Annotated in this window: 216 protein-coding genes, 7 tRNA genes, 1 other RNA gene, 1 pseudogene and 1 riboswitch (2 of these 226 cut by a window edge); of the genes and pseudogenes, 141 read left to right on the top strand and 84 right to left on the bottom strand. The window is 64.6% G+C overall.

Annotated elements, in window-relative coordinates; translation table 11 throughout:
* On the bottom strand, positions 1-327 hold the 5' portion of the coding sequence (locus GC088_RS09575; RefSeq protein ID WP_323958781.1) for an FMN-binding protein. Its footprint begins 120 nt before the window's first position; 327 of the gene's 447 nt are visible here — the first part of the coding sequence; it begins with the start codon at positions 325-327; its stop codon lies beyond the left edge, outside the window.
* A 175-nt stretch (positions 328-502) separates the two neighbouring features.
* Between GC088_RS09575 and argS the strand changes: the two genes are divergently transcribed.
* From argS to GC088_RS09530, 9 genes are all read left to right on the top strand, one after another.
* On the top strand, positions 503-2,152 hold the full coding sequence (gene argS, locus GC088_RS09570; RefSeq protein WP_323958780.1) for an arginine--tRNA ligase: 1,650 nt from the start codon (positions 503-505) through the stop codon (positions 2,150-2,152).
* Between the two features lies 1 nt (position 2,153).
* Positions 2,154-3,614 (top strand): diaminopimelate decarboxylase, encoded by a 1,461-nt coding sequence (gene lysA / locus GC088_RS09565; RefSeq protein WP_323958779.1) that lies wholly within the window; start codon positions 2,154-2,156, stop codon positions 3,612-3,614.
* 8 nt (positions 3,615-3,622) lie between these two features.
* A complete protein-coding gene (locus GC088_RS09560; RefSeq protein ID WP_323958778.1) occupies positions 3,623-4,957 on the top strand; it encodes a homoserine dehydrogenase in 1,335 nt (444 codons plus the stop codon).
* Complete coding sequence (gene thrC, locus GC088_RS09555; RefSeq protein ID WP_323958777.1) at positions 4,957-6,087, top strand: threonine synthase; 1,131 nt, start codon at positions 4,957-4,959, stop codon at positions 6,085-6,087. The genes GC088_RS09560 and thrC overlap by 1 nt, the downstream gene beginning before the upstream one ends.
* Entirely contained in the window at positions 6,080-7,054 is a 975-nt protein-coding gene (gene thrB / locus GC088_RS09550; RefSeq protein WP_323958776.1) for a homoserine kinase, read from the top strand. The genes thrC and thrB overlap by 8 nt, the downstream gene beginning before the upstream one ends.
* 366 nt (positions 7,055-7,420) lie before the next feature.
* Positions 7,421-9,481 carry a transcription termination factor Rho gene (rho, locus tag GC088_RS09545; protein ID WP_323958775.1) on the top strand — a complete coding sequence of 687 codons (2,061 nt, stop codon included), beginning with the start codon at positions 7,421-7,423 and terminating at the stop codon, positions 9,479-9,481.
* Positions 9,482-9,691: 210 nt separating this feature from the next.
* Complete coding sequence (prfA, locus tag GC088_RS09540) at positions 9,692-10,768, top strand: peptide chain release factor 1 (protein ID WP_323958774.1); 1,077 nt, start codon at positions 9,692-9,694, stop codon at positions 10,766-10,768.
* A 13-nt stretch (positions 10,769-10,781) separates the two neighbouring features.
* The gene (gene prmC / locus GC088_RS09535) at positions 10,782-11,642 is read left to right on the top strand and encodes a peptide chain release factor N(5)-glutamine methyltransferase (protein WP_323958773.1); all 861 of its coding nucleotides are present in this window, start codon (positions 10,782-10,784) and stop codon (positions 11,640-11,642) included.
* Between the two features lie 7 nt (positions 11,643-11,649).
* Entirely contained in the window at positions 11,650-12,426 is a 777-nt protein-coding gene (locus tag GC088_RS09530; RefSeq protein WP_416377450.1) for an L-threonylcarbamoyladenylate synthase, read from the top strand.
* Here GC088_RS09530 and GC088_RS09525 read toward each other — a convergent pair.
* The 3 genes from GC088_RS09525 to GC088_RS09515 are packed head-to-tail and all read right to left on the bottom strand — an operon-like array spanning position 12,377 to position 15,217.
* Positions 12,377-13,351, bottom strand: a complete 975-nt coding sequence (locus GC088_RS09525) for an NAD-dependent epimerase/dehydratase family protein (protein WP_323958771.1) — start codon at positions 13,349-13,351, stop codon at positions 12,377-12,379. The genes GC088_RS09530 and GC088_RS09525 overlap by 50 nt on opposite strands.
* A complete protein-coding gene (locus GC088_RS09520) occupies positions 13,348-14,313 on the bottom strand; it encodes a glycosyltransferase (protein ID WP_323958770.1) in 966 nt (321 codons plus the stop codon). Before GC088_RS09520 ends, GC088_RS09525 begins: the two co-directional genes overlap by 4 nt.
* Before the next feature lie 4 nt (positions 14,314-14,317).
* Positions 14,318-15,217 (bottom strand): glycosyltransferase, encoded by a 900-nt coding sequence (locus GC088_RS09515; RefSeq protein WP_323958769.1) that lies wholly within the window; start codon positions 15,215-15,217, stop codon positions 14,318-14,320.
* Positions 15,218-15,397: 180 nt separating this feature from the next.
* Here GC088_RS09515 and GC088_RS09510 point away from each other — a divergent pair, with 180 nt between their 5' ends.
* From GC088_RS09510 to GC088_RS09450, 13 genes are all read left to right on the top strand, one after another.
* On the top strand, positions 15,398-17,260 hold the full coding sequence (locus tag GC088_RS09510; RefSeq protein WP_323958768.1) for a polysaccharide biosynthesis protein: 1,863 nt from the start codon (positions 15,398-15,400) through the stop codon (positions 17,258-17,260).
* A complete protein-coding gene (locus tag GC088_RS09505) occupies positions 17,260-18,273 on the top strand; it encodes an MraY family glycosyltransferase (protein WP_323958767.1) in 1,014 nt (337 codons plus the stop codon). Before GC088_RS09510 ends, GC088_RS09505 begins: the two co-directional genes overlap by 1 nt.
* A 101-nt stretch (positions 18,274-18,374) precedes the next feature.
* On the top strand, positions 18,375-18,881 hold the full coding sequence (locus GC088_RS09500; RefSeq protein ID WP_323958766.1) for a Cg1360 family ATP-synthase-associated protein: 507 nt from the start codon (positions 18,375-18,377) through the stop codon (positions 18,879-18,881).
* Positions 18,874-19,206: a hypothetical protein gene (locus tag GC088_RS09495; RefSeq protein ID WP_323958765.1), complete on the top strand. Its 333-nt coding sequence runs from the start codon at positions 18,874-18,876 to the stop codon at positions 19,204-19,206. The genes GC088_RS09500 and GC088_RS09495 overlap by 8 nt, the downstream gene beginning before the upstream one ends.
* A 75-nt stretch (positions 19,207-19,281) precedes the next feature.
* Complete coding sequence (gene atpB, locus GC088_RS09490) at positions 19,282-20,106, top strand: F0F1 ATP synthase subunit A (protein ID WP_323958764.1); 825 nt, start codon at positions 19,282-19,284, stop codon at positions 20,104-20,106.
* A 76-nt stretch (positions 20,107-20,182) separates the two neighbouring features.
* Positions 20,183-20,386, top strand: coding sequence for an ATP synthase F0 subunit C (atpE, locus tag GC088_RS09485; protein ID WP_009356484.1), 204 nt, complete (start codon positions 20,183-20,185; stop codon positions 20,384-20,386).
* A gap of 50 nt (positions 20,387-20,436) precedes the next feature.
* Positions 20,437-20,988, top strand: a complete 552-nt coding sequence (locus tag GC088_RS09480) for a F0F1 ATP synthase subunit B (RefSeq protein ID WP_323958762.1) — start codon at positions 20,437-20,439, stop codon at positions 20,986-20,988.
* The gene (locus GC088_RS09475; RefSeq protein WP_323958761.1) at positions 20,988-21,803 is read left to right on the top strand and encodes a F0F1 ATP synthase subunit delta; all 816 of its coding nucleotides are present in this window, start codon (positions 20,988-20,990) and stop codon (positions 21,801-21,803) included. The genes GC088_RS09480 and GC088_RS09475 overlap by 1 nt, the downstream gene beginning before the upstream one ends.
* A 106-nt stretch (positions 21,804-21,909) precedes the next feature.
* Entirely contained in the window at positions 21,910-23,544 is a 1,635-nt protein-coding gene (gene atpA / locus GC088_RS09470) for a F0F1 ATP synthase subunit alpha (protein ID WP_323958760.1), read from the top strand.
* A gap of 82 nt (positions 23,545-23,626) precedes the next feature.
* Positions 23,627-24,520 carry a F0F1 ATP synthase subunit gamma gene (locus GC088_RS09465; RefSeq protein WP_323958759.1) on the top strand — a complete coding sequence of 298 codons (894 nt, stop codon included), beginning with the start codon at positions 23,627-23,629 and terminating at the stop codon, positions 24,518-24,520.
* A 79-nt stretch (positions 24,521-24,599) separates the two neighbouring features.
* Positions 24,600-26,063, top strand: coding sequence for a F0F1 ATP synthase subunit beta (atpD, locus tag GC088_RS09460; protein ID WP_323958758.1), 1,464 nt, complete (start codon positions 24,600-24,602; stop codon positions 26,061-26,063).
* Between the two features lie 6 nt (positions 26,064-26,069).
* Positions 26,070-26,354, top strand: a complete 285-nt coding sequence (locus tag GC088_RS09455; protein ID WP_323958757.1) for a F0F1 ATP synthase subunit epsilon — start codon at positions 26,070-26,072, stop codon at positions 26,352-26,354.
* A gap of 11 nt (positions 26,355-26,365) precedes the next feature.
* Positions 26,366-26,797, top strand: coding sequence for a DUF2550 domain-containing protein (locus GC088_RS09450; RefSeq protein ID WP_323958756.1), 432 nt, complete (start codon positions 26,366-26,368; stop codon positions 26,795-26,797).
* A 72-nt stretch (positions 26,798-26,869) separates the two neighbouring features.
* Here the strand turns inward: GC088_RS09450 and GC088_RS09445 are convergent, their stop codons facing one another.
* Positions 26,870-27,073, bottom strand: a complete 204-nt coding sequence (locus tag GC088_RS09445) for a cold-shock protein (RefSeq protein ID WP_323958755.1) — start codon at positions 27,071-27,073, stop codon at positions 26,870-26,872.
* Positions 27,074-27,396: 323 nt separating this feature from the next.
* Entirely contained in the window at positions 27,397-28,092 is a 696-nt protein-coding gene (nucS, locus tag GC088_RS09440; protein WP_323958754.1) for an endonuclease NucS, read from the bottom strand.
* Between the two features lie 65 nt (positions 28,093-28,157).
* Between nucS and GC088_RS09435 the strand changes: the two genes are divergently transcribed.
* A complete protein-coding gene (locus GC088_RS09435; protein ID WP_323958753.1) occupies positions 28,158-28,478 on the top strand; it encodes an Rv1322 family protein in 321 nt (106 codons plus the stop codon).
* A 10-nt stretch (positions 28,479-28,488) separates the two neighbouring features.
* Entirely contained in the window at positions 28,489-29,277 is a 789-nt protein-coding gene (locus GC088_RS09430; RefSeq protein WP_323958752.1) for an alpha/beta hydrolase, read from the top strand.
* Positions 29,278-29,311: 34 nt separating this feature from the next.
* Here the strand turns inward: GC088_RS09430 and GC088_RS09425 are convergent, their stop codons facing one another.
* A complete protein-coding gene (locus GC088_RS09425; RefSeq protein WP_416377449.1) occupies positions 29,312-30,631 on the bottom strand; it encodes an AI-2E family transporter in 1,320 nt (439 codons plus the stop codon).
* 216 nt (positions 30,632-30,847) lie between these two features.
* On the opposite strand from GC088_RS09425, the gene GC088_RS09420 reads away from it, so the two are divergent.
* The 7 genes from GC088_RS09420 (at position 30,848) to GC088_RS09390 (ending at position 39,042) form a co-directional block, all read left to right on the top strand.
* Positions 30,848-32,563: a DUF8094 domain-containing protein gene (locus GC088_RS09420; protein ID WP_323958751.1), complete on the top strand. Its 1,716-nt coding sequence runs from the start codon at positions 30,848-30,850 to the stop codon at positions 32,561-32,563.
* Between the two features lie 63 nt (positions 32,564-32,626).
* Positions 32,627-33,595 (top strand): tetratricopeptide repeat protein, encoded by a 969-nt coding sequence (locus tag GC088_RS09415; RefSeq protein WP_323958750.1) that lies wholly within the window; start codon positions 32,627-32,629, stop codon positions 33,593-33,595.
* On the top strand, positions 33,595-34,695 hold the full coding sequence (locus GC088_RS09410; RefSeq protein ID WP_323958749.1) for an NADH:flavin oxidoreductase/NADH oxidase: 1,101 nt from the start codon (positions 33,595-33,597) through the stop codon (positions 34,693-34,695). Before GC088_RS09415 ends, GC088_RS09410 begins: the two co-directional genes overlap by 1 nt.
* Before the next feature lie 106 nt (positions 34,696-34,801).
* Positions 34,802-35,635 carry an ABC transporter ATP-binding protein gene (locus tag GC088_RS09405; protein ID WP_323958748.1) on the top strand — a complete coding sequence of 278 codons (834 nt, stop codon included), beginning with the start codon at positions 34,802-34,804 and terminating at the stop codon, positions 35,633-35,635.
* Positions 35,617-37,188: a transporter gene (locus GC088_RS09400; protein WP_323958747.1), complete on the top strand. Its 1,572-nt coding sequence runs from the start codon at positions 35,617-35,619 to the stop codon at positions 37,186-37,188. The genes GC088_RS09405 and GC088_RS09400 overlap by 19 nt, the downstream gene beginning before the upstream one ends.
* A gap of 38 nt (positions 37,189-37,226) precedes the next feature.
* The gene (locus tag GC088_RS09395) at positions 37,227-37,523 is read left to right on the top strand and encodes a DUF3039 domain-containing protein (protein WP_323958746.1); all 297 of its coding nucleotides are present in this window, start codon (positions 37,227-37,229) and stop codon (positions 37,521-37,523) included.
* A 61-nt stretch (positions 37,524-37,584) separates the two neighbouring features.
* The gene (locus GC088_RS09390) at positions 37,585-39,042 is read left to right on the top strand and encodes an MFS transporter (RefSeq protein ID WP_323958745.1); all 1,458 of its coding nucleotides are present in this window, start codon (positions 37,585-37,587) and stop codon (positions 39,040-39,042) included.
* 54 nt (positions 39,043-39,096) lie between these two features.
* Here the strand turns inward: GC088_RS09390 and GC088_RS09385 are convergent, their stop codons facing one another.
* Positions 39,097-39,393 (bottom strand): DUF1540 domain-containing protein, encoded by a 297-nt coding sequence (locus tag GC088_RS09385; protein ID WP_323958744.1) that lies wholly within the window; start codon positions 39,391-39,393, stop codon positions 39,097-39,099.
* Positions 39,394-39,716: 323 nt separating this feature from the next.
* On the opposite strand from GC088_RS09385, the gene GC088_RS09380 reads away from it, so the two are divergent.
* Positions 39,717-41,501, top strand: coding sequence for a DEAD/DEAH box helicase (locus GC088_RS09380; protein WP_323958743.1), 1,785 nt, complete (start codon positions 39,717-39,719; stop codon positions 41,499-41,501).
* Positions 41,502-41,575: 74 nt separating this feature from the next.
* On the opposite strand, the gene GC088_RS09375 is transcribed toward GC088_RS09380, so the two are convergent.
* Together GC088_RS09375 and GC088_RS09370 are read right to left on the bottom strand one after the other, a co-directional pair.
* Positions 41,576-42,199: an isochorismatase family protein gene (locus GC088_RS09375; protein WP_323958742.1), complete on the bottom strand. Its 624-nt coding sequence runs from the start codon at positions 42,197-42,199 to the stop codon at positions 41,576-41,578.
* A pseudogene (locus GC088_RS09370) lies at positions 42,196-43,460 on the bottom strand (nicotinate phosphoribosyltransferase). Before GC088_RS09370 ends, GC088_RS09375 begins: the two are co-directional and overlap by 4 nt.
* Positions 43,461-43,603: 143 nt before the next feature.
* Here GC088_RS09370 and clpS point away from each other — a divergent pair.
* From clpS to GC088_RS09315, 11 genes are all read left to right on the top strand, one after another.
* Positions 43,604-43,909, top strand: coding sequence for an ATP-dependent Clp protease adapter ClpS (clpS, locus tag GC088_RS09365; protein ID WP_323958741.1), 306 nt, complete (start codon positions 43,604-43,606; stop codon positions 43,907-43,909).
* A gap of 9 nt (positions 43,910-43,918) precedes the next feature.
* Entirely contained in the window at positions 43,919-44,494 is a 576-nt protein-coding gene (locus GC088_RS09360; RefSeq protein WP_323958740.1) for a DUF2017 domain-containing protein, read from the top strand.
* A 68-nt stretch (positions 44,495-44,562) separates the two neighbouring features.
* On the top strand, positions 44,563-45,546 hold the full coding sequence (murI, locus tag GC088_RS09355) for a glutamate racemase (RefSeq protein WP_323958739.1): 984 nt from the start codon (positions 44,563-44,565) through the stop codon (positions 45,544-45,546).
* Positions 45,543-46,334: an MBL fold metallo-hydrolase gene (locus GC088_RS09350; protein WP_323958738.1), complete on the top strand. Its 792-nt coding sequence runs from the start codon at positions 45,543-45,545 to the stop codon at positions 46,332-46,334. The genes murI and GC088_RS09350 overlap by 4 nt, the downstream gene beginning before the upstream one ends.
* Before the next feature lie 55 nt (positions 46,335-46,389).
* The gene (gene rph / locus GC088_RS09345) at positions 46,390-47,193 is read left to right on the top strand and encodes a ribonuclease PH (RefSeq protein WP_323958737.1); all 804 of its coding nucleotides are present in this window, start codon (positions 46,390-46,392) and stop codon (positions 47,191-47,193) included.
* Positions 47,186-47,818 carry an RdgB/HAM1 family non-canonical purine NTP pyrophosphatase gene (gene rdgB, locus GC088_RS09340; RefSeq protein WP_323958736.1) on the top strand — a complete coding sequence of 211 codons (633 nt, stop codon included), beginning with the start codon at positions 47,186-47,188 and terminating at the stop codon, positions 47,816-47,818. Before rph ends, rdgB begins: the two co-directional genes overlap by 8 nt.
* 98 nt (positions 47,819-47,916) lie before the next feature.
* Positions 47,917-48,588, top strand: a complete 672-nt coding sequence (locus GC088_RS09335; protein ID WP_323958735.1) for a DedA family protein — start codon at positions 47,917-47,919, stop codon at positions 48,586-48,588.
* A gap of 121 nt (positions 48,589-48,709) precedes the next feature.
* Positions 48,710-49,087 (top strand): GntR family transcriptional regulator, encoded by a 378-nt coding sequence (locus tag GC088_RS09330; RefSeq protein ID WP_323962024.1) that lies wholly within the window; start codon positions 48,710-48,712, stop codon positions 49,085-49,087.
* Complete coding sequence (locus GC088_RS09325) at positions 49,084-50,001, top strand: ABC transporter ATP-binding protein (RefSeq protein ID WP_323958734.1); 918 nt, start codon at positions 49,084-49,086, stop codon at positions 49,999-50,001. Before GC088_RS09330 ends, GC088_RS09325 begins: the two co-directional genes overlap by 4 nt.
* Positions 49,998-50,687 (top strand): hypothetical protein, encoded by a 690-nt coding sequence (locus tag GC088_RS09320; RefSeq protein ID WP_323958733.1) that lies wholly within the window; start codon positions 49,998-50,000, stop codon positions 50,685-50,687. The genes GC088_RS09325 and GC088_RS09320 overlap by 4 nt, the downstream gene beginning before the upstream one ends.
* Positions 50,688-50,768: 81 nt before the next feature.
* Positions 50,769-51,758, top strand: a complete 990-nt coding sequence (locus tag GC088_RS09315; RefSeq protein WP_323958732.1) for a 3'-5' exonuclease — start codon at positions 50,769-50,771, stop codon at positions 51,756-51,758.
* A gap of 29 nt (positions 51,759-51,787) precedes the next feature.
* On the opposite strand, the gene GC088_RS09310 is transcribed toward GC088_RS09315, so the two are convergent.
* On the bottom strand, positions 51,788-52,777 hold the full coding sequence (locus tag GC088_RS09310) for an ADP-ribosylglycohydrolase family protein (RefSeq protein ID WP_323958731.1): 990 nt from the start codon (positions 52,775-52,777) through the stop codon (positions 51,788-51,790).
* 144 nt (positions 52,778-52,921) lie between these two features.
* Between GC088_RS09310 and GC088_RS09305 the strand changes: the two genes are divergently transcribed.
* From GC088_RS09305 to GC088_RS09295, 3 genes are all read left to right on the top strand, one after another.
* Positions 52,922-54,085 carry an exonuclease SbcCD subunit D gene (locus GC088_RS09305; protein ID WP_323958730.1) on the top strand — a complete coding sequence of 388 codons (1,164 nt, stop codon included), beginning with the start codon at positions 52,922-52,924 and terminating at the stop codon, positions 54,083-54,085.
* The gene (locus GC088_RS09300; protein ID WP_323958729.1) at positions 54,082-57,174 is read left to right on the top strand and encodes an AAA family ATPase; all 3,093 of its coding nucleotides are present in this window, start codon (positions 54,082-54,084) and stop codon (positions 57,172-57,174) included. Before GC088_RS09305 ends, GC088_RS09300 begins: the two co-directional genes overlap by 4 nt.
* Positions 57,175-57,255: 81 nt before the next feature.
* Entirely contained in the window at positions 57,256-58,542 is a 1,287-nt protein-coding gene (locus GC088_RS09295; protein WP_323958728.1) for an MFS transporter, read from the top strand.
* Positions 58,543-58,754: 212 nt separating this feature from the next.
* On the opposite strand, the gene GC088_RS09290 is transcribed toward GC088_RS09295, so the two are convergent.
* Positions 58,755-59,426 carry a TetR/AcrR family transcriptional regulator gene (locus tag GC088_RS09290; protein ID WP_323958727.1) on the bottom strand — a complete coding sequence of 224 codons (672 nt, stop codon included), beginning with the start codon at positions 59,424-59,426 and terminating at the stop codon, positions 58,755-58,757.
* 166 nt (positions 59,427-59,592) lie between these two features.
* Between GC088_RS09290 and GC088_RS09285 the strand changes: the two genes are divergently transcribed.
* Complete coding sequence (locus GC088_RS09285; protein ID WP_323958726.1) at positions 59,593-60,468, top strand: DNA-formamidopyrimidine glycosylase family protein; 876 nt, start codon at positions 59,593-59,595, stop codon at positions 60,466-60,468.
* 152 nt (positions 60,469-60,620) lie between these two features.
* Entirely contained in the window at positions 60,621-60,785 is a 165-nt protein-coding gene (locus GC088_RS09280) for a hypothetical protein (protein ID WP_323958725.1), read from the top strand.
* 96 nt (positions 60,786-60,881) lie between these two features.
* Here GC088_RS09280 and GC088_RS09275 read toward each other — a convergent pair whose 3' ends face one another.
* Both GC088_RS09275 and GC088_RS09270 read right to left on the bottom strand, forming a co-directional pair.
* The gene (locus tag GC088_RS09275) at positions 60,882-61,847 is read right to left on the bottom strand and encodes a serine/threonine-protein kinase (RefSeq protein ID WP_323958724.1); all 966 of its coding nucleotides are present in this window, start codon (positions 61,845-61,847) and stop codon (positions 60,882-60,884) included.
* Between the two features lie 173 nt (positions 61,848-62,020).
* Positions 62,021-62,821, bottom strand: a complete 801-nt coding sequence (locus GC088_RS09270; protein WP_323958723.1) for an alpha/beta fold hydrolase — start codon at positions 62,819-62,821, stop codon at positions 62,021-62,023.
* Between the two features lie 333 nt (positions 62,822-63,154).
* On the opposite strand from GC088_RS09270, the gene GC088_RS09265 reads away from it, so the two are divergent.
* From GC088_RS09265 to GC088_RS09240, 6 genes are all read left to right on the top strand, one after another.
* The gene (locus GC088_RS09265; RefSeq protein WP_416377448.1) at positions 63,155-63,961 is read left to right on the top strand and encodes an NUDIX hydrolase; all 807 of its coding nucleotides are present in this window, start codon (positions 63,155-63,157) and stop codon (positions 63,959-63,961) included.
* Between the two features lie 64 nt (positions 63,962-64,025).
* Positions 64,026-65,315, top strand: coding sequence for a quinolinate synthase NadA (gene nadA, locus GC088_RS09260; protein WP_323958721.1), 1,290 nt, complete (start codon positions 64,026-64,028; stop codon positions 65,313-65,315).
* Positions 65,312-66,889, top strand: a complete 1,578-nt coding sequence (gene nadB / locus GC088_RS09255) for an L-aspartate oxidase (protein WP_323958720.1) — start codon at positions 65,312-65,314, stop codon at positions 66,887-66,889. The genes nadA and nadB overlap by 4 nt, the downstream gene beginning before the upstream one ends.
* A complete protein-coding gene (nadC, locus tag GC088_RS09250) occupies positions 66,886-67,812 on the top strand; it encodes a carboxylating nicotinate-nucleotide diphosphorylase (RefSeq protein WP_323958719.1) in 927 nt (308 codons plus the stop codon). The genes nadB and nadC overlap by 4 nt, the downstream gene beginning before the upstream one ends.
* Positions 67,809-68,948, top strand: a complete 1,140-nt coding sequence (locus GC088_RS09245) for a cysteine desulfurase family protein (RefSeq protein WP_323958718.1) — start codon at positions 67,809-67,811, stop codon at positions 68,946-68,948. The genes nadC and GC088_RS09245 overlap by 4 nt, the downstream gene beginning before the upstream one ends.
* 27 nt (positions 68,949-68,975) lie before the next feature.
* On the top strand, positions 68,976-69,755 hold the full coding sequence (locus GC088_RS09240) for a hypothetical protein (RefSeq protein WP_323958717.1): 780 nt from the start codon (positions 68,976-68,978) through the stop codon (positions 69,753-69,755).
* Positions 69,756-69,796: 41 nt separating this feature from the next.
* Here GC088_RS09240 and GC088_RS09235 read toward each other — a convergent pair whose 3' ends face one another.
* Both GC088_RS09235 and GC088_RS09230 read right to left on the bottom strand, forming a co-directional pair.
* Positions 69,797-69,988, bottom strand: coding sequence for a DUF2795 domain-containing protein (locus tag GC088_RS09235; RefSeq protein ID WP_323958716.1), 192 nt, complete (start codon positions 69,986-69,988; stop codon positions 69,797-69,799).
* Between the two features lie 60 nt (positions 69,989-70,048).
* Positions 70,049-70,975, bottom strand: a complete 927-nt coding sequence (locus GC088_RS09230) for an oxidoreductase (protein WP_323958715.1) — start codon at positions 70,973-70,975, stop codon at positions 70,049-70,051.
* Positions 70,976-71,067: 92 nt separating this feature from the next.
* On the opposite strand from GC088_RS09230, the gene GC088_RS09225 reads away from it, so the two are divergent.
* Positions 71,068-71,871, top strand: a complete 804-nt coding sequence (locus tag GC088_RS09225) for a transglutaminase-like domain-containing protein (RefSeq protein ID WP_323958714.1) — start codon at positions 71,068-71,070, stop codon at positions 71,869-71,871.
* A gap of 48 nt (positions 71,872-71,919) precedes the next feature.
* Here the strand turns inward: GC088_RS09225 and GC088_RS09220 are convergent, their stop codons facing one another.
* The 8 genes from GC088_RS09220 to bcp all read right to left on the bottom strand — a co-directional run bounded on the left by GC088_RS09220 (position 71,920) and on the right by bcp (position 81,849).
* Positions 71,920-72,384 (bottom strand): MarR family winged helix-turn-helix transcriptional regulator, encoded by a 465-nt coding sequence (locus tag GC088_RS09220; RefSeq protein WP_323958713.1) that lies wholly within the window; start codon positions 72,382-72,384, stop codon positions 71,920-71,922.
* Positions 72,377-73,459, bottom strand: a complete 1,083-nt coding sequence (locus GC088_RS09215) for an LLM class flavin-dependent oxidoreductase (RefSeq protein ID WP_323958712.1) — start codon at positions 73,457-73,459, stop codon at positions 72,377-72,379. The genes GC088_RS09220 and GC088_RS09215 overlap by 8 nt, the downstream gene beginning before the upstream one ends.
* Positions 73,460-73,493: 34 nt before the next feature.
* Positions 73,494-76,718 carry an efflux RND transporter permease subunit gene (locus GC088_RS09210; protein WP_323958711.1) on the bottom strand — a complete coding sequence of 1,075 codons (3,225 nt, stop codon included), beginning with the start codon at positions 76,716-76,718 and terminating at the stop codon, positions 73,494-73,496.
* A gap of 42 nt (positions 76,719-76,760) precedes the next feature.
* The gene (locus tag GC088_RS09205; protein WP_323958710.1) at positions 76,761-78,257 is read right to left on the bottom strand and encodes a malate:quinone oxidoreductase; all 1,497 of its coding nucleotides are present in this window, start codon (positions 78,255-78,257) and stop codon (positions 76,761-76,763) included.
* A gap of 115 nt (positions 78,258-78,372) precedes the next feature.
* Complete coding sequence (locus tag GC088_RS09200) at positions 78,373-80,106, bottom strand: ABC transporter substrate-binding protein (RefSeq protein WP_323958709.1); 1,734 nt, start codon at positions 80,104-80,106, stop codon at positions 78,373-78,375.
* Positions 80,107-80,334: 228 nt separating this feature from the next.
* The gene (locus tag GC088_RS09195) at positions 80,335-81,042 is read right to left on the bottom strand and encodes a fasciclin domain-containing protein (protein WP_323958708.1); all 708 of its coding nucleotides are present in this window, start codon (positions 81,040-81,042) and stop codon (positions 80,335-80,337) included.
* A 199-nt stretch (positions 81,043-81,241) separates the two neighbouring features.
* A tRNA-Leu gene (locus GC088_RS09190) sits at positions 81,242-81,323 on the bottom strand.
* Between the two features lie 55 nt (positions 81,324-81,378).
* Complete coding sequence (gene bcp / locus GC088_RS09185) at positions 81,379-81,849, bottom strand: thioredoxin-dependent thiol peroxidase (protein WP_323958707.1); 471 nt, start codon at positions 81,847-81,849, stop codon at positions 81,379-81,381.
* A gap of 152 nt (positions 81,850-82,001) precedes the next feature.
* On the opposite strand from bcp, the gene GC088_RS09180 reads away from it, so the two are divergent.
* Both GC088_RS09180 and GC088_RS09175 read left to right on the top strand, forming a co-directional pair.
* Positions 82,002-82,508, top strand: coding sequence for a MarR family winged helix-turn-helix transcriptional regulator (locus tag GC088_RS09180; RefSeq protein ID WP_323958706.1), 507 nt, complete (start codon positions 82,002-82,004; stop codon positions 82,506-82,508).
* Between the two features lie 159 nt (positions 82,509-82,667).
* A tRNA-Lys gene (locus tag GC088_RS09175) sits at positions 82,668-82,743 on the top strand.
* Between the two features lie 59 nt (positions 82,744-82,802).
* Here GC088_RS09175 and GC088_RS09170 read toward each other — a convergent pair.
* Positions 82,803-83,852 (bottom strand): PQQ-dependent sugar dehydrogenase, encoded by a 1,050-nt coding sequence (locus GC088_RS09170; protein WP_323958705.1) that lies wholly within the window; start codon positions 83,850-83,852, stop codon positions 82,803-82,805.
* Positions 83,853-84,038: 186 nt separating this feature from the next.
* On the opposite strand from GC088_RS09170, the gene GC088_RS09165 reads away from it, so the two are divergent.
* The 6 genes from GC088_RS09165 (at position 84,039) to serA (ending at position 92,487) form a co-directional block, all read left to right on the top strand.
* A complete protein-coding gene (locus GC088_RS09165; protein ID WP_323958704.1) occupies positions 84,039-85,007 on the top strand; it encodes a 2-hydroxyacid dehydrogenase in 969 nt (322 codons plus the stop codon).
* An 80-nt stretch (positions 85,008-85,087) separates the two neighbouring features.
* Entirely contained in the window at positions 85,088-86,803 is a 1,716-nt protein-coding gene (gene ilvD / locus GC088_RS09160) for a dihydroxy-acid dehydratase (RefSeq protein ID WP_323958703.1), read from the top strand.
* A gap of 341 nt (positions 86,804-87,144) precedes the next feature.
* The gene (locus GC088_RS09155; protein WP_323958702.1) at positions 87,145-89,037 is read left to right on the top strand and encodes an acetolactate synthase large subunit; all 1,893 of its coding nucleotides are present in this window, start codon (positions 87,145-87,147) and stop codon (positions 89,035-89,037) included.
* 2 nt (positions 89,038-89,039) lie between these two features.
* Positions 89,040-89,552: an acetolactate synthase small subunit gene (gene ilvN / locus GC088_RS09150; RefSeq protein ID WP_323958701.1), complete on the top strand. Its 513-nt coding sequence runs from the start codon at positions 89,040-89,042 to the stop codon at positions 89,550-89,552.
* Positions 89,553-89,667: 115 nt separating this feature from the next.
* Positions 89,668-90,690, top strand: a complete 1,023-nt coding sequence (gene ilvC / locus GC088_RS09145; RefSeq protein ID WP_323958700.1) for a ketol-acid reductoisomerase — start codon at positions 89,668-89,670, stop codon at positions 90,688-90,690.
* A 207-nt stretch (positions 90,691-90,897) separates the two neighbouring features.
* Positions 90,898-92,487, top strand: a complete 1,590-nt coding sequence (serA, locus tag GC088_RS09140) for a phosphoglycerate dehydrogenase (RefSeq protein ID WP_323958699.1) — start codon at positions 90,898-90,900, stop codon at positions 92,485-92,487.
* Positions 92,488-92,593: 106 nt separating this feature from the next.
* On the opposite strand, the gene lepB (GC088_RS09135) is transcribed toward serA, so the two are convergent.
* Positions 92,594-93,106 (bottom strand): signal peptidase I, encoded by a 513-nt coding sequence (gene lepB / locus GC088_RS09135; RefSeq protein ID WP_323958698.1) that lies wholly within the window; start codon positions 93,104-93,106, stop codon positions 92,594-92,596.
* 145 nt (positions 93,107-93,251) lie between these two features.
* Between lepB (GC088_RS09135) and GC088_RS09130 the strand changes: the two genes are divergently transcribed.
* Entirely contained in the window at positions 93,252-98,972 is a 5,721-nt protein-coding gene (locus GC088_RS09130) for a peroxidase family protein (RefSeq protein ID WP_323958697.1), read from the top strand.
* Positions 98,973-99,352: 380 nt separating this feature from the next.
* Here the strand turns inward: GC088_RS09130 and GC088_RS09125 are convergent, their stop codons facing one another.
* Together GC088_RS09125 and GC088_RS09120 are read right to left on the bottom strand one after the other, a co-directional pair.
* Positions 99,353-100,357, bottom strand: coding sequence for an AfsR/SARP family transcriptional regulator (locus GC088_RS09125; RefSeq protein ID WP_323958696.1), 1,005 nt, complete (start codon positions 100,355-100,357; stop codon positions 99,353-99,355).
* Positions 100,358-100,547: 190 nt separating this feature from the next.
* On the bottom strand, positions 100,548-101,093 hold the full coding sequence (locus GC088_RS09120) for a hypothetical protein (RefSeq protein WP_323958695.1): 546 nt from the start codon (positions 101,091-101,093) through the stop codon (positions 100,548-100,550).
* 78 nt (positions 101,094-101,171) lie between these two features.
* Here GC088_RS09120 and metG point away from each other — a divergent pair, with 78 nt between their 5' ends.
* Positions 101,172-102,740: a methionine--tRNA ligase gene (gene metG, locus GC088_RS09115; RefSeq protein WP_323958694.1), complete on the top strand. Its 1,569-nt coding sequence runs from the start codon at positions 101,172-101,174 to the stop codon at positions 102,738-102,740.
* An 88-nt stretch (positions 102,741-102,828) separates the two neighbouring features.
* Here metG and GC088_RS09110 read toward each other — a convergent pair whose 3' ends face one another.
* The 5 genes from GC088_RS09110 to GC088_RS09090 all read right to left on the bottom strand — a co-directional run bounded on the left by GC088_RS09110 (position 102,829) and on the right by GC088_RS09090 (position 108,706).
* The gene (locus GC088_RS09110; protein ID WP_323958693.1) at positions 102,829-103,344 is read right to left on the bottom strand and encodes a hypothetical protein; all 516 of its coding nucleotides are present in this window, start codon (positions 103,342-103,344) and stop codon (positions 102,829-102,831) included.
* A 60-nt stretch (positions 103,345-103,404) separates the two neighbouring features.
* Positions 103,405-105,885: an ABC transporter permease gene (locus tag GC088_RS09105; protein ID WP_323958692.1), complete on the bottom strand. Its 2,481-nt coding sequence runs from the start codon at positions 105,883-105,885 to the stop codon at positions 103,405-103,407.
* A gap of 3 nt (positions 105,886-105,888) precedes the next feature.
* Complete coding sequence (locus GC088_RS09100; protein ID WP_323958691.1) at positions 105,889-106,656, bottom strand: ABC transporter ATP-binding protein; 768 nt, start codon at positions 106,654-106,656, stop codon at positions 105,889-105,891.
* A gap of 157 nt (positions 106,657-106,813) precedes the next feature.
* A complete protein-coding gene (locus GC088_RS09095) occupies positions 106,814-107,506 on the bottom strand; it encodes a response regulator (protein WP_323958690.1) in 693 nt (230 codons plus the stop codon).
* The gene (locus GC088_RS09090) at positions 107,507-108,706 is read right to left on the bottom strand and encodes a sensor histidine kinase (protein ID WP_323958689.1); all 1,200 of its coding nucleotides are present in this window, start codon (positions 108,704-108,706) and stop codon (positions 107,507-107,509) included.
* 117 nt (positions 108,707-108,823) lie between these two features.
* On the opposite strand from GC088_RS09090, the gene GC088_RS09085 reads away from it, so the two are divergent.
* Positions 108,824-109,879, top strand: coding sequence for a 3-isopropylmalate dehydrogenase (locus GC088_RS09085; RefSeq protein ID WP_323958688.1), 1,056 nt, complete (start codon positions 108,824-108,826; stop codon positions 109,877-109,879).
* 102 nt (positions 109,880-109,981) lie between these two features.
* Positions 109,982-111,088 carry a branched-chain amino acid aminotransferase gene (locus GC088_RS09080; RefSeq protein WP_323958687.1) on the top strand — a complete coding sequence of 369 codons (1,107 nt, stop codon included), beginning with the start codon at positions 109,982-109,984 and terminating at the stop codon, positions 111,086-111,088.
* Between the two features lie 64 nt (positions 111,089-111,152).
* Here GC088_RS09080 and GC088_RS09075 read toward each other — a convergent pair whose 3' ends face one another.
* Positions 111,153-112,754: a putative bifunctional diguanylate cyclase/phosphodiesterase gene (locus GC088_RS09075; protein ID WP_323958686.1), complete on the bottom strand. Its 1,602-nt coding sequence runs from the start codon at positions 112,752-112,754 to the stop codon at positions 111,153-111,155.
* Between the two features lie 3 nt (positions 112,755-112,757).
* Complete coding sequence (locus tag GC088_RS09070; RefSeq protein WP_323958685.1) at positions 112,758-113,801, bottom strand: hypothetical protein; 1,044 nt, start codon at positions 113,799-113,801, stop codon at positions 112,758-112,760.
* A gap of 11 nt (positions 113,802-113,812) precedes the next feature.
* Here GC088_RS09070 and GC088_RS09065 point away from each other — a divergent pair, with 11 nt between their 5' ends.
* Both GC088_RS09065 and GC088_RS09060 read left to right on the top strand, forming a co-directional pair.
* Positions 113,813-114,046, top strand: a complete 234-nt coding sequence (locus tag GC088_RS09065; RefSeq protein WP_323958684.1) for a hypothetical protein — start codon at positions 113,813-113,815, stop codon at positions 114,044-114,046.
* Positions 114,043-114,204, top strand: a complete 162-nt coding sequence (locus tag GC088_RS09060; protein ID WP_323958683.1) for a hypothetical protein — start codon at positions 114,043-114,045, stop codon at positions 114,202-114,204. The genes GC088_RS09065 and GC088_RS09060 overlap by 4 nt, the downstream gene beginning before the upstream one ends.
* Before the next feature lie 103 nt (positions 114,205-114,307).
* On the opposite strand, the gene GC088_RS09055 is transcribed toward GC088_RS09060, so the two are convergent.
* Complete coding sequence (locus tag GC088_RS09055; protein ID WP_323958682.1) at positions 114,308-115,336, bottom strand: hypothetical protein; 1,029 nt, start codon at positions 115,334-115,336, stop codon at positions 114,308-114,310.
* 205 nt (positions 115,337-115,541) lie between these two features.
* On the opposite strand from GC088_RS09055, the gene GC088_RS09050 reads away from it, so the two are divergent.
* The 8 genes from GC088_RS09050 (at position 115,542) to GC088_RS09015 (ending at position 122,786) form a co-directional block, all read left to right on the top strand.
* Positions 115,542-115,688 (top strand): hypothetical protein, encoded by a 147-nt coding sequence (locus GC088_RS09050; RefSeq protein ID WP_323958681.1) that lies wholly within the window; start codon positions 115,542-115,544, stop codon positions 115,686-115,688.
* Positions 115,689-115,782: 94 nt separating this feature from the next.
* Positions 115,783-116,556 carry a fumarylacetoacetate hydrolase family protein gene (locus GC088_RS09045; RefSeq protein WP_323958680.1) on the top strand — a complete coding sequence of 258 codons (774 nt, stop codon included), beginning with the start codon at positions 115,783-115,785 and terminating at the stop codon, positions 116,554-116,556.
* 62 nt (positions 116,557-116,618) lie between these two features.
* Positions 116,619-118,115, top strand: a complete 1,497-nt coding sequence (gltX, locus tag GC088_RS09040; RefSeq protein WP_323958679.1) for a glutamate--tRNA ligase — start codon at positions 116,619-116,621, stop codon at positions 118,113-118,115.
* Complete coding sequence (locus GC088_RS09035) at positions 118,108-118,830, top strand: HAD family hydrolase (protein ID WP_323958678.1); 723 nt, start codon at positions 118,108-118,110, stop codon at positions 118,828-118,830. Before gltX ends, GC088_RS09035 begins: the two co-directional genes overlap by 8 nt.
* 68 nt (positions 118,831-118,898) lie before the next feature.
* Positions 118,899-118,970: transfer RNA gene (locus GC088_RS09030), tRNA-Gln, on the top strand.
* Positions 118,971-119,119: 149 nt separating this feature from the next.
* A tRNA-Glu gene (locus tag GC088_RS09025) sits at positions 119,120-119,192 on the top strand.
* Positions 119,193-119,283: 91 nt separating this feature from the next.
* Positions 119,284-121,092, top strand: a complete 1,809-nt coding sequence (locus GC088_RS09020; RefSeq protein ID WP_323958677.1) for a dynamin family protein — start codon at positions 119,284-119,286, stop codon at positions 121,090-121,092.
* Positions 121,089-122,786 carry a GTPase family protein gene (locus GC088_RS09015; protein ID WP_323958676.1) on the top strand — a complete coding sequence of 566 codons (1,698 nt, stop codon included), beginning with the start codon at positions 121,089-121,091 and terminating at the stop codon, positions 122,784-122,786. Before GC088_RS09020 ends, GC088_RS09015 begins: the two co-directional genes overlap by 4 nt.
* A gap of 20 nt (positions 122,787-122,806) precedes the next feature.
* Here the strand turns inward: GC088_RS09015 and GC088_RS09010 are convergent, their stop codons facing one another.
* The gene (locus GC088_RS09010; protein ID WP_323958675.1) at positions 122,807-123,337 is read right to left on the bottom strand and encodes a DUF1697 domain-containing protein; all 531 of its coding nucleotides are present in this window, start codon (positions 123,335-123,337) and stop codon (positions 122,807-122,809) included.
* 52 nt (positions 123,338-123,389) lie between these two features.
* The gene (locus tag GC088_RS09005; protein ID WP_323958674.1) at positions 123,390-124,109 is read right to left on the bottom strand and encodes an IclR family transcriptional regulator; all 720 of its coding nucleotides are present in this window, start codon (positions 124,107-124,109) and stop codon (positions 123,390-123,392) included.
* Between the two features lie 115 nt (positions 124,110-124,224).
* Between GC088_RS09005 and leuC the strand changes: the two genes are divergently transcribed.
* From leuC to GC088_RS08970, 7 genes are all read left to right on the top strand, one after another.
* Positions 124,225-125,694, top strand: coding sequence for a 3-isopropylmalate dehydratase large subunit (leuC, locus tag GC088_RS09000; RefSeq protein ID WP_323958673.1), 1,470 nt, complete (start codon positions 124,225-124,227; stop codon positions 125,692-125,694).
* Positions 125,695-125,716: 22 nt separating this feature from the next.
* Positions 125,717-126,316 (top strand): 3-isopropylmalate dehydratase small subunit, encoded by a 600-nt coding sequence (gene leuD / locus GC088_RS08995; RefSeq protein WP_323958672.1) that lies wholly within the window; start codon positions 125,717-125,719, stop codon positions 126,314-126,316.
* 263 nt (positions 126,317-126,579) lie between these two features.
* Positions 126,580-127,923 (top strand): UDP-N-acetylglucosamine 1-carboxyvinyltransferase, encoded by a 1,344-nt coding sequence (gene murA, locus GC088_RS08990; RefSeq protein WP_323958671.1) that lies wholly within the window; start codon positions 126,580-126,582, stop codon positions 127,921-127,923.
* A gap of 13 nt (positions 127,924-127,936) precedes the next feature.
* Positions 127,937-128,695: a lysophospholipid acyltransferase family protein gene (locus tag GC088_RS08985; protein WP_323958670.1), complete on the top strand. Its 759-nt coding sequence runs from the start codon at positions 127,937-127,939 to the stop codon at positions 128,693-128,695.
* Positions 128,692-129,723 carry an NAD(P)H-dependent glycerol-3-phosphate dehydrogenase gene (locus tag GC088_RS08980; protein WP_323958669.1) on the top strand — a complete coding sequence of 344 codons (1,032 nt, stop codon included), beginning with the start codon at positions 128,692-128,694 and terminating at the stop codon, positions 129,721-129,723. The genes GC088_RS08985 and GC088_RS08980 overlap by 4 nt, the downstream gene beginning before the upstream one ends.
* The gene (locus GC088_RS08975; RefSeq protein WP_323962021.1) at positions 129,705-130,847 is read left to right on the top strand and encodes a D-alanine--D-alanine ligase family protein; all 1,143 of its coding nucleotides are present in this window, start codon (positions 129,705-129,707) and stop codon (positions 130,845-130,847) included. Before GC088_RS08980 ends, GC088_RS08975 begins: the two co-directional genes overlap by 19 nt.
* 19 nt (positions 130,848-130,866) lie before the next feature.
* Positions 130,867-131,859, top strand: a complete 993-nt coding sequence (locus GC088_RS08970; protein WP_323958668.1) for a LacI family DNA-binding transcriptional regulator — start codon at positions 130,867-130,869, stop codon at positions 131,857-131,859.
* An 85-nt stretch (positions 131,860-131,944) separates the two neighbouring features.
* Here the strand turns inward: GC088_RS08970 and GC088_RS08965 are convergent, their stop codons facing one another.
* The 5 genes from GC088_RS08965 to GC088_RS08945 form a co-directional block, all read right to left on the bottom strand.
* Positions 131,945-132,868, bottom strand: a complete 924-nt coding sequence (locus GC088_RS08965; RefSeq protein ID WP_323958667.1) for an aldose 1-epimerase family protein — start codon at positions 132,866-132,868, stop codon at positions 131,945-131,947.
* A gap of 39 nt (positions 132,869-132,907) precedes the next feature.
* The gene (locus tag GC088_RS08960) at positions 132,908-133,399 is read right to left on the bottom strand and encodes a DUF3515 family protein (protein ID WP_323958666.1); all 492 of its coding nucleotides are present in this window, start codon (positions 133,397-133,399) and stop codon (positions 132,908-132,910) included.
* Between the two features lie 52 nt (positions 133,400-133,451).
* Complete coding sequence (locus GC088_RS08955; protein WP_323958665.1) at positions 133,452-135,791, bottom strand: glycoside hydrolase family 65 protein; 2,340 nt, start codon at positions 135,789-135,791, stop codon at positions 133,452-133,454.
* Between the two features lie 54 nt (positions 135,792-135,845).
* Complete coding sequence (locus GC088_RS08950) at positions 135,846-136,775, bottom strand: PfkB family carbohydrate kinase (protein WP_323958664.1); 930 nt, start codon at positions 136,773-136,775, stop codon at positions 135,846-135,848.
* A 112-nt stretch (positions 136,776-136,887) separates the two neighbouring features.
* Positions 136,888-138,135: an MFS transporter gene (locus GC088_RS08945; RefSeq protein ID WP_323958663.1), complete on the bottom strand. Its 1,248-nt coding sequence runs from the start codon at positions 138,133-138,135 to the stop codon at positions 136,888-136,890.
* A gap of 124 nt (positions 138,136-138,259) precedes the next feature.
* On the opposite strand from GC088_RS08945, the gene GC088_RS08940 reads away from it, so the two are divergent.
* The 4 genes from GC088_RS08940 to GC088_RS08925 all read left to right on the top strand — a co-directional run bounded on the left by GC088_RS08940 (position 138,260) and on the right by GC088_RS08925 (position 141,988).
* On the top strand, positions 138,260-139,297 hold the full coding sequence (locus GC088_RS08940; RefSeq protein WP_323958662.1) for an LCP family protein: 1,038 nt from the start codon (positions 138,260-138,262) through the stop codon (positions 139,295-139,297).
* Between the two features lie 79 nt (positions 139,298-139,376).
* Complete coding sequence (locus tag GC088_RS08935; RefSeq protein WP_323962019.1) at positions 139,377-139,952, top strand: DedA family protein; 576 nt, start codon at positions 139,377-139,379, stop codon at positions 139,950-139,952.
* 73 nt (positions 139,953-140,025) lie between these two features.
* A complete protein-coding gene (locus GC088_RS08930) occupies positions 140,026-141,030 on the top strand; it encodes a thiamine-phosphate kinase (protein ID WP_323958661.1) in 1,005 nt (334 codons plus the stop codon).
* Between the two features lie 22 nt (positions 141,031-141,052).
* Positions 141,053-141,988 (top strand): DAK2 domain-containing protein, encoded by a 936-nt coding sequence (locus GC088_RS08925; protein ID WP_323958660.1) that lies wholly within the window; start codon positions 141,053-141,055, stop codon positions 141,986-141,988.
* Between the two features lie 37 nt (positions 141,989-142,025).
* On the opposite strand, the gene GC088_RS08920 is transcribed toward GC088_RS08925, so the two are convergent.
* Positions 142,026-142,484 (bottom strand): MarR family winged helix-turn-helix transcriptional regulator, encoded by a 459-nt coding sequence (locus GC088_RS08920; protein WP_323958659.1) that lies wholly within the window; start codon positions 142,482-142,484, stop codon positions 142,026-142,028.
* 195 nt (positions 142,485-142,679) lie between these two features.
* Here GC088_RS08920 and GC088_RS08915 point away from each other — a divergent pair, with 195 nt between their 5' ends.
* Together GC088_RS08915 and GC088_RS08910 are read left to right on the top strand one after the other, a co-directional pair.
* On the top strand, positions 142,680-143,477 hold the full coding sequence (locus GC088_RS08915; protein ID WP_323958658.1) for a GAF and ANTAR domain-containing protein: 798 nt from the start codon (positions 142,680-142,682) through the stop codon (positions 143,475-143,477).
* A 26-nt stretch (positions 143,478-143,503) separates the two neighbouring features.
* Complete coding sequence (locus GC088_RS08910; RefSeq protein ID WP_323958657.1) at positions 143,504-145,717, top strand: ATP-dependent DNA helicase RecG; 2,214 nt, start codon at positions 143,504-143,506, stop codon at positions 145,715-145,717.
* A gap of 56 nt (positions 145,718-145,773) precedes the next feature.
* On the opposite strand, the gene GC088_RS08905 is transcribed toward GC088_RS08910, so the two are convergent.
* Together GC088_RS08905 and GC088_RS08900 are read right to left on the bottom strand one after the other, a co-directional pair.
* Positions 145,774-146,154, bottom strand: a complete 381-nt coding sequence (locus GC088_RS08905; RefSeq protein WP_323958656.1) for a GNAT family N-acetyltransferase — start codon at positions 146,152-146,154, stop codon at positions 145,774-145,776.
* Between the two features lie 122 nt (positions 146,155-146,276).
* The gene (locus GC088_RS08900; RefSeq protein ID WP_323958655.1) at positions 146,277-146,549 is read right to left on the bottom strand and encodes a hypothetical protein; all 273 of its coding nucleotides are present in this window, start codon (positions 146,547-146,549) and stop codon (positions 146,277-146,279) included.
* A gap of 212 nt (positions 146,550-146,761) precedes the next feature.
* Between GC088_RS08900 and GC088_RS08895 the strand changes: the two genes are divergently transcribed.
* Together GC088_RS08895 and GC088_RS08890 are read left to right on the top strand one after the other, a co-directional pair.
* Positions 146,762-147,658, top strand: coding sequence for a YsnF/AvaK domain-containing protein (locus GC088_RS08895; RefSeq protein ID WP_323958654.1), 897 nt, complete (start codon positions 146,762-146,764; stop codon positions 147,656-147,658).
* 21 nt (positions 147,659-147,679) lie between these two features.
* On the top strand, positions 147,680-148,042 hold the full coding sequence (locus GC088_RS08890) for a hypothetical protein (RefSeq protein WP_323958653.1): 363 nt from the start codon (positions 147,680-147,682) through the stop codon (positions 148,040-148,042).
* A gap of 7 nt (positions 148,043-148,049) precedes the next feature.
* On the opposite strand, the gene GC088_RS08885 is transcribed toward GC088_RS08890, so the two are convergent.
* A complete protein-coding gene (locus tag GC088_RS08885; protein WP_323958652.1) occupies positions 148,050-148,751 on the bottom strand; it encodes a class F sortase in 702 nt (233 codons plus the stop codon).
* 29 nt (positions 148,752-148,780) lie between these two features.
* Positions 148,781-149,602: a hypothetical protein gene (locus GC088_RS08880; RefSeq protein WP_323958651.1), complete on the bottom strand. Its 822-nt coding sequence runs from the start codon at positions 149,600-149,602 to the stop codon at positions 148,781-148,783.
* A gap of 150 nt (positions 149,603-149,752) precedes the next feature.
* On the opposite strand from GC088_RS08880, the gene rsmD reads away from it, so the two are divergent.
* Positions 149,753-150,319: a 16S rRNA (guanine(966)-N(2))-methyltransferase RsmD gene (gene rsmD, locus GC088_RS08875; protein WP_323958650.1), complete on the top strand. Its 567-nt coding sequence runs from the start codon at positions 149,753-149,755 to the stop codon at positions 150,317-150,319.
* Between the two features lie 201 nt (positions 150,320-150,520).
* Positions 150,521-151,906 carry a UDP-glucose dehydrogenase family protein gene (locus tag GC088_RS08870; protein ID WP_323958649.1) on the top strand — a complete coding sequence of 462 codons (1,386 nt, stop codon included), beginning with the start codon at positions 150,521-150,523 and terminating at the stop codon, positions 151,904-151,906.
* Positions 151,907-151,945: 39 nt separating this feature from the next.
* On the opposite strand, the gene GC088_RS08865 is transcribed toward GC088_RS08870, so the two are convergent.
* The 9 genes from GC088_RS08865 to GC088_RS08825 all read right to left on the bottom strand — a co-directional run bounded on the left by GC088_RS08865 (position 151,946) and on the right by GC088_RS08825 (position 162,222).
* Positions 151,946-152,242 (bottom strand): hypothetical protein, encoded by a 297-nt coding sequence (locus GC088_RS08865; protein WP_323958648.1) that lies wholly within the window; start codon positions 152,240-152,242, stop codon positions 151,946-151,948.
* Positions 152,243-152,295: 53 nt separating this feature from the next.
* Positions 152,296-153,426 carry a hypothetical protein gene (locus tag GC088_RS08860; protein WP_323958647.1) on the bottom strand — a complete coding sequence of 377 codons (1,131 nt, stop codon included), beginning with the start codon at positions 153,424-153,426 and terminating at the stop codon, positions 152,296-152,298.
* Entirely contained in the window at positions 153,423-154,619 is a 1,197-nt protein-coding gene (locus tag GC088_RS08855) for a phosphotransferase (protein ID WP_323958646.1), read from the bottom strand. The genes GC088_RS08860 and GC088_RS08855 overlap by 4 nt, the downstream gene beginning before the upstream one ends.
* A complete protein-coding gene (locus tag GC088_RS08850; protein ID WP_323958645.1) occupies positions 154,616-156,433 on the bottom strand; it encodes an ABC transporter ATP-binding protein in 1,818 nt (605 codons plus the stop codon). The genes GC088_RS08855 and GC088_RS08850 overlap by 4 nt, the downstream gene beginning before the upstream one ends.
* Entirely contained in the window at positions 156,430-157,560 is a 1,131-nt protein-coding gene (locus GC088_RS08845) for a glycosyltransferase family 4 protein (RefSeq protein ID WP_323958644.1), read from the bottom strand. Before GC088_RS08845 ends, GC088_RS08850 begins: the two co-directional genes overlap by 4 nt.
* Positions 157,557-158,894 (bottom strand): glycosyltransferase family 4 protein, encoded by a 1,338-nt coding sequence (locus GC088_RS08840; protein WP_323958643.1) that lies wholly within the window; start codon positions 158,892-158,894, stop codon positions 157,557-157,559. The genes GC088_RS08845 and GC088_RS08840 overlap by 4 nt, the downstream gene beginning before the upstream one ends.
* Positions 158,881-160,098, bottom strand: a complete 1,218-nt coding sequence (locus GC088_RS08835; RefSeq protein WP_323958642.1) for a glycosyltransferase family protein — start codon at positions 160,096-160,098, stop codon at positions 158,881-158,883. Before GC088_RS08835 ends, GC088_RS08840 begins: the two co-directional genes overlap by 14 nt.
* Before the next feature lie 124 nt (positions 160,099-160,222).
* The gene (locus GC088_RS08830; protein ID WP_323958641.1) at positions 160,223-160,999 is read right to left on the bottom strand and encodes a spermidine synthase; all 777 of its coding nucleotides are present in this window, start codon (positions 160,997-160,999) and stop codon (positions 160,223-160,225) included.
* Positions 160,996-162,222, bottom strand: a complete 1,227-nt coding sequence (locus GC088_RS08825) for an aminotransferase class I/II-fold pyridoxal phosphate-dependent enzyme (RefSeq protein ID WP_323958640.1) — start codon at positions 162,220-162,222, stop codon at positions 160,996-160,998. Before GC088_RS08825 ends, GC088_RS08830 begins: the two co-directional genes overlap by 4 nt.
* A gap of 86 nt (positions 162,223-162,308) precedes the next feature.
* Between GC088_RS08825 and coaD the strand changes: the two genes are divergently transcribed.
* Both coaD and GC088_RS08815 read left to right on the top strand, forming a co-directional pair.
* Positions 162,309-162,785 (top strand): pantetheine-phosphate adenylyltransferase, encoded by a 477-nt coding sequence (gene coaD, locus GC088_RS08820; RefSeq protein ID WP_323958639.1) that lies wholly within the window; start codon positions 162,309-162,311, stop codon positions 162,783-162,785.
* A 64-nt stretch (positions 162,786-162,849) separates the two neighbouring features.
* Positions 162,850-163,137 (top strand): hypothetical protein, encoded by a 288-nt coding sequence (locus GC088_RS08815; RefSeq protein ID WP_323958638.1) that lies wholly within the window; start codon positions 162,850-162,852, stop codon positions 163,135-163,137.
* Here GC088_RS08815 and GC088_RS08810 read toward each other — a convergent pair.
* From GC088_RS08810 to modA, 3 genes are read right to left on the bottom strand one after another with little or no spacing between them, the layout of a single operon-like run.
* The gene (locus GC088_RS08810) at positions 163,125-164,159 is read right to left on the bottom strand and encodes a sulfate/molybdate ABC transporter ATP-binding protein (protein ID WP_323958637.1); all 1,035 of its coding nucleotides are present in this window, start codon (positions 164,157-164,159) and stop codon (positions 163,125-163,127) included. The genes GC088_RS08815 and GC088_RS08810 overlap by 13 nt on opposite strands.
* The gene (locus GC088_RS08805; protein ID WP_323958636.1) at positions 164,149-164,943 is read right to left on the bottom strand and encodes an ABC transporter permease; all 795 of its coding nucleotides are present in this window, start codon (positions 164,941-164,943) and stop codon (positions 164,149-164,151) included. Before GC088_RS08805 ends, GC088_RS08810 begins: the two co-directional genes overlap by 11 nt.
* The gene (gene modA, locus GC088_RS08800; RefSeq protein ID WP_323958635.1) at positions 164,940-165,734 is read right to left on the bottom strand and encodes a molybdate ABC transporter substrate-binding protein; all 795 of its coding nucleotides are present in this window, start codon (positions 165,732-165,734) and stop codon (positions 164,940-164,942) included. Before modA ends, GC088_RS08805 begins: the two co-directional genes overlap by 4 nt.
* Before the next feature lie 238 nt (positions 165,735-165,972).
* On the opposite strand from modA, the gene GC088_RS08795 reads away from it, so the two are divergent.
* From GC088_RS08795 to GC088_RS08770, 6 genes are all read left to right on the top strand, one after another.
* Positions 165,973-166,506: a YceD family protein gene (locus GC088_RS08795; protein ID WP_416377447.1), complete on the top strand. Its 534-nt coding sequence runs from the start codon at positions 165,973-165,975 to the stop codon at positions 166,504-166,506.
* Positions 166,507-166,508: 2 nt separating this feature from the next.
* Positions 166,509-166,712: a 50S ribosomal protein L32 gene (gene rpmF, locus GC088_RS08790; protein WP_026543818.1), complete on the top strand. Its 204-nt coding sequence runs from the start codon at positions 166,509-166,511 to the stop codon at positions 166,710-166,712.
* Between the two features lie 57 nt (positions 166,713-166,769).
* Positions 166,770-167,510 (top strand): ribonuclease III, encoded by a 741-nt coding sequence (rnc, locus tag GC088_RS08785; RefSeq protein WP_323958634.1) that lies wholly within the window; start codon positions 166,770-166,772, stop codon positions 167,508-167,510.
* A 15-nt stretch (positions 167,511-167,525) separates the two neighbouring features.
* Positions 167,526-168,533 (top strand): bifunctional DNA-formamidopyrimidine glycosylase/DNA-(apurinic or apyrimidinic site) lyase, encoded by a 1,008-nt coding sequence (gene mutM, locus GC088_RS08780; protein WP_323958633.1) that lies wholly within the window; start codon positions 167,526-167,528, stop codon positions 168,531-168,533.
* A 76-nt stretch (positions 168,534-168,609) separates the two neighbouring features.
* Complete coding sequence (locus GC088_RS08775) at positions 168,610-168,891, top strand: YtxH domain-containing protein (protein WP_323958632.1); 282 nt, start codon at positions 168,610-168,612, stop codon at positions 168,889-168,891.
* 146 nt (positions 168,892-169,037) lie between these two features.
* Positions 169,038-169,229, top strand: a riboswitch (cyclic di-AMP (ydaO/yuaA leader).
* 4 nt (positions 169,230-169,233) lie between these two features.
* Positions 169,234-170,133 carry a C40 family peptidase gene (locus GC088_RS08770; RefSeq protein ID WP_323958631.1) on the top strand — a complete coding sequence of 300 codons (900 nt, stop codon included), beginning with the start codon at positions 169,234-169,236 and terminating at the stop codon, positions 170,131-170,133.
* A 101-nt stretch (positions 170,134-170,234) separates the two neighbouring features.
* On the opposite strand, the gene GC088_RS08765 is transcribed toward GC088_RS08770, so the two are convergent.
* From GC088_RS08765 to GC088_RS08755, 3 genes are read right to left on the bottom strand one after another with little or no spacing between them, the layout of a single operon-like run.
* On the bottom strand, positions 170,235-171,209 hold the full coding sequence (locus GC088_RS08765) for an NAD-dependent epimerase/dehydratase family protein (RefSeq protein WP_323962015.1): 975 nt from the start codon (positions 171,207-171,209) through the stop codon (positions 170,235-170,237).
* Positions 171,206-173,806, bottom strand: coding sequence for an alpha/beta fold hydrolase (locus GC088_RS08760; RefSeq protein ID WP_323958630.1), 2,601 nt, complete (start codon positions 173,804-173,806; stop codon positions 171,206-171,208). Before GC088_RS08760 ends, GC088_RS08765 begins: the two co-directional genes overlap by 4 nt.
* The gene (locus tag GC088_RS08755) at positions 173,800-174,822 is read right to left on the bottom strand and encodes a 3-oxoacyl-ACP synthase III (protein ID WP_323958629.1); all 1,023 of its coding nucleotides are present in this window, start codon (positions 174,820-174,822) and stop codon (positions 173,800-173,802) included. Before GC088_RS08755 ends, GC088_RS08760 begins: the two co-directional genes overlap by 7 nt.
* 260 nt (positions 174,823-175,082) lie before the next feature.
* Here GC088_RS08755 and smc point away from each other — a divergent pair, with 260 nt between their 5' ends.
* Positions 175,083-178,646: a chromosome segregation protein SMC gene (gene smc, locus GC088_RS08750; RefSeq protein ID WP_323958628.1), complete on the top strand. Its 3,564-nt coding sequence runs from the start codon at positions 175,083-175,085 to the stop codon at positions 178,644-178,646.
* Here smc and GC088_RS08745 read toward each other — a convergent pair.
* Positions 178,643-179,893, bottom strand: a complete 1,251-nt coding sequence (locus GC088_RS08745; protein WP_416377446.1) for an MFS transporter — start codon at positions 179,891-179,893, stop codon at positions 178,643-178,645. The two genes, smc and GC088_RS08745, sit on opposite strands and share 4 nt — an antisense overlap.
* A 75-nt stretch (positions 179,894-179,968) precedes the next feature.
* Here GC088_RS08745 and ftsY point away from each other — a divergent pair, with 75 nt between their 5' ends.
* From ftsY to GC088_RS08730, 3 genes are all read left to right on the top strand, one after another.
* Positions 179,969-181,174 carry a signal recognition particle-docking protein FtsY gene (gene ftsY / locus GC088_RS08740; protein ID WP_323958627.1) on the top strand — a complete coding sequence of 402 codons (1,206 nt, stop codon included), beginning with the start codon at positions 179,969-179,971 and terminating at the stop codon, positions 181,172-181,174.
* Between the two features lie 263 nt (positions 181,175-181,437).
* Entirely contained in the window at positions 181,438-182,742 is a 1,305-nt protein-coding gene (locus GC088_RS08735) for an ammonium transporter (RefSeq protein ID WP_323958626.1), read from the top strand.
* Positions 182,739-183,077, top strand: a complete 339-nt coding sequence (locus GC088_RS08730; RefSeq protein ID WP_323958625.1) for a P-II family nitrogen regulator — start codon at positions 182,739-182,741, stop codon at positions 183,075-183,077. The genes GC088_RS08735 and GC088_RS08730 overlap by 4 nt, the downstream gene beginning before the upstream one ends.
* Before the next feature lie 70 nt (positions 183,078-183,147).
* Here GC088_RS08730 and GC088_RS08725 read toward each other — a convergent pair whose 3' ends face one another.
* On the bottom strand, positions 183,148-184,554 hold the full coding sequence (locus GC088_RS08725; RefSeq protein ID WP_323958624.1) for a glucose-6-phosphate dehydrogenase: 1,407 nt from the start codon (positions 184,552-184,554) through the stop codon (positions 183,148-183,150).
* Between the two features lie 129 nt (positions 184,555-184,683).
* Between GC088_RS08725 and ffh the strand changes: the two genes are divergently transcribed.
* The 18 genes from ffh to GC088_RS08635 all read left to right on the top strand — a co-directional run bounded on the left by ffh (position 184,684) and on the right by GC088_RS08635 (position 199,121).
* Positions 184,684-186,270 carry a signal recognition particle protein gene (gene ffh / locus GC088_RS08720; protein ID WP_323958623.1) on the top strand — a complete coding sequence of 529 codons (1,587 nt, stop codon included), beginning with the start codon at positions 184,684-184,686 and terminating at the stop codon, positions 186,268-186,270.
* Positions 186,271-186,406: 136 nt separating this feature from the next.
* On the top strand, positions 186,407-187,117 hold the full coding sequence (locus GC088_RS08715) for an alpha/beta fold hydrolase (protein WP_323958622.1): 711 nt from the start codon (positions 186,407-186,409) through the stop codon (positions 187,115-187,117).
* A gap of 75 nt (positions 187,118-187,192) precedes the next feature.
* Complete coding sequence (locus GC088_RS08710) at positions 187,193-188,080, top strand: VOC family protein (protein ID WP_416377532.1); 888 nt, start codon at positions 187,193-187,195, stop codon at positions 188,078-188,080.
* A 174-nt stretch (positions 188,081-188,254) separates the two neighbouring features.
* Entirely contained in the window at positions 188,255-188,659 is a 405-nt protein-coding gene (rpsP, locus tag GC088_RS08705; RefSeq protein ID WP_323962012.1) for a 30S ribosomal protein S16, read from the top strand.
* A 1-nt stretch (position 188,660) separates the two neighbouring features.
* Positions 188,661-188,903, top strand: a complete 243-nt coding sequence (locus tag GC088_RS08700; RefSeq protein WP_323958619.1) for an RNA-binding protein — start codon at positions 188,661-188,663, stop codon at positions 188,901-188,903.
* 94 nt (positions 188,904-188,997) lie between these two features.
* Positions 188,998-189,606: a ribosome maturation factor RimM gene (gene rimM, locus GC088_RS08695; RefSeq protein ID WP_323958618.1), complete on the top strand. Its 609-nt coding sequence runs from the start codon at positions 188,998-189,000 to the stop codon at positions 189,604-189,606.
* Positions 189,606-190,400: a tRNA (guanosine(37)-N1)-methyltransferase TrmD gene (trmD, locus tag GC088_RS08690; RefSeq protein WP_323958617.1), complete on the top strand. Its 795-nt coding sequence runs from the start codon at positions 189,606-189,608 to the stop codon at positions 190,398-190,400. Before rimM ends, trmD begins: the two co-directional genes overlap by 1 nt.
* Before the next feature lie 199 nt (positions 190,401-190,599).
* Positions 190,600-190,959 (top strand): 50S ribosomal protein L19, encoded by a 360-nt coding sequence (gene rplS, locus GC088_RS08685; RefSeq protein ID WP_323958616.1) that lies wholly within the window; start codon positions 190,600-190,602, stop codon positions 190,957-190,959.
* Between the two features lie 12 nt (positions 190,960-190,971).
* Positions 190,972-191,673, top strand: a complete 702-nt coding sequence (lepB, locus tag GC088_RS08680; RefSeq protein WP_323958615.1) for a signal peptidase I — start codon at positions 190,972-190,974, stop codon at positions 191,671-191,673.
* Between the two features lie 25 nt (positions 191,674-191,698).
* Positions 191,699-192,505: a signal peptidase I gene (gene lepB / locus GC088_RS08675; RefSeq protein WP_323958614.1), complete on the top strand. Its 807-nt coding sequence runs from the start codon at positions 191,699-191,701 to the stop codon at positions 192,503-192,505.
* Positions 192,502-193,215 carry a ribonuclease HII gene (locus tag GC088_RS08670; RefSeq protein WP_323958613.1) on the top strand — a complete coding sequence of 238 codons (714 nt, stop codon included), beginning with the start codon at positions 192,502-192,504 and terminating at the stop codon, positions 193,213-193,215. Before lepB (GC088_RS08675) ends, GC088_RS08670 begins: the two co-directional genes overlap by 4 nt.
* 7 nt (positions 193,216-193,222) lie before the next feature.
* Entirely contained in the window at positions 193,223-193,549 is a 327-nt protein-coding gene (locus GC088_RS08665) for a DUF2469 domain-containing protein (protein WP_323958612.1), read from the top strand.
* A 104-nt stretch (positions 193,550-193,653) separates the two neighbouring features.
* Positions 193,654-194,010 carry a YraN family protein gene (locus GC088_RS08660; RefSeq protein WP_323958611.1) on the top strand — a complete coding sequence of 119 codons (357 nt, stop codon included), beginning with the start codon at positions 193,654-193,656 and terminating at the stop codon, positions 194,008-194,010.
* Positions 194,010-195,551: a YifB family Mg chelatase-like AAA ATPase gene (locus GC088_RS08655; protein ID WP_323958610.1), complete on the top strand. Its 1,542-nt coding sequence runs from the start codon at positions 194,010-194,012 to the stop codon at positions 195,549-195,551. The genes GC088_RS08660 and GC088_RS08655 overlap by 1 nt, the downstream gene beginning before the upstream one ends.
* The gene (gene dprA / locus GC088_RS08650) at positions 195,548-196,765 is read left to right on the top strand and encodes a DNA-processing protein DprA (RefSeq protein WP_323958609.1); all 1,218 of its coding nucleotides are present in this window, start codon (positions 195,548-195,550) and stop codon (positions 196,763-196,765) included. The genes GC088_RS08655 and dprA overlap by 4 nt, the downstream gene beginning before the upstream one ends.
* Positions 196,766-196,814: 49 nt before the next feature.
* The gene (locus GC088_RS08645) at positions 196,815-197,378 is read left to right on the top strand and encodes a methylated-DNA--[protein]-cysteine S-methyltransferase (RefSeq protein WP_323958608.1); all 564 of its coding nucleotides are present in this window, start codon (positions 196,815-196,817) and stop codon (positions 197,376-197,378) included.
* A gap of 112 nt (positions 197,379-197,490) precedes the next feature.
* Positions 197,491-198,429, top strand: coding sequence for a tyrosine recombinase XerC (locus GC088_RS08640; RefSeq protein ID WP_323958607.1), 939 nt, complete (start codon positions 197,491-197,493; stop codon positions 198,427-198,429).
* Positions 198,430-198,617: 188 nt separating this feature from the next.
* Positions 198,618-199,121 (top strand): DUF3145 domain-containing protein, encoded by a 504-nt coding sequence (locus GC088_RS08635; RefSeq protein ID WP_323958606.1) that lies wholly within the window; start codon positions 198,618-198,620, stop codon positions 199,119-199,121.
* 88 nt (positions 199,122-199,209) lie between these two features.
* Here GC088_RS08635 and fabF read toward each other — a convergent pair whose 3' ends face one another.
* The 6 genes from fabF to aceE all read right to left on the bottom strand — a co-directional run bounded on the left by fabF (position 199,210) and on the right by aceE (position 207,065).
* Positions 199,210-200,445 carry a beta-ketoacyl-ACP synthase II gene (fabF, locus tag GC088_RS08630; RefSeq protein WP_323958605.1) on the bottom strand — a complete coding sequence of 412 codons (1,236 nt, stop codon included), beginning with the start codon at positions 200,443-200,445 and terminating at the stop codon, positions 199,210-199,212.
* Between the two features lie 89 nt (positions 200,446-200,534).
* Positions 200,535-200,780: an acyl carrier protein gene (locus GC088_RS08625; protein WP_323958604.1), complete on the bottom strand. Its 246-nt coding sequence runs from the start codon at positions 200,778-200,780 to the stop codon at positions 200,535-200,537.
* A gap of 77 nt (positions 200,781-200,857) precedes the next feature.
* Entirely contained in the window at positions 200,858-201,913 is a 1,056-nt protein-coding gene (locus GC088_RS08620; RefSeq protein ID WP_323958602.1) for a beta-ketoacyl-ACP synthase III, read from the bottom strand.
* Positions 201,910-202,878, bottom strand: a complete 969-nt coding sequence (locus GC088_RS08615) for an ACP S-malonyltransferase (RefSeq protein ID WP_323958601.1) — start codon at positions 202,876-202,878, stop codon at positions 201,910-201,912. The genes GC088_RS08620 and GC088_RS08615 overlap by 4 nt, the downstream gene beginning before the upstream one ends.
* Before the next feature lie 78 nt (positions 202,879-202,956).
* Positions 202,957-204,195, bottom strand: a complete 1,239-nt coding sequence (locus tag GC088_RS08610; protein ID WP_323958600.1) for a PucR family transcriptional regulator — start codon at positions 204,193-204,195, stop codon at positions 202,957-202,959.
* A gap of 125 nt (positions 204,196-204,320) precedes the next feature.
* Positions 204,321-207,065, bottom strand: a complete 2,745-nt coding sequence (aceE, locus tag GC088_RS08605; RefSeq protein ID WP_323958599.1) for a pyruvate dehydrogenase (acetyl-transferring), homodimeric type — start codon at positions 207,063-207,065, stop codon at positions 204,321-204,323.
* A gap of 449 nt (positions 207,066-207,514) precedes the next feature.
* Here aceE and GC088_RS08600 point away from each other — a divergent pair, with 449 nt between their 5' ends.
* The 5 genes from GC088_RS08600 (at position 207,515) to gndA (ending at position 211,223) form a co-directional block, all read left to right on the top strand.
* Positions 207,515-207,934, top strand: a complete 420-nt coding sequence (locus GC088_RS08600; protein WP_323958598.1) for a DUF3052 domain-containing protein — start codon at positions 207,515-207,517, stop codon at positions 207,932-207,934.
* A gap of 71 nt (positions 207,935-208,005) precedes the next feature.
* On the top strand, positions 208,006-208,422 hold the full coding sequence (locus GC088_RS08595; RefSeq protein ID WP_416377445.1) for a redoxin domain-containing protein: 417 nt from the start codon (positions 208,006-208,008) through the stop codon (positions 208,420-208,422).
* Positions 208,419-209,369 (top strand): NAD-dependent protein deacetylase, encoded by a 951-nt coding sequence (locus GC088_RS08590; RefSeq protein ID WP_323958597.1) that lies wholly within the window; start codon positions 208,419-208,421, stop codon positions 209,367-209,369. The genes GC088_RS08595 and GC088_RS08590 overlap by 4 nt, the downstream gene beginning before the upstream one ends.
* 94 nt (positions 209,370-209,463) lie before the next feature.
* Positions 209,464-209,539: transfer RNA gene (locus GC088_RS08585), tRNA-Val, on the top strand.
* A 247-nt stretch (positions 209,540-209,786) separates the two neighbouring features.
* Positions 209,787-211,223: an NADP-dependent phosphogluconate dehydrogenase gene (gndA, locus tag GC088_RS08580; RefSeq protein ID WP_323958596.1), complete on the top strand. Its 1,437-nt coding sequence runs from the start codon at positions 209,787-209,789 to the stop codon at positions 211,221-211,223.
* Positions 211,224-211,306: 83 nt separating this feature from the next.
* Here gndA and epsC read toward each other — a convergent pair whose 3' ends face one another.
* From epsC to msrA, 3 genes are all read right to left on the bottom strand, one after another.
* Positions 211,307-211,894 carry a serine O-acetyltransferase EpsC gene (epsC, locus tag GC088_RS08575; RefSeq protein ID WP_323958595.1) on the bottom strand — a complete coding sequence of 196 codons (588 nt, stop codon included), beginning with the start codon at positions 211,892-211,894 and terminating at the stop codon, positions 211,307-211,309.
* A 25-nt stretch (positions 211,895-211,919) separates the two neighbouring features.
* Positions 211,920-212,855 carry a cysteine synthase A gene (gene cysK, locus GC088_RS08570; RefSeq protein WP_323958594.1) on the bottom strand — a complete coding sequence of 312 codons (936 nt, stop codon included), beginning with the start codon at positions 212,853-212,855 and terminating at the stop codon, positions 211,920-211,922.
* 75 nt (positions 212,856-212,930) lie between these two features.
* Positions 212,931-213,455, bottom strand: coding sequence for a peptide-methionine (S)-S-oxide reductase MsrA (gene msrA, locus GC088_RS08565; protein WP_323958593.1), 525 nt, complete (start codon positions 213,453-213,455; stop codon positions 212,931-212,933).
* Between the two features lie 111 nt (positions 213,456-213,566).
* Between msrA and GC088_RS08560 the strand changes: the two genes are divergently transcribed.
* The 3 genes from GC088_RS08560 to GC088_RS08550 all read left to right on the top strand — a co-directional run bounded on the left by GC088_RS08560 (position 213,567) and on the right by GC088_RS08550 (position 216,282).
* Positions 213,567-214,457: a Nif3-like dinuclear metal center hexameric protein gene (locus tag GC088_RS08560; RefSeq protein WP_323958592.1), complete on the top strand. Its 891-nt coding sequence runs from the start codon at positions 213,567-213,569 to the stop codon at positions 214,455-214,457.
* A 94-nt stretch (positions 214,458-214,551) separates the two neighbouring features.
* Positions 214,552-215,292, top strand: coding sequence for a zinc ribbon domain-containing protein (locus tag GC088_RS08555; protein ID WP_323958591.1), 741 nt, complete (start codon positions 214,552-214,554; stop codon positions 215,290-215,292).
* Positions 215,293-215,298: 6 nt separating this feature from the next.
* A complete protein-coding gene (locus tag GC088_RS08550) occupies positions 215,299-216,282 on the top strand; it encodes a reverse transcriptase-like protein (protein ID WP_323958590.1) in 984 nt (327 codons plus the stop codon).
* Between the two features lie 18 nt (positions 216,283-216,300).
* On the opposite strand, the gene GC088_RS08545 is transcribed toward GC088_RS08550, so the two are convergent.
* Positions 216,301-217,068, bottom strand: coding sequence for a YaaA family protein (locus GC088_RS08545; protein WP_323958589.1), 768 nt, complete (start codon positions 217,066-217,068; stop codon positions 216,301-216,303).
* 93 nt (positions 217,069-217,161) lie between these two features.
* Here GC088_RS08545 and rnpB point away from each other — a divergent pair.
* Together rnpB and GC088_RS08535 are read left to right on the top strand one after the other, a co-directional pair.
* An RNA gene (gene rnpB, locus GC088_RS08540) (RNase P RNA component class A) lies at positions 217,162-217,545 on the top strand.
* A gap of 146 nt (positions 217,546-217,691) precedes the next feature.
* The gene (locus GC088_RS08535; RefSeq protein WP_323958588.1) at positions 217,692-218,957 is read left to right on the top strand and encodes an MFS transporter; all 1,266 of its coding nucleotides are present in this window, start codon (positions 217,692-217,694) and stop codon (positions 218,955-218,957) included.
* Here the strand turns inward: GC088_RS08535 and def are convergent.
* The 5 genes from def to GC088_RS08510 all read right to left on the bottom strand — a co-directional run bounded on the left by def (position 218,951) and on the right by GC088_RS08510 (position 222,101).
* Positions 218,951-219,520: a peptide deformylase gene (def, locus tag GC088_RS08530; protein WP_323958587.1), complete on the bottom strand. Its 570-nt coding sequence runs from the start codon at positions 219,518-219,520 to the stop codon at positions 218,951-218,953. The two genes, GC088_RS08535 and def, sit on opposite strands and share 7 nt — an antisense overlap.
* 20 nt (positions 219,521-219,540) lie before the next feature.
* Positions 219,541-220,695: an acyl-CoA dehydrogenase family protein gene (locus tag GC088_RS08525; RefSeq protein ID WP_323958586.1), complete on the bottom strand. Its 1,155-nt coding sequence runs from the start codon at positions 220,693-220,695 to the stop codon at positions 219,541-219,543.
* Between the two features lie 126 nt (positions 220,696-220,821).
* Positions 220,822-220,894, bottom strand: a tRNA-His gene (locus GC088_RS08520).
* Positions 220,895-221,019: 125 nt separating this feature from the next.
* On the bottom strand, positions 221,020-221,580 hold the full coding sequence (orn, locus tag GC088_RS08515) for an oligoribonuclease (protein WP_416377531.1): 561 nt from the start codon (positions 221,578-221,580) through the stop codon (positions 221,020-221,022).
* An 80-nt stretch (positions 221,581-221,660) separates the two neighbouring features.
* Positions 221,661-222,101 carry a hypothetical protein gene (locus GC088_RS08510; RefSeq protein ID WP_323958584.1) on the bottom strand — a complete coding sequence of 147 codons (441 nt, stop codon included), beginning with the start codon at positions 222,099-222,101 and terminating at the stop codon, positions 221,661-221,663.
* 218 nt (positions 222,102-222,319) lie between these two features.
* Here GC088_RS08510 and mptB point away from each other — a divergent pair, with 218 nt between their 5' ends.
* From mptB to ettA, 6 genes are all read left to right on the top strand, one after another.
* Positions 222,320-223,834 carry a polyprenol phosphomannose-dependent alpha 1,6 mannosyltransferase MptB gene (gene mptB, locus GC088_RS08505; RefSeq protein WP_323958583.1) on the top strand — a complete coding sequence of 505 codons (1,515 nt, stop codon included), beginning with the start codon at positions 222,320-222,322 and terminating at the stop codon, positions 223,832-223,834.
* Positions 223,835-223,886: 52 nt separating this feature from the next.
* Entirely contained in the window at positions 223,887-224,294 is a 408-nt protein-coding gene (locus GC088_RS08500) for a DUF3224 domain-containing protein (protein WP_323958582.1), read from the top strand.
* Between the two features lie 37 nt (positions 224,295-224,331).
* Positions 224,332-224,408: transfer RNA gene (locus tag GC088_RS08495), tRNA-Arg, on the top strand.
* A 148-nt stretch (positions 224,409-224,556) separates the two neighbouring features.
* Positions 224,557-225,120 carry a single-stranded DNA-binding protein gene (locus tag GC088_RS08490; protein ID WP_323958581.1) on the top strand — a complete coding sequence of 188 codons (564 nt, stop codon included), beginning with the start codon at positions 224,557-224,559 and terminating at the stop codon, positions 225,118-225,120.
* A gap of 69 nt (positions 225,121-225,189) precedes the next feature.
* Entirely contained in the window at positions 225,190-225,657 is a 468-nt protein-coding gene (locus GC088_RS08485; protein WP_323958580.1) for a DUF6993 domain-containing protein, read from the top strand.
* 68 nt (positions 225,658-225,725) lie between these two features.
* A complete protein-coding gene (ettA, locus tag GC088_RS08480; protein WP_323958579.1) occupies positions 225,726-227,408 on the top strand; it encodes an energy-dependent translational throttle protein EttA in 1,683 nt (560 codons plus the stop codon).
* A 137-nt stretch (positions 227,409-227,545) separates the two neighbouring features.
* Here the strand turns inward: ettA and GC088_RS08475 are convergent, their stop codons facing one another.
* Positions 227,546-228,460, bottom strand: a complete 915-nt coding sequence (locus GC088_RS08475; RefSeq protein WP_323958578.1) for an acyl-CoA thioesterase — start codon at positions 228,458-228,460, stop codon at positions 227,546-227,548.
* A gap of 156 nt (positions 228,461-228,616) precedes the next feature.
* Between GC088_RS08475 and GC088_RS08470 the strand changes: the two genes are divergently transcribed.
* Positions 228,617-229,288, top strand: a complete 672-nt coding sequence (locus tag GC088_RS08470; RefSeq protein ID WP_323958577.1) for a DUF8185 domain-containing protein — start codon at positions 228,617-228,619, stop codon at positions 229,286-229,288.
* A 38-nt stretch (positions 229,289-229,326) separates the two neighbouring features.
* On the opposite strand, the gene GC088_RS08465 is transcribed toward GC088_RS08470, so the two are convergent.
* From GC088_RS08465 to GC088_RS08455, 3 genes are all read right to left on the bottom strand, one after another.
* Entirely contained in the window at positions 229,327-229,800 is a 474-nt protein-coding gene (locus GC088_RS08465; RefSeq protein ID WP_323958576.1) for a globin, read from the bottom strand.
* Complete coding sequence (locus tag GC088_RS08460; RefSeq protein ID WP_323958575.1) at positions 229,790-230,413, bottom strand: mechanosensitive ion channel family protein; 624 nt, start codon at positions 230,411-230,413, stop codon at positions 229,790-229,792. Before GC088_RS08460 ends, GC088_RS08465 begins: the two co-directional genes overlap by 11 nt.
* An 85-nt stretch (positions 230,414-230,498) precedes the next feature.
* A protein-coding gene (locus tag GC088_RS08455) for an OsmC family protein (protein WP_323958574.1) crosses the window boundary here: on the bottom strand, positions 230,499-230,686 show its end. 343 nt of this gene lie beyond the right edge of the window; 188 of the gene's 531 nt are visible here — the last part of the coding sequence; its start codon lies off the right edge, out of view; its stop codon occupies positions 230,499-230,501.

The following is a 230,686-nucleotide window of genomic DNA, read 5'->3' as shown; positions in this document are numbered from 1 at the left end:
CTTGATGCCGCTGCTGAACTTGCCCTGGTAGAGCTCGGTGGTGGGGTTGCTCGGCATGGGCTCCATCTGCACATCGGCCACGGCGCCTGACTCAAGGGTGACCGTCACCCCGATGGACTCCTCGCCGCCGGGGGTCTGGTAGCTGCCGGTCGCGGTGTAGGTGCCGTCGGCATAACTGCCGGCTCCATTTCCGCCGGCAGGCCCGCCGTCGTTCCCGCCGCCGGAAGCCGGTGGTGTGGCGGCACAGGCCGCGGAGCTGAGGAGGGAAGCTGCTGCGAGCCCGGCCAGGGCCCAGCGCCGGGATGCCGGCTGCACGGCGTCGGTCACGGATAGTCTCCTTGTTCATGCGCGCGGGTAGGATCTGCCTCCTGCACAACGCTACCGGGGCCGTTTCAGTTCGCTGTGCTCACAAGGGGTGCCTCGAAAGACCTCTGATCCCCCTTCGCGAGGGGCGTCCGTCACAGAATCAGGCACATGGGAACCACGCCGTTATGCTGGATGGGTGACTCCCGAAGAACTCTCCTCCGCAATCTCCTCATGCCTGAAAGACGCCGTCGCTGCCGGTGAAATCGATGTGGAGCTCCCGGGGGAAGTCCGAGTCGAGCGGCCCAAGAGCCGCGAGCACGGTGACTGGGCCACCAACATCGCCCTTCAGCTGGGTAAGAAGGCGGGCATGAACCCGCGCGATTTCGCCGGGCTCCTCAAGTCCAGGCTGGAGCAGCTCGACGGCGTTGCATCAGTTGACATTGCAGGCCCCGGCTTCCTGAACGTCCGCCTCGACGCGGGGGCCGCCGGCGAACTGGCCCGCTCCATCGTGGAGGCCGGCACCGCCTACGGAACGTCTGATGCGCTCGCCGGAACCAAGATCAACCTCGAGTTCGTCTCGGCCAATCCCACCGGACCCATCCATCTGGGCGGGACCCGGTGGGCAGCCGTGGGCGACGCCCTCGCCCGGCTCTTCCAGTCGCAGGGGGCAGAGGTCACCCGCGAGTACTACTTCAATGACCACGGCGCCCAGATCGACCGCTTCGCCCGGTCCCTGTACGCCAGCGCGAAGGGTGAGCCCACGCCGGAAGACGGCTACGGCGGCGACTACATCGTCGACATTGCCAATCGCGTCCTCGCGATCGCTCCCGACATTCTCAACCAGTCCGCCGCGGAGGCACTGGAGCAGTTCCGCGCCGTCGGCGTCGACCTCATGTTCGGGGACATCAAGAAGTCGCTGCACGAGTTCGGCGTGGATTTCGACGTCTACTTCCACGAGCACTCGCTCTTCGCGAACAACTTCGTGGACGGCTTGCTGGAACAGCTGAAGACTTCCGGCAACCTGTTCTTCGAAGGCGGCGCCTGGTGGCTGAAGTCCACCGAGTTCGGCGACGACAAAGACCGCGTGGTGATCAAGTCGGACGGCTCTCCTGCGTACATCGCCGGCGACATTGGATACTTCGTCAACAAGCGCCAGCGCGGTTTCGACCTGAACATCATCATGCTCGGCGCGGACCACCACGGCTATGTCGCGCGGCTCAAGGCGGCAGCGGCTGCGCTGGGAGACAACCCGGATACCGTCGAGGTCCTGATCGGCCAGATGGTCAACCTCATGAAGGACGGACAGCCCGTGCGCATGTCCAAGCGCGCCGGAACCGTGGTCACGCTCGAGGACCTGGTTGACGCCGTCGGCGTTGATGCTGCCCGCTACACGCTCGCGCGGTTTTCGGCGGACTCCAACATCGACATCGACCTGGATCTACTGACCAAGCGCAGCAACGAGAACCCGGTGTTCTACGTGCAGTACGCCCATGCGCGTACCCATGCCGTTCAGCGCAATGCGGAGTCTGCGGGTGTGGACACGAGCGCCTTCGACGCCGCTGCCCTCACCCATGCGACGGAGGGCGAACTGCTGGCCGCCCTCGGTCAGTTCCCCGGCGTAGTAGCGCAGGCCGTCACGTTCCGTGAGCCGCACCGCGTCGCACGCCACCTCGAGGTCATCGCCGGAACCTACCACCGCTGGTATGACGCCTGCCGCATCGCCCCGCTCGGAGAGGCTCCCGTGGAGGATGTGCACCGCACCCGGCTGTGGCTGAATAACGCCACCCAGCAGGTCCTTTCCAACGGCCTCCACCTGCTGGGCGTCTCTGCTCCGGAACGGATGTAGCATGCCCGCCTCACCTATCGCCCCCGACTGGCTGTCGTTCCCCAAGGACGTCAACACCCTCAACCCTGCGCTGTGGGCCTCAACGGTCTCGCGCGCCGGCCGCGGAGTCCTGACCGTCGACGGTGTGAGCGTCACCGAACTCGCCGAGCAGTTCGGAACCCCGCTGTACGTCGTTTCGGAGAATGACTTCCGTGAGCGTGCACGGACCTTCCGCAACGCTTTCGACGACGCCTTCCGCGATCTGTGCGGGGGAGTGGACATCTACTACGCCGGCAAGTCCTTCCTCTGCTCCGAGGTGGCCCACTGGGTGTCCGAGGAAGGCCTCCGCCTCGATACCTCCTCCGGCGGGGAACTGGCAGTGGCGCAGCGAGCCGGCCTGAAGGGCCGCCAGCTCGCCCTGCACGGCAACAACAAGTCCGACGCCGAGATCAACCGTGCACTCGACCTGGAGGTCGGACGCATCGTAGTGGACAGCCTCGACGAACTGAACCGAGTGGGCGCGCTGGCCCAGGCCCGCGGCACCACGGCCAACGTGATGCTGCGCCTGACTCCCGGTGTGCACGCTCACACCCACGAGTTCATTGCCACCGCGCATGAGGACCAGAAGTTTGGTCTCTCGCTAGCGCCCGCGTCCTCGGGTGAACGGTCGCCGGCGGCCGAGGCGGTTGCCGTTGCTCTCGACCACCCGTGCATCCGGCTGCTCGGCGTTCACTGCCACATCGGCTCGCAGATCTTCGAACCCGCGGGCTTCGAACTTGCAGCGCGCCGGTTGCTTGAATTCCTGGCCGGTGTCCGGGACCGCCACGGCGTCGAACTGGCCGAGCTGGATCTCGGCGGCGGCTACGGCATCGCCTACACCGAGGCCGACACCCCGCGTGCTGCCGCCGACATCGCGAAGGCGATGGCCGACGTCGTGCGTTCCGCGTGCGCCGAACACGGACTGCGCGTTCCGCGCATCTCGATCGAACCGGGCCGCGCGATCGTGGGGCCCACCACCTTCACCCTGTACACCGCGGGCACCACCAAGACGGTCCAGGTTGACGCCGATGGTGCCTCGCACCCGCGGCGCTACGTCTCGGTTGACGGCGGTATGAGCGACAACGCCCGGCCGGTCCTTTACGACGCCGACTATTCGGCAGCCCTTGCCTCTCGCACCTCAGCGGAGGAGCCGGTGCTCTCACGCGTGGTCGGGAAGCACTGCGAAAGCGGCGACATCGTGGTGCGTAGCGTCTACCTGCCGGCCGACACCGCAGGCGGCGACCTTCTTGCGGTTCCCGGCACGGGCGCCTACTGCTGGTCCCTGTCCAGCAACTACAACTACCTCACGCGCCCGCCGGTCGTTGCGGTCAAGGACGGGACCGCGCGGGTCATAGTGCGTGGCGAAACCGAGGAAGACCTCCTGTCCCGCGACGTTCCGCGGCAGGAAACCGACGACCGAGCAACTCTGGAAGCAGGAGCCTGATCGACTTGATGAATGCCCCCGAAACGGACGCCCCCGCCGCATCGCTGCGCATCGCGCTGCTGGGTTGCGGGAATGTCGGCTCGCAGGTTGCCCGCATCCTCCTCGAGGACGCCGACAACCTGGCTGCGCGCAGCGGCGCCCGGCTCGAACTGACCGGAATCGCAGTACGTTCACTCGATGCCCGGCGCGAGGTCGAGCTGCCGAAGGACCTGTTCACCACCGACGCGGAGTCCCTGGTCGAGAACGCGGACATCGTCATCGAGCTGATGGGCGGCATCGAACCCGCGCGCAGCCTGATCCTGCGCGCGATCGACCACGGCGCCACCGTGGTGAGCGGTAACAAGGCCCTCCTTGCGCAGGACGGACCCACCCTCTATGAGCGTGCCGACGCCGCCCACGTCCAGCTCTCCTATGAGGCGGCGGTTGCCGGCGCCATTCCGATTATCCGGCCGATCCGCGACAGCCTTTCCGGCGATCGCATTACCCGGGTGCTCGGCATCGTCAACGGCACCACCAATTACATCCTCGACCAGATGGACACCACCGGTGCCCAGTTCGCCGACGCCCTCGCCGACGCGCAGCGGCTGGGTTATGCCGAGGCCGACCCGACAGCCGACGTCGAGGGTCACGACGCCGCCTCGAAGGCAGCTATCCTGGCTTCGCTGTCCTTCCACACCCGCTTCGCCCTGGAGAACGTTCACTGCCAGGGCATCTCATCGGTGTCGGCAGAGGACATCGCAGCGGCGAAGGACGCCGGCTACGTGATCAAGCTGCTTGCCATCGCGGAGCTGCTCAAGGATGAGGCGGGCGACGACGGCGTCATCGTCCGCGTGCATCCCACGCTGCTTCCCCGCGAGCATCCCCTTGCGGCCGTGCGCGGGGCGTTCAACGCCGTGTTCGTCGAGGCTGAGAACGCCGGTGAGCTGATGTTCTACGGCCAGGGCGCCGGTGGAACCCCCACCGCATCTGCAGTGCTCGGTGACGTGGTCAGCGCGGCGCGGCGCAAGGTCCTCGGAGGTCTCGGACGCACGGAGACCACCACCGGTCACGTCCCCGCACTGAGCATCGACATGGTCACCACGAGTTACTACATCGGGCTCGACGTCGCCGACCAGCCCGGCGTGCTGGCGAAGATCGCCCACCTGTTCGCAGAGCACGGCGTCTCGATCGAGACCATGCGACAGACCATCCACGCGGGAGCGGACGGCGGCGAGGCCACGGCCGAGCTGCGTATCGTCACGCACCGTGCCCCCGAGTCCGCACTCGCGGCGACGGTGAAACACATCCAGGATCTGGACGTCATCAACGCGGTGACCTCCGTCCTCCGAGTAGAGGGAGTCTGATGGCTCACCAGTGGCGCGGAGTCATCCGCGAATACGCCGACCGGCTGCCGGTAACCGAATCCACCAGGGTCATCACCCTGGGCGAGGGAGGAACACCGCTGGTGCACGCACCGGCGCTCTCCGAGCTCACCGGTTGCTCGGTGTACCTGAAGGTCGAGGGAATGAACCCCACCGGGTCCTTCAAGGACCGGGGCATGACCATGGCCATCACGGCTGCTGTCGAGGCAGGCGCAAAGGCGGTTGTCTGCGCATCCACCGGCAACACCTCCGCATCCGCCGCGGCTTACGCCACGCAGGCCGGCCTGACCTGCGCGGTCCTCGTTCCGGACGGCAAGATCGCCATGGGCAAGCTCAGCCAGGCGATTGCGCATGGCGCCGAGCTGCTGCAGGTGCACGGCAACTTCGACAACTGCCTCGACGTAGCCCGGAAGCTCGCCGAGTCCTACCCGGTCTTCCTGGTGAACTCCGTCAACCCGGCCCGTATCGAGGGGCAGAAGACCGCTGCGTTCGAGGTTGTGGACTACCTCGGCGATGCACCCGATTACCACCTCCTGCCGGTGGGCAATGCGGGCAACATCACCGCCTACTGGAAGGGCTACAAGGAGTACTCACAGCCCTACACCTCCCCAACGGCGGGTGAACTGCCCGCAGTCTCCACGAAGACTCCGGTCATGTGGGGCTTCCAGGCAGAAGGCGCCTCACCCCTGGTCAAGGGATATCCCGTGACGGAGCCGGACACCATTGCCACGGCCATCCGGATCGGCAACCCGGCTTCGTGGGACCAGGCAATCGCGGCACGCGACGAGTCCGGCGGACTGATCGAAGCCGTCACTGACCAGGAGATCCTCGAGGCGCACCGCTGGCTCTCCTCCCGCGAAGGTGTCTTCGTGGAACCGGCCTCTGCTGCCGGCGTCGCCGGCCTGCTCAAGAAGCACGCTGCAGGAAACGTCCCCGAAGGCAAGACCATCGTCATCACGGTCACCGGGCACGGGCTCAAGGACCCGCAGTGGGCGCTCAAGACGGCCGACGGTTCCGATGTCCAACCCACGAAGGTGGATTACGACGTCGTCAGCGTTGCTGCTGCGCTGGGTCTGGCCGATTCCCACACGGGCTCCCCGGCGAATGCTTAGCGGAGCGCCGGCGGTGACCGCTCCGGCAGTCGTGGCGGAGGGCCAGGAGGTGCTGGTCCAGGTGCCGGCCACCAGCGCGAACCTGGGGCCGGGCTTCGACAGTCTGGGCCTGGCGGTGACCATGTATGACACCATCACCGTGCGTACCACCGGTTCCGGCACCACCACGGTTTCGGTAACCGGCGAGGGTGAAGCGTCGCTGCCCACCGACGAGTCGCACCTTGTCGCGGCCACCATCCTCAGCACCCTGGAGCGCGCCGGGTTCTCGAGTCCGGGTCTTGAAATCGAGGCCAGCAACGTGATTCCGCACGGTCGTGGACTTGGTTCCTCCGCCGCTGCAATCGTCTCGTCCGTGCTTGCTGCGAATGCGCTCCTTCCGTCGTCCGCGCAACTGGACAGCCAGGCGGTACTGCAGTTGTGTTCCACGCTCGAGGGCCATCCGGACAACGTGGCACCGGCCCTGCTGGGCTCACTGGCGGTGTCGTGGGAGACCGACCGCGCATATCGCAGCACCATCATTCCGGTGCATCCGGATGTTGTGCCGGTAGTAGCCATTCCCGCGAGCGAACTTTCGACGGAGGCCGCGCGGGCGCTGCTTCCGGCATCTGTCCCGCATGACAGTGCCTCCGCGAACGCCGGACGCGCCGCGCTGCTGGTTCACGCGATGACTTCCGCGCCGCAGTTCCTGTTCGACGCCACACATGACCTCCTGCACCAGGACTACCGTGCCGAGGCAATGCTGCACAGCGCATCCCTCATGCGCGCGCTCCGGGCGGAGGGTTTCGCCGCAGTGATTTCCGGTGCGGGTCCCACCGTCATGACCCTCGCCGTCGGAGAGGACCAGGCTGCCGCAACCGTTGCCGCAGTGGAACGCATCGTGCACGCGAACGACGACGGCGTGGACTGGCGTGTTCTTAGGCTGAACGTTGACACAGAAGGTGCTAAAGTGAAGGTGCACCAACGGTAATCACCACCGATCATCTGCTCTGGTAATCACCCCTGGTTATCACCACGCGATAGTCGCTCCGGTAGTCACCGTACTCAGATGCGTGCTTCTGTTGATCCGGCCGTCACCTTTCTGCGACCGTCGTGAACTGCAATTCCTTCAGCAGTAGCTCACTCTCCGGTGCACCTCCCAGGAACTGATGCCAAAGCACATCACGGCGTGATGGTTCGGCAGGAAGTTCCGTGGATCAAAGCACGCTCGGCCGTACCGGGAGCATCCGGTGAGCACCGAAACCCTGGCTGCCATCTCTTTCAAGACCTGGCAGCAGGCAAATCAATCGCGGTCCACATCAGAGATGGACCGCCCGACGAGGGGGAAGGATCCTTCGTGACTCAAACCACTGACCTGCCGACAGGCGTGGATTCCAAAGACGCCGAAACCAACGGCGCACCAGCTTCCAAGAGTTCCGGGCTTGCCGGACTGAAGCTCGCCCAGCTGCAGGCTCTCGCCGGCCAGCTCGGCATCTCCGTCGGATCGCGGATGCGCAAGGGCGACCTGGTCGCAGCGATTTCCGACCATCAGCGTGGATCGGCTGTAGCGGATCGTCCCAAGGCTGCCCCAGTCCAGGCACCGGCCGCCGTCGAAACCGCTCCCGTGCAGAACGGAACCGCCGTAGCGGAGCAGGAGCAGGCACAGGCGCCCGCCGAGAAGCCGGCCCGCACCCGGAACCGCAACCGCAGGGCGGGAAGCGACGGCGTCGTTACGCCCGAGCAGTCCGCTCCCGAGAGCGCACCGGCCGAGGCAGCTGCACAGGCCGGGACAGAGTCGGCTGAAGCACCTGCCGCGGAAGGCGCTGAGGCACAGCCCGCAACCGAGACCACCGAACGCGGACGCCGTGGCCGTGACGGCCGCAGGGGCGGACGCCGCAGCGAGTCCGAGGGACAGGGCGAAGCGCCCGCTGCGGATGCCGAAGGCACCCAGCCTGCCCAGCAGGGCACGGAAGGCTCCGAAGCGTCGGACGTCCAGGTCGAGGGGGAGCGCCGCAACGAACGCCGCGAGCGCAACAGGGACCGCTCGGAGCGCCGCTCGGGCGATGACAACCGGGAGCGTGACAACCGCGACCGCGACAACCGCGACCGCGACAACCGGGAGGAAAGCGGCGGCCGCAACCGGCGCAACCGCAACCGGAACACCCGCGAGGACGACCGCAACAGCCGGTTCCGCGACCGCAATGAGCGTCGCCGCAACCGCAGCCAGAACCCCGACGTCGACGACATCGAGGTCACCGAGGACGATGTCCTGCTGCCTGTCGCCGGCATTCTGGACGTCCTTGAGAACTACGCGTTCGTGCGCACTTCCGGCTACCTGCCCGGACCCAATGACGTCTACGTCTCGCTGGCCCAGGTCAAGAAGTACGGGCTGCGCAAGGGCGACGCCGTAGTCGGCGCCATCCGCGCGCCCCGCGAAGGTGAAAACCAGGGCGGCAACCGGCAGAAGTTCAACGCCCTGGTGCGTCTGACCTCCGTCAATGGCAAGAATCCCGAGGAACTCAAGGACCGCGTCGACTTCTCGAAGCTGGTTCCGCTGTACCCCTCCGAGCGCCTGCGCCTCGAGACCGAGCCGCGCAAGATCGGTCCGCGCGTCATCGACCTGGTTGCACCGATCGGCAAGGGCCAGCGCGGCCTGATCGTCTCGCCGCCCAAGGCAGGCAAGACGCTGATCCTCCAGGCGATCGCCAACGCGATCACCGCCAACAACCCCGAAGTGCACCTGATGATGGTGCTCGTGGACGAACGTCCCGAGGAAGTCACCGACATGCAGCGCACGGTCAAGGGAGAGGTCATCGCCTCCACCTTCGACCGGCCCGCCGACGACCACACCACCGTCGCCGAACTCTCGATCGAGCGTGCAAAGCGCCTCGTCGAGATGGGCATGGACGTGGTCGTGCTGCTCGACTCGATGACCCGCCTGGGCCGCGCCTACAATCTGGCCGCGCCTGCTTCGGGCCGTATCCTCTCCGGTGGTGTCGACTCGGCTGCCCTCTACCCGCCGAAGCGCTTCTTCGGAGCCGCGCGCAACATCGAGAACGGCGGCTCGCTCACCATCCTGGCCACCGCCCTCGTGGAAACCGGATCCAAGATGGACGAGGTGATCTTCGAGGAGTTTAAGGGCACCGGAAACATGGAGCTCCGCCTGTCCCGGAACCTCGCCGACAAGCGCATCTTCCCGGCCGTCGACGTCAACGCCTCCGGCACCCGCCGCGAAGAGAACCTGCTCTCCGCCGACGAGGTCAAGATCATGTGGAAGCTGCGCCGCGTCCTCTCCGGTCTTGAGCAGCAGCAGGCTCTTGAGCTGCTGACCAACAAGATCCGGGAGACCCAGTCGAACGTCGAGTTCCTCATGCAGGTCCAGAAGACCACGCTTGGTGCGAAGAGCGACAACGATTAGTTAGGTACGCCGTTCGAGACATGCCGGCCCCGCCCCTGCGCGCGGAGGCTCGTCCTGTCGGACTCGCGCTCCGCGCTCCGACAGGCCCGAAGCCACACCCCGGCCGGCATGTCTCGAGCGGCTTCCGCCGTTAACGTCACCGCACCGCGCGTGTAGAAATTCGAGTTTCACTAAAATGGCTTGAAAGAGCCGAAAGAGGTTGTGTCTGCCATGTTTGAGTCCATTCAGGGCCTGCTCGATGAGCATGCTGATCTGCAGGTCCGGCTGTCCGATCCGGCCGTCCATGCCGATCAGTCGCTGGCACGCAAGCTCGGCCGGCGCTATGCGGAATTGAGCGGCATCGTCGAGGCCCACACACGGTGGCGCGGGCTTGAGGATGATCTTGAAGCTGCACGGGAGATGGCCGATGATCCCGAGTTCGCCGCCGAGATTCCGCAGCTCGAAGAGCAGTTGGAGGCCGCCCAGGAACGGTTGCGCCGACTGCTGATCCCACGGGATCCAAACGACGCCCGCAACGTCATCATCGAGGTCAAGGGCGGCGAAGGCGGCGACGAGGCTGCACTGTTCGCCGGCGACCTGCTGCGCATGTACGCCCGCTATGCCGAATCCCGTGGCTGGAAGACCGAAATCATCTCGGCCACCGAATCCGACCTCGGCGGGTACAAGGATGTCCAGATGGCCATCAAGGGTTCGTCCAACGATCCGGCTGAAGGCGTTTACGCCCGGTTGAAATTCGAGGGCGGCGTACACCGCGTCCAGCGCGTTCCAGTCACCGAATCACAGGGGCGCATCCACACCTCTGCGGCGGGTGTCCTGGTGTTGCCTGAGGTTGATGAACCCGAAGAGGTCGAGATCAACCAGAATGATCTGAAGATCGACGTGTACCGTTCCTCGGGACCGGGCGGACAGTCCGTCAACACAACGGACTCCGCCGTACGCATCACCCACCTTCCCACCGGCATCGTGGTGGCCATGCAGAACGAGAAGTCCCAGCTGCAGAACCGTGAAGCTGCCATGCGGGTGCTGCGTTCGCGCATCCTCGCTGCCAAGCAGGAAGAAATCGACGCCGCCAACTCCGACATCCGCAAGTCCCAGGTGCGCACCATGGACCGTTCGGAGCGGATCCGCACCTACAACTTCCCGGAAAACCGGATTGCCGACCACCGCACGGGCTACAAGGCCTACAACCTCGACGCCGTCATGAACGGTGAGCTGGAGCCGGTGGTCCAGTCCGCCATCGAGATGGACGAGCAAAACCGCCTGGCCGCGATCGGCGACGAGGCGTAGGTCCACCCAAACCATGGAATCCCTGGCTTCCGCCCTGCGCGAGGCGACGGCAACGCTGAGGCTCGCCGGTGTTCCCAGCCCCGGAGTGGATGCGGAGCTGCTGGCCGCGCACCTGATGCGTGAGAACGTGGGCCGCGTCCGGGCGCTGGCACTCATCGGGGCAACAGCACCGGAGGGTTACGCGGATCTCGTTGCCGAGCGTGCGCGCCGCGTGCCGCTGCAGCACATCACCGGCGTGGCGTACTTCCGCGGACTGGAACTCGCCGTCGGGCCCGGCGTCTTCATTCCCCGACCGGAAACGGAGACGGTTGCGCAGCTCGCTATAGACGCCGCCCGCGCCCTCGACGCGCCGCGTGTTGCCGACCTCGGCACTGGATCCGGAGCAATTGCAGGGTCGATCGCGCAGGAGGTCCCGGCGGCAGAGGTCTTCGCCGTCGAACTGAGCGAGCTTGCCCGCGCCTGGGCGGCACGCAATCTTTCCCCTCTCGGCGTCACGCTGGTTGCCGGGGACTATACGGACGCACTTTCCGAGCTGAACGGAACCTTCGACGTCGTCGTCTCCAACCCGCCCTACATTCCCACGGAAGCGGTCCCGCGCGAGCCCGAGGTGGCAGAACACGATCCGGAGATGGCCCTGTACGGAGGAAGCGCCGACGGGTTGCGCCTGCCGTTGGCTGCGGCCCGCGCAGCCGCGCGCCTGCTCCGGGAGGGGGGCTACTTCGTCATGGAACACGCAGAAGTCCAGGCTCCCGCCCTGGCACGCATTCTGACTGAAGACCGGTTCTGGTCCTCGGTCCGCACCCATCCGGACCTGTCGGGCCGCGACCGCGCCACCTCTGCAATCCGCACCGATGTGCCATGGAACGGCCGCTGATGAAAGGATGGCCAGCGTGAGTGTCACGTTTGACTGTTCAGATCCCAACCAGCGCAGCGAAGGCCTTGCCCGCGCGCAGAGCACGCTTGCTGCCGGGCAGTGCGTGGTGATTCCCACGGACACCGTGTACGGCATCGCCGCTGACGCCTTCAACCCTCGGGCGGTCGCGGGCCTGCTCGCAGCCAAAGGGCGGGGGCGCAGCATGCCTCCGCCGGTCCTTATTCCGCGCCAGCAGACCATGGACGGTCTTGCCACCGACATCAGCCCGGAGGCCCGGCTGCTGGCCGAAGCATTCTGGCCCGGCGGACTGACGCTGATCTGCCACGCCCAGCCGTCGCTGAGCTGGGACCTGGGTGACACTTTCGGCACCGTTGCCCTGCGCATGCCGAACGACCGCCTCGCACTGGACCTGCTGATCCTTACCGGTCCGCTTGCCGTGTCCTCAGCGAACCGGACCGGCAACCCGGCCGCTGTTACTGCCGCAGACGCGCTTGAGCAGCTTGGAGAGTCGGTCGACGTGTACCTCGAGGACGGACAGCGCTCACACGACGCCGGAGCGTCCACCATCGTCGACACGACGGGCGACCTGCCGCTCGTGGTTCGCGAGGGAGTGATCTCCTTCGAGGAACTTCGCAAGGTAGCGCCGGGCGTGGTGCTCGCCACGGAACCTCCCGCAGCGCCGAGCAATGCCGACGAAGCCGCCACAACGGAACGCCCGAATGAGGACAGCGCGGTCAGGAACGACGACGCCGGCGCGCCCCTGCCGCCTCAAGGATCGGACTGATCCGGCACGGCAGGACGATGCCCTCCCGGTCGGTCCACCCGGCTACCTGATCCTGTCCGAACCACATCAGTTCCACCCGTCGAACTGCGCCGTGCAGGCGTTCACCGAGCAGGCTTGAGACGGCGTAGGCGCAGCGCAGGACCAGCCGGCAAAGCACTGACGGCAGGAGCAGCGGCGTCCCACCGGCCGACTCAAGAACCGATCGAACGGTAAGGCGCTCCCACGGCTGCAGCACGATCGCCGGCACGGAGCCGTTCCCAACCGCACCTTCCCGAGATCCGAGGATCCGCACCAGTTCCGCAAGCGCGTCCACCGAGGCAACGGGACTGGGAGCCGTTCCCGGTGCGGCGACCGACGCAAGGGGTGAGGCGGCAAGTCTGGCCAGCGCCGCCGTCGTCGGCCGGTCAGGGCCCTGTACGGAAGTGGCGCGCACAATGACAACGTCGAGCCCCTCCGGTGTGTCGTCAGCGGACGTGTTGAACGCAAGGGACTGTTCGCCCAACGCCTTGCTGCGTGAGTAGGGGGAGAAGGGTGCCACGTCGGGGGTTTCGTCCAGTACCGGCCGGTGACCCTGCACGGCGGCGCTGCTCAGGTGGATCAGGCGCCTGACGCCCGCAGCCTTGCCGGCCCGCATGAGCAGCACCGGAAGCAGCGCGTTGGCGCCGCCCAGGACGGCGGTGTCTGTGCTTCCGGGAGCGGCCGCGCCCGCGGCATTGACCACGACAGCTGCCCCGGACAGCTGCTCCGCGAGCTGGTGCACGACGGCGGAGAGGCGGTCGGCGGCGTCGTGCACGTCAGCCGGGGATGCGGCGTCGCACTGCAGGCGGGGCGCAGAAAGCGACAGCGTCTCTTCGCCGGCATTGCTGAGCGCCTTCAGCACTGCTGAGCCGACGAATCCGCTGCCGCCCACCACCGCCCACTTCATTGGGCATCCGATTCGTGTGGAGCAAGCGCCGGCATCGGTGCCCAGTCGGGATCATCGAGGATGCGGCGGGACTCACGCCAGCCGTTCCAGAGTGAGCCCACGCCGGAGAGCGTCCGTTCCACGGCCACCAGCCGCAGGAGCTCCTTGCCCGCCGTGAGGACCGTGCCGAGGGCAAAGCCGAGCCGGTTGAACCGGCCGTGCTCCTTCAGGTACCGGGCCAGGTGTCCGCGGTTGCGCATCCCGCAGTACCTGCCCAGGTTGCTGGAGTCGTTCAGGTGACGCACCCCGAGGTCAATCTGTTTCTGCGGCCGCGCCTTGCGGAGGACGAACCTGTCGATGTAGACGACGGGTTCCTGCCGGGAGATGAGCCAGCCGTACGTGGTGTCGTCCCCGTTGATGAAGAAGCGCGGGTCCGGCAGGCCGACCGTCCGCACGACGTCCGCGTGCAGCAGGACGCCCTCGAAGCACGCGACATTCGTCTGGAAGACGGGGGAGTTGGCGAACACGTTGCCGGGAACGGGAAAGTGGACCCCGAGGAACTCATTGAACCGGTGCTGCCAGAAGAATGGCTCGCCGGTGTGGTCAAGCCGGCGCCCGTGCAGGCAGCGGTACCGGGCCAACCAGGGGGCAAAGGAGGCGAGGGCATCGGGAAGTACCTCGACGTCGTCGTCCATGAGCCATAGCCACGTGGCGCCGTCGGCGATTGCCCGCTCCACGCCTGCCGAAAATCCGCCGGAGCCGCCGGCGTTCACGGGCAGCCGGTGGACCGTCAGCGGGACGTTGAGGGACTCGGCCGCCGTCTGCAGCACCTCGCCGGTCGAGTCGGTACTGGCATTGTCGACGACGACGACGCCCGCCGGGGCCGGCTCAAGCTGGCCGATCGACGCAAGCAGCCGGCGCAGGTACTCCGCGCGGTTGAACGTTGCCACCACAATGGTGACCGGCTGGGACCCTGAAGTCATCGTGTCAGAATCCGAAGTCCGACGGCGGCCCGAAACTGCGCCCGCGCACTCCCGCGATATAGGCGCGCGCCCAGGACAGGAGTCCGGCCACATCGCCACGGCGCAGGTAATAGAGCGGGTAGCCGACAACGTCGGCGATGAAGGACTTCGGACGCAGGTAGCGCCGAGTCAGGTGTCCCCGGTTCCGGAAGAAGTAGAAACGCTTGAAGGGCGTCTGGGGCACCAGGACATGGAGCCGGTCGCCGAGTACGTGCTGCACTTCGTCCCAGCCCGGCGGATGGCTGAGCGCCACAGTGGTCACTGTGCCGAACGGGATTCCCGCTCGGCGGAGGCGGAGCATGAAGTCGGTCTCGTCACCTCGGATGAAGAGGCGCAGGTCGGGCAGGCCGACCCGGAAAAATACGTCCGCGCGGAGCAGCGCCCCATTGAAGAACTGGGCAATGTCCGGGATGAAGCCGCGATCCTCGACCAGCTTGCGGTCGTGCGTGGTGCGGCCCGCGACACGATAGGGGAAGGACAGCCGGCTTGCGTCGGTCGGCGCCACGATCAGGGGTACGACGACGTCGAGCTGCCGCTCGCGCGCGGCTTTCAGCAGGCTGCTGAGAACCCTTGTGTCTTCGGGATGTGCGTCGTCGTCCATGATCCACACCCAGTCGGCGCCGCTCGCGATTGCCGAGAGGATGGCCAGCGAGAAACCGCCGGCACCGCCGAGATTGGTTCGGGAACGGATGTAGTTGACGGGCGCCGCGGACTGTTCGGCGAGGGAGGCGACATCCTGAGTACCTGAGTCCACGAGCGCCACCGAGGTGAGCGGGTGGTCCTGCGCTGCCAGCGCCGCCAGGAGTGTCTGTACGTCATCCGGCCTGTCGAAGGTCACGGCCGCTACAGCCACGGTTTCCTGCAAAACGGTCCTCTCGGAAAGAGCAAGGCGATTCGTGTCCTGCCGGGACCCGTTCACGAAGGGCGCCGGGCAGTACGGCTAGTATTCTCGGGTAGGGAAAGTCTAGTACACCGCTGGAGTCGTCTCCGGCGCGTCGGCGAAGGCGGCGGTCCACGCCGCGTTACCGCTCCACCCAAAGGAATTATGGAACAAACGGACAACCGGGAGCCCTCGGCCGGCGGAAATCGGGATCATTCCGCTGCCCGGACGGACAAGCCGGCCCTTTGGCTCTGGTCACAGTACGCCTTCGACTCGCTCGCCTGGATCGTTGCGGTTCTGCTTGCCCTCATCCTGCGACTGGAACTGCTGGTCAACCAGGTCAATGTTCCCGGGGCTGTTGCGTTCTGCGCCATCGCAGTGATCTCCCAGCTGATCGTGGGAGTCAGTTTTGCGCTTTACCGTGGGCGTTATGCCTTCGGCAGCTTCCACGAGGCCAAGCTGCTGGTGATCGTTACGGTCATTGTGTCGGTCATCCTGCTGCTGGTGAGCGTGGCGTTCGTGTCGGTGATCCAGATTCCGCGAAGCGTCGCCATCATCGCCTTCCCGTTTGCCTGCATGTTCATGGCTTCAACCCGCTACCTCAAGCGAATGTATGTCGAAAGCAAGGCCAAGCCCGGCGATGACGCCCAGCGAACGCTGATCTACGGTGCAGGCTTCCTCGGTCAGTCGCTGGTGACCCGGATGATGCAGGACCGCGATTCCCCCTATTTCCCTGTGGGCCTGATCGACGACGACCCCGCTAAGAAGCACCTGCGCCTTGCCACCGTTCCGGTCATGGGGAGACTCGAAGACCTGCCGGAGATCGCGCGGCGCACCCGGGCGACGGCCCTTGTTATCGCCTTCTCCGACGTCGAAGCCGCCCAGGTCCGCCGCGTGTCGGATCTGGTGGAGGGGCTCAATATACGGGTCCTGGTACTCCCGCCACTTCGCGAGATGCTCGCCGCTGGCGGAGGAAAAGGCCTCACCGACTTCCGTGAGGTTGCAGTCGAGGACCTCATCGGGCGGCGGCCTGTCGACATCCACGTGGAAGAGGTAGCCGGCTACATCTCCGGTCGCCGTGTGCTCGTCACCGGAGCGGGTGGTTCCATCGGATCGGAGCTGTGCCGGCAGATTGCGGAATACAACCCGGCCGAGCTGATCATGTTGGACCGGGACGAGACAGGACTGCAGGCCACGCAGATTTCGCTCACTGGCCGCGGACTGCTCACGGGCAAAGACACGGTGCTGGCGGACATCCGGGACGCCGAGACGCTCCGCACCATCTTCCTCGACCGCATGCCGGAGGTTGTCTTCCATGCGGCGGCCCTGAAGCACGTCTCCCTGCTTGAGCAGTACCCCGAAGAGGCCTGGAAGACCAACGTGCTGGGGACGCTCAACGTACTGCGGGCCTCCCAGGCTGCCGGGGTCGGCACCTTCGTCAACATCTCCACGGACAAGGCCGCCAACCCCACCAGCGTTCTGGGCCATTCGAAGCGCGTAGCTGAGAAGCTCACGGCCTGGGCCGCGGGAGAAGAAGGCAAACGGTACGTGTCCGTAAGGTTCGGAAACGTGATTGGCAGCAGGGGGTCAATGCTGCCGCTGTTCACCGAGCAGATCCGCGTGGGCGGACCGATCACGGTCACAGATCCGGAAGTGACGCGGTTCTTCATGACCATTCCGGAGGCATGCCAGCTGGTCATCCAGGCAGGTGCGATCGGCACCGGGGGCGAAGTCATGCTGCTGGACATGGGTGAGCCGGTCAAGATCCTCGACGTGGCACGCCGGATGATCGCAATGTCGGGCAAGGACATCAAGATCGAGTTCACCGGCCTGCGGAAGGGCGAAAAGCTCCATGAGGACCTGGTGGGTGTCGACGAGGTGGACTCCCGTCCGCTGCATCCAAAAATTTCGCACGCCCGGGTTGCTGCCCTCGATCCCGAGCTGCTCGATCTCCGGGACTGGAAGGCCAAGGGCGGTATCGAAGAGTGCCCCCAGAGCCTGGAGCCGCCCGCGGAGAAGGGCGCCTGATGCTGCTCTGGGTCGTTGTGGGATCGTCCCTGCTGCTGAGCGTGCTGCTGCCGTTCCTGCTCAAACCACTGCTGCACAAACTCGGAGTGCTTGACGTTCCCAATGAGCGGTCCTCCCACCGCACTGTGGTCATCCGGGGCGTTGGCATCACGGTGGCGGTCGGCATCGTCGTCGGGCTTGTCCTGTCCCTGGTGACCGGGCTTGTTCCGGTGGACCGCTCGGTCGTGCTCATCGTGACGGCGATCCTGGCGGCCGCGGCACTCCTGGGCTGGATCGAGGATTACCGCGGGCTTTCAATCCGGCTTCGTGCGCTGCTTCAGGTGTTGATCGGCGCCATTGGTACAGCGGCCCTCGCCTGGACGATGGAACAGTCGTTCTGGTGGGTGCCGTTCGGTGCGCTGGCTGTCGCCGCCTACATCAACGCGGCGAACTTCATGGACGGAATCAACGGAATCTCGGGACTGCACGGCATCCTCGTCGGGGTTTTTTACGCGATTGCCGGATCGATGGTCGGCCAGTTCTGGCTCACCGTTGCGGGTCTGGTGGTTGCAGCCGCCTTTGCCGGCTTCCTTCCGTGGAACCTTGGACGGGGCTTCGTTTTCCTGGGCGACGTCGGCAGCTATCTCCTCGGGGCGTCGATCGCGGGCATGGCAGTGGCCGGTCTCCTGGCCGGGGTCTACCTCGAATACCTCTTCTCGCCGGTGATCGTGTACCTGGCCGATACTTTCATCACCTTCCTGCGCCGAGTGCGTGCGGGGGAGCGGTGGTACGCCTCGCACCGCGAGCACGTCTACCAGAGGCTCACCGACGTCGGTCTCAGCCACCTGCAGGCTGCGCTGGTGGTGACCGTATGTTCCGGACTGGTCGGCGCTGCCGGCTTCGTGCTAGCAACGGCGTCCCCTCCTCTTGCGGTGGCCTGCTCAGTATTCGCAGCAGCGGTGGTGGCCCTCTACATCAATTCACCGCGCCTGCTGGCCCGACACCCTTCCCACACCGGACGGATAGTTAACTAAGGCAATGAACAGCGGGAGCCGATTTCTATCTGCTGTAGAATTCAGTAGGCCGGCAGGCGGATTTTCGCTGCTGTGCCATTCCCAACCACGAACGGATTCCCATGAACACATCTGACGCTGCGCGCGCCCGTGTGTTCGGCGGTGCCTCGGGGCCCACAGTGTCCCTCTGGCTCCGAATCCTTGTCCGCTGCGCCGTCGCTACCGGCGCCGCAGCCGTAATGATGACGGCGGCTGCATTCCTTGCCGCCGACGGGGGAGCGGCGGCCAGCGTGCTGGCCGGCTGGGGGTTGGTCGCACTCTTCTTCGGCATCAGCCTGTTGATCGGCCACTTCGTGGGCCGCGATAATCCATCGGGTGCGCTCGGCGTTTTCCTCATCACGTACGTGATTAAGGTGGTTGGGTTCGCTGCTGTGCTCTTCCTGCTCGGTACGCCGCCATGGCTGGACCGCGTGTGGTTCTTCAGCACCGCGGTCGCCACCGTGGTGATCTGGCAGATTGTCGAGGTGGCGGTGTTCGCGCGTGCGCGGCATCAGTTGTACAACGACGCCGGTGCCGGGCATGGTGCGCCCGGCAACTCTGGAACACAGGCGGTGGACGGACGTGGGTGAGACCCCGAAAACTCCAGGCAGCAGCGAAAACGGCCGCGGTGAGGCAGATCCCCGCGGACGCTACGGCGACGCCGGATACAACGACGGACTGGCGGTTTTCAGCTACATCATTGGCGGGATCATCGTCTGGAGTTTGATAGGCTGGGGGCTGGACAATCTCCTGGGAACGCGTTTACTCGTGCTCGCTGGAGGCCTTCTGGGTGCCGTAGGTGGTTTCTATCTTTCCTACAAGCACAACCTCACCCGCTCAAACTCCTCCCGTCCCGGCTCGCTGCCGGGGGACGGGCCCGGCCAGGCGGAAGGTCCCCAGAGTGACGCCAAATAATTTCATGAGTCGGAGCAGTAACTCTGTGCCCGATCACATTACGCCCAACGATGGACACTGCAGAGAGGAAACGCGTTGATCGCGCTTGCGCTCCCCGCTCAAACCGCCACTGAGGAGGGCTTTGTTCCCCCCTCGATCGAAGAGGCACACCCACCGAACATCCTCCCGTGGGAGCTCCCCTACGGCGTTTGGTTCGCCCCCGGATTCGGCAAGCAGATGCTCCTGGTCATCCTCTCGGTTGTCCTCATCGGCACCTTCTTCTACCTTGCATCGCGGCGCGGACAGCTCGTTCCCGGAAAGCTTCAGTTCGTCGGCGAGGCTGCGTACGGATTCGTCCGCAACTCCATCGGCAAGGACATCATCGGCGGGCGCGACTTCCTGAAGTACGTTCCGTGGCTGTTCACTGCGTTCTTCTTCATCCTGGTGAACAACATCTTCGGTGCGGTTCCGCTGCTGCAGATTCCGAGCTTCTCCCACCCGGGAAGCGCATACGCCATCGCAGCCATCTTCTACATCCTCTGGATCTCGGTCGGTGTGAAGAAGCACGGTTTCCGCTACTTCAAGCTCGCAGTCGTTCCCTCCGGTGTGCCCTGGTACATCATGCCGCTGGTTGTACCGATCGAGATCATCTCGAACTTCCTGGTTCGCCCGGTCACCCACTCGCTCCGTCTTTTCGCGACCATGCTCGCAGGCCACCTGATCGTCATGCTTGCCGGCAGCGCGATCGAGTTCATGGCGCTCTCCGGGAACGTGCTGCTTCAGGGCACCGGCATCCTGGTGCTGGGCGGCGCGATCGCAATGTACATGCTCGAGGCTCTGATCATGATCCTGCAGGCTTACGTGTTCACCCTGCTGGCCGCGATCTACATCGAGGGCGCGCTTCACGCGGACGCCCACTAATTAGTTACACAGTCTTCCCCGCTGGGGATGATCCCAACCAACCTGCCGCATCTGGCGGCATCTTGAAAGGAAAACAATGGAAGGCAATCTGAACCTCGTAGGTTACGGTCTCTCCGCAATCGGCGGTGGTATCGGTGTAGGCCTGGTGTTCGCCGCTTACATCAACGGTGTGGCACGTCAGCCCGAGGCCCAGCGCGTACTGCAGCCGATCGCGTTCCTTGGTCTGGCACTGACCGAAGCCCTCGCCATCCTCGGTCTGGTCTTCGCCTTCGTTCTCTAGAAGAGTCGCTGGTCAACCATACGGACTAGTTGTAGAAAGACGGGTGAAACATGGATAACGCAGTAGTACTTGCAGCTGAGAGCCCTCTCGCGCCGAACCTGTGGGAACTGTTGGTAACAGTCGCGGGCTTCGCTGTGCTTATGTACATCGTTATCAAGTTCGTCATGCCGGCGTTCGAAAAGACGTTTGCAGAGCGGACTGAAGCCATTGAGGGCGGGATCGCCAAGGCCGAAGCGGCCCAGGCGGAAGCCAATGCTGCCCGCGAGGAATACAAGCAGCAGCTGCTTGACGCTCGGACCGAGGCCAATCGCATCCGCGAGGAAGCCCGCGCCGAAGGTGCTCAGATCCTCGCTGAGCTGAAGGAAAAGGCTGTCGCAGAGGCAAACCGCATCTCAGCCCAGGCGGAAGCCCAGATTGAGGCAGACCGCCAGGCCGCGGTCGCATCGCTGCGCGCCGAAGTCGGCACCCTTGCCACCGAGCTGGCCAGCCGCATCGTCGGTGAGTCTCTGGCTGATGACGCACGTTCGGCTCGCGTCGTTGACCGTTTCCTCGCTGACCTGGAAGCGGAGTCCGCTACCCAGAGCGCAGGTGCATCCAAGTAATGGCAGGCGTATCAAGCCAGTCCCTGGCGGAGGCACGGCACGAGCTTGAGCCCCGGCTGCGCACGGCATCGCTGACGCTGGCCGAGGAACTGTTCGGCGTGCTCGACGCACTCGACAGCAACGCCGGGCTTCGGCGTGCGCTGACCGATCCCAACCGTGCCGCCGAGGACAAGGTTGCTCTGGCAACCAGCCTGTTCTCCGGCCGGATCTCACCGGAAGCGGCGGAGATCGTCAGGGGCCTGGTCGCCGGTCGTTGGGCCAAGCCGCGGGATCTGGGAGATGCACTGGAATCGCTCGCCGCGACGGTGGCGATTGCGGTTGCGGAGAACAGGGGACAGGGCGTCCTGGGGCTGGAAGGTCTCGAGAACGACCTCTTCTCCTTCCTGAGCGTTGTTGAGTCTAGTCACGACGTGCAGCGGGCGCTGTCGGAGCCACAGGCAGACGGTGCCGCGAAGTCAGCGCTTGCACTGAGGCTGGTGCCCACAGCAGGTGAGGAAGCACGGCTTCTGATCCGCCAGGCTGTGCTGTCACCGCGTGGGCTGAAGCCCTCGGCGCTCGTACAGCGCTTCATTGAGCTGGTTGCCCTGCGTCAGGAGAGGTGGATTGCCAACGTCAGCGTCACCCGTCCGCTGTCGGATGAGCAGTTTGTACGTCTCCAGGCAGGTCTCAACCGGCTGTACGGCCGCGATCTCAAGGTCAACGTGAGCGTGGACCCTTCCCTTGTGGGCGGCGTCCGCGTGAAGGTGGGTGACGAAGTGGTTGACGCCACGGCGGTTGCGCGCCTGGCTGAACTTCGCCGGAAAATGGCTGTCTAGCCACGGCCAAGCCATTCGCGAAGCTCGAAAGCTTCGACACAGACGAAAACAACACGGTCGCCGCTGACACCGCGGTGATCACAACACAGGAGAGCAGGGACTGCAGATGGCCGAGTTGACCATCAACGCCGAAGACGTCCGTAATGCGTTGAACGAGTTCGCGGCGTCCTACGAACCCGGAAACGCAGAGCGGGTCGAAGTCGGCCGCGTAACAACCGCAAGCGACGGCATTGCCCGGGTCGAGGGACTCCCCTCGGTCATGGCGAACGAGCTGCTTCGCTTTGAAGACGGCACACTGGGCCTTGCCCAGAACCTCGACACCCGCGAAATCGGTGTCGTTGTGCTCGGTGACTACACCAACATCGAGGAGGGCCAGGAAGTACACCGGACCGGTGAGATCCTCTCCGTACCGGTAGGCGATGCTTTCCTGGGCCGCGTTGTTGATCCGCTGGGCCAGCCCATCGACGACCTCGGCGAGATCAAGGCCGAGGCACGCCGTGCGCTTGAGCTCCAGGCTCCGGGCGTTACACAGCGTAAGTCCGTGCACGAGCCTATGCAGACCGGCCTCAAGGCAATCGACGCCATGATCCCGATCGGCCGCGGCCAGCGCCAGCTCATCATCGGTGACCGTCAGACCGGCAAGACCGCGATCGCCGTCGACACCATCATCAACCAGAAGGCCAACTGGGAGTCCGGAGACGTCCAGAAGCAGGTTCGCTGCATCTACGTGGCTATCGGCCAGAAGGCTTCGACCATCGCCGCGGTTCGCCAGACTCTGGAAGAGAAGGGCGCACTGGAGTACACCACGATCGTTGCGTCTCCCGCTTCCGATCCCGCCGGCTTCAAGTACCTTGCTCCCTACGCAGGTTCCGCGATCGGTCAGCACTGGATGTACGGGGGCAAGCACGTCCTCATCATCTTCGATGACCTCTCCAAGCAGGCCGAGGCTTACCGTGCGGTTTCGCTGCTCCTTCGCCGCCCGCCGGGACGTGAAGCCTACCCGGGTGACGTCTTCTACTTGCACTCCCGCCTCCTGGAGCGCTGTGCCAAGCTTTCCGACGAGCTCGGCGCGGGTTCGATGACCGGCCTGCCGCTCATCGAGACCAAGGCGAACGACGTCTCGGCCTACATCCCGACCAACGTGATCTCGATCACCGACGGACAGATCTTCCTTCAGTCGGATCTGTTCAACGCCAACCAGCGTCCGGCCGTCGACGTAGGTGTTTCGGTGTCCCGCGTGGGCGGTGCCGCCCAGGTGAAGTCCATGAAGAAGGTCTCGGGCACCTTGAAGCTGGATCTTGCCCAGTACCGTGACATGCAGGCATTCGCCATGTTCGCTTCGGACCTCGATGCCGCCTCCCGCCAGCAGCTCACCCGAGGCGCCCGCCTGATGGAACTGCTCAAGCAGGGCCAGTACTCGCCGTTCCCGGTCGAGGAGCAGGTTGTCTCCATCTGGGCCGGAACCAACGGTTACCTGGACGACGTGCCGGTTGAGGACGTTCGCAAGTTCGAGGGCCAGTTCCTCGAGTACCTGCGTCACAAGTCCTCGGTGCTGACCACCCTGGCGCAGACCAACCAGCTCGAGAGCTCCACGGTGGATGAGCTGAAGGCTCAGATCACCGAGTTCAAGAAGGGTTTCTTCGGTGAGGGCCACGACGGTCTTGTCGCAGGACATGAGGAGCACAGCCCGCTCGATGAGGGTGCTGTGGACCAGGAAAAGATCGTCAAGCAGAAGCGCTAACGGCTCGGGCGCCCGCGCATGACGCGGGCGCCCGGTGCCTGAGCCGTAGTGCCGTGCAGGGACTACGAAGGAAAGGACAAGTATGGGAGCCCAGATCCGGGTCTACCGCCAGAAGATCTCGTCGACCACGTCGATGCGCAAGATCTTCAAGGCGATGGAACTGATCGCTACCTCTCGCATCGGCAAGGCGCGCGCACGAGTGTCGTCGTCGCTGCCTTATGCCAACGCAATCACCCGTGCAGTTTCTGCTGTGGCGTCGCAGTCCGAGATCGACCACCCGCTGACCACCGAGCCGGATCAGGTCCGCCGTGCGGCCGTGCTCATCATGACCTCGGACAGGGGACTGGCGGGCTCCTACTCTGCCACCGTCCTGAAGCAGGCCGAGTCACTGCTCGAGCTGCTGCGTGAGGAGGGCAAGGAAACAAAGGTGTACCTCGTGGGCCGGAAGGCCCAGGCGTACTTCGATTTCCGCCACCGTGCCTATGAGCGAGTATGGACCGGCGGAACCGACGCACCTGAGTTCGAAACAGCCCGGGAAGTCGGCAATGTGCTCCTGGACCAGTTCAACCTGGACTTCGAGGACGGTGGCGTCGACGAGATCCACGTGGTGTACACCCGCTTCCGGTCGATGGTCACCCAGGAACCCACGGTCATCCGGTTGCTGCCCCTCGAGGTTGTGGAGGAGGAAGCTGCCAGTGAGTCTGACATCCTGCCGCTCTACGAGTACGAGCCCGAACCCGAGAGAGTACTCGACGCACTGCTGCCGCGGTACATCGAATCCCGGATCTTCGCGGCTCTATTGCAGGCCGCGGCGAGTGAGCTGGCTGCCCGCCAGCGCGCTATGAAGTCGGCCGGCGACAACGCAACCGAACTGATCAAGAAGTACACGCGCCTTCGCAACACCGCCCGTCAGGCGGAAATCACGCAGGAGCTTTCGGAGATCGTGGCGGGTGCGGACGCACTGAACGCGTCCTGACCGCCGCCTCCGCGGATCCTTCCGGGTCCTCACCGCACTACTATTAGCACCACGCCATCTACCGAATGAAGTGAGAGAGATGACTGCCCAGACTGTTGAGCACAGTACGGACTCAGTTGCCCCCGGCGCGACCGGCCGCATTGCCCGTGTCATCGGCCCGGTTGTCGACGTCGAGTTCCCGGCTGACGCCATTCCCGCTATTTACAACGCACTGACCACCGAGGTGACCCTCAACGGCCAGACGCACACCATCACCTTCGAGACCTCGCAGCACCTGGGCGACAACCTGGTTCGTGCAATCTCACTGCAGGCTACTGACGGCCTTGTCCGCGGCACCACCGTGCAGGATACCGGCGCTCCCATCGCCGTTCCGGTCGGTGACGGCGTAAAGGGCCACATCTTCAACGTGCTGGGCAAGCCCCTGGACGTTCATGAGTCGCAGCTCGAGATCAATGAGCGCTGGCCTATCCACCGTCCGGCTCCCACCTTCGCGCAGCTTGAAGGCTCCACCGAGATGCTGGAGACCGGCATCAAGAGCATCGACCTCCTGACCCCCTACATCAAGGGTGGAAAGATCGGTCTGTTCGGCGGTGCAGGCGTCGGCAAGACCGTTCTGATCCAGGAAATGATCACCCGTGTTGCTCGCAACTTCGGTGGTACCTCCGTGTTCGCCGGCGTTGGCGAGCGTACCCGTGAGGGCAATGACCTCTGGGTTGAAATGGAGGAAGCAGGCGTTCTGAAGGACACCGCGCTGGTATTCGGCCAGATGGATGAGCCGCCGGGAACGCGCCTGCGGGTTGCACTGTCTGCTCTCACCATGGCGGAGTACTTCCGCGATGTGCAGAAGCAGGACGTGCTCCTCTTCATCGACAACATCTTCCGCTTCACCCAGGCAGGCTCTGAGGTCTCCACCCTGCTCGGCCGCATGCCTTCCGCCGTGGGCTACCAGCCGAACCTCGCCGACGAGATGGGTCTGCTCCAGGAGCGCATTACCTCGACCAAGGGTCACTCGATCACGTCGATGCAGGCGATCTACGTCCCGGCGGACGACTACACCGACCCGGCACCGGCCACCACGTTCGCGCACCTCGATGCCACCACGGAACTTTCCCGTGAGATCGCATCGCGCGGTCTGTACCCGGCCATCGATCCGCTGACCTCCACGTCGCGAATCCTGGATCCGCAGTACATCGGCTGGGACCACTACAACACTGCGGTGCGCGTGAAGCAGATCCTGCAGAAGAACAAGGAACTCCAGGACATCATCGCGATCCTCGGCGTCGACGAACTGTCCGAAGAGGACAAGATTGTCGTCTCGCGTGCTCGTCGCATCCAGCAGTTCCTTTCCCAGAACACCTACACGGCGAAGCAGTTCACCGGCGTCGAGGGTTCGAGCGTCAGCATCAAGGACACCATCGAGGGCTTCTCCGCGATCTGCAATGGCGACCTGGACCACATCGCTGAGCAGGCCTTCTTCAACATCGGCGGTCTCGACGACGTTGAGCGCCAGTGGGCGAAGATCCAAGAGCAGAGCGGAAAGTAAGCCCCCATGGCTGAACTCGAGGTTGAAATTGTCGCAGCGGACCACTTCGTGTGGTCCGGTGCGGCGACCATGGTCAAGGCACGCACCTCCGACGGAGAGATCGGCATCCTGCCCGGTCACTCGCCGGTGCTTGCGATCCTCGCTGAGGGCGAGCTGGCTATCCAGCCCGTTTCAGGGGAGCGCATCACCGTGGGCGTTGACGGCGGCTTTTTCTCCGTTGACAGCAATCGGGTGGTCATCGTTGCCGACAATGCCAAGATCGGCGGCTCAGTAACCGCAGACGCGAAGTAGCAGCTGAGCTGATGGACGGCGTCGGTATTGCGTTCATCACGCTCGCGGTGCTCTTTGCCCTGCTGGTGTTGGCGGTAGGTGCGTTCTGCCTCCGTCGCTATCAGCTCCGCAGTGCCCTGGGGACCTTCGACGCCTCCATCTGCCTCCCTCCCAAGGGATGGCGGATGGGGGTGTGTCGTTATACCGACAAACACCTTGAGTGGTTGCGCCTCGTCTCGCTGAGCCCGAGGCCCCGCTACCGGTATCTGCGGAGTTCTCTTGAGCTGAAAGGCTGGCGGAACCCCACGGAGTCCGAAAAGACCCGTATCCAGCCCGGCGCAATCATCGTCTCCCTGACTTATGAGGGTCAGGAGTTGTTACTTGCAATGAAATACGACGTCTATGCCGGGCTTTCGTCCTGGCTTGAGGCCGGTCCAGTCATCGGAATCGGCACATGGCGTTGAAGCACAGAACGGCTTAAACAGGCGAGGCCCTCACCGAGGTGAGGGCCTCGCTCGTTTAAGTGGCGCTACGAGTCAGAGCGTGGTGACGCCGGTAGCCTGGGGGCCCTTGGCGCCCTGGCCGATCTCGAACTGAACACGCTGGTTCTCATCGAGGGTGCGGAATCCACCGGTCTGGATCTCGGAGTAGTGTACGAAAACATCGCCTTCGGAGTCGTCCGGCGTGATGAAGCCGAAGCCCTTCTCAGCGTTGAACCACTTAACGGTTCCCTGTGCCATTTGTATTTCTCCTCATAATGGAACATTGTTTGACCGGCACACCGCGTGCCGGCCGGGTGTTACTTCGCGGGAATTCCATTGAGGACAAGAAATCTTGCGCCTGACGAGGAGTTCCACGCTCGCAACCTGTCTTGCGAGCATGAAAACCACGTACACAAAGACTGCAATAAGCATCACATAGGGCTATGTGCTGGTCAACGGACATTCCGGCGAATAAACGCATTGTTAAGCCAAAATTCGAATAGTTGAGCAATTGGACGCCGAAACCTGGTCCGATTCGATCATGAGGGGCCGCGCTGGCCGACCCTCCTGCTGAAGGCGCCCTAGAAAAGCCGTGAGTCGACGTCGTCAACGCCGCGCATTGCATCGTAGTCGAGAGTGAGACAGTCGATGCCCCGGTCCTGCGCGAGCACGCGTGCCTGCGGCTTGATCTGCTGGGCCGCAAACACACCCTTCACGGGAGCCATAAGCGGGTCGCGGTTGAGCAACTCAAGGTAGCGTGTGAGCTGCTCAACGCCGTCGATATCTCCGCGGCGCTTGAGCTCGATCGCAACGGTGCGGCCCTCGGCGTCCCGGGCCAGAATGTCTACCGGCCCGATGGCAGTCATATACTCGCGCCGGATCAGCGAATAGCCTTCGCCCAACAGGGTGATCTGTTCTGCAAGGAGCCGCTGCAGGTCAGCCTCCACGCCGTCCTTCACCAGTCCGGGGTCGACGCCGAGGTCATGGGAGCTTTCGTGCAGCAGCTCATGGATGCTGATCACCAGTCGGTCGTCGCTCTTGGCATGCTGCACGTTCCACGTCTCGGTGACTCCCAGTTCCGCATCGTCCGGGGAGGGTTCCACAATCCGCAGGCTTGCCGGCGGGCTCATCCAGTTCAGCGGCTTGTAGGAGCCGCCGTCGGAGTGGACCAGCACCGATCCATCAGCCTTCACCATGAGCAGCCGGGTAGCCAGCGGCAGGTGGGCACGAAGCCGTCCGATGTAGTCGACAGAGCAGCGGGCAATCACTAAACGCACCCTTGGAACTTTACCGGTCGGCGCGCGGTTTCCTGATCACCGCGGAGCCGGTGCAGACTGGTGGCATGCCCCGTTCCAATCAGCCCCGCCGTTCCCGGGGTTCGACCCGCAGGAAGTGGGCGGAGGCGGAGGAACTGGACCTGGAACGGGCGCGGGCCGGAATCCCCACCCGTGAGGTCGCCCGGGACGGTGTCTGGTCCATACGCCGGATCACCGAGCGGAACGCGGCCAAGCACTATCTCTGTCCAGGGTGTCACCGGGATATCCCGCCCGGCGTCGCGCACCTGGTCGCCTGGCAGGAGGATTCGCTGTTCGGAGCGGAGAGCGCACTCGCTGACCGGCGGCATTGGCATGTCCCGTGCTGGCGCAGTCGCCGCTCCGCCTAGACTGTTCGGGATGACGACTTCAGCCCCCGCATACCAGTTCACCGACAGCACAGAACCAGCAGAAATCCGTGCCACTACGGTCCTGCCCGCCGAAAGGCGCAACATCGAACTGATAACCACGGACGGCATGAAACTCGTGGGTGAATTTGCTGCTCCGGAAGGCAGGACCCCGGCTGCTACGCTGGTTACCCTGCATCCGCTGCCTACCGCCGGCGGATTCATGGACTCGCACATCTACCGCAAGGCATCCTTCCGTCTTCCGGCCCTGGCGGACATCGCGGTCCTTCGGTTCAACACGCGCGGAACGTGCTCGCCGCGCGGCTGCAGCGAGGGAGAGTTCGACGGCGGTGGGCTGGAGAGACACGACGTCGAAGCTGCCGTGCAGTGGGCGGTCAACGAGGGCCTTACGAACATCTGGCTGGTTGGATGGAGCTTCGGCACGGAACTGTGCCTGAAGTACGGAGCGCGCGAGCCGGTCGCCGAGCTCATCGAGGGTGCCGTCCTGCTGTCCCCGCCGCTGCACCGGGCGGTCGATGCGGATCTTGACTCATGGGCTGAAGCGGGATTGCCCCTGCATGTCCTCGTTCCTGAGCACGACGACTACCTCCGGCCCGCCGAGGCGGCCGAGCGGTTCGCCCGGATACCGCAGGCCGACGTCGTCGGCGTTGACGGTGCCAAGCACCTCTGGGTGGGGGAGAAGTACGTGAGCCGGGTGCTGGACGAGATTGCCGGCGTCGTGCTCGGCAGGCAGACGCAGCTGCCCACCCAGTGGGATGGGCCGACGGCGCGCGCCGACTAGGGCTAACGCGCGCCGAAGGCGCACATGGCAAGCTTCATTGACTGTCCTGGCGGGCGATGAAGACTTCCTTCAGGAGCAGCATTGCGCCGGCGGCAAGCGGAATCGCGATAAGCGCGCCGAGCACGCCCAGCAGGCTTCCGCCGGCAATGACTGCAATCACCGCCACGGCTCCGGGGACCGCCACTGCCTTCTGCATGATGCGCGGTGAGATGAAATAGGCCTCGACCTGCAGGTAGGCGACGTACAGCACCGCGAACAGCGCGGCGGTCTGCCAGCTGACCGTCAGGGCCACCAGGCTGACGACGACGGCGGCGATCACCCCGCCGACCAGCGGTATGAAGGCCAGCATCGCGACGATGAAAGCGAGCAGGACCGAGAACGGCACCTGGGCAATCGACATGAAGATGAACGCGAAGGACGCGTTGATCAGGGCGACGCAGGCCTGTCCGATCACGTAGTTGCCCACGCTTCGGGTAATTTCCTCGGCCAGCTTCTCCACGCGCGGCCGGCGGGACCGCGGCGCCAGGCGGTAGGCCCACTTCTTCATGGCGGGCAGGGACGCCAGGAAATACAGGGTCAGCACGAGGATGATCAGGACCCCGAACAGGCTGTTGAGTATTACCGTTCCGACGCCGAGTACCCCTCCGAAGATGCCACCGACCGCCTCCGAGTCGGCGAAGAACCTGTTGACCTCCTCCGTGACGCGTTCGCGCACTTCGAACTGCGCATCCACGGTGATGAAGAACTCGGAGTTGAGGAAGTCCTGCACGTACCCGGGTGCGCGCTCGGCCAGCTGCGAGGTCTGCGAGATTATCGTCGGGATGAGGGTGGCAAAGAAGCCGGTGATTATGCCGACCAGGAGCAGCAGGGCGAGCATGATGCCAGCCGGACGCGGAACACGGCGGTCCTCGAGCCAGCGAACGATCGGATCGAGCCCCAGCGCGATGAACAGCGCTGCGCCGATCCAGACCAGGAGCTGTCCCACATTGGTGATCATGAAGTAGGCGAGCAGGGCCAGGCCCGCGCCGACGCTTGCCATGAATCCGAAATGGATCGGGTGCTGCCGCATCGAACGCGGCTGCCCTCCGCCGAACTTCAGCCGTTCGTCGCTGATATTCACGGACTCGTCGACGGGGATAGTGTCGTAGCGCTCGGGCGGAAACTCGAAGCGCGGGCGGGGCTGGGCGACGGGGACAATCTGGCGCAGACGCGCCATCGCCAGTCCCAAGCCGTGCCTGCGGTGTGCCTGACGCGAATCAGGCGCACCGGCCGGCGGTTCTCCCGTCGGTTGGCTTGCCGACGTCGCCGGGCGAGGAAGGGGCTCGCTGATCGGCACGTCCTCGTGTTCACTCACGTAAGGTTCCGCTTTCGTTTCGTAGCGGGCAGGCCGCGCCCGTTCCATGACTAGCGAAACAGTAACAAACGCGTGGCCCGGCCGTGGGGCGGCGTTTCGGTAGGGCGCCGCCCGGGGTACCAGCCCGAAAGGTGTGCTCGAGACAATTTCGTTACCATGGGATCTGATCGATCGCCCGACTGGTCCGGGCAAACCAACCCAACGATAGGTTCTTGAGTGCGCTTTCCATTTGCTGCTCCCATCATGGCGATCGGCGCGCTGCTGGTGCTGCTGGGCATCGGCCAGCTCACCTGGTGGGCTCCGCCGTCGACGGTCACCGTCGGAGTTCCCGCGGATGCCTCCAGCGGTCCCGTCACCGTGATTGAAGCGGGCGCCAAGCAGGCTGACGCCGAGGAAGTGGAAATTACGGTCCAGTCCGACGGTCCCTTCACCCTTGCCGTCGGCCGCGCGGCCGACGTCGAAGCCTGGGTGGGCGAGGCAGCGCACCTGTCCGTAACGGGAGTGGGAGAGGACGAGCTTCTCACCGAGTTCACCGAGGGTGAGGAGACGGTACCGAATCCGAGCGGATCCGATTTGTGGACCAGCGAGGAGACGGCGGAGGGCACCCTGACCCACCGTTGGCTGGACCCGGGCGAAGGGGACTGGTCCATCCTGGTCGCGGCAGACGGTGAAACACCTGCGCCGACGGACATTTCCATCACCAGCCCCAACGACACTTCTACCCCGTGGGCGATTCCGCTGATCATTCTCGGTGCGCTTCTCCTGATCCTTGGCGTGGCGCTGGCGTTTATGAAGCCGCGACGGAAGCGGCGGGAGCCGGTGCAGCCGGGCTCACGTGCTCACGTCCGCGAACAGAACCGCCGTCCGGACACTGCACGGAGCTTCACTGCGCGGCCTGTTAGGGCTACGGCGCTGCTTGGAATGGCCGCAGTGCTCGGTTTCTCCGGATCAGCTGCGGCCTATGCCACGGCAACGGAATCGGCACCGGCGGAGGATTCGGCATCCCCGACCGAGTCTCCGGCCGCTCCGGAGGGTGAGGCCGGGGCCTACCCGGTGGTGCTCGAAAGTCAGCTCGACCGCATTCTTGAATCTGTTGCAACCACGGTCGGGGAGGCGGACGCGGCGGCGGACGCAACCCTCCTTGAACCGCGCGTGGCGGGTGCTGCCGCCACCTTGCGCAGCGCCAACTACTCCGTTCGCGCGCAGGCCGACGAGGTTCCCGCACCGACGCAGGTTGCTCCCGGTCCTGTCCTGACGAGCATGATTCCGACCGGAAGCGGGTGGCCTCGAACCGTCGTCGCACTCACCCAGGGAGATGCGAATCCGGTTCCGCAGGCACTCGTTCTGGTACAGGACAATCCCCGGTCAAACTACCGCCTCACGTCCTCGATCCAAATGCTGCCCGGCACAACCTTCCCGACTGCAGGGTCTCCTGAAGGGCTCGAGGAGTTGCCCCTCGACCAGGCGGAGGGTCTGGTGGCACCACCCGAAGACGCAGTCGCAGCCATCGCCGACTACCTGACCGATCCCGAAGGCGGCAACTCCGCTACCTTCGAGGCAAATTCCTTCGCCGATGCCATCACGTCTTTCCAATCGGACGTGGTCGCCGACGCGGGGAATGACTCGGCCGAGATCACGTTCACTCACGTGGCCGTACCCGAGCACACCCGCGCTATCTCGACCGGCGACGGGGGAGCCATGGTCTTCGGATACCTGGACCACACCTACAGCAGCGTGCCTGAAGGACCGGGAGATTCGATCGAGTTGGAGGGTACCGTCTACGAGGCCCTGACCGGCGAAGAATCGACGGAGGACGGCATCGATGTTCGGTACGGAGAGGCCGTGATGATGTACGTCCCGCCTGCCGACAGCGGGCAGAAGATTACGGTGATCGGAGCCGCACAGCAGCTGTTGTCCGCCGAACTTCGGTAATCGACGGACCTTCAGCCAGTACCAGGTTGCGCAAGAACGCAGGCCAGTAACTAAGGTGTTCCCATGACCACTCCCAACACGCCAGGCGGTGCTGCGCCGTCGTCGATGAATCTTCGCGGTGCCGTTGACCTTTCCACGCTCAAGGCGCGGGCACAGTCCAGGGAAACGCCCGGTGCCGGTCCGGGCGGGCCTGCTTCCGCCGGCGGCGGCAGCCCATTCATCGTGGATGTTACCGAGCAGGTCTTTCCCCAGTTGGTTCAGCTTTCGGCCCAGGTGCCTGTCATCGTTGCGATCGGTGCTTCATGGAGTGAGCAGTCCGCGCAGGTTCTCGCCGTGCTGGAAGCCCTCGCGGTGGAGCAGGCCGGACGCATCCTGCTTGCCCGCGTGGACTTCGACGGGCAGCCCGGTGTTGCCCAGGCCTTCGGCGCACAGGGAGTGCCTACTGTGGTCGGCATCCTGAAAGGCCAGCCCGTTCCGCTGTTCGAGGGCGTCCTGGCTGAACCGCAGGTCCGTTCGTATCTGGAGGAACTCCTCAAGGTGGCCCAGGCCAACGGGGTGACCGGGTCGCTTAACAATGACGCGCAGGGAGCCGGAGCGCAGGAGCCGGCGGACCAACCGCTGCCGCCGTTGCACCAGGAAGCTTTCGATGCCATCGAGGCCGGAGACTATGCAGCCGCCGCCGCTGCTTACCGGAAGGCCCTGGCCGAACAGCCGGCCGACCAGGATGCCAAGGCCGGTCTCGCGCAGGTTGAACTGATGGAGCGGTTGCGGACGGCCGACGCCACTGCAGTACGCACCGCGGCGGCCGAGTCGCCGGACTCCGTTGAGGCGCAGTTGGCAGTAGCCGACCTGGATCTCTCCGGCGGTCACGTAGAAGACGCCTTTGCCAGGCTGACGGGCTTCATCGCGCGCTCATCCGGCGAAGACCGGGAGACCGCGCGGGTACGCCTTCTCGAGCTGTTCGACATCGTGGGCCCCACCGACCCCCGGGTCAACAAGGCACGCAGCGCCCTCGCGCGGGCGCTCTTCTGATGGGTGTTAGCGGCGCGGGACTCTTTGAACCCATTTCACTGCGATCCCTTCTCCTGGCTCATCGCGGTTGGGTGGCGGCGATGTGCCAGTACTCAGCGGATGAGGTCAACGCGCCGGGTGTGCCTCACGACTGGCACCTCATGCACCTGGGACAGTTCGCAGCCGGGGGAGCGGCATTGATCATCACCGAGGCAACCGCGGTTAATCCGGCGGGAATGATCAGCCCGCGTGACACCGGGCTGTACAACGACGAGCAGGTTGCCGCCTGGCGCAGGATCACCACCTTTGTCCATCGGCACGGCGCGGCCGACGCCAAGATCGGGGTCCAGCTCGCCCATGCCGGACGCAAGGCGTCGACCTGGTGGCCCTTCAGCGGGCACCGTGGTTCCGTCCCGGTCGAGGATGGGGGATGGCAGGCTGTCGGCCCCACCGACGAGCCCTTCGGCGACTACGCCGTGCCGCGTGCGATGACTGAGGAAGAAATCCTGTCCACCATCGGGGATTTCCGAAACTCTGCACGAAGGGCTGTGGATGCCGGTTTCGACACCGTGGAGATTCACGCGGCCCACGGTTACCTGCTTCACGAATTTCTGAGTCCCCTCGTGAACACCCGTACTGACCGCTGGGGCGGGACTGAGGAGAACCGCTTCCGCTTCACCCTTGAGGTGATTGACGCAGTGCGTGCTGAATTGCCTGACGCCATGCCGCTGTTGCTGAGGATCTCGGCAACCGACTGGACCGAAGGCGGCCTTGACGGGGCAGCTTCTGCCCGGCTTGCCGCGCTAGCGAAAGGCCGTGGGGTGGACCTCGTCGACGTTTCCTCAGGCGGTGCCGTACCGGATGCAGTGATTCCGGTGGCGCCCGGATACCAGGTGGACCTCGCTGCTCAGGTGCGGCGGGAGGGCGGAGTGCCAACGGGCGCAGTAGGGCTGCTTGACGATCCCGCCGCGGCTGACCGTGTGATTCGGAACGGAAGTGCGGATGCGGTGCTGATCGCGCGTGCTGCCCTTCGCGACCCGCATTGGTGGCTGCGTGCCGCGCAGGAGTTGGATGTGGATCTGGCCTGGGCCCCGCAGTACGAGCGCGCCGGCGGGTTCTGAGCGACGCCCCTGCGGTGTTGCGGGTAAAACGGGTGCGCAGTCGGGAGGAAGTATTTCGTCCTTTCGGATGAGGAGGCGTGGCTGGTGTCGTTGTTAGCGTGGAATCATGACCTCCCAGCGCGTTCCCTCCCCTCCGCCTGCCCCGGAGCCTGCTCCAGGGCAGTCCGCTGACGCCGGCTCCACTTCGGCTCCGGCCCTCGCGCTGCGCGGGCTTGCCAAGCGCTTCGGCGCCAAGATTGCCGTGAACGGGGTTGACCTCGACGTTCCGGCAGGATCGTTCTACGGTCTGGTTGGACCGAACGGAGCCGGCAAGACCACAACGCTGTCCATGGCCACCGGTCTGCTGCGCCCCGATTACGGGCAGGCGTGGGTTCACGGCGTTGATGTCTGGCAGCGTCCGCTTGAGGCGAAGAAGCTGATGGGCATCCTCCCGGACGGAGTGCGGCTCTTCGACCGCCTGACGGGGGAGCAGCTCGTCACTTATGCCGGTCTGCTGCGCGGAATGGACCGGGACAAAGTGGCGGGACGGGTTGCGGATCTGCTCCGCGCGCTGGACCTTGCCAGTGATGCCGGAACGCTCGTGGTGGACTACTCGGCCGGCATGACGAAGAAGATCGCCCTTGCATCGGCACTGGTGCACGCTCCGAAGCTGCTGGTCCTGGATGAGCCCTTCGAGTCGGTTGACCCGGTCTCCGCCGCGAACATCCGTGACATCCTGGGCAGCTACGTGCAGTCCGGCGGGACGGTCATCGTGTCCAGTCATGTCATGGATCTTGTGCAGCGGATGTGCGACCACGTCGCCGTCATCGCTGCCGGATCTGTCCTTGCTGCAGGAACGGTGGACGCCGTCCGCGGGGATGCCAGCCTGGAGGACCGCTTTGTGGAGCTCGTGGGCGGAAGGAATACTGCAGAAGGACTGTCATGGTTGCGCACCTTCTGAGGCTGAAGCTGACGCTGCTGCGCAACTCCCTGAGGCGTAGCACCTGGCAGCTTGTGGGTGTCGTCCTCGGTGGGCTCTATGGACTGGGCGTCCTCGGCACAATCATCGCTGGGCTGGTCGCACTTGGCTTCGCCGAGTTCGAGCTCGTCCGAACCATTGTGATCCTCGGCGGATCTGCCGCCGTCCTTGGCTGGCTGGTCATTCCGCTGGTCGCCTCCGGCGTGGACATGACACTGGACCCCGCCCGGTTCGTCACCTACGCCGTTCCGATGCGCCAGCTTATGGCGGGGCTGGCGCTGGGCGGCGTCATCGGCATCCCGGGTATCGCAACCCTGCTCGCATTTCTTGCGCTGGCAATCACCTGGATCCGCTATCCGGCGGCTGCTGTCGCCGCCCTGATCTGTGCAGTCTGCGCCGTGCTGCTCTGCGTTGTGGGTTCGCGGCTGATTACGACGGCGGGCGCGTCGCTTGCCTCGTCCCGCCGGTTCAAGGACGTCAGTTCGCTGATCGCGATCGTTCCCCTGGTGCTGCTGGGTCCGATTTTCGCCGGCATCGTGAACGGCTTCCGCGACTCGCCTGACTACGCGCACACCCTGGCTGCGGTCCTTGGCTGGACGCCCCTGGGCGTATTCCTCGCAATCCCCGCCGACCTTGCCGCGGGCGCCCCGCTCCAGGCACTTGCCCGATTCGGGATCGGGATCGCGACCATCGCCGTCCTCGCCCTGCTGTGGCAGAAGAGCCTGAGCCACGCGCTCGTCACCCCGCCGTTCAATTCGGTCAGCAGGAAGGGCGCAGGAAACCTCGGCCTGTTCGGCCGCCTGCCGGCAACTCCCACCGGAGCTGTTGCAGCCCGTGCGCTCACCTACTGGATCCGCGACCCCCGCTATGCGGCGTCCATCATTGTTGTCCCGCTGCTTCCCGTCCTCTTCTGGTTCGTCGGCGGAGAGGCCGGGAACTTCGCCCTGCTCAACTACGTCGGACCGATCATTGCCTTCATGCTCGCCTGGTCCATCTCGGCCGACATCTCCTATGACAACACGGCTTTTTGGATGCACCTATCGACCGGGGTCCGGGGCAGGGACGATCGTCTCGGCAGGGCAGCGGCACTGCTGCTGTTTGCTACTCCGGTGGTCTTGATCGCCACCGTTGTTCCGCTGCTGCTGACCAATTCTGCCGCCGACCTGCCTATGATGCTCGGGCTGGGCATCGGGGCGCTCCTGACCGGGACAGGCTTGTCGAGTGTGACCTCCGCGCGCTACACCTACAACGTACCGCTGCCCGGAGAGAGCCCGTTCAAGACACCGCCGGGCACCGGATTCTCCATGCTTGTTATCCAGCTTCTGGGCTGGGTGGTTCAGTTCGCCCTGCTGCTGCCGGAGATCGCCCTGGCTGTGGCGTACCTCGTCACTGGAAATGCTGCCTTCGGGTGGGCCACCCTTGCGGCCGGGGCGGTTCTGGGAGCGGCCGCTTTCATCGGTGGTGTCCGAATTGGGGGTGCCTGGTATGACAAGCGGGCACCGGAGCTGCTGCAGGCCGTCAGTGTCAACAAGTAGCACATTCCCACCGAGTGAACCGGCAGTAGGATTGATCCATGAGTACGCCCGCAGATCCCTTTGACAACAGCCCGTACGGCTCGCCGGACGATTCAGGCACCTCCACGGCCACCATCGAGCGCGAGGAACTGCGCGAGGAACTCGAGCCGGGTGACCGGGAGCGTTTTGCACACTACGTCCGCAAAGAGAAGATCATGGAGTCCGCCCTTTCGGGGGAACCTGTCATCGCCTTGTGCGGCAAGGTGTGGACTCCCGGCAGGGATCCCGAGAAGTTCCCGGTTTGCCCCACGTGCAAGGAAATCTACAATTCCATGCGGCCCGGGGATGAATCCTAGGCACTGCAGCTAAGCGTCCGCCGGGCTACCCGGCGGACGCTGCTTTGTCAGAAGGAGGGGCATGCCGCACAAGGATGCCGAGGTGGGAGGCGGAGCACTTTCCGCTCCGCTGCGTCCGCTGACAATAGGCGTCATCGCCATCATCACCTGCGCGGCCTTCGAGGCAATGGCAGTCGTCACGGCGATGCCGTCCGTCGCTGCCGAACTGAACGGTGTGGCCAGCTATGGCCTGGCTTTCTCGATGTATCTCACGGCCTCGCTGCTCGGCAGCGTCCTTGGTGGGTCATGGTGCGATCAGAGGGGGCCGCGTCCTGCCCTGGCCGCAGGGCTGGCCTTGATGGTGCTCGGCCTGGCGGTATCGGGCAGTGCGCCGGAATTCTGGATCATGACTCTCGGGCGCGCCGTCTCGGGTCTGGGCGGCGGTTTTATGATCGTCGCGGTCTACGTGATCATCGCCCAGTGCTATCCGCAGCGACTCCAACCGGTGGTGTTCGGCTGGTTGGCGGCGGCCTGGGTGGTACCGTCGCTCGTCGGACCCTATGTCGCAGGGGCGCTCGCCGAACAGGCAAGCTGGCGCTGGGTGTTCCTGGGGGTGGCTCCGGTGGTTGCCGCCGCCTTCCTCCTTGTCTGGCCAAGTACCTCGGGGCTCAAGACCGAGCGTGCCGCTTCGGGTGTTGACGGCGCAGTACGGAGGAACGCCCTGACCGGGGTCCTGCTCGCGGGTGGAGTCTTCGCAGCGCAGTTTGCCCTGACCCGGCTCGCCGTGGGCGGCATCAATAATCCTGCCTACAGCGTCTTTCTTGTCGTACTGGGGGCGGTGGGGTTCGGCGCGGCCGCGGTGGCTTTCCCCCGACTCCTGCCTCCCGGTACGCTGCGACTGGCCCGCGGACTGCCGAGCGTCATCGCGACCCGGGGCCTCCTCACCGTTGCCTTTTTCGGGGCTGAGGCCTTCGTGCCTTTGATGCTGGTCTCAAGCCGTGGGCTCGATGCTTCCACTGCGGGGTTGACCCTGAGTGCAGCGGCAATCGGTTGGAGCCTCGGCTCCTTCATTCAGGCGAAGGTGCGTTTCCAGCGCCAGTGGTTGCTGGTGATCGGTTCGGTGCTGCTCTCGGTCAGCATCGGCGGTCTGGCGCTCAGCGCGGCTGCGGAGGTGCCGTTCTGGATGATCGTTGCGGTGTGGAGTTGTGCCGGTCTCGCTATGGGGATGGCGCTCTCGAGCACTTCGGTGCTGGTACTGAAGCTTTCTGCTCCGGAGGAACAGGGCAGGAACTCGGCCTCGCTACAACTGTCGGACCAGCTTGGTGGGGTAATTGGTACTGCCGGTGCCGGCGGTCTCTTCGCCCTGCTGCGCGAGCCGGGTGCGACCGGCCAATTGTCCGTCTTCGCAGTGATGTGGCTGGTACTGGGACTGTTCGCGGTTATCGGTATAGCGGCCGGATTCAGGGCCGCCCGCGGCGCTCATGCATCGGGCATGGTTTCGTCCCTGGGCACAGGAAAGGTGCCGTCCCAGGAACCTTAGGACCGGCACCTATCCAGTCGGCACCTATTCCGTCGGCACTAATCCCGCGGCGCCCTAGGCCGAGCGGTGCTCGTAAGTGAGGCAGTCTGCGTTGTCGGCGCCGGGTCCTACCCGCACCTCGGGAGCGTGGCACATCAAGTGGTCGTTATGGACGCACTCGGCACGTTGGCAGGCGCCGATACTGGCAACAACCTTGGGCAGGCCGCCCGAAATCCCGGTATCGATGAAGGTGGCGCATGCCGCATGGTTTTCACCGCCGGCCACGGTGATCGCTCCGGCATGGCACTCGGTGTGGTCGTTGAAGGAGCAGTTCGTGATGGTGCAGTCATGCACCTGTGCAGTAACAGTCATGGCAGTTCCTTCGAACACGGGCCGCCCCGGCCGGACGGCCGCCTTCTTCCACAGTAGGCCTGTTCACTGCAGTCAAAAAGGCACATTTTCGTGCCCGAATGGTGGAAGAACGCGGTGGGTTGAAGGGTTTCGAGGAGTCCGAATGTGGGAATCAGCACGGTGTTCAGGGGTCGTGTTCCTTGCAATCCAGTCGGCTCTGTGCGTGTCGGAGGCAGTCGGTATAGTGGCCGGGTTGAGGGCTGCCCGCAGCGATCGGGGTGCCTCTATGAAGCAGCAATTCATCTTCCAGCAGCCGTGAAAACCAGGAAAGGTGCCGTCCAAGAGTGAGCAACAATGCACTGTTCGGCACTGGTCCCGCGCTGCCTCCTGCCTACCCCGAGCGTGCGGCCTGGGGCACCGCACCGAAGCTGCGTCAGTGGCAGGCGGAAGCGCTCGAGAAGTACTTTGCCAACTCGCCCCAGGACTTCCTCGCAGTTGCTACTCCGGGCGCGGGAAAGACTACTTTCGCGCTTCGGGTCGCCACGGAATTGGTGGACCGCAGGATCGTCAACCGCATCGTCGTCGTCGCTCCCACCGACCACCTGAAGCGGCAGTGGGCGGACGCGGCAGCGCGGGTGGGGCTCTCCATCGATCCCAACTTCAAGAACGCCGACGGCCGCCACGGAGAAGGCTTCATCGGCGTCGCCGTAACGTATGCCCAGGTGGCCAGCAAGCCGATGCTGCACCGGGCCAAAACCGAGGCGGCCAAGACACTGGTGATCCTGGACGAGATCCACCACGGCGGTGATGCGCTTTCGTGGGGTGATGGCATCCGTGAAGCGTTCGAGCCTGCAACCCGGCGGCTCGCGTTGACCGGTACCCCGTTCCGATCGGACACCGCGGCCATTCCGTTCGTGGAGTATGTGGAGGACGGCGACGGCATCCGCCGCTCACAGTCGGACTATACCTACGGCTACGGTGACGCGCTCCGGGACCACGTGGTGCGACCGGTTATCTTCATGGCCTACTCCGGACAGATGCGCTGGCGCACCAGTGCCGGCGAGGAAATGGCCGCCTCCCTCGGCGAGGCGGCGGTGACCAAGGACATCACGGCGCAGGCCTGGCGGACCGCCCTAAATCCCAACGGCGAGTGGATTCCGGCGGTGTTGAAAGCTGCCGACCGGCGCCTGACGGAGGTGCGCCGCGCCGTGCCCGACGCCGGTGGCCTGGTTATCGCGACCGATCACGAGGACGCCCGGGCGTACGCCGGCCAGCTGCGCAAGATCACGGGGGAGTCGCCCACCGTGATTCTCTCCGACGATGCCAAGGCGTCGGGCAAGATCGAGGAGTTCTCCGCGGGTGAATCCCGCTGGATGGTCGCAGTCCGCATGGTGTCCGAGGGCGTCGACGTTCCGCGACTGGCCGTCGGCGTATACGCAACCTCCACCGCCACCCCGCTGTTCTTCGCGCAGGCTGTAGGCCGCTTTGTCCGTGCCCGACGCCGAGGTGAGACTGCGTCCGTCTTCCTTCCGTCCGTGCCCAACCTCATGGCGCTTGCCAATCAGCTTGAGGTGGAGCGCGACCACGCGCTTGACCGGCCCGATAACGGCGAGGACGGGTTCGCTCCGGAAGAGGCGCTGATGGAGGCGGCCAACCGCGAGGAAAAAGCCTCCGGCGAGCTGACCAAACAAAAGTTCGAGGCGCTGGAGTCGCAGGCGGCGTTCGACCGCGTTCTCTTCGACGGCGGCGAGTTCGGTACCGGCGGCGAGATGGGCAGCGAGGAGGAACTGGACTTCCTCGGTATCCCCGGCCTGCTCGACGCGGATCAGGTTGGCGTGCTCCTGCGGCAGCGCCAGCAGGAGCAGCAGTCACGACGACGGCGCCCTGCCGCCGCCGCAGCGCACGAACCGGCTGCACCGGATGTGGTGGACCACCGCCAGCTCACGGAGCTGCGCGGCCAGCTGGCGAAGAATGTCTCGGCCTGGTCTGCGCGCTCAGGCATGCCGCACGGCGTGGTGCACACCGAACTCCGCAAGGCTTGCGGGGGTCCCGCCGTCGCCCAGGCAAACGAGGAACAACTGCGGCGGAGGCTGAAGAAGCTGCAGGACTGGTTCATCGGCCGTACCTGACCCAGGGCAGAAGCTCCTCCAACAGCTCGCGGCAGGCCGCGACAGCCCTGCTGCAGGAGGGCGATTTCAGCCCGTCACTCGACTACTTCGACGCCGGCGTCCTCCAGCTCAGCCAGAACCTCGGCCGTACGGTCCGGATGCACCGGCCGGGTGTATTCGGCGAGCAGGCGGGTGGTGTAGCCGGCTCCGACTGCGTCCAGCGCGGTGGCGCGAACGCAGTAGTCGGTTGCAAGTCCGACGATCGCCACCTCGTCCACCTCATGGTCACGCAGCCAGTCGTCGAGCGAAACAGCCTCGTCGGCCGTGGTGGCCAGGGCTGCTCCCATCTTCTGTTCGCCGGTGGGCACCTGGTCCTCGGGCGCAAGCACACCTTCGAAGCCCGAGTAGGCAGCCTCGTACTGCCCCTTGCGGAACACGGCGTCGAAGCTTTCGGTCTCGAGATTGGGGTGGAACTGTGATCCCCGCTCATCAGCTACGCAGTGGACGGGCCAGGAGTCTACATAGTCGGGGTGATCGGAGAAATGGGATCCCGGATCGATGTGCCAGTCCTGGGTGGCGATGATGTAGTCGTAGTGGCCGGCCTGCGCGTCGATGTAGTCACTCAGCGCCTGGGCCACGCCCGCTCCGCCTTCGACGGCGAGGGATCCGCCCTCGCAGAAGTCGTTCTGGACATCAACGATGATCAGAGCGCGTGTCATGAGAACTCCTCGTACTCCGTGGGGATGGCAGGTTCACCACGCTGGAGCCTCATGACGGACCCGGGGAGCTCCGCCATGGATTTCCGGTGGCGTTCGACGGCGCGCTCAACACCCTCGGGGCCGGTCCACCCCGGCAGCAGCTCGCCGTCGGCGACGAACTGCTGGAGCAACGGGCGGTCGTTTCCGTCGTCGTGCGGGTGGTCGCCGATGCCGATCACCTCGGCCACCGCGGTGCCGGACTCATTGAGCCGGCGCAGCGCGTACTTGCGCCCGCCGACCGAAGCCTTGTTCTTGGCCGCCTTCGCCACCGAGACGAAAGTGCCGTCGTCGTCCGTCCGGCTCACCAGCTTGTAGACCATGCCGGCGGTGGGCGCGCCTGAGCCCGTGACGAGGGATGTTCCCACCCCGTAGGAGTCAACGGGCGCGGAGGCCAGCAGGCCGATCGCGTACTCGTCGAGGTCGGACGTGACCACGATGCGGGTCTGGTGGTTTCCGAGGTCATCGAGCAGCTGGCGGACCCATCGGGCCTGCTCAACCAGATCCCCCGAGTCCAGGCGGACTGCTCCGAGGTCGGGGCCGGCGGCGGCCACGGCGTTGCGGACGCCCTGTTCGACGTCGTACGTGTCCACCAGCAGTGACGTCCCCTTGCCGAGGGCCGCGACCTGGGCGGCGAACGCCTCCGGCTCCGAGTCGTGCAGGAGAGTGAAGGAGTGGGCGGCCGTGCCCACGGTACGCAGGCCGTAGCGCCTGCCCGCCTCGAGATTAGAAGTGCTGGCGAAGCCGCCGATAACGGCAGCGCGGGCGGCAGCGACTGCGGACTCCTCCTGCGTGCGCCGCGAACCCATCTCGATGCAGGGGCGGCTCCCCGCTGCGCTGGTCATGCGGGAGGCGGCGGAGGCGATTGCGCTGTCATGGTTCAGGACCGAAAGGATGTAGGTCTCCAGGATGCAGGCCTCGGCGAAAGTGCCCTCCACAATAAGGACGGGGGAGGAGGGGAAGAACGCCTCACCCTCGGCGTAGCCCCAGATGTTGCCGGAGAACCGGAAATCAGAGAGCCAGCCCAGTGTCGCGTCATCCACCACGCCGGCGGCGGACAACGCGCTCAGCTGCGGTTCCTCGAACCGGAAGTGCCTGATTCCCTCGAGGAGCCGCCCCGTGCCCGCAACGATGCCGTACCGGCGACCCTCAGGGAGGCGTCGGGTGAATACCTCGAACACGGACCTGCGGTGCGCTGCCCCGAATGCAGGGAGGCCTGCAGCATTGTCAGCTCATAGTGGTCGGTGTAGAGGGCTGAATTGGGATGTTGCCAGGTCTTGTGTGGGCTCACAGGAAAACTCTAGCCCCGCGTTCGCTGTGTGAGTACCGGCGGAAGCGGGGGTGCGCCGCCAACCTACAATGGGGACCATGAGTGTTGGCGTTCTTCCCGAAACGCACCAGTCTGAGGAGACGGACGTTGACGTGGCTACCCGAACGGACGTGCCGTGGGTGGTGATCGTCTGGAATGACCCGGTGAACCTGATGAGCTACGTTACCTACGTCTTCCAGACCTACTTTGGGTACAGCGAGGCGAAGGCGCGCACCCTCATGCTTGAGGTTCACGAGCAGGGACGTTCAGTGGTCTCCACCGGTTCCCGCGAGCAGGCCGAGCGGGACACGGTTGCCATGCACTCATACGGCCTGTGGGCCACTTTCCAGACAGCGGACGCGTAGGGAGCGGCAGTGGCTCGTGCTTTCCGGACAACCCGGCGTGGAATTACCGGCGACTTCGAGTCGGGTGAACTGAAGCTGCTGCGGCGGCTGTTTGCCGACGTCGTGCAGTTGCTTGAGCCGGAAAAGCGGAAGGACGAGGATCCGCTGGCCGCGATGGTGGGCATTGATCCCGAGGCTGAGCGCCCCGCGGACAGTGCGGTTGCCCGCCTGCTCCCTGACGCGGTACGGAACGACGACGACGGCGCGCTCGAATTCCGCCGCCTCACCGAACGCTCCCTTCGTGAAGAGAAGGTGGGCGCCCTGCGCGCCGCAGCCCTTCTGATGGAGAAGCCGCAGGTGGTCCTGACCCCGGAACAGGCGCAGTTGCTGGCCAAAGCCCTTACTGATGTACGCCTGGTCCTGGCGGACCGGCTGGATATCCAAACCGACGAGGACGCCGCCCGGCTGCACGACATCGCTGACCTTGAGGACGCCGAGGATCTCGAGTCCTACCTTGCCCTCGTCTATAACTTCGTCACCTGGGTCCAGGAGGGACTGGTCCAGGCGCTCCTCTCGTCGGCCGGACACCCCTCCGGCGAGCGATGAGGGATGTGACGAAGGACACGTCTGATCGCTTAGCCAACTCCGGCGGTGCGTCCTATTCTCAGAGGATCATGAATTGGAACGCTGACGATCCCCGGTACGGCGACGCTGCTGATGATGCTGCTTCTGCCGATCTTTCCCTTCCCCGGCCCACCGAGGCCCCCATCGGGATCTTCGATTCGGGCGTCGGCGGCCTGACCGTGGCCCGGGCGGTGATCGACCAGCTGCCGCATGAATCGGTGCTCTATGTAGGAGACACTGCCCACGGTCCCTACGGTCCGCTTCCGATCGCGGAGGTGCGTGCCCACGCTCTCGGCGTCATGGACGAGCTGGTTGATTCAGGGGTGAAGCTCCTCGTCATTGCCTGCAACTCGGCGTCGGCCGCCGTGCTTCGGGATGCGCGGGAACGGTATACCGCCCGGTACGGGATCCCGGTGATCGAGGTCATCCAGCCCGCTGTCCGGCGCGCGGTCGCCTCCACCCGCAGCGGACGGATCGGAGTCATCGGCACCAGCGCCACGGTCGGCTCCCGCGCGTACGAGGACACGTTCGCCGCCGCGCCCCACCTGGAGATCATTTCCCAGGCCTGCCCGGCGTTCGTGGAGTACGTCGAAGCGGGCGTGACCGCCGGCAGGGAAGTGCTGGAAACCGCGGCCCACTACCTCCGTCCGCTGCAGGAGGCCGACGTCGACACGCTGGTTCTGGGCTGCACCCACTACCCGTTGCTCACCGGGGTTATCTCCTACGTCATGGGCGACTCGGTCACCCTGGTGTCCAGCGCTGAGGAAACGGCCAAGGACGTCTACCGGGCGCTGGTCTCCCACGACCTGCTGCGAACCGGCTCCTCCGAGCCCCGGCACCAGTTCGTCGCCACGGGGGACGCCGCGCGTTTCGAGGAACTCGCCCGCCGTTTCCTGGGGCCGGAGGTGCTCAGCGTCGAACACGTTGATCACGTTGCTGCCCGGTATCCGACCGGCAGCATGGCCCGTATCACGCCGGAGATGATTGCAGCAGCGCGCGCCGATGCCCTGCCTGGTGCAGGCGAGCGCGCGTGAAACTGACCATCGTCGGATGCAGCGGGTCCTTCCCCGGTCCACAGTCTCCTGCCTCCTGCTACCTCGTCACGGTGCAGGAGGACGGCAAGACCTGGCGCATCCTGCTGGATCTCGGCAATGGCTCCCTCGGAACCCTGCAGCGGTACATGGATCTGCGCGATATCGACGCCATCCTGCTGACCCATCTTCACCCGGATCACTGTATGGATCTGTGTGGGCTCCATGTCGCAGTCCACTGGAACCCGGACGGCTGGGACCGGCCGCGGATCCCGGTCTGGGGTCCGGCCGCCACTGCAGACCGGATCGCCACCGCCTACGGACTGGACCTCGACCCCGGCATGCATGAGGATTTTGAGTTCAACTCCTGGACTCCCAGGCAGCCCGTGGATCTGGGGCCATTCACCATCACTCCGTATCCGGTCCTGCATCCGGCTGAGGAAGCGTACGCGCTGCGTGTTGAAGTGGCCGATCCCGGAGCGCCCGGGGGTAAACGGATCCTGACCTACTCGGGTGACACCGACGCGTGCGACGGCCTGGTTGAAGCAGCGGCCGGCGCCGATGTGTTCCTTTGCGAGGCCGCTTTTCATGAAGGACGTGACGACGCCATCCGCGGAGTCCATCTCACCGGGAAGAGGGCAGGGGATGTTGCGTCCGAGGCTTCCTCCCGGAGGCTGCTGCTCACCCACCTTCCCGTGTGGAATGACGCCGTGCGAACGCTCGAAGAGGCGCGCAGCAGCTACCAGGGGGAGGTCGCCGTCGCCGTGGCAGGAGTGTCCTACCTGGTGTGAGCGGTCAGGCCGCTTCAAATCGCCGGTAGCGAACCGGCTCTGGCAGACTTGGCCTATGACTTCCCCCTCCTCTTCTGCCTCCGCGTCCGGTTCTGTGTCCGGTTCCAACCCGGCCGGCGGGTCAGTACGCGCCGATGGCCGCGCGCCCGACCAGCTCAGGCCGATCAGCATCACGCGCGGGTGGTCGAACCAGGCCGAGGGCTCTGCACTGATCGAATTCGGCAACACCCGCGTCCTCTGCACGGCATCACTGACTGCGGGCGTGCCCCGATGGCTCAAGGGCGAGGGCAAGGGCTGGGTGACGGCCGAGTATGCCATGCTTCCCCGGGCCACGAACACCCGTTCGGACCGCGAGTCCGTCAAGGGCCGGATCGGAGGCCGCACCCACGAGATATCCCGCTTGATCGGGCGGTCCCTGCGTTCAATCATCGACACGCGCGCGCTGGGCGAGAACACTATCGTCCTGGACTGCGATGTGCTCCAGGCCGACGGCGGCACCCGCACTGCCGCAATCACGGGCGCCTACGTGGCACTGGCTGATGCCATCCGCTACGCAAAGGAGCATGCGATCATCCCGCAGTCAGCGCGCCCGCTCACCGATACGGTTGCCGCAGTCAGCGTCGGGATCATCGACGGCGTTCCCATGCTGGACCTGCCCTACGTCGAAGATGTCCGCGCCGAAACCGACATGAACGTCGTCGTCACGGGAAGCGGAAGCTTCGTCGAGGTCCAGGGAACGGCGGAGGGCACGCCCTTCGACCGGGCCGAACTGGACGCACTGCTCGACCTCGCGCTGCTGGGAACAGCGCAGCTCGCTGAGATCCAGCGGCAGACGCTGGGCGAGGTTACCGGTGCCTGAACAGCCGACAACGCAGGCACGGCTGGTCCTAGCCACCCGCAACGCAGGCAAGCTTCGTGAACTCCGCGCCCTGTTGAGGGGCAAGGTTCCGGGGCTCGACGTCGACACGCAGGTTGTTGACGCTGCTGCGGCAGGTGCGCCGGACGTGGTCGAAAGCGGGACGACCTTCGAGGAAAACGCCCTCCTGAAGGCTCGGGCCGTCGCCGAAGCAACCGGCCTCCCTGCAGTCGCCGACGACTCAGGCCTTGCGGTGGACGTGCTTGGGGGAGCCCCCGGAATCTTCTCGGCTCGCTGGGCAGGCAGGCACGGCGACGATTCCGCCAATCTGGAGCTGCTGCTGAACCAGCTGGCCGACATCCCGGAAAACCGGCGTGCGGCCCAATTCGTGTGCGCTGCGGCGCTCGCCGTTCCCGGCGGTACCGAGGTCGTCAAGCGCGGGGAATTGCGGGGCAGCCTGTTGACCGAACCACGCGGCGACGGCGGATTCGGGTACGATCCGCTCCTGCAGCCGGAGGGAATGGACCGCAGCTGCGCCGAGCTGTCACCGGAGGAGAAGAACGCTATCAGCCATCGCGCGCGGGCGTTCGCCGACCTGCTGCCGGAGCTCATCGACGTCCTCCGCTGACGCGGAATGAATCGGGTTGGGCAAGAATCGGGGGTAGTACATCAGGTTCCAGGCGCCGCGTTCGAAGCGCGCAGTCTGATAGGGCAAACTTAATCGGGATGACTACGCACCTGAATCTCCTGCCCATGCAAACCGGAAACGAGTCCACCCTGGGAAGTGTCGCCGACTGGGCCGTCAGCATGATGGAGACTATCGGGGCACCGGGTGCGGGTCTGGCCATAGCGTTGGAGAATCTTTTCCCGCCGCTGCCAAGCGAAGTCATCCTTCCGCTTGCAGGATTCACCGCCAGCCAAGGCAACTTCAGCCTGTTCGAGGCGCTGTTCTGGACCACTGCGGGGTCAGTTGTGGGCGCCTGGCTGCTGTATCTGCTGGGTGTGCTGCTGGGTCGTGACCGGATGCGCCGCCTTGTGGCGAAGGCCCCGCTGGTGGACCTTGAAGACGTCGACAGCGTCGAAGCCTGGTTCAACCGCCACGGATACAAGGCCGTGTTCTTCGGACGCATGGTCCCCATCTTCCGAAGCCTGGTGTCCATTCCCGCAGGGATCGAGCGGATGCCGGTGTGGACCTTCCTCGGCCTCACGCTTGCGGGAAGCCTGATCTGGAACTCCATCTTCGTGCTGTCCGGGTTCTACCTGGGCGAGAACTGGCACATCGTTGAGCAGTATGCGGACATCTTCCAGAAACTGGTGATTGTCGTCGTCGTCCTGGTACTCGCTTTCTTCGTTGTGAGCAAGGTCAGAAAACTGCGCAGGAAACGCCACGCGTCCTAGCCTCTCGAGATCGCGTCTGGCGCGGTTGACACTGTGCCCCGCAGTTGTATGGTTAGTTACATGAGTACTGAACCCACGAAGCGTAGTCCGACGAGGGCGGCGCGTGCGGTGGGGCATCGTGCTGGTCGATGACGGGCGCCCGATCTTCCTGCAGATAGCGGAACGCATTGAGAGCGACATCATCGACGGCACGCTGGCCGAAGAATCCCAGGTTCCGTCCACCAATGAGTTTGCTGCGTTCTATCGCATCAACCCGGCGACGGCGGCCAAGGGAGTCAATCGTCTCGTCGACGACGGCATCCTCTACAAGCAGCGCGGAATCGGGATGTTCGTTGCGCCCGGTGCCCGTGAGGTATTGATGCAGCGCCGTCGCGCGCGGTTTTTCGAGCAGTACGTCCAGCCGCTTACGCGTGAGGCGCGGAAGCTCGGCATCGAGCCGAAAGAGCTGGCAGACATGATCAGACAGGGCGGGCACGCCATCCAGGGGGGAAAGAAATGACGGCCGTTATCGACATCGCCAACGTCAGCAAGACCTATGGACGTTCAGAGGCGCTTCGGGGGGTGACACTTGCCCTCGAGCCGGACCGGATCTACGGCCTGCTTGGCCGTAACGGCGCCGGCAAGACAACTCTGATGTCCATCCTCACGGCCCAGGCTTTCGCGTCCGCCGGTGAAGTGCGGGTTTTTGGCGAGCACCCGTACGAGAACGAGCGAGTGCTCAACCGCATCTGCTTCATCCGCGAATCCCAGAAGTACCCCGACTCATTCACAGCCGAACATGCGTTTCGGTCGGCCGCGCTGTTCTTCGCCAACTGGAGCCAGGAACTGGCCGACAAACTGACGGCGGACTTCCAGCTGCCCCTCAAACGCAACATCAAGAAGCTTTCGCGGGGCCAGCTCTCTGCCGTAGGAGTGATCATCGGGCTTGCTTCCCGTGCCGAGCTGACGTTCTTCGATGAGCCCTACCTCGGCCTGGATGCGGTTGCCCGGCAGCTCTTCTACGACCGGCTCGTGGAGGATTATTCCCTCCATCCCCGCACCATTGTCCTGTCGTCCCACCTCATCGACGAGGTAGCCAACCTCCTGGAGCACGTCATCGTGATCGACAGGGGCAGGATCATCATGAACGACGACGCGGAATCGATCCGGGGCTCGGCGTTCGCCGTCGTCGGCTCCGCTGAAAAGGTCCGCAGCTTCATCGGCGACCGAGAGGTTGTCCATACGGACAACTTCGCGTCCCTCGCTTCGGTGACGGCCCTCGGGCAGCTCACGGACGCAGAGGTGCGTGCGGCCGCCGACGACGGGCTCGAGCTCGCCCCGGTGTCGCTACAGCAGCTCATTGTCAGGAAGACGATGTCCGCATCACAGGCAGCCGACGCCCGTGACCGTAACCTGTCGGAGGCAGCCCGATGAACCGTGTGGTCAACGTCATGCGCATGCAGCTGATCAATCGATGGATCTTCGTCGGGCTGCCGCTCATCATCCTCGGCGCATCCTTTGCCCTCACGCTGCTCATCTGGTTCCTGGTTCCCGCCGGCGGCGGCATGCGGATCTCCGGCGGGTCGCAGGCAGTCATGTGGTATTTCTTCGCGCTCGGGATCCAGTCCCTCACCCTGACCTTCCCGTTCTCGCAGGGACTCAGCATCACGCGCCGAACCTTCTTCCTTGGCACGCTGGCGCTATTCACGCTCTTCGCCGTCATCACGGCAACCACATACTGGGTGCTCGGCCTCATTGAGCAGGCCACATCCGGGTGGGGGGTCGACGGGTGGTTCTTCGCGCCGTCGTGGATCGCGAGCGGACCCTGGTACCAGCCGATCGTCTTCTACTTCGCGTCCATGATGGCACTGTTCTTGGTGGGATTCTGGGCTGCGACCATCTACAAGCGCTGGCGCGCCACCGGATTGCTTACTGCGGGAATCAGCGTGGCCCTGCTGCTCGTCGGGACGCTGTACGTGATCGGTTCGCTGGAGGCCTGGCCGCAGGTGGGCGAGTTCCTCGGGTCCAGGACACAGCTCGACGTCGCCGGCTGGCTGGCAGTGCTGGCGCTGGCCCTCGCGGGGGGATCCTTCCTCACGCTGCGCCGCGCGGAGCCCTGACACCCGTTCTGCGAAGACCGGTCCGGCGCCACACGGCCTTGCCTGCGCGGCCGCCGGCTATCTGCCGGATACCGTAGCGGAGTGGGAATTGAGTTTACGGCGATCGACTTCGAGACTGCCAATGGGTTTCGTGGTTCACCGTGCGCCGTAGGCCTCACCAAGGTCCGGGACGGACGCATCGTGGACGAAGCGCAGTGGCTGATGCGGCCGCCGGAAGGCCATGACCACTTCGACTCACGCAATGTGGCAATCCACGGCATCACGGCCGAGATGGTGGAGGGCCGACCCCGGTTCGGTGAGCTGTTCCCGGAGATCGGCGCTTTCATCGGCAACGACATACTCGTCGCGCACAACGCGGCCTTTGATATGGGTGTTATCCGGTCGGCGCTCGAGGTGTCGGACCAGGCAGGGCCTGCTTACGACTATGCCTGCACCGTGCTGCTTTCGCGCCGCAGCTACTTCCTCGTCTCCTACTCACTGCCCTACGTAGCTGAAGCCGCGGGCGTGGCACTCCGGAACCATCACGACGCAGTGGAGGATGCCCGGGCATGCGCCGGCATCATGGTGGACATCGCAAGGCGGGCGGAGGCAGCTTCCGTGGAGGAACTCGTATCCGGGCACAGGCTCCGTTTATCACGGCTTGACGCCTATGAGCCGGGTGTCTCGGAGATATCAAAGCCGACCCGGACGGCACTGGAGCGGGGAACTTCCAGCGCCTGGACCGGTTGGCCGGACGAGGGGCTCAACCCGGACGCAAACCGGGCGGCCGATCCCGCCCACCCGCTGTATGGACAGACGGTTGTCTTCACCGGCGACCTCGGGATCTCCCGCCCGCAGGCCAAACAACGGGCTGCGGTGATGGGTGCGCAGCCGGCCAGCACAGTCACCCGCAAGACGACGGTTCTTGTCGTGGGAAGCGGGTTCGTCGCTTCGGACCTGCGCAGCGGACGTGTGACCGGTAAGGCGCGCAAGGTAATGGAACTCCACAGCCTAGGCCAGAACATCGAGGTGCTCTCCGAAGCGGAGTTCCTGCAGATGACCGGCGGAAAGTGGCCCGCCGCCAGCCAGTGACGTTGGCTACCCGAGGTACGAGCTACGAGCTACGAGCCGATCGCCGATGCCAGCCGGCCAGCGATTTCCCGGATGACTTCGACACCATCCAATTGCCCCAACGCGGCCTCCGGAAGGTTCTCCACGCCGTGCAGCGCACCCACAATGTTTCCGGCCACGGCCGAGGCCACGGAGGCATCCCGCCCCTCCCGATCGGCGGATGCCGCCAGGACAGCGCTCACATGGGCCTCGCCGTCGGAATTGCTGGTGGCGAGAACCAACCGGACTGCGCGGCAAAGGATCCCAGCGGCGTCACTCTCACCGGCATCACTCTGACCCGCATCACTCTCTCCGGCATCTGCCGTCGGCCGGTCGGACGCAGCCGACCGAACAAGGTCCTGCAGACACGCGGCCAGGCCTTCTGCGTCCAAATCCTTTGCCGTTGATGCCGCAGCCGCGACGGCTTCGCCCAGCGGGAGGCCGTTGATTGCGATCTCGTGGACCAGCGCGGCGAAAACGGCGGCGGGAACCTGGGCCGACGCGTTCCCGTGCGTGATCGCCGCCGCATCCAGCGTCAGCCGCTCGATCATGGCAGCCGGCACGTTGGCGACCAGGCCGAACGGCGCAGAACGGCCGAGGGCGCCCGGACCGCCGTCGTTGGTTTCAAGCGGCCGCTGGCGGGTGCCCATCTCGCCGCTGGCTAGTGAGCGGAGGGTAACCGGGTCGGGGTGGTGACGCCGGCGAAGCACTTCCTGACGGTCTATCCAGCGTGCCGGGGGAGCAGGAGCCGACGACGGCGGCAGCTCGCCCTGGGTGCCGAGCCAGCGGAGGTAGGCAAGCCAGAGGCAAGCAGTTTCGTCGGCTGCCACGCCGTCGTTCGCCCACTCGAGGGCTTCCGTCAGGCCGTCCACGGTGTAGAGGGTCAGCTGTGTGGCTGAACCGAATCCGGTCCCGTGGGAGGAGTTTGCGGATGCCTCGCCAAGCGCGCCTGCAAGAAGCGAACCGGCAATTCTGCTGCGTAGATCAGGAAGACTTGTCACCCCGCAAGTGTAGGCAGTCCCGCCAGCGCTCGCGACGACGGCAAATCGCCCTCGCGCCGATTCCCCACCGTGATTCAGGGCGCATCGGCACCCTGCGCGGCGTTGCCCCGCAGAACTGTCGGAGGCGGACAGTAGCTTGGAATCATGAAGTTACTGCACACGTCCGACTGGCACCTTGGCCGCTCCTTCCACGGTGTCGGAATGCTGGAAGCACAGCAGCTTTTCGTGGACCAGTTGGAGAAGACGGTCCGCGAGGAGAATGTCGACGTCGTGCTTGTAGCAGGAGATGTCTATGACCGGGCCCTTCCGGCCGTCGACGTTGTCGAGCTCTTCGACGAGGCTCTGGAACGGATCACGGTGGCCGGCGCGCAAGTGGTCGTCACCAGCGGGAACCACGACTCGGCTGTACGGCTGGGGTTCGGCGGGCGGCTGATCGAGCGCGGCGGTGTCCACCTGCGCACCCGTCTGGAGGATATCCCGCGCCCAGCGCTGTTCCCGCTCGGCGACGGCGCGGACCTCGCAGTTTATGGGCTTCCTTACCTGGAACCGCGGATGGTGTCCGACCGGCTCGGTGCTCCTTCCGCCACGCACACCGCAGTCACGGCCTCCGCCCTGGCACAGGTGAGGGAAGACCTGCAGCGACGTCAGCGGCGCGGCACTGTGTATTCGGTCGTGATGGCACACACCTTCGCAAGCGGGGGAGTTGGATCTGACAGCGAGCGCGAACTGAGTATCGGTGGGCTCGGCGTTGTGCCGCTTGATCTGTTCGATGGCTTCGACTACGTGGCTCTGGGGCACCTTCATGGCCAGCAGCAGCTGCACGAGCGGGTCCGCTACTCAGGTTCTCCGCTTGCGTACTCCTTCTCCGAAGCGCGCCAGTCGAAGGGCGCCTGGCTCCTTGAGGTCGGGCCCGAGGGCGTCTCCGAGATCCGTCCGGTGCGGTGGAACCCCCAGCGGCAGCTGGCCGTCTTGCGTGGACCCATCGAAGAACTGCTGGCTTCACCGGATTACCAGGAAGCCGAAACGGCGTGGTGCCAGGTGACTCTGACCGATCCGGAGCGTCCGTACCAAGCGATGGAGCGCCTGCGGTCGCGCTTTCCCGGAACACTGGTGCTTGGGTTCGAGCCGTCCTCGCGCGGAAACCAGCCGGAGGGCACCTACAGCGAACGTGTCGCCCAGGCAACGGACGATGCGGCAATCTGCTGCGGTTTCCTCGAGCATGTCCGCCAGCGAGGGGCCAACCCGGAGGAAGCGGCACTGTTCGCGGAGGTCGTGGATGCCATGCGTGCGGCGGAGAGCGGATCATGAGGATTCACCGCCTCGAGATGCAGGCATTCGGTCCTTTCGCCGACCGGCAGGTCATCGACTTCGACGTCCTGTCGGAACAGGGGCTGTTCCTCCTCAACGGACCCACCGGAGCTGGAAAATCCAGTGTGCTCGATGCCATCTGCTATGCCCTCTACGGCGCGGTTCCCGGCGTGCGGCAGTCGGCAAAAAGGCTTCGGAGCGATCATGCACCGGATGGTCTCGCGCCGGAGGTGGTGTGTGAATTCTCTGCAGGCAACCGGCGCCTGGAGGTCACCCGAAACCCGTCCTGGAGCCGGCCGTCGAAGCGCGGCTCCGGAACCACAACCGAGCAGGCCCGCACCATGTTGCGCGAGCGGGTCGCAGGGGATTGGGTGACCCGCTCAACGCGCAACGATGAGGCCGGGGCTGAATTGCAGGGACTGCTGGGCATGAGCCGGGAGCAGTTCACGCGGGTGGTAATGCTCCCGCAGGGAGAGTTCGCTGCGTTCCTGCGGTCCGAGGCTCCGGAACGCGCTGAGCTCCTTCAGCGATTGTTCGCAACTGACCGGTTCTCCACTCTGGAGCAACTGCTTGCGGATCACGCTGCCCGTACAGGGGCCCGGTTGCAGGAGGCAGAGGCTGAGCATGAAGCCCTGCTGGGCCGCGCCGTCGAGGAGGTGCAGCGTCACGGGTTGGGGAGAGCCGTGCAGGATGGTGATTCCGCTGCCTCCGCTGAGGAAACAAAAGCAACGGAGGCCGGATCACCGGAGCCGGATCCGGGGCTTCCGGATCTGGTGATGCTCCAGGACCAATTGGCTGCTGCGGTCGAGGACGGGCGTAGCACTGCCAAAGACCTCACCGCCAAGCGCCGCGATGCCGCCGAGAAGCTTGCACGCCTGGAGGTCGAGCGCCGCAACAGGCTCGGCTTCCGCCAATTGCTTGCCGAGGCCGAGCAGAACCGGATCCAGCTGGTGCAAGCGGCGGAACTGCGTCACCGGGTGGCCCATCATCGCCATGCCGAGATCCTCGAGGCGCCCCTGCACGCCCGTGACAACGCGACCGTTCATGCTGCGGCCGCCCGGAAGCGGCTGGACGAAGCGGTTGCGGCCGTTGCGGCTGAGGTAACCGCGGGCGCAGAAGTACCTGACGCCGTCGGAGCCGAACGAGCCTCAGCTGCCGACTTCGGTCCTGCCCACGAGAAAGTCGTTCAAGAGCTGGCGGCCGCCCGGGCAGCCCTACCGCTTGAGACTGACCTTGAGGATGTGCGCAGCAGCATCAGCGCCTGCGTTCAAGCCCTTGAAAACTACGCCTCGGAGAGCGAACAGTGCAGCACCGCGCGCCAAGAGAACCAGCTCAAGCTCACGGATCTGGCCGGAGAGTCGCGTACCGCAGAAGAGCTGGCACAGGGGATGTCACCGCTGTCGGAGCAACGTGAGGACATTCTTCAGCGGCTGGAGTTGATCTCGCAGGCGGAGGCCGCAGAGAGCGCACTCCAAAACCTCGACGAACGGCAGCAGGAGCACCGGACACTGTTCCTCGAAGCAAAGCAGAACTGGCTCAGCCTCCTTCAGCTCCGGCTGGAACAGAGCGCGGCCGAGCTGGCGTCCAAGCTCAGGCACGGAGACGCCTGCCCGGTGTGCGGCAGCAATGAGCACCCGGCGCCGGCAAGCGTGGACGCACTGGCCCTGGTCTCGATCGATGACGAGGAGCAGGCCCGTCATGAGCAGGATGCCGCCGAGCGAAGGATGAGGGAGAGCGAAGCTGCCCGTGACGCAGCGGCACTGCACGCTGCCGGACTCCGCGCCCGATGCGGAAGCAGCAACCCGGAGGAACTGCAGAACACCCTGGACACCGTTCAGGGGGAACTCGCGAAAGCAGAGCACGCCGCACAACGGCTGGCCGGGCTCGCCGGGCGCATGGCAGCCGTGGAAGCCAGGTTGACGGAACTGGGTACAAGACTCCTTGAACTTGCCCAACTCCAGGCAGAGGAGTCTTCCCGGCTGGCCACACTTGGGGAACAGGAAGCCGCGCTCGTAGCCCGCCTCGAGCAGGCACGGGGAAGCTATCCTTCGGTAGCCCGCAAGGTACAGGAACTGAACCGCCTCGAAGGGCTCCTTTCCGCCGTCTGCCGCGCCCAGGCTCAGCAGGAGCAGGCAGAACAGGCTCGTGTTCAGGCAGAAGCGGCGCTGCAGGAACGAATGGACGGAACGGGGTTCAGCTCCCCCGATGCGGTCCGGAAGGCGCTTCTGCCCTCGTCGGAGGTGGAGGAAGCGGAGCGGCTTATCCGGGAGGCTGAGAACGAGGCACATCGGGTAGAACGGGACCTGCAGCGCCCCGAGAACCTCGCTGCCGCTGCTCTCGAGGAAGGTAGTCATCCTCTTCCGGAGGAGTCGGAGATCGCAGCGGCTGCGCGGGAAGAGAAAGACCTTGCATCCCAGTTGGAACGGGCGGTGCTCGACGTGGGGCTCCTTGAACAGTCAGTGGTGCAGCTGTCCTCGTATGCGGACCGGGTCGCCCTCCTCGAAGCACGTCTCCGTCCCCTCCGGGAGGAATATGCCGTTGTGAAGTCCCTCTCCGACACCGCGCGGGGCAACGGGGAGAACCTCTACCGCATGAGCCTGGCCACCTACGTACTTGCAGCCCGTCTTGAGCAGGTCGCTGCCGCTGCCACCGAACGGTTGCTTCGCATGACCGGAGGCCGCTACTCACTCGTTCACAGCGACTCCAAGTCGGGAAACAGGAAGTCTGGCCTGGGCTTGAACGTCATAGACGGCTGGACCGGCGCCCGACGCGACACCGCCACTCTCTCGGGCGGGGAATCCTTCATGGCATCCCTGGCACTTGCCCTGGGGCTAGCCGACGTCGTCCAGCAGGAATCCGGCGGGCTGCAAATCGAAACGCTGTTCGTCGACGAGGGCTTCGGCAGCCTCGATGAGCAAACCCTGGATCAGGTCATGGATTCCCTTGAGAACCTGCGCGACGGCGGCCGCGTGGTTGGGCTGGTCAGTCACGTCCCGGAACTCAAACAGCGCATTCCTGCGCAGCTGCTCGTGACAAAGGGCCGAACGGGGTCCACCGTCAGCTGCGTGAACCAGCTTCAGGTCGTTTGAAACCCGTGTAAAATTTGTATGTTACCGGGTCGGGCGCATCGGGAGGAGGGACGATGCGCAATTCAAAGCACCCGGAAAGCCATGCCTTCCCAAACCTCCGCTACTCACGATTCAACTGCCACTTCCTCTCCCGCGCGGGGACGATTCCGTCAACTGCCTGTCCTCGCAGGGCGAACCTTCCTTCCTCTTGGGCTGATAGCGCGCCTGCCGCTTGCCATGCTGACCGTGGGAGCACTGACGCTGATTACGGCGGCTACCGATTCCTATGCTGCCGGTGGCTTCGCAGCCGGCGCAGTCGGCATCGGGTCAGCGCTCGGTGCTCCTGTCCTCGGTTACCTCGCAGACCACTATGGACAGCGCCTCGTCCTCATCGCCTCGGCTGCCCTCAATGCGGCAGCGATCGGAGCCCTGCTTCTGGCCGGAAGTCTCGCCGGCCCTGGTACTGGGCTTTTCCCGACGCTCGTCACGGCCTTCCTCATGGGGGCCACCTGTCCGCAGATCGGCCCGCTGGCCCGGGTTCGCTGGATGGCCCTTACCCGACGGCGTCCTGCCGACCTTGATACAGCGCTGTCCTATGAGAGCACGGCTGACGAAGCCACCTTTGTACTCGGTCCCGCGCTGGTTGGCCTCCTGGCCAGCCTGTTGGCCCCATGGTTGCCGCTGGCGTTGGCTGCGTTGCTCACTGTCATCTTCGTTTCAGCCTTCGCTATGCATCCGACCGAACGCGCCGTCGTACCGCTGCGTCGTCGAGCGCCTGACCAGCCGACCCGATCTCGTCGGGTGTCCGGTCTCCGAGCCTGGGGACCGGTGGCGCTCCCCGTGCTGGGGATGCTGATGATGGGCACGTTCTTCGGATCCACACAGACGGCGCTGGCCGCTTTCGCCGGTGGCTTCGGTGCGGCAACATCGGCGGGACTGCTCTACGCCGTGATGGGAATCAGTTCGGCACTCGCAGCACTCTCGGTGGCGTATTGGCCGCAGCGGATCAGCCACCCGTTGCGATGGCTCACCTCGGCCGGTGGGATGAGTGCCGCCGCCATCCTCCTCCTGCACGCTACGGACATCCCATACATGCTGATTGCGCTGCTTGTTCTCGGCGTGCCGGTGGGCCCGACGATGGTCAGCATCTTCAGCCTCGGCTCGATGGTCGCGCCGGGGCACCTGGTCGGTACGGTGATGACCCTGCTGGCAAGCGGCATTGTTGCAGGCACCTCCATCGGCGCTTCCCTTGCCGGTTCCATGGCAGACGGCAACGGGCCGAGCGCTTTCGTTGTACCGGTGGCCGCCGCCGTCGTGCTCTTCATCCTGGGGACGATTTCCATGGCGCTCCTGCGGTCATCACAGGGGTATGGATACCGCCATGGGTAGTTCTCCCCATCGCAGGTCACCCAAGAAGGTACGTAGACTTACTAGCAGAACGGGCCTTGTACGAGGGGTCCGATACCGGACTGACGGGTCCGGTTTCTGAGAAAGGCCGGCTCACCACGGGTTCCCCCAGCCCCCTGAGCCGGCCTTTCGCTTTTCTGCAATGCGTCGCGGGCCGTCCCCGCACTGCGTTGCCGGCTCAGGAATTTTCGCCGTTACGGCCGGTAGGATTCCCTGCGTGCCTCAAGCCCGAGAATGAGTGCGTCCAGGCCAAGGCCGAAGGACACGTCTGCCCGGTAGCCGCGCGATCCGTCCCGCTGGGCGTCAACGGCAGCGGTGAAGCGAGGAAAGTCGCCAGCCAGTCCACCGGACTCGAAGATGCCCTCAGGAGCGGTTGCATCGAACGCAGAGCCGAAGATGAACGATTCAAGGGCAACAATCGCAGGAACGATCAACGATTCGGGCCAGCCGGCCTTCTCGAAGCCGCGTGTGACGGCCTCGTAGACGGCGAGCGTCTGCGGCGCGCCGCTTACTGGAAACACGGCAATGATCGGGATCAGAGGCGTGTGCCGGGTGAAGACGTCTCGGTAGGACCAGGCGAAACGCCGGACAGCCTGCTCCCAGGGCTCGGTATCGAAACCGGATACATCAACCTGCGTCATCACGTGGTCCTGTACCAGGATCAGCACGTCGCCCTTGGATTCCACATGGTTATACAACGACGACGGCGCTACCTTCAGAGCGCGGGCGAGCGAGGACATGGTCAGGCCTTCATAGCCGCGCGTCTCGATGAGAGTCAGCGCGGCGCGCGTGATCGCCTCCTGCGAAAGAACCCGCTTCAACGGCCTGCCGGCGGGCCGAGGAGATGAACCGGTTGCGGTAACCATCTGTTTGCTCCTGATTCATTCCAGACCGAGCCGACACCCGATCGCGCTCCCCATCTATACACCGTAACGGACAACGGTTCCGCTTCCCTGTGATCACCCGCCCGGCACACCGGAATGCCCGCCACTGCAGCTGTTAGTGGAGAAAGCCGCTGCTAACCTTGTGCCCATGCCTGAGATGCCCGAGGTGCAGGGGTTGGTCCAGTTCCTTGCCGGCAAGCTGGTCCCGCGCGGAGCCGCTCCTGCCGTGGTCAGGGACCTGCAGTTGGGCTCATTCGCCGTCCTGAAGACGGCGGACGTGTCGCCGGCCGAATTGTCGGGCAAGGCCTTCACCGATGTGGAAAGACGCGGAAAGTTCTTGGTCCTGAGCTTCGATGACGCGCATCTGGTGCTGCATCTTGCCCGGGCGGGTTGGTTGCGCTGGTCGGACACCATGCCTGACGCGCCGCTGCGGCCGGGCAAGGGGATGATCGCGATGCGGCTTCGATGCTCGCAACCGGCGGGGTACGGTTTTGACCTTATCGAGGCGGGCACCCGCAAGTCCGCGGCTGCCTACCTCGTCCGCGACGTGCTCGACGTGCCGGGTGTGAAGCGCCTGGGCCCGGATGCCCTCGACATAACGGAGCAGGAGTTCGTCGCCATGATGCGGGGCCATCGAAACCAGCTCAAGGGACTGCTGCGCGACCAGTCTTTCATCGCAGGGATCGGTAACGCCTACAGTGACGAGATTCTGCACGCTGCCCGGCTGTCTCCGTTCACCTTGGCGGCCAATCTCGACGACGGACAGTTGGCGGCCCTGCACACTTCAATGCACACGGTCCTCGGCACTGCAATCACCGAGGCGGCGGGGAAACCGGCCAAGGAACTCAAGGACGCGAAGCGGCGCGCAATGCAGGTACACGGGCGGACCGGCGAGAACTGCCCTGTCTGCGGCGATGTTGTGCGGGAGGTTTCGTTCGCAGACTCCGCGCTTCAGTACTGCGCGACGTGCCAGACGGGCGGCAAGCCCCTCGCTGACCGGCGAACTTCCAAATTCCTCAAGTAGCCGGCGGTACTTCTCCGCCCTGACCAGCAGTTTCAGCCCGGGCCGGCCAACCCGAACAGATTTCCGGGCCCTTTCGCGGCACCGGCAGGGGAGCCTAGGATCGAAAGGGTAATAAACCCTTGAGGGTCCGGTTTCCACCTACGGAGGTCATCATGACAACGAACTCGCCCGATCACGATCAGGATGCCCAGGGCAAGGACTCCACGAGCACGGAGCCTGAGGGGACGATTCCGAACACCGAGGACGGAGTAGGGATCACCACCACCGAAGAGCCGAGCAGCTTCGAGCCGGAGGAGGACGCCGAGGACGGCGCCTAAATCCTCGTCACAAGAAGCGTCGTCCTGCTGACTCAGGTCAGCAGGACGACGCGTTTAAGGCCCTTGACGCTTAAAGCGGCGGGCAGAAAAGGATGTCTAGCCGAGTGACGGAGCACGCGAAGGCGGCTCCGGTATGTGGACATTGCCCGTGGTGACACCGCCGGTGACAACCTCCGGAATATCGGGCTTGGCGTCCAACTGCGGCATGGGCGGAAGCGGTTCGCCGCCGTCGTCGTCCTTCTCGCTCTCCATGGCGCGCAGGGCCACAGCCACTTCATGGGCGTCGGGACGCGCCTGGGGATCCCGCGCAGTCATGCGGCTAAGGAGATCAACCCAGTCGGGACCGAGGGATTCGGGGATTTCCGGATCCCGGAGCAGGCGGGCCACAGCGGCCTCGACAATCGGTCCAGGGAAAGCCTTTTCGCCGGTCAAACACTCCAGGAGCACGAGTCCCAGCGAGTAGATGTCTGTGCGTGGTTCCACCGTTGTGCCCGCAGCCTGTTCCGGGCTGAGGTAATTGGCCGTTCCAATGGTTGCGCCGTGCGCTGTGGACTGGGTTGCCTCAACCATCCGGGCGATGCCAAAGTCGGTCAGCTTGGGGTACAGGCGTGTGTCGTGTTCACCCGAGTGATACATCAGGATGTTTGCCGGCTTCACGTCGCGGTGGATGACACCCTTGGCGTGAATGTAGGCGAGCGCATCGGCGAGGTCAGCGCCCAGTTGGGCCACGTGCTCCGGAGCAAGCGGCCCGGACTTCAACAGCTTGCGAAGGTCCAGCCCGTCCACCAGCTCCATAACCAGGAAACTGGTGGTCTTTCCGCTGCCGTCATCCTGCAGGCCGGCGTCGTGAAGCGTCACCAGACCAGGATGGTTCAGGGTTGAGAGCAGCAGTGTCTCGGTGTGCTGGCGACGGTAATCGTCGTCGTCCGAGGTGGTGGGGTTGAAAACCTTGACTGCGACATCCCGGCCGAGGTTCCGGTCCAGTGCCCGAAACACCGATGCTGCGCCGCCGGTACCAATCAACTCAACGGGTTGATACCGCTCGGCCAGGAGTTCATCCACGTGAGACCTCCGGGGAGAAAGAAGGGATTTAAAAGTAAGAGCAGAATTCGGATCAGCATGAGGTGATAAGCATGCTGATCACCACCACTATTCTACCTTGTTCATACGGGTGCAACAGGCCGCGCATTACCGCTAGGGGCAATGTTCGGCAATCGTTACCGAGCACGAGGCTTCTATCTGCCGAGGAACTCCAGTGCCGCCTCTTTGAAGGCCCTCGAGGTTACGGCGTTTGCATGAGTCCGCCCGGGCAGCCAGAGCACTTCTGCCTGCCCGCTCAGGGCTGCAAGTTCCGGCATTGTCTCTGCGCGCTCATCCGCGTCCCCGGCAACCAGAAGCAGGGGCATGCGCGGTACGGCCTCTGCGGGGATGTAGGGCTCGCGCTTGATCGCCTCGACCATGGTCAGGAGCGCGAAGATGTCGTTGGTATGTATCAGCTGCGCCATGCGCAGCAGCTCCTGTGTGGACTTGTCGTTAATCGGAGTCCCGTCGCTTAGGAACCGTTGCGCGGCGGCAAGGTCGAAGGCTGCGAGCGGGTCGCCGCTTCCGGGGCCGCCGAGTACCATGCGGTGGACCAGCTCGGGCTGGGTGGCGCCGAACTCCCAGGCGAGCCTCGATCCCAGGGAGTAGCCGATGATATCGACGCCCGTCGCCGGCTGGTTCTCGACGATCGGGTGGACGTGGGCATCCTGGAGGATCTGCAGAAGATCGGCGCGGATGCGGCTGGGGGAGTAGGCATCCATTTCCTCGGGTGCGGCGCTGGCCCCGTGCCCCGGAAGATCCATTGTGATCACCGTGCGGCCCGCCTCGGTAAGGGCGCGCACCCAGCCCGAATCTATCCAGTTAAGCTTCGCCGATGATGCGAAGCCATGCAGGAGGAGGACCGGCCTCAACTCACTGGCGGTGGCCGGCTCGTACACTGACACGCTGATTCGTGGGTCCGTGCCCTCAACCAGATGGCCGCTGTGACGTCCCATGCGTTTCCTCCCAGTCCTCGAATGCCCTGTCTGAACTCTAATCACGAAACCGGCGTGGGGCGACGGGCTTCGAGTACCTGGTGCGCCTCGCGTGAACGAGGGAGCCGCGTGCGCGGTGGGGCTTGGCGGGGCGGTAGGGGGCTTAAAGAGGAATGCGGCGAAGAACTGTGCTCCATTGAACAGATCTCCGCCGCCCGGCCAGCGTGGCCAACCTCTGTGACTTTAGTCACCCGCGATCAGCGGATGCAAATTGCCATCGTCACATTGCGGCATGTTCCTCCTGTCGGCCTCCGGGAGTGAGTTATAGTCGAAGTGACCATAACTAACACTGGGATGGGATTCAGACGGAAGGGGTGGCAGGTGGCGGCAGTGTATGCGAATGTTTCCGAGCGAAACCAGCAGCCGCCGTCGTTGGCTATTTCCACCGTCATCTTCGCGCTCCGGCCGAGCGAGTCGTCGGGCAGGCCCACGCTGTGGCTGCCGCTCGTGCGCCGCATCCGGCAGCCATACCTGGGACAGTGGGCCCTTCCGGGAGGACCCCTGGCGCATTCGGAGTCGCTTCAGGACGCAGCCGCCCGGAACCTGTTGGAGACCACTGGGCTGGCGCCCCGGTACCTTGAACAGCTCTACGCCTTCGGCGGCCTCCACAGATCGGTAGGCCAGCGGCTGGTGTCCATCGTGTACTGGGCGCTTGTCCAACCAAGTGAGGCGGAGCTGACCCGTGAATCGGAGAACGTGAAGTGGTTCCGAGCTGACCGCCTTGAAGCGCTGGCGTTCGATCATAACGAGATCGTCGACTACGCACTCTGGCGGCTCCGAAACAAGGTGGAATACGGCTCCATCGCCTACTCCTTCCTTGGGGAGCGGTTCACACTGGCGCAGGTCCGCGAAGTCTATGAAGCGGTATTGGACAAGGAACTGGACCCGGCCAACTTCCGCCGGCAGTTGCGTTCAACGCCCTACATCGAAGCAACCGACGAGTACCTCACGGGCACCCGGCACCGTCCTCCGCGGCTGTACCGATATGCAGGGCCGGCACTCGATGACGGAAAGCACGGCCAGGCCGAGTCAGTCAGCCAGGCCGAGTCAGTCAGCCAGGCCGAGTCAGTCAGCCAGGCCGAGTCGGCCGGGACACCTTGAACCACACCAAAAAGTCGAACCATCCACCGGCTCACGAGAGCGGGTGTCACCAACGGAGAGTCGCATGACCAGCATCAACACAGCCATCCAGCTCATCACCCGTGAGGATGCAGAGCGGGCGCAGCCGGGCGGCAGCACCTGCAGCCCTGACCTCGCGAAAGGCCCCTGGGAGTTCGACCTTCCTGCCGTCCCCGACTACGGTCCCGGTGCGTCCATGCAGGACATTGCGCCGCCGTCGACCCCCCGCCAGGACGTACTACCCGAGGAGTACCGCCTCGCCGACGACGCGGAACTCGACGCCCGCATCACGGCCGCGAAGGAGGCGCTCGGCGACCGGCTGGTTATTCTCGGGCACTTCTACCAGCGGGATGAAGTGGTGAAGCACGCGGATTTCCTTGGCGATTCATTCCAGCTCGCCAACGCCGCGCTGACCCGCCCGGACGCCGAAGCGATCGTCTTCTGCGGTGTGCATTTCATGGCCGAGACAGCGGACATCCTGTCCCGTCCCGACCAGAACGTCATCCTGCCCAACCTGGCGGCCGGTTGCTCAATGGCGGACATGGCGGACATCGACTCGGTCACCGATTGCTGGGAGCAGCTTGAAGAGCTCTTCGGTACCGAAGCCGACGACGCCGGTAGGCAGCCCGTTATCCCGGTCACCTACATGAACTCCTCGGCCGCCCTGAAGGCTTTCTGCGGCCGGCACGGCGGAATTGTCTGCACCTCCTCGAACGCTGCGACAGTTCTCGAGTGGGCGTTCGAACGCGGGCAACGGGTGCTCTTCTTCCCGGACCAGCACCTTGGACGCAACACGGCGAAGGCGATGGGCGTGCCGCTTGAGCAGATGCCCATGTGGAATCCGCGCAAGGTGCTCGGCGGCAGCACCGAGGAAGAACTGCTGGAGGCGAAAGTGATTCTCTGGCACGGCTTCTGCTCTGTTCACAAGCGCTTCACCGTGGCCCAGATTGAGAAGGCCCGTGCTGAGCATCCCGGCGTGCGTGTGATTGTCCACCCCGAATGTCCGATGCCGGTGGTTGACGCCGCTGATGAGGCCGGCTCCACCGACTACATCCGCAAGGCAATCGAGGCGGCCGAACCCGGCACAACGTTCGCCGTGGGCACCGAGATCAACATGGTCAATCGGCTTGCGCTCGAATATCCCCAGCACACCATCTTCTGCCTTGATCCGGTCATTTGCCCCTGCTCCACCATGTACCGGATCCACCCGGGTTACCTGGCGTGGGTTCTCGAGGGACTCGTGGCCGGGGAGGTGCGGAACCAGGTGCGCGTAGGTAAAGACGTTGCGGCTGATGCCCGGGTTGCGCTTGAGCGGATGCTGGCAGCGAAGCCGTGACACACGTCCTGGTGGTCGGCAGCGGCATTGCCGGCCTCGCTACGGCCCTGGAACTGCGCAGGCTCACGAACGTGCAGGTCACGGTCCTTGCCAAGGGCACGCTGCAGGACAGCAACACCTGGTACGCACAGGGCGGCATTGCGGCAGTTCTTCCCGGGGCTGGTGCGGCAATCCCCCGCAGTGGTGAAAGTTGCAGCGGTGACATTAGCAGCGGTGACAGCACGGCACTCCATCTGGCGGACACGCTCGCTGCGGGCGCCGGTGCCTGCGATGAGCGGGCGGTGCACGCGCTCGTTGCCGGAGCGGGGGATTCCATCCGGCGTCTGGTCGAGGTGGGTACGGAGTTCGACCGGACGTCCGACGGCAGTCTTGCGCTCGGTACCGAAGCAGCCCATTCAGCGGCCCGCATCCTGCACATTGGAGGAGACGCGACGGGAGCCGGCATAGCCCGTTCGCTGATCCGTGCAGCCCGAGCGGACACGGGCATCACCCTGCTGGAGAACGCCTTTCTGGCAGATCTGGTGACCGAAGCGGGGGAGGTGACCGGCGGCGTCGTTATGGTGGGCGGCGACAGCCGGCACGAGGGAAAGAAGCTGCAGCTCGCGGCGGACGCCGTCGTGCTCGCCACCGGCGGCGCGGGCGGGATGTTCCAGGCGAGCACCAATCCTTCAATGGCCACCGCCGACGGCGTCGCGGCAGCCTGGCGGGCAGGTGCAGTGCTGGCGGATCTCGAGTTCTTCCAATTCCATCCCACTTCGCTCGACGTCCCTGGACATCCCCTCATCTCCGAGGCTGTCCGGGGTGAGGGCGCGGTACTGCGAGATGCAGCAGGCCGGCGGTTCCTCAAGGACTACCATCCGGCAGGCGAGCTCGCGCCGCGGGACGTCGTCTCCCGCAGCATCGCCTTCCACCTGGCCGCGACCGATGGGCGCCAGGTGTACCTCGACGCGACCGGGCTCGGCGCGGATTTCCTCTCCGCACGCTTCCCGGGCCTGACCGAGACCACCAGGCGGGCGGGATTCGATTGGTCCCGGGAGGTTATCCCCGTTGTGCCCGCGGCCCACTACTGGATGGGGGGCGTGGCCACCGACACCGAGGGCCGGACGTCGCTGCCCCGTCTCTACGCAGTGGGAGAAGTGGCACGGACCGGAGTGCACGGAGCCAACCGCCTGGCGTCCAATTCCCTCCTTGAAGGGCTTGTCTTCGGCATCCGGGCCGCAGGCGCGATCGTGTCCGGCTCGTGTCGCAGGTTCAGCCCCGAGGCGCACGCGCTTCAAACCTCCTCGGGACCGGAACCGGCAACCCGCGCAGACGTGCGCCGCGTAATGTCGGAACACGTCTCCGTTCTGAGGGATGAAGCCGGACTACGAGTGGCCTCGAAGCAGCTCGCACAATGGCACGTCGACGGCTCCACGCGCGAGCACAGGGAGACGGCGAACCTCCTGCTGTGCGCCGCGCTGCTGGTCCGGGCCGCGGCCTTGCGGCAGGAATCGCGCGGTGCCCACTTCCGCACCGACTTCCCCCGGACCGATGCGGCATACGCCGGTCCCATAATGCTCAGGAGCACACCATGACTGCAGTACAGACGTCCGCACCCGCACTGATCAGGCCATCGGCGTCCGACGTCGACAGGATCGTTGCTGCCGCGCTCGCCGAAGATGCCCCTTGGGGAGACGTGACATCCCAGGCACTCATTCCCGAGGATGCGCGGGCGGAGGCGAGGATCGTAGCCCGAGAGCCCGGAACCTTCTGCGGGGAGCAGGTCATTGAGGCGGCCATGCGGCTGACCGACTTCCGCATCACCGTTACCTTCCAAGTGTCGGATGGTGAAGCGTTCGACGCAGGGGCTGTGCTCGCGGTCGTCGACGGGCCTGCCCGGTCTGTACTGACCGCAGAGCGGGTTGCCCTCAACCTGGCGCAACGGTTGAGCGGCATCACCACGCTGACCCGTCGCTTCGTTGACGAGGTGGCCGGAACAGGCGCACGCGTAGTCGATACTCGGAAGACGACGCCGGGTTTGCGAGTCCTTGAACGGTACGCAGTGCGATGCGGTGGAGGCGCCAACCACCGCTTCAGCCTGTCCGACGCCGTGATGGCGAAGGATAATCACCTGGCGGTACTCACCCGGGGCGGCACGGTCGGACTGACGGAAGCGCTGCGGGAGGCAAAAAGAAGAATCCCGCATACGGTCCATGTCGAGGTCGAAGTCGACCGGCTGGACCAGATCGAGCCGGTGCTGGCAGCAGGAGTCGGCACGATCATGCTCGACAACTTCAGCCTCGAGGACCTTGAAGCAGGGGTGAAGCAGGTGGCCGGACGCGCACTGGTGGAAGCCAGCGGCAACGTGCGGCTGGAAACCATCGGTGCGATCGCGCGCACCGGCGTCGACATCATCTCCTCCGGCGCCCTGACTCATAGCGTCCGCGCGCTGGATCTGGGCCTGGATATCCAGATCGACGCCGTAGCCGGGGCTGCCGCTGAGGACGGCCGCAGATGATTTATCTGGATGCTGCGGCAACCGCGCCGGTGCGCCGGGAGGTGCTCGAGGCGATGTGGCCCCTGTTCACGTCCGACTACGGTAACCCGAGCAGCCACCACACCGTGGGGGAGTCAGCGGCGCGCGCCCTGGATTACGCCCGCCGCCTGGTCGCGACTGAGCTGAATTGTCGACCGGCTGACGTTGTCTTCACTTCCGGTGGTACCGAGGCAGACAACCTCGCCATCAAGGGGATTGCACTGGCGACGCCTCGCGGCCGGCACATCGTGGCCTCGGCAATCGAGCATCCCGCGGTGCTTGAGACGCTCGACTACCTGAAGCGCCTTCACGGGTTCCGCATTACGCTTCTCCCCGTGACATCCGCCGGCCTCGTGGAGCCGGAAATCCTGCGGAACGCGCTGGCGCCCGACACCACGCTGTGCACGATCATGTACGCGAACAACGAAGTGGGCACAGTCCAACCGCTTCCGGAATTGGCGCGCATCTGCCGCGAATACTCTGTGCCCTTCCACACCGACGCCGTGCAGGCGGCCGGCTGGTTGCCGCTGGATACCGCCGAACTGGGCGTGGACGCCATGAGCATCTCGGGGCACAAGCTCGGGGCGCCCAAGGGCTCCGGTGTGCTCTTTGCCCGCTCCCGGATTCCACTGGAACCGCTCATCCACGGCGGGGGGCAGGAGAGAGGTAAAAGGTCCGGTACCGAGAACGTGGCCGGAGCCGTGGCAGTGGCCACAGCGATCTGCCTCGCACAGCAGGAGCGGGAGAGCAACTGTGCTGCGTCAGTAGCCCGCCGCAACCACCTGATCAACACTGTGCTGACCGGAATCGAGGGCGCGATCCTGACCGGTGATGCACAGAAGCGGCTGCCGAACCTGGCCTCTTTCTGCTTTCCCGGAGCCAGCGGAGAAGCGATCCTGCTGGAGCTGGAACGGGCAGGCGTGATTTCCTCGTCCGGCTCCGCGTGCGCTGCTGGCGACAGCGAACCGTCAACCGTCCTCCTCGCCCTCGGCATTGATTCCGACATCGCTCAGACGGCGCTGCGGCTGTCCTGGACGCCTGCAACCACTGACGCCGAAATAGCGCTCGCAGCGCGCTCGGTGGTTGCGTCGGTGCGCGCAGTGCAGGCCCTAAAGTAGGGGCAGGGTTATCGAAAGGACTCCGCCATGAGGCGACAGTTACGCTCACGACTGCTCGGCGCCGTCGTACTGGTGGTTGCCGCGGCAGGAGTCACCGGGTGTGACGATTTCGTCATCGGGGACCGTCCGCCGGCCAGCAGTTCGCCCAGCCCTTCCAGCGCTCCGGCCTCCCCGTCGCCGAGCACTACGCCTGAGGCGCTCCCCATGCTGCCGGAGAGGGCGGCGCCGGGTGGTGGCTGGACGGTCTTCACCGATGACCAGCGCCTGATCAGCTTCGAGGTGAGGGAAGAGTGGACCGTCGATCCCATCGAGGACCTGGGCGAGGGATTTGAGGAGGGCGGGCTTCACTTCTCCGTTTCGAACGCCGACGGCGCAATCCTTGCCCAATTGCATACCCGCATTGCCGAACCTTCCGATGAATGCAAGCCGGAGAGCGCGAGCCCCTACTTGGTGCTGGCCAGTGAACCGGTGGACCTACCGTCCACAGCGGCAGCAGAGGGATCGATCGAGCCCCGGTTCGTCGTCCGGGTCATCCAGGGCTTCCGCTTCTTCAGTTCGTTCGGCGTAACGGACCGCGTCGGCGGAGCGGACGGGGCGGCGTGCACCCTGTACAACACTGTTCAGGGCCCCGAGCACATCGGACTGTATTCATTTGGTGACTCCGTCGGGCTGCGGGCGCTGGAACCGTCGCAGGTCAGTTCCCGGACTCCGTCATTCGCAACAATCGCAGAGGCCCAGGGCCGGTTCAACAGGGACGACTTCGACAGTATCCGCCGGATGGTCATGTCTCTGCAGGTGGCCGGATAGGCAAGGGCCGGTTCGGGAGACGCCGGCTAGGCAGAGGCCGGCTAGCCGGAAACGGCCTTGCTTACATCGGCGGGTGATTCGTACTCCTGGTCCGGAATGTTTCGGAGAGCCTCGAGCACTGAGTCGTCAGCGCCCGAGTTCTCCGCATTGTTCACCAGGTCCTCCCGGGACGCGGGGTAGCTGATGCCGCCGAGGGCCTTCTGGATGTCGATGGGGCTGGGTGAATCTGCCACGGTGTTCCTTCCGTTGATGCCGACAACGGAATCAACAGTATGCTTACCAATCCTGCGTTCTCAAGGGGCTGCAGGAAGGTCCTGGTACCGGACGCCGGTGAGTTCCTCGCTTGCGGACCAGAGGCGTGCCGCGGTTACGGGATCCAGAACCGCAGGCGCCGGGGCAACGAGGACCGGGTTACCGCGGGTCTCACCGGCGCCGTCGGGCCCGTAGTAGTCTCCGCCGCGGACCTGCGCACCGGTGGCAGCAAGGAGGATAGGCTTCGCCCCGTCAGCATCCGACTGGCCCATCACGCGGATCGCACCTCCGAGCAGGTCGAGCACCGCAGCGCCCCGCACGCCGTTGGTGAGGTTGGTGGTGGACAGGCCCGGGTGGGCAGCGCAGGCGATCAGGGGCCATCCCGCTGCCCGAAGGCGGCGGTCAAGTTCCATGGTGAACAGCAGGTTTGCCAGCTTGCTCTGGCCGTATGCCTTCCATGACCTGTAGCGGCCATGTGCGTTCAGATCCGAAAAATCGATCCGCCCCCGGCGGTGGGCGAGCGACGATACCGTCACTACACGGCCCGACGGCGATGAACGCAGCGCGCCCAGAAGCAGGCCCGTGAGGGCGAAGTGGCCTAGGTGGTTGATTCCGAACTGCTGTTCGAAACCGTCAACCGTATGGCGCAGCGGTGTTGCCATCACGCCCGCGTTGTTGACCAGAATGTCGAGCGCGCCCGTCCAGTCCCGGGCGAATCCACGGATGGAGGCGAGGTTTGCCAGGTCGAGCGATCGAAGCTCGAGCCGATCGCTGCCGGAAGCCTTCCTGGCCGTCTGCAGAGCGGCGGCGCCACGCTCCTGGTCCCGGCACGCCAGCACCACGGATGCTCCGCGGCGTGCAAGCCCGATCACGGTCTGGAGCCCGATACCGCTGTTGGCTCCCGTCACGACGGCGGTCCGGCCCTCCAGGCCCCCATCCTGCGGGCTGTCTGTCGGCTGTGGATTCACAAGGAGCGCCTTTCCCGTCGTACCGTGTTACAGCCAGTGTTCCAGAACCGCGAACCTGACCGCTCATCGAATCCCTGAGGAGCTTCCAGCCAATGAACCGATCTGTCACGGCTCACTTGACCGCGCGTACGCAGGCAAACACCGAAATCGCACTGTCGGTGGCGGTGGCCCGGAACCCGGGCTACACCGCACTCAACGAGACACTCGTTGTCACGGCGGACGGCGAGGAGATCCAGGCACGCGAGGTGCAGGACCACCACGGCGGTGTTCTGCACGCACTGACAATCGAGAAGCCCGCCCAACTGGAGGTGACCTATCGTGCTGAGGTGGCGGGCGCCGCGACACCGCCGAACCCGGACGCCGGGGACCTTATTCGGTACGTGCGCCCCAGCCGCTATTGTGATTCCGACCGGTTGCTGCCTACGTCGTACTCCCTTTTCGGAAGCCTGCGCGGCAGCGAACTGTTGGCGGCCGTCCGCGAATGGGTCAACTCGAACCTGAGCTACGTTTCCGGCTCCTCCCGCCACACGGACGGCGCCTCCGATACGCTCATGGCACGCCGCGGGGTCTGCCGCGACTACGCACATCTGGCAATCTCGCTGCTCCGTGCGAAGGACGTACCTGCGCGGCTCGCCTCGGCCTACGCGCCCGGGCTGAATCCCATGGACTTCCATGCCGTCGTCGAAGCCTGGGTGGACGGTGCGTGGCACGTCATCGACGCCACCGGGCTGGCTCCGCGCTCCACCCTGCTTCGCATCGCGACGGGCCGGGACACTGCCGACACGGCCTTTCTTTCCACGGTGGGCGGGAGCCTCAGCCTGCAGACGTTGAAAGTCACGGCGGAAGCGGATGAAGTGCACGACGACGACGGCACCTCGCTGCTTCAGCTCCGCTGAGTCCGCCCTGGCTCAGCGCCGGCCCTGCACCGCCGGTCGGGACGGGGGTTACGGGTTTCCGTCCTCCAGGCCGCGGCGGATCTTGCTCGTCAGGGTCAACAGCTGTTCCATCTCCTCCGCGTTCAGAAGCGGGCCGAGGAGCTCATGAATGCTCCGCACATGCGCGGCACCGATTTCACGCTGAAGTTCCCTCCCGGCGTCGGTCAGGGCCAGCAGGACACCCCGCTGGTCCTCTGGAGCCTGCCGGCGCTGGATGAGGCCCTTGTGTTCAAGCCGCTCGACCATACGGCTGAGGCTGGGCTGGCTGATCAGGAGGTGGTTGTTCAATTCGTTCAGGCGGGTCCAGCCGGTGGGGCAGCGGCTGAGGTTGAACAGTACGTCGTACTCACCCATCGCCAGGCGGTGGAACGAGGGGTCGCGCCGCAGCCTGCGCATCACCGCCACCTGGGTCCGGAAAAGCGATTCCCAGGCGTCGGCGGTGAGGCGCAGCGGGGTTACTGCAGGATCAGGCATTCGCGGACACCGCGGCCTTACGGTTCTCGAATGTCGGGGGAGCGGGAACGGTTGCGGGGGTGCGCTCGGCGAACTCCTTGCGCAGCGTGGGCAGGACCTCGGCGCCGAATAGGTCCAACTGTTCCAGCACGGTCTTCAGCGGCAGGCCGGCGTGATCCACCAGGAACAGCTGCCGCTGGTAGTCACCGAAGAATTCCCGGAAGGTCAGCGTCTTGTCGATAAGCTCCTGCGGGCTGCCCACCGTCAGGGGAGTCTGCGAGGTGAAGTCCTCCAGCGACGGACCGTGTCCGTAGACCGGCGCGTTGTCGAAGTAGGGCCGGAACTCCCGTACCGCATCCTGCGAGTTGGGCCGGATGAAGAACTGCCCGCCCAGACCGACAATCGCCTGCTCGGGGGTGCCGTGACCGTAGTGCGCGTAACGCTCACGGTAGAGCTTGATCAGCTGCTGGTAGTGCTCCTTGGGCCAAAAGATATTGTTCGCGAAGTAACCGTCGCCGTAGTAGGCGGCGATTTCAGCGACCTGCGGGGTGCGGATGGAGCCGTGCCACACGAACGGGGGCACGCCGTCGAGCGGGCGTGGAGTGGAAGTGAAGTTGTGGAGGGGAGTGCGGTGCTTGCCTTCCCACGTGACGACGTCCTCATCCCACAACCGGCGCAGGAGGTGGTAGTTCTCCACGGTCAGGTCCACGCTGTCCTGCGGGTTCTTGCCGAACCAGGGGTAGACAGGCGCCGTGTTTCCACGGCCAAGGATCAGGTCCACACGTCCGTCGGCGAGATGCTGGAGCATCGCGTAGTCCTCGGCAATCTTCACCGGGTCGTTCGTGGTGATCAGCGTGGTAGAGGTCGACAGGATGATGCGCGAAGTCTGCGCAGCCACATAGCCGAGCATGGTCGTGGGGGAGCTGGGCACGAAGGGGCGGTTGTGGTGCTCGCCGGTGGCGAAGACGTCGAGTCCGACATCCTCGGCGTGCTTGGCGATGGTCACCATCGCCTTGATGCGCTCGTGCTCGGTGGGGGCGGTGCCGTTGGTGGGGTCGACCGTCACGTCGCCGACAGTGAAGATACCGATCTGCATGGAATTCCTCCTTATGAAGTACATGCATTTGCATCTACTGTACCGTGTAACCGGCCTCCTCACGGATTTGTTCCCACTCGTCGTTCGGCTCATTCCGGCGCTCACGCCGTCCTTCCACCAGCCTGTAAAGGACAGGCACCAGCACGAGGGTCAGGAGCGTGGAGGAGACAAGACCGCCAATGACGACGACGGCGAGCGGCTGGGAAATGAACCCGCCTTCCCCTGTGAGCCCGAGCGCCATGGGAGTGAGCGCGAAGACTGTCGCGAGGGCCGTCATGAGGATCGGGCGCAGCCTCTGCCGGGCGCCGCGCGTGATTGCCTCGGCGACGCTGAGGCCGGGAGCGCCGTCGTGGGGCCGACGGTACTGGTTGATGAGGTCGATGAGGACAATCGCGTTGGTCACCACGATGCCCACCAGCATCAGCATGCCGATCAGCGATGGCAGGCCCAGGGGGATCTGGGTGATGACCAGCAGGGCGATCGCGCCGGTCGCGGCAAAGGGCACGGAGACCAGCAGGATCAGCGGCTGGATGAGGCTCTTGAACGTGGCCACCATGATGACGTAGACGATCGCGACAGCCGCCCACAACGCAAGGAACAGTTGCCCGAAGGACTCCGCCTGCTGCTCCGAAGCACCACCAAGCTCAACGGCCGCGCCCGCAGGTAGCGATACAGCCTCCAGCCGCTCCGTCACCGCCGCGGTGAGGGCACCGAGGTTGTCCTCGGAGGGCGCGATCGACACGCGAGCAGTCCGTTCGCCGTTGGAACTGGTGATTGTCAGCGGTACCTCCACCTCCTCCACGGTTGCGACGTCCGTGAGCCGCACTGGCCCGGCCGGGCCGGGCAGGGTGAGGTCGCGCAGTTGGTCAAGGCCGGTGATCTCGGTGCCTTCACCGATGAGAATGGGGTAGTCGGTTGCGTCGAGCCGTACGGTGCCACCCGGAAGGGCGCTGATGCTGCCCCCAAGCAGCCCGCCGATCTGGCTCTCCGTGAGGCCCGCCTGAACGGCGGCTGCACGGTCGACGCTGATCTGGATCTGCGGTTGGGCCGACTCAAGGTTGCTGGTGACATCGCGGGCGCCCGGCAGGCCGTCCATGGCGCTGACGACGGCGTCGCTCGCTTCGAAGAGCACGCCGGGTTCCGGTGCCGTGATGTTGACGTCGACGGTGTTCGACGTGCCGAACCCGCCCTGCTGGCTGGACACCGAGATTTCTCCGGCGTCCTGAAGATCATCGAGCGCGCTTCGAACCTCGTTCTGTAACTGCTGCTGGTCGGCGTCTTCCTCGGTGGTCACCGTGAACTGGGCGGTGGCAGCGCCCGCGGAAAAGCGGGCCCCCACGGCGCCGGACGCGTTTCCAACGGTCACCTGTACATCCCGGACGGCCTCGAACCGGGACAGGACCTCCTCAACGCGCTCTGCTTCGGCAACCGTGTTCTCCAGGCTCGAGCCGGGCTGCTGCCGCTGGGTGACACTGAAGCTGTTCTGGCCGGTGTTGCCCAGGAGATTGGTCTGCATGAACGGCACCATCGCAACCGTGCCCGCCAGCACCAGCACGCCTGCGACGACGGTCCACACGGGGTGCCGCTGGGTAACGGCGAGAACGGGGAGGTAACCACGCTGGAGCCAGGAACGCTGCTCCTTCTCCTCGGCGCGCCGCCGTTGCTCCGCAGAGGGGCTGAATCCTCGGGGGCGCTCTTCGCCTGGTTCATTCGGAGACTGCGTGCGCGGCAGGAACCAGTACGCGAGTACCGGGACGATTGTCAGGGACACGGCCAGCGAAGCCAGGAGTGCGATGGTCACGGTGAGTGCGAACGGCCGGAACAGTTCTCCGGCCAGGTCGCCGACAAACGCGATCGGAGCGAACACCGCCACAGTGGTCAGCGTTGACGCCGTGATGGCACCGGCAACCTCACGAATCGCAGTAAGGATTGCCGTTCGCTTGTCTTCGCCGTAATTCAGGTGCCGCTTGATGTTCTCGATGACCACGATCGAGTCATCGACCACGCGCCCGATCGCAATGGTCAGTGCGCCCAGCGTCAGGATGTTGAGGGAATAGCCGGTAGCGGCCAGCCCGATGAAGGTGATCAGCAGGGACAGTGGAATGGACAGCGCCGTCACCAGGGTGGAGCGGACGGAGAGCAGGAAGACCAGGATGATGAGGACGGCGAAACCCAGCCCCAGCAGACCCTCAGTGGTGAGGTTGGCGATCGACCGCTCGATGAACGGCGCCTGGTCGAAGATTACGGTGATGTCGGCCCCGTCGCCCAACTCCGTCTCCAGCTCGGGGATCAATGTGCTGACCGCGTTGGAGACTGTGACCGTGTCCGCTGACGGCACTTTGGTGACGGTCAGGGCGAGTGTTTCGACGCCGTTGGTCCGCGTGATGGAGGTGGCGTCGTCGTCGGCAATTGCCACCTCTGCAACTTGGCCGATAGTCACAGGGGTCACCGGAGTATCCGGTGCACCGGAAACCCCGGGCAGACCGGTGCCGGGCGCGGCGGGGGAGTCGGCTGGTTCCGCGGGCAGGATCGGCAGGTTCCGGATGTCGTCGAGGGACGCGATGGGACTTCCAGCCTGGACGGTCAGCGAGCGCTCGCCTTCCTCCAGCGTGCCGACAGGGAAGAGTGCGCCGTTGTTTTCGAGGGAATCGGCGATATCTCCGACGGACAGACCCTGGGCGCGGAGGTCATCCTGCCGCGGCAGGATCGAAATGTGCTGCTCGGCTCCACCCGTGATGTCCGCGCTGCGTACGCCCTCGACCTTCTGCAGTCGCGGGACGGTAAGGCGGGAGAGCTCCTCGCCGAGTTCGCTCAACGATCGATCAGACGAAACCGCCATGAAAACCACGGGCAGGTCATTGACGCTGCCCGCCAGGGACTGCGGCTCGACGTCTTCGGGAAGCAGCGGGCGAGCCGATGAGATGGCCCGGTCCACCTGCCCCCGGGCCCGGTCAAGGTCCGTGCCATAGGCGAACATGAGGCTGATGGTCGAGACGCCGTTGCGGGAGGTGGCCGAGGACGACTCGAGCCCCTCGACACCGCTCAAGGCGCTTTCGAGGGGCTCGCTGACCTGTTTGTCCAGGTACTCCGGGCCGGCTCCGGGCACCGTCGAGACGACGGTGATCTGCGGGAACTCGAGGGATGGAATGAGTTCCTGCTTCAGGGAACCCATTGTGATCACACCGAATACTGCCGCGAAGACAGTGATCAGCGCGATCAGCGCACGGTTTCCCAGTGAGAGCTGCGCCAGTCGAAACATCGGTTCTGCCTTCTGCGGCCAACCCGTCCGGTGGCGCCGCGGTTAGTTGAGTCCGAGGACCCTGTCCGTCATCGCCTGGATGTCGTCGGCCAGTGACTCATTCTCGTTGAGCCGCGTGCCATACCCCGGAATCATCTCCTTGAGCTTGGGCTCCCAGGCTGCAAGCTGCTCCGGGAAGCAGCGGCGAATCAGCTCGATCATGATCGGGGCCGCCGTCGATGCGCCCGGCGAGGCTCCCAGCAGCGCGCCGACGGTACCGTCCGCCGAGGTGATGACCTCGGTGCCGAACTGAAGTACGCCGCCCTTTCCGGGTGCCTTCTTGATGACCTGTACACGCTGGCCGGCGGTGATCAGTTCCCACCGGTTGCCGTCGGTGGACGGTACGAACTCGTTGAGGGATTCGTTCTTCGCCTCGCGCTTCTTGAGCACCTCGGTGATGAGGTACTTGGTCAGCGGCATGTTGTCCTTGCCGACCGCAAGCATCGGGATGAGGTTGGAGGGACGGATGGAGGTGGGCAGATCCAGCAGCGAGCCCCGCTTGAGGAACTTGGTGGAGAAGCCGGCGTAGGGGCCGAACAGAAGGGAACGCTCGCCGTTGACATAGCGGGTATCCAGGTGCGGCACGGACATCGGCGGCGCTCCGACCGAGGCCTGTCCGTAAACCTTGGCGTTGTGCTGGCTGACTGTCTCGGGATCGGTGCAGCGGAGGAACTGACCGGAGACCGGGAAGCCTGCGAAGCCGCGCCCTTCGGGGATGCCGCTCTTCTGGAGCAGATGGAGGGCACCACCGCCTGCGCCGATGAACACGAAGCGGGTGTTCACCGTGTGCTGCTGCCCGGTTGCCCGGTTGCGAACCGTTACGTCCCAGCGGTTCTGTGAAGTCTTCGAAAGGTTGGTGACGTCGTGACCGTAGCGGAGGTCGACGTCGTTCTCCGCGAGGTAGCTGGTGAGTCCGCGGGTGAGCGCTCCGAAATCAACGTCAGTGCCGCCTGCAACGCGGGAGGCGGCGACCGGCTGGGACGCGTTGCGGTCCTTCATGATCAGCGGCGCCCACTCGGCGATGGTGGAGTGGTCGGTGGAGAACTCCATGGACTTGAACAGAGGCTGGGCGCGCAGGGCCTCATACCGGTTGCGCAGGTAGTTGACGTTGTTTTCACCCCAGACAAAGCTCATGTGCGGAACCGCGTTGATGAAGCTTCCCGGGTCGCCCAGGTGTCCGTTCGAGACCATGTGCGCCCAGAACTGGCGCGAGACATGGAACTGCTCGTTGATGGCAACTGCCTTCGCGGGATCAACCGAGCCGTCCTTGGCTGCGGGTGCGTAGTTCAGTTCGCAGAGGGCAGCGTGACCGGTTCCGGCGTTGTTCCAGGGGTCGGAGCTTTCCAGTCCTGCGCGGTCGAGGCGCTCGAAGAGGGTGATGCTCCAGTCAGGCTGCAGCTGCTTGAGAAATGCGCCAAGGGTGGCGCTCATGATTCCGCCGCCGATGAGAACGACGTCAGTGTGGTTCGCGGGCTTTCCCGCCTGGCTGTCAGCAGTCACGATGGGTCTCCAATAGCAAGGGCGCTAGCCTAAGAAGCGTAGCCTCTGGCGGGTGGGTTCCCTAAATTGGAGGGTCACTCAAGGACGTGATCCTCGTCCCACACCGGCCGTCGCGTCAGCTGCCGCCGGTGGACGTTTCCGGCTCGACGTCGGCCAGGTCAATTGCGTTGAAGACTTCGTGCATCACCGGGCTGACAGGGTAGGTGAGGACGCGCGGAGATACGACGGCGGCGGAGATTGGAAATGCGAGGGGGACGGCAGGCAGGTCAGCGGCAATCGAGTCGCTGATGTCGCGGTAGGCAGCGGTTCGTTCCTCGCCGTTCGGAAGGGTGACGGCACGCGCAACCTTGCTGAAGAGCTGCGCGTCCCTGAAGGCGAACTCCTCGCCGTAGGCAGCGAAGAGAGGACCGACGAAAGTATCCGGGTCCTGGTAGCTGCCGCTCCAGCCGAGCAGATGGAATGCCCTGTCGTCGTCGTTCTGGACTGCCTCAAGGTACCCCTCCGACCACTCCGTGGGAACCGGCTGGATATTGAAGCCTGCCGCCGTCAGCTGACGGCTCAGTTCGGCGTATACCTTCTCGGGAGAGGACAGGTAGGGCCGCGATACGTTGCGCGGGTAGTGGAAGGGAAGGGGCTCGCCGTCGTATCCCGCCTCCGCTAGGAGCTCGGCCGCTCTCTCGGGGTTGTATTCGTACTCGGTGATGTCTTCGTCCGACACTCCGAGCTTGGGCGGCAGGAACTGCTGTGCGGGACTGGTCCCGTTCAGGAAACGGCCTTCGATCAGTGCCTGTTTGTCGATCGCATGCGCCACTGCCTGCCGAAACAGGACATCGTCGACGCCCGGGAAGTCCTGGTTCATGCCGAGATACAACACGGAGTAGGGATCGCGCTGCAGGATGATCTGTCCCTCGCGCGCCAGTTCCGCTGCGTTGTCCACAGTGACGAGGTCGTAGCCGTCGATCTCACCACGCAGGAGGGCGCGAAGCCGGGCGTCAGTGTGTGGGATGGTGCGGAAGGTAGCGGTCCTGATTTCGCCACGGTTGCCCCAGTACCCTTCGAAGGAGTTGAGGATCACCTGATCATCGGACCACGCCTCGAACGTGAAGGGTCCGGTGCCCACGGGATTGAGCGCGAATTTGGACAGCTGCCGGCCGTCACGTTCGGTGTCCAGGCGGTTCGCGTCGAGCTCCTCGAGGGCACGCGGTGATGCCATTCCGAAAGCGGGCAGCGCGAGGGCCGGAATGAATGAGGTCAGGCGGCCCGTCAGCTGAATAAGCACCTTGTACTCTCCGAGGGGCCGGCAGGACTCGTAGAGCGATTCCCCGGGCGCATCCGAGAAGGCCTTGAAAACCGACTTGAACGCAATGGTGGCGTCGAGTTCCCGGGTTTCCGGCGGCATGGTGTACCAGCGCTCGAAGTTGGCGCACACTGCCTCCGCGTTGAACGGTTCACCGTCGTGGAAGACCACGTCCTGGCGCAGGTCGAAAGTATATGCCCGTCCCTGGTCCCGTTCCTCCCAGGAAGTTGCGAGCAGGGGAGCTGGTTCACTCGTCAGCGGATCCACGCCGACAAGCCCCTCCATGATCTGGCGAGTGATGCGGTATGACTCGGTGTCTGCTACAAGTGCGGGATCGAGCCCTACCGGCCCCGCAGCGGTGCCGAAGGTGAACGAGCCGGTGGGATTGCCCAGGGCTGCCGTGGCCTGCTCCGTGGGTGCCTGGCTGCTGGGAGTGACCGGCGCCGGATCCACCGCTGTGCAGGCGGTCAATCCCAGGACAGCGGCTGCTCCGGCAAGACGCTGCAAAAGAGTCCAGGATGCACGACGGCGGTGCTTGGGACTCGGTGGCATAGCTTCCTTGGGGCGCGCGTGTGGTGGGTAAAGGCGGGAACGGAATCCCCAGTCTAGGCCACCTTGCTCCACGTCCCCTGAACGTGTTCTGCACCGTGACGGGCAGAGCACCGCGCACATTGCCCGCATGAACGTGGGTGCCTGCGCTCGGCGCAGGCACCCACTGCATCCCTGACCATCGGTGGAGGAGCCGGATCAGGGAGTATTCCTGCTGTCTCTGAAAGGCAGTTACTGGGCAGGAGGCATCAGGATGGCATCGATGAGGTAGACGGTGGCGTTGGCCGTCTGTACGCCGCCGCAGATCACTGCTGCTCCTTCCTCGCCTACGGTGATGGCATCACCTTCGCCCTCGACCGTCAGTTCGGCCCCGTTCACCGTGGTGTGCTTCCCCGCTACCTCGTCCGGAGCCAGCTGCCCTTCCACAACGTGGTAGGTGAGGATGCCGGAGAGTAGATCCGCATCGGTCTGCAGGGACTCAACCGTCGCGGTGTCGAGGGCCTCGAACGCCTCATCGACCGGTGCAAAGACGGTAAATTCACCACCGTTGAGCGTGTCTACAAGATTCACCTCCGGGTTGAGCTCCCCTGATACAGCGGCAGTCAACTGGGTCAGCAGGGGATTATTGGAGGCTGCTTCGGCTACAGGCGCTTCAGCCATTCCCGCGACCGACCCGTCGCCGTCAGGCACCATTTCGGCATAGTCCGCACAGCCTGGTCCTACGAGGTTCGCAGCGGGGTCCATGGCCTCACCCGAGGCTTCTCCGCTCGCCTCCGGAGCGGAGGACTCCATGGTCGAGGATTCGGATGTTTCCGATGCTTCCGCTGTCTCCGCTTCACTGGCTGTGGAGGTGTTGCCACCTCCACAGGCCGCCAGACTGAACATGGTTACCGCCGCGAGACCGAATACGGACAGGTTCCTGCGCTTCAACAGTTCCATTCCACTTCTCCTTGTCTTCCTTGGACCCAATCAAAGGGCCGCTCTGTCTTGGGACGGACATCGGATCGATGTCTCGGGCATGGTTCGATCGGAAGGGCGACGCGGATGGGTGGGGAGAGGAAGAAAATTGTGAAAGTTCACCGGGTTGGGGCTTAACGCACAAGTGCACTCCGGCCGGGCCGAAGTGCACTTGTAGAGGTGCGCAAGGGGGGACTCGAACCCCCACGTCCGAAGACACTGGAACCTAAATCCAGCGCGTCTGCCAATTTCGCCACTCGCGCGTGTGGAACGCAGGAAGGAGATTATCCATCCGGCGCCCCTCCATTGTACTGGAGCTCAGTCGAGCCCGAGGTCGCGACGCAGTTTGGCCACGTGTCCGGTCGCGCGGACGTTGTATTGGGCCAGCGCCACCTGGCCCGATCCGTCGACCACAACGGTGGACCGGATCAGGCCCTCGTAAGTCTTGCCATAGTTCTTCTTTTCACCCCAGGCGCCCCACTCCTCCGCAACAGCATGGTCGGGGTCGGAGAGCAGCGGGAAGGTGAGCGACTCCGCTTCAGTGAAGGAAAGCAGTTTCTTCGGAGTGTCAGGCGAGATTCCCACCACTCGGTAGCCTGCCGAGCCCAGCGACGCGAGGTTGTCGCGGAAGTCGCAGGCTTGGGTGGTGCAGCCCGGCGTTGCAGCTGCGGGGTAGAAGTACACAACCACGTTTTCCCCTGCGAAGTCACTGAGGGACACGGTTGAGCCGTCAGCGGACTGAAGCGTGAAATCCGGAGCGCGGTCTCCGATGTGCAGCCGTTCAGACATGGAAGCCTTCCTTTGTTGGTCTCGATTGTGCATCGGCGGTGTGGAATCCGCCGGTTTCCCCCTGATGCCGTAGCTATCATATTCGGGGTGAATTTGAAGGTCCCCGGCGATACCGCATGAGGCGGTGCGGGGCGGAAGGAAGTTTGTAGCATATGCCGGATCTCGAGCAATGGCCGACTGGCCGCCTGCTGACAACGGCCGCTCGCCTGGTTGAACATGCTTGGAATGAGCGACTGGTTTCGATCGGCGTCACTCACGCTGGCGTGATTGCCCTGGGGGTTCTCGAATCACAGGGGGCGATGACCCAGGCAAGCCTGGCCCAGATGGTCCGCGTGCAGGCGCAGACTATGGGAAAGACGCTCTCCCGGCTTGAGGCCCGCGGACATATCTCCAAGGTGCGCAGCGACCTGGATAAGCGAAGCCATACCGTCTCCATTACCAGCGAGGGCCGCCGCGTGCTGAAGGAGGCACAGGACGTTGAGCGGACACTCATAGCAGGGGATGGTCTGACCGCAGGAGCACTGCGCGGTCACCTGCAGGCGGTAATCCGCGACCTTGGGGCGCCACGATGGAATCTTGATGCAGGGCTTCCCGGTGCGGCTCCTGATTCGGAAAACGCCGGCGACATTTTGTCCGAGAACGAGGCACCGGTGCGCTGACTCCTTCATTAGGAACGGGCAGGGACACTGCAAATCCCGCCCCTGATCGTGCGATGGCTCACACTCAGCCTCCCGATTTCGGTTTTCGGGCGAGGTGCTGGTAGAGTTTAGTGCTGTTGCGGAACGCGGTCAGGATGAAAGCCAGGGCAAATTCCGCAGGCACCTCTAGCTCAACTGGCAGAGCAATTGACTCTTAATCAATGGGTTCCGGGTTCGAGTCCCGGGGGGTGCACCACAATGAAAACCCTCCCAATCCGGGGCAAACCGGATTGGGAGGGTTTTTTGTTTCTGTCATCAATCAAGGCTGAACCGAAGGATTCGGGACCCGCCGGTCTCATTGGTCGCGACCAGCAGTTCTCCATCGGGCCCGGCGATTGTGTCGCGGAGGCGGCCGTATTCCCCCTGGAAGTGGCTGACGGGTTCACTCGCTGACTCAGCGTTGAGCGGGACCTGCCAGAGACGTTCTCCGCGGAGCCCCCCGATGTAGGCGGTGTCGTCAATGATTGCCATGCCGCTGGGAGACGACGTGGCAGTCGAGGGCCAGACCACCTTCGCGTCCACATAGTCCTCATGCCCGGGAGCGCCGGTGACTTCCGGCCAGCCATAGTTGCCGCCGGGCGTGATGAGATTGAGCTCGTCGTCGCGGTCGGGTCCGAACTCGCTCGCCCACAGCCTCCCGTCGGAGTCCCAGGCGAGCCCCTGTACGTTGCGATGCCCCAGCGAGTAGACCTTCGTGCCGAAGGGGTTGCCGGGGGCGGGGTCGCCGTCTCCTGTGACCCGCAGGATCTTCCCCGCGGGGTTGTCGGGATCCTGTGCCTGCTCGGCGCCGGCGGCGTCGCCCGTACCTACGTAAAGGTGCCCGTCCGGCCCGAATTTGATCCGGCCCCCGTTATGGATGTTCGCCTTGGGCAGCCCCGTCAGGATGGGTACGGGCTCGCCTAGTCCTTCTTCACCGTAGGGAACGTACACCACGCGATTGTCTTCCGGGCCAGTGAAGTACAGGTAGAGGCGGGGGTCGGATTCAAAGTCCGGGCCCACCGCGATGCCCAGCAGGCCGCCTTCACCGCCGGCTCCCACCGCTTCCGGAAGCACCCCGATTACTTCCACCTGGCCGCCGGAGATCCGCTTCACCTCGCCTGTTTCCCGCTCCGTGACGAGGAGGTCGCCGTTCGGGAGAAACGCCATGGACCAGGGGGTACCAAGTCCGGCGGCAATCTCGCCCTTCGGCACCAGGTTCGGTGGGGCCAACGGCGTCGCGGCTTCGGCAGTTCCGGGCGCCCTGCTCTCTGCTGCCGGACCGGACGTTCCCGGCGCCGACGAGGCTGGCTGGGTTGTGCCGGCCACCCTAGGAGCCGGCTCCGGAGCGGGAGAGCAGCCGGAACCAGCTGCCACCACTGAAAGCGCGATGGCCAAGACGGGCAAGACACCCCGCAGATGCCGGGGAAATCGCATGCCTAGAACGGTACGACCGTCGCTGCAGGCTGTCCATACTCCGCTCGTACAGGTCCGCGGTGCGGATACGCTGGCCCCATGACTCTTCCATCGATCCGTACGGTGACCGTCCCTGACCAAGACCTTTTTGAAGCCCTACAGCCGGTTCCGGACGGGATCAACCTCGTCTGCTGGGATTTTCGGAGTGCGCCTGACGGAGTGGAGTTGAAGGACATCGACGCCGTCATCCTCCCCTACAACCTGAGTGAAGATTTCACGGAGCCGCTGCAGTCCGTACCGGATCTCCAGCTCGTCCAGGCCCAATCCACGGGCTATGAGAACGTTGCCGCGATGGTAGGGGACGGCGTCGGGGTGGCGAGCGCCTCCGGTGTCCACGCGGCTGCCACAGCCGAGCTGGCAGTCGGGCTCGCGCTCGCCTCACTGCGGGGGATCGACGTCGCGGTGCGTAACCAGAGTGCCGGAGTGTGGCAACCCAAGCGCTACCCGGGGCTTGCTGACCGTAAGGTGCTGCTGCTCGGAGTAGGCGGTATCGGGGCGGAGATCGCCCGGCGCCTGGATGCCTTCGAAGTGGAACTCACCCGGGTGGGCAGCACTGCACGGACGGATGAGCGCGGAACGGTTCACGGCAGCGACGAACTGCTTGAGCTCGCCGCTCATCACGATGTGCTCATCGTCATCACGCCGCTCACCGATTCCACCCGTGGGCTGGTGGACCGCGACGTCCTGGCTGCGCTTCCCGACGGAGCGCTCGTGGTCAACGTGGCCCGCGGCGCCGTCGTCGACTCCGACGCGCTCACGGCCGAGGTGCTTAGCGGGCGTCTCAACGCGGCCATTGACGTCTTCGACCCGGAGCCGCTACCCGAGGACCATCCGCTGTGGGGTGCGGAGAACGCAATCATCACCCCCCACATCGGCGGCAACACGGGAGCGTTCTGGCCGCGCATCGTCCGATTCCTCCGCAGCCAGCTCGAGGTGCTTGCCGCAGGAAAGGCACCTATCAATCTCATGGTTCCCGGTCCGTGGCGAACGGAACGCGACAACGGCTGATCGGTCGGCGTGCTGTGCAACGTGCGTAACAGGTAGGTCATGGGCATGAGCGGTACCGCGCCGGGCCTAGACTTTTACTCATGAGCGTGGAAAGCGAAACCAAAGTAACTCCTGATATCAAACCGAGAAGCCGTGCGGTCACCGACGGCATCGAGCGTGCACCGGCCCGCGGAATGCTGCGTGCTGTCGGCATGGGCGACGATGACTTCGTCAAGCCCCAGATCGGTGTTGCGAGTTCGTGGAACGAAATCACGCCGTGCAACCTCTCCCTGAACCGTCTGGCCCAGGGCGCCAAGGAGGGCGTCCACGCAGCCGGCGGGTTCCCCATGCAGTTCGGGACCATCTCCGTCTCCGACGGCATTTCGATGGGGCACGAGGGCATGCACTTCTCCCTGGTTTCCCGCGAAGTGATCGCCGACTCGGTGGAGACCGTCATGGAGGCCGAGCGGATTGACGGCTCCGTCCTTCTTGCAGGCTGTGACAAGTCGCTGCCGGGCATGCTGATGGCGGCCGCGCGGCTCAACCTCTCGAGCGTCTTCCTGTACGCCGGGTCGATCATGCCGGGCTGGGTCAAGCTCGAGGACGGCACGGAGAAGGAAGTTACCCTCATCGACGCGTTCGAGGCCGTGGGCGCGTGTGCCGCCGGCAAGATGTCCAAGGGGGACCTTGATCGCATCGAACGCGCTATCTGCCCGGGTGAAGGGGCATGCGGCGGTATGTACACCGCCAACACCATGGCGTGCATCGGGGAAGCGCTCGGAATGTCCCTGCCGGGTTCGGCAGCGCCGCCCTCGGCAGACCGCCGGCGTGACGAGTTCGCCCGCAAGTCCGGCGAAGCCGTCGTGAACCTGCTGCGCCTGGGCATCACCGCCCGCGACATCATGACCAGGAAAGCGTTCGAGAACGCGATCGCGGTCACCATGGCGTTCGGCGGATCAACCAACGCCGTGCTGCACCTGCTCGCCATAGCCCGTGAAGCCGAGGTGGACCTCACCCTGGAGGACTTCAACCGGATCGGCGACAGGGTGCCGCACCTCGGCGACCTGAAGCCCTTCGGCCGCTACGTGATGACTGATGTGGACAAAATCGGCGGCGTGCCGGTCATCATGCGGGCGCTGCTCGACGCCGGACTCCTGCACGGCGACGTCCTCACCGTTACCGGCAAGACCCTCGCAGAGAACCTCGAGGCCATCAACCCGCCGGACCTCGACGGCAAGATCCTGCGTGCGCTGGACAACCCGATCCACAAGACCGGTGGCATCACCATCGTGCGCGGCAGCCTGGCTCCCGAGGGAGCCGTGGTGAAGACCGCCGGGTTCGACGCCGAGGTGTTCGAAGGCACCGCACGCGTGTTCGAGCGTGAGCAGGGTGCCCTGAAGGCGCTGGCGGCCGGCGAGGTCAAGGCGGGCGACGTCGTCGTGATCCGCTATGAAGGTCCCAAGGGCGGCCCGGGTATGCGCGAGATGCTCGCCATCACCGGCGCAATCAAGGGCGCAGGCCTGGGCAAGGACGTCCTGCTGCTCACTGACGGACGCTTCTCCGGCGGTACCACCGGCCTGTGCATCGGGCACGTTGCGCCGGAAGCTGTCGACGGCGGGCCGATCGCCTTTGTGCAGGACGGTGACCGGATCCGCGTTGACATTCCCAACCGGACCTTCGACCTCCTGGTCGACCCCGAGGAACTGGACCGCCGCAAGGTCGGCTGGCAGCCGCTTCCCGCGCGCTACACCAGGGGGGTACTTGCGAAGTACTCCAAGCTGGTCCACTCGGCATCCGAGGGCGCTTACTGCGGCTAGAGCGCATCCAGCGCCCCGCTCCTGACGGAACGACGACGGCGGCAGGCAAGCCGTCGTCGTCGTTTAGTTAGTGTCCAGTAACCGGGATGCCATGTCCATATAATGAGACGCGAGGGGCCCTTGTTGACACTCCCCGCGGGGGAGTGAAAACTACAGATATGCAGCTCGTATCCGTAGTCCTAGTTACCAAGCGCGTGGCCTAAAGCCCCGACTGGTACCACTACGTCACGCGCAAACCCCTCGCAGAGCCCACCAGGCTGAGGGGTTTTTTTGTTCCCACCGAGCACAGGCGCAAAACGTTTACGCAGCCACGCGGCTGTGCTGAATAAAGGAAGTCAAGGATGTCCAAGGGATCGCCCATCAGTCCGGCGCTGATGGCAGCCAAACAGCCCGCTCCGGCGGCACCGGCCCAGCAGACGGCAAGGGAGTCGGTCGCAGCGGCCGGTTCGTCCTCCGCCGTGCTCGGACCGAACCGCGTCGTGCCGCCCACGCAGATGGCCGGATCGGCGGCAATCGTCCGCTCGCTCGAGGAACTCGGCGTCGATGACATCTTCGGGCTTCCCGGCGGCGCCATCCTTCCCACGTATGACCCCCTCATGGCGTCGAGCAAGCTGCGCCACGTCCTCGTTCGGCATGAGCAGGGAGCCGGACACGCGGCACAGGGGTACGCGATGGTCACCGGCCGACCCGGCGTCTGCATCGCCACCTCCGGACCCGGCGCCACGAACCTGGTGACCGCCATCGCGGATGCGCACATGGACTCCGTGCCCATGGTTGCCATCACCGGACAGGTCTCCAGCGGCGTCATCGGATCTGACGCGTTCCAGGAAGCCGACATCGTGGGCATCACCATGCCGATCACCAAGCACTCCTACCTGGTGACCCACGCGGACGACATCCCCCGAGTGCTCGCTGAGGCATTCCACATCGCCACCACGGGGCGGCCCGGGCCCGTGCTGGTCGATATCACCAAGGACGCCCAGCAGGGCCCGATGACCTTCTCCTGGCCTCCAAAGGTTGACATCCCCGGGTACCGGACGGTGGTCCGCGGGCATTCCAAGCAGGTCCGCGAAGCCGCCCGCCTCATCATGGCTTCAGAGCGGCCGGTCTTCTACGTCGGCGGCGGCGTTGTGAAGGCGCACGCCTCGGCGGAGCTGCTGGAGCTGGCTGAACTGGTCGGCGCCCCGGTGGTCACCACCCTGATGGCGCGCGGCGTTTTCCCCGATTCCCACCCGCAGCACCTGGGCATGCCGGGCATGCATGGGTCAGTGGCCGCTGTGACCGCTCTGCAGCAGTCCGACCTCCTGATCACCCTCGGCGCGCGGTTCGACGACCGGGTCACCGGTGTGCTCTCGAGCTTCGCCCCCGGCGCGAAGGTGATCCACGCCGACATCGACCCCGCGGAGATCTCGAAGAACCGCACGGCCGACGTTCCGATCGTGGGATCCGTCAAGGAGATCATCCCCGAGTTCACCGCGGCCCTGCGCGAGCAGTTCAGCGCTGGCGCTCCGGACTACAGCGACTGGTGGACCGTCCTGGATCGCCTGCGCGAAAGCTACCCCATCGGATTCACAAAGCCCGAGGACGGTCTTTCCGCGCCGCAGCACGTCATCCAGCGCATCGGTGAGCTCACCGGCCCGGAAGGTGTTTACGTAGCCGGCGTCGGCCAGCACCAGATGTGGGCGGCCCAGTTCATCAAGTACGAGCGCCCCCACGCCTGGCTCAACTCGGGCGGGCTCGGAACCATGGGCTACGCCGTTCCGGCTGCCATGGGTGCCAAGGTGGGCAGTCCCGACCGTGTGGTCTGGGCAATCGACGGCGACGGCTGCTTCCAGATGACCAACCAGGAACTGGCCACGTGCGTCATCAACAACATCCCGATCAAGGTCGCCGTCATCAACAACTCGTCGCTGGGCATGGTGCGGCAGTGGCAGACGCTCTTCTATGAGGGCCGCTACTCCAACACGGACCTGAACACCGGCCACAACACCCTGCGGGTCCCTGACTTCGTGAAGCTTGCCGATGCCTACGGCTGCGCCGGCCTGCGTTGCGAGCGGGACGAGGATATCGATGCCACCATCCAGCAGGCGCTGGAAATCAACGATCGCCCCGTCGTCGTCGACTTTGTAGTCAGCCGCGACTCCATGGTGTGGCCGATGGTGCCCGCAGGAGTCAGCAACGACCTCATCCAGATCGCCCGCAACTTGACCCCGGACTGGGAGCAGGAGGACTAACCATGGCCCGTCACACCCTTTCCGTACTGGTCGAGGACGTTCCCGGCGTGCTGACCCGCGTGGCCAGCCTGTTCGCCCGGCGTGCCTTCAACATCAACTCACTGGCCGTCGGCCCGACGGAAGTTTCCGGAATGTCCCGGATCACCGTCGTCGTCGAGGCCGAGGGTGACCTGCTCGAGCAGGTCACCAAGCAACTCAACAAGCTCATCAACGTCATCAAGATCGTTGAGCTTGTTCCCGAATCTTCCGTGCAGCGCGACCACATCCTGGTCAAGGTCCGTGCGGATGCCGCAACACGGCTGCAGGTAACCCAGGCAGCAGATCTGTTCCGTGCTTCAGTGGTTGACGTGTCCACAGACTCGCTGATCATCGAAGCCACCGGCACCGCCGAAAAGCTCTCAGCACTGCTGTCAGTGCTGGAGCCGTTCGGCATCCGCGAGATAGTGCAGTCGGGAACGCTGGCAATCAGCCGAGGCGCCAAGTCCATGAGCGACCGCGCGCTGAGGAGCGCCTAGGCGTACCGGCTGGTGCCCCTGCAACTGCGGGAGTAACCGGCGTCAGCACCAAGTACCCGAAACCGCTTGTCCACGCCAGGTGGGCGGCAAGAATCATCACACAGGAGATATACAAGTGACCCAGTTGTTTTACGACGACGACGCAGACCTTTCGATCATCCAGGGCCGCACTGTGGCTGTCATCGGGTACGGCAGCCAGGGCCATGCGCACGCGCTGAACCTGCGGGACTCCGGCGTTGACGTACGCGTCGGCCTCAAGGAAGGCTCCAAGTCCCGCGCCAAGGCCGAGGCCGAGGGCCTGCGGGTGGTCAACGTCGCCGAGGCAGTTGCCGAGTCGGACGTGATCATGGTCCTCACCCCGGACCAGGTACAGCGCCACGTCTACGCAGAGGACATCGCTCCGAACCTGAAGGCCGGCGACGCCCTGTTCTTCGGTCACGGCTTCAACATCCGCTTCGGTTACATCCAGCCGCCGGCTGATGTCGACGTCGCGCTTGTTGCGCCCAAGGCGCCGGGACACACCGTCCGCCGGGAATTCGAGGCCGGCCGCGGTATCCCCGACCTGATCGCAGTGGAACAGGACTTCACCGGCAAAGCCCGTGACCTTGCCCTGTCCTACGCCAAGGCCATCGGCGGCACCCGTGCGGGCGTCATCGAGACCACCTTCACCGAAGAGACCGAGACGGACCTGTTCGGCGAGCAGGCTGTGCTCTGCGGCGGTGCGTCCCAGCTGATCCAGTACGGCTTCGAAACCCTTACCGAGGCCGGCTACAAGCCGGAGATCGCCTACTTCGAGGTTCTCCACGAGCTCAAGCTGATTGTCGACCTGATGTGGGAGGGCGGCATTGCCAAGCAGCGCTGGTCCGTCTCCGACACCGCCGAGTACGGCGACTACGTCTCCGGACCGCGCGTTATCACCCCTGAGGTGAAGGAGAACATGAAGGCCGTTCTCGCCGATATCCAGAGCGGTGCCTTTGCGAAGCGCTTCATCGACGACCAGGACGCCGGCGGGCCCGAGTTCCTCGAGCTCCGCAAGAAGGGCGAGGACCACCCGATCGAAGCTACCGGCCGCGAACTGCGCAAGCTGTTCTCCTGGAAGACGGAGGACGACTACACAGAAGGTTCCGCTGCCCGCTGATCCTTCATCGGATAGCTCACGCAACGGCCGGGCCGGCGAGCATTCGCCGTCCCGGCCGTTGCCGTGTGTGGCACTCATCTCACTCCGCCATTCCCAAAATCGTGGGTAACAAAGTGGGCGTTATAGTGCTCCTGACTAGACTGGGCGTTATTCGGCGACCTATGTCCCTCCAATTCTCCTGCCCAAAGCATCGCGAAGGATCACCCCGTGGAAAAACCAGTAGTTCTCCTTGCTGAAGAACTCTCGCCGGCAACCGTGGACGCACTCGGACCGGACTTCGAGATTCGACAGACCGACGGGGCCGACCGCTCGAAGCTCCTGGCCGCCATTGCCGACGTGGATGCCATCCTGGTGCGTTCGGCCACCCAGGTGGACGCGGAAGCGATTGCGGCGGCGCCGAGGCTCAAGGTCATCGCCCGCGCCGGCGTGGGACTGGACAACGTGGACATCAAGGCCGCAACGCAGGCCGGTGTCATGGTGGTCAATGCCCCTACATCGAACATCATCTCGGCCGCCGAACTCACCGTTGGACACATCCTGAGCCTCGCCCGGCACATCCCGCAGGCCAGCAGCGCGCTTAAGGGCGGCGAGTGGAAGCGGTCCAAGTACTCGGGCATCGAGCTCTACGAGAAGAAGATCGGAATCATCGGCCTGGGCCGAATCGGTGCTCTCGTAGCGGCACGCCTGCAGGGCTTCGGGACCACAATCCTCGCCTACGATCCCTACGTCACCTCGGCACGGGCAGCCCAGCTCGGGGTCCAGCTCGTCACCCTTGACGAGCTCCTGGCCCAGTCGGACTTCATCACCATCCACATGCCGAAGACTCCTGAGACCGTCGGGATGTTGGGCACCGCAGCCTTCCAGAAGATGAAGAGCAGCGCCTACGTTGTGAATGTTGCGCGCGGCGGGCTCGTGGATGAGGATGCCCTCTACACCGCCCTGAAGGAGGGCCAGATCGCCGGTGCCGGCGTGGACGTATTCGTCAAGGAGCCCAGCACCGATCTGCCGTTCTTCCAGATGGACAACGTCGTGGTTACTCCGCACCTCGGCGCCTCCACTGAAGAAGCACAGGAGAAAGCGGGCATCTCGGTCGCGAAGTCAGTCCGCCTCGCCCTGGCCGGTGAACTCGTGCCCGACGCCGTCAACGTCGCCGGCGGAGTAATCGCACCGGATGTGCGTCCCGGCATCCCGCTGATCGAGAAGCTCGGCCGCATCTTCACCGCCCTCACGCATGACTCCCTTACCCAGATCGAGGTTGAGGTAGCAGGCGAAATCGCCTCGCTCGACGTCAAGGCACTGGAACTGGCCGCGCTGAAGGGCGTCTTCACCGACGTGGTCTCCGAGCAGGTTTCCTACGTCAACGCCCCCGTCCTGGCCGAACAGCGGGGCATTAACACTCGTCTGGTCACCACCGACGAGTCTGAGGAGTACCGCAACGTCCTGACGATCCGCGGCGCACTGTCGGACGGGTCGCAGATCTCCGTTGCCGGAACCCTGACCGGTCCCAAGCAGATCCAGAAGCTCGTGGGTGTCAACGGCTACGACCTGGAAATCCCGATCAGCGAACACCTGATCGTGATCCTGTACCAGGACCGTCCGGGTGTCATCGGTACCCTCGGCCAGGTGCTGGGGGAGCGCGGCATCAACATCGCCGGCATGCAGGTCGCCCGCAGCAAGGAGGGCGGCCAGGCGCTGTCCCTGCTTACCGTGGACAGCTCGGTTCCGCAGGATGTGCTCGAGAACCTGAAGGAAGCGATCGGAGCTTCCGTCGCCCGCGAGGTCGACCTGCAGGACTAGGCGTAACAACCAGAGAACGACCAGGAATAACAGAACGACGGCGCCCGCTTGGCTGAGGGGGCGCCGTCGTTCTGTTTAACAAGGTCGTTCTATCTCAAGACATATATCAGGGAACGGGCCAGAGGACCGTTCCCTCCACCGCTTCAAGGGGCAGCGGACCGAATTCCCGGGAGTCGATGGAGGCGCCCCGGTTGTCTCCGAGTACAAAAACGAAATCCTCCGGGACGGTGATAGGCCCGAAGTAGGTGCCGTCGATCCGCGAGTGGTCCACGAAAGGCTCCACCACTTCGATGCCGTCGATCAAGAGCTTGGCGTCCTCAATCGACACCGTCTGCCCGCCGACCGCCACGACCCGCTTGAGCACGGTGCCTCCTTCTCCGCCCGGAGCCCGGAAACCGACAAGGGTTCCCTGGCTCACCGAACCGTGATGGTAGAGCAGTACAACACTTCCCTCGGGCACGGTGGGTTCCATGCTCGGCGAGGAAACCCAGAGCGGCTCGACCACCCAGAGCCGCAGGGCCAGGAGTAGGAGCATCACCGCGATGAAAATGCGCACAGCCCAGGTGCCGGACCCTTGTGTCGGCAACTTCCGAGCGGCCGCCCGCATTTCCTGACCCATCCCAGTCACCTCCCTGTCGTCGCAGCTCAAGTGTGAGCCCACGTGCTTGGGGAAACCCTGCCGATCCCAAGGAATTCATAACGCACGTGCGGGACTCTTGCGGGACCGGCGAATATTCGTCGGCATGGTCTCCTGGGGAGGAATTATGAGTCAGTCCCGCTACACCCGATCGGCCCGCGGTGAACGCCCGGACGCAAAGGCGCGTCCGGGCGTATTCCCGTTTCGTCGGACCCTCGCCGCGCTGACGTCGCTGGCAATGCTCACCGGCATCAATCTGCCGCTTGTTGCGGCGCCCGCGAGCGCCGCGCCCGTGGGCCAGGGGTTCAAGGTCACTGCCTCTGACCTCGCCTTCATCCTGAAACAGATCAAAATCGCCGAGGCCCACGTCCGCAACACCACTTCCGAAACCGGCCCGTGTGGCGCGCTGCTGGGGAACGGACCCGACCAGGTTCCGGGCCCGTTGGTGTCCTATGGCCTTCGCACCGTCGACGGCTCCTGCAACAACCTGCAGGCCGAACGCGGAAAGTATGGAACGTCGAACCAGGCTTTCCCACGCCTCAGCACGCCGGAGTACCTCGCCGCCGACGACGGCGCCATCATCCGGCAGCCTGGTCCCACCACCTACGACGGCACCGGCAACGTGGTCGACGCTGATCCCCGCGTGATCAGCAACCTGATCGTGGACCAGACCTCCAGCAATCCGGCGGCCATCTCGGCTGCCCAGTACCCTGTCCGCACCCAGGCCGGCGCGGACAACGTGGTTCCCTGTGACGCGAACGGCTTGCCTGCCGGCTGCGTGCCGGCCGGTGAGACGCTCTTCATTCCGAACATCACCACCGACGTGGGACTGTCACCGCCGTACAACGGCCTCTTCACCATCTTCGGCCAGTTCTTCGACCACGGCCTGGACCTCGTCAACAAGTCGGGCAGCTCCGTCTTCATTCCGCTGCAGGCCGATGATCCGCTGATTCCCGGCGCCGACGGGAAGCTGAACACCGCGGACGATCTGCCTCCCCGCCAGCGCTTTATGGTGCTGACCCGGGCCACCAACCAGCCTGGCCCCGACGGGAAGCTCGGCACGGCAGACGATGTCCGCGAAGCGACCAACCGCACCGGCCCCTTGGTGGACCAGTCCCAGACCTACAGCTCCGACCCGTCCCACCACGTCTTCCTGCGGGAGTACGCACTCAATGCAGACAACCGTCCGGTCTCCACCGGAGCGCTGCTTGAATCGGCCGACGGCGGCATGGGCACCTGGGCAATGCTGAAGCAGCAGGCAGCAACCAAGTTGGGCCTTCAGCTGGGCGACATGGATGTGCACAACGTACCGATGATTGCAGTGGATCCGTACGGCAAGTTCATCCCCGGCCCGGCTCGCGGGTTGCCCCAGTACGTCACCTCTGACGGCCTCGTGGAGGGAAACATTGCCGCACCCGTCGCCGTTCCCGCCAACGCGCTGAAGGTGAACGAGTCCTTCCTCGATGACATTGCGCACAACGCAGTTCCCAAGGCGGGTCTCGTGCCCGACGCCGACGACGCAATCAATCCTCCGGGCGCAGCAAGCACCACCGAGTACGACAACGAGATGCTCAATTCACATTTCGTGGCCGGCGATGGACGAGTCAACGAGAACGTAGCGCTGACCATGGTCCATCAGGTCTTCCATTCCGAGCACAACCGACTGGTGGAGGACATCAAGAACACGCTCACCAACGACACCACCACCCGCGGCGTTGCAGCGCTGGCGGAATGGAAGGCCGCTGCCGGAGCAGAGGGCTGGAACGGAGAACGCCTCTTTCAGGCAGCACGTTTCGTCACCGAGATGGAATACCAGCACCTGGCTTTCGAGGAATTCGCCCGCAAGGTCCAGCCGCTCATCGAACCTTTCTCGACCTACCACGACGACGTCAATCCCGCCATCACCGCAGAGTTCGCGCACGCGGTATACCGCTTCGGGCACTCGATGCTGACCGATACCGTGTCAAGGACCAGCGCCGACGGCACCACGAGCGATGTGCCGCTGCTGGACGTGTTCCTGAACCCGCCGGCCTACACCGCCAACGGTTCCGGTGCACCGCTGTCCTCGAAGGAGGCCGCCGGAGCAATCGCCATGGGCATGTCCGACCAGACGGGCAACGAACTTGATGAGTTTGTCACCGAGACCCTGCGCAACAACCTGCTGGGTCTGCCGCTGGACCTCGCCGCAATCAACATCGCCCGTGCCCGCGAAACCGGGATCCCGTCACTGAACAACCTGCGGCGGCAGATCTACAGCAGCACGAATGACAGCCAGCTCAAGCCGTACACCAACTGGATTGACTTCGGCCTGAACCTCAAGCACCCCGAATCGCTGGTCAACTTCGTGGCTGCCTACGGCCAGCACCCCACGATCACGGGAGCCACTACCGTCAAGGCAAAGCGTGACGCCGCAAGGCTGATCGTGGATCCGCCGATTGATGCCGCGGAAGGAACCGTACCGACTGATGCCGCCGACTTCATGGGCAGCGTCGGAACATGGAACGGAAAGGAAACCGGCCTCAACCAGATTGACCTGTGGGTGGGCGGCCTTGCCGAACGCACAAATCTCTTCGGCGGCCTGCTTGGTTCCACCTTCAACTACGTGTTCGAGCAGCAGATGCTCGACCTGCAGAACGGCGACCGGTTCTACTACCTGGCCCGCACGCCCGGTATGAACCTGTTTGCGCAGCTGGAGGGCAACTCCTTCGCCGAGATCATCATGCGGAACACCACCGCCACCTCCCTGAAGGCAGATGTCTTCGGAACCTCCGACTGCAAGTTCGAACTCGGACGCCTGACCTTCAACGGCACAACCGTCCTTGACGACCCACTGTCGGAGTGCAACGAGGAAGCGCTGTTGATTCGGATGCCGGACGGCACCATCCGCTACCGCACCACGAACTCGGTAGACCCGGCAGGCATCAACGGTCAGAGTGTGTTCAACGGCACGCCGGCAGCCGACCGGATCTGGGGCGGCGTCGATAACGACACCTTCCTGGGAAACGAAGGCAACGACATCATCGAGGGCAACGACGGCGGTGACACCGCCCTCGGCGGCGACGGCAACGACATCATCACCGACTCCGCAGGCGACGACGTGTTGAAGGGTGGACCAGGCAACGATGCACTGGACGCCGGACCCGGCCTTGATCTGGTCCTCGGTGGCGACGGCAAGGACTTCATGAACGGCGGCGCCAACACCAATGACGTAATGGGCGGCGAGGATGACGACTTCATCATCGCCGGCGGCGGCAACGACATGGCCCGCGGCGACGCCGGCGATGACTGGATTCAGGGCGGCGACGGCGCCGACCTTCTCATGGGTGACAGCGGCGCCCCGTTCTTCGACGATCCGAACACGCCGGGCAACGATGTCCTGCTGGGCGGTAACGGCGATGACGACTACGACGCCGAGGGCGGCGACGACATCCTGCTCGCCGACCCGGGCATCGAGCGGAACGCCGGTGCGGCAGGCTTCGACTGGTCATCGCACCAGCTGGATAGCCTCCCTGCCGACGCAGACCTCAGCCTGGACCTCCTGGGCGTGCCGCTCCCCGCCAACGTTCTCCGAGACCGGTATGCCGAGGTGGAAGGACTGTCCGGAGCCGGCCGTAACGACGTGCTCCGCGGTGACGATGTTGTACCGCGGCTGGTGGAGGGCGAGGGCACCTCGGGCAACAACTGGGTTGATGCCGAAGGCGCCGCCCGCATCAAGGGCCTCAAGGAGCTGCTGCCCGCAGGAGCAACCGACAACGGCGGCATCTGGGGTGAAGGAAACATCATCCTTGGCGGTGGCGGGAGCGACATCCTGGAGGGCAAGTCGGGTAACGACATCCTCGACGGCGACAAGGAACTCCGGGTTCGCCTGAGCGTCCGGACCAACCCGAACGATGCGGCGACCGAGATTGGCTCTGCGTTGGGCATGGACAAGCCGTACCTTGCGGATAATCCACGTACGCTCCAGGCAGCCGTCTTCGCCGGCGAGGTTGACCCCGCGAACATCGTTGTTGTCCGCGAGATCGTCGACGGCGGGAAGCCCGGCGATGTGGATACAGCTATCTTCTCCGACCTCGAACTCAACTACACCGTGACCACTGTTCCATCCGGTGCGAAGCCAGGTGATCCCGGAAGCGTCACCACGGTCACCCACCTCGGTGATAATCCCGATGCGCTCCCTGCTCTGGGCGACGGCGACGGCGTCGACACCCTGCGCAATGTCGAGAAGATCCTGTTTGCGGATTCCCAGGCTCCGGGAGTTCCGGGTGAGGCCGCCGGCATTGCCGGTGACCGGTCCGCGACCGTGGAATGGGCGGCACCGGTCTCGCCGGTGACCACCTATGAGGTCCGGGCAGTGGATGCGAGCGGAGCTCCAGTCGGAGCACTGCGTTCGGTGCCGGGCAACCAGACCACGACGGTCGTGACCGGACTGACCAACGGCCAGGCGTACCGCTTCCAGGTACGAGCATTGAACGAGCTCGGTACCAGCGGATTCTCGCCGCTGTCGGCGCCGGTGACTCCCAACGTGGTCCCGGCTGCACCAAGCGGTGTTGCAGGCACCGCGGGCAGCGGACTGGTAGACCTGTCCTGGACAGCACCGGCTCCTAACGGCGGCACCGCCATCACGGGCTACAAGGTCCAGGTGCTGGCCGGCGAGACCCTCGTCCAGACCGTTCCCGTCAGTGGAACCGCAACCTCGATGCAAATTACCGGCCTTGCTAACGGCACGGCCTACACATTCAGGGTTCTGGCAGTGAACGCCCACGGCGACGGAGCACTCTCAGCGGCTTCAGCCGCGGTGACACCGCGGACAGTACCGGATGTACCGGCACTGGGCGCCGTGACCGCCGGTGACCGCTCCGTGACCGTGAACTGGACCGCACCCACCTCCGACGGCGGCTCCCCGGTCACCGGGTACGCCGTGCAGGTGGTCGACGCCGCCGGGCAGCCAGTGGGAACACCACGCACTGCCGCTGCGACGGCACGCAGCCTGGTGGTCACGGGGCTGACCAACGGCACGGCCTACCGGTTCCAGGTCCGGGCACAGAGTGCCCTTGGTGCCGGTGCCTACTCGGCGCTCTCAGCCAGTGTGACTCCCGTTGCGCCGGCACTGAAGGAGGATTTCACCGGTGACGGGCGGGCAGACCTGGTTGCACGCGACACCGCCGGAGTCCTGTGGGTCTACCCGGGCAACGGATCGGGAGGGCTTCAGTCCCGTTCCAGGCTTGGGACCGGCTGGCAGGGAATGCGAAGCATCATCGCTACTCCTGACTTCAACGGTGACGGCCGCGCCGACATCCTCGCCTACGACTCCACGGGCAGGCTCTGGCTCTACCGCGGCACAACCACGGGGGCGCTTCAGGCCGGACAGCAGATCGGCACCGGCTGGGGAGGCTTCACGCTCACCGCGCCGGGCGACTTCAACGGTGATAACCGCTCCGACCTGATGGCGCGTGATTCGGGCGGCCGCCTGTGGCTCTACCCGGGGAACGGCACGGGCGGATTCGGGACCCGAAGCCAGATCGGCAGCGGCTGGAGCGGCTTCCAAATGACCAGCGCCGGAGACTTCAACGGCGACAAGGATTCCGACATCATCGCCTACGACAGCACGGGCAGGCTCTGGCTCTACCCGGGGAACGGTACTGGCGGCTTCCAGACACGATCGCAGTTCGGCTCCGGTTGGACGGGTTTCACGATGGCGGGAATCGGAGACCTGAACGGAGACGACCGCTCGGACCTGGTTGCGCGGGATAGCTCGGGCCGCCTGTGGCTCTACCCCGGGACCGGCACGGGACGGGTAGGCACACGTACCCCATTCGGCAGCGGTTGGAACGGTTACCTGATCGCCTAGCAGCACTGCACCTGAAGCACCGGACAAGACCAGGGCGCCCGCCGTACGGCGGGCGCCCTGGTCTTGTCGTGTCGTGGATGGACCACCAGGTCAGGCAGGTGGTTCTGCGCGGCGACCAGCTGAGGCGGCGTGTTTGCGGTGCACCAGCACAGACGGCCTCGGGCATGGACGACCACCAGCACCCGGCGTCATGGACAACCACCAGCATCCGGCGTCGTGAATCTGACCACCTACACAGGCAGCGTTGGCATACGGGCAGGGCCGGCACATGAAGGAGGGGGCCTCCACCGCCGTTCTCGGTGGAGGCCCCCTCAGTGTTCCTGAAGGCAGCTACCGCACTTCATTGGGCGGTAGCTGCCTGCCAGGACAACTATGGTCCGCTACGCTGCGGCCATCGCCCGCATCAGGAAAGAGTTGATCACGTGTGATGCCTCCCGCAGGGACTGCCGTGCGTTTTGTGCGGCCGGCGCAGCGGAGGGAGCAGCCGGCGCCACGGGTGCGGCGGTCCGGCTGAGCTGGCCGTGCAGGACCAGGAGGGCCGAAAGGACATCGGAGAGTTCGCCCTCATCCTCCGCCGTCGCCTGCAGCAGCCGGGAATGTGCGGCCTTCAGGCCGGGGCCGGGGGTGCAGCCCAGCTCCCGGGCCATCGCCCGGCGGCACTTCTCGTAGCTCTGGAGCCCCTCGGCGTACCGCCCGGTGCTCTCCAGGCCGGAAATCCTTGCCAGCCAAGCCCGTTCGTTAAGCGGGTCCATCTCGAGGGCCTTCTGTGCCCACTCGATCGACTCGGCTGCTGAACCGACGGCCGCTGCGGTCTCAGCTGCGAGTACCGTTGCCTCCAGTACCCGTGCGGAGTGCAGGGCTCTCTCATCCTCGGCCCAGGCGGGAAGCAGTTCGTCACCGAGCAGCGGTGCCGTGGCGAGGGTAAGAGCCTCCTTCAGCAGCGGCAGGGCAGCCTCGGGGGAGCTCTGCTGTGCCTGCCGGAGGAGCTGGTCGAAGCGGAAGACGTCCAGGTTCACCATGGATGCGTCCATGACGTAACCACCCGTCGTCGTCCGCAGGGGTCCGAGCTTGCCGGCTCCGGGCTGGATGTTGCGGCGAAGGACGCTGACATAGCTTTCCAGGGTCGGAAGGGCTTCTGCCGGTGCGTTCCCCTCCCACAGCACCTCGATCAGGCGGTCCTTGGAGACCGGCGTGCCCAGGCTGAGGAGAAGGATCTCCAGGATCTGCCGGGGCTTCGGTCCGCCGAGGCTCCGGGCGTTCAGTTCGGTGTCTCCGCGACGAATGCGAAGCGACCCGATCAGCTGTACGGAGAGGAACGCCTGTGCGGCAGGTGCAACCGCAGGTGAGCCAGAGTGTGCCGGTGAGAAAGTGTCTGACTTCAACATGATCGAGACCTCGTCTTTCGTGTTGTGCTAACGAAATCAAAGGTATGGATCGGCGGATTCTGGATCTTGAGTAGGACCTACCCGAAAAAATTGCCCCTGATTCCGGAAGAATCAGGGGCACTACTCGAATTGGTGTGAGTAGGGGCCGGGTAACTACCTAAGTACCCGCCGGGGATACTTAGGTACCTCTTCAGCCGCCCGTATGGTGGTCGGTTCCGAGCGAAAGCCGGGTATCGTCGTCGTCGCTGAGAACCAGTGCAAGCGCCTCATTCGGGATTTCGAAGACGAGTGTGGCGTCGATGGTCTCGCCCTGCTCGGCGTCGTGCTCCGACGGGGAGGACCAGATAGCGCGCGGTTCTCCCGTACCCAGCCCGTCGATGAAGTAGTCCGACGCGCGGAAGTCGATGCCGTCGCCCTCCAGCGCCGTGAGCTGGAGCAGGATGCGCACCCGGTGCGCGCCTTCCGCTACCGGAGCGTCCAGTGCCTCCGCGTTCGACGGCGGCACCCAGTCGTCATTTTCCAGCGGCAGGATGCCGTTGATACGGGCGAGCCCGCCGTGAACGCTGTCCGAAGCACCCAGCATCGTGGCGGGCTCCTCGTCGACGTTGTTGGTCATCACCCAGGTTGCTCCGCCGGCTAGACCCAGCAGGAGTACCGCAGGGATCACGACCCTGTGCCTCGGGGTTGCCTTCCGGCGCCGACCGACCACGGGACGTTCCTCAAGCTGATTTGCCATGCAGATAGTGAACGCCCGTCACCATGGGAAAACCCTGCCTGATGCGACAACGCAGGAGCGGCAGGGTAACTTTCTAGGGTGAGTTCTGCGCAGAAGCCCCCGTTCTACATCACCACGGCAATCACCTACCCGAATGGAGTGCCCCACATCGGGCATGCCTACGAGTACGTCGCAACCGACGCCCTTGCGCGTTTCAAGCGGCTCGACGGCCACGACGTCATGTTCCTGACCGGCACGGATGAGCACGGCATGAAAATTGCACAGACGGCCGAGAAAGAGGGGATCACCCCCAAGGAGCTCGTGGACCGGAACGCGGAGGTCTACAAGGCGGCGCACGCGGACCTGGCCATCACCTACGACCGCTTCATCCGGACTACGGATGCGGATCACTACGCAGCGTCCCAGGACCTGTGGCGCCGCATGGAAGCCAACGGCGACATCTACCTGGACAAGTACGCGGGCTGGTACTCGGTACGTGATGAGGCCTACTACACCGACGAGGAAACCGAGGTCCGCGAGGACGGGATCCGGTACTCGAAGGAGACCGACACCGAGGTCACTTGGACGGAGGAGGAGAGCTACTTCTTCAGGCTGTCCGGCTATCAGGACCGGCTGCTGGCCCTCTACGCGGACCAGCCCGAGTTCGGAGCGCCCCACTCGCGCTTCAATGAGGTGATCAGTTTCGTCAAGCGCGGACTGGAGGACCTGTCCATCAGCCGTACCACCTTCGACTGGGGAGTGCCCGTTCCCGGAAACCCCAAGCACGTGATGTACGTGTGGGTGGACGCACTGACCAACTACCTCACCGGCGTCGGCTACCCGGACACCGAATCTGAGCGCTTCCGCAAGTACTGGCCGGCTGACGTGCACGTGATCGGAAAGGACATCTCCCGCTTCCACGCCATCTACTGGCCTGCGTTCCTGATGTCGGCCGGCATCGAACTGCCCAAGCGGATCATGATTCACGGTTTCCTGCACAACCGCGGCGTGAAGATGTCCAAGTCGCTGGGCAACGTGATCGCGCCGAAGGACTGGATCGACCAGTACGGGCGCGACCAGATCCGTTTCTTCCTGCTGCGTGAGGTGCCCTTCGGTGCCGATGGGTCCTATAGCCATGAGGCCATCGTGTCGCGTATGAACTCGGACCTGGCGAACAACCTCGGGAACCTGGCGCAGCGCTCGCTGTCCATGGTGGCCAAGAACTGCAACGGGATGGTGCCTGCGCCGTCGTCGTTGTCCGATGCCGACCAGAAGATTCTCGGCGCGGCCAACACGCTGCTTGAGGCTTGCCGGGCGGCGTACGACCGCCAGGAGCTGTCACGCGCGCTTGAAGCAATCTGGACGGTGCTGGGCGACACCAACGCCTACTTCGCGGAACAGCAGCCATGGGTCCTGCGGAAGACGGACCTGGACCGGATGAATACGGTACTCTACGTGACCCTCGAGGTCCTGCGGATTGTGTCGATCCTGGTCCAGCCCGTCATGCCGGACGGGGCTGCGAAGCTGCTGACCGCGCTCGGCCAGGGAACTACGGACGACGACGCCGCGCGCCGCTTTGACGCGCTGGCCACACCGCTGGTGCCGGGCGTTGCGCTGCCGGCCCCCACGCCGGTGTTCCCCAAGTACGAGGAGCCCGCCGACGCCTAGTTCATCCGGCAGGACACACCCCGAATAGCCCACCAAAAGGGGTGTGTCCTGACGAATGAACGCATCGTGACCGAATAAACGCGGAGGATCAGGGCCGGAAACCGAACCGGTGCGCTGCCGTGGACGTCATAATGGCAGCGACCTCGCGTTGCTGCCCCTGCGCGCGCTCGGCCAGTTCGTTCAGCCGCTGCCGGTCGTAGCCCGAGAAGGTCCATCCTGCGTCGAGCAGCGCGAGCAGTGTCTCCCACAGTGCCTGCTTCCCGCGCACCAGGCTCTGCAGCGCCTCAAGCTCCAGCTGCGCGCCGGGCCCGCGGGTGGATCGCCGGACGTTGAGGGGATTGATGCGGGCTGCGGTGGCGCTGACGTGTGCGAACGCCATCTTGGCCGCATTGGGGCGGTGCCCCTGCGCACGGAGGGACCTGCGAAGCTCGAGGCGCTCGGCCTTGATCTCCCCGTGCAGTCGCGTGAGCGTCTTCTCGTGCTCGGTGCCCGCCCAGGTCCGGGCGGCGGCCTGAAAGGCGCGCACCCCACCGGTCGCTCCGAGGAAATGATCCTCCAGGTAGCGGAACAGCCACTGCTGCTCCTGTGCTTTCTGTGCGTGCACGTACCCTCCTGCCTGCTTCACGGCCCGCGTCCGCAGGCCGTGAAGCAATCTTTCTACAGGTCAGCCATCCACAGCCAATCCCTCGACGGGTGACAGCCGTGTCGCGCGCCGAGCGGGCAGCACCGAGGCAGCCAGCCCGGCGAGGATCGCGACGGCCAGCACTCCGGCCAGTTGCAGCCACGGGAACGACGCCGTCACTTCGGCTACCAGGCCGAGCGCGGACTGCGCGCCGAGCCAGCCGTACAGCATGCCGAGACCCACGCCGATCAACGCCGCGACGCCGGCAATCAGCACGGCCTCGACGGCCAGCATCGAGCGCAGTTGTCCACGCGTGAGGCCCAGGGCCCGCAGCAGGGCGGATTCACGGGTCCGCTCGTGCACCGAGAGCGAGAGTGTGTTCGCGACGCCGATCAGCGCGATCAGTACCGCGACGGCCAGTAGTGCGATCACCACAAGCAGCAGGACATCGATGATCTGGTTGAAGGTGGCGCGTTCCAGTGCTGCTCCCGACACCAGGTACTCAGGCAGGCCGAGAGCGTCGACGATCTCCGTGCGCAGGGCCGTGATGTCGCCTGATTCGAGGGAATCGTCCAGCTTGAGCCAGAGCATTGAGCTACCGTCCACTTCCTCAAGCGGTCCGAGCTGTTCAGCGGCGGCCTCGGTGATCAATGGGACGATGGTCCTGCTTTCCGCCACCACCACATCGAAGGTCCGGCTTCCTGCGGAGCCTGTGACTTCCAGACTCGTCGCTTCGGTTCCGTCGGGCATCACCACGGCGCCATCGCGCGGAGAGGCCGACTCGGGACGCAGCACCTCCTTTGCCTGCGCCGGGGAGAGACTGTAGACAACCTGGTCACCGTCCTCCCCGGATACCCGGGCGACGGCGGCCGGCCGGGTCACTGCCTCGACACCCTCCAGTGACCGGAGAACCTGCGCGGCCTCCGCAGAGTCGCCGCCTTCAAGCTGCACGGCAAGGTCCACCGGGTAGTTCTGCGCCAGGGCGCTATCGAAGGCCGTCCGCGATGTCTGCGCCCCGGACATCATCATGCTGACCAGCGTGACTCCCACCAGCAGCGCGGAGGCGGTTGCCGTGGTTCGGCCGGGGTTGCGGACGGCGTTGACGGCAGCCAGTCTACCGGGGACGCCGAAAGGCTGGGCGAGCCGGCCCGCCTGGGTCACGAGGGCAGGAACAAACAGACCGGCGCAGAGCAGCAGGCCGAGGAAGGACAGCACGCCACCGGGCAGCGCGATGAGCAGGTTCGCCTGGGCGGCGCCAAGCGCGAGGATCAGGCCGCCGGCGACGACGAGGGCCACGCCGATGCCGAGGCGCAGCCGGCCACGCCGTGTGGTGATGCCCGCATGGTCCACCGGGCGCAGCGCGGCAAGCGGTGCTACGGCGGTGGCTGCCCGTGCGGGCACCAGGGCCGCGGCGAGAGTCATCAGCAGGCCCACCACCATGCTCGCCACGACGGCATGCACAGGCACCGCAAGGGTAGCGAACTCGCTTCCCGGTATGGCGCGCGCGATCGAGACAAGCGTCCACATGACAGCAACGGCCAGCAGTACGCCCAGCGCTGAGGCTACAAGGCCGACGACGGCAGCCTCGATCAACACGGAGCGCCGGATCTGGCGCCGGTCGGCTCCAATGCAGCGCAGGAGCGCCAGTTCACGTGTGCGTTGGGCTACAAGGACCGAGAAGGTGTTCGAGATGACCAGCCCGGTGACCAGGACGGCCACCACGGCAAAGGCCAACAGCACAATCGTCAGCTGATCCTGCCCGCCGGACAGTGCGGCGACATCCGCCGTCGTCTGCTCGGCAGCGGTCAGCACCGCGACCGATGCGCCGGCGTCGTTCACGGCCTGGGCAAGCACTGGGCCGACGACGGCGGGATCCCCGCCGTCAGTTAGGGCGACCTGCAGCCGCGACGCCGACGCCTCCGCGGCCAGCGTGGTGACCTGCGTTTCGACAGCGTGCAGGTGGATCATGCCCGACATGAACGGATGGTGGGAAGGAGTGCTGATGCCGACCACCCTGAGTTCCGTTCCACCGGCCTTGATGCTCTCATCGGGGGTTGCCGCAGTCAGCGCGGCGCCCTGGACCGGGTCTCCCAGCGACACTGCCAGCTGGTCGGCCGCGGTGGCATCGATAGTGACTTCACCGTTGCGTTCGGGCAGCCTGCCCTCGGTGAGGGTCAGGGCCTCCAGTGAGGGAGGAGCGAGGGTGTCGATCATGGCGATGGTCGCAGTGTCCGACGCCTGCAGCGCCATGGCGCTGCCGACCTCGGCGTGGACGGCTGCGACGCCGGCAACGTCCTGCGCCCGCGCTGCGGCGTCCGGCGGCAGGGGAGTGCCGTCGTCGTTGGACACCACGAGGTCCGCCTTCGAATATTCAGCCCCGATGCTGTTCTGCAGTGTGGCAGTAGTGGTGCCGCCCACCATCAGTGTGGCGGCGAGGAAACCGACGCCGAGCATCACAGCGAGTCCGACGGCGATATACCGGCGCGAGTGCCGCGCCACCTGTGAAAGGGCTACAGTCAGCACGGCTCATGCCCCCAATTGAGACAGGGCCGCGAGGATGGCGTCCGGCGTGCTGCGCTCCAGCTCCCCGACCAGCCGGCCGTCCTGCATGAGGACAACCCGGTCGGCGTAGGAGGCGGCTATCGGATCGTGGGTCACCATGATGATGCTCTGCCCCATTTCCGAGCTGCTGCGCCTCAGGAGCGAGAGAACCTCAGCACCGGACCTGGAATCGAGGTTGCCTGTGGGTTCATCTCCGAAGATCACGTCCGGGCGTGTCAGGAGCGCCCGGGCGACGGCGACCCGCTGCTGCTGCCCGCCGGACAGCTCATGTGGGCGGTGGCTGAGCCGGTCGTCGAGGCCAAGGATGCTTGAGATCTGCCGCAGCCAGTCCCGGTCCACGGATCCGCCGGCAAGAGCGACGGGAAGGGTGATGTTCTGTTCGGCTGTGAGGGTGGGGATGAGGTTGAAGGCTTGGAATACAAAGCCCACCCGGTCCCGCCGCAGGCGGGTCAGCTCTGCATCGGACAGGGCCGTGATCTCGGTGCCTCCAAGAGAGATGCTGCCGGAGTCGGCGCTGTCGAGCCCGGCGAGGCAGTGCATGAGCGTTGACTTGCCGGAGCCGGATGGGCCCATGATCGCGGTGAAACGTCCGGCCGGAAAACCGACGGTGACATCCCGAAGGGCTTGCACGGTTGTGTTGTCCCGGCCGTAGGACTTGTTCAGGGACTGCGCGGCCACTGCGGCCGTGGTGAGCGAAGACGGCTCGGTAGCCGTCGAGAGGTTTGGTGTCATGGTTTCCACGCTAGGAAACGTGGACACTTCACCGGATCGGACGCAGGGACGTTCTTGCGGCGTCCTTTCTCCTACTCCGGGATGAGCCTGGCGCCGTGGCGGGATGAGTTCCGGGATGGGGGTTGGGGTTGGGGTTGGGGTTTGGGCTGGGCAGTTGTCAGGGCCGGACGACGCCGGCCTCGTAGGCGAGCACCACCGCCTGAACGCGGTCCCGGGCACCCAACTTGGCGAGGATATGCCCGACATGCGTCTTCACGGTTGCCTCCGACAGGAAAAGATCCGACGCGATCTCCGTATTCGACCTGCCCTGGGCGATCAGCGTGAAGACCTCGCGCTCGCGGGCGGTCAGGGTGGCCACCGCGGCCGTGGCGCGCTCATTCGCAGCCGACGGCGCGCGCAGCAGGGGCGCGACGTGGTCCAGCAGCCTGCGCGTGGTGGAGGGGGCAATCACTGCGTCGCCCCGGTGGACCGTACGGATCGCTTCCAGCAGTTCCTCGGGAGGTGCGTCCTTCAACAGGAATCCGCTGGCGCCGGCCTGAATTGCGGCGAGCGCGTACTCGTCAAGGTCGAACGTGGTCAACACGATGATCCGGGGACCTGCGCTGTCCCGCTGCTCAAGGATCCGCCGCGTCGCTTCGATTCCGTCCATGCCGGGCATGCGAACATCCATGAGCACGACGTCGGCGGCCGTGGAGGAGAGCACGGACACCGCTTCGCCTCCCGTGCCCGCCTGGCACACGACGTCGAGGTCGGGTTGCGAGTTGATCAGCATCGAGAAGCCGCTGCGGACCAGTTGCTGGTCATCTACCAGGGCAACGCGGATGGCCTCGGCGGTGGACGGCAGGGTCATTCAGGCCTCCGGGTAGGACATTTCGGTGTACGGAATCACGGCACGGACACGGAAGCCGCCGCCGGTGCGGGGGCCGGTCTCCAGCACCCCATCGTAGAGTTTCAGGCGTTCGGCCATGCCGCGGATGCCCTGGCCCCCTTCCGGGGAGGGGGGATCGGACGCCGCCCCGCGCCCGTCGTCGTCGACCGTTATTTCAAGGCCCTTTACAGTCCAGGCAAGGATTACCGAGGCCGCTGCCTGTGGGCCGGCGTGCTTGAGAACATTGGTGAGTGCCTCCTGGATCACCCGGTAGGCGGTCAGTTCCGCTCCTGTGGGCAGGCGGCGGCGCGCAGTGCCGGCCTCTTGGAGTGTTGCCGTGATGCCTGCCCGTTCCACGGTTGCAACCAGCGCGGGCACGTCCGCGAGGGTAGGCAGTGGACGGGTGGGGGCGCCGTCGTCGTTCCTCAGGACGCCGAGCAGCCGGCGCATCTCGCGTAGGGACCCCCGCCCGGTCTCGGCGATCGTTCCCAGCGTTGCGGTGGCCACGGCCGGATCCGCAGCGCTCGCGTACCGGGCGCCGTCGGCCTGCGCGATCATGACCGAAAGGGAGTGTGCCACGACGTCGTGCATCTCACGGGCGATGTGATTCCTTTCATCTGCGGCCGCCAGGTCCCGTTCCTGCTGGCGCTCAATCTCGAGCCGCCGCGTGCGGTCGTGAAGCGCCTGCAGCGTCAGCCTGCGGTGGCGTGCCAGGTCCCCGAACGTCCAGCACAACAGAACCACGGCGAGGGCAAAGAAGATGTAGAGCGCATACAGCGGAAGGGCGGCCAGCCCGGTCTGGTACTGGTTGAGTCCAAACTGGGCGACGCCGGCAACCATGCCGAAACAGGCCACTCCGAGGCCGCCGAGGCTCGCCCAGCGGGGAGCGTAGGCGGCAAGGGCATACACCATCGCAAGGACGCTCAGCTGGGCGGGGACGGGTGGCTGGTTGACGGCAAGCTGGGCAAGGGAGACAGCGGCGACTGCTGCTGCTGCAGCAACAGTCCGCCGTCGCCTCCAGACGAGCGGCACCACCAGGGCAGTCGAGATGAAGAACTGCGCCGGTGATCCGACCAGAACCAGCGGCAGGGCAAGCATCGTGAAGGCTGCTCCGGCAACCAGGAAATCAACCTTGCCGGTATTCGTCCGTAGCCAGTAGGCCAGCCGGTGGTGGGCATCCATAGGGTTCAACTCTAGGTCGCGTGCACCGGCACGACATCGTCCCAGGGGTGGAGATGGGCGTCTCAACAATCGAGACCGGTTTGTCCGGGATGCGGGATCGTTGCCTAGGCTAAGGCCATGACTTCATCCAGCATCAATGTGGCAGTGATTCCCGGCGACGGCATCGGTCCGGAGGTCATTGCCGAGGCGGTCAAGGTTCTTCGCAGTGCCACCGCGTCCACCGAAGCCGAGTTGTCCCTGACCGAGTACAAGCTCGGTGCGGAGCACTGGCTCGCCACAGGGGAGACGCTGTCGGAGGAAACCCTCGATCAGTTGCGCGGCCATGATGCGATCCTGTTCGGAGCCGTCGGTGCGGCTCCGGGAGATACGCGTATCCCTTCGGGCCTGATTGAGCGCGAGATGCTCCTGAAGCTGCGCTTCACCCTGGATCACTATGTCAATCTCCGGCCCTCGAAGCTGTATGCCGGAGTCCCCAGTCCCCTCGCCGAGCCCGGTGAAATCGACTTCGTTGTGGTGCGCGAGGGAACGGAAGGCCCCTACGTGGGCAACGGTGGCGCGCTGCGCACGGGGACGCCCCACGAAATTGCCACTGAAGTCTCGGTGAACACCGCCCACGGCGTCGAACGCGTGGTTCGCGATGCCTTCCGCCGTGCCAGCGAGAGGCCCCGCCGGCACGTCACGCTGGTCCACAAGCACAACGTCCTGGTCCACGCAGGCCACCTGTGGAGGCGCACCGTCGAGGCCGTTGCCCAGGAGTTCCCGGAGGTCACCCACGACTATCTGCACGTGGATGCCGCCATGATCTTCCTGGCCACCGATCCGTCCCGGTTCGACGTCATTGTGACCGACAACCTGTTCGGCGACATCATCACGGACCTGGCCGCAGCGGTGACCGGCGGGATAGGCCTCGCGGCGTCGGGCAACATCAACATGGACCGCACTGCGCCCTCCATGTTCGAACCGGTGCACGGCTCGGCTCCCGATATCGCAGGACAGCAGAAAGCCGACCCCACGGCAGCCATCCTGTCCGCAGCACTTCTGCTGCACCACCTCGGCTTTGACGAGCAGGCGGCGAACATTGAGCGGGCAGTGGAGAACGACGTCGCCACCCGGGCGGGCACAGCACGATCCACTGCGGAGATCGGCGATGCGATCGCGGCAGCAGTGTCCTAAGCTGGTTAGGAACGATTAACTGAACCAACAACTGACAGTGCAATCCGAGAGGAACACTGCGTCCGCCGTCGTGCACGGCGGGCAGGTAACCGTGGAGGAACCATGACAGCTACTCAGCTGGAATTCGCCCAGTATCCATCCGCCAATCCCAAGTCTCAGGCGGAGCGGGAAGCCATCCTCGAGAACCCCGGGTTCGGAAACCACTTCACCGACCACACTGTCGTGGTCGATTATTCGGTCGACGCATCCGGTCGGGGCGGCTGGGGCAATGCCCGGCTGGAAGCATACGGTCCGATTGCCATGGATCCGGCGTCCGCCGTCCTGCACTACGGACAGGAGATCTTCGAAGGCATGAAGGCCTACCGCCATGCCGATGACTCCATCTGGACCTTCCGCCCCGAGGCCAACGCTGACCGGCTCAACCGGTCGGCCGCCCGGCTGGCGCTACCGCAGCTGCCCGACGGTGTCTTCGTGGAGTCGCTGCGGCAACTCGTCGCGGCCGACCGCGACTGGGTTCCCACCCGTGACGGTGAAAGCCTCTACCTGCGTCCCTTCATGATCGCCACGGAGGCTTTCCTCGGGGTCCGCCCCGCCCGTGAGGTGTCCTACCGGGTTATCGCATCACCGGCTGCCAACTATTTCGGCGGGGAACTCGCCCCCGTTTCCATCTGGGTCTCCCGGAACTACGCACGGGCCGTACGCGGCGGCACCGGTGCGGCGAAGTGCGGTGGAAATTACGCCGGTTCGCTGGCTGCGCAGCTTGAGGCTGAAGCTCACGGCTGCAAGCAGGTGCTGTTCCTGGACCAGTTCAACAACAACGCGGTCGAGGAACTCGGCGGCATGAACGTGTTCTTTGTCTTCAAGGACGGGAGCCTGGTGACGCCGGCTCTGAGTGGAACCATCCTCGAGGGAATCACCCGCTCATCAATCATCCAGCTGGCCCAGGACCGGGGCCTGAAGGTGGATGAGCGGACCATCACCCTGGATGAGTGGCGGGATGGGGTAGGCAGCGGGGACATCACCGAGGTCTTTGCCTGCGGTACAGCTGCGGTCATCACGCCGATCGGCGAGCTCAAGGACGGCGAAGAGGTCATCAAGGCTGCCGATCCATCGGCCGGCGAGGTCACCATGTCCCTGCGCGAACAGCTACTCGGGATTCAGACCGGCAAGGTGGAAGATCCGCACGGCTGGATGACCCGCCTCGTTTAGTCGCACGCTTTTGCCGCAGGACTAATGCCCGGACCTCCCGACTCGGAAGTCCGGGCATTCTGCGTCAGTCTGCGGTGGAGGAGGCGAGAGGAAGGCGGCTGCCGGATCTGAGCAGCGAGGTGATGTCCGGTTCGGCGAGCGGCTTGCTGAAGTAGTAGCCCTGGCCGCTGATGTTGCCCAGTGAGCGAAGGAACTCCGCCTGCTCCGCTGTCTCTATTCCTTCGAACACGGCGCCGAGGCCGGCGGCGCTGATCAGGTGGAACACCGCCGCCACGAATTCGGGCTGCCAGCTTCCCGTTGCCGGTTCGCGAAGGATCGAGCGGTCCACCTTCACCATGTCCACGGGCAGTCGCCGCAGATAGCTGATGGAGGAATAGCCGGTGCCGAAATCGTCGATCTCGATGCAGACCCCGAGCTGTTTGAGGCTTAGCAGCGTGTAGGTCTCAACCTCTCCACCGCCAACAAACGCAGATTCCGTGATTTCGATGACCAGCGCCTTCGCGGGCAACGATGTCCGCTTTAGCAGTCCGCGCACGAAATCGACCATGTCGAGCTGCCGCAGTTCGATTGCGGAGATGTTCACCCGCAGCTGGAACTCGTCCGGGATCAGCTGCGCCGCCTGCCAAACCACATATTGCTGAAGGGCAGCGGTCATAACCCAGCGGTCCAGATCGGATATTGCCCCGATCTCCTCGGCCAGCGGGATGAAGAGTTCGGGGGAGATCGTTCCGCGCGTCGGATGCTCCCAGCGGACCAGAACCTCCGCGGAGTTGATCGATCCGTCCCGTAGATTGACCACCGGCTGGTACAACACGCGGAGCTGTTCGGTCCCGATGGCATCTCTGAGCTCTGACGCCATCATCGTGCGGAGCTGCCTGCTGTACAGCATGACCGGTTCGAAGGCCTTGATGGTGCTGCGGCCCTCGTTCTTGGCCGCGTACATTGCGGTGTCGGCCTCACTCAGCAGGGACCCGGCCGTATGGTCCTTCGAAGCGACGCGGAGCCCGATACTGGCACGCGGGTGAACGTTGAATCCTTCGACGTTGACATCCTTGCTCAGTACCTCGAGTGCGCGATTTGCAACGGCCAGCGCAATCTCCATGGTGGCGTCCGCAACCAGGATCGCGAACTCGTCTCCGCCAAGGCGGGCCACAGTATCGGTGGGCCGAACTATCCTGCGCAGCCTGTCGGCGACTTCGCGGAGCACGCCGTCGCCGGCATCGTGCCCGAATCGGTCGTTGATGTTCTTGAAGGAGTCCAGATCGAGCAGCAGCAGGGCAGGAGGAGGAGCGCCCTTCCGGTGGGCCTTCAGGCGTTCGTCAATGTGCTCCGCCAGTTCCACCCGGTTGGACAGTCCCGTGAGCGCATCCGTCATGGCCATCTGCTTCATGTCCAGATGAGCCTGGTGGAGCATTGCCGTGCGGTCCGCCACCCTCTGTTCGAATTGGCGGTATACCAGCTCGAGTTCCTCGGCGAGAAGGTTCACGCCGGTAATCACCGCATCGACGTCGTCCCGCGCGGGGGAGGGCTCGATCCGGCTGCTGAGATCTCCCCGGGAGAGACGGACAATTCCATCAACCAGCAGGCTCAGCCGGGGGTCAGCCGTGGGTTGGTCCATCGGCTGCGAGGCGTCTGCCTGGTCTGTCTCCTCTGACTGTTCCGGCATGGATCAGGACTCCACCGATCGGTGCACGTCATCGATGAGCCGCGCAACCTGCGCTTCGCGATCCAATGCACCGGCTTGGCGGAACAGCTCCTGGCTTCGCTCAAGTTGAAACAAACCTTCAAGCGGATCCCCGGAGTGCGTCAGCGACTGGCCGAGCAGCTGATGAGCCTCGGCCGCGGTCTGGCTGGCGATGTTGGTGGCGGACCGGCAGATGGGCCTGAGCCGCTCGATTGCTGCATCATACTGGCCGGTGAGGAAGAGCCAGTGCGCTCGCGTCAGGGACAGCTCAAGCTTGTCCCGCTCGCTCCCGCCGACAATGGACGCGGCGAGCTCTGCCCGCTCAATGCATTCAAGAGTCTCTGGTTCCACCACTCCGGCGGCAAGCCGGAGCGCCGCCGAAGCACGGTTGAAGTGCGCCCAGAGATCCAGGTCATTGGAAGGGGAGAGACTGCCGGCCGCCCGTCGGTGATAGTCGGTTCCCGCCACGGTGTCCCGACGCAGGTATGCCACGTTGCCTATGGCCCAGTACGCCTCGCCAGCGATTTGGGGGGCAACCGCGGGCGTGATTATTTCAGCCAACTCAAGGCACGCTTCCCAGGCGTCGTCTATTCGGTCGCTCTCGGCAAGGGCAGCGATGAGCGCATGCTGCGCGGTAATGCGCAGCTCTGGAGACCCTGTGGCAGACGCGCCACTGGTAACTGCGCACCTTGCTTCCGTCGCCGCCCCTGACAGATCTCCTTGTCCTTGCATAACACCGGCAAGAAATATGGATACCCGGGCCGCCAGATCCGAATACCGCGAGGTTAGCGCGTCGACCTTCAGCGATTCTGCAAGGTGTTGCGCGCTTGCGTAGTCGCCGGTCTTTTTCAGGCACTCCGCCATCAGAAAGGTCATGTTCCACCAGGCGTTGTCGTCTGCGTTGTGCCTCGCAATCCGAGCAGCTTCTGTTGCCGTTTCCAGAGCGAGTTGATAATCCCTTTGGTTCCAGGCATCACGTGCACGCAATTCCAGAAACACGTGCTCTCCCGGCTGTTGCTTCTGACTCATTGCCTCGTTCCATGATCATCGAAGGTTTCGACCCCAGCGCCCATTGTGTCAGCATCTTGCGCACAAGAGGGGCGGATCAGCGGCGTTTACGGTGGGTTTGCCTTATCGGCGCTGAAAACTGCGGAAAAGATGAGAAAAAAGGCCAGTTAGAAGTTCTTTGTTCTCCCTATACTGAAGTGGCTGTGCAATCGTGGGGTGGGCAATTTCGCCTGTTCCATTCGTCAACGGACAAGGAAAAAGAATGAAGAAGGTCTCCGCAACACTGTTGCTGACTGCATTGCTACTGGTTGGGGGTGGCACGGCTGCTCAGGCAAAGGTCGGCAACTGGCCCGGTAGCACCACCCCCACCACCACGACGGCGAAGGTTGGCAACTGGCCGGGCAGCATCTCCACGTCTGTCTAGTCTGCGCCTTATCTGGCCAGGAAATGGTCAGAATGAGAACGGACTGTTGGATCACACCGATCCAACAGTCCGTTCTCATTCTGGGCGTTCCTGGATAGAGGTCTCAGCTCCTCATCCCCGCCACGATCTCCCGCACATGAGCAGCCCGATCGTGCGCGCCGGCGTCGTTGAAGCATTGCTCGCTTGTTTCCAGGTGCGCCAGCGCCTCCAATTCCTCCCCGCGAGCCGTGAGCGCCTGGGCGAGTAGGAGGTTGGCTTCACCTTCTGTCTGCCGCGAAAGTACCGTGCCTTCTGCGCAGATGGGCCGCAACCGCTCGACGGCGGCATTCAGCTGACCGGTGAGAAATAGCCAGTGCGCCCGGGTGAGGGAGAGCTGGAGGTGGTCCCGTTCGGTCCCGCCCACGATGGAGCTGGCCACCTCCGCGCGTTCAATGCATTCAAGCGTTTCCGCATCAACCACACCCGCAGCCAGTCGCCTCGATGCCGAAGCGCGGTTGAACCGTGCCCACAGGTCGAGGTCGTTGTTGGGGGAGAGGTGATCCGCAGCAAGGCGGTGGAAGCGGGTGCCGTCGGTCACCTGGTGGCGCATGAAGGCGACGTTTCCGATCACCCAATACGCCTTGCCGGCCGTTTGGGCGTGGATTGCCGCCGTGATCAGTGTCGATAGATCCAGGCAGGCACTCCAGGCATCGTCCAGTCGGTCGCTCTCGGCAAGCGATGCGATTAGGGCATGGTGCGCCTCGATCTGGAGTTCGGGAGCGCTCTCGACGGTCGCCGCACTCTCCACTGCGATGGAGGCAGCTTCCACCGCGCGTTCAAGATGGCCCAGCCCCTGCAGGCAAACGGCGAGCAGGGTGTTAACGCGCGCCTTGAGCGCCTTGGACTCCCGGGTAAGAGGATCCTCGCAGAGGGATTGAGCTGCCTCGAGTGCCATATCGAGCGTTCCTTCCTCGCGCAGGCATTCGGCCTGCAGGAACGTCATGTTCCAGTGCGCGTGGTGGTCCTCCGCCTGCGCCGCAAGCTCCAAGGCAGAGGCTGCCATGGCGCGCGCGACGGAATAATCGCGCTGGGTCCAGGCCTCGCGCGCGCGAAGTTCATACATGACCAGATCACCCGACCGCTGAGCCGCCACGCTTCCCCCTCGCTTAATGTGCCGCCGACGCAGGGAATCCTGCCGTGTTCAGCGGATACCTCACTTTAATCGCAAAGGGTGCTTATCAAACAGGGGGCAACGATGGAAAGATTATGCGCGGGGTGTCGCATATCACACTCCGTTCGTATACTGAAAAAAGCTGGTGTCAAAAACGGCTAGTCTCCGACCCTGTAAAGGAACCGACATGAAAAGATTCTCCGCAGTTCTGGTACTGACCGCGGCAATGGCACTGGCAGGTGGTACCGCGGCCGTAGCCAAGGATGCACCGGCCGGCTACACGAAGGCGCCGGTGGTTACTTACGGCACTCTCATCGATGACTGGCCGCACTGACAGCCTTTGATTTGCCTGAGACCGCTCGGAGTCGGCGATTGCCCTCCGAGCGGTCTCTCGCGTTTTCGGCCCGTGTCTGTACTAGCCTAGGTCCATGCGTATCGCCCGATTTGTGCTCAATGATGATCCGACCTTCGGCCTGGTGGAGGGGCCCGAGGGCAGCGAGGAAGTAGCTGTCATCAGCGGTGATCCTTTCTATGGAGGAGTGCAGCCGACGGGCGCACGGCACAAGTTGGAGGATGTCCGCCTCCTTGCGCCGGTGATTCCGCGCAGCAAGGTAATCGGCATCGGCCGCAACTATGCGGAGCACGCCAAGGAACTCGGGAACGAGGTCCCGCCGGCTCCTCTCATGTTCCTCAAGCCGAACACCTCGGTGGTCGGTCCGGGGGACCCGGTTGTCCTTCCCTCCTTCTCCGAGGAGATCTCGTACGAATCCGAACTTGCGGTAGTCATCGGCCGCATCTGCAAGGACGTGCCCCTTGAGCGCGTGGACGACGTCATCTTCGGGTACACCTGCGCCAATGACCTCACCGCCCGCGACGTCCAGAAGACCGACAACCAGTGGGCAAGGGCGAAGGGCTTTGACACCTCGTGCCCGATCGGGCCCTGGATCGAGACCGAGCTTGATACCGAAGACCTGGCCGTACGCGGCCGGCTCGACGGCGAGCTGAAGCAGGACGGCTCCACAAGCCAGATGATCTGGGGAGTGCGGGAACTTGTCTCCTACGTATCCCAGGCTTTCACGCTCCTGCCCGGAGACGTCATCCTCACCGGAACGCCGTCCGGCGTGGGTCTCATCAGCGAAGGGCAGCGGTACGAGGTCGAGATCGAGGGCATCGGCCGGCTTTCCAACCCTGCGCGCCGCTAGCCCGGCCGCCGTCGTCGTTTCCGGGATAGGCGCCGCGCCCGGACAGTAGACTTGGGACCATCATGACTACTGCTGATCTCCCCACTGTCACGTCCGAAACTCCCGTCCGAGTCCGTTTCTGCCCCTCGCCTACGGGTGTGCCGCATGTCGGCCTGATCCGGACTGCTCTCTTCAACTGGGCATACGCCCGGCACACTAAGGGCACCATGGTGTTTCGAATCGAGGACACCGACGCCGCACGCGACAGCGAGGAAAGTTACGAGCAGCTGCTGGACGCGCTCAAGTGGCTCGGCATCGACTGGGACGAGGGTGTGGAGGTTGGAGGGCCCCACGGCCCGTACCGCCAGTCCCAGCGGTCTGAGATCTATCGCCACGTCATCGACCGGTTGGTCGCTGCAGGGCACCTATATGAGTCGTACTCGACTCCGGAGGAAGTTGAAGAACGCCACCGCGCGGCCGGTCGGGACCTGAAACTCGGGTACGACAACTTCGACCGCGAACTCTCGGAGGACCAGAAGGACAGCTACCGCGCGGAAGGCCGCCAGCCCGTTCTCCGGCTTCGCATGCCGGACGAGGACATCACCTTCACCGACCTGGTGCGCGGGGAAATTACCTTCGCGGCGGGAAGCGTCCCGGACTTCGCAGTTGTCCGTGCCAACGGTGCGCCGTTGTACACGCTGGTGAATCCCGTCGATGACGCGCTGATGGGGATCACCCACGTGCTGCGCGGCGAGGACCTGCTCTCCTCCACCCCGCGGCAGATCGCCCTGTACCGCGCACTGATCGACATCGGAGTGGCCCGTTATATGCCGCTCTTCGGGCACCTTCCCTACGTGATGGGCCAGGGCAACAAGAAGCTCTCGAAGCGGGATCCTGAATCAAACCTGTTCCTGCACCGCGAGCGCGGCTTCATCCGTGAAGGCCTGCTCAACTACCTCTCGCTTCTCGGCTGGTCACTTTCCGCGGATGAGGACATCTTCACGGTGGATGAGCTGGTGGAGAAGTTCGACGTCCACGATGTGCTCGCCAACCCGGCACGGTTCGACGTCAAGAAGGCGGAAGCGATCAACGGCTCCCACGTCCGGCTTCTCGACCGCGAAGACTTCCGGATGCGGCTTGTGCCGTACCTGCAGTCGGCTGGCCTCATCGGTTCCACCATCAGCCCCCGGGAGCTTACGATCCTCACGGAGGCAGCTCCGCTCATCCAGGAGCGCATCACACTGCTCGGAGAAGCGCCGGAGATGCTCGGATTCCTGTTCCTTGGGGACAACGAGATCGAGATTGCCGAGGATGCCCGGAAGTCGCTGCCGGCGAACTATGTTGAGGTTCTGGCAGCGGCGCTTGCGGCACTTGAGCCGGTTCAGGAGTGGACTGCCGACAATATCCAGGCTGCCCTCCGTACGGCCCTGGTGGAGGAACTGGGAATCAAGCCCCGGGTGGCATTCGGGCCGGTGCGCACCGCCGTCTCAGGACGGAAGATCTCGCCGCCCCTGTTTGAGTCGATGGTTATCCTCGGGAAGGACTCCTCACTCGCGCGGATCCGGGCGCTTCATGGCTGAGCGTTCAGGGCAGGTTGATGGGGTGCTCTTCGACATCGACGACACCCTGGTGGACCTGGAAACTGCCATGGGGCGAACACTGCACCATCTTGGCGCAGAAACGCTGGCGCACCTGAGCGAGGCGGAGTGGGCCGAGTACAAAAGGCTCTACACCGGGGATCCGCACGGCTACTACGACCAGTACCTCGCCGGGAAGCTGACCTTCACTGAGCAGCGGATCCACCGCGCCCGGCACGCCCAGGCCGCCTTCGTTGCTGAACCGCTTGAGGGGGAGGCGGCGGTGCGTTGGAACAACGCCTACGAGGCTGTGCTGCCGCTTCACTTCAAACCGTACGACGACGTCGTGCCGGTTCTGGACGAGCTGGACCGGCAGGGCATTCCATACGGTGCGGTGAGCAACAACGTGCACGATTACCAGAGGGCAAAACTGGACCGTGCCGGCCTGCAGCGTGTGGCTGCCCTTGTGGGTATAGATGCCGTAGGCGTCGCCAAACCCGACCCTGCGATTTTCCTTGAGGGGGCGCGCCGGCTGGGCACGGATCCCGCGCGCACCCTCTATGTTGGCGACAACGCCGTTGTGGATGCGGAAGGCGCGGAGGCAGCTGGACTGATCGGCGTCTGGCTCGACCGGAGCAGGGCAGAAAATCCGGCATTTTCAGGGCGCCGGATCACTGCTCTGACGGACGTTTTGCAGATAGTGCAGGAGATCCGGTAAAGTCGTATCTCGGCGCGGACGGGGTTGACCTGCTGCGAAGCACAGGAAAAGCCGCCGGAAAGTGCCATTGGGGTATGGTGTAATTGGCAACACATTGGTTTCTGGTACCAACATTCTAGGTTCGAGTCCTGGTACCCCAGCGCTGAGTAATTGGCACAGATTTGAGCAGATTTGCCGCTCCGGCATCGCGATCCGGCTCAATTTGGTCAACAGCAACGGATGTGTAAGAATCATCTAGCTCGTTTGAACGGAAACCCGGAAGGGAACGCCGATCAGGAGCAAAAGTACTGGCCCCATCGTATAGCGGCCTAGTACGCCGCCCTCTCACGGCGGTAACGCGGGTTCGAATCCCGCTGGGGTCACAACGGTTCCGCCTCAACCTTCCAGGTTGGGGCGGAACGTGTTTAAGCGCCCAATCCCGGACAGTTCTCCCCGGGCTGGCATGATGGGATCATGACCGACCCTCAGCCTGACGCAGACGCCGCGGCACTTGCCGCTCTGCTCCGTGACCTGCGGGAAACGCTGGGTAGTCTGACGTTTCCGCTGCACACGGCAGGAGCCGACGCCGCGCGCCAGGAAGCGCGCTCGTCCGCTTCGCAGTTGGACGACTACATCCTGCCGCGGGTCCAGAGCCTCGACGCACCCCTGCTGGCCGTGGTCGGCGGATCCACGGGTGCGGGGAAGTCCACCCTGGTGAACGCACTGGTGGGCCATCCGGTCACCCGGTCCGGAGCCATACGGCCCACCACGCGGCAGCCCATCCTCCTGCATCACCCCGCGGAGGGGCACTGGTTCGCCGACGACCGGGTACTGCCGTCACTATCCCGGCAGCGCGCCGTCGTTCTGGACGCCGGAGCGGGCGACGTACCGGCCTCCCGCGTGGGAGCAGCCTCCGACGCAGGCACAGCGGGGCAGCTGCTGCTGCAGCCGGATGCCATGATTCCGATGGGGCTCGCGCTGCTCGATGCGCCGGATATCGACTCAATAGCCGACGAGAACCGGCGGCTGGCCGGCCAGTTGCTCGCCGCCGCCGACCTGTGGCTGTTCGTGACCACGGCGAACCGCTATGCCGATGCCGTCCCGTGGAAACTGCTGCGGGAGGCCTCCCAGCGTGACATCCTCCTGGCGGTCGTGCTCGATCGGGTCCCGCACGGAGTGGAGGAGGAAGTACGGGCCGACCTCCACACGCTGCTCGCCGCTGAGGAACTGGCGCACGCCCCTATTTTCGTTATCGCTGAAGAGCGGCTGGACTCGCTGGGCATGCTTCCTCGGGAGGCTGCGGACCCGCTCCGCCGTTGGCTTCAGGCGATCTCCGCCGACGCCGAGGGCCGTCGCGACGTCGCCAGGCGGACCCTGGAGGGTGCGCTGCGCGCGTTGGGCCGGCGCGTTGACGGCGTCGCCGATGCAGTGGACCGCCAGACGGAAACGGCTACCCGGCTCAGGGGGGCCGCCCGGGAAGCGTTCGACGGCGCAGTACAGGGGGTGCTTGAGTCCACAAGGGACGGCACCTTGCTGCGCGGAGAGGTCCTTGCGCGCTGGCAGGACTTCGTGGGAACGGGCGAGTTCATGCGCGGTCTGGAATCCCGCATCGGCCGTATCCGGGACCGCATCGGCGGCTATCTCACCGGAAAACCGCCGCGCGCGGCCACGGTCGAGACAGCGATCGAGAGCGGCTTGCAGACCGTCATCGTGGAGGAAGCCGCGAAGGCTGCGGACCTGACCGGGCGGCAGTGGAGAGCTGACCCGGCCGGCCGTGCCCTGCTGGGATCGGAGGCTGGGCAGGCTTTGTCGCCCGACTTCAACGACGAGGTAGCACGCGAGATCCGGGCGTGGCAGAAGGACCTCCTGGACCTCGTGCGGTCGGAGGGGGCAGACAAGCGATTTGCGGCACGCATGCTGTCTTTCGGTGTCAACGGTGTGGCTGTTGCGCTCATGATCGTTGTGTTCGCCTCTACAGCGGGGCTCACCGGGGGTGAGGTGCTGATCGCCGGCGGGTCCGCCGTCGTCGGGCAGAAGCTCCTCGAGGCAATCTTCGGCGAGGATGCCGTCCGGCGCCTCACGCGGACGGCACGCCAGCAGTTGCAGGAGCGCTGCGAGAAGCTGCTCGACGGCGAGCGTGCCCGCTTCACCGACCGCCTCGACGTTCTCGGCGAAGAGCCGTCGTCGGGCAAGCTCCGTGCCCTTGCCGCCAGCCTGACCGGGCGGCGCTCGGTTGCGGACGACCTGCGGAACGACGACGGCGCCCAGGACGGCGGCCTGTGAGTCGGCACCGGGGAGAGGCGGGCGCATCGCGGCTCCAGGCGCGCCTTGAGGCTCTCAACTCGGCTCGTGAACTCGCTGAAGGACGCCTCGACGATGCCGAGCTGCGCGACCTCTACGCCGTGCTGGACCGCGCCAGTTCCCGCAGATCGCTGTCGGCCGCCCATACGGTTGTGGGCATTTTTGGACCGACCGGGAGCGGGAAGTCCTCGCTGCTGAATGCGCTGACGGGAACCGATCTGGCCCGGGTGGCTGCCCGGCGTCCCACTACAGCCGAGCCGCTCGCCGTTGTCTGGGGCGAGGACGGCAGCTCGGACCTGCTGAACTGGCTCCAGGTCAACAACCGCCACGTCATGCCGGACGGTGCGCCGATGCTTCACCTGGCCGGCAACGGCGGCCGGAAGGCGGGCAGGAAGGGCCGCGCTGCCGATGAGGGGATCCATGGCAGCCTGGACGGCGCAGACGGCAGCCTGATCCTGCTGGACCTGCCTGACTTCGATTCCACAGCCGTGGGTCACCGCGTGATTGTCGAGCGCCTCGCCGGTCAGGTCGATGTGCTGCTTTGGGTTACGGATCCGCAAAAGTATGCGGACGCGGCGCTCCACCGGGAATTCCTGCAACCGCTGGCCACGCACGAGGCCGTGATCCTCGTCGCACTGAACCAGTCGGACCGGCTTTCGGACTCCGATCTGAAGGACGTTATCGGGTCCCTGAAGCAAATCCTCGCCGCGGAAGGGCACGGATCCGCGGTGGTGCATTCGGTTTCCGCGGCAACCGGCACCGGTCTCGACGCTCTCTCCCGGGAGATCCGGGCGATTGTGCGCAGGAAGGAAGCGGCCACCGGCCGGCTCTCGGCGGACGTCGACGTCGCGGTCGAGTCCCTGCGGGAGTTCACCGGACCGGAGCTGCCGCTCCCCTCGAAAGCTGCTCGCACGGCTCTGGCTGACCGCCTTGCCGGTGCAGCCGGTGCGGATGCGGTGATCGACGCCGTCGTGCGTTCCTACCGCCGGGACGCGCATGCGGCCACGGGCTGGCCCGTAACGCGCTGGATAGGCAGGCTGCGGGCGGACCCGTTGCGGCGCCTGAATCTGCGTCGCAGTGACGTGCAGGAGTTCGTGGGTCGCACCTCGCTGCCGGAACCGGGACCGGCGCAGCGGGCCGCAGTCGACCGCGCGCTGCGCACCTTCGGAGAAGAGCTCTCCGGAGAGGCGGCCGAACCGTGGCGCACGTCCATTCGTGACGCTGCCAGGAGCCCGGAACCGAAACTCCTCGAACGGCTCGACGACGCCGTGGCCCGTACCGACTTCGCTTCCGGTTCGCGTGCCTGGTGGTGGCCAGTGGCGGGCGTGCTCCAGTGGCTCTTCCTTGCCGCGATGGTCGTGGGCCTGGCGTGGCTCGGCGTGCTGGCTGTTCTGGGCTACCTGCAGCTTCCGATCCCGGAGTCACCTCGGGTTGAGGGCATACCGGTGCCGACTCTGCTCGCACTTGGGGGAGTAGCCGGCGGAATCGCCCTTGGCTTGCTCTGCGCGGCAATCGCACGCTTTGGCGCGCAGCGGCGTGGAAAACGCGTGCGACGCCGGCTGGTTGCGTCCATCAGCGAGACCAGTGACTCAGTCGCCGTGGAGCCAGTGCAGGCCGAGATCGAGCGTTACAACGGATTTGTCCGCGCTGTGGAGCAGGCGGCGGCCCGCCGGTGATCCTGTTCCCGCGGGGGGTCTCAGGAACGCGTCGCGGCAAGCACCTTCTGGAGGGTGCGAAGGTTACGGGTGGTCGTGCCGTTCTTGAAACGGGCCTTGTTCGTGAAAGCGTTCAGCGGACTATCCAGCGTCTTGCCCTTCGGCGACTGCCAGGCGGCTGCCACTGTCCCCAGCGGGTAAACCGCTTCATCGATTGACGAGGCAAACCGGAGGAGTTCCCGGAGCACTGCCGGGTCGGAAAACAGCGTGACGTAGGAGTGGGTTGACGGGTCGTCCGCGGGGAACGGACACCCGTCGACTATCTGCTCGAGGGTGTCGGCCTCGAGTACCACTACCCAGGCCTCGTAGCCGAAGCGCGACCGGAGCGACTGCTCGCTGAGGGCCTTCAACTCCTGCAGCTTGAGGTCGCTGCTGCAGGTGACGTTGCCGGATGCGAGCAGCGTTTTCACGTCGGTCACTGGAAGTGTCTCGAACAGCGCGCGGAGATCGGCAGACTTGATGGTCACTCCGCCCACATTCACGCCGCGCAGGAACACCGCAAAACTGGTCATGGCGCACAGCCTATTTCCGGCTGCGGGGGATTGTCGCTAGTGCGCGCGGCAGCTATTCCGCGGACTTGCTGATGGCGTTGGTCAGTTGCTGCGCCGAACTCACGACCACCTCGGCGTGAATGCGCCCGGGCTGCCGCGTCAGCCGCTCGATCGGGCCGGAGATCGACACGGCGGCGATAACCCGGCCGGAAGGGCCGCGTACCGGAGCCGATACGGAGGCGACGCCCGCCTCCCGTTCGCCAAGGCTCTGAGCCCAACCGCGCCGTCGTACTCCTGCCAGCACCGTGGGCGTGAAGCGTGCGTTCTGCAGGCCCATGAGGAGGCGGTCATGATCCTCCCACGCAAGGAGGCACTGGGCGGCAGAGCCGGCCTTCATGGACAGCTGGGTTCCCACCGGTATGGTGTCGCGCAGGCCGATGGGACGCTCAGCGGAGGCCACGCAGACGCGGTTGTCGCCTTGTCGGCGGAAAAGCTGTGCGCTTTCACCGGTGGCGTCGCGGAGCTGCAGGAGCACGGGACCCGCCGATGCGATCAGCCGGTCTTCGCCGGCGGCCGAGGCCAGCTCAACTAGCCGGCTGCCAAGCACGAAGCGGCCCTGGATGTCCCGGCTGACGAGGCGATGATGCACCAGGGCCAGGGCGAGGCGGTGAACGGTAGGGCGCGCCAGACCCGTGGATACCACGAGTTGCGCCAGCGTGGTGGGTCCGGCCTCCAGCGCATCGAGTACCAGCGCTGCTTTATCTATGACGCCGACGCCACTAGAATTGTCCATAACTTGATATTGCCGTCTCATTATCTGAGACGCAAGTAACCGGAGTGGCGCGGGAAGATGCGCTCCTGCTCTAGTTATTGAAAGATCCGTAGAAGGCACGAAAAGGAACCCCCTCATGGGCAAGACGCTCGCAGAAAAAGTCTGGGAATCGCATATTGTGCGCAAGGGTGAGGTGGTGAACGGCCAGGCGCAGCCTGACCTGCTGTACATCGACCTCCACCTGGTGCACGAGGTCACCTCCCCCCAGGCATTCGAGGGTCTTCGCCTTGCCGGACGCAAGCTGCGCCGGCCGGACCTCACCATTGCCACCGAGGATCACAACACTCCGACGATCGATATCGACCGGCCGATCGCCGATCCCACCAGCCGGACGCAGATTGAAACCCTGCGGGCCAACTGCAAGGAGTTCGGTGTCCGCCTGCACTCCCTCGGCGACGCCCAGCAGGGAATTGTGCACATCATCGGTCCGCAGCTCGGACTGACGCAGCCCGGCCTCACCGTGGTGTGCGGTGACTCGCACACATCAACGCACGGAGCCTTCGGTTCGCTCGCGATGGGTATCGGCACCTCCGAGGTGGAGCACGTCATGGCAACCCAGACGCTGCCCCTGAACCCCTTCAAGACCATGGCGATCAATGTCGAGGGCACCCTCAAGCCGGGCGTGACGTCGAAGGACATCATCCTTGCCGTAATCGCCAAGATCGGCACCGGCGGAGGCCAGGGCTACGTACTTGAGTACCGGGGGTCCGCCATTCGCGCCCTGTCCATGGATGCGCGCATGACCATCTGCAACATGTCCATCGAGGCGGGCGCCCGCGCCGGCATGGTCGCCCCGGACGAGACAACGTTCGAGTACCTGAAGGGCCGCGCGCACGCGCCCCAGGGTGAGGACTGGGACGCCGCCGTCGACTACTGGCGCACCCTCCGCACCGACGACGACGCAGTATTCGACGCCGAGGTCTTCCTCGACGCGGACGAGCTGGAGCCCTTTGTGACCTGGGGAACCAACCCGGGCCAGGGTGTCTCGCTCAGCCAGGCCGTGCCCTCGCCCGAGGACTTCGCCGACGAGAATGAGAAGGCGGCCTGCCGGCGCGCTCTGGAGTACATGGACCTTGACGCCGGCACACCCATGAAGGACATCCGAGTGGACACGGTCTTCCTCGGCTCCTGCACCAACAGCCGGGTTGAGGACCTGCGGCTGGCCGCAGACATCATCCGCGGCCGCCAGAAAGATCCGAATGTCCGCATGATGGTCGTTCCCGGATCGGCCCGCGTCCGTCTCGAAGCGGAGGCAGAAGGCCTGGACCAGGTCTTCAAGGAATTCGGCGCGGAATGGCGGTTCGCCGGTTGTTCCATGTGCCTGGGTATGAACCCCGACCAGCTTGCCCCGGGGGAGCGCTGTGCATCGACCTCCAACCGCAACTTCGAGGGACGGCAGGGCAAGGGCGGGCGTACGCACCTGGTCTCGCCCGTCGTAGCAGCGGCGACCGCTGTCCGCGGAACTCTGAGCTCGCCGTCGGATCTGGAGCCGCTGCCGCCCGCAGCCGCCCTGCGCACCGACGATGCAGCCACCCACGCCGCCTGAGACAAGTTTTCAAGGAGTAACCATGGAGAAGATCAGCACTCACACCGGGATCGGTGTTCCGCTGCGGCAGAGCAACGTGGACACTGACCAGATCATCCCCGCCGTCTACCTCAAGCGGATCACCCGTACGGGTTTCGAGGATGCGCTGTTCGCAGCGTGGCGCAAAGACGAGAACTTCATTCTGAACAAGGAGCCGTACAACCGCGGTTCCGTGCTGGTTGCCGGCCCTGACTTCGGCACGGGCTCCTCTCGGGAACATGCCGTCTGGGCGCTTAAGGACTTCGGCTTCCGTGCGGTGCTGTCCTCGCGGTTCGCCGATATCTTCCGCGGCAATTCCGGCAAGCAGGGGCTCGTTGCAGCCCAGCTCGCTCAGGACGATATCGAGCTGATCTGGAAGGAACTGGAAGCCCATCCGGGAACCGAGATCACGGTTGATCTGGAGGCACGCCTGGTCACCTGCGGTTCCATCGTTGCCCCGTTCCAGATCGATGACTACACCCGCTGGCGCCTCCTGGAGGGGCTCGACGACATCGGCCTCACCCTTCGTCACGAGGACGCGATCACCGCCTTTGAGGCGGAGCGTCCAGCGTTCAAGCCCACCACGCTGCCGGCCCGCTTCTGATTCAGCTGGGCGCCCGTTCGCGGAGTGATTCCATGGCCGGTTTGGGGTGTGTCTGGCCAGCCGTATCCGTCGGGATGTAGCGGGAAGCGCGCCAGTGGGATCGCAGTCCCGGGAATGTTGGGAAGCTCCCGGCGGTTGACCCCGAAAGGCCGCAACACGCCTGTTGTGAGGCTTCGCGTTATTTCAGTCTGCCCCCGGTAGCTCCTATGCTTAGCAGGAGCCTTTTCGCTGTTGGGCTCACACGTTGAAGGAATTAGGTATTCATGGGTAGCGTTCTGACCATCCGCGGTGGTGTCCCTCTGGCAGGCAAGGTAACCGTTCGCGGGGCCAAGAACCTGGTGCCGAAGGCAATGGTTGCGGCGCTTCTGGGCAGCGAACCGTCCGTGCTCCGGAACGTCCCGGAGATCAAGGACGTCGACGTCGTCACCAGCCTTCTGAAGCTGCATGGCGTTGAGGTGAGCAAGGACCCGGTAACGGGAGATCTCACCATGGATCCCGCCAATGCAAAGATGGCCGCATCCAAGGACATCGACGCCCATGCCGGTGATTCGCGCATTCCTATCCTGTTCTGCGGTCCACTCATGCACAGCATCGGCGAGGCATTCATCCCTGACCTCGGCGGCTGCAAGATCGGTGACCGCCCGATCGACTACCACCTGCAGGTGCTGCGCAACTTCGGCGCCGTCGTCGACAAGCGTCCCGGTGGGATCTCGATCTCCGCGCCCAAGGGTTTGCGAGGCGCAAAGCTCGAGCTGCCGTACCCCAGCGTCGGAGCCACCGAGCAGGTGCTGCTGACTGCAACCCGCGCCGAGGGAATCACCGAACTGAGCGGAGCCGCCGTCGAGCCGGAGATCATGGACCTGATCGCGGTACTGCAGAAAATGGGCGCGATCATTACCGTCCAGACCGACCGCACCATCCGCATCGAAGGTGTCGACGAGCTCAGCGGCTACAACCACAAGGCCATTCCAGACCGCAACGAAACCGCCTCGTGGGCTTCGGCTGCGCTTGTCACTCGGGGCGACATCTACGTCGAGGGCGCACGCCAGCTGGACCTCACCGCATTCCTGAACACCTACCGGAAGATCGGTGGTGCTTTCGACGTGAACGACGACGGCATCCGCTTCTACCACCCCGGCGGCAAGCTCTCGCCGCTGGTTCTGGAGACGGACGTCCACCCGGGCTTCATGACGGACTGGCAGCAGCCGCTGGTGGTTGCGCTCACCCAGGCCGAGGGCGTGTCCATTGTGCACGAGACCGTGTACGAGAACCGGTTCGGCTTCACGGACGCGCTGGTGCGGATGGGCGCCAACATTCAGGTGCACCGCGAATGCCTCGGCAGCGTGCCCTGCCGCTTCGGCCAGCGGAACTTCCTCCACTCGGCAGTGATTTCCGGTCCGGTGCAGCTGCGCGGTGCCGACATCGACGTTCCTGACCTGCGCGGCGGCTTCAGCCACCTCATTGCAGCGCTGGCAGCCAACGGAACGTCGCGAGTCACAGGCATCGAGCTGATCAATCGGGGCTACGAGCGTTTCCAGGACAAACTGGAAGGGCTCGGCGCCGACTTCGACGTTGCCGAGATCGCTGACGCCGGAACCGGCCGCTGAGCGAACCGCGAACATGAGCGAACCAGTCTCGTCGCGCGCCACTTTTGCGGTGCTCGCCACCATCCTCCGTCCGCTCATGAACGCCATGATGTCGAAGGAGTGGCGGGGCGCTGAACACCTGCCCCGCGCCACCGGCTTCATCGTCTGCCCGAACCATGTGACGGAAATTGATCCGATCGTGATCGGTCATTTCCTCTACAACAACAAGGTGCTGCCGCACTTCCTGGCCAAGGCTTCGCTGTTCAGGATTCCCGTGGTGGGATCCGCGCTGAAAGCGACCCTGCAGGTTCCCGTCGAACGCACGTCGGCCGGTGCCAACCGCTCCCTCGACGTCGCGCGTGAGGCGATCGAAGCCGGGGGCGGAATCATCATTTATCCCGAGGGGACCCTGACCAGGGACCCGGACATGTGGCCCATGAAGGGAAGGACGGGGGCGGCCCGCCTCGCCCTCCAGACCGGCGCTCCCGTGGTGCCCATCGCGCACTGGGGCGCCCAGGAGGTCTTTCCGCGGTACGCCCGTCGCCTGTACCTCTTCCCGCGGAAGACCTCCCGCGTCCTCGTTGGAGAACCTGTCGATCTGTCGGAGTTCCGGAACCAGCCGATTACCCGCACCACGCTGGAGGCCGCAACCACGCGCATCATGGACGCACTGACGGACCTGGTTGCCGAGCTTCGTGGCGAAACACCGCCCGCCGAGCGCTGGGACCCAACCGAGCGCAACCAGAAGCAGACGGGCCGGAACTTCGAGTCGCCCGCAGGTGAGGCACAGTGACACGTCGGCCTCCCGCCGTCGTAGCCGTTCTTGGCGCCGGCAGCTGGGGGACCACCTTTGCCAAGGTGCTTGCCGACGCAGGTGAACGCAGCGGGACCCACGTGCGCCTGTGGGCCCGGCGCGAGGAAGTTGCCGAGGAGATCAACGGCAGGCGGACCAACAGCCGCTACCTGGCCGAGACATGGCTGCCGGAGAACATCAGCTGCTCAACGGACGCCGCCGAGGTGCTGGACGGGGCAGAGCTGGTGGTGATCGCGGTTCCCGCCCAATCCCTCCGCCCCCAACTCTCCGCATGGAAGCCGCTGATCTCGCCCGACGCCGTCGTAGTGTCCCTCATGAAAGGGCTGGAGGTGGGCACCGACGACCGCATGAGCCAGGTGCTTGCCGGCGAACTGGGACTTCCCGCTGATCGCATCGCCGTCGTCTCCGGGCCCAACCTCGCGATGGAGATCGCGCGCTGCGAGCCCACCGCATCAGTGGTGGCGTGCCCGGACGCCGAAGTCGCGGCGTGGGTCGCAGGGGCCTGCACGGCCTCGTACTTCCGCCCGTACATCAACACCGACGTGGTGGGGGTGGAGATCGGCGGGATCGTGAAGAACGTGATCGCGCTGGCGGTGGGTATCTGCGAGGGAAAGCAGATGGGCGACAACACCAAGGCATCGGTGATCACCCGCGGGCTCACCGAGACCACGCGCCTGGCGGTGGCGCTGGGAGCGGAACGGGAAACCCTTTCGGGGCTGGCCGGCATGGGAGACCTCATTGCCACCTGCTCCTCCCCGCTCTCAAGGAACCACACCGCCGGCCGGCTGCTGGGCCAGGGCCTGACCCTGGATGAAGTCACCGCGGCGATGAACCAGACGGCCGAGGGAATCAAGTCCGCCCAGGCAGTGCTGGACCTGGCGCGCCAACGAAACGTCTACATGCCGATTACGGATAGTGTTGTTGCCGTACTGCAGGGAAACCTGTCGGTACACGATCTTGGCCCGCGACTGCTGGCCCGCGAACTGAAATCCGAAGGCGAACTGTGACCCCATCTCCCAAGCCCCGCGTCCTTGTGCTTTTTGGCGGGCGCTCGAGCGAGCACGCGGTCAGCTGCGTGACTGCCGCCGGCGTGCTGCATGCAATCGACCGGGACAAGTACGACGTCGTTCCCGTCGGGATCGCCAAGAACGGCCAGTGGTCGCTGGTATCGTCGGACCCATCACAGTGGTCGCTGCGCTCGGAAGTTCTGCCGGAGGTTCCGGTTTCGTCAGAATCGGTGGTGCTCGCCACGGCGTCCAACGGCGGGGTCACGCAGGAACTCGTGGTTACCTCGGCGGGCTCGATGCCGCAGAGCCTTGGCGGGATCGACGTTGTCCTGCCCCTCCTGCACGGACCGTTCGGAGAGGACGGGACCTTGCAGGGCATGCTCGAGATGGCAGACGTCCGCTATGTGGGAGCCGGCGTCCTCGCCTCCGCGGTCGGCATGGACAAGCACTACATGAAGGTGGTGTTTGCGTCTGCGGGGCTCTCCGTCGGTCCCTACGAGGTGTTCACCGACCGCGACTGGACCCGCAACCGCTCGGCCTGCCTCGAGCGGGCGTCGCGCCTGGGTTTCCCGGTGTTCGTGAAGCCCGCCCGCGCCGGATCCTCAATGGGTATCTCGCGTGCCACGACGCCGGCCGAACTCGAAACCGCCGTGGAAACGGCCCGGGAGTTCGACCCGAAGGTTATCGTCGAGGCCGGTATCGTCGGCCGTGAAATCGAGGTGGCCGTACTCCAGGGCCGTGGTACGGATGAACCGCGGACCAGTCTTCCGGGTGAAATCGCGGTGCAGCCGGGCGCTCACGAGTGGTACGACTTCGAGGCGAAGTACGTTGACGGTTCCGCCGCAGAGCTCAGCTGTCCTGCCGACCTCCCGCCGGACATCAGCGACCGGGTCCGCGAACTTGCCGCCGTCGCTTTCGACGCACTGGGCACCGAAGGTCTGTCCCGCGTGGATTTCTTCTACACACCTGCCGGTGATCTGATCATCAACGAGATCAACACCATGCCCGGGTTTACTCCGATCAGCATGTATCCCCAGATGTGGGCAAAGTCAGGGCTTACCTATACGGAGCTCATCGACGAGCTGATCGAGCTCGCGCTGGAGCGCAAGACGGGTCTGCGCTAGGCCTTTCCGTGGCTGCCCTATGACGGAGCCCAAGCGTCCCACCCTGCGCGACATCGCGAACGCAGCCGGTCTATCGAAGGCTGCAACGTCCTACGCGTTGAGGGGACTGCGCGGGTCCGACAAGACCGTCGCAAGGGTCAGGGCCATTGCCGAGGAAATGGGTTGGACGGCCGACCCTGTTGCCCGCGCGCTGGCCGGAGGGCCAAGCGGAAACGTCGCCATTCTCGGATCACTCAGCGATCTCTGGCGGCAGGGCCTGGCCGTCATGCTATCGGAGGCGCTCCATGAACGCGGGATGTTCTCGGCAATAGCCGACGTCGACACCTCACCCGAGCGGGAACGGGACGTGCTGCTCTCGCTCCCCACCCGCCGAGTGGACGCGGCGATCGTCCTGCCGGTGGACCCCTCGGCGGCTTACTGGGCTGACGTTCCCGAACGAATCCGTCTGGTGTCGGTCGGAGATGCCCTACCGCTCAGGCCGGCCGCACGTTCCGTGCTCTTCGACAACGAATTCGGCATCAGCACAGCCCTCGAACATCTGGCCGGACTCGGACACCGTAGGGTCGGCCTTCTTACCCCCTCCCTTCCGTCCACGCCGGGCAGACCTGCACAACTGCTCGTCGAGCGGTTGGGAGAGGCCATGGGTCTACGGATTTCGGTCGCCTCCTCCCGGCCGTCGGTTGCGGGGGCCTCGGAGGCCGCACGCGCCCTGTTGACCGGAGAAACACGTCCGACGGCGCTGTTCTGCCTCAGCGATTCCCTCGCGTTCGGCGCGTACAGCGCAGCCCGTTCGCTTGGCCTCGCCGTTCCCGAAGAACTTTCGATCATGGGCTTCGACGACAGCGAACTTGCCCCCCTGGTCAGTCCCGAACTGACCTCGTTCGGCTGGGACGAGTCAGCGATTGTGGCCGCTGCCGTGCGGGGAGTCGCCGACGAGCACGCGCCGCCGTCGGTGATGTTCCGTCCTGACTTCCTCGTCCGCGGATCAACCAGCCCAGCCCGGCAACCCTGACCCCGGCGGCCCGGCGGCCCGGCGAGCCTGGGGAGCGCCTGCGCTGGCTGCGGAGGCGCTCCTGGCGAACTACAGGGCTACAGGCCTATAGGGCGTGGATGCGCCATCCGACGGCGTGGGTGTCGCCGGGCTCAAGAACAAGAAGATCCGTTCCCGAGTTGAATGCATCCGGCGGGCAGGTCATCGGTTCGGCTGCCAGGCCAAGCCGTGAAACTGCGGGATCGGGCTTGTCCGCAGTGTGGATCTGAACCCAGGGGCAGCCTTCGTCAAATGTGATCGCAGCACCGCGGCCGTCGGCGGCACGCACGGCGACGGTGGCGGCGCCGCCGTCGTAATTGATGTTCGTATAGGCGTGGTCCACGAAGGTGGAACCAATCAGGCGGGGCTCCCGGAAATCGAAGTGCGACGACGACACATCCGTCAGATCGGTGGGGATCAGGCGGTCTTCGGTGACCTGCAGGACGGACGATGCAGGGACCTCCAGTGTCCAGTCGTCAACAAGACCTTCGCCCGCCACAAGGTACGGGTGTGCCGAAGAACCATAGGGTGCGGCGGACGGCCCAGGGTTCACGGCCGTGATGGTGGTGGTCAGGCCGTCGTCGTCGAGGGAATACAACACCTCGACCTCCAGCCGGAACGGGTACCCCTTCTGGGGAACCACGGACGCGGAAAGCCGGAGTGCGGACGCGGTCTGTCCCTCCAGGGTCCAGTCCACCCAGCCGAGGAGCCCATGGATGGCGTGGTTGCGCTGCGGCTCCGTGATGGCGAGCTGCTCGGTCACGCCGTTGAAGGAGTACTTGCCGTCGACGACGCGGTTCGGCCAGGGCACAAGCACGGCGCCGCGGAAGGAGGGCCGGATCTCATCGGCGTCGTAGGGCACAACCAGGTCGCGGTTGTCGTGGCGAAGGTACCTTAAAGATGCCCCGACACTGGCGATCGAAGCCGTATAGGGGCCGTGTTCGATCGTGTACTGGGTGCCTGACAGGGGAGTGGAATCGGTGGTTTTCATCCCGCCCAAGTCTAGGGCGTGTTGACGGTCACATCCGGTTTACGAGGGCAAGTCAAGCGTGTCGTTCAGATCCAGACATTCCTCGGACTGCTCCACCTGAGAGACCGCGCCGCCCAGATCAACCAGGACCGTGCTGGAAGCAACCACATTGGGGTCGAAAAGCACCTCCACGGCGGGGTTCCGGCCGTAGGTCGTGGCAATCCACGTTTCGCTTCCCTCGGTTTCCCGGATGATCCAGTCAATTTCGTTGACTGATGCGCAGGAGTCGGTCGTGGGACCGGGAACCTGCACCCCGCACCGGAGGACCACCTTGGATGGTTCGCCCCATGCCGCGGTGGCCTGGCTGTTGGTTTCGCGCAGATCGTTCTCTGCCACCTGCTTGGGCAGCGCGACCATGACCTCGGCACAGGCCGGGTTGGCAGCGTCCGGTGCCGCATCGACGTCGACGACAGGGGAGCAGGCGGCCAGCGTCGCCATCAGCAAGGTGCCGACGACGGCGGCGCGAGCCGCAGCCCGGGAATCTCTACGCATGCGTCCAGCCTAGCGGGGCTGGTCCCGCCCTCCTGAGCACGCGTAACGGCCGTCACACCCGCGGTTCGCGCCCCGGCGGCTGCCGCGGAGGGGTTCCGGACGGAAGCACCTCCGCGAGCGGAACATGAAGGGGCTCGTTCGGGATCAGTTCCAGCGAATTCCCGTCGACGACGACGGTGATCGGTTCTGTGCCGTCAACCAGACGAAGCGTGGTCTCTGTTCCTCGGATCTCGACGCTTACGCGGCGTCCGCGCCAGCGCAGGCGGAAGGCCACCCGGCCCAGCTCGGTGGGCAGGCGCGGAGCGAGCGAGAGCCGACCGCCGTCGATCGCGAGGCCGCCGAAACCGCTCGCGAGTGCCAGCCAGGCGCCGGCGAGGGCGGCGAGATGGGCGCCACGATGGGTGTCGCCATTGACATTCCGCAGGTCGCTGAGGGCGGCCTCGCGGAGGTAGGCGAGGGCGAGGCTCAAGTGGCCCGCCCTCGCGCACACTACTGCCTGCACCGCGGCAGACAGGGAGGAATCCCGCACCGTCCGCTGCTCGTAGTAATCGAGGTTCCTCACGGCCTCCTCGGCCGTGAAGCTTCCGGGGAACCACCAGAGTGCGAGCACCAGGTCTGCCTGCTTCACTACCTGCCGTCGGTAGATCTTTGCGTAGTGTGCGTGTTCCTGGATGGGATACAGGTCGCGGCGCCCGTCGAAGTCCCACTCCCGGTACGTTGTGAATCCCTCGTTGGCAGGGTGGACCTGTCTCACCGTGTCGTAGGGGACGTAGAACGAATCAGCGATGGAGCGCCAGGTGCTGATCTCGGAGGCAGTCACTCCGAGACGGTCGGCTTCAGGTTGATGCCGCTCGCAGGCCTCGGCGGCCGTCCGCAGATTATGCTGCGCGGAGAGGTTGGTGAAGACATTGTCATCGACCACACCGGTGTATTCGTCTGGGCCTGTCACCCCGAAAAGGTGGGCTCGGCCGTCGTCGTCCTCGTGGATAATGGATGCCCACATCCGTGCCGTGCCAACCAGGACATCTGTTCCTGAGATCTCCGGGAGGGGGATGCCCGTGGCCTCCGCGAAATGGAAAAATGCGCGCGCAATATCCGCGTTGAGGTGCACCGCAGCGGTGCTGGCCGGCCAGTAGGCCGAGGCTTCATGCCCGTCGATGGTCCGCCAGGGAAAAGCAGCCCCCTTCAATCCGAGGATTTCCGAACGTCTTCCCGCTCCATCCAAAGTCGAGGCGCGCCAGCGCAGCAGCTGTGCCGCACTCTCCGGTTGCAGCAGGGTCAACGCCGGAGCCAAGAATCCTTCAATGTCCCAGAAGGTGTGTCCACTGTAGCCGGCACCCGTGAGACCTTTGGCGCCGATGGGCGCGCCTTCCAGACAGGCGGAGGCCTGCAGGAGCTGGAAAAGATCGAAGCGTAGGGCAAGCTGCAGTTCGGGGTCGCCGTCGATCTGTACATCCGCATCCGCCCAGAACCGGTCAAGGATCTCCTGCTGCTCGCGCAGGAGACCGGCCCAACCCACGGCTCGCGCTTCAGCCAGTGCACCGCGCACTTCCGCTGCGACTACGGCGGGAGGATCCTGCCTGGAATGTGCGTGTGAAAGGTACTTCACCAGCGTGAGCTGTTCACCGGGAGCCAGATCAACGACCACAGTGGTCAGGACATCGTCGTGCCCACAGGCGCTTGAGATGTTCCCGCCGTCGGGCATGTCCACGTCATGGTCCACGACGGCAGCTACACAGATGCCGCTGCCCCTGGTTCGGTGTACCAGTAGGCCCCCCGTTGCCTGCTCCTCATTCAGACAGGGACGGAAGGGTTCCCGTAGGGCGGCGCCTACCCTCGGATCTGAATTGTTCACCTGTAATGCAGTCCGGTTGACTTCAAGCGGCGAACGGACCACCACACGCGCGGAACGATCCACTGCAGTGACTGTGTAGCGGATCACGGTGATTGAGCGCCTGCTCAGAGACACCATTCGGGTGGACTTCACCCTTATGCTCCCCGGGCCGGCTTCCGACCAGTGGACCTCCCGCTGCAGGGTACCTGCGCGGAGGTCGAGGATCCGCTCATGCCGTTTCTGCGGGGTGTTCTCCAGGTTTACCGGCCTGCCGTCGATCTCAAGTTCGATGACTGTGCCGTCAGCTACCCCAATGATCGCCTGTCCCTGCTCGGGGTGACCGTACCCGTCCTCCGGATAGGAGAGCGGATGGTACTCGAACACGCCTGACAGGAACGTTCCCGGGGACGCGTTGGGCTCCCTTTCGTCGAGGGTGCCCCGTGTCCCGACGTAGCCGTTGGCCAGAGCAAACAGCGTCTCGCTCACGCCCGCGCCTTCGGCGTCGAAACCATCCTCCCTCACGCTCCAGAGGTGCGCCTCGCTCGAGAAATCCGGCATTGGACCATGCTAGCCCTGCGGATTCCGGCTAGTGGGACGGGCTGGATGGTGCGTTCAGCTGTCCTTCCGTGCCTGGTGGGCTTGTTCGCGCACCGAAGAAAGGCTGAGGTCCGGCCGCCCCCCAATGGTGGTCACGACACGCGAGGCTGCTACGGCGGCCCACCATGCAGCGGCAACAGGTTCTTCGCCCTCGAGCAGCGCGACGGTCAAAGCGGCAATGAAGGCGTCCCCGGCGCCGGTGGGGTCCACCTCGTCCTCTTCAAGGAACGGCAGTTCCACGTGTCCCTCGTGCCAGGCCACCACGTTCCCGCCCGTCGGGACGGCCAGGGCCACAATGTCGGGTCCTTCGGCCAGCAGGGTCCTGGCGGCGTCGATTGTCTGGTCCAGGTCCTGCGGTTGCCAGCCTACGAGCGCTTCGGTCTCGGCAGCGTCGGCACGTACCACGTCGGCATGGTCGAGGACCTGCCGGCGCGTGTCCTCGTCGGAGGGCGCGCCGTCGGCCACCACCAACGCCGCTCCGGCTGCGGCCGCATCGAGGGCGGCAAGCAGCGCAGCCTGCGGCTGTTGCAGCTGCACCAGGACGGCAGCCGCGCTCTTCAACCGCGCCTCACTGTGACGGATGTCCTGCTCCGAAAGCAGCACGCGGTCATCGACATCTTCGAGCAGCCGACGTACGCCGTGCGGTTCGACGACGTCAACCAGCAGCGCGGTGGGGGCTCCGCTTCGCCGCACTACACCGTCAATCCCGATTCCGTTGGCAGCAGCCTCCCGCAGTACTTCCTGGCCCGCGTAGTCTTCGCCGACGACGCCGATCAGCTCGACGTCCGCGCCTAATTGCACGCACGCCACAGCCTGGTTGGCGCCTTTCCCACCCAGCAGCTCCCGTCGGTTCAGCACTGGGGTGGAACCGCCTTCGTCCGGCATTCGGTCGATCTGAAGCACGAGGTCCCGCGCGACCTGACCGACCACAACAACCCTGCCCACGCATCTCCTCCTGGCTTTGCTCCTGGTCCGGCGTTCCCCATGCCATCACGGAATCGCGGGCTGGAACAGGGCCCCCAGCCCGTGCACGACCGGGGCGAGCTCACCCGCTCAGTCAGGATCCGGCGTCGGCCGCGTCAATTGCCCTGTCGGTGAGGATAGGCATGAGGGCAAGCAGCGCGAGGGTAAGGAGGCCCATGATTGCGAACATGACCTGCAGGCCGAACCAGTGCGCAAGAAGACCGCCGGCCGCCGCACCGAGGGGCATGGTGCCCCAGGCCAGCAGCCGGTACGCGCTGTTGACCCGCCCCAGCAACCGGTCGGGCGCGATGCGTTGACGCAGCGACACGGTGATGACGTTCCACAGCATGATGAGAATTCCGCCCACGAAGAAGAGCGCTCCGAGGACATACGGGTTGTCGCTCAGCGCCGGCGCACCAACGAAGAGGGAGCCGCCGACGATTGTCAGCGCGAGCAGCCTCGAGCGACCGAAGAATCGCTCGGCCCATTCCGCAAGGAATGAACCGATGAAGGAACCCGCCGCGGAGGCCGTCAACAGGATCCCGAAACCCACGTCCGAAAGTCGCATGGCCGACGTCGGGCCGACAGCGAAGAGCACAAATAGTGCGAAGGCTGCGCTGGCAGCGAAGTTGAAGGTACCGGTCATGACGGCAAGCGTGCGGAGAATCTTCTGATTCCAGAGGAAGCGCAGTCCTTCCGCGATGTCGTAGCGCAGGGTTGTCTTCTGCTCCCGCTCGATGCGGAACTTTCCGCCGACCAGGAACAGGGCTCCGACGGCGGCGAGCCACAGCGCGGCCGGGACGAGGAACCCGGCAATCACGCCGGCTGCGAGCAGCAGCCCTCCCAACGGCGGACCGATGAACTGGTTGGTGGTGAGCTCGACGGCGTAGAGCCTGCCATTCGCGCGGGAGAGCTGATCCCGGTGCACCAGTTGCGGCATGATCGACTGCGCGGACGTGTCATACAGGGTCTCGGCAAGTCCGACCAGAAGGGCGACAACATAGAGCGCCCAGATCGATTCGAGGTTTAGGAGGATGACGCCCACCAGCAGTGCGGGCAGCGCAGCACGGGTGAGGTTGGCGATGAGCATGAGGCGGCGCCGGTCCAGCCGGTCCGCCAGTGCACCCGCCGTCAGGGCGAAGAGCAGCCATGGCAGTGTGGCCACGAAAGCGAGGCCGGCGATGAGGCTCGGAGACTGCGTGTACTGGATGGCCAGCAGGGGCAGCGCGATCTTGAATACGCCGTCGGCAAGATTTGACAGGCCGGAAGACGTCCACAGCTTCCAGTAGGGAGAACCGAGCGGCGCCTTGGTGGGTTCAGCCTGGACGAAGTCGCGAGCCATGAGGGAACAGTCCCACAGTGATTGGGGGAACTCAAGGGGTGAGACGGGCCCGTCCCGCATCCCAGCCGACTCACATCTGCCCTCGCTACCATGGCACAGTGTCCATCCAGCAGGGAGATTTCGCTTGACTACCCAGTACTATCCCGCCGATGAACCGCCGCGGCCGGCCAGGAGAAGACGCCCACTGAGAACGACGGCGGTGGTCCTGCTTACGCTGTTCGCCACGGTAGCGGTGCTGGTCGGCGGGTTCGTCATCGCGCTCGCCGTCGCCTTCGACGCAAGAACCTCCACCATCGACCCGGCCTTCCCGGACCAGTCAGTTCGCCCTGAACGTTCGGCGGCCGCTGAGGGAGCCCGAAATATCCTGCTGCTGGGAAGCGACGCCCGCGCGGCCGAAGGCACGGGCTCGGACGCCCCGGAGGACTCCCGCTTCGACACCATGATGCTGCTGCACCTTCCGGCGGACCGGGACAACGTGTACGTCATGTCCATCATGCGCGATACGTGGACCGAGATTCCCGGCCACGGCGAGCAGAAGATCAACGCCGCAATGTCCCTCGGGGGGATGCCGCTGGTCGTCCAGACCGTGGAAACCATGCTCGACGAGCCGATTGACCACGTGGCGATTGTGGACTTCGAGGGCTTCAAGGGCCTGACGGACGCGCTCGGCGGCGTGACGGTGGACAATCCCGGAGCGTTCCAGTCGGAAGGCAGCAGCGGCGAGTACTTCGAGCAGGGCCCGATTACGCTCGACGGCGACTCTGCCCTGAAGTTCGTCCGCGAACGTTATGCCTTCAGTGACGGCGACTACCAGCGGGTGCAGAACCAGCAGCTCTTCATCAAGGGCATCATGTCCGAACTGCTCAGCGCCCAGACTCTCGCTAATCCGGTGAAGCTGGCCCGGGTGGTCTGGGACATGTCGCCCTACCTGAGCGTGGATGAGGACTTCGGAGCAGTAACGCTGGGATCACCCGCCCTGGGCATGTGGCAGGTCCGGGCAGACGACGTTCAGTTCTTCACGCTGCCCAACCTCGGCGTGGGCACGGCTCCGGACGGACAGTCCATCGTGGTGAAGGACGACGCCGCACTGGCAGAGATCGCCCGGGCCCTGGATCAGGGGTCCTTGCGCGATTACGTGTCGTCGACCGGCGTTGGTGGGTAGCGTGCTTCATCGCGCCGCGCAGGGCAGTCAGGGTGCAGGACAGGATCCGTCCGGACTGACCGGGTGGATCACCGACGTCATGAGCGCGCTCGGTGAGCCCGGCGTCGGTGTCCTGGTGTTCCTCGAAACCGTGTTTCCGCCGATTCCGAGTGAGGTTGTCCTGCCCCTCGCGGGCTTCCTGGCGCAGCAGGGCCGTATGCAGGTACTGCTGGTTCTGGCGCTCGCCACGCTCGCCAGCTACCTCGGCGCCGTGCTGTTGTACGGGCTGGGGGCACGCCTCGGCGAGGAGCGGGTGGTGAACGTCCTGTCAAAGCTGCCGCTGGTGGACCGCGAGGACTTCGAGCGTTCAGCCCGCTGGTTCGAGCGGCACGGACGGGCGGCCGTGTTCTTCGGGCGTCTCATCCCCGGAGTTCGGAGCCTCATCTCCCTGCCCGCAGGAGCCGAACACATGCCGCTTGGCACCTTCACGGTTTTCACGGTGGCCGGCAGCCTGCTGTGGAACCTGTTGCTTGTGGGGTTCGGGTTTCTCCTCGGAACCCAGTACCACCTGGTGGACCGCTACTCCCAGTATCTCGACGTTGTGCTCTACGTAGCCCTGGCCGCCTTCGTCGGCTGGCTGATCATTCGGCGGGTACGACGGCGGCGCCATCCCTGACCTGCGCCGTTCGTGCGATGCGTTCTCCACAACCTTGGGCCGGGTTGTCGGCAGCGCCAAGTACGGTGGAAGCATGCCACTCACCGTCGCCCAGTTGAGCGAATCCGCGCTCCTTGAGCGGGTTATCCCGCGCCTCAGATCCGGACCGGCGTCCCGGGATACCGTGATTCTCGGTCCGGGAGATGACGCCGCTATCCTTGCTGCTCCGGATGGCCGCGTAGTGGTGTCGATCGATACCCAGGTGCAGGATCTCGATTTCAGACTGCGGTGGCCCAATGGATACCGCACCACCGGTTTCGACGTCGGTTGGAAAGCGGCCGCACAGAATCTCAGCGATATCAACGCGATGGGCGCCAGAGCCACCTCGCTCGTGGTGAGCCTCACCCTTCCCGGCATCACCGAGGTCGAGTGGGTGGAGGATCTCGCTGACGGGCTGTCGGCGGCCATTCGCGAGCTCGGCGCGGAAGGCTGCGCTGTGGCCGGCGGAGACCTCGGAACCGGGACCGAGATCTCCGTAACCGCTGCTGTGACTGGGTCCCTGGAGGGCCGCGCGCCTATCCTTCGTTCCGGCGCACGGCCGGGCGACTTCGTCGTGCTTGCAGGGACGGTGGGTTGGGCCGCCGCAGGGCTCGCCCTCCTGGAATCGGATCATCAGCAGCAGACGTTGCCGGCGGAGCTGGCGGTCGTTGTCGAGCGGCAGTGCCGCCCGCGCCCACCGTTGCAGGCGGGGCCTATGGCAGCACTCGCCGGCGTCAGTGCCATGTTGGATATTTCGGACGGACTGGTGAAGGACGCTCAGCGACTCGCGCTGGCCAGTTCCGTCCACATCGACCTGGATCAAGCGGCACTGAAGCGGTTGGCGGAACCGCTTCGCCCGGCGGCGGAACTCCTGCGCACGGATCCGATGGATTGGGTGCTCGGCGGGGGAGAGGACCACGGACTGCTGGCAACGGTTAATCCAACTGTTATGCCGGTGACAGGCTTCACTACGGTAGGCTCGGTAGAGGCCGGGCCCGCCGAAGTGACCGTCGGGTCACAGTCTCCAGCCAACCTGGGATGGGATCACTTTGCAGACTAAAATCACCGCGAACGCTGCTGCGATGAAGCGATGGTTGAGCAAAGCTGAAGAGTCCCTCGGTAACCACAGCGATCGGCTGAATGCCATCAATATCTTTCCCGTGGCCGACGGCGACACCGGGACCAACCTCTATCTCACGGTCCGGGCAGCCGCGCAGGCTGCGGCTCACCTCGACACTCCTGATCTCGGCGAACTCCTGAAGACTGCCGGGCAGGCGGCAATGGAAGATGCGCGGGGTAATTCAGGCACGCTGTTCGCAGTTTTCCTCACTGCCATGGCAGAACCGCTGCAGGGAGCGTCGCGCCTCTCGGGGCCGCTGCTTGCCACTGCCCTGAACCGGGCGCAGATCCGCAGCTGGTCCGCCCTGAGTGATCCGGTGCCCGGCACCATGCTCTCCGTCCTGGAAGCCTCCGCCAATGGCGCGGCAATGGTGGATCAGGCGAACCAGGGAGATGACAGCAACCACGCGCTCGCCCTGACGCTGCAGGGCGCGGTGGAAGCGGCGCTTGAAGCCGTGGTCAACACCGAAAGCCAGCTCGGCGCCCTAACGGAAGCGCAGGTCGTGGACGCGGGAGGCGTCGGTTTCCTGCTCATCATGGATGCATTGCGGGCGGCATCGCTCGGCGAGGAACTCAGGGACGAACTGCTTGACGGGCTGCACGGTTACGATGTGCAGGCACCCCATATCCACGCTGCCATGCCCGCCGAGGGCGTGGAAGTGATGTGCACAATCAACCTCAGCCCCCTGGATGCCGCTACCCTCCGGCTGCACCTCGATGAGCTGGGGGACTCGGTCATCATGAGTGCGGTGACGGAAGTCGAGGAAGGGTATCGCTGGCGCGTGCACGTACACGTGCCGGACGCCGCTCCTGCCCTGAAGCTCATTGAGGAAGCAGGCCAGCCCAGCCACATCTCCGTAACGCAGCTTTCCGGCGTCGGCACCATCGCTCCGCAATAGCCTGCCGCTGCCACGGCGAAGGCTCCGCGCAGGTAATTCAGGCGGTGGCCGCGAGATCCTGTTCGGACGCGCCGCTCGCCAGCAGGCCGTCGCGAGCTGCGTTGATCACACCCACCAGCGCCGCCCGCAGGTCAGCCTCCGAGAAATCCTCGCCGCCAAAGGTGAAATGCTCGCCCTGCTGCACCTCCTCGAGCAGGAGCCTGCCGGCGTCGGTGAGGGTCACAAAGGTGACGCGGCGGTCGGTGTCACTCTTGACACGGGTCACCAGCTCGCGTGCTTCCAGGCGCTCCAATGCCTTACCTACGGTCTGGGCTTGAACTCGGACGGTGCGCGCAAGCTTCACCTGGCTCATGGTGCCAACCGTGGCGAGAACTTTCAGGATTGTTACACCGGAATGAGTGACGCCGATACTGCGGAGCCGCTCGTTGTCACGGTTTTCGTTGAGCCGGGCTGCCGTGCTCAGCAGTCGACTCGTTGACCAATGCGAAGTTTCCATGCCTCAACCTTCTGACCCCAGAGAGCTGCCTCACTGATCGGGCAGCCCGTATGAAGAACCGGTGGTACGACACCGGCGGCGCCGCTCACCGGAAAGCTTCATTTCGTGCGAGTATCCGTGGACGGTGTGAAGGGCGCTTAGTGAAGTATCCTATGCGATGAAAGTTGATAGTTGAACAAATGAAGCGGAGGGGTCGTGGGGGAATCTGTTTCCGTCGAAACCGACGAAGAGACCCTCGACCCTTCATCGGGGGAAAGAACGCCGGACACGGCCGAACGGCGCTCCCTCATGGAGGAACTGCAGGACCTGATCCTTTCCACGTCTGACATGCAGGAGTTCCTCAACGAACTCGCGGTGCTCTCAGCCCGAAGCCTTTCCGGGGAGGAGGGGGACGTCCTGTGCGGAATAACCCTGCTTCGCCGGCGCCGCGCGGCAACAGTGGCCTACAGCACGGCCGAGGCCAAGAGCCTCGACGAACTCCAGTACGACTTTCAGGAGGGGCCCTGCCTGTCCGCTGCGGAGGAGCAGCAAACCATCGTGGTGGAGGATTTCCGTACTGATGCCCGCTGGCCCGAGTATTCGAACGCCGTTTCCAGCCACGGTGTCCGGTCCATCCTGTCGGCGCCCTTCACCATCGGCACCGGAGCCCGGGCGGCCATGAACCTCTATTCCCACCGGCCGGCCACGTTCCGGAAGGAGTCGGTGATCTTCGCTGAAGCCTACGCGCATCAGGTTTCCAAGGGGCTCGAGCTCGCGCTTCGAATGGCACGCTACAGCGAGGAAGCCCGCAACCGGAGCCGGGCGATGGAGTCACGCACCGAGATCGACGTTGCCGTAGGCATAGTGATGGCTCAGAACCGCTGCTCCCAGGCTGAGGCGTTCGAGATGCTGCAACGTGCATCGAGCACCCGGAATGTGAAGCTTCGGGTTGTGGCGGCCGAGATTGTGCAGCGCGTGTCCGGCAGTTCCCCTACCACCCACTTCGACGACTAGCGGTCCGGGCAATGGGGAACAGCACCATGGAGAACAGGAGCCCGGCCGAGCTCTCGACGCCCCTGAGCACGAAGATAGTCAGCTCCCGGATCGTGAAGGCTTTGGGAGAAAGCCTTGGCATTCACACTGTGGGCCAGCTTCTCAACCATTTTCCGCGAACATACCTCTCAACGGGTGAGCTGACTCCGCTGGCGGAGCTTCCACTGGATGAGGAGGTGACGATTGTCGCGCGAGTCCAGTCCTCGAACTCGCGCCGTATGCGCGCCCGCAAGGGCATGCTTCTGGATGTGGTTATCACCGACGACGACGACGGCCGGCTGGGCACCATGCACCTTACCTTCTTCAACGGCTACTCCGCAGAGCGGCAGCTGGTGCCGGGCACGCGGGCCATCTTCTCGGGGAAGACCGGCAGCTACCGCGGCCGGCTCACCCTCACCAACCCCCGCTTTTCCTTGCTGGGGGAGGGGGACGAGCTGAGTGAGCACCACCTGCGGCCGAAGGCGGTGTACCCGGCTTCGGATGCGATCAGCAGCGAAACGATCGGATTGTGCGTCGGGGAGATGCTGGACGCGCTCGTGCACTCCCAACTGAATGACCCGATCCCGCTCTCCATCCTGAGGCGTGATCGCCTCATGAATATCACTCAGGCCTATGAGGCCATTCACAGGCCGCACGAGGTTGAAGACGCTTATCGCGCCCAGCACCGGTTTCGGTACCAGGAGGCGTTGGTACTGCAGACGGCCCTGGCGCGGCGGCATGCCGAAATCCGGGCGGAGGAGGCGACCGCGCGTCCGCCTCGAACCGGCGGCCTACTGGACCAGTTCGACGCCGCACTGCCCTTTCCACTCACGGACGGCCAGAAGTCGGTTGGCGAGGAGTTGACTGCTGACCTTGCGGCAGCACACCCGATGAACCGGCTGCTTCAGGGCGAGGTGGGCTCGGGCAAAACACTGGTGGCGCTTCGCGCGATGCTTCAGGTCATCGATGCGGGCGGACAGGCCGCTTTGCTTGCGCCAACCGAGGTGCTGGCGGCCCAGCACTACCAGTCCATCACCCGCACCCTGGGTCCTCTGGCGGAAGGAGGCATGCTCGGGGGTGCGGTGGACGGCACCCAGGTTGTGCTCCTCACAGGCTCGATGACGACGTCGCAGCGACGGCAGGCGCTGCTTGCTGCGGCGTCAGGAGATGCCGGGATCGTCATCGGAACACATGCTCTGCTGTCCGAGAACGTCCAATTCTTCGACCTGGGGCTCGTCGTCGTCGACGAGCAGCACCGTTTCGGTGTGGAGCAGCGCGACGCCCTGCGTGCAAAGGCGGCAGCCTCTCCGCACATGCTGGTCATGACAGCTACGCCCATTCCCAGAACCGTTGCAATGACGGTGTTTGGCGATCTTGACGTCTCGACCCTGACGGAGCTGCCGGCGGGCCGGGCTCCCATCGCGACGCACGTTGTCGGCCTTTCCGAGAATCCCCGCTGGATCGGCCGGGTGTGGGCACGGGCAAGGGAGGAGATCGACGCCGGACGCCAGGTGTACGTCGTCTGTCCGAAGATCGGTGCATCCCAGATGGAGCCTGACAGCGCCGATGCCCTCGAGCTCTACGAGGGTACGCCGTCGAACCGGCAGGAACTTACCTCGGTGACAGAGCTGTTTGACTCGTTGGGCGAGGTGGGGGATCTGGACGGCATCAGCATGGGGGTCCTGCACGGCCGCCTGGATCCCGTCGAGAAGGCAGCCACCATGAGCGGATTCAACGACGGAAGAATCAATCTGTTGGTCTCGACCACTGTTATCGAAGTGGGCGTGGACGTTCCCAACGCCACACTCATGGTGATCATGGACGCCGACCGGTTCGGTATCTCGCAGCTGCATCAGCTGCGGGGGCGGATCGGGCGAGGGGGACATGCCGGAACGTGCCTGCTGGTCACCCAGCTTGAACCCGAGCACCCGAGCAGGGAGCGGCTGGAAGCCGTCGCCTCCACCACTGACGGTTTCGAACTGTCGCAGAAGGACCTGGAGCTGCGGCGGGAAGGCGACATCCTTGGTGCTTCACAATCCGGTGGACGATCTGCACTGCGTTTTCTCAAGGTCATTCAGCACGCAGGGGTCATAGAGAAAGCGCGCCAGGACGCTCAGGCCCTTGTTGAAGGCGACCCGGAACTGGCGAATCATCCCGAACTGCTGGAGGCCCTCGACCTTTATCTCAACGCGGAGAAGGAGGCCTTCCTCGAACGCGGGTGATCGGCTGCCTTGATAGGCAAAGCTGAGTCGAGGAAGCTCGGTCAAGGAAGCTGGAGTCAGGAAGCGCGTGACCGGGTCTTGCGGGCTTTCGCTGCCGGAGTCAGTCGGAATCGCGAACGCTCTGACGCGGGAATCAGGGCCGCCCACTGCGGGTGTCCCACGAGGTAACCCCGGACAACGGGGCAGAACGGCATCACGGCGAGGCGCCGCCGGTGCAGATTCTCCAGTACGTTGCCTATGAAGTAACTGTCGAGCCGGGACCTCTTGAAGCGCTGTTCCAGTGTGGTGTGGAGCAGCCAGACCTGTCCCTGCCGGGTCTCGTATTGCAGGTGGCCGACGTTCTCGCCGTCGACATACAGTTCGAAGCGGCTGAGCTTCATATTGTCGCGCACCGCCGTCCGCAGCTTCGGTGATGTTGCGGATGATCGCACGTCCATGTGAACTCCCAGTGAGTAGTGCTGATGAGGCTCACTGCTGAACCGTAGGAACAACTATAGCGACAATCAGTAGGCTGACAAATCGCTTGCTATGCCAGGTGCTTCGGCTATGTCCAATGACGTCACGCTACGCCGGAGGCGATATGGCGCAGGCTCAATTCGTCGCAGACAGCCTGGTAGCGCTCCATGGCGCGAAGATCCGGAGAGTCGGAGTCGAGTTCGATGAAGAGTGAGTCGCAGAGCTCAGTAAGGCGGCATGCGGTTTCAGCTGAGAGATCGGACGGGAAGTCGTCGTCGTAGTCGAAATCCTGGTCAAGGTCCAGGGCGAGCTCCGCTTCGAGAAGGGGACCGGAGTCAAGAGCGGGCATCATGCGCAAGGGCGATTGAGCGTCCATAGTGGTGGCACTCCCACAAGTAGGTCTTACTGTGGCTCGCTGCTGAACCTGCAGTCAGTCTAGCTCTCTCTGTATTGGCTGCAACCCTGTCGCAACAGTCCTTCCAAAAAAATTGATAAGCATGCTTCCAATTCGGTTCGGCGTATGCATAACCTTGAGCCACCAAGGTGCTTCGAGAGAGGCCTCTGGAAACCCAAACGCAAGGAGATGACATGATCACGCAGGAACACATTGACCGCATCCTTGACGGCAACGGCAACGTTATCGACCAGGACGGTAACAAGATTGGATCCGCGGGGCAGGTCTACGTGGACGACAATTCCGGTCAGCCGAGCTGGGTTACGGTGAAGACCGGACTCTTCGGAACCTCCGAGTCATTCGCCCCGCTGCAGGGCGCCTCCATGGAGGGCGACGATGTGCGCATCGCCTACACGAAGGATCAGGTCAAGGACGCACCGAAGATCGACCCGGACCAGAACCTGAGCGAAGCTGAGGAAGAAGAACTCTACCGCCACTACAGCCTTAGCCGTGCCGGGTACGACGCCGATGGCGGCCGGGGAGACTACGACACCACGACCGGTACCACCGGTACCACCGGCTTCACCGACCGGGGGGACGCCTCTTACGGGACCACCGATCGGGACCCGTATGACGCCGACCGCGGTGATCTGACCGTGGACCGCGGCACGGCAGGAACAGTTGGGCACGACACCTCCGGCCCGACCACCGACGATGCGATGACGCGTTCCGAGGAGCAGCTCCGTGTCGGAACCGAGAGCAGGGAAGCTGGCAGGGCGCGTCTGCGTAAGTACGTCGTCACTGAGAACGTGACGCAAACGGTTCCGGTTCAGCGCGAGGAAGTGCGCGTGGAGCGCGAGCCCATCACCGACGCGAACAGGGATGCAGCCCTCAGTGGTCCTGACATCAGCGAGGAGGAGCACGAGGTAACCCTCCGCGAGGAGCGGCCCGTGGTCGAGAAGGAAGCCGTTCCGGTGGAGCGTGTGCGTCTCGACAAGGACGTGGTGACCGAGCACCACACGGTCAACGAGGAAGTGCGGAAGGAACAGATCGACACCGAGGGGACGGACGACACCCGCCGCGGACTCTGATCCTGAACCGGCGAGCCGGCCATGAAGGAAGGCTGGATCCGCCGGGCGCTTCGCTGGTTGGATGCCGGGCGGTCGGAAAGCAACTTTCCGGCCGCCCGGTCTTCACCGGGAGCCCAGGACGATCCGTACACCGATGCACCAAAACTCACCTCCGCGCAGCTCTGTCGAGCGTGGCGGGTCAGTTTCCTGGCGGTCGTCAGAGCCGGAACACCCGCTGAGCTTGAAGCACTGGCCGCAAAGCGGCGCGCCTACCTGGTTGAGCTGGAAAAGCGCAATCCGCGCGGCTTTCAGGCCTGGTTGGATACCGCCCCGGGAGCCTCAAGCGATCCGGAGCCCTACCTGCTTGACGAGTACGATTCGGATCGCCGCGGGTCCGGTGCGTAACCCTGTCTCAGCGCGCAGGATGCGCTGTGACCACGACGTTCTTGCCCCAGGGATCCTCGGTGTAGCAGCTGATGAGGACTAGCCGGTTGGGTGCAATTTCCCAAATGACGCTGTCTTTCAGCGTGTCCTTGTTCTCTGTGGTGATGGAATCAACCACATAGCGGAGCTCTCCCTTGGCAGTCTGGACCACAACGTCGTCGCCGACCTTCACCGAGTCGCTGAGGCGGTTGAAGGGGGCGTCCCGGTCCTCCCAGCTGTGGCCGGTGATGTAAGTGGTGTCCGTCGAGCCCTGTCCCGGCATTCCGTAGGGAGTCAGCCAATACCCGTCCAGGGTGAAAGGCGGAACCAGGGATTGCGACGCTTTGTCCGCTGCGGACGGCGTAAGCGGCAAGACCGCAACGTCGATCCCGGCGGATTCGACCGTCAGGTGCACAGGGGCAGCAGCAGGCGTACGGACTTCGTCCCGAACGGACGCTGGTGACGTCGGCTTGGACGTAGGTGGGGCGGTTGCAGTTGCAGTTGCAGTTGCAGTTGCAACGGACGTTGGCATGGCTGCTGCCTCTGCCTCCTGCCCATCCCGCAGGTGAGGTGCCAATCCGCCACTGAGTGCAGTCGCGGTACCGAGTGCAACCACCACGACTGCCCCCGCCAACCAGATCCGCAGCCGCGGTCCGGAAGCAGGGGCAGTCGTACTTTTTGATTCGGTCATCTGTCGAAAACGGGTTCCGTAGGGATGGACTACTGTGCCTGTCGGCGACGAACCACCAGCGCAGTGGCGCCGGCTGCCGCACCGAGCCCGGCCAGACCGGCAAGCAGGCCGAGATTGGCAGGGGCGGTTGCATCGACGTCGTTGGCTGCGGTCTGGATGTTCAGCCCGCGCTGCTGCTGCTGGGGAGCCGGGGTGGTGGCGACCGGAGCAGCCACAACAGCCGCAGCCGAGCAGGCGGCGATGGCTGCGTCGGCAAGCGTGAGCAGCCGCTCCGGGTCTGCGCCCTCCGTCAGGCCAAGCGCTACGACTGTATCGTCGAGCGAGGCGAGCGTGTCATCCGCCTGAGCTTCGAGGGCGAGGATCTCGTTATACCCCGGCGCGAGCCGTGCAGCAGCATCGTATACACCTTGAGCCGCGAGATATGCGTCCATCGCTTTCTTGTGAGCGTCTTCGGCTTCAGCTACAACGGTTTCTGCGTCGGAGTAGGCGGGGTCGGCTAGATCGGTTGCTTTCAGTGACGTCTTCGCAATTTCGAGCGCAATCTCGGCATCGCTTGCCGCTTCTCCAGCAGCATTTAGAGCGGCAATCTCATTCTCGAGGAACAAGTCGAAGGCTGCGTACAAGGGATCGAGCTGAGCGATGATGGCTTCGAAGGAGATGATGACCGTGCGCACTTGGTTCGCCAGGTTGATGTCGACCGTGGCAACACCCAGTTCCGTCTTGAGGGCGGTCTCGGCGGCGACGCACTCCGGAGACCCGGGAGCTGCGGACGCAGGAGCAGCACCGATGATCGAGCCGGTCAGGAGCAGGGCTGAAGCGCCTACGGTGAGCAGGCAGGAGCGAGTATTCATCTGTGTTCTTTCGTGAAAGCTCTCAAGTCCCCTTGAGCGGCGCGCGCCGGACGCATTTTCGCTGACGCGGCTGCTTTTCGGCTCGGCTAATTTGACCACGGAAGGCGGCGCGCCGCCAGTACATTCGCCAGTACATTAAAGTGTTTCTTCATGAGTCGAATCATTGCCGGGGCCGCGGGAGGAACCACCCTGACCAGCGTGCCCGGTCAAGGGACTCGGCCAACCACCGATCGCGTCAAGGAAGCCTTATTCTCCCGGCTCGACGCGTACAACGCGATCGAGGGTGCGCACGTGCTGGACCTGTTCGCAGGTTCGGGTTCCCTCGGCGTAGAAGCTGCCAGCAGGGGAGCGGCCTCGGTGGACCTCGTTGAGATGTCGGAGCGCGCCGCCGGAGCCTGCAGGGCGAACGCAGACACCGTCAACCGTGTGCTCGGCTGGACCTGCGTGCGGGTGCATCGCACCAAGGCTGAAACCTACCTCGGCAGGGTCCCCGAAGATGAGACCTGGGACCTGGTCCTGATGGATCCGCCCTACCCGCTGGAGGATGAGGCAGTGATGAGCATCCTTGCCGGCCTGGCGCCGCACCTTGCCGAGGCGGCCGTCGTCGTGCTTGAACGCTCCTCCCGCGCGCACGAGCCGGCGTGGCCTGCCGGCCTCGAAAGGTTCGCCGAGAAAAAGTACGGCGAGACACGGCTCTGGTACCTGGAGCCCGCCTAACCTCCGACGCCTCTTCTGAGGACGATCAGCACGGGAACGACCGCCGAATCTCATCTTTCTCTCATCTTCAGTTCATCTGTGCCCCATCTGGCGTCCGTACCGTTTTTCCAGAAGTTCCCAAATGTTTCCGGAACGGTTGACGGGAAGAGTCGGCAAAAAGGAGCGGGAACGCCTGGTACTCATCGGCAAGGGGCGGTCATCATGCGGTTATCAGTTATTGGATGCGGTTATCTGGGGGCAGTGCATGCCGCGTGCATGGCCAAGCTCGGACACGACGTGGTGGGTGTCGACGTCGATGCCTCCAAGGTCGCCCGGCTGAACGCCGGTGAGGCGCCCTTCTTCGAGCCCGGGCTGCCGGAGCTCCTGCGGGAATCGCTGGGATCGGGGCGCCTGCGTTTCTCCACGGAGATGGCGGACGTCGCAGGATCCGCTGTTCACTTCATCGCTGTGGGCACTCCGCAGAAGCGGAATGAGAACGGAGCTGACCTCAGCCACGTCTATGCCGGGGTGGATGCCCTTCTTCCCTATCTGCGTGAGGGTGACCTCGTCGTCGGAAAGTCCACCGTACCGGTGGGCACGGCACGGGACCTGGCAGCACGCATTGCCGAGCGCTGTCCGTCAGCGGATCTGGCCTGGAACCCGGAATTCCTTCGCGAGGGGTTCGCGGTGAAGGACACTCTTGAGCCGGACCGCCTCGTCTACGGACTTGCTGACCCCGCCAGTGGCGTCCACCTCATGCTCGACGAGATCTACGCGCAGGCGCTCGCTGACGGTCGGCCTCGACTGATCATGGACTACGAAACCGCGGAGCTAGTGAAGGTTTCTGCAAATGCCTTCCTGGCGACCAAGATCTCCTTCATCAACGCCATGGCTGAGGTGTGCGAGGCGACAGGCGCCGATGTGTCCGTGCTCGCCGATGCCATCGGGCACGACGCCCGGATTGGGCGGAAGTTCCTCAACGCGGGCCTCGGATTCGGTGGGGGATGCCTGCCCAAGGACATCCGGGCTTTCATGGCTCGGGCGGGGGAGCTCGGCGCCGACCAGGCCCTGACCTTCCTGCGGGAAGTCGATTCGATCAATATGCGCAGGCGGGCAAGGATGGTGGACCTGACCAGGGAGGTCTGCGGAGGTTCCCTGCTGGGACAGCGGGTAGCGGTGCTTGGGCTGGCTTTCAAACCGAATTCCGATGATGTGCGCGATTCGCCTGCCTTGAGCGTCGCGGCGCAGTTGCAGCTGCAGGGTGCCTCAGTGACGGCGACCGATCCCGAGGCGGTGCCCAATGCGTCCCGCCGCTTCCCGGACCTGACGTACACCACGTCCATCGAGGACGCGGTGACCCACGCAGACGCAGTGATCGTGCTGACCGAGTGGGAGCAATACCGGACGCTTGATCCCGCCGTACTGGGGAGCCTGGTCGCCCGTCCCGCAATAGTGGATGGGCGCAACTGCCTGGAGCCGGAACGTTGGCGTGACGCCGGCTGGACGTACCGCGCGCTCGGCCGGCCGCGGGCCGCCTCGGCTGTGCCGGTCGCCGGCCGGTCGGTCGGATTACCGCAGGCTGCTGCGGGCGCCACCTTGTCCAGATAGAGCCAGCTGTACGGAAGGGTTGGGCCGGAGCGGAGGGCTTTACTGGTCCGGATCTGACCGCCGGCTGAAGCGGCGCGCCAGGTCAAAGATCGCCCCGCCTCCGAGAACGATCGAGCCCGCCACCGCAGCAAGCATCAGATAGAGCCATACGACGCTGCCGACCGCGTTGTTCGAGTCTTTGAGCATCTCGAACCATTCGAGCGAGCCGCCGATCCAGAAGCCGGCCACGGCGAGCAGTACCAGCAGCGATGGCGCACAATCCCACCGAAGTAGCGCGCGGGATGTGCTTCCTAAACCCTGTAGTGGTTTCGAATCCTCAAACTGTTGCAGCCCCATGCGATCCAGTATTCAACAGCAAGCTGACTAATTCTCGTTTCTTGACCGTGTCGTTAGCCGATTGGAACGGCGTCGTAATCGAATGACTGCTTATGTCGCGCGCCCAGACGACGCTCAAGCTCGTCAAACCAGAGTGCGGCGGTGTGTTGGTACGGGGGCCGGAAGGCATACAGGCAGGCAAGGCGCAGTGCCGTCGCAGCGGCGTAAGCCTCGAAGCGCGAGGGAGGAACCTTCAGGTGATCGGCGACGTCGTGGATGCGGATTTTTGCTGTCGACGCTGCGTCCCGCGACAGCAACCCTTGAGCAACCCGGAAGTCCAGGTGTACCGAGATGTTCGCAAGGTCCAGCGCAGGTTCGGCGATCGCCAGGGTATCGCAGTCGATGATTCCGACGGTTCCGGCAGCAGCGTCCATAAGCAGCTGCTTGTCGTGGAGATCCCGGTGCGCTGTCTGTGCGGGGGATACGCCCGATGCAAGCTTCCCGACGATGGTCGAGAGGGCGTTTCCTAGGCGCTCGGCGGGAACATTCAGTGCTGTATGGACGGCTGCAAGGCCGGCCCACTTCGCCACCGTACGGATCTCGTCCTCGGCGCCGTACCGCCCCGCCTGCCCACCTGCACCGGCCCCCGACCGGACGAAGCCGGGCCAGCGCCCAGCCCAGAGGTCCCAGGCACTCTCCCACTCACGCAAATAATCACGTAAAACCGGCGCGCGCCCATCAGAGCGCGCTGACACGGTTCGCTGTCCAAGCTCGTGCAGACTCGTGCCCGGGACAGCAGTGAGGGTGACGCTGTGCTGGTCGGCGGTAACGACGTCGGGCGCTGTCAGCCCTGAATCCGACAACGCGGTGAGGACAGTCAGATGCGCGGAGGCTACACCGGCGGCCTTCTCACCGGCGAGGAACTTTCTGTACTGCCCCCCAACCCGCACGACGGCCCGGCGCTTGTACCGGTGCACGAGCAGTTCACCGCCCGCCACTGCCGACTCCAGCCCGGGAAGGGACGGATCCACACCGTACGCAGCCAGGCGCGCTGTACCGCTCGCATCGACCATCCCGGCCCGCAGCCTGCCGGAACCGTTCTCGTGCCCCTCAAAGCTGAACCGGCCGTCCTCGCGGGGCCACGCGCGACGAATTTGAACGGTGATCCCGTACTCGTCCACAACCTGGTCGGGAACCGGCCTCATCCGAGTACCTCCTCGATTAGGGCCAGTCGGGCCTTCATTCGCTCGTGCCAGTCGGGCGTGCAGGCACGAAACGGTTCCCGCAGCCGGTCCAGGAGGTAAAACGCTGCCCACGCCACTACCTCGCACTCGCTGACTGTATTCGGTCCCGCCCCGTAGCCCTCCAACAGTGCCGCGGTTCGAGGAAGCGTGAGGGCGTCATCCGCCGTCGGGTGTTCCTCCGCGAGCAGTTCCACAGCGGCGAAGCTTCCCAGGTCCGCCGCCGCCGCGCCATAAGTGCACCTCTCGAAGTCGATCAGCCGTATCCCATCACTGCCAACCAGCACCTGGTCGGAAGAAAAGTCGCCATGCACGACGGCGGCGCGCCCGGGATACCGTAGCTTCGCTTCCAGCCGGTCCGCCACGCGCACCAAGCGGCCTAACTGTTCGGGCATGATTGTCGCGTTTTCATGAACCAGCGGGTGGAGTCGCCCGGCGATAGGCCGCCACGTCGGCGTCCGGCTGATGGGTGGCTGGCGATGCAGGAGGGCCAGGGCTCTGCCCGCTGCCTCCGACGCCGTGACCGCGCACGGAAGCGGAACCGTACCGAGATCGCCCTCGCCGTACCAGGGAAGGTACTCAAGCTGGCCACCGCGGGGCAGGATCGCCGGCGAAGCGCTGTCGTCGAAGGGCACAAGGACCGGGACGCCGTTGGACCTCAGCCGTTCCAGCACCGCCGGCGATGCGCCGGCCCGTTTTCCGGCGCGGACCTTGCCGACCAGATTCAAGCCGCCATTCAACCCGGTACTGAACACGACCCGTCGGAACGGGTTGTACTTCAGCACCCGGGTGTGGGGAGCGGGAAACAGCTCACCATGGCTTCGGAACGGGCGCAGTGCTGCGAACAGCTTGGGATCCAGCGCGATCGGACCGGTGACCAGCACTCCGTCGTCGAACTCATGACGACCCAGCTCCAGGCCGTGGGCGAGCGCACGATCAAAAGTCTTCTCCAGCTTGTCAGACGCACTCCTGCTGTATGCCGCTACCCAACCGGCTCCTTCGTCATCGTGCAGGCGGGCAACGGCGGATACGCCTCGCTTCCAGCGCAGGTGACCGGCCCGCACGGGCCGCCCGACGAGGTGACTCAACGCAGCCGGGTCGAAGAAGAGGTCGACCGGGCTCAGGTCCGGATCGAGGCGGGTGGCGAGATTGCTCACTGCACGCTCCCCAGTGCAATCGGCCGCACTACTGTGCCCTCACTTGAGCTTCGCTGCTCTGCAACCCAGCGGGCAAACAGGGGGAAGCGCATCAGTTCGTCCGGCGAGCCGTCAAGCAGGACGCGTCCGTCCTCCAGCCAGACGATCCGGTCACACTGCAGGGCGACGGAGGCCTCGTGGGTGACAGTGACGGCGGTCCGCCCCTCCGTCAGTGATGCGAGGGCCTTGAGAACCTCGGTGCGGGCGTCGTGGTCCAGCCCCGTCGTGACCTCGTCGAGTAGGACCACGGGCGCACCGCGCAGAATGGCACGGGCAATGGCGATCCGCTGCCGCTGGCCGCCCGAGAGGGTACCGCCGCGCTCGCCGACGGCCGTGTCGTACCCCTCGGCGAACGCGGTGATGAAGCGGTCCGCCTGAGCGAGCCGGGCAGCATCCTCAACCTCTTCGTCGGTGGCCGACAGCCTCCCGTAGCGAATGTTCTCCCGGATCGTTCCGGTAAACAGCACGGCATCCTGAAGCACAAGACTGACCTTCGACCGGAGGGAGCCCAGCGTGATGTCCCGCAGATTCACTCCGTCAAGGTGCACTGACCCCTGCTGCGGGTCCATAGTCCGCACCAGAAGGGACAGCAGGGTCGACTTCCCCGACCCGGAGGGCCCAACGATCGCGGTGTTGCGCCCTTCCTGCAGATGAAGCGTGAGGTCCGAAAGCACCTGATGGTTGCCATACGATGCCGAAACGTTGCGGAACTCGAGTTCTCCCCACACCCGTCCGAGCGGCATGGCCGTGGGGGAGTCGGCGATCTCGACACTCTCCTCCAGCAACTCGGCGACGCGCTCGCCGGAGGCGGTAGCCCGAGCGATCCGGCCGGTGTACTTGGCCAGGTCCCGCAGCGGCTTCATAGCCGTCTTCAGGTACATCAGGAACAGGACCAGGTCGCCCGGGGTGAGCGCACCCTCCACTACGCGCCATCCGCCTCCAGCGAGTACGACGGCGGTAGCAACGCCGACAATGACGTCCGTCCTGCGCTCCAGCGCCGCCGCAAGGCGCCGGGCGCGGACTCCATCCTTCAGAGTTTTCTGGTTGCTGCTGCCAAACCTGTCGGCAAGCGCTCCCTCGAGGCCGTAGGTCTGGACCACGCGAATGGCACCGAGACTCTCCTGTGCGGTATTGGCCAGCGATCCTTCGCCCTTCCGGGTCCTGCGTGCGGCGACCGTGATCTTGTCGGTGCTGAGCCGGGACAGGAGCAGGAAGACGACGCAGGCAGCCAGGACCACGAGCGCGAGCAGGGGGTCAAGCCAGAACATGACCCCTGCCATGGCCACGAGCGTGATGCAGTTGGCGAGAAGCGGCATACCGGCAGTGACGGCCACTTCCTGAAGCTTGCCGACGTCGCCGACGAGGCGCTGGACTGTGTCGCCGGTTCGGTTCGTTGCATGGAACCGGGCGGACAGCGCCTGGACGTGATCGAAGACCCGGCCCCGCAACCGAGTGGCGACCCTGGACCCGACGAGCGCGAAGGCCAGGGTCGCGAAGAAGTTGCAGAGTGCCCGCATACCGGTCAGGACTATGAGGGCAGCACCGCAGATCAGCAGCAGTAAGCCGGAAGCGTCGGGACCCGTTCCTGCAAGGTCAGCCCCCAGGCTGCGGGTCACAGCATCCACCACTACCTTCACCGGCCAGGGCTCGAGCACCCGAAAGGCAACCTCGCACAACAGGACCACGACGCCGCCGGCCATCAACAGGCCCTGGCCCCCGAGGTGCGGAGTGATGATCCCAATGGTCCGGCGGAGTGCGCTGCGCTCCTTCTTCACGCGACAACCTCCGCCGTGATCCGATCCAGGACGATGTCCCAGCTGTGATTCTCGAGCGCCTGACGGCGAGCCGCCGAGGACATGGCTGCCCGCGCCAGCGGGGCGGCTACGAGTTCATCGATAGACCGGGCCAACGCCCGCGAATTTGAAGGTTCGACGAGGAGCCCGGTGACGCCGTCGTCGATGATTCCCGGCACCTGCCCGACCCGTGACGCGACAACGGGTAGTCCTGCTGCGCAGTACTCATAGATCTTGAGCGGCGAGAAGTACTGACCGTCGTCGTCAGGGGTACGGGGATAGGGTGCGGCCGCCAACGCACAGCCGGCAAGGAGCCCGGGAACGCTCTCGGGCGCAACGGCGCCGGTGAACTCGACATCCGCTCCGAGAGAAGACGCTAGGCTCCGAAGCTTGTCACCCTGGGGTCCGTCGCCAACTACCCGTACGCTCCACTGCCTCGTACCGAGTGCCTGTGCCTCGATCAGCTGTTCGACACCGTGCCAGGGCTTGAGAGTTCCTACGAACGCAACGACGGGCTTGCCCGAGGCTTCCGCCGCAGGTCTGATTCGCGAGACGTTCACCCCGTTCGCCACGGTCCGGACGCGTGCGTGGTGTTCCTGGTCCACTCGTTCGCGTACCCAGCCGGCGACCGGGTCCGACACGCAAACCGTCCGGGTCGCGGCGGCCACCTGTGCCTGCAGGAAACGAAGGGCGGCAGACTCATCGTGCAGGGTCCGGTGAATCCGCTGTTCGTCGATGAGGGGCGCGTTTACCTCGAGGAAGCCGGGAATCCCAAGCTGCGATGTCACTCGGGCCAAAGCGTCGCTGAACAGGGAATAGCGTTCGTAGACGACGTCGGCGCCGTCAACAATGATCTTTCGCGCCAGCGACTCGGCTGCTGCGGCCTGGGCTCTTTCCCGCTCGGGTCCCTTCCCACGGACGGGCTCGGTGACCACGCGGACGTCTGCAAGATCTACGGGGATGTCTGTTCCGATGCGCGTGCAGTAGAGTGTGACCTCTGCTTCACGTCCTCGCCAGGCGCGCACAATCTCCTGGACGTGGACGGATGCGCCTTTGGTACCGAAAACCGGCACACCCGGGTCTACGCAGAGGTAGGCAACGCGCTTCATGGCGTCACCGGCTCGAAATCGGCCTGCGTCTCGAAATCCGCCTGCGTCTCGAAATCGGCCTGACCCAGCGTTGTGACGGGCCGCAGGCGGATGGGCTGGGCCACTCCATTGCCTGAGCAGAGCGTCCTCAGCTGCGCGGACTGGCTGCGTGAGTCGAAGCGGGCCTCGATCAGCTGACGCGCTGCCTTTGCAGCGGCCACACGGTTGAATGTTTCCCCCGCCGCGGTGCGCAGGGCCGCGATCAGATCATCGACGTTGCCTGAGCGCGTGAGCAGGCCTGTGGATGCACCGGTTCCGCGGTGGCCGAGAACCTCCGGAATCCCCGTGACATCCGAGCCGATGCAGACAACCCCCATGGCCATGGCTTCGAGCAGCACAGTGGGAAGACCGTCTGCATTTCCATCCTGCCCGACGACGCACGGGGCAGCGAATACGTCGGCCCAGCGAAGCAGGTCGATGACCTCACTCTGGGTCCGGGGGCCCAGCAGGGTGACGAACTGCTCAAGCCCATAGAGCTTCACCTGCTGGGCGAGATCGTCAGCCAGCTCCCCGCCACCGGCGATACGCAGCTCCACCTGTGCGCCCGAGCGAACCAGGGCGCTGACGGCGCTGATCAACAATCCAAAGCCCTTTTTCTCCACCAGGCGCCCGACTGCGGCAATACGGAAGGGCGAGTGGACCGACCGAGGTTCCTCGAACGGGAACCGCTCCAGCTCCAGCCCGTTGTACACACGATGTAGCTTGTGGGCAGCAGCCGGCGCCAGGGCAGAGAGGTAAGCGAAGTTGTAGTCGCTCACGGTGATGGCGTGGTGCGCATCCTGCAGGAGCCGGATCAGTTCCTGGCTGTCGACGAGCTCATGGAAAATATCCTTCGCGTGGGCCGTGAAAGAGAATGGGACACCGGACAGACTGGACGCAATTCGGGCAGTCCGCGCGGCGATGGAACCGAAGTGGGCATGCAGGTGCGTAATTCCACGCTCGACCACGCGGGTTGCAAGGTCGATGCCCTGGTGCACTTCGGACGCTTCCGCCTCAACCAGCGAAGGCAGAAGGGCTGCGAACCGCGGACCGAAGTCCGGTATGACGCGCTGGGCAGCGGCGATGATGGGCCATCCCTCGGAGAGCTTCTGCGGGCGGGGAAGGTAGGTGACCGGCGCCTGCACGCGCGCCAGCTCGGGGTGGAAGCGGGGGTCGACGGGCGGGCGGAGGGAGAAAATCTCCAGATCCTCTCCTGCCGCTTCGCGTGCAAGGATCTCCGTAACGATGAAGGTTTCGGAAAAGCGCGGGTAGATTTTCAGCACGTACCCGATCCGCGGGGACTCAGACGGCTGCATGGTTTCTCCAGTCCGTGCGGTCCTTCGCTGCGGGGGACTGGCTTGAGTCCCCTACGAGCTGAGAGGCGAACTCGTAGGCGGAGGCAAGACCGTCGAGATTGACACCCGACCTCGGCACCTCCCGCCCCACAACATCCTTCAACCAACCGGCCAGAACGTTCGGCGTGAACTCCGCGGGATGGCAGAAGTCCAGTAACCCGCGGCGTGCCAGTCCCCGAGCCCGGATCAGTTGCTCGCAGCGGGGGTGTACCCGGGGAATGATCAGGGCAGGAGTGCCCGTGCTCATGATCTCGCAGACCGTGTTGTAGCCGCCCATCGATACGACCGCAGCGGCGGACTGGATTTCGGCCAGCCCGTCCCGCACGGATGACACCACCCGTGTTCCGGGCTGTGCCACCGCCTCCACCCGTGTTCGGTGATCCTTGGGCATTTGCGGGCCGGTGATGATCAGATGCTCGTAGCCGCTCGGGACCGGAGCGCGTGCGGCAGTGAGTGTGAGTTCCAGGCCGTCAGACCCGCCTCCCGCCATGGTGACAATGTAGGGAAGACGTGTTCCGCCTGTTCGACGTCGGGCGGTCCGGCCCGCCGAAAGGTAGCCGGTGTATCGGATGAGCGCGGAAAGACCGCGCGGTATCTCGCCGCTCTGCACCGGATTGTGCACGGACGGATCACCGTAGACCCAGAGTTCGTCGAAGATGCGCCGCACCTTCTCGAGATCAAGCGCTTCCCATTCCCGACGCGCAACTGACGGCCGGTCGAGGACTTCCCGAAGCCCGAGGACAATGCGGCATCCCGGCCGTTTCCGGCGCAGGCGCTCAAGCCCCTTGGCCAACTCTTCGTCAACGCCGAACGGGTGCCTGTCCACGATCACCAGATGCGGCCGGAAGTCCTCCAGAATCACCGCTGTCAGCGACGAACGCACTTTCACCACCCTTTTCTGCCCGACCGCCAGGTTCCGTGGAACATATCCCGCCGGGCTCTTGGCGATGGCCGGAATGAGGAGCCAGTCCCAGCCGGGAGGTGCCTCGAAGCGTGTGGCTCCCACTACGCCGGTGACCAGGACGCCGCTGACAAGCCGCCCGGATTCGGCGAAGCTGCTGGTCAGCGCATGGGCGAGGGCGAGGTTTCGACGGGCATGACCCAATCCCTGCGAATCGTGCGAGTACAGGATGACGCGGAGCGCTCCCCGTTCTTTCGGTTCCATCCCAGGCCCAACCTTCCCCAGCGGCTCAGCGTGTAGGTGCCGCAGGTCTCCCATTTAGCCAGCCGGCCATGAGATGTTTGTGAGCCTTTCATGAGGAAGCTCTCATGAAGGGCCGGGATGAGGTTCAACGTGATCGTCCGGCAAACTCGTCGTACTCGACCCCGGTGAGCACGGCAGCGGGATGCGGCCCGGCGGCCGTAAGGGCCGGCGTCCACTCCGCCTGCCACCGGGACGCTGCCGCCAGGACGATGTTGCCCGCGTGTTTTCCGCTGAACATATCGCTCTCACCGAGCGCAGCGACGTCGAGCCCGGTCGCCTTCAGCATGCGCGCCTGCGCGCGGGCAAAAGCCAGCGGCGGGTCGTCACCGACATTGACCAGGACAACGCCGTCGGGGGCGACGGCATCGGCGAGGAGGCGGTAGAAGGCCGGCTCGGCAAGCTCCGTCGCACCGTCCGCCCCGGAAAAGACATCGAGGACGACGACGTCGAAGGAGCCCTTCCGGCATGCTGCGAGAGTGTCGCGTGCGTCCTCAACCAGAAGGGTGCAGTCAGTTCCGGGCGGCAGTGGAAGATGCTCCAGGACGAAGGCTAGGAGTTCACGCTCGCGTTCGACGGCGACCTGCCGCGATCCGGGACGGGTTGCCTGGACATAGCGGGCCAGCGTCAATGCTCCTGCTCCTAGGTGCAGGACGCTCAGGGGTTCACCGGGATCACGGAAAAGGTCGACAACGTTGGCGATCCTCCGGAGATATTCGTAGAAAACATCTTCCGGGTGCGCCAGGTTCACGTGGGACTGCTGAGCGCCGCCGATGCTGAGGATGTAGGCGCCGTCGATGAAGGCATCTTCGTCGATCTCGGCATGTGCCCCGGCAGACCGGAGGTAGCGGGAAGGCACGCTCACAGCCGGTCCTTCAACAGGGCAAGGCGTTGCACTGCTTCGGCCAGCACCGTTTCCTTCTTGCAGAACGCGAAGCGAAGCAGGGAGCGCGTGCGCCGTGCGCCGTCGTCGTGACAGAACACCGCAACGGGTATGGCTGCGACGCCCACCAATTCAGGCAACCGTCTGGCCAACGCCGGAGCGTCGGTGATTCCCAGTGGCGCGGCGTCGACAATGGTGAAGTAGGTGCCCCGGGGAGTGAAGACATCGAACCCGGCGTCCCGGAGTCCCGCCCCAAGCACGTCCCTTTTGTGCTGGAGGGCGGCAGCGACCCCGCTGTAGAACGCATCGTCCATCCCCAATCCGAGGGCCACCGCGCCCTGGAAGGGCGTACCAGAGCTGTAGCTGAGGAAGGACTTTACCGTTCGCACGGCGTCCGTCAGGGCAGCGGGTCCGGTGAGCCAACCGATCTTCCAGCCCGTCACTGAGAAAGTCTTGCCGGCCGAGGAGATGGTCACGGTGCGTTCCCAGGCTCCAGGGAGCGTTGCCACGGGAATGTGTTCTGCACCGAACGTCAGATGCTCATAGACCTCGTCCGTGACAATGATGGCTCCGAAACGTTCTGCGATTCGTACAATGCGCTCCAGCGCTGCACGTGAGAAGACGCTGCCCATGGGATTGTGCGGGTTGTTCACCACGATCACTTTGGTGCGGTCGCTCATCGCGGCTTCCATCGCTTCCAGATCCGGCTGGAACTGTGGACCCACGAGCGGTGCAGTCGTATGCCTGGCACCACTGAGCCCGATGATCGCGCCATAGGAGTCGTAGAACGGTTCGAAGGTCAGCACCTCGTCGCCCGGGCCGGCGAAGGCGAGGATCGACGCCGCTATTGCCTCAGTGGCACCGGTAGTGACTGCCACCTCCCGCTCGGGATCGACAGCGAGGCCGTAGAAGCGCTCCTGATGGGCGGCGATTGCTTCGCGCAGGACCGGCAACCCGCGGCCGGGAGCATACTGGTTCATTCCTCCCGCGATGTTCTCCCGTGCCGAGTTCAGGAGGATGGCGGGTCCGTCTTCGTCCGGGTAACCCTGTCCGAGATTGATCGCCCCATGGACGGCGGCGAGTCCCGTGATCTCCTCGAAGATGACCGTGCCGAGCCGGCCCGAGGGGGAGAGGAGATTCGCGCCTGCGGCGGTTCGTTGCCAGCCGGAACGCCGGAGGGGTCTGGACGGATTCTGCTGGTTCATGTCTCAAGTATGTCCAACGTATCTCCAACCATCGGGTTCGGTCGCGATGTACCAACCCTGTGGGTCGTTCGCGGTAGATTCATCTCATGCGCCGTGCCGTCTGTCCTGGATCCTTCGACCCCATCCATAACGGGCACCTGGAAGTCATCGCCCGGGCCGCCAGCCTGTTCGACGAGGTGATCGTCGCCGTCTCGACGAACTACGCGAAGAAGTACAGGTTCTCCCTTGAAGAGCGGCTCGAAATAGCCAGTGAGACCCTCACCTCCCTTCGTGGCGTATCGGTGCGTCCGATGGGTGAAGGGCTGCTGGTACAGTTCTGCCGCGAACATGGGGCAAACCTCATCGTGAAGGGTTTGAGGTCCAGCGCTGATTTTGAGTATGAACTGCCCATGGCGGCGATGAACCGGCAGTTGGCCGGCGTGGAGACCGTCTTCATTCCGGCGGAAGCGAGTTATTCGCATCTGTCGTCAACTCTGCTGAAGGAAGTCTCCGCCCTTGGCGGTGACATTTCGCCGTTCGTGCCCAAGGCCGTGATGAAGAGGTTGCGTACCAGCGCGGAATGAGTCGCCGTCGCCGGTAAGCTTGGGGGGGCAGCGCCACCGGAGTAAGGCTTGAGAGGGGCATCCAATGGGCAAGAGCCGGATCAGACCCGAAGATCCATTTCCTGAGAACCTGAACCAGTTGGAAGACGATCAGGTTGAGGTGCTCAACAGCAAGGTGCACCGCCAACTGGAAGTCGAGTACATCCATGAGGACGGCCCCGACCCTGAAACCCAGCACCGGCACGAGGAACTTAGCGAGGAACTCGACGATCGCGACTCCTTGTCGGACGCCGCTGCGAAGCATCGCCAGGAGAAGAAACCCGGCAACGCCGAGAAACCCGGCAACGCCGAGAAACATGGTCAGCGCAGGTAAAGGCTCACTTCCGTGGATTTCACGCTGAAGTAGACCTTCAACCCTGGCACCAGGTCAAGATCTGCTGCTGCCGCAGCTGTGATCTCGGCGCTCAAATGACCGGCCCGCACCGTTGTCCGGGCTCCGTGGTGCTCCAGATCAGTAATTGCTACGGGAAGGACGTTACGGGGACTGCCGCCCGGATGGCCGCGGTGCACCGCAACCGACTGCGGACGAAAGACCGCAGCTGCTTCCTCTCCTGGGGGTAGTTCAGGATCGGGGGCGAACACCCGTGTTCCGTCCGTAGCGAGGAGGCCCCCAGGCACGGTGGTACCGAATACGATGTTCACGCCGGCCAGCCCCGCAGCGAAGGAACTTCGCGGCTGTTCCAGGACACGCCTAACAGGCCCGTCCTCGACAACGCGTCCTCCGTCAATAACCACGGCCCGGTCGGCCAACAGCAGCGCATCCACCGCGCTGTGGGTCACGAAGACAGCGCTGCGCCCCGCCAATACGCGCCGCAGGGTCCGGCGCACCATCGATGCCACCGAAACATCCAGCGCGGACAGGGGTTCGTCCAACAAGAGGAGATCCGGGTCGGCCGCGAGCGCCCGAGCGATGGCAACGCGTTGGGCCTGTCCACCCGATAGGCCCGCAGGACGCCGGGCCGCCAGGTCCTCCCCGTCCACCTCCTGAAGCCACCTGCGGGCGGTTTCCCTGGCCGTTGTCCGCGAGGCGCCGGCGGAACGCGGACCGAAAGCCACATTTTCCAGCACCGTCATATGCGGAAACAGCAACGCGTCCTGGGCCAGGAGCGCAATCCCGCGGGAATGGGGCGCGAGCCAAGTGTCGTCGTCGTACAGGGTCTTATTGCCGAGCCGGGCGGCACCGCGGTCGGGACGGATCAGGCCTGCCAGCACATTCAGCAGGGTGGATTTTCCGGCGCCGTTCGGTCCCATCACCGCCACCGTCTCACCCGGGGCGAGCGATAGCTGCACGTCGAAGTCCCGGGCTTGGATCCGGGCTGTGCACTCAAGCCTCATGACCACCGTCCCGGATGCGGTGTGCAAGAACAACCACCAGAACGGCAACCGCCAGCAGCACCAGTGACAGTGCGACGGCGGCATCCGGATCGGTCTCCCGCTGCAGGTAGATCTCCAGCGGCAGGGTGCGGGTGACGCCCTGCAGGCTGCCGGCGAAGGTGAGGGTGGCACCGAACTCACCTAGAGCACGGGCGAAGGAAAGCACGCCGCCGGAGAGGATTCCAGGAAGAACGAGCGGAAGACTCACCCGCCGAAGCACGGTTGTGGGGCGTGCACCCAGAGTTGCTGCGACAGCCTCGTAGCGGGTGCCCGCTGTGCGCAGCGCACCCTCCAGGCTCAGGACCAGGAAGGGAAGGGCAACGAAGGTCTGTGCCAGGACGACGGCGGCGGTGGAGAAGGCAACGTCTACCCCCAGGATGCGCAGGGAGGTGCCTAGCAGGCCCTGTCGTCCGAAGGTGTACAGCAGGGCGATGCCGCCCACAACCGGTGGAAGGACCAGGGGCAGGAGCACGAAGGCGCGCAGGATCTGCTGCCCGCGGAAACGCGTCCGGGCAAGCGTCAGTGCCAGTGGAATTCCGAAGAGAAGGCAGAGGACCGTACTTGCTCCGGACGTCTGGAGACTTAGAAGCAGGGCGGCACGAGAGGACTCCGACGTGACGAGTTGTACAAAACGGGTCCAGTCAACCCTGACGACGATGGCCAGCAGTGGCAGGGTCAGGAACAGTGCGCCGATGCCTGCGGGTAGGAGCGTCCAGGCAGGAAGCCCGGGGTAACGACGCCTCATGGCGCTCCAAACCCCGCCTCGGCGAGGATCTTCCGGCCCTGGGGCCCAAGGGTGAAGTCGACGAATTCGTCGGCACGCGTGCCGCCCGATGGAGTGGATGCAATCGGGTATACATTCACCGCGTCTGCAGCCTCGTCGAAGGGCACCCCGTCCACGCTGTCCAACGCAGCTGCGACATCGGTGACATACACCAGGCCGGCATCTGCCTGTCCGGACCGGATTTTGCCCAGCACATCCGTGACGGAGGCCTCCTCGCTGACGGGTTGGATGTCTACGCCGGCGGCGTTCTGTGCCCTCGCCGCAGCAGCCCCGCACGGAACCTGCTCGGCACAGAGCACCACCGCGATGTCCGGATCAGTCAGTGACTTCAGCGAATCGATTCCCAGGGGGTTCCCCGGTGCCACTGCGATGGTCAGGAAGTTGGTGGCGAACGCGCGGGCGGGCGCTGCCACAAGGCCCTCGTCGGCTACCCGTGCCATGGTGGACTGGTCGGCCGAAGCAAAGACGTCAGCGGGAGCACCAGCGATGATCTGCGTAGCCAGTTCAGACGACCCGGCGAGATTCAGTTGAACTGTTGTTCCCGGGTGAACTGATTCGAACTCGCGGGCAATGTCCTCAAAGGGCTTCCTCAGGGAGGCTGCAGCATAGACGTGAAGTTCGGCTCCCGCCGTCGTTGGCTGGGTGCCACCGCAGCCGGTTACCGCGAGCACGACGGCGGTGATGGCCCCGGCGCGGACCGCCCGGCTCACCACTCGGGTGAGGGGTCCGACGAAACGATTGCGGGCCGACACGCTTGCAAGCATATAGCCGGCCCGGGACGGTAGATGTGCCCGTTCCGGCTATGCTGGCAGGAACGGGCACATTCCGTCCTGCCCAGTGGTAATGCAACCCGCGTCCGGTTTGGGGTGGAGGTTGCTTTCACGCTAAGATGGTTCGTCGGTCACGTGTTCTACAGGAGTTCCCATTAAGAGCGATCTCAGTTCGCCCCTGGTCTTTAGTGTCAGGGACCTCGGGCGTAGCCCGGGAAGTATGCGGACAGTCGAAGAACATGTGCCCGCACCGAAGGATTTTGGTGTGGCGCTCATCGGCGTTCAGGAAGGCTCCGACATGGAGTTGGATCTGAGGTTCGAGGCCGTGCATGAAGGGATCCTGGTATCGGGAACCGTTGACGTCGAAGTATCCGGCGAATGCGGTCGATGCCTCGATCCGATCGCGTACGGCAGCAGCGTCGATGTGCAGGAACTCTTCTACTACGACGCCCCTGAGTTGGCGGAGGATGAAGAGGAGGACGTGCAGCGCATGGTGGAGAACGACTCCGTCGATCTCGAACCTGTGCTGCGGGACGCGGTGGTGACCTCACTGCCGTTCCAGCCGGTATGCCGGGAGGATTGCCCCGGGTTGTGCGCCGAGTGTGGTGCGCGCCTCGAGGATCACCCGGGACACCAGCACGAGGTCCTTGACCCCCGCTGGGCTGCTCTGGCAGGGTTGGCCGGCACGGCCGCTGACCCCCAGGTGGCGGAACCAGAAGCAAAGACAGAGTTAGACGAGAGAGAAGAGAGTTAGTCGTGGCTGTTCCCAAGCGGAAGATGTCCCGCTCGAATACGCGTGCACGCCGTTCCCAGTGGAAGGCTGTTGCTCCCAAGCTGGTGAAGACGGTGGAGAACGGTCGCGTCACCTACAGCCTTGCCCATCAGGCCAAGGTTGTAACCGACTCCGCAGGTACCGCGCTGTTCCTTGAGTACAAGGGCCGCAAGGTAGCCGACGTCTAGATTGCTGGTGGTGCCATGTCAGGCACCGGCAGCAGAAATCGCGAAAGCGTCGCCTGCGTGGAAAGTTCTGAAGACCTTTTGAAGCGTCTCGGTGTCAGTATTGACGCCGAGACGCTTCGTCTTGCCCTGACTCACCGCTCCTACGCCTACGAGCAGGGCGGCATTCCCACCAACGAGCGCCTGGAATTCCTCGGGGACGCTGTGTTGGGGCTGTCCATAACGGATGCCCTCTACCGGGATAATCCTGAGCTCTCCGAGGGGGAGCTGGCCAAACGGAGGTCCGCAGTCGTCAGCACGCGCGCTCTGGCGTCCGTGGCGCGGGGGCTGGGGCTCGGTCCGCACATCCTACTGGGCCAGGGCGAAAAGCTGACCAACGGTTGGGACAAGTCCTCCATCCTTGCCGACACCATGGAAGCCATCATCGGCGCCACTTATCTCAGCAACGGCATGGAAACTGCCCGTTGCCTAGTCATGCGCATCATCGGGCCGGTCCTCAAGGACGCGGCAGCACTCGGGGCAGGCACCGACTGGAAGACAAGTATTCAGGAGATCGCCGCTGCGCAACGCATGGGGGTCATTGACTACCGCGTGACCGGTTACGGCCCGGATCACGACCGTCGATTCGAAGCGGTACTGACCATCGGCGGCAATACCTACGGTTCCGGGTCCGGTCGTTCCAAGAAGGAAGCCGAGCAGGAGGCAGCTGCGGCCTCCTGGAAGCTGCTGCAGGCCGACGGCGCTGACAAGTCGGCTGCCTCCGCCGGCGTGGGGTCCGATTCCTCCGTCAACCCTTCCTGAAGTTCGGGGATTTCAATGCCGGAACTTCCCGAGGTGGAGGTTGTCCGCCGTGGTCTTGCGCGGTGGGTGCGCGGCCGGCGGATCGAATCCGTTGAGGTCCTCGACCAACGCTCCATCCGGCGGCACGCGCTCGGGGTGGAGGACTTTCGCGGAAACCTGGTCGGCGCGCGCGTGGCGGACGCAGTGCGGCGTGGCAAGTTTCTTTGGCTGCCGCTCGCAGTTCCCGACGACGATGCTGCTGCCGCAGTAGGCGAATCTCCCTCCCTCGAACCGGGTGCGCCGCCAGCACGTGAGCCGGTGGCGCTCATGGCCCACCTTGGAATGAGCGGACAGCTGCTTGTAGAGGACGCCGGGCAACCGGATGAAAAACACCTGAAAGTGCGACTGGTCCTGTCTTCCGCCACTGATGCCGCCCAGCGGCTTCCCGAAGAATTGCGATTCGTCGACCAGCGGATTTTCGGCGGACTGTTCGTGACTTCCATGGTCCCCACTGCCGACGGGCGGCCGGGCGGGCTAGGTGAGAATCCGGAACCCGTGGTGCCGGTTGAGGCCGCGCATATCGCCCGGGATCCACTGGATCCGGCGTTTTCGTTCGAGGAGTTCTATCGACGGCTTCGCTCCCGACGTACCGGAATCAAGCGTGCACTTCTCGATCAAAGCCTGATCTCCGGAATCGGGAACATATATGCGGACGAGTCCCTTTGGGCTGCCAGGCTGCACTACGCCCGGCCGACTGAGACGCTCCGCCGCCCGGAAGCGACCCGGCTTGTGGATGCGTGCCGCGATGTTATGGTGCGCGCACTCGAGGCCGGAGGAACCAGCTTCGACTCTCTGTATGTGAACGTCAACGGCGCTTCGGGCTACTTCGCACGATCCCTCAACGCCTATGGACGCGAAAACCAGCCGTGCCTGCGCTGTGCAGAGGATGGACGGGTCTCCCAGATCCGCCGCGACACCTTCATGAACCGGTCGTCCTACACGTGCCCCCGCTGCCAACCACGACCCCGAAATGGCCGTTGGTGAGTGCGCGGACGTGACAAAAGTAAGCACCCTGACTAGATTCGACTTCTGAGTAAGTCGACACGACAGGAGAATGGCAATGAAGAACAAGTTGGTGTTTGCGGCAGGTATGGCAGCGGGCTACGTTCTGGGCGCCCGGGCTGGTCGTGCAAGCTACGAACAGATCAAGGTCAAGGCGAACGAGCTTTGGAACAACCCAAAGGTGCAGGACAAAGTCAGCGGCGCTACCGAGGCCGTCAAGGCAAAGGCTCCCGAGGTGCAGGCGCAGGCAACGGAAGCCCTTAAGAAGGCGCAGTCCGCCATGCACCGAGGCGGCGATAACTCCACCGGTGAAACCGCCCAGGACGAATACAAAATATAGGTCTGACCAGCAGAAACATTCAGGTCTGACTAGCGCGGACGATTCCGGGCCGGGCGCAGGGGCGCCCGGCCCGTGATCGAAATGTGACTTTTCGACGCGAAGAATGTAACGTTATGGACACGCCGGGTTCACCAGCCCGGCTCCCTTCCGGCTGATTGCCTAATCCTGTCGCTGCCGGAGGGTCCGTTCGCTAGACATACCGGCAGGAGCGGGGGAACCAGATAGCGGGCTTCGCAAGAAGTCCTAGGGGTGAAGACGTACCGGCTTGATGCCGCAGACGTCCGGGTGGCTCCCATCCGAATCCGACAGCTAACTCCGCAGGCATTGGGAGAGGCTATTCCTTTGTCTAAGAACCGTCATGTCGCGCGCCACCGTGCAACTCCGCCCAGCAAGCTGAAGCTCGTTTCCAACGCTGTCAGCTCGTCCGCCGGAACCGTTGGCCGTCCCGCAGCCGTCATGGTTGCAGCATCCGGAATCCTTTTCGGAGCAGCGCTGCCCGCCAGCGCAGGCACCACCACCACCGCAGCCGTCCAGGCTGCCGACACCAGCGTCCAGGTAGCAGCACCTGCTGCCCCCGCCCCCGCACCTGCAGCACCCGCTGCCGGTGCACCGACCCACACCGTGAAGCCGGGGGACACTCTGGGCGCCATTGCGGCGAACTACGGTGTCAGCCTGGAAGCAGTTTTCGCTGCTAACGGACTGGGCTGGGACTCCATCATCTACCCCGGCCAGGTAATCAGCCTGTCCGGCAGCGCCGCCGCTGCTCCGGCTCCGGCTGCTGCTCCGGCACCGGCTGCTGCTCCGGCACCGGCCCCTGCTCCGGCGCCCGCCCCTGCTCCGGCACCGGCCCCTGCTCCTGCAGAGACCAGCACCATGGGCATCACCACCGCATCGTCCACCAAGATCACCGTCGCTGACGGCGCATCGAGCGGAATCGGCGGCGCGGTACTGGCTTCGGCCCGTGCGCAGCTCGCGGCCGGTGCAATCCAGGACTGCACCCGGCTGGTGGAGATCGCCATGGCTGCAGCCGGCAAGCCGGTCGGCGACCTTGGTCCGCTGCAGTTCGCCAACTACGGCCAGCGCGTCAGCACTCCGGCACCGGGCGATCTCGTCATCACCGGTGGACACGTTGCTGTCTACGCCGGCGGCGGCCAGGTAATCAGCAGCGGCATGAATGGTGCAAACCTGACCATGCAGCACCCGCTGACTGACCTGCCGGGCGCCTTCTTCGTGCGCCTCTAGGCAGCAGCGAAGGGTTCACGCCGATCCCGCAGCCCAGCTCCAACGTAAAAGGGAGAACCGGTCATCCGGTTCTCCCTTTTGCGTTCCCGCTGAAGAATTGATCAGCGAGTGTTTCCATAGTGCGCCGCAAGCCGCTTGAAGCCCTCATCGAGACCGACCTCCGGGGTCCAATTCAGGAGCTCCCTGGTACGGCGCTGATCGAACCAATGCGCCGTAGAAAGTTGTTCGGCAAGGAACCGCGTCATGGGAGGCTCGCCGTCGGCCGTGGAGCGGCGCCACAGAGTCTCCACAACGCTGCCGGCCGCCCTTCCCAGCCAACCGGGAATGGACCAACGCGGCTCGGGTGCACCTCCGGCAGCGCAGATGCGCGCCAGAAGCTCACCGATGGGTCGGGGTTCCCCGTTGGTGACCACCAGGGCAAGCCCGCGGATGTGTTCGATACGCTCGTACGCGGCTGCAATCGCGGAGGCGGCGTTGTCCACGTATGTTGTATCCACCATTGCAGTCCCGCCGGACAGTAAGGGCAGCCTGCCCGCGTGGGCACGCGCAATCACACGTTCAACCAACTGGGTATCGCCGGGCCCCCAGACAACGTGCGGACGAATCGCTGCCACGGCCATCCGTCCATCGTCAGCCGTGAGGGCAAGCCGCTCGGCCTGCGCCTTGGTGCGGGCATAGGCGCCGCGGGCACCGTGCGGATCTGCCGGCTCTGCACCGGCACCGGCCAGAGATCTGCCGACGTGAGCCACTGATGGCGACGAGACATAAATGAAGCGCTGTGCTCCGGCTGCGCGTGCAGCTTCCAGCAGCGAGGCGGTACCCAGCACATTGACCCGGTGGAACTCGTTCTCCTCGCCGGAGAAGGAAACTTTCGCTGCCAGATGGATGATGCCGTCAACGCCTGCCACTGCCTGTTCAACCGCCGCAGGATCGGTGAGGTCGCCGAAGACATCCTGCGCGCCCGCGACCCTGGAGCCCCGCCGCTGGAAAGTGCGCACCGAGTAACTCCGGCCGACCATCAGCGCTGCCACAGCTCCGCCCAGCATCCCGCTGGCTCCGGTCACCAGAACCTTCACGGCCGGCCGCCCCGTTGCCCGGACAGGCGTCGCCCAGCCCACTGCGCGACCCTCGCGCGATCGATCTTCGCATTGTGCCGAATGTCGGTAGGCAGTTCCGGAAGCGTGAGGACCGCAGCCAGGTCCACTCCCATGGTGCGGGCTGCTGCGCGGACTTCCAGCGTGATTCCGGTCGGCGCGAGCCCCGCAGCCGCCTTTCCTCCTTCGGGTACGACGACGGCGACCACCGCCTGAGTGCCGTGCGGGCCGACACCGACAACGGCGGCCTGGCGCACGGACCGAAGTTGCTCGATCGCCTGCTCCGGCCCAACCGGCGTCACAATGCCCGAGGCCGCGGTGATCACATGGGCCAGCCGGCCCTCCACCCAAAGCCGGCCCTCCGCATCCAAGTGACCGACGTCACCGGTGCGGTGCCAGCCGGCCGTGCGGGAGGACTCGCGTTCGGTCAACCACAACCGGTGGTAACGATCCTTGACATGCGCGGCCTGTACGAGGATTTCGCCCGTGACACCCGCCGTCGTAACCGGATCTCCGACGGCCGCGCCGGAAACGTCGAGCGGGCTGATGGTCAGTTCTGCCCCCGGCACCGGCTTGCCGACGCAGACACCGTTTCCCGCACCGTGTGTGCGCCCGGCCGTCGCCTCAAGAATTCCGGCCAGATCGATGTCCGTGATGGGCAGCGCCTCCGTCATGCCATAGGGCGTGTGGAGAGAAGCGGACGGGACCAGCGACTGCAGTTCATCAAGAAGAGCCACGGGAATGGGCGCACCGGCTGACAGAACAACTTCCACCCTTGCGAGCGCAGACTTGCCTTCTGCGCTTAGTGCGTCCGCTGTGGCCAGCACGTTACGCAGTGCAGCCGGTGACGCGAAGATTACCCCCGCCTCGATCGCGGCGGCGGCGTCGGACAGCGCCTGGGCGGTGAGAGTGCGGGGAGCCGTAACGTCCATATCCGGTGTGACCGAGGACGCGCCCAGCGCAGGTCCCAGGAGCGCGAACGGTGCGAATCCAGCCACCAGTGCGCTTCCGGGTGAAAGATTGAGCGTAGCGGCGAGAACGTCCCTCATCGCCGAGAGTTGGCGGTGGGTATACACAACCCCCTTCGCCGGCCCGGTGGAGCCCGAGGTGAAGAGAATCGCGGCGTCTGCATCCGGGGCGGGTTCCGGACCGTTGACGGGGATCGAGTGGGACAGGAGGTCCTGCAGGCTGTGCCTCACACCCAGTAGCCGTGCCCGCGTAGGCGACAGTGCGCCAGCGCTGATGCGTACACCGGGCCAGCCGAAGGCCCTGGCAGCGACCAGCGCACGGTCGATACCCACGAAGAATTCAGGGACCGTTCCGCGCACTGCACGGCTGAGTCCCTTCGCGCCCAATCCGGCATCGGCCACGACAATCACGGCCCCCAACCTGAGGCACGCGTAGATCAGGACGGTCAGGTCGACGCCCGGCGGAACCATGAGGCTGACGCGGCTACCGGCCCGCACACCGATACCCTGCAGCGCCCCCGCAAGTTTCCGGACGCGCTCATCAAACTCCCACCAGGAAAGGGAATGGGCCACGCTGCCGGTGGAGTCCATGTCTGCGATGGCTAGGGAGTCAGCTGACGCACCCGCACAAAGTTCCTCGACGTTCTGCCAGAGTGGAGTGAACGGCTCGCGTGCTGCGCGCACAGCGGTGTTGTCGTCGTTCCCGTCCTGCCCATCCAGCCAGGTGAACACGGGCGCGGCGATATCGCGGTCCTCGGCGACAAGGTGGCTAGCCCCTTCGAAGCGGTGCACGTCTGCCTGGGGGAGCCGGCGGGTGAGGTCTTCCAGATAGGTGTCCGAGAAGATCGGGTCACCCGGGCCCCACAGCATGAGGACAGGGACGTCCAGGCCGCGGATGCCCTCGGCGATGTCCCGAAGCTCCGGGTAGCTCGGATGGCTTGGATCCGCCGGAATGTCAGCGACGAACTGTTCAATGCCCAGACGGTCCGATGCCGTGCGGTAAGGCGCGCGGTAGGCTGCCCGGACATCCGGGGCAAGCCTCGGCCGGGCGAGCGCGAGGGTGGTTTCGAGGAACGCGGGCGTGCCGGATGTGCCGACGCGGTGGAGCGCGCCGCTTAGCGCAAGGCGCAGGGGAGCAGGTATGGGGAAGTCAGGGTCCTGGTGGATCGCCGTGTTGGTGAGAACCACGGCGGCGAGGTCCTTCCGGTTGCGGTGCGCGAACCCGAGGCTGACAACTCCTCCCCAGTCGTGCCCTACGGTCACCAGAGGCCCGCTCAGTTCCAGTGCCTTGGCAAAATCCTCCAGGTCCCGCACGCGATCAGAAAGCCGGCGCCGCCGCCCGGTGCGCTCCGAGTAGCCCATCTCCAGCTGATCAACTGCGACTACCCGCCAGCCCTGCCGGGCTCCTTCCGCGAGCAGGGACCGCCACAGGTAGGACCAGGTGGGGTTCCCGTGAACGCACAGCAGGGTGCCGCGGACCTGGCCAACGACGGATGCGGCGTTGTCCAGGAAATGCCAGCGGTTGACGGTTCCCTCGGGATCAACCGGAGCCGTCGAGGGCACGTTGAGGTACGTCGACCACGTAGGGTCAACGCCGGGTAGTTCTACCACGCAATCTCCAGCATGGCGGTGTTTAGTCCGGATCCGACGCCCATGCAGAGTACGCGGTCGCCTGCGTTGAGAGTTTGCGCTTCGGCTGCGAGCGTCATGGGCAGCGACGCCGGCCCAACGTTGCCCCAGCGCGGGAAAGTTTGCGGGACCCTGGCGGGATCCAGGTTGATGGCCTCGACAATCGCCTTGGTGTGCGTGGTGCTTACCTGATGGGTGATGTAGCGGTCCATCCCTGCCCAGTGCCAATCCGCCCGGGCCTCATTCCAGGCGTCCACCACCAGTTCGAGGCCGCCGTCCAGAAGCCCCTGGGCGTTGGTGTACATGCCGTCGATGCCGCCCACGCAGAGCTCATGGTGCTCGGTGCCGGCACGGGCTACGCCGCCAAGCAGGCGGTGGGAACCCGGATGCAGGTCAGCGGGGCCGAGGATGGCAGCAGCTGCCCCTGATCCGAGGGTGAGGGTGGCGAACTCCTGCATGAAGCTTTCCCGGGTGGCGTCGGGTTGGTTCAGCCGCCGGAGTGTGGCCTCCTGGGTGGCCTGGGCGTCCTCCCCGTTCACCACCATTGCGTACTGGATCTGCCCGGCCTCGATCATGTTGGCTGCAAGGGTCATGCCGTTCACGAACCCCAGGCAGGCGTTCGCCACGTCAAAATTCATCGCCGAGGATGGCAGGCCCAGACCGTTGTGAATTTTGACTGCAACGGAGGGCTCAAGGTTGGTGCGTGAGACAGAAGTATTGATGAGCAGACCGATTTGGGAGGCTTCGATGCCCGCCGACGCCAGTGCCTTGGCTCCCGCCTCGATGGCCCCGTCTTCGAACCCTGTTCCGGGAGCCCACCAACGCCGCTCGTTGATGCCGGCAACCCGGTGCAGGAGGCCGGTGGATAGCCTCAACCGCTTCAACGCTGGAGCGAGGATCCGGTCGAACTCCGAGGACGTGACGATCACCGGTGCCTCAACACTTTCCACGCCGAGGAGTGCGGTGTTGTGGTGTCGGAAGTTGGAATTACCGGTCAAATTTCCTGCCTCGTCGTCTGCGGTTGTGTCCGCGGTCCAGCTGTCCGCTACACCGGAATCGGAAGCGCCGAGCCCGAGGTGATAACCAGTCTGCGGTTGATCAGCATACTGCGGTTGCCAACGATCCTGAGGAAAGCCTAGTTCCTCCCGCTGATTACGGCACCTTGGCCGGTCGCACCGGCCGCCGCCAATGCCGTGGAAATCCCTGTCAACGCAGTAGATTGGAGGGACAACAATCCCGGCTGGAGAATCCAAAACCCGTGCACCTGAAAAGTCTGACCGTTCGAGGCTTCAAGTCATTCGCCTCTGCAACGACCTTCGACTTTGAACCCGGCGTAACCGCCGTCGTGGGCCCGAATGGTTCCGGCAAATCCAATGTGGTGGACGCACTGGCCTGGGTGATGGGCGAGCAGGGTGCAAAGACCCTGCGCGGCGGCAAGATGGAAGACGTCATCTTCGCCGGTACTTCCGGCCGGCCGCCGCTAGGCAGGGCACACGTCTCGCTCACTATCGACAACACCGACGGTGCCCTGCCCATTGAGTACTCGGAAGTCACCATCTCGCGCACCCTGTTTCGTGCGGGGGGTTCGGAGTATGCGATCAACGGCAGCAACTGCCGCCTCTTGGACATACAGGAACTGCTCTCCGATTCCGGTCTGGGCCGCGAGATGCATGTCATCGTCGGCCAGGGGCAGCTCGACCGGGTGCTGCATGCAACACCCGAGGACCGGCGCGGGTTCATCGAGGAGGCGGCGGGAATCCTCAAGCACCGCCGACGCAAGGAAAAGACCGTCCGCAAGCTCGAAGCGATGCAGGCGAATCTGACCCGTTTGACGGACCTGACGGGAGAGATCCGACGCCAGTTGACGCCGTTGGGCAAGCAGGCCGAGATTGCCCGCAGGGCGCAACAGGTCCAGTTCGAGGTCCGTGATGCGCGAGCTCGTCTCCTCGCGGACGACCTCGTCCAGCTGATGTCCTCATTTGAACAGGAGGCTGCCGACGAAGCCGCCCTCAAACAGCGGCGCGGCGAGGTCGAGAGGCTTCTTGAAGCGGGCCGCGCCCGGCAGGCTGAACTCGAGCGTCTGGCTGCTGAGGCCACGCCGCGCGTCAACGCCGCACGCGATACCTGGTACCGCCTGTCCTCCACGAGGGAAAGGTTTCGCTCGCTGGGGACCCTGGCCGAGGAGCGCCGTCGTCTTCTGGGATCGGTCGATGCAGCCCCGGACAGCGGACGTGATCCCGACGAACTGGCCCGGCAGGCGGCGATGGTCCGCGCGGAGCAGGCGGAACTCGAGGAGCACATCGCGCAGCGGCAGGAGATGCTGGACGACGCAGTCGAACAGCGTGCGGACGCCGAGGACGCGGCTGCAGCCGAGGAGCAGCGGCTCGCGGCGCTACTGCGTATTGCGGCAGATCGGCGTGAGGGGCTGGCGAAGCTGTCGGGGCAGGTTGGAGCGGCACGTTCGCGGGTTGAATCAGCCGAGGCTGAACTGGGCCGCCTGCGCGCGTCGGTTGTCGAGGTGGAGGAACGCCGCCGGAAGGCGCAGCTCGATTTCACCGCCCTCGAATCGCAGGTGGCCGGCGCCGAAGAAGGCGAGGAAGGCCTCGACGCTGAATACGAAGAGGCAAGCGCAGAGCTCGATGCTGTCATTGAAACGCTCGAGGAGCTGCGTGCCGAGGAGCGTGAGGCAGAGCGCGAGCGTGATGCCCTTGCCGCACGTATCGACGCGCTCAGGATCGGTCTTGAGCGCCGCGACGGTTCCTCAGCCTTGCTGGACGCCTCCCTCGGGGGTGTGCTCGGTTCCGTCGCAGACCTTTTGACGGTAGCGCCTGGCTATGAGACCGCAGTGGCGGCCGCGCTCGGCGCGGTGGCTGAGGGTGTGGCAGTGGATTCGATGGATTCCGCGCGTGTTGCGCTGCAGCTGATGAAGGACGACGACGCCGGCAGGGTCGAGCTACTCGTCGCCGGGTCTCCGGCGGCGCACGTTGCGACGCCGACCGGCGCGCAATCCGCCGCGGATCTTGTCACTGCGCAAGCGGGGCTTGAAGGAGCCGTTCGCGCCCTGTTGGCTTCCGTCGTCGTTGTCGACTCGCTGGAGGAGGCTGGTGAGCTTGTTGCGGGCCGTCCGGAGCTGACGGCCGTAACGCGCGACGGCGATGTCTTCACCCCGGTTCAGGTGCGCGGCGGAACGACGGCTGCCCCGGGCACGCTCGAAGTCCAGGCTGCCGTCGACGAGGCAGTCCAGGCGCTGCGCGAGGCTACCGAACGTCACGAGCGGGCACGGTTCGGGATCGCGGCGGCCACTGCACGGCGGGCCGAGGCGCAGGAGCGGGCAGACGCGGCGCTGGAGAAGCTGCATGAGTCGGATGCCCGGCTTGCCGCTGTTGCGGAGAACCTGGGCCAGCTCGGGTCGGTGTTGCGGTCGGCCGCGGGGGAAACGGAACGGCTGACCAGGCTCGCGGAGGCCGCTGAAGCGAACCTCGCAACTGAGCAGGCGCGACTGGAGGAGGTCACCGGGCGGCTGGTGCAGGCGCAGGAGGGGCCGTCGGAGGTTGAACCAGACACACAGACCCGGGACATGCTCGCCCTGGCGGCCGGCCATGCGCGGCAGGCGGAGATGGAGGCGAGGCTTGCCCTGCGCAGCGGCGAGGAGCAGCTCCGGGCTACAGCACAGCGCGCGGCGTCCCTCGAGCACGCGGCGCAGGCGGAACGCAAGGCACGCGAACTGGCCGCCGAACGCGCACGGATCCGCCGGATCCAGGGGGAGAAGGCGGCTGCGGTCGGCAAGGCCGTCCGCCAGGTGTTGACCTTCCTCGATATATCCGTGGACCGCGCTGCGCACTCACGGGATGCGGCTGAAGCGGTCCGCTCCGCCTGGGAGGCAGAACTCGGAACGGTCCGGACCGGGAATGAGTCGCTGCTGGCTGAACTCACGGAGCTCACCGACTCCGTTCACCGCGATGAACTTGCCCGTGCCCAGCAGAAACTGCGGATCGAGGCGCTGGAGAACAGGTCCATCGACGAACTCGGGCTGACGGCTGACCACCTCGTTGCCGAGTACGGGCCGGACCAGCCGGTTCCCGTCGCGGCGAAGCAGGCCGACAAATGGGCGGAACTGCGCGTGGCGGTCGACGACGACGGCATCCCCGTGCGCGAGGGCGTCCCCTTCGTCCGTGCGGAGCAGGAGAAACGCCTGAAGCGCGCGGAACGTGACCTGTCCGCACTGGGCAAGGTCAACCCGCTCGCCCTTGAGGAGTTCGCTGCGCTTGAGGAACGCCACCAGTTCCTGAGCACGCAGCTCGAGGACCTGAAGGCCACCCGGAAGGACCTGCTGGATATCATCCGGGAGGTGGACGAACGTGTCGAGCAGGTGTTCAGCGCAGCTTTCCGCGACACTGCCGAGCAGTTCGAACGGGTCTTCGGACGGCTGTTCCCCGGGGGCGAGGGCCGCCTCGTGCTAACCGACCCCGAAAACATGCTCACCACCGGTATCGAGGTGGAGGCCCGCCCGGCCGGCAAGAAGATCAAGCGGCTCTCCCTGCTCTCCGGCGGGGAACGCTCGCTCACGGCAGTTGCGCTCCTGGTAGCGATCTTCAAGGCACGTCCATCGCCCTTCTACGTGATGGACGAGGTGGAGGCCGCACTGGATGACACCAACCTGGGCCGGCTCATCACCATCTTCGAGGAACTGCGCGAGTCCAGCCAGCTCATTGTGATCACCCACCAGAAACGCACCATGGAGGTGGCTGACGCGCTCTACGGGGTTACCATGCGCGGCGACGGCGTGAGCATGGTGGTCAGCCAGCGACTGGTGGATGCCTAGGTGCGGTCCGTGGAAGTGCCGGCGTTGGGGAGGGTTTCGCGTGCCGCGCTCCACATCAGGAAGGCCGCAAGGGCAGTGATGCCCGTCAGGCCGAACGCCCACCCGTAGGAGAACGCGTCCACCAGGATCCCGGCGAGGATCGGTCCGAAGATGGTGCCGGTGTCGGTGCTCATCTGGAAAGCTGCCAGTACTTTTCCACCGCTGCGCTCGCTGCCGATCACATCGGCCACGGCAGCCTGCTGAGCAGGATTGAGGATGCCGGCGCCCAACCCCGCGATCACGGAGACCGCCAGGAAGGTTACGACGTCGCCGGTCAGGCCCAGGCATGCCATGGCCGCGCCGTTGACGGCAAGACCGGTTAAAACCAGGGGCTTGCGGCCCAGCGAGTCCGCCAGCCGGCCCGAGAAAGTGAGCGCGAGTGCAGTGCCGCCGGCGAAGAAGGCCAGGGAGATGCCGGCGACCTCCGGTCCGGCGTCGAGCACTGCCGCCGCGAACAGCGGCACCAATGCCATCCGGACCCCGAAGGAAGCCCAACCGTTGGCGAAGCCCGAAACCAGGGCAGCACGGTAGGCCGAATCGCGGACCGCTTCCCGAACTGTCAGCACCGGCTGGGCTGAACCCTGCGCCTTGCTGCCCAGGTGGGTGTCACGAAGCTGGAAGAAGACGACCGCGGCCGCGATCAGGAGCGCTCCAGCGTAGACCAGGAACGGCACCCGCAGCCCGAACCCGGCGAGGAGCCCGCCGATGAACGGACCGCCGATGCTGCCCAGGAGGAAAGCTGAGGCGTATGCACCGGTGACGCGGCCGCGCATCCCGGCGGGCGCAAGCCGGACAATCAGTCCCATGGCCGAGATGGTGAACATGGTCGAGCCGATTCCACCCAGTCCGCGGAAGATCAGGAGTTGCCAGTAATCGGCCGCGAAGGCGCACGCCGCGGTCGAGAGGGCAACGATCAGCAGTCCGGCCACATATACCGGCCGCTCGCCCATTTGTTCGACGAATCTGCCGCCGGCCGGCGCGAAGACCAGTCTCGTGAAGGCAAACGCGCTGACAATGATCGCGGCCGCCGTCGCCTCGACCCCGAAGCTCTGGGCGAACTGGGGGAGCACCGGCGCCACCAGCCCGAATCCGATAGCGATGACGAAGGCCGCCGCGATCAGCACCCGCAGTTCACGCGGGAGCCGGACGCGCTCATCAGAATTCGGTGCTGGTTGGGCACGCGACAGGAAGTTTCGAAAGGCAACCACGATTTTCCATTCTCGCAGTTCGCGGGCCTTGTCTGCCGCCTGTTCGCCGCAAGCCCGTGTGAGAAGCTTGGGAGCGTGAATGAGATCCTCCCGATAGTAATTTACGTAGCCATCGCTCTGGCCGTTCTGGCGTCGCTTGCGGCGCTGCTGGTGCGCTCCCGCCGCACCCCGCCGGGCACCTACACCACCACCCGCGACACCGACGACGACGGCGGACTCCTCACGCGCGGTGCAGGCACCGACACGCTGGATCGGCCTTCCGACCTCGATACGGCGCCCGACGTCGTCGTCCCCGACGACCTACGGGATCTGGAGGAGGCGCAGACCGGCGTCGAGACCATTCCGGTTGAGACCCCCGACCCGGTGCAGGGGCGGCTGGCCCGGCTCCGCGCGCGTCTGGTCAAGTCGAACAATGCGCTGGGCAAGGGGCTGCTCGCGCTTCTGTCGCGCGACCGGATTGATGAGGATGTCTGGGATGAGATCGAGGAAACCCTCCTCCTGGCCGATCTCGGCACTGAACCTACCGCCGACCTCGTTGACGCCCTGCGCGAGCGGGTGAAGGTGGCCGGCAGCCGCAACCCTGAGGAGGTCCGCGAGATGCTCCGCGAGGAACTCGTCAGGCTGGTGGATCCCACCATGGACCGCTCGTTGGCAACGGACCGGCACGCGGACCGTCCTGCCATCCTGATGGTGGTCGGTGTGAACGGCGTCGGCAAGACCACCACGGTCGGGAAGCTCGCGAGGGTACTGGTAGCCGAGGACAAGGACGTGCTCCTGGGCGCAGCGGACACCTTCCGCGCAGCCGCTGCCGAGCAGCTTGCCACCTGGGGACAGCGGGTGGGCGTGCCCACGGTGAAGTCCGACGTCGACGGCGCGGATCCTGCGTCTGTCGCCTTCGAGGCGGTCAAGGCCGGGATCGAGGGCGAGGTCGACGTCGTCATGATCGACACAGCGGGCCGGCTCCAGAACAAGGTGGGCCTGATGGACGAACTGGGCAAGGTCAAGCGCGTCATCGAGAAGCAGGGAACCGTCGACGAAGTGCTGCTGGTCCTCGATGCGACCACAGGGCAGAACGGCCTCAATCAGGCAAAGGTTTTCTCCGAGGTCGTGAACATCACCGGCATTGTGCTGACCAAGCTAGACGGAACCGCGAAGGGCGGCATCGTCGTCGCAATCCAGCGCTCGCTGGGCGTGCCGGTCAAGCTGATCGGCCTCGGTGAAGGCGCCGACGACCTTGCGCCCTTCGAGGCCGAGGAATTCGTGGACGCCCTACTGAACTAGCTGAACCAGACGCCGGTTGCCTCCGCACGGCACCCATACGGCCCGCGCCGGGAGCGATCCTAGCGCGGGCCGTTCACGTTTCCTAGGGGACGCCTCGGCCTTCGGAAGCCGCGAAATACGCCCGAAATACTTCAGACACCCACTCTTTACCTCAGTGAAGCTCCCGTAACTTCCCAGCAACACAATCCCCAAGGTGCCGAAACACGCCGTTGGAAATATCTTCTCCAGCGGGAAGTGCCCGCCACTCGCGAGAGGACGTAAAGATGGATCTGAATGCAGGTCACGTCTGGGTCATGGTTTCCGCCGCCCTGGTATTGCTGATGACTTTCGGACTGGCATTTTTCTACGGCGGCATGACGCGTGCCAAGGCAGCCCTGAACATGATGATGATGAGCTTCAGCGCCGTTGGCCTTGTGGGCATTGTCTGGGTGCTTTGGGGTTACTCCATGACAGGCGGAGAAGGTGTCGCTCAACTCTTCGGCAACCCCTTCGCTTCCTTCGCACTCGAAGGCGTCATCGGAACCGAGGACATGATCGGTGTTGGCTACGGCGTAACCTTCGCCATCATCACTCTGGCCCTGATCAGCGGCGCGATAGCCGACCGGGCGAAGTTCGGTGCCTGGACAATCTTCGTTCCCGTCTGGGTAACCCTGGTTTACTGCCCGCTTGCATTCATGATTTGGGGCGGTGGTCTCCTCGGTGAGGAGGGCGCAATCGGCAGCGCAGTCGGGGAGGCAATCGACTTCGCCGGTGGAACTGTCATCCACACCAGCGCCGGAGTTGCGGCGCTCGTCCTCGCGATCATCCTCGGCAAGCGTCAGGGGTTCGGCAAGGATCCCTCGCACCGACCGCACAACATCCCGCTGGTCATGCTCGGCGCAGCGCTGCTCTGGTTCGGCTGGTTCGGTTTCAACGGCGGTGCGGCAGGCAGTGCTGAGGAAGCGGGCCTCATCTGGGTCAACACCCTGGCTGCGCCGGCTGCAGCCATGATCGGCTGGCTCCTCACCGAACGCGTCCGCGACGGTCGGCCCACCTCGCTGGGTGCGGCGTCGGGCATCGTCGCCGGCCTTGTTGCCATCACCCCTGCTTGCGCCAACGTCAGCCCGGTCGGTGCCCTGGCACTGGGAGCTGTCTCCGGCGTCATTTCCGCGCTTGCTGTCGGCCTGAAGTACAAGCTCGGGTTCGATGACTCGCTCGATGTGGTTGCACTGCACCTGGTGGCAGGCATCGTCGGAACGATTGCCCTTGGCTTCATCGCACTTCCGGTCGACGGCGAAGGCGGCGGGCTCTTCTATGGAGGCGGCACGGGCCAGCTCGTTGCCCAGGTGGTCTCGGTGATCGTTGCAATCGCGCTTTCCGCCATCATGACCGCACTGATCGGCCTTGCCATCCACAAGACCATCGGCTTCCGCGTCACCGCGGACAACGAGGTATCGGGCATCGACCTCTCAGAGCACGCAGAGACTGCCTACGAGTTCGGCGGACTTGGAGTCGGGGGACAGTTCCAGCCGCTCTCCGGATCCGCCCCTGCAGCACACGCCACCACCCAGGAGAAAGTGAACTCATGAAGCTAGTCACAGCAATCGTTCGCCCCGACAAGCTGGACAACGTCCGCGGTGCCCTGGAGAACTACGGAGTGCAGGGTCTGACGGTCAGTCAGGCAAGCGGCTACGGCCGGCAACGGGGACACACTGAGGTTTACCGCGGCGCCGAGTACACCGTCGACCTGCTCCAGAAGGCACGCGTCGAGGTACTCGTCGCAGACTCCTCGGTTGCGGACATCGTGGATGTCCTGGTCTCGACCGCCAACACCGGCCGCGCCGGGGACGGCAAGGTCTGGGTTCTTCCGGTGGAGGACGCCGTCCGTGTCCGCACCGGGGAGCGCGGAGAGGCCGCGCTATAGGCTCCTGACATAAGGGGCGGGCGCCGTGGTTCAACCACGGCGCCCGCCCTTCTTTCTTTAGCGGCTCTCCTCAGGAGCCGGCGGCATACTCATCCATGGGAACCTCGCCGGCACGCCAGGCAGCAAGCACGGGTTCCACGATGCGCCAGCAGTCCTCGGCAGTATCACCACGAACGGAGAGCGTGGGGTCTCCGGAGAGGACGCCGTCGAGCACTTCGCCGTAGGGCAGGAGCTCGGACGCATTCAGTTCGGCCTGTAGCGTGATTCGGTCCAGGCAGAACACGTCGCCGGGCCCGTTCACGTCGATGTCCAGCTGCAGAGTGTCCGGTCCGAAGCCGATACGCAGCCGGGTGGGGGAGTCCACCCCGGTGAATCCGTCGGGCAGGTGATTGACGGGCTTGAAGGTGATTACCGCCTCCTTGCGCGTCTCGCCCAGAGCCTTTCCGGAGCGAAGCCGGAAGGGAACTCCTGCCCAGCGTTCGTTCTGGATGGACACAACGATCTCCGCCAGCGTCTCGGTGCCGCGCGCCGGATCGACCCCTGCCTCATCAACATAGTTGGGCACACTGCGTCCCTCGATTGTCCCCTCGGTGTAGCGTGCTCGCCGCGTGCTGCGCCGGTAATCCGGATCGACTGTGCTTGCGCGCAGCACCGAGCCGATGTGGTCCCGGAGATCCCGTTCATGGAGCGTCGACGGCGCGTTCATCGCAATCAGGGCCATCACCTGCAGCAAGTGGCTCTGAATCATGTCCTTCAGGGCTCCGGCATTGTCGTAATACCGCGCCCGGTTCTCCAGAGTGAGCTTCTCGTCGAAAATGATGTCCACCGAGTCGATGTGCAGGCTGTTCCACACCGGTTCAAGCAGCCGGTTTGCGAAACGCAGACCCAGGATGTTGAGCACCGTGGCCTTGCCCAGGAAATGGTCCACCCGGTGGATATGGTCCTCCGGCACCAGCCGGGCGAGGACCGAGTTGAGGCGCCGGGCGGATTCTTCATCCGTGCCGAAGGGCTTTTCCATCACCAGGCGGGACCCCTCGGGAAGATCCTCGGGCTTCAGGGTGGCGCAGGCCTTCTCGCTCACCGCGGGTGGGAGGGCGAAGTAGATGGCTACCGGGCCTTCCAGTCCGGCAAGCAGTTCAGCCAGCTCACCCTCGGCCGTGACGTCCACTTGGTGGTAGCTGCTGGTGGAGCAGACCCGGCTGAGGGCGCCGCCGTCGTCGTGGTTTCCGGAAGTGGCTGTAGCGGCCGAAAAGGAGGTTGCCAGGCGGTTTTGCCAGTCCTCCTGGGACCATGAATCTGATCCCGCGCCCACCAGGGTGATCGAACCCGCCTTGCCGTGGCGGACCAGGCGCGCCAGTCCGGGAAGCAGCAGCCTGCCGGTCAGGTCGCCGGAGGCGCCCAGGATGAGCAGCGTGCGGATGGCCTGCCCCCGGAACTGGTGGCCGGAAGCCTTTTCGTCGAGCGCATGAGTAGTCACCCTTAACACCCTGCCACCTGCCGGCCCCGCTGTCTGCTGCCGCCGGGGGACAATGCCGGATGACACCCGCCAGTTGATACCCTAGATAGTTGAATCCCACTTCCGTTCGAGGAAAGCAGTTCACGCACCGTGTTCAATTCACTCTCAGACCGGCTGACCGCGACTTTCAAGAACCTTCGCGGCAAGGGCCGCCTCTCGGAGGCCGACGTCGACGCAACGGTCCGCGAGATACGTCGCGCACTGCTAGACGCGGATGTCGCTGTGCCGGTAGTCCGGGCTTTCACCGCCCAGGTCAAGGAGCGCGCACTAGGGCTTGAGGTCTCGCAGGCACTGAACCCGGGCCAGCAGGTCGTCAAGATCGTGAACGAGGAGCTGGTGGGCATCCTCGGCGGGCAGACGCGGCGGCTGCGATTCGCCAAGAACCCGCCTACCGTCATCATGCTTGCGGGCCTCCAGGGTGCCGGAAAGACCACCCTGGCCGGCAAGCTCGCCAAGTGGCTCAAGGGGCAGGGCCACAGTCCGCTGCTGGTTGCGTGCGACCTTCAGCGTCCCAACGCCGTCAAGCAGCTGCAGGTCAACGGTGAGCGCGCCGGGGTACCGGTCTTCGCACCGCATCCGGGTGTCAGCTCCGAATTTGAAGCGGCAACGGGCGACCCCGTAGCGGTTGCCTACCAGGGCATGGCTGAGGCGCGCGCCAAACTGCACGACGTCGTCATCGTCGACACCGCGGGTCGCCTGGGCATCGATGCCGAGCTGATGCAGCAGGCCTCGGACATCCGCGACGCCATCTCGCCTGACGAAGTGCTCTTTGTCATCGACGCGATGATTGGCCAGGACGCCGTAACTACCGCCCAGGCCTTCAATGAGGGCGTCAACTTCACGGGTGTGGTGCTGACCAAGCTCGACGGCGATGCCCGCGGCGGTGCAGCGCTCTCCGTTGCATCCGTTACCGGCAAGCCGGTGATGTTCGCCTCCACCGGCGAGGCCCTCACGGATTTCGAGGTCTTCCACCCCGACCGCATGGCCTCGCGCATCCTGGACATGGGCGACATCCTCACCCTGATCGAGCAGGCTGAGAAGGCATGGGACAAGGATGAAGCCGCCCGGATGGCGAAGAAGTTCGCCGACCAGGAGGACTTCACCCTCGATGACTTCCTCGCGCAGATGCAGCAGATCCGCAACATGGGCTCGATGAAGAAGATGCTCATGATGATGCCAGGCGCAGCGAACATCCGTCAGCAGCTCGAGAACTTCGACGAGCGGGAGATCGACCGGGTGGAAGCAATCGTCCGGTCCATGACACCGCATGAGCGGGTTGCGCCGAAGATCATCAACGGCTCGCGCCGGGCGCGGATTGCCCGTGGTTCGGGTGTCCACGTGTCCGAGGTCAACGGCCTGCTTGAGCGGTTCGGCCAGGCGCAGAAGATGATGCGGAAGATGGCTGCAGGCGGTGGCATCCCCGGTATGCCCGGAATGCCCGGCCCCGGGGGTTTCTCTGGTGGAGCACGCAAAGGTAAGGCTGCGGCGGCCAAGGGCAAGAAGAAGCCCCGCTCGGGCAATCCTGCGAAGGCGGCACAGGAAGCCGCTGCCGCGGAGGCACGTAGGAACGCTCAGCGTGCCTCTGTCCCCACGGGAGCGGCTTTCGGGCAGCAGAACGACTTCGACCCGTCGTCGCTGAATCTCCCGAAGGGGTTTGACAAGTTCCTCGGCAAGTAACTGGCGCTTTGCGGCTGCTCCGTCAGGGGCCGCCCTGTCATGGCGGGACTGCCATTGGTTGCCTGTCGCTGACTGCACTATCTGTGGCTGCTCAGTCGCTGGCTGCACTGTCTGTGGCTGCCCCTAGGTTGATCTCATGAGAAGTGAGCGCGTTGTCTTCGTGCATGGAGCCGATGCCTTTGGGGCTGCCGCCTGGCCGCGGCAGCACGGTATGGCGCTGGAGTTCGACTGCCTTTTCGTGCGCCGCCACGGCTTCGACTCTGTTGCCGAACCGCTCGCCACGGACTTCGGTGCTGACCAAAGCATCGTGGCGGAGGCGCTCGGGGATGGCGGTCACCTGGTTGCGGCGGCACAGGGCGCCATTTCCGCGATGATGGTTGCCGTCGAGCAGCCACATCTGGTGCGGTCGCTGGTGTTGGCTGAGCCGGCGTGCTTTTCCCTCACCGACACGCTGCCGGCCACGGCCGCCTATCGTTCGCGGGTCGAGTCGTTGTTTGCCAGGCGCGGCCAGTTGAACGACGAGGAATTTGACCGTGAGTTGGCCCGAGCGGCCTATGCGGTTGAGTCGCCGGCGGCAGCTTGCGAAGGCAGCCGTAATGCGCGGCGGCTTCGCTTGCAGGCGCCTCCCTGGACCGCGCCGCTCCACATTGTTCCCGGCGTTCCCACGCTCGTGCTGACCGGGGGCTGGGAGCCGCTCTACGAAGAGGTTGCCCGGTACCTGGCGGACACCGGCGCCACACACCACGTGGTGGGCGGGGGTCACCGGCCTCAGGACACCAACGAGGGAGACGCGCTGATCAGGGCCTTCGTGCGAGGGTATACGGCGGGAGCCGGGGCATCACCATAGACAGATATCGGTGCAGGGAATAACTTTAAGCTTCAAGTAGTTGGCACTGACAGGAACAACTTCCTTGGAGGAATGATGAACGCTATTCAGGACCTGCTTCCTGCAGAAACGGCGATGGGCACCGTGATGCTCAAGGTCGGCAACCTGGACCGGATGGCCGGCTACTACCGGAAGGCCCTGGGGCTGGTGGACATCGCCGAGTCCGACGGCGGCCTCTATCTGGGAAGGGCGAATGTTCCCCTCATTCATCTGGCACCTGCGGCCGGGCGGAAATTGCCCGCTCCCACCGAGGCCGGACTCTTCCATACGGCGCTGCTCTTTTCCGACCGCTCGGACCTTGCTGCCACCGTTGCATCCGCTGCCGAAGCTGCCCAGTCGACGGAAGGCCGGTACGTCGGCAGCGCCGACCACCTGGTCAGCGAGGCCTTCTACTTCTCGGACCCTGAGGGTAACGGCATTGAGCTCTATTTCGACAAGCCGCGGGACACATGGAACTGGACTGAGGTGGGCGGGAAGCGCACCGTGGTCATGGACAACGTCGCGCTGCCACCGCGCCAGTACCTCGAAGCGAACCTGACCGAAGAATCGGTGCGTGGCCAGCAAAAGGCAGCCGCCGACGTCGGACACGTCCACCTGCAGGTCGGCGACGTGCCTACTGCCGAGCAGTTCTACGTGGGAACACTGGGTTTCGAGCGCACCGCAGGCTGGCACGGGCAGGCACTTTTCGTCTCCGCAGGGGGCTATCACCACCACATGGCAATGAACGTCTGGAACAGCCGGGGGGCCGGGCCGCGCAAGGACACCCTCGGCCTCGGCGAGGTGCTCATCCACGTGCCACATCCCGATGAGGTCGGAGCGCTTGCCGAGCGGCTGAAAAGTGTCGGAGTGGAGCATCACCACACCGGACAGGAGTTGCGGTTCGAGGATCCCTGGCGTAACAAGTTGCGCGTCGCGGTGCAGTAACCGTTGCCGAGTCGCCCGGATGTGCCAACGTCTGGCACAATGGACCAGTACCCAATCTGCGCAGCCCCTCTCTCTGCGTGCATTGTGTCCTCTAGAACTCCCTAATGTATGGCCCGCCCCACGGGAGCAGAAACCGGAGTTCGCCCTTTTGATCAACAAGGAGTGACCACACAAGTGGCCGTAAAGATTCGCCTGAAGCGCTTCGGTAAGATGCGCGCCCCGTACTACCGCATCGTCGTCATGGACTCGCGCTCCAAGCGCGATGGTCGTGCCATCGAGGAGATCGGCAAGTACCACCCCACCGAGGAGCCTTCGTTCATCGAGGTCAAGTCGGACCGTGCCCAGTACTGGCTCGGCGTTGGCGCACAGCCCACCGAGCAGGTTGCCGCCATCCTGAAGATCACCGGTGACTGGCAGAAGTTCAAGGGCATCGAGGGCCAGGAAGGCACCCTGAAGACCAAGGCCCCGAAGGAGCCGTTCACGGCTCCCGAGAAGGGCTCGGTCATCGTGCCTGAGGCCATCACGCCCAAGGCAAAGAAGGCTGACGAGTCCGAGGCTGAAGCCGCCGAGGCTGAGTAAATTGCTCGCTGAAGCGCTCGAACACCTCGTTCGCGGGATCGTCGACAGTCCCGATGACGTGCGGGTAGCGGCCAAGTCCAACCGCCGCGGAGAGACTCTTGAAGTGCGTGTTCACCAGGAGGACCTCGGCCGGGTAATCGGACGTCAAGGACGAACCGCCCGCGCCCTGCGAACCGTGATCGCCGCACTGGCGGACGGTGAGCAGGTACGGGTCGACGTCGTGGATACCGACCGCCGTCGCTGACAGCAGTACATATGCCTGAAGTCCGGCCCCATCACGCAGGTGTTGGGGCCGGACTTTTTTGCGATTACGTTCCAGACAACGAACCGGAGAACACATGGATCTGCAGGTTGCCAGAATCGGCAAGCCGCACGGCATTCGCGGCGAGGTAACAGTTCAGCTCTTCACGGATGCCCCGGAGGAACGCTTCGAGGTAGGCGCGGTCTTTCGCGTGGAGCCGGCAGCCCGCGGGCCGTTGACCGTATCAAGTGCACGGTGGAACAAGGACATTCTTGTCCTAGGCTTTGCCGAGGTACCCGACCGCAATGCCGCCGAACTCCTGCGCGGGGCGAAACTGTTCATCGACTCCGAGGAAACCGAAGACGACGACGATTCGTGGTACGAACACGAACTGGTGGGCCTTGAGGCGAGAGTGGGGGACAACGTCGTCGGACGCGTCAGTGCCCTGCGCACCATGACCGTGCAGGACCTGCTCGTGATCGAACGTCCGGACGGTGAGGAAATCCTCATCCCCTTCGTGGAGGAGATTGTTCCCGAGATCGATCTTGAGGGGGGTTTCGTTCTGCTGACGCCGCCGGAGGGCCTGCTTGAGCTCAACCTTCCCGGTTCCAATCAGGCAGAGGCCGCCGACGCCGCGGACGATGCCGGTGACGGGCCCGAGGCAGACAGCGATGAGGAACCGGACAGCAAGGCGTCGGGCAGCTAGTGCGCATCGACGTCGTAAGTATCTTCCCGGAGTACCTTGCCGCGCTTGATCTGTCCCTGATCGGGAAGGCCCGGCAGGACGGCCTGCTCGACCTGACCGTCCACAACCTGCGCGACTTCACCTCGGACCGGCACCGGACGGTGGATGACACACCCTATGGCGGCGGGGCCGGCATGGTGATGAAGCCCGAGCCGTGGGCACAGGCTCTGGAGAGCGTGCGGGGCGGATCGCGTCCTGTCCTGATAGTGCCCTCGCCCGCCGGAGCAGTGTTTACCCAGGCCATGGCCCATGAATTGGCTGAGGAGCAGCACATCGTCTTCGCCTGCGGTCGGTATGAGGGCATAGACGAGCGGGTTCTGGAGTGGGCAAAGGACTCGTTCGATGTCCGTCCGCTGAGCCTCGGAGACTACGTCCTGAACGGCGGGGAGGTAGCGGTTCTGGCGATGGTGGAGGCGATTGCGCGGCTGTTGCCCGGCGTTGTGGGAAACCCCGAATCCCTCGTTGAAGAGTCACATTCTGACGGGCTCCTCGAATACCCCGTGTATACCAAGCCGTCGGCCTGGCGGAACCTCGAAGTGCCGGCGGTCCTCCTCAGCGGTAATCACGCGCGCATCGCGAGGCACCGGCGGGACGAGCAGCTGCGCCGGACAGCCCTTCGGCGTCCGGATCTGCTCGAACTGCTCGACGCCGCTACCCTGGATCGTGCCGATCTCGCCGTTCTCGCGGAGGCGGGTTACGCCGTCGTCGGTGGGAGGCTGACGCGGACGCAGGTGCCTTCCGAAGGTTCTGCCTGATGCCGCGCTTGTGGCATAATTGAAGATCGTGCCAACTGGTACGCGCCTGCCACAGGGGGAGCGTAGCCAACTCAGAGGGCACACCGGAATCCGCCAGACGGCGAACCGGTAACTAATCTTCAACGGCAATTGCCTGCCTGCAGGTCTTTGGCGTTGTGATCAACGTGGATGACCTGTGGCGTTCACGAGGAGCAAACACATGCATATTCTCGACAATGTGGATGCAGCATCGCTGCGCAATGATGTTCCGGAGTTCCGCGCGGGTGACACCCTCAAGGTTCACGTGAACATCGTTGAAGGCAAGAACACCCGTGTTCAGATCTTCCAGGGCTTCGTAGTCGGCCGCCAGGGCGACGGCGTTCGCGAGACCTTCACCGTCCGCAAGGTTAGCTTCGGTGTCGGCGTTGAGCGTACCTTCCCGGTGCACTCCCCGGTGATCGACAAGATCGAGGTAGTAAGCAAGGGCGACGTTCGTCGCGCGAAGCTGTACTACATGCGTGATCTGCGCGGCAAGGCTGCAAAGATCAAGGAAAAGCGCGATCCGAAGACCGCCAAGTAATTCCTGTTTCTGATGCCTGAGTTGTCCGTCGAACGGAAGGCATCCAGGCAGCACACAAAGCGCTGGCCCGGTAATGCGGGCTGGCGCTTCGTGTTTTACGGTGTCGCATTGGCCTGTGTTGCCGTTATCGCAGTGCGTGCTCTCCTGGTGGATGTCTTTTTCATTCCCTCCGGTTCCATGGAGCCGCTCCTTACCGAGCACGACCGCGTCTTGGTCTCCCGGACGGACTACGCCTTCGGAGAGATCCGGCGTGGCGACGTCGTTGTTTTCGATGGCAGGGGTTCCTTCGCGCCAATGGGTGAGAACGGCCTCCAACAGGCGCTTGCCGATGCGGCCCACTTCTTCGGAGTCGGATCGCGCGAGACGGTGTATGTGAAGCGTGTGATCGGAGTCGGAGGAGATACCATCGCGTGCTGCGATGCCGCCGGCCGCGTGACCGTCAACGGGAACGCCTTGGAGGAGCCCTACGTTTTCCCGGGGGACGCGCCAAGCGACATCGACTTCGAGGTCGTTGTTCCGGAGGGTAGGTTGTGGCTTATGGGAGATCACAGGTCCGAGTCGTTCGACTCGCGGGGTCTGCTCGGTGCTCCCGGCGGCGGCCTGGTTCTGGAGGAGCGGGTCATAGGTCGTGCAACCCAGGTGCTCTGGCCTTTCGCACGTTTTGCTGCCATTCCTAGACCATCCGACCGGTCCTCGTTGGCCGCCCAACACTGAACGTACAGCGAAGGAACCGCACACAATGGCAACAGCCCACTCAGGGAACCCCAACGACGGCACGGAACGCCGTTCAGGCACCCACCGTGCTGATCGCACGGGAGCCGGCGGATCGTCGCACGGGTCGGCTGCCCGCAGCCTGGGCAGCTGGGCGAAGGAAATCCTGATTATTGTTGCCGTCGCGCTGCTGCTGTCCTTTCTCATAAAGACCTTCCTGTTCCGCGCGTTCTTCATTCCATCGGGATCCATGGAGAACACGCTGCAGATTGACGACCGCATCTTCGTCAATCAGTTGGTGCCTGAGCCCTTCGCGCTCGAGCGGGGCGACGTCGTCGTCTTCAGGGATACCCAGGGCTGGCTTCCCGAGCCGGAACCAGACACCGTCTCAAGCAACTGGTTCAAGGACGCCCTGATCTTTGTCGGCCTTCTCCCTGACGAGTCCCAGCAGCATCTGGTCAAGCGAGTCATTGGACTGGAAGGCGACCGGGTGATCTGCTGTGATGCAGATGGCCGCATAACCGTGAACGGCGAGCCGCTCGATGAGCCCTATCTCTTCCCGAACGCCAATCCGTCCGACATCCCCTTCGACGTCACCGTCCCGGACGGGAAGCTCTGGGTAATGGGGGACCACCGCAACGCCTCGGCAGATTCACGCGCCAACCGGGACAAGCCGGGGGAGGGTTTTGTCGAAGCCGAGGACATCGAGGGCAAGGCCGCGGTCATAGCGTGGCCACTCGGGCGGATGGGTTTCCTGGGGAACTACCCGGATGTGTTCGAGGGTGTTCCCGATACCTCCCAGGCGACGTCCGGAAGGGAACTGTCTGAACCGTGACGGGCAAAGCTCCAACCCTGCGATACGAGCGGTCCTTCCTAGCTCAGGGTCACCGCTTCGTTGCAGGTTGTGATGAAGTTGGCAGGGGTGCACTGGCCGGGCCCGTGACGGTGGGACTTGTCGTCGTCGACCTTTCCGGTGCGAAGGGATTGCGCGGGGTGCGGGACAGCAAGCTCCTCAGTGCCGCTGAGAGGGAGGCACTCGTTCCCCGGATCCAGCGGTGGGCGTTGGCTTATGGAGTGGGTCACGCAACGGCAGCGGAAATCGACGCGATAGGCCTCATGGCAGCGCTTCGGACAGCGGGTAATCGCGCCTGGGCGCAGGTACGCACGCACGTACAACCCGATGCGGTCATCCTCGACGGCAACCACAACTGGCTTGCTCCGGTACCGCAGGTCTCTCTCTTCGAGGATGTTGAGATTGAAGAAGTTAGCTGCAATGCGCCGGTACACACTAAAATCAAGGCCGACCTTCAGTGCTTGAGCGTTGCCGCGGCAAGTGTCCTCGCCAAGGTGGCAAGGGACCGCATCATGATCAACTTGGCGGATGCCTACGGAGGTTACGGCTGGGAGATCAACAAGGGCTACGCCACCGTTGCGCACCGAGCGGCGATCGATGAACTTGGCGCTTCCGATCAGCACCGCCGCACATGGCGGCTGGGCAGCGCCGCGCCCGACATGAACGAACCCGCAGGTGAAATTGGGGGATGATGGGTCCATGAGCGCCGAGGATCTTGAGAACTACGAAACTGACATGGAGCTGCAGCTCTACCGTGAGTACCGCGACGTGGTCAGTCTCTTCAACTACGTGGTTGAGACCGAACGGCGCTTCTATCTCGCCAACCATGTAGACCTGCAGGCCCGTTCCGCCGATGGTGAGATCTACTTCGACCTCACCCTGAACGACGCATGGGTGTGGGACGTCTACAGGACAGCCCGCTTCGTGAAGACGGTACGCGTCATCACCTTCAAGGATGTCAACGTGGAGGAGCTGGCCAAGAACGACGACATTCCAATGCCGAAGGACGGCTCATTGGGCGGTTGATCACCCCTCCACACCTCTTCCATTTATCGGGCGTTATGCACATAGCATGACCCGCCAGCACCTCCGGATCCGGCCTGCAGCAGGCTGGACCCGGAGGTGTTTGCATGAAAACCAAAGACGAACTGGGCCGGCGCGGTGAAGATCTTGCTGCCCGTTTCCTGGAGGATGCAGGGCTGCGGATCATCGACCGGAACTGGCGGTGTCCCATTGGGGAGATCGACCTGGTTGCGGTCGACGGCGCCACCCTGGTGGTGGTTGAGGTCAAGACCCGGTCCTCGGAGAACTTCGGTCATCCGCTGGAAGCCATAACGCCGGGCAAGCTCGAACGGTTGTACCTTCTGGCGTCCAGATGGGCGCGGGCACACGACTTGCGCTTCTCGGGGTTCCGGGTGGACGCTGTAGCCATCGTTGACGACGGTCTGGGCGAGCCGGATATCGATCACCTTCGGGCGGTGAGCTGATGTCGCTCGGACGCACCTACGCTGTCTCACTCGTCGGGCTCAACGGGTACATCGTGGAAGTTGAATCGGACATCGGTCAGACCCTGCCGGCCTTTGTCCTGCTGGGACTGCCCGACGCCTCCCTTTCCGAGGCGAAGGAACGAATTCGTGCAGCAGCACGCAACGCCGGGCTTCCCCTTTCGCGCCGAAAGATCACGGTAAACCTAATCCCGGCGTCACTGCCCAAGAAGGGATCCGGATTCGATCTAGCGATCGTCATGTCCGCCCTGGCAGCCGCCGGTGACGTTCGCGACTGCGGCCGGACTGTCTTCCTCTCTGAACTCGGTCTCGACGGACGGCTTCGTCCCATCCGGGGTGTGCTTCCCGCTGTTATGGCGGCAGTGGAGTCCGGCTTCACCAACGTGGTGGTTGCGAACGGGAATGCGGCAGAAGCGGCGCTCGTGCCGCAGGCTGTGGTGCGGGGCTACGACTCACTGGCCGAGGTGGCCCTCGCCTTCGGTGCCGATCCGGCCAAAGTCGAGCTCCCGGCACCGGAGCTGGCCCTGGTTCGCAGGGACCTGGAGGCGGAGGATCCGCTTGCGGTGCCCAGGGACATGGCCGACGTTGCAGGGCAAGCGGAAGCCCGTTTTGCCGTGGAGGTCGCAGCGGCCGGCGCTCACCACTTGATGATGGTCGGACCGCCAGGCGCGGGCAAGACGATGCTCGCCGAGCGCATCCCCGGTATCCTGCCGGACCTTACCGACGATCAGGCCATGGAAGTAACTGCGATTCATTCCCTTGGCAGTGCTGAAGCCTGTAGGGAGCTGCGCCGCCGTCCTCCCTTCGAAAGTCCGCACCACACAGCTAGCTCTGCTTCAATCATCGGCGGAGGGTCCGGCATCCCTCGCCCGGGTGCAGCTTCCCGTGCACACCGCGGCGTCCTGTTTCTGGATGAGGCCCCCGAGTACCAACCGCGCATCATGGATTCACTTCGCCAGCCGCTTGAGAGCGGCCAGTTGGTGCTGCATCGTGCGGCTGGAACTGCAACCTACCCGGCTCGCTTCCAGCTCGTGCTCGCGGCCAACCCCTGTCCCTGTGGACTTGCCAGCGGCAAGGGCAGGGAGTGCAACTGTACTGCACAGCAACGACGACGCTACTTCAGCCGGGTCACCGGCCCTGTGCTCGACCGGGTGGACCTCCAAATGACGGTGCACAGGGTGGCACTGAAGGATTTCTCCGGAGTGGCGAAGGCGGAATCGAGTGCAGTGGTTGCAGCGCGCGTGGCCGGGGCACGGGCGGCTCAGCACGAGCGCCTGCGCCAGTGGAATCTCTCCACCAATGCGGAGGTTCCGGCTTCGCTCCTGCATGGCGAACTGCGGCCGTCACGCAAGGCGATAACCCCCTTGAATCGGAAGATGGAGCAGGGGGCCATCACCAAGCGCGGCTATGACCGAGTGCTCCGAGTGGCGTGGACCGTCGCCGATCTGGGTGGCCGATCGTTGCCCAGTGAGGATGACGTCGCTACGGCGCTGCTGTTTCGCACGGGGGAGTACGCCTCATGAGCAGTCCATCCTGGACAGGTATGGAGGTTGCCCGAGCGGCCCTCTCCCGACTGTTCGAGCCTTCGGACAACGTCGGTATGGCGTTGGTCGCGGCGGCCGGCCCCGAGGAAGCGTTGCGCATCGCGACAGGCAGGTCTGCCTGCACTACCGCCCTGCGCCGGGCGCTCGGAGAGATCCTGGCTGACCATGGACACGCCACACGCGGAGATTCCCTGGCGGAGGCGGTCGCCCGGTGGTCCCCTCGCGTTGAGACGCTGGCGCCACTCCGCGACCTGGAAACCATACGTCGGTTCGGCGGCACCCTTCTCACTCCGGAGTCCGAGCGATGGCCTGCGGCGCTGATGGACCTCGGGATAGGCATGCCGCTCTGTCTATGGGCGCGGGGTGAACATCCCGCCGCCATCCCGCCGCTGAACCGCGTGGTCGCCGTAGTAGGCTCGCGAGACAGCACCAGCTACGGCGCCTCCGTCACGGGCGATCTGGCTGCCGGCCTGGTCGCGCGCAACTTCACGGTGATCTCCGGTGGGGCTTACGGCATCGATGCACAGGCGCACCGCGCGGCACTGGCTACGGCCAGGGAGGACCATCCAATGCCCACGCTAGGAGTTCTCGCCTGCGGGGTTGACCGTTACTACCCCGCCGGCAACGAGGGCTTACTTCGTGAGGTTGCAGAGCGGGGCCTGTTGATATCGGAGATCCCGCCGGGGTCCTCACCCACCCGGTGGCGCTTCCTGCAGCGGAATCGAATATTAGCTGCGCTTAGTTCAGTGACAGTGGTGGTGGAGGCACGCTGGCGGTCCGGTGCCCTCAACACCGCGCATCATGCGGCGGGCTTAGGTCGTGCTGTCGGCGCCGTTCCCGGTTCCGTGTACTCCGCCAATTCGGCCGGCTGTCATCGTCTGTTGCGCGACGGCAGCGCAATCTGTGTCACTGACGCCTCTGACGTAGCAGAACTCGCTGGGCCCCTGACGTTGGTGCCTGCGGATGAAAACCGCGGCGAACCGAAGCTTCTGCATGACGGCCTCATGGTCGAGGACATTCTGCTGCTTGACGCATTGCCTGTCCGCGCATCCTCCATGGTGGACAAGCTCGCCTCGGTGGCCGGCTTGAGCGTACCCGGGGTTCTTGCCGGCCTCGGGCGGCTTGAGGCGGAAGGCCTGGCTCAACGCGCCGATGACGGCGGTTGGCGAAAACGTCCGCAACAACTCTCATGACCACGACCGGGACGAACGAACAAACACTGCAAAAACGAAAGGGAGAACAATGAACACTTTCAGGATCATCGACAGTCCGGTGGGCGGGCTGGTGGTGGTAGCCAACGGTTCTGTCCTGACCGGGATCTATCACGAATATCACTCCCCGGAACCGTCACCGCTGCTTCTGGGAGTGCCCTCAGTGCCGGGCGTGTCCTACCTCGCGATGGATGGAAACGACCATAGCCCTTCTCCTATGCCGGATCCGGGCGCCGAGCAAATTTTCGCCCAGACAGCAGAGTGGCTTGAGGCCTACTTCAGTGGAGCGAAGAGGGACCCCTTGCGGTACGAGATACAGACAGGGACGGACTTCCAACGTTCCGTCTGGGCAGAGGTGGCCGAGATTCCCTACGGTGCTACCCGGACGTACAAGGATGTCGCAGCGGCGCTAGGAAACGACGCGATGGGCCGCGCGGTGGGCGCCGCTGTGCGGGCCAATCCTATTTCCATCATGCTGCCGGGACACCGGGTAGTTGGAGCCGGGGGAGCGGTTACAGGATACGCAGCGGGAGTGGCCGTGAAGCGTGCCCTCCTCGAACTTGAAGCATCGGTATTGGGGCAATCGGTAGCGTGAGGCGGGAGGTGCCAGAGCACCACTGGCACATCCCGTGTCCCCTCCGGTGCGCCTCCTTGAGGAGGGGATCAGAATGCCGCACAGTGGGAGGCGAAGCAGGAGGTGAAGCACGATGACCGGGGAGAGGATCCAGTACCCTGTCGCACCGCCGTTCTCTTCCGAAACCGACGCTTTCATCCGCTACCTCACCCTTGAACGAAACCGTTCGCAGCATACGGCGCGGGCATACCGCGGCGATCTTGAGAATTTCGCTGCGTTCGCCGCCGAACGTGACGTTACCGAGCTTCGCCGGGTCGATCTCAGTTTCCTTCGGGCGTGGCTCGGATCGCTGGACCAGCAGCGGCTGTCACGGTCAACTCTTGCCCGTCGCGCTGCAACTGTGCGCAATTTTTTGGCCTGGGCTACGCGTGAGGGGCACCTGCAGGTCGATCCCTCGCTGAGGCTCAAAGCGCCCAAACGGCAGAGCACACTCCCGGAGGTGCTCTCGTCCGCGCAGCTCGACGCTGTTCTTGCCGAGCTCAAGCACGCCGCAGCAGCTGGGGATCCTGACACGTTGCGCACACGCGCCATACTCGAATTGCTGTACGGTGCCGGGATCCGAGTCAGCGAGCTGGCGGGTCTGGACATCGACGATGTCGACCCAGACCGGCGCACAGTGCGGGTTCTTGGAAAAGGCAACAAGGAGCGGACGGTGCCGTTCGGTGCGCCCGCCGGTTATGCTCTCCACGACTGGGTGTCACGCGGTCGGCCCCATTGGGTTACTCCCCATAGCGGACCGGCGTTATTTCTCGGTCCTAGAGGCCGGAGGATCGATCCCCGTCAGGCGCGTTCTACGGTGGCCAGCGTCCTTGCCGACGTCGACGGGACTACAGCAAGCGGCCCCCATGCCCTGCGTCACTCCGCTGCCACCCACCTGCTGGATGGGGGTGCGGATTTGAGGGCAGTGCAGGAGATTCTTGGCCACCGCAGTCTTGCCACAACTCAGCTCTACACTCATGTATCGGTCGACAGGCTCCGGCGAAGCTACGAGCAGGCCCATCCCCGGGCGTGAGTCCCCCTGAGGTGCCGACGCCACGACGCACGAGCGCGTAATCACAGTGGCGGGATTTGTGCCAATAAGGCACAATGATCGTAGTTCAAGTACCTGTGGACTGAGCGCTATGTACCAGGCCCCTAGCAGTGTATTCGTCCGGGCTGAAGGTCGTTGGGGAAGACGTACCTACAGCTATGGAGGATGGAATGTCTGTTGTGATGGCCCGCGGTGTTCTTTACGTGCACTCAGCCCCATCTGCGTTGTGCCCTCATATCGAATGGGCCGTTGGCTCGGTCATTGACCAGCGCGTCGACCTTGAGTGGTCACCGCAGCCTGCTGCGCCCGGAATGTTCCGAGCGGAGCTCTCTTGGGTCGCCCCGCAGGGCTCCGGAGCGAAGCTGGCATCGGCCCTTCGCGGCTGGGCGCACCTTCGCTACGAGATAACCGAAGAACAGAGCGCCGGTGCAGACGGAGGACGTTGGTCCCATACTCCTGAGCTCGGAATCTTCCACGCAACCACCGATGTGCACGGTAACGTGATGATCTCGGAAGACAGGATCCGCTACGCCTATGAAGCGGGTGCAGGGGATCCCGCCGCCGTCTACCACGAGTTGTCGCTCGCGCTTGGTGAGTCTTGGGACGAAGAGCTGGAACCCTTCCGGCATGCAGGCGAAGGCGCTCCGGTACGCTGGCTGCACCAGGTTGGGTAAGCGGACTGGAGTTCTTCATCCCCCTACAGCGCGGATGAGCCCGGGTACCAGTTGGTACCCGGGCTCATCAGTAAGTGCTCAACCGGTATCAGACGCTCTTCACCACGATGACCGCGTTGTGTCCGCCGAAACCGAATGAATTGCTCAGTGCCACGATGTCACCGGACGGCAGATCGCGGGCGGAGGTCACAACGTCCAGCGGAATCTGCGGATCCTGATTTTCCAGGTTGATGGTTACCGGCGCCTGCCGTCCGTGCACGGCCAGTACCGTCATTACCGCTTCGACCGCTCCGGACGCGCCGAGCAGGTGGCCCGTCTGGGACTTGGTAGCCGACACGGCCACTGAATTCACCTGGCTCCCCAGCGCGGTTTTCAGCGCCACGTATTCCGGCTGATCGCCGACGGGAGTGGAGGTCGCATGCGCATTGACGTGCACCACATCTGAAGCCTGAACCCGCGCATCAAACATGGCCGCCTTCAGGGCGCGCGTTGCACCAAGCCCCTCGGGGTCGGGTGCGGTGATGTGATAAGCGTCCGCCGTGACGGAAGTTCCAGCAAGCTCACCGTATATCCGTGCACCTCGGGCGAGGGCGTGTTCCTCCGCTTCGAGCACGAGGGCTCCGGCACCCTCTCCCATAACAAATCCATCGCGGTCGATGTCGTAGGGGCGTGATGCATGCTCGGGATCGTCATTCCGGCGAGACAGAGCCTGCATGGAAGCGAAGGCAGCGATCGGCATGGGGTGGATCGCTGCTTCGGCACCGCCGCACATCACCACGTCGGCCTTGCCGGACCGGATCAGTTCCAGCCCTTGGTGGAGAGCCTCAGTCCCCGAGGCGCAGGCCGAAACCGGCGTGTGTGCACCGGCCCTTGCTCCGAGATCGAGGCTGACCGCAGCCGCCGGTCCGTTGGGCATGAGCATCGGCACGGTCATCGGAAGGACCCGGCGGGGCCCCTTCGATCGAAGCGTGTCCCATGCGTCCAGCAACGTCCACACGCCGCCGATACCGGTAGCGAACGCTACGGCGAACCGGTCATGGTCGACCTCTTCCAAGCCGGAATCGCGCCAAGCCTCACGCGCAGCGATCACCGCGAATTGGGTCGATGGATCCATCCGCTTAGCCTCGACCCTGGTAAGCACGTCGCTTGCCGGAGTGGCGACCTGAGCCGCGAAGGTGACAGGAAGCTCGTACTCTGCAACCCAGTCAGCCTCAATAGTGCGGGCGCCCGACACGCCTTTCAGCGCGTTCTCCCACATTGTGGGAACGTCGCCGCCAATGGGTGTGGTGGCGCCCAGGCCGGTGATGACTACTTTGCGTGCCATGGTTCACTCTCTGCTGCGTCGGTATGTCCGTGCGGACTTGTGCCTGAAAATGCGGCGGTGGCCGAAAAGCGGGTCACCGCCGCATCCTGCTAGGACTGGGCGTTGGAGATGAAATCGACAGCGTCGCCGACGGTCTTGAGGTTCTTGACTTCCTCGTCGGGGATACGCACGCCGAACTTCTCTTCGGCGTTGACCACGATGGTCATCATCGAGATGGAGTCGATGTCGAGGTCATCCGTGAAGGACTTATCGAGCTCAACAGACTCGGGGGCGAGGCCGGTTTCCTCGTTCACGATCTCTGCCAGGCCTGAGAGGATCTCTTCGTTGCTAGCCATTACGGCTCCTTTTCTTTTGTTCCGGCGTTCAACCGGATCGTTTGATCAAGCCACGGTCTGTGGCCCGAAGTGGAAACTTACGGGAGGACGACTACCTGCGCGCCGAACACGAGGCCTGCTCCGAAACCGATCTGCAGAGCATAACCGCCGCTGAGCTCCGGCTGCTCGCTGAGCAGGCGATGCATCGCCAGCGGAATTGAGGCAGCGGAGGTGTTGCCGGCGTCGACGATGTCACGGGCTACTGCTACGTGCTCCGGGAGGGCAAGCTGCTTCACCATCTCGTCAATGATGCGGATGTTCGCCTGGTGGGGGATGAAGGCAACGAGGTCTTCGGCACGGATACCCGCGGCGTCCAGTGCCTGCTGGGCAACCTTCGCCATCTCCCAGACCGCCCACCGGAAAACGGTGGGTCCGTCCTGCCTCATGGTTGGCCAGAGCGCCGTCTCAGTTGCTCCGGCCAGCGCGCTTTCGCCATCGGTGAGCGCGGCCAGGGAAATGTCCCGCACATCAAGAAGGGAGTGGGTCATTCGGATCGATTCGTGCTTGCTGCCATCGGATCCCCAGACCGACGGACCGATCCCGGGGGTGTCCGACGGGCCGATCACGACTGCACCTGCACCGTCCCCTAGGAGGAACGAGATAGTGCGCTCGGAATTGTCAATGAAGTCTGAAAGCTTCTCAACACCGACGACTAGGACGTAATCGGCGGTTCCCGAATGAACGAGGGCGTCAGCCTGGGCAATGCCGTAGCAGTATCCTGCGCATGCTGCCGAGATGTCATAGGCGGGAGCCGGCGTGGCGCCGATGCGGTCTGCGAGCTGCGCGGCAGCAGAAGGCGTTGCATAGGGGTGGGTCACCGTGGAGACCAGGACGGCGCCGAGCTGGGATGCTTCGATTCCTGCGTCCGCGAGGGCGGCACGTGCCGCTGCTTCCGCCATATCGATGACGCTCGTGTCCTTGTCCGCCCGGTGGCGGGTCACGATGCCGGTGCGCTGGCGGATCCACTCATCGGAGGAATCAATCCACTGGCAGATGTCCTCGTTGGTGACGATCACGTCAGGACGATAGGCGCCGAGGCCGAGGACTTTGGTGTGTTCGCGCAGGGCGGCTTGCTTGAGGGTGGGAGTAGTCACGCGGTTCCTTTTGCTGCAATCGGGGCGTCAGCCGGGGGAGCTGTACGGGAGTGCTCTTCCATGAACTCCCGGGCTGCGGCCAGGTCTTCAGGGGCCTTGACTGCGAGGCTGGCGGTGCCCCGCATGCCCCGCTTGGCAAGTCCGGTCAGGGTACCTGCGGGCGGAAGCTCAAGAACGCCGGAGACTCCCATGTCCAGCAGTCGCTGCATGCACAGGTCCCAACGAACGGGTCGGGAAACCTGCGCGATCAGACTGTCGAGGTTGGTCTCACCCGAGGCGACGGGTTCGCCGTCGTAATTGGAGAGCAGGGTGGCCAGCGGCTCGGCGGGGGAGAGCGAGGGCCGGAGCGCCTCGAGTGCTTCAACCGCCGAAGCCATGTGCTCCGTGTGGAAAGCACCGGCTACCTTCAGCGGGATGACGCGGGCCTTGGCTGGAGGATCGGCTGCTAGCTCCGCCAGTTGTTCCAGGGTTCCCGCCGCGACGATCTGGCCGCCTCCGTTGGCGTTGGCCGCCGTCAGTCCCAGGCGCTCCAGCGTGGCCGCTACTTCCTCGGGATCGCCGCCGAGCACGGCGCTCATGCCGGTAGGTGTTACTGCCGCTGCCGTCGCCATTGCGCTGGCACGGGTGCGCACGAGTGTGACTGCATCTCGCTCCGAGAGTGCGCCCGCCACAGCGGAAGCAGTGAGCTCTCCTACCGAGTGACCGGCAACAACGGTCGCGGAGGTCAACGAGGTGTCGCCCAGCAGTGCCCGTGCCGCCACCAGGCCGGCGGCAACGATCAAGGGCTGCGCCACCGCGGTGTCACGGATTGTGTCCTCGTCCGAGACTGTTCCGTGACGAACCAGGTCAACACCGGCGGCATCGCTCAGCGCTTCGAGGTGCTCACGCACGCCTGGCAGGTCAAGCCACGGGGTCAGGAATCCGGGGGTCTGGGACCCTTGTCCTGGGCAGAGAATCGCAAGCACGTATTAAGCTTTCCAAATGGGGGACAGGAAGCACGGTGTTCCGGTGCACGAAGCTGCCGAAACCACTTTGTAGGAAGTCTACAACGACGAAGCCCGGTCGAGCCGCGTTGACGAGCGGTCGGGAACGCCCTTGATGGGTGGAGCGAGGCGGCCGATGACCAGGGCAGTTTGCAGGACGAAGGCCTCCCGGGGGAGCAGCGGATCCCACCCGGTGATATCGCAGACCCGGCGCAGGCGGTACCTGACGGTATTGGCATGCACGAACAGTTCACGGGAAGTGGCCTCGAGCGAATGACCGAGCGCCAGATAGGCAGACAGGGTCTCTTCCAGGCCGTTCTGCGCGTTCGCCAGCGGCCGGTAGATATTCCGCAGCAGTGCCCTGCGCGCAGTATCGTCACCCGAAATAACGCGTTCCGGCCACAGGTCGTCGGCCGCTACAGGCCGGGGTGCCGACGGCCACGCCCGGGCAGCCGTCAATCCGGCGAATGCTGCCTGCGCTGAGCTGCTGGCTGCAACCAGGGACTCGGCTTCCGGGCCGTAGACCACGGGACCGGGACCGAACAGATCGCTCAGCCGGCCGTATGCGCTGTCCGGATCCTGGACGCCGCCAAGAACCAGGATGAGCCGGTCACCCTGAATACCGACCAGGATGTCCTCTGCGAGCCTTCCGGTGGTCCGCCGGAGTTCATTGAGGAACATCGCGTTCGGTTCAGCCGGTGAACTGCCCACCATGACCGTAATGGGAGCCTGTGATTTCCACCCGACGGCAGCGATCCTCGAGCGGAGCGCGTCGGAACTTTCGCCCCGGAGGATGGCATCCACCACCAGGGCTTCCAGCCGGGTGTCCCACGAGCCTCGGGTCTCCGCCGCGCGTGCGTACACGTCAGCTGCTGCGAATGCGACTTCCCTCGAATAGCGGAGCACGGCTTCCCGCAGGAGGCCCTGGTCAGCGTCCGAGGCGAGGTCCGGTACCTGGTCCTCCACGACCTGTACCACCACGCGGATCAGCTGCAGGGCCTTTTGGAGACTGATGGAGCGCGTGAGCTCCGTGGGTGCGGTGCCGAACACGTCGCTGAGAACCCATGCCGGGGATACCGGCTTCTGATACCAGTTGACGAAGGACGCGATGCCCTTTTGCGCGACGAGTCCCAGCGCCGACCTCTCATCAGGGCGCAGGTTCCGGTACCAGGGCAGGGAGGAGTCAAGCTGCTTCAGGGTTGCCGTGGACAAAGCCCCGATCTGCGTCCGAAGGCGATCCACCGTGTTCGGGTCAGGGGCGGGCAGCGACGAGCCCCTCGCGGAATCGGATGTAGCCATATCTTGAGCATACGGCCCGGTATGCCGGTGCTCCATTTTGTACAAAGGCTACAAAGGAGCGGTTAAACGGCAGCAGGATCTGCTGGTCTCATTCGAGCCAGCAGATCCTGCCGTTACGGGTCTGGCTAGGAATCGCCCCCGGCGTTGCCGGTGGTTCCGGCATTGACGTCAAGGAGTGAGTACTTCTCAATCGCCTGACGCGGCGCATTGGAATCGACCTCGCCTCGCTTGGCGAGCAACTGCAGCGTCCTTACGACGACGGAGTGAGAGTCGATCTTGAAGAACCGGCGGGCCGCAGCACGGGTGTCGGAAAATCCGAATCCGTCGGCGCCGAGGGTAGCGAAGTCCTGCGGAAGGAACTGCCGGATCTGGTCAGGCACCGCCTTCATGTAGTCGGAGACCGCTACAACCGGACCGGGTGCGTTGCCGAGCTGTTGGGTGACAAAAGGAACCCTGGGCTCCGCATCCGGGTTGAGGAATGTCTCCTCTTCCGCCGCGACAGCGTCACGGCGCAATTCGTTCCAGGAAGTGACCGACCAGACGTCTGCGGACACGCCCCACTCGTCCGAAAGGATCCGCTGTGCTTCCAGTGCCCACGGAACGGCGACGCCGGAAGCGAGGATCTGGGCCTTCGGCGTGTTCTCTGCCTGGTGTCCGTCCTGCAACTTGTAGATACCGCGCAGCAGGCCGTTCACGTCGAGGTTCTCGGGCTCGGCCGGCTGGACGATCGGCTCGTTGTAGACCGTCAGGTAGTACATGACGTTGGGATCGGTGCCCGAGACCGCGTTGCCGTTACCGTACATGCGCTCGAGTCCGTCGCGCATGATGTACCCGATCTCATAGCCGTAGGCGGGATCGTAGGTGACGACGGCAGGATTGGTTGAGGCCAGGATGGGCGAGTGGCCGTCTGCGTGCTGCAGGCCTTCTCCTGTAAGCGTGGTCCGTCCGGCTGTTGCGCCGATGATGAACCCACGAGTCATCTGGTCGCCCGCCGCCCAGAAGGAATCACCCGTGCGCTGGAAGCCGAACATTGAATAGAACACGTAGATCGGAATCAACGGTTGGCCGTGCGTTGCGTATGCGGTTCCTGCTGCGGTGAACGCTGCCACAGAACCCGCTTCGTTGATTCCTGCGTGCAGGATCTGGCCCTCGATGGACTCCTTGTAGGCGAGCACGAGTTCCCGGTCCACCGACAGGTAGTTCTGGCCCTTCGGGTTGTAGATCTTCGCGGTCGGGAAGAAGGAGTCCATACCGAAGGTACGTGCTTCGTCGGGGATGATCGGCACAATCCGTTTGCCGAACTCCTTGTCGCGCATCAGGTCCTTGAGCAACCTGACGAACGCCATGGTGGTAGCGGCCTGCTGCTTGCCGGAGCCGCGCTTGGCCACCTCGTACGCCTTCTCGCCGGGCAGAACCGTCTCGGCGTGCTTCGTGCGCCGCTCGGGCAGGAAACCGCCCAGCTTGCGTCGCCGATCCAGCATGTACTGGATCTCCGGGGCATCCGGGCCCGGGTGGTAATACGGAGCGTTGTATAGGTCAGCGTCGATCTGTTCGTCGGTGACCGGGACGCGCAAGTGGTCACGGAATGCCTTGAGGTCGGCATTGGTGAGCTTCTTCATCTGGTGGGTGGCGTTACGGCCCTCGAAGTGGGGGCCGAGGCCGTAGCCCTTGACCGTCTTCGCCAGGATGACCGTGGGCTTGCCCTTGAATTCCGTGGCGGCCTTGTACGCGGCGTAGACCTTGCGGTAATCGTGCCCGCCGCGCTTGAGGTTCCAAACTTCGGCGTCCGTCATATCGGCAACCAGGTCCTTGGTTACCGGCGTCTTGCCGAAGAAGTGGTCGCGCACAAAACCACCGGACTCAGCCTTATAGGTCTGGTAGTCGCCGTCGGCGGTTTCGTTCATGATCTTGACCAGGTCACCGGTGGTGTCCTTTGCCAGCAGGTTGTCCCACTCCCGGCCCCACACGACCTTGATGACGTTCCAGCCTGCGCCGCGGAAGAAGGCCTCAAGTTCCTGCATGATCTTGCCGTTGCCGCGAACTGGCCCGTCGAGGCGCTGCAGGTTGCAGTTGATGACGAAGTTAAGGTTGTCCAACCCGTCATTGGCAGCCAATTGGAGGAGGCCGCGTGACTCGGGTTCGTCCATCTCGCCGTCGCCGAGGAAGGCCCAGACCTGCTGTTCACTGGTGTCCTTGATTCCGCGGTTGTGAAGGTAACGGTTGGACTGCGCCTGGTAGATCGCATTCATGGGACCGATGCCCATCGAGACGGTGGGAAACTCCCAGAACTCCGGCATCAGTCGCGGGTGCGGATAGGAGGAAAGCGCGTGGCCCTCCTTCGACTTCTCCTGACGGAAACCGTCGAGGTCCTCTTCCGTCAGACGGCCCTCAAGGAAAGCGCGCGCGTACATGCCGGGTGAAGCGTGACCCTGGAAGAAGACCTGGTCCCCGCCGCTCGGGTGGTCTTTGCCCTTGAAGAAGTGGTTGAAGCCAACTTCATACAGCGTGGCAGCTCCCGCGTAAGTGGAGATATGTCCGCCGACACCGATCTCGGGGCGCTGCGAGCGGTGAACCATGACCGCGGCGTTCCAGCGCATCCAGGCACGGTACTTGCGCTCAATCTCCTCGTCGCCGGGGAACTCCGGCTCCTCGTCGACCGGGATGGTGTTCACATAGTCAGTGGTGATGACGCTGGGCAGACCTACAGAACGGCCTCCCGCACGGGCCAGCAAGCGTCCAAGCACTTCGCGGGCGCGTTCTGATCCGCGCGCATCAACCAGCTGATCAAACGATTCGACCCACTCAGCCGTCTCTTCGGGATCCGAATCCCGGCCGGGCGCCGAACCGACGATTCCCTGATCAGCAACCATGCTCAATCCTCTCAATCCGCAGATTATGTCTGCGAGCTCTACGACTGTGTGCTTCGGGCCGTTGCTCGACGAAGCTGCCAAAACCCGGTCGGTGTTTGCCTGACCTTGGATTCACTGTGCCACTCTAGCCCCGCGCAGCGTGACATGCGTAGCTGGAGGCGAAAGGGGTGGGCTCACGTTACGTGGCTAACGGACTGCCTTCGACGGGCAGCGACCGGTGAGTGCCGCGGCTGGAATGGGCAGGAAGGGCAGCGCCTTGCTCGTTCAACGATGCCGTGCGGGCGGGTTGAAGCGTAGCCTTTAACCGTGTTGGCTGGTAATAATGCATATCAACGTACGGTGGCTGTGAAGCAGGAGGCGCGTGAGGCGCACGGTAGAGCGCACGGCGAAGCGCGCAGGATGCGCAACGTGATGTCATCGCACGAATACAGCCTTTCGGGAGGAATGAAGTGAGCGAGGCCGAAGCCACCACCGCAGGTAGCGTGGCGGACAAGTTGGGTTTCAAGGATGGCGACCTTGTTCAGGAGCTCGGATACGACGAGGACGTGGATTTCGATTTCCGCGCAGACCTTGAAGATGAAATCGGCTCGGAACTCCTCACCGAGGATGACCAGGATGTTGTCGACGGCGTTGTGCTCTGGTGGCGGTCCGACGACGGCGACCTTGTCGACGCGTTGGTGGACTCGCTTGGCTGCCTCGACGACGGAGGAGTGATCTGGGTTCTCACCCCGAAGTCAGGCCGGGAAGGCTACGTGCCGCCGTCGGAAATTCAGGAAGCTGCTCCCACAGCCGGACTGCACGCCACCTCCTCAGCGGGAGTTTCACGGGATTGGGCTGCAACCCGCCTTGTAAGCCGCCGCAAGCAGTAGCTTTGGACAACCGGCCAGCGCCCGGAGTGTCAGCTCCCGGCTTCCAGCTTCCCAACCAGCATGGGGAACCGGTGAGCCTTGAAGGTTTGCGTGGCAGCGCCGTCGTACTGGTTTTCTACCCTTTCGCCTTTTCTCGCGTCTGTACTGACGAGTTGGACGTACTTCAGAGCGAGCTGGGCGAGTTCGAGCGGCATGGAGCACGCCTGCTCGCAATCTCGACCGATTCCAAGTACGCGCTGCGCGCATACTCTGATGAGCGGGGCTACACCTTTGACCTCCTGGCTGATTTCTGGCCGCACGGTGCGGTCGCCGATCGTTACGGAGTTCTGGACGCGTCGTTGGGCCATGCCGGGCGCGCAACGTTCTTCCTAGACCAGGAGGGGACTCTGCGCTCCCGGATTGATGCACCGCCAGGGCAGGCGCGGTCCTTCGACGATTACCGAGCAGCGCTGGGGGAGCTTGCGGAGGCGCCGGTGAGCAGGCAATGAATTCGTCGTCGTTGCCGCATGCCTCGTCGCTACCGGGTTTCGGGACCACCGGGTTTGCCCGATCTGAAGCGGCGCCTCGGGTACACGTCTCGGCGTCGGACGAATCGGAGCTGCAACCCGCCGTCGAACTCCTGGGCGGCAGGCGGCTGGCCGTCTTGACAGGGGCCGGCCTGAGCACGGACTCCGGCATACCGGACTACCGCGGACCCAATTCCGTTCCGCGCAATCCCATGACCTATCAGCAGTTCGTGGGGGATGAAGCGCTGCGGAGGCGCTACTGGGCTCGAAACCACGTGGGCTGGCACCATCTGCGCAGGGCTGACCCCAACGGCGGACATATTGCCATCGCGCGCATGGAGCGCCGGGGGCTCCTGACCGGCCTGATCACCCAGAACGTCGACCGGCTTCACACCGTGGCCGGCAGCACCAACGTGGTTGATCTCCACGGAACCTACGACCGCGTGGTGTGTCTGGACTGCCGCAGCGCTTTCACACGACATGAAATTGCGCGGTTGCTCGAGGAGCTGAATCCGGGCTACCTCGACACTGCGGGCGACGCCGGTGATGTCGCCCCGGATGCTGACGCCGACGTGGACGATACCGCGGGCTTCAACATCGCGCCATGTCCTATCTGCGGCGGCATGCTCAAGCCCGACTTCGTCTACTTCGGCGAGAATGTGCCTAAGGACCGTGTGGCGCGTGCTTACGCAATGGTTGACGACGCCGGTGCACTGCTGGTTGCCGGATCCTCACTGACGGTGATGAGCGGCCTCCGTTTTGTCCGCCACGCAGCCAAAGACGGCAAGCCCGTGGTGATTATCAATCGGGGCTCGACACGGGGCGACGAATTCGCTTCCCTGAAGTTGGAACTGGGTGTTTCGGAGTCCCTGGCGTATCTGGCCGAGGCACTTCCCGACCTGGGCGAGGCTGGCGCCGGACCTGACTGAAGGGCCTGAGGTGGTCGATTGGCTTTCAAGGGCATCGGTCCGGTAGAGTAATTCCTCGTGGTGAGGGGCGTTTCGAACCCCGGAACCGCGGCAAGGGTCTTTAGCTCAGCTGGTAGAGCGCCACGTTTACACCGTGGATGTCATCGGTTCGATCCCGGTAGGACCCACCAAAAAAACCTCGTTCCTCCAAAGTGGAGGAACGAGGTTTTGGTTTATCTAGCGCTGTCCGCTGCCGGAGCTAAGCAGGAAGTCCAAGCACCTAAGGGCAGCCGTCATTTGCGGACGTATTACCCTCTCCCAGTTGCGCTTTCTGGCATCGAACGTGACGTGGGTAATAGGGTAATAGGGCCAAGGCGCACAGGGGCGCCGCACACGATGTGCCCCTGAACCTGGGGCGAACCTGCAGATGGAGACTTGATGAGTGCACAAATCGGTGTGACCGGACTTGCCGTCATGGGAGCAAACCTTGCGAGGAACCTCGCCCGGAACGGCTATACGGTGGCCCTGCACAACCGCTCGGTGGAGAAGACCGATGCGCTGCTTGAGAAGCACGGCGACGAAGGAAACTTCATCCGCACCGAGTCACTCCAGGAGCTCGTGGACTCGCTTGAGAAGCCGCGGCGAGTCCTGATCATGGTGAAGGCAGGCGCTCCGGTGGATTCGGTCATCGAGCAACTGGAACCGCTGCTCGAACCCGGCGACATCGTGATCGACGCAGGCAACTCGCACTACGAGGACACCCGCCGCCGCGAAGCTGCCCTCGCCGAAAAGGACCTCCACTTCGTGGGTGTGGGCGTGTCGGGCGGCGAGGAGGGCGCACTGCTCGGTCCCTCGATCATGCCCGGCGGTTCACGCCAGTCCTACAACTCGCTGGGACCGATGCTGGAGAAGATTTCCGCGAAGTACGACGGCGAGCCGTGCTGTCGCTGGGTAGGCACCGACGGCGCCGGCCACTTCGTGAAGATGGTGCACAACGGCATCGAGTACGCGGACATGCAGGTCATCGGCGAAGCCTATGACGTCCTGCGAACCGCTGCCGGAATCGAGCCGGCCGAGCAGGCGAAGATCTTCACGGACTGGAACTCCGGCACGCTGTCCTCCTTCCTCATCGAGATCACCGCCGAGGTGCTCGGACATACCGACCAGCGCACCGGAAAGCCGTTTGTCGACGTCGTTGTTGATTCAGCCGGCCAGAAGGGAACCGGCCGCTGGACCGTGGTTTCGGCGCTTGAGCTCGGCAGCCCCACGTCGGGCATCGCGGAGTCGGTCTTCGCCCGTGGCCTCTCCTCTCAGCGCGACCAGCGTGAGCTTGCGCAGGAGATCCTGCAGGGCCATGAGGGCAGTGTGGAACTTCCGGAGGGCTTCGTCGAGGACGTGCGGCTTGCGCTTTACGCCTCCAAGCTTGTGAGCTACGCCCAGGGCATCGACATGCTCACGGCGGCCGCCAAGGAGTACGGCTGGGACCTCAAGCTGGACGAGATCGCCTCCCTGTGGCGCGCGGGCTGCATTATCCGCGCTGAGCTGCTGGACGACATCATGAAGGCCTACGCCGCGGAGGAGAAGCCCGCGAACCTGCTGCTGGCACCAGCCTTCGCTGAGTCCATCGCGGGAGCGGTTCCGGCATGGCGTCGGGTCGTCTCCACGGCCGTCCAGTTGGGTATTCCGGTTCCGGTGTTCTCCTCCTCCCTTGCCTACTATGACGGGCTGCGCCGCAAGCGCCTGCCGGCCGCCCTCACCCAGGGCCTGCGCGACCTCTTCGGTGCCCACACCTACAACAGGATGGATGTAGAGGGTACTTTCCACACCCTCTGGGGCGAGGACCGTTCCGAGGTTGAAGCTGTAGACACGCACTAGCTGGCTACACAGCAAAGTGCCCCGGCGGTTCTCCGCCGGGGCACTTTCTGTTTCCGGCACCGGGCCGGAGCGACTGTATGGAACTAGATGTAAATCGCCGGGTCGATGTACTCGGCCGGGTCCACCGCAGGCAGCGTTTCCTTCGAGGAATCCCGATGCCGGTAGGTTGCCGGAATACCCGTCACGATCGAGTCGGGGGGAGTGTCCTTGACGACGACGGCGTTGGCTCCCACCGCGCTTCCGGCACCGATGGTGATGGGCCCCAGAATCTTTGCGCCAGCACCGATGGTCACCCGGTCTCCGATCGTGGGGTGCCGCTTCACCTTTTCCAGCGACCGGCCGCCCAGCGTGACGCCCTGGTACATCATGACGTCGTCGCCGATTTCCGCAGTTCCACCGATCACCACGCCCATGCCGTGGTCAATGAAGAAACGTCGGCCGATCGTGGCGGCCGGGTGGATCTCGATCCCGGTGAGGGCCCGGGCCGCCTGGGCCAGTACCCGCGCCGGGAACCGAAGCGAGGGTACCTGCCACATGCGGTGCGTCAGGCGGTGTACCCAGATGGCATGCAACCCCGAGTACACGATGCCGTTCTCGACGTCGCCTCGCGCGGCCGGGTCGTGTGCCCGGGCCGCTTCGAGGTCTTCACGCAGTCTCGCTAGGAAGCTCACAGACCACTCTCTGTTGCAGGGATGACTAACCGCGGATGTCGTCGAACAGAACGGTGGAGATGTAGCGCTCACCGAAGTCGCAGACGACCGCAACGATGAGCTTACCGGCGTTCTCCGGACGCTTTGCAAGCTCCAGGGCACCCCACACGATCGCGCCGGAGGAGATGCCGCCGAGGATTCCCTCCTGGGTGCCCAGCGCGCGGGCCACGCGGACGGAATCTTCCACGCTTGCGTCAATGACCTCGTCATAGATGGTGGTGTCCAAGAGCTCCGGCACAAAGTTTGCGCCGAGGCCCTGGATCTTGTGAGGGCCGGGGGCGCCGCCGTTCAGGATGGGGGAGTCGGCCGGCTCGACCGCAACAATCTTCACGTCGGGCTTGCGCTCCTTCAGGAACTGCCCGACGCCGGTGATGGTGCCGCCGGTGCCGACGCCGGAGACGAAGATGTCGACCTCGCCGTCGGTGTCCTTCCATACCTCCTCGGCGGTGGTGGCCTTGTGGATGGCCGGATTGGCCTCGTTGGCGAACTGGCGTGCCCAGACGGCATTCTCAGTGGAAGCGACAATCTCCTTTGCACGATCAACTGCGCCGCGCATGCCTTCCGAACCCGGCGTGAGCACAATTTCCGCTCCGTAGGCACGCAGCATGACCCGGCGTTCCGTGGACATGGTTTCAGGCATGGTCAGCACGACCTTGTAGCCGCGCGCCGCGCCCACCATGGCCAGTGCGATACCCGTGTTACCCGAAGTGCCCTCGACGATGGTGCCGCCTGGCTTCAGTGCTCCGGACTTCTCGGCTGCATCGATGATCGCGACGCCGATGCGGTCCTTTACGCTGTTTGCCGGGTTGTAGAACTCGAGCTTCACGGCCACCTGCGCATCCAGGCCTTCGGTCAGGCGGTTCAGGCGCACCAGGGGAGTGCGGCCTACCAGCTGGGTGACGTCGTCGTAAATCGGTGCCATGGGGTTCCTGTCTGGGAAGTTGAATCGGGTTGCAGAAAAAACTGTGCCCAGCCTAGCCAGCGGTGGTAACAGCGACTATGCGGTCAGCCATTCTGCGTAATATTTCCGGGCCTTCGCCAGCTTCGGATTGATAATCACCTGGCAGTAACCCTGCTCGGGGTGCTTCGCGTAGAAGTTCTGGTGGTATTCCTCGGCAACGTAGAACGTCGGAAGCCGAACCACCTCAGTAACTATCGGGTTGCTCCAGTTGGGCTGGTTCCGCTCGATCGCGCGTTCGAAGAGTTCCTTCTGTGCGGCGTCCAGGTAGAACATCGACGACCGGTACTGGGTTCCGACGTCGTATCCCTGCCGATTCAGGGTAGTGGGGTCATGGGAGACGAAGAAAATGTCCAGGATGACCTCAGGCGGGATGACGCCCTCATCGAACGTCACGGCAACCACTTCGACATGGCCGGTGATTCCGGCGCACACGGACTCGTAGTCGGGGTCCGTCTGGTGGCCCCCGGTATAACCGGAGACAACGTCCGTCACGCCCTTGGTCTTCTGATACACCGCGTCGAGGCACCAAAAGCAGCCTCCGCCCAGTACGAAAGTCATCATGGTCTGTTCAATGTCTCATCGGGCACAGTTGTTCCCTGCCGATGTGTCAAAGCTCGCTGGGGTCGCGAAACGAACGTTGGATCGGCGATGGAAACTGGTAAAACTAGGGCTATGGAACCTGACGAAGAACGGGGCGCCGCCCTACAGGACGAGGCACTGCCGTCGCGTCCCACCGTCGGAGACGTCCTGCTCGCAATCGAGGAACTGTGGCCGGAATCGCTCGCGGAGGAGTGGGACGCCGTCGGGCTCGTCGCGGGCCGCCCGGACCGAGAAGTATCGACCATCGTCTTCGCCGTAGATCCTTCGGAGGCAGTGCTCGACGACGCTATAGAGATGGGTGCGGACCTGATCGTCGCGCACCACCCGCTCATGCTGAAGCCCGTCAACTCCGTTGCCGCAAGCCGCCCGAAGGGCGCTGCCGTGCACCGGCTGATTGAAGCAGGGTGCGCGTTGGTAACTGTTCACACCAACGGGGACAGCGCAGTGGGAGGAGTCTCCGACGTGTTGGCTGACGCTTTCGGCCTCACCAACGTCCAGCCGCTTGCCAGCGCGGCTGACGGTTTGCCTGAGGAAGGGATCGGCAGGGTCGGGGACCTGCCGGAAGTCACCTCGCTGGGCGACTTCGCCGAACTGGTCTTCGGCCTGCTGCCTGCTGTTGCCGGCGGCATGAGGGTGGCGGGAGACCGCCATGGCCTCGTGCGCCGGGTCGCTGTCTGCGGGGGTGCAGGTGACAGCCTGTTCGAACAGGTGCGCGCGAGCCAGGCCGACGTGTACGTGACTGCTGATCTTCGCCACCATCCGGCGTTGGAGGCTCGGGAAGCTGCGGTGAACGGCCGTCCGTACCTGATTGACGTCTCGCATTTCGGTAGTGAATGGCTGTGGCTCACACCTGCAGCCGCGGCGCTCTCCAATGTCCTGGCTGACCAGCAGTTCACCGTGGATGTTCGGGTGAGCACGGTGAACTCGGACCCCTGGGACTTTGTGCTCACTCCAGGCGGGTAGCTTTCCGGCGGCGCCTGTAGGAGCCTGCTTGGCCCGTCACTGAAGTGTCCTAAGGTAGACGGACAAGGCAATCCGGCGACGCGAAGGACGATCGGTGGCAAAAGCACCCCAGGCAGAACAGCTGAGACTGCTGGACCTCCAGGCGAACGATTCGAAACTCAACCAACTGCAGCGCCAGGCTGCAGCTGCACGGGCTAATCCGGAATTGGCCGAGATTGCTGCGAAAGTAGCGGCGATGGACTCGGAACTGGTAGCTGCCACGACCAACCTGAGCGACGCGGAGCGGGACCTTAAGCGGTCCGAAGACGAGGTGCAGGCTGTCGTGACACGCCTCGAACGGGATGAGCAGCGGCTCAACAGCGGAACCGGAACCTCGAAGGACCTGACAGCACTGCAGAGCGAGGTGGCGTCGCTGACCCGCCGCCGCTCGGATCTTGAGGACATCGAGCTTGAGGTCATGGAGCGTGTGGAGGCTGCCCGCTCCGCTCAGCAGGAAGTCCAGCAGCGGGCTGACGCCACGCGTGCCCGCCTGCGGGAGGTGGAATCGGCCCGGGATGAGGAACTGGCCCGCATTGATGCCGAGCGCGCGGAGGTGCAGGCTGCTCGCGACGAGCTTGCCAAGACTTTCGACGCCGGCCTTCTGGCGCTCTACGAGAAGACGCTGGCCAAGCGAGGCGTGGGCGCCGCACGCCTGTTCCACGGCCGATCGGAAGGTTCCGGGATGCAGTTGAGCCCCGGGGACCTCGCCGACATCACCCGTGCCGCCGATGACGAGGTTGTGTTCTGCCCTGACTCCGGCTGCATCCTGGTTCGCTCGTCCGAGTGGGGAAGCTGACTCCAGTTGCACGATTCTGCTCCGCCCCTGTTCGATGATTTCTCCCCAGCATCTTCCGCAGCATCTTCCGCAGCATCAGGTGAGCCGGCGAGGCCGCGCAGCGGCCCGTCCCGGGACTTCCTTGTCGTGGAGGCCGACGGCGGTTCACGCGGCAATCCCGGTCACGCCGGCTACGGCGCCCTTGTTCGTGATCCCGAGACCGGTGCAATCCTCGTGGAGAAAGCCGGCTACGTCGGCATCGCGTCCAATAACGTCGCCGAATACTCGGGGCTGATCGCCGGTCTTGAGCTCGCGCACGAAATCGATCCTGATTGCCGCATCCTGGTCCGCATGGACTCCAAGCTCGTAGTCGAACAGATGAGCGGGCGCTGGAAGATCAAGCACGCTGATATGCAGAAGCTGGCGGGACAGGCACGGCGGATGATCGATCCTCGCCGCGTCCGTTATGAGTGGATTCCCCGCGAGCGGAACAAGGACGCGGACAGGTTGTCCAACGAAGCCATGGACGCGGGGATGGCGGGGACCGAGTGGAGGCCGCGGAAGCCGGTCGTGCAGGAGGAGCCGGCTGCCGCCGTCGAAACTCCGCCCACGCCCACCGGGACACTGCACCACCTTGAGATCCGTGTGCGGGACCTTGGCGCCGCGCGGGCAAGCTTGGGTTGGCTCTTCGAACGGCTGGGGTTCGTGCCCAATGAAACCTGGGACGACGGCGTGGCCTACGCCGGTGCCGGAACCCACCTCGTCCTTCAAAGAGAGCCGGACGCGGTGGCTGAGGGGCATGACCGCAAAAGGCAGGGCGTGCAGCATCTTGCATTCCGTGCTGGAACACGTGCCGAGGTTGATCTGCTGGCTCGCAGGGCGCAAAGCCACGGATGGTCGCTGAGCACCCCTGCGGCACACCCGTCCGCCGGGGGTAGGGACCACTACGCTGCCCATCTGCAGAACACGGAAGGCTTCGAGGCTGAACTCGTGGCGGATCAGCAGGGCTGAAGTCTCCGTGGGGAGGCCTCAGCTGTCGGCTAAAACGATGTTGAGCTGGGGACCCTTCTTCCCCTTGCCCGGCACAAGTTCACAGGTCCACCGTTCAGCAGCGGCCCGAAGCAGTTGCTCCGGTGTCCGCGGCTGCCTGCCCCGGCGGGTGATGAGGTAGCGTGCGAGCTCGCCCCTCGTATGCTTTGCGAAGTGCGAAACGACCGTGCGTTTCCCATCGCGCTCCTGAAAAACATTCACGGCAACAGTACGCTCGACCGGGCCCGGCCACACTGCGGTGTAGGTGCTGGAGCGGCAGTCGACCACGAGTGAATCGCCGGCGTGGCTGTCGAGGACCGGAGCCAACTGCTTCCGCCAGAAGGCCGTCAGCTTTCCGGTGCCCGGCAGGTCTACCGACATGGACAGCCGGTAGGCAGGAATCGCGTCGCTGAAGCGGACTGCGCCCCACAGGGCGGAGATAACGACGACGGCGGCATCAGCCTTCCGCCTCTGCGTGGGTGTCATGCTTCGGTAGCCCAGGGCGTCGTAGAGTACGCCCGAGTAGACGGTGTGCGCCGGCGCAGCAGGAGCGTCAAGAAGTTCAACGTTCCGCTGCACCTCGTGCGCGAGGGACGCTCCCACTCCAAGAACGGCGTGAGCGTCCGCATGTGCGCTGACCTTTGCGAGGGAGGAAAGGACCTCCAGCCGGGCATCCGTCAGTTCCGGGAAGGCTAGTGAGCCTGGATCAAAAGGGTGTCCTTGTTCCGCCGCTGTTTTTCCTTCGGACGGTGGAAGCAGAATAAGCACCGGACTACTCTACCGGCGCCTGCGCGGTTGTCCTGCTGCATCCGAACGGCTGCGGCGGCGGGAACTGCTCTGGACACGTAAACTTTCTTTGGATGGGTTGGCCAGGCGGCCGCGTGGGAAGCGTCTTCGCTTCTCCCGAGGAACGTCCGGGCTCCGCAGGGCAGGGTGGTGGGTAACGCCCACTCGGGGTAACCCGCAGGCTAGTGCCACAGAAAACAGACCGCCCCGGCAGCAAAGCTGCACGGGGTAAGGGTGAAAAGGTGGTGTAAGAGACCACCAGCGCTCCGGGTGACCGGAGCGGCTAGGTAAACCCCACCCGGAGCAAGGCCAGACAGGGCACGTTTGAGGGCTGCCCGCCCGAGTGTCCGGGTAGGCCGCTGGAGGGCGTCGGCAACGGCGTTCGTAGATGGATGGTCGCCACTGCAGGCCGGTAACGGTCCTGCAGCACAGAACCCGGCGTATCGGCCAGCCCATCCAACAACCGTGTCTCTCTTGCTTGTGCGCTTCTGCCTGCGGCGCGAATAGTGCAACGCTTGCACGCTCTGGTCAAGGGTGTAGACCCGGAATGAATTCCTTTGGCGGGGATCCTCGAAGCTCCTGTTACGCTCCATTACGCTGAAGGGATGGCCGAGATGATTGCACGCAGCAGGGGGCTGTTGCGGCGCAATCCAAACTTCCGCGCGCTCTGGTTCTCAGCAACGTCCGGCGTTTTCGGCACCGCTGTTGCCGCGGTCGCGCTCCCGCTAATTGCCGCCGTCGAGCTGGCAGCGAGCGACTTCGCCGTTGCCGCACTGGCGGGAATGACTTTCCTGCCCTGGCTTCTGCTGGGACTGCCCATCGGAGTGTGGGTGGACCGGTGGCCGCGCAAGCCCGTCATCATGTGGTCCTTGGTGGTGCGCATTGCGGCCCTGGGGACCCTCCCGCTGGCCTACTGGCTCGGGGTGCTGTCGGTTGCGCAGCTGTTCATTGTTGCCTTTGTCGCAGGCCTCTCGTCGGTCTTCTTCAATCTGTCCGAACAGGCACTTGTGCAGCGCGCGCTCACCGGGGACGAGCTTGTCGAGGGGAACGGAATCCTCACCGCATCGGGCGCATCAGCGGACGCCGCCGGCCGCGGTCTTGCCGGTTGGCTGACCGTGGTCCTTGGTGCCTCCAACTCCCTGCTGGTCCAGATCGGCGCATCCCTTGCATCCCTCGGTGCAGTTTCCGCCCTTCACCTCACCGAGAGCCCGGCTCCGCGAGGGTCGAGACGCATCCTAAGGGAAATGATGGACGGACTGCGCTACACGTTCAGCACAGCCCCGCTGCGGGCAATTCTCTTCAACGCAGCGCTATGGAACCTGGGTGGCAGTATGGTCGCCTCCCTGGTGGTGCTTTTGATTGTCCGCACGTTGAGCGAGTCCGAAGTGTGGCTTGGGCTCCTGATGGCGGCAAGCTCGCTGGGAGGAGCCCTGGGCGGTTTATCCGTCAAACGATTGACCGACAGGCTCGGCTCGGGGCCGGTGTGGCGCTGGTCAATGGTGCCCGGCGTGCTTGGCTACGCGTCGCTCCTGGCCATGACCGAGGGATTGGGCATGGTGCCGGGCCTGTTCGGGATGTTCGTCACGGGATTCTCAGTGGCGCTCAACATCGTCGTCGGAACCAGCTTCCGGCAACGTGTGTGCCCGCCGGGAATGATGGGCAGGCTGGGTGCAGCGGCGCGGATGGTCAGCTGGGGGATGCTCGGTATCGCGAGCATCCTTGGCGGCGTGCTCGCAGAGGTTCTGGGTATCAGGACCGCGGTTTTGATCGGAGTTTGTCTGGCAGCCTTGGCGCCCCTCGTGGCGCTCTTCGGCCCACTCCGGTCAGTGCATCGGCTTGAGGACCTTGACCGGCAGCCCGAGCCTCAGTGACCGAAAGGATCCGGGTCGACCCCCGGCATCCAGGTGTGGCCCGGCGTACCCCATCCATTGGTCTTCACGGCCTTCTTTGCCTTGCGGGCATGGCGCGGAATCAGCTTGTCGACGTATAGCGTGCCGTTCAGGTGATCGAACTCATGCTGCATAACCCGAGCGAACCATCCGGTGGCCTCGAACTCGACCGGGTTGCCGTCGCCGTCGTACCCGTTCACCTTCACCCAGTCTGCCCGCTTGAGCGGATATGACTCGCCCGGGAAGGAGAGGCAGCCCTCTGCCTCATCCTCGTCGGGTTCTGCGCCGGAAATCTTGGAGGTAACCAGCGTGGGGTTCACCAACACGCCGCGGGGCGGCACATCGTCGTCGTTATCGAAGCCGTAGACAAAGATGCGCAGTCCGACGCCGATCTGGGGCGCGGCGAGTCCCACCCCGTGCGCCTCGTCCATGGTCTGATACATGTCATCGATGAGGGTTCGGAGCGCGTCGTCGAAGGTTTCGACCTCGGCGGCTCGACGGTGCAGAACGGGTTCGCCGGCAATGGTAATGGGATGAACAGCCATGAGCCTTCCTGGTCCTTGGTTCAGCCGGCGATCTTGCGGCCGATGGTTTCGCGCATGATCTCGCTGGTGCCGCCGAAGATACTCAGCAGGCGGACCGCGAGGAAGGCCTGGGCGATGGGGTACTCCAGGATGTAGCCGTAGCCGCCGTGCAGCTGCAGGCAGCGGTCGGTGATGGACTTCACCCGCTCGCTCGCCCAGAGCTTGACGCGAGCGGCACTGACGGCGTCGAGGGCACCGTCGTTGAAGGCAAGGATAGCCCGATCCACGTAGGTCTCGGTGACCTCAACTTCAGTGAGGATATCCGCCAGTTCGAACCGCGTGTTCTGGAAATCGATCACCCGTTCACCGAAGGCATTCCGCTCCCTGGTGTAGCGGACGGTCGCTTCATACATTGCGCGGGCAACGGCCGAGGATGCCACGGCGATTGCGAGGCGGCCCTGAGGCAGTTGTTCGGTGCAGTACCGCAGGCCCTGTCCCAGTTCTCCCACGAGGCCGGCCCCCGGGACACGAACGTTGTCGAAGAACAGTTCGGCGGTGTCGGACGCTTTCAGGCCCATCTTGTCCAGTTGCTTGCCGGTCTCATAACCGGGGCCCTTGCCGACCATGAAGAGCGAGAATGAGTCGCTGTTGCCTCGCCCGGTTGAGCCATCAGTCCGCGCGAGGACCAGCGCCGCGTCCCCGCTGATTCCGTTGCCGATGAAGGTCTTCTGGCCGGAGATCAGCCAGTCGTCGCCGTCGCGCACTGCCTTGGTGCGAACGCCGCGAAGGTCGCTGCCCGCTCCGGGCTCGGTCCAGGCTACGGAGGTGACCTTCTCGCCGGTGACCATACCCGGCAGCCACTCCTCCTTGAGTTCATCCGAGCCGTAGGCCAGGAGATGGGGGAGCACCAGGTCGTCATGGAGGTGGAAGGCGAGCCCTGCGGCCAGGTGGTTGGCGCGGGCGAACTCCTCGTCCAGGACGGCCCGGAACCGGTAGTCGGGCATTCCGGCTCCGCCGTATTCTTCAGGTACGGCCAGCCCAAGAAGGCCCTGTTCGCCCGCGGCCGTCCACAGCGTGCGCGGCATCATATGTTCGCGGTCCCAGGCGGAATAATGCGGCGCGATTTCCCTGGCGTTGAACTCCTGCGCAACCTCGCGGAAAAGTTCGTGGTCTTCTTCGAACAACGTGCGTTTCATGCAGCCATCCCTTCTGATGAATCCTCGTTCCGCACACCTGTGAACAGACCGAAGAAATGCCAGTGGCCGCCCGGATTGCTCTGGGCGGCCACCTAAGCCTGCGGACTATGCCGGCGGGCCAATCGGGGTGAGTAACGGGGTTTGAACCCGCGACCTCCTGGACCACAACCAGGCGCTCTGCCAACTGAGCTATACCCACCATGCGCCTCGCTCCGGGCTTCCGGCTGTGCTCCGCTGGAAGGCGGACCGGCCGGAGCTGTACGAGGCAGCGCAGACAATTCTACACACTTTTTTGCCTGCTCTGACACGCTGCCGTTGGTGCGGTCAGGCGAGCAGTTCCCGCGCTGCTGCCCTGCTCGTTTCGGAGTCGGGACCGGGGCTCGGCACGAAGACCGTGCTTCGGTAGTACTGCAGCTCCCGGATCGAATCCCGGATGTCCCCGAGCGCGCGGTGGTTCCCCGTCTTCTCGGGGGACTGGAAGTACGCCCGCGGATACCAGCGCCTTGCCAGTTCCTTGATGGTCGAGACGTCTACAACCCGGTAATGCAGGTGTTCGACCACCTCGGGCATATCCCGTGCAAGGAAGACCCGGTCCGTGCCCACGGAATTGCCGCCCAGTTGCGCGCGGCGCGGCTCGGGCACGTAAGCGGTTATGTACTCCATTACGCGCCGCTGTGCTTCCTCCATGGTCACACCGTGCGGAAGTTCGTCGATGAGCCCGGACGCCGTATGCATGTCGCGCACGAAGTCGCCCATGCTCTCCAGGGCTTCGGCAGGAGGAGCAATGACGACGTCGACGCCATCGCCCAGGACGTTCAACTCGGAGTCCGTAACAATGACCGCCACCTCAATCAGGGCGTCAGTGACAGGGTCCAAACCCGTCATCTCGCAGTCAATCCAGACAATCGGTTCGCTTGTAATCGGCACCAATCAAATGTACCGGGTTCGCTTGGGCAACATCTGCGTCAGGCGCGCGAGTGGCTCCACTGGTGTAGCGGCACGGCGCGAGCTGCCCGACAGGGGGCTGGCCGGTCTTCCGGCGCGACATACCGCTGAATCGGAAGCTGACCGGTTTCCGGCGGTCCGAAAGTGTCGATCCACCGGCTGTCCGGCTCGACGGCTTTGACCGAGTTGAAGCCGCTGCTGCCCGGTGCCACAGAGTCCGGTTGGCTTAGGGGCTTCGGCACGGGATGGGTGCGGGGGGCTTGATCCGCGCCCGCCGGTGGAACATACGGGGAAACAAGCGCTGGCAGGATGTTTGCGGTGCCCAGCCACCATGCAAGGGCGAACCCTGCTCCGAGGACTGCTGTGAAGAACAGTGTGGCGAGCACGCCCACACCGGACATCCCAAGCGTTATGCATGTGACGACGGTGACAAACCCGCCCCATGCTCCGATGCCGGACACGAAGGGTCCCGCTGTGCGTACCGGTGGCTCAGCCCGATGGCGCCCCAACTGCAATCAACCGCCTGCCTGGGTTCGAAGGATTCTGCAGCAAGTCTATGGCTTGTCCCCGCCGCGAGTCGGTGCACAACGCGCCGGTTCCTGGCGGGTACCCGGTGATAAAATCGAGCATCTCCCGCATCCCGACTGCCCGCGATGGACCGACGATCGGATCTTCCCCCATGACCGCACCTGCGCCCGCGCCTGTGGCCGCCCCGCACCGTGGGCAACCCAGGATCGCAATCATCCAGGGTTTCGTGGGTTCAATGATGCTGTTGGCGGGTTCTTTCGGGGTTGGCTGGCTCTCACTTGCCTCACGCGAACTGCGCCAGGTTCCGGCAATCATCTGGATGCGCTTCGAACCGGCCGGCGCGGTTTTCTCGGTGCTGCTGCTTGCAATCGGCGGGATGCTGCTCGTTCGCTCCTGGCTTCGGCTGGGCCAGCGATTGGAAGGTTGGGGACCCGAGAGCCGCCGGACGATTCTTGCGGCAGTTGTCGCCTGGGGTGCGCCCATGTGTTTCGCCCTGCCGCTTTTCAGTCGCGACGTCTTTGCCTACATCGCGCAGGGGCAAGTCATGGTTGCGGGACTGAACCCCTACAAAGACGGCTACTCGCAGATCTCCAACTACCTGCAGATCGGCGCCGATGACCTGTGGGCTCAGAGCCCGACGCCGTACGGCCCGATCTTCCTCTGGCTGGAGGAGTTGGTGGTGCGGGCGACAGGGGGGCAACCCGATTTCTCAATTTTCCTCTTTCGGATGCTTGCACTCGCAGGCGCGGCGCTGTGCGTGTACTACGTGCCCAAGCTGGCCGATCTTCATGGCATCAACCCGAACCGTGCACTCTGGTTAACGGCAGCGAATCCACTGTTCCTGACCAACTTCATCGCGAGCATCCACAACGACGCCCTCATGCTTGGGCTGGCCCTCGCAGGCCTCTACTACGCGGCCCGACGTCGTTTCCTCCTGGCCATCCTGCTTGTGACGCTCTCCATCGGGATCAAGCCGATCACTTTGATCTTCCTGCCGTTCATCGGACTCATGTGGGCCGGCCGGGGGGCAAGCTGGGCGCGCACCTTCCTCTGCTGGGCAATGACGGCTGGGCTGTCGCTGGGCATCCTTGGGGTACTCGGAATCATTAACGGTCTCGGCTTCGGCTGGGTCGGTGCACTGAGCACCCCGGGCAGCGTTTGGATTTGGTACGCGCCAATCGGCTTCCTTGGCATGGTGGTCGCGCTGACCGGGGACGCGCTGGGTGCCGACGGTTGGGCCTGGGCCGACGTCGTGCACACCATGGGTACGCTCGTGGCCCTGGGCTTCGTGGCCTGGTTCATCTTCAGGGGGGATCACGCTCACCTGGTGCGCCGACTGGCGCTGGCGCTTGCCGCCGTCGTGCTGCTGGCTCCCATGATCCAGTCCTGGTATGTGGTCTGGCTGATTCCGCTGTTCGCGGTGACAGGGATCCGGGACGACTGGCAGGTCAAGATCCTCTACTTCGCCGTGTCGTTCTTTATGATCTATGCCATCTCAGACCAGCTGGACATCTTCCCCTACATTGAGGTGAGCCTCCACACCGCTCGGCAGTTGGCAGCGGTCGTGGGCGTGGCTTTCGCCACCTATCTGGTTCTGGTCGACCCTCGGACCAAGTCCCTCTTCCAGCGGACATCCGAACCAGCTTCGGATCCGCTCAGCCGCTGACCATCGCCCAGTCAAACATGCGAAGCAGGTCTGATGGGGCAATACTGGGGGCATGAGCGAACTTCAGGAACACACCATTCGGGGAGCTTTTGACATATCGGGCTGGGAGTCCGAGTCGTACACGGTCAAAGGTGCGGGCGGTGAACTCAGCCGCGTGACGGCTGTCAAGGAATTCGTAGGCGAGATTGAGGGGTCATCGGTCGCTGAGCTGCTCATGGCGGGGAATGACAAGGGCGCCGGCTACGTCGCATCCGAGGTCTTCAACGGAACCGTCAGCGGCAGGCGTGGAAGCATGATCATTCAGCATTGGGGCCTGGCCGAGGGCACGGTCGCCGCCAGCTCGGGCCACATCATCCCAGGGTCAGGCACGGATGAGCTTGCAGACATTGCGGGTAAGGCAGAGTACTCTCAGGACCTGTCGGGGCAGCATCATCTTGAGCTGCGCGTGACGTTCGGCTGAAACCCGATAAACTTGGGTGGGCATTACGCCCACATCCGCCTCCGTAGCTCAGCTGGATAGAGCAACAGCCTTCTAATCTGTCGGTCGCGCGTTCGAATCGCGCCGGGGGCACCACTGTCATTGATCCTGTCCTCTCCTCCACACCTGCCAAGTCCTGCCGGTGTTTTCCACATAACACCGCATCGCCCCTCAGCCGCGGTGTTCCCGCTCGAGACTGGAGCCAGCCGACGCGCTTGCGTTGGTGCAGGAACTCGAAGGGGAAATGATGAGCAACTATGTGACCATCCGCGGTTTTGTCGGTACTGAGGTTCGCTGTGCGGTGGCTGGCAGCGGCCTGCCGATTACCAAGTTCCGCCTGGGCAGCACGGACCGCTATTTCGACAAGAAAACCAACACCTGGGTTGATGGAGAAATCAACTGGTATTCAGTCTCCATGTTCCGGCAGTTGGCTACCAACGCGGGTGTGAGCCTGCAAAAAGGGGACAGGGTCATTGTCACGGGCAGGTTGCGGGTTCGGTCTTGGGTGAGCGAAGAGGGAAAAAGTGGAACCACGGTGGAGATCGACGCCGATTCAGCCGGCCACGACCTGATCTTCGGAACCGCGAACTTCCGCCGCTCCAGTGCTGACCGTAATGAACCCGCGTTGCCGCCTTCGGGAACGGACGACGGGGTCTCGGGCGAGGTGAACTACACCACGGGAGAGATTTCCCTACCTGGCTACGGTGCGCCCGGTGGCAGCCAGGTGTCCGAGCAGGACGAGTTTTCGGACGAGTCCGAGGAATCTGCCGACAACCGCGAAGGGGAACTGGCAGCGGCACCCTTCTGATTCAGGGGAACTTGCCCGACATGGCAGAATTGCGGCATGCGGGGAGTCGGGGAATCAGGTCTATCGGGAATGGCGCTTCCAGCTGTGCGGATGCTGACGCTTGCGACTGGGCTGGGCATCTTGCTCGGCGGTTGCTCCGCGGCCGCTACCGAGAGCGAACCGGCAGCGGAGAGCACCTCGCCTGGCGGGAGTTCCTCTCCTGCTGACAAGTCCACCGCCTCACCCACGGTTGAGCCGGCCTCAGAGACCGACCAGTTCGTGACCAGATTCGAAGACAGCCTCACTGCACTGGCTTCCCGTATGCCGAAACCTGATTCCCGCAGCCTGCGGGACGCGTTTGTTGCCGCCGGTGCTGACGAATCAGCGGTGGAAATATCAGCAGACGTCACTCCCACGGGGCTGGATGTCGATGCAATGACCGGGGCAGTCGCAGTTGGTAACACCTGTGTGTATGGGCACGTCCGGGACGGAATAACGACCGTGACCGAACTGCCCGCGCTTTCAAACGGCGGGTGCTTCGTGGGGAACCAGGGATAACGGGCCAGTAGCTCGCGCGGAAACGAGCGGAATATGTTCTCGGGCCACCCACGCACTAGCCTTGGAGTATGGCGGAATTTATCTACACGATGACCAAGGCCCGCAAGGCCGTTGGCGATAAGGTCATCCTCGATGACGTAAGCATGTCCTTCTATCCGGGCGCGAAAATCGGCGTGGTCGGGCCAAATGGTGCCGGTAAGTCCACCATCCTGAAAATCATGGCCGGCATGGATACTCCTTCCAACGGCGAAGCCCGGCTGAGCCCCGGCTACACTGTGGGCATCCTCCTTCAGGAGCCGCCCCTGAACGAGGAAAAGACGGTCCTGGGCAACGTCCAGGAGGGTGTCGGAGAAATTTACGGCAAGATCCAGCGATTCAATGAGATCTCCGAGGAGATGGCGAACCCGGACGCTGATTACGACACCCTCCTCGATGAGATGGGCAAGCTGCAGGAAGCAATCGACGCAGCCGACGCCTGGGACATTGACTCCCAGCTCGAGCAGGCGATGGACGCACTGCGGTGCCCGCCGCCGGACGCAGACGTATCCGTGCTCTCCGGTGGTGAACGACGCCGCGTAGCGCTGTGCAAGCTGCTCCTGCAGAAGCCGGACCTCCTGCTCCTCGATGAGCCCACCAACCACCTCGACGCCGAGAGCGTGCTCTGGCTCGAACAGCACCTGTCGAAGTACCCGGGTGCGGTACTTGCCGTCACCCACGACCGTTACTTCCTTGACCACGTGGCCGAGTGGATCGCCGAAGTGGACCGCGGGCACCTCTACCCCTACGAAGGCAACTACTCCACCTACCTGGAGAAGAAGCGCGCGCGACTGGAGATCCAGGGCAAGAAGGACCAGAAGTTGTCCAAGCGGCTGGCCGAGGAACTTGAGTGGGTGCGGTCCAACGCGAAGGGCAGGCAGACCAAGTCCAAGGCGCGACTGGCGCGCTATGAGGAGATGGCGTCCGAAGCCGAGCGGACCAGGAAGCTCGACTTCGAAGAAATTCAGATCCCACCGGGCCCCCGCCTCGGCAGCCAGGTCATTGAGGCACACGACCTGCGCAAGGGCTACGACGATCGCATCCTCATCGACGGACTGTCCTTCTCACTGCCACGCAACGGGATCGTCGGAGTGATCGGTCCGAACGGTGTCGGCAAGACTACCCTGTTTAAGACCATCGTGGGGCTGGAACCGCTCGACGGCGGTGAGTTGAGGATCGGTGAATCGGTCAAGATCTCGTACGTGGATCAGTCCCGCGGCGGTATCGATCCCAACAAATCACTTTGGGAAGTGGTGTCCGACGGCCTCGACTACATTCAGGTCGGCCAGGTCGAGATGCCGTCCCGTGCCTACGTCTCAGCGTTCGGGTTCAAGGGTCCGGACCAGCAGAAGAAGGCAGGAGTTCTCTCCGGTGGTGAGCGCAACAGGTTGAACCTTGCTCTCACCCTGAAGCAGGGCGGAAACCTGCTGCTGCTCGACGAGCCCACCAACGACCTCGACGTCGAAACTCTATCCAGCCTGGAGAACGCGCTGCTGGAGTTCCCCGGCTGCGCAGTCGTTGTCTCGCACGACCGCTGGTTCCTGGACCGGGTAGCCACTCACATCCTCGCGTACGAAGGCACGGATGAAGACCCGGACAACTGGTACTGGTTCGAGGGTAACTTTGAAGCCTACGAGGAGAACAAGGTTGAGCGACTGGGCCCCGATGCGGCAAAGCCACACCGTGTGACTCACCGCCGGCTCACCCGCGACTGAATCTGATCCTCACGATCGCACTCACAAGTGAATTGAAGAGCGGAGGCACGCACTCAGGTGCGTGCCTCCGCTCTTTAACGATGATTTTCAGGGCGACGACTTCCAGGTGACACTGGCCGTCATGTCGTAAGCAGGTGTCAGTGACCGGCCTGCCCGGTCTCTGTGCCGCCGTCGGGCACCCGCACCATGCCCTCCTGTGCCACCGTGGCAACCAGCTCGCCCGCCCGGTTGTAGATCTTGCCGAGCGCCAGGCCGCGTGCACCGGACGCACTCGGGGAATGCTGCACGTAAAGGAGCCAATCGTCCACCCGCACCGGGCGGTGCCACCACATCGCGTGATCGAGGCTTGCAACACTCATCCCTGGGTGAATCCAGGTCAGCCCGTGGGGACGGAGGATGGATTCCAGCAGCGTGTAGTCGCTGGCGTAGGCTAGCGCGGCCTGATGCGTGCCGGAGTTTCCCGGCATCGGGCCGAAGGTCTTCATCCACACTGCATTCACCGGTTCTCGGGAGCCGTTGTTCTGCACATACAGCGGGGATTCGATGTGCCGGATGTCGAAGGGACGGTCGTAGGCCCAGGCCTTTGCGACGGGATGATCGAACCCGCCCAGGAGGTCAGCCGTGGAGGGCAGCGACTCAGGATCCGGAAGTCCGGTGGGCATCGGTTCCTGATGCGTTACGCCGTCGTCCGGCTGCTGGAATGAGGCGATCATCGACAGGATGGGCACGCCACCCTGGTAGGCATGTACCCTGCGCGCAGAGAACGAACGCCCGTCACGCAGCCGCTGAACTCCGAAGGTGATGGGAAGGTCTGCTGCTCCCGCCCGCAGGAAGTAGGCATGCATGGAATGAACGAACCTGTGCGATTCAACGGTCCGAATGGCAGCGATCAGGGCCTGCGCCAGTACTTGTCCGCCGAACACGCGCTTTCCGGGCTGCCGAACCGGCGTTGCCACGAAGATTTCCTCGTCTGTCTGTGCACCGGCCGCGCTGTCAAGGTCCAGCAGGCTGACAAGGGTGGCAGTAGGATCCTGCAGGGGTTCGGCAGACATGGTGCTTGGCTCCTTGAAGTGTGTGGCGCGGAGGCGGGACGTCCGGACCCGTAGGTTCCGGTCGCGGACGAAAACAGAACTGACCTTAGACCGGGATCGCCTGCCGTCTCAACCGGCGAATGGAAGCCGGCGCCGCCCAGGTGAGAGGATTGCAGCATGCCCGGATCCTCCACCCTTGCCCGAGAACTCACGTTTGCCGAGCCGCAGGTGGTGTCGGACCTTCGAACCTATGTGGGGCGGGCCCGCGCCGCACAGGACGGTGCCGTGCGCCTGCAGGCCGAGGGTCGGGTCCTGGCTGCCTACGTCTCGATCCTTGCTCCGCGCATCCTCGGAGAGGGTACGCCCACCGTGCTGGGGCTGAGGACCATGCCATTGGCGGAGCCCGCGCGGCTCGATACTACTGTTGGGCTGGCTTCCGTGTCGGACCGCCTGGCACGGATGGGGGAGCACGACGTCGTACTTCCGGTCCCGCCTACAACCGTCACCGAGAACTGGGCCGGGGTACTGCCACCGCGCTCGGGATGGACCCCGGCGGGTACGGTGGGCACTGATTCATTGCTGGCCGCTGCGTCCGACGGAATCCGCGAGGTAGCCCAGACGGTTCCGAACAGTCCCGGAGCCATCGTGGTCAACAATGCACGGGGCGTCATCTGGGCCAGGCCTATCGATGGTGCTCCAGCCGGTTTGCCTGCTGGCGCAGCATTTGGCGCCTACGCTCTGGGTTTCCTTGCGCCCGAGCAGGACGCGCAGGTGCTCACGAACGGCCGGTGGACGCGGCTCAGCACAGCGGGCGGTCACGTCCTGGTTCGGCAGGCCGCGGTTCTGTAGGCCGGAGTAACCAGCGCGGACCAGACGGAAGTGGCGCCTCAGGCGGAATTGACCATGGAATGGGCTGCGCGCTCCAGGTAGTCCCACAGCGTCGCCTCATGCAAGGGCGACAGCGCAAGGGCATCAACGGCGTCGCGCATATGTGCCAGCCAGCGGTCGCGCGCCGCAGGTGTCACCTGGAACGGCTGGTGCCGCATCCGCAGTCGCGGATGTCCGCGCTGCTCGCTGTAGGTCTTGGGGCCACCCCAGTACTGCTCGAGGAACAACAGCAGTCGCTCCTTCGCCGGGCCTAGGTCTTCCTCCGGATACATCGGGCGAAGGAGATCGTCGGTGGCCACGCCGTCGTAGAAAACGTCGACCAGGCGTACGAATGTCTGGTGCCCGCCGATTGCCTCGTAGAAGTTGTCGGTGTAGGAAGGCTGGTCGAAGCGGGGGCCGACCGGAGTCAGCCGCGCGATCGGCTCACCGAATCGGGACGGAATGGGAATCGATCCCGGTGTCTCACTGCTCATGGGGCTTTTCTGTCTTCTCGTTGTCGCTTGCGGGGGCAATGTAGTTTCCCTGGGACCTGTTGCCTACCTTCATGATGTCACCGTTGCGGATGTACCAGATTGCCCCGTTCTCATCGACCAGGCGGGTAATCCGCAGACCGACTGACTGTACGACGCCGACCGTATCGCCGACCTCGATGACGTCGCCGATACCGTACTGGTCCTCAATGGTGATGAAGAAGCCGAGGAAAGCGTCCCGGATCACCTCCCGCGCGCCGAAGCTGATCGCGATGCCCACAATGCCGACACTGGCGAGGATCGGGGCGATATTGACCCCGAGCTGTTCAATGGCGGTCATGATGGCGATGATTGCGATGGTGACGCCCGCTGTGCTGGTCAGAAGCGCTCCGATTGTCTCGGCCCGCTGGACACGGCGTTTGTGGTCGAGCGTCCGCAGGACCGGCTGGGCCCACCGGAAGTGCGGCTTCCTGAACATTTCATAGCCGTTCTGCACGCGCTGCACCATACGGTTGATCAGCACGCGCAGTATCAGCCACAGGAAAAGCGCCGCCAGCAGGATCAGGGCTGCGGCAAGGATATTGCCGCCGTATCCGAGCTGGTCGAAAAACTGCATGGAGATGCCTTTCAGTCACGCCAAGGAGCTGCCCTGCACGGGGGTGCTTGGGCGCAGCTCAACATTACCGTGGCGGAAAAGCTCCTCAGGCACTCATGCCCGAGCCGGCAGCGAGCTCCTCTGCGGATCCCGCCGCTGCGTTTCTGGCGACGTGGACCACCGGCTCGTGCAGCACGGGGAAGTTCACTGATCGTCCGATGAAGCAGGCCGCTGCCGCCTCGTGGTGAATCGACTGAGCCAAATGCCTGGCGGTGGCATCGGTGATGGTCACAT

The organism is Arthrobacter sp. JZ12 (assembly GCF_035189165.1).
GTDB lineage: Bacteria > Actinomycetota > Actinomycetes > Actinomycetales > Micrococcaceae > Arthrobacter_D.
Note: the sequence above shows the minus strand (reverse complement) of the source record. Positions and strands in the feature narration are given on the sequence as shown.

Coding starts and splice junctions, on each gene's coding strand:
- nadA (WP_323958721.1), top strand. CDS start 64,026: ATGACCAGCATCAACACAGCCATCCAGCTCATCACCCGTGAGGATGCA.
- GC088_RS09390 (WP_323958745.1), top strand. CDS start 37,585: ATGCCGCACAAGGATGCCGAGGTGGGAGGCGGAGCACTTTCCGCTCCG.
- GC088_RS08635 (WP_323958606.1), top strand. CDS start 198,618: ATGTCTGTTGTGATGGCCCGCGGTGTTCTTTACGTGCACTCAGCCCCA.
- GC088_RS08625 (WP_323958604.1), bottom strand. CDS start 200,780: ATGGCTAGCAACGAAGAGATCCTCTCAGGCCTGGCAGAGATCGTGAAC.
- GC088_RS09210 (WP_323958711.1), bottom strand. CDS start 76,718: ATGTTTCGACTGGCGCAGCTCTCACTGGGAAACCGTGCGCTGATCGCG.
- thrC (WP_323958777.1), top strand. CDS start 4,957: ATGGCTCACCAGTGGCGCGGAGTCATCCGCGAATACGCCGACCGGCTG.
- GC088_RS09400 (WP_323958747.1), top strand. CDS start 35,617: ATGGTTGCGCACCTTCTGAGGCTGAAGCTGACGCTGCTGCGCAACTCC.
- GC088_RS08880 (WP_323958651.1), bottom strand. CDS start 149,602: ATGAATACTCGCTCCTGCCTGCTCACCGTAGGCGCTTCAGCCCTGCTC.
- GC088_RS09335 (WP_323958735.1), top strand. CDS start 47,917: ATGACTACGCACCTGAATCTCCTGCCCATGCAAACCGGAAACGAGTCC.
- GC088_RS09430 (WP_323958752.1), top strand. CDS start 28,489: ATGACGACTTCAGCCCCCGCATACCAGTTCACCGACAGCACAGAACCA.
- GC088_RS09045 (WP_323958680.1), top strand. CDS start 115,783: ATGCGTATCGCCCGATTTGTGCTCAATGATGATCCGACCTTCGGCCTG.
- GC088_RS08560 (WP_323958592.1), top strand. CDS start 213,567: ATGGAACCTGACGAAGAACGGGGCGCCGCCCTACAGGACGAGGCACTG.
- fabF (WP_323958605.1), bottom strand. CDS start 200,445: ATGGCACGCAAAGTAGTCATCACCGGCCTGGGCGCCACCACACCCATT.
- GC088_RS09325 (WP_323958734.1), top strand. CDS start 49,084: ATGACGGCCGTTATCGACATCGCCAACGTCAGCAAGACCTATGGACGT.
- GC088_RS09240 (WP_323958717.1), top strand. CDS start 68,976: ATGAGGCGACAGTTACGCTCACGACTGCTCGGCGCCGTCGTACTGGTG.
- GC088_RS09125 (WP_323958696.1), bottom strand. CDS start 100,357: ATGTTGAAGTCAGACACTTTCTCACCGGCACACTCTGGCTCACCTGCG.
- GC088_RS09085 (WP_323958688.1), top strand. CDS start 108,824: ATGACTTCATCCAGCATCAATGTGGCAGTGATTCCCGGCGACGGCATC.
- GC088_RS08640 (WP_323958607.1), top strand. CDS start 197,491: ATGACCGGGGAGAGGATCCAGTACCCTGTCGCACCGCCGTTCTCTTCC.
- GC088_RS09320 (WP_323958733.1), top strand. CDS start 49,998: ATGAACCGTGTGGTCAACGTCATGCGCATGCAGCTGATCAATCGATGG.
- GC088_RS09285 (WP_323958726.1), top strand. CDS start 59,593: ATGCCTGAGATGCCCGAGGTGCAGGGGTTGGTCCAGTTCCTTGCCGGC.
- GC088_RS09090 (WP_323958689.1), bottom strand. CDS start 108,706: ATGGATGCCCACCACCGGCTGGCCTACTGGCTACGGACGAATACCGGC.
- cysK (WP_323958594.1), bottom strand. CDS start 212,855: ATGGCACCGATTTACGACGACGTCACCCAGCTGGTAGGCCGCACTCCC.
- leuC (WP_323958673.1), top strand. CDS start 124,225: ATGGGCAAGACGCTCGCAGAAAAAGTCTGGGAATCGCATATTGTGCGC.
- GC088_RS08735 (WP_323958626.1), top strand. CDS start 181,438: ATGGATCTGAATGCAGGTCACGTCTGGGTCATGGTTTCCGCCGCCCTG.
- GC088_RS08985 (WP_323958670.1), top strand. CDS start 127,937: ATGAGCGAACCAGTCTCGTCGCGCGCCACTTTTGCGGTGCTCGCCACC.
- rplS (WP_323958616.1), top strand. CDS start 190,600: ATGCATATTCTCGACAATGTGGATGCAGCATCGCTGCGCAATGATGTT.
- GC088_RS09020 (WP_323958677.1), top strand. CDS start 119,284: ATGACCGACCCTCAGCCTGACGCAGACGCCGCGGCACTTGCCGCTCTG.
- mptB (WP_323958583.1), top strand. CDS start 222,320: ATGACCGCACCTGCGCCCGCGCCTGTGGCCGCCCCGCACCGTGGGCAA.
- GC088_RS09410 (WP_323958749.1), top strand. CDS start 33,595: ATGGGTGTTAGCGGCGCGGGACTCTTTGAACCCATTTCACTGCGATCC.
- GC088_RS09065 (WP_323958684.1), top strand. CDS start 113,813: ATGATCATCGAAGGTTTCGACCCCAGCGCCCATTGTGTCAGCATCTTG.
- GC088_RS08870 (WP_323958649.1), top strand. CDS start 150,521: ATGCGGTTATCAGTTATTGGATGCGGTTATCTGGGGGCAGTGCATGCC.
- GC088_RS08475 (WP_323958578.1), bottom strand. CDS start 228,460: ATGTCTGCCGAACCCCTGCAGGATCCTACTGCCACCCTTGTCAGCCTG.
- mutM (WP_323958633.1), top strand. CDS start 167,526: ATGCCGGAACTTCCCGAGGTGGAGGTTGTCCGCCGTGGTCTTGCGCGG.
- msrA (WP_323958593.1), bottom strand. CDS start 213,455: ATGATGACTTTCGTACTGGGCGGAGGCTGCTTTTGGTGCCTCGACGCG.
- GC088_RS08805 (WP_323958636.1), bottom strand. CDS start 164,943: ATGAGGCGTCGTTACCCCGGGCTTCCTGCCTGGACGCTCCTACCCGCA.
- GC088_RS09290 (WP_323958727.1), bottom strand. CDS start 59,426: ATGGTTACCGCAACCGGTTCATCTCCTCGGCCCGCCGGCAGGCCGTTG.
- GC088_RS09280 (WP_323958725.1), top strand. CDS start 60,621: ATGACAACGAACTCGCCCGATCACGATCAGGATGCCCAGGGCAAGGAC.
- GC088_RS09050 (WP_323958681.1), top strand. CDS start 115,542: ATGAAAAGATTCTCCGCAGTTCTGGTACTGACCGCGGCAATGGCACTG.
- GC088_RS08535 (WP_323958588.1), top strand. CDS start 217,692: ATGGCCGAGATGATTGCACGCAGCAGGGGGCTGTTGCGGCGCAATCCA.
- GC088_RS09245 (WP_323958718.1), top strand. CDS start 67,809: ATGATTTATCTGGATGCTGCGGCAACCGCGCCGGTGCGCCGGGAGGTG.
- gltX (WP_323958679.1), top strand. CDS start 116,619: ATGACTACTGCTGATCTCCCCACTGTCACGTCCGAAACTCCCGTCCGA.
- GC088_RS08965 (WP_323958667.1), bottom strand. CDS start 132,868: ATGAAAACCACCGATTCCACTCCCCTGTCAGGCACCCAGTACACGATC.
- GC088_RS09010 (WP_323958675.1), bottom strand. CDS start 123,337: ATGACCAGTTTTGCGGTGTTCCTGCGCGGCGTGAATGTGGGCGGAGTG.
- GC088_RS09530 (WP_416377450.1), top strand. CDS start 11,650: ATGGCCAGCGTGAGTGTCACGTTTGACTGTTCAGATCCCAACCAGCGC.
- thrB (WP_323958776.1), top strand. CDS start 6,080: ATGCTTAGCGGAGCGCCGGCGGTGACCGCTCCGGCAGTCGTGGCGGAG.
- GC088_RS09270 (WP_323958723.1), bottom strand. CDS start 62,821: ATGGGACGTCACAGCGGCCATCTGGTTGAGGGCACGGACCCACGAATC.
- GC088_RS09220 (WP_323958713.1), bottom strand. CDS start 72,384: ATGCCTGATCCTGCAGTAACCCCGCTGCGCCTCACCGCCGACGCCTGG.
- GC088_RS08840 (WP_323958643.1), bottom strand. CDS start 158,894: ATGCAGCCGTCTGAGTCCCCGCGGATCGGGTACGTGCTGAAAATCTAC.
- prfA (WP_323958774.1), top strand. CDS start 9,692: ATGTTTGAGTCCATTCAGGGCCTGCTCGATGAGCATGCTGATCTGCAG.
- def (WP_323958587.1), bottom strand. CDS start 219,520: ATGGCTGTTCATCCCATTACCATTGCCGGCGAACCCGTTCTGCACCGT.
- GC088_RS09215 (WP_323958712.1), bottom strand. CDS start 73,459: ATGCAGATCGGTATCTTCACTGTCGGCGACGTGACGGTCGACCCCACC.
- GC088_RS09075 (WP_323958686.1), bottom strand. CDS start 112,754: ATGCCGGAACAGTCAGAGGAGACAGACCAGGCAGACGCCTCGCAGCCG.
- GC088_RS09475 (WP_323958761.1), top strand. CDS start 20,988: ATGGCAGGCGTATCAAGCCAGTCCCTGGCGGAGGCACGGCACGAGCTT.
- GC088_RS09305 (WP_323958730.1), top strand. CDS start 52,922: ATGAAGTTACTGCACACGTCCGACTGGCACCTTGGCCGCTCCTTCCAC.
- GC088_RS09500 (WP_323958766.1), top strand. CDS start 18,375: ATGAACACATCTGACGCTGCGCGCGCCCGTGTGTTCGGCGGTGCCTCG.
- GC088_RS09435 (WP_323958753.1), top strand. CDS start 28,158: ATGCCCCGTTCCAATCAGCCCCGCCGTTCCCGGGGTTCGACCCGCAGG.
- ilvN (WP_323958701.1), top strand. CDS start 89,040: ATGGCCCGTCACACCCTTTCCGTACTGGTCGAGGACGTTCCCGGCGTG.
- atpD (WP_323958758.1), top strand. CDS start 24,600: ATGACTGCCCAGACTGTTGAGCACAGTACGGACTCAGTTGCCCCCGGC.
- rph (WP_323958737.1), top strand. CDS start 46,390: ATGACTTCCCCCTCCTCTTCTGCCTCCGCGTCCGGTTCTGTGTCCGGT.
- GC088_RS08485 (WP_323958580.1), top strand. CDS start 225,190: ATGGCGCTTCCAGCTGTGCGGATGCTGACGCTTGCGACTGGGCTGGGC.
- GC088_RS08860 (WP_323958647.1), bottom strand. CDS start 153,426: ATGAGGCCGGTTCCCGACCAGGTTGTGGACGAGTACGGGATCACCGTT.
- GC088_RS08715 (WP_323958622.1), top strand. CDS start 186,407: ATGAGAAGTGAGCGCGTTGTCTTCGTGCATGGAGCCGATGCCTTTGGG.
- GC088_RS08930 (WP_323958661.1), top strand. CDS start 140,026: ATGCCACTCACCGTCGCCCAGTTGAGCGAATCCGCGCTCCTTGAGCGG.
- GC088_RS09505 (WP_323958767.1), top strand. CDS start 17,260: ATGCTGCTCTGGGTCGTTGTGGGATCGTCCCTGCTGCTGAGCGTGCTG.
- GC088_RS09395 (WP_323958746.1), top strand. CDS start 37,227: ATGAGTACGCCCGCAGATCCCTTTGACAACAGCCCGTACGGCTCGCCG.
- dprA (WP_323958609.1), top strand. CDS start 195,548: ATGAGCAGTCCATCCTGGACAGGTATGGAGGTTGCCCGAGCGGCCCTC.
- GC088_RS09035 (WP_323958678.1), top strand. CDS start 118,108: ATGGCTGAGCGTTCAGGGCAGGTTGATGGGGTGCTCTTCGACATCGAC.
- GC088_RS09385 (WP_323958744.1), bottom strand. CDS start 39,393: ATGACTGTTACTGCACAGGTGCATGACTGCACCATCACGAACTGCTCC.
- lepB (WP_323958614.1), top strand. CDS start 191,699: ATGGCAACAGCCCACTCAGGGAACCCCAACGACGGCACGGAACGCCGT.
- GC088_RS09180 (WP_323958706.1), top strand. CDS start 82,002: ATGCCGGATCTCGAGCAATGGCCGACTGGCCGCCTGCTGACAACGGCC.
- leuD (WP_323958672.1), top strand. CDS start 125,717: ATGGAGAAGATCAGCACTCACACCGGGATCGGTGTTCCGCTGCGGCAG.
- GC088_RS08610 (WP_323958600.1), bottom strand. CDS start 204,195: ATGGCTACATCCGATTCCGCGAGGGGCTCGTCGCTGCCCGCCCCTGAC.
- GC088_RS09155 (WP_323958702.1), top strand. CDS start 87,145: ATGTCCAAGGGATCGCCCATCAGTCCGGCGCTGATGGCAGCCAAACAG.
- GC088_RS08825 (WP_323958640.1), bottom strand. CDS start 162,222: ATGAACCAGCAGAATCCGTCCAGACCCCTCCGGCGTTCCGGCTGGCAA.
- GC088_RS08730 (WP_323958625.1), top strand. CDS start 182,739: ATGAAGCTAGTCACAGCAATCGTTCGCCCCGACAAGCTGGACAACGTC.
- GC088_RS09120 (WP_323958695.1), bottom strand. CDS start 101,093: ATGGCAAATCAGCTTGAGGAACGTCCCGTGGTCGGTCGGCGCCGGAAG.
- murA (WP_323958671.1), top strand. CDS start 126,580: ATGGGTAGCGTTCTGACCATCCGCGGTGGTGTCCCTCTGGCAGGCAAG.
- GC088_RS09080 (WP_323958687.1), top strand. CDS start 109,982: ATGACAGCTACTCAGCTGGAATTCGCCCAGTATCCATCCGCCAATCCC.
- GC088_RS08795 (WP_416377447.1), top strand. CDS start 165,973: ATGCGGACAGTCGAAGAACATGTGCCCGCACCGAAGGATTTTGGTGTG.
- lepB (WP_323958698.1), bottom strand. CDS start 93,106: ATGGGTCAGGAAATGCGGGCGGCCGCTCGGAAGTTGCCGACACAAGGG.
- GC088_RS09525 (WP_323958771.1), bottom strand. CDS start 13,351: ATGAAGTGGGCGGTGGTGGGCGGCAGCGGATTCGTCGGCTCAGCAGTG.
- GC088_RS08660 (WP_323958611.1), top strand. CDS start 193,654: ATGAAAACCAAAGACGAACTGGGCCGGCGCGGTGAAGATCTTGCTGCC.
- GC088_RS08665 (WP_323958612.1), top strand. CDS start 193,223: ATGAGCGCCGAGGATCTTGAGAACTACGAAACTGACATGGAGCTGCAG.
- GC088_RS09510 (WP_323958768.1), top strand. CDS start 15,398: ATGGAACAAACGGACAACCGGGAGCCCTCGGCCGGCGGAAATCGGGAT.
- GC088_RS09480 (WP_323958762.1), top strand. CDS start 20,437: ATGGATAACGCAGTAGTACTTGCAGCTGAGAGCCCTCTCGCGCCGAAC.
- GC088_RS08775 (WP_323958632.1), top strand. CDS start 168,610: ATGAAGAACAAGTTGGTGTTTGCGGCAGGTATGGCAGCGGGCTACGTT.
- rsmD (WP_323958650.1), top strand. CDS start 149,753: ATGAGTCGAATCATTGCCGGGGCCGCGGGAGGAACCACCCTGACCAGC.
- GC088_RS08905 (WP_323958656.1), bottom strand. CDS start 146,154: ATGGACGTGCGATCATCCGCAACATCACCGAAGCTGCGGACGGCGGTG.
- GC088_RS08470 (WP_323958577.1), top strand. CDS start 228,617: ATGCCCGGATCCTCCACCCTTGCCCGAGAACTCACGTTTGCCGAGCCG.
- GC088_RS08460 (WP_323958575.1), bottom strand. CDS start 230,413: ATGCAGTTTTTCGACCAGCTCGGATACGGCGGCAATATCCTTGCCGCA.
- GC088_RS09520 (WP_323958770.1), bottom strand. CDS start 14,313: ATGACTTCAGGGTCCCAGCCGGTCACCATTGTGGTGGCAACGTTCAAC.
- GC088_RS08970 (WP_323958668.1), top strand. CDS start 130,867: ATGACGGAGCCCAAGCGTCCCACCCTGCGCGACATCGCGAACGCAGCC.
- GC088_RS09095 (WP_323958690.1), bottom strand. CDS start 107,506: ATGACCCTGCCGTCCACCGCCGAGGCCATCCGCGTTGCCCTGGTAGAT.
- lysA (WP_323958779.1), top strand. CDS start 2,154: ATGCCCGCCTCACCTATCGCCCCCGACTGGCTGTCGTTCCCCAAGGAC.
- GC088_RS09005 (WP_323958674.1), bottom strand. CDS start 124,109: ATGGACAATTCTAGTGGCGTCGGCGTCATAGATAAAGCAGCGCTGGTA.
- GC088_RS09450 (WP_323958756.1), top strand. CDS start 26,366: ATGGACGGCGTCGGTATTGCGTTCATCACGCTCGCGGTGCTCTTTGCC.
- GC088_RS09445 (WP_323958755.1), bottom strand. CDS start 27,073: ATGGCACAGGGAACCGTTAAGTGGTTCAACGCTGAGAAGGGCTTCGGC.
- GC088_RS09265 (WP_416377448.1), top strand. CDS start 63,155: ATGGGATTCAGACGGAAGGGGTGGCAGGTGGCGGCAGTGTATGCGAAT.
- GC088_RS08465 (WP_323958576.1), bottom strand. CDS start 229,800: ATGAGCAGTGAGACACCGGGATCGATTCCCATTCCGTCCCGATTCGGT.
- GC088_RS08900 (WP_323958655.1), bottom strand. CDS start 146,549: ATGGACGCTCAATCGCCCTTGCGCATGATGCCCGCTCTTGACTCCGGT.
- GC088_RS09100 (WP_323958691.1), bottom strand. CDS start 106,656: ATGACACCAAACCTCTCGACGGCTACCGAGCCGTCTTCGCTCACCACG.
- GC088_RS08920 (WP_323958659.1), bottom strand. CDS start 142,484: ATGGAAACTTCGCATTGGTCAACGAGTCGACTGCTGAGCACGGCAGCC.
- GC088_RS08655 (WP_323958610.1), top strand. CDS start 194,010: ATGTCGCTCGGACGCACCTACGCTGTCTCACTCGTCGGGCTCAACGGG.
- aceE (WP_323958599.1), bottom strand. CDS start 207,065: ATGGTTGCTGATCAGGGAATCGTCGGTTCGGCGCCCGGCCGGGATTCG.
- GC088_RS09455 (WP_323958757.1), top strand. CDS start 26,070: ATGGCTGAACTCGAGGTTGAAATTGTCGCAGCGGACCACTTCGTGTGG.
- orn (WP_416377531.1), bottom strand. CDS start 221,580: ATGACGGGTTTGGACCCTGTCACTGACGCCCTGATTGAGGTGGCGGTC.
- GC088_RS09070 (WP_323958685.1), bottom strand. CDS start 113,801: ATGAGTCAGAAGCAACAGCCGGGAGAGCACGTGTTTCTGGAATTGCGT.
- GC088_RS08865 (WP_323958648.1), bottom strand. CDS start 152,242: ATGGGGCTGCAACAGTTTGAGGATTCGAAACCACTACAGGGTTTAGGA.
- GC088_RS08925 (WP_323958660.1), top strand. CDS start 141,053: ATGAAGCGATGGTTGAGCAAAGCTGAAGAGTCCCTCGGTAACCACAGC.
- GC088_RS09295 (WP_323958728.1), top strand. CDS start 57,256: ATGCCTTCCCAAACCTCCGCTACTCACGATTCAACTGCCACTTCCTCT.
- GC088_RS08910 (WP_323958657.1), top strand. CDS start 143,504: ATGGAGAACAGGAGCCCGGCCGAGCTCTCGACGCCCCTGAGCACGAAG.
- GC088_RS08935 (WP_323962019.1), top strand. CDS start 139,377: ATGAGCGCGCTCGGTGAGCCCGGCGTCGGTGTCCTGGTGTTCCTCGAA.
- lepB (WP_323958615.1), top strand. CDS start 190,972: ATGCCTGAGTTGTCCGTCGAACGGAAGGCATCCAGGCAGCACACAAAG.
- GC088_RS08945 (WP_323958663.1), bottom strand. CDS start 138,135: ATGGCTCGCGACTTCGTCCAGGCTGAACCCACCAAGGCGCCGCTCGGT.
- bcp (WP_323958707.1), bottom strand. CDS start 81,849: ATGTCTGAACGGCTGCACATCGGAGACCGCGCTCCGGATTTCACGCTT.
- GC088_RS09130 (WP_323958697.1), top strand. CDS start 93,252: ATGAGTCAGTCCCGCTACACCCGATCGGCCCGCGGTGAACGCCCGGAC.
- GC088_RS08960 (WP_323958666.1), bottom strand. CDS start 133,399: ATGCGTAGAGATTCCCGGGCTGCGGCTCGCGCCGCCGTCGTCGGCACC.
- gndA (WP_323958596.1), top strand. CDS start 209,787: ATGAGTGCACAAATCGGTGTGACCGGACTTGCCGTCATGGGAGCAAAC.
- GC088_RS09200 (WP_323958709.1), bottom strand. CDS start 80,106: ATGCCACCGAGTCCCAAGCACCGCCGTCGTGCATCCTGGACTCTTTTG.
- atpE (WP_009356484.1), top strand. CDS start 20,183: ATGGAAGGCAATCTGAACCTCGTAGGTTACGGTCTCTCCGCAATCGGC.
- ilvD (WP_323958703.1), top strand. CDS start 85,088: ATGAGCGTGGAAAGCGAAACCAAAGTAACTCCTGATATCAAACCGAGA.
- GC088_RS09405 (WP_323958748.1), top strand. CDS start 34,802: ATGACCTCCCAGCGCGTTCCCTCCCCTCCGCCTGCCCCGGAGCCTGCT.
- GC088_RS08835 (WP_323958642.1), bottom strand. CDS start 160,098: ATGGAACCGAAAGAACGGGGAGCGCTCCGCGTCATCCTGTACTCGCAC.
- GC088_RS09195 (WP_323958708.1), bottom strand. CDS start 81,042: ATGGAACTGTTGAAGCGCAGGAACCTGTCCGTATTCGGTCTCGCGGCG.
- GC088_RS09415 (WP_323958750.1), top strand. CDS start 32,627: ATGACCACTCCCAACACGCCAGGCGGTGCTGCGCCGTCGTCGATGAAT.
- rimM (WP_323958618.1), top strand. CDS start 188,998: ATGGATCTGCAGGTTGCCAGAATCGGCAAGCCGCACGGCATTCGCGGC.
- coaD (WP_323958639.1), top strand. CDS start 162,309: ATGCGCCGTGCCGTCTGTCCTGGATCCTTCGACCCCATCCATAACGGG.
- GC088_RS08885 (WP_323958652.1), bottom strand. CDS start 148,751: ATGACCGAATCAAAAAGTACGACTGCCCCTGCTTCCGGACCGCGGCTG.
- GC088_RS09300 (WP_323958729.1), top strand. CDS start 54,082: ATGAGGATTCACCGCCTCGAGATGCAGGCATTCGGTCCTTTCGCCGAC.
- GC088_RS09560 (WP_323958778.1), top strand. CDS start 3,623: ATGAATGCCCCCGAAACGGACGCCCCCGCCGCATCGCTGCGCATCGCG.
- GC088_RS09375 (WP_323958742.1), bottom strand. CDS start 42,199: ATGACACGCGCTCTGATCATCGTTGATGTCCAGAACGACTTCTGCGAG.
- GC088_RS08890 (WP_323958653.1), top strand. CDS start 147,680: ATGAAGGAAGGCTGGATCCGCCGGGCGCTTCGCTGGTTGGATGCCGGG.
- GC088_RS08525 (WP_323958586.1), bottom strand. CDS start 220,695: ATGAAACGCACGTTGTTCGAAGAAGACCACGAACTTTTCCGCGAGGTT.
- atpA (WP_323958760.1), top strand. CDS start 21,910: ATGGCCGAGTTGACCATCAACGCCGAAGACGTCCGTAATGCGTTGAAC.
- GC088_RS09465 (WP_323958759.1), top strand. CDS start 23,627: ATGGGAGCCCAGATCCGGGTCTACCGCCAGAAGATCTCGTCGACCACG.
- GC088_RS08815 (WP_323958638.1), top strand. CDS start 162,850: ATGGGCAAGAGCCGGATCAGACCCGAAGATCCATTTCCTGAGAACCTG.
- GC088_RS08845 (WP_323958644.1), bottom strand. CDS start 157,560: ATGAAGCGCGTTGCCTACCTCTGCGTAGACCCGGGTGTGCCGGTTTTC.
- GC088_RS09165 (WP_323958704.1), top strand. CDS start 84,039: ATGACTCTTCCATCGATCCGTACGGTGACCGTCCCTGACCAAGACCTT.
- murI (WP_323958739.1), top strand. CDS start 44,563: ATGAATTGGAACGCTGACGATCCCCGGTACGGCGACGCTGCTGATGAT.
- GC088_RS09225 (WP_323958714.1), top strand. CDS start 71,068: ATGAACCGATCTGTCACGGCTCACTTGACCGCGCGTACGCAGGCAAAC.
- ettA (WP_323958579.1), top strand. CDS start 225,726: ATGGCGGAATTTATCTACACGATGACCAAGGCCCGCAAGGCCGTTGGC.
- GC088_RS08895 (WP_323958654.1), top strand. CDS start 146,762: ATGATCACGCAGGAACACATTGACCGCATCCTTGACGGCAACGGCAAC.
- GC088_RS08710 (WP_416377532.1), top strand. CDS start 187,193: ATGAACGCTATTCAGGACCTGCTTCCTGCAGAAACGGCGATGGGCACC.
- GC088_RS08645 (WP_323958608.1), top strand. CDS start 196,815: ATGAACACTTTCAGGATCATCGACAGTCCGGTGGGCGGGCTGGTGGTG.
- clpS (WP_323958741.1), top strand. CDS start 43,604: ATGAGTGTTGGCGTTCTTCCCGAAACGCACCAGTCTGAGGAGACGGAC.
- nadC (WP_323958719.1), top strand. CDS start 66,886: ATGACTGCAGTACAGACGTCCGCACCCGCACTGATCAGGCCATCGGCG.
- GC088_RS09060 (WP_323958683.1), top strand. CDS start 114,043: ATGAAGAAGGTCTCCGCAACACTGTTGCTGACTGCATTGCTACTGGTT.
- GC088_RS08810 (WP_323958637.1), bottom strand. CDS start 164,159: ATGAGGCTTGAGTGCACAGCCCGGATCCAAGCCCGGGACTTCGACGTG.
- prmC (WP_323958773.1), top strand. CDS start 10,782: ATGGAATCCCTGGCTTCCGCCCTGCGCGAGGCGACGGCAACGCTGAGG.
- GC088_RS08490 (WP_323958581.1), top strand. CDS start 224,557: ATGATGAGCAACTATGTGACCATCCGCGGTTTTGTCGGTACTGAGGTT.
- GC088_RS08955 (WP_323958665.1), bottom strand. CDS start 135,791: ATGCCGGATTTCTCGAGCGAGGCGCACCTCTGGAGCGTGAGGGAGGAT.
- GC088_RS08500 (WP_323958582.1), top strand. CDS start 223,887: ATGAGCGAACTTCAGGAACACACCATTCGGGGAGCTTTTGACATATCG.
- GC088_RS08590 (WP_323958597.1), top strand. CDS start 208,419: ATGAATTCGTCGTCGTTGCCGCATGCCTCGTCGCTACCGGGTTTCGGG.